209 protein-coding genes, 1 tRNA gene and 2 pseudogenes (2 of these 212 running past the window's edge) are annotated in these 230,686 nt (G+C 60.4%); 99 read left to right on the top strand and 113 right to left on the bottom strand.

Annotated elements, in window-relative coordinates; all coding sequences use genetic code 11:
* The 3 genes in view from hydA to NE852_RS17320 are tightly spaced (each overlapping or abutting the next) and all read right to left on the bottom strand, a layout consistent with a single transcriptional unit that may run on beyond the window.
* Window positions 1-480 carry the start of a dihydropyrimidinase gene (gene hydA, locus NE852_RS17330; RefSeq protein WP_008534545.1) on the bottom strand. The gene continues 975 nt to the left of window position 1, outside the view, so only the first 480 of its 1,455 coding nucleotides appear in the window; the start codon lies at window positions 478-480; its stop codon lies beyond the left edge, outside the window.
* Window positions 477-1,067 carry an endonuclease domain-containing protein gene (locus NE852_RS17325; RefSeq protein WP_008534542.1) on the bottom strand — a complete coding sequence of 197 codons (591 nt, stop codon included), beginning with the start codon at window positions 1,065-1,067 and terminating at the stop codon, window positions 477-479. Before NE852_RS17325 ends, hydA begins: the two co-directional genes overlap by 4 nt.
* On the bottom strand, window positions 1,067-2,320 hold the full coding sequence (locus tag NE852_RS17320; protein ID WP_037174964.1) for a Zn-dependent hydrolase: 1,254 nt from the start codon (window positions 2,318-2,320) through the stop codon (window positions 1,067-1,069). The genes NE852_RS17325 and NE852_RS17320 overlap by 1 nt, the downstream gene beginning before the upstream one ends.
* Before the next feature lie 299 nt (window positions 2,321-2,619).
* Here NE852_RS17320 and NE852_RS17315 point away from each other — a divergent pair, with 299 nt between their 5' ends.
* Window positions 2,620-3,270 carry a TetR/AcrR family transcriptional regulator gene (locus NE852_RS17315; RefSeq protein WP_258155878.1) on the top strand — a complete coding sequence of 217 codons (651 nt, stop codon included), beginning with the start codon at window positions 2,620-2,622 and terminating at the stop codon, window positions 3,268-3,270.
* 113 nt (window positions 3,271-3,383) lie between these two features.
* The gene (locus tag NE852_RS17310; protein ID WP_008534536.1) at window positions 3,384-4,010 is read left to right on the top strand and encodes an HAD hydrolase-like protein; all 627 of its coding nucleotides are present in this window, start codon (window positions 3,384-3,386) and stop codon (window positions 4,008-4,010) included.
* A gap of 46 nt (window positions 4,011-4,056) precedes the next feature.
* On the opposite strand, the gene NE852_RS17305 is transcribed toward NE852_RS17310, so the two are convergent.
* Window positions 4,057-4,956 (bottom strand): LysR family transcriptional regulator, encoded by a 900-nt coding sequence (locus NE852_RS17305; RefSeq protein WP_008534535.1) that lies wholly within the window; start codon window positions 4,954-4,956, stop codon window positions 4,057-4,059.
* A 102-nt stretch (window positions 4,957-5,058) separates the two neighbouring features.
* On the opposite strand from NE852_RS17305, the gene NE852_RS17300 reads away from it, so the two are divergent.
* Complete coding sequence (locus tag NE852_RS17300; protein ID WP_008534532.1) at window positions 5,059-6,081, top strand: NAD(P)-dependent alcohol dehydrogenase; 1,023 nt, start codon at window positions 5,059-5,061, stop codon at window positions 6,079-6,081.
* A gap of 88 nt (window positions 6,082-6,169) precedes the next feature.
* On the opposite strand, the gene NE852_RS17295 is transcribed toward NE852_RS17300, so the two are convergent.
* Complete coding sequence (locus NE852_RS17295) at window positions 6,170-6,580, bottom strand: rhodanese-like domain-containing protein (RefSeq protein ID WP_008534530.1); 411 nt, start codon at window positions 6,578-6,580, stop codon at window positions 6,170-6,172.
* 70 nt (window positions 6,581-6,650) lie between these two features.
* On the opposite strand from NE852_RS17295, the gene ftrA reads away from it, so the two are divergent.
* From ftrA to prfH, 3 genes are all read left to right on the top strand, one after another.
* Entirely contained in the window at window positions 6,651-7,652 is a 1,002-nt protein-coding gene (gene ftrA, locus NE852_RS17290; protein WP_258155877.1) for a transcriptional regulator FtrA, read from the top strand.
* A 199-nt stretch (window positions 7,653-7,851) separates the two neighbouring features.
* Window positions 7,852-9,075 carry an RNA ligase RtcB family protein gene (locus NE852_RS17285; RefSeq protein WP_258155876.1) on the top strand — a complete coding sequence of 408 codons (1,224 nt, stop codon included), beginning with the start codon at window positions 7,852-7,854 and terminating at the stop codon, window positions 9,073-9,075.
* Window positions 9,062-9,676 (top strand): peptide chain release factor H, encoded by a 615-nt coding sequence (prfH, locus tag NE852_RS17280; RefSeq protein ID WP_008534502.1) that lies wholly within the window; start codon window positions 9,062-9,064, stop codon window positions 9,674-9,676. The genes NE852_RS17285 and prfH overlap by 14 nt, the downstream gene beginning before the upstream one ends.
* A 101-nt stretch (window positions 9,677-9,777) precedes the next feature.
* Here the strand turns inward: prfH and NE852_RS17275 are convergent, their stop codons facing one another.
* The 5 genes from NE852_RS17275 to NE852_RS17255 all read right to left on the bottom strand — a co-directional run bounded on the left by NE852_RS17275 (window position 9,778) and on the right by NE852_RS17255 (window position 15,170).
* Window positions 9,778-9,894, bottom strand: coding sequence for an SEC-C metal-binding domain-containing protein (locus NE852_RS17275; protein WP_245270819.1), 117 nt, complete (start codon window positions 9,892-9,894; stop codon window positions 9,778-9,780).
* Window positions 9,895-10,097: 203 nt separating this feature from the next.
* The gene (gene preA / locus NE852_RS17270) at window positions 10,098-11,411 is read right to left on the bottom strand and encodes an NAD-dependent dihydropyrimidine dehydrogenase subunit PreA (RefSeq protein WP_258155875.1); all 1,314 of its coding nucleotides are present in this window, start codon (window positions 11,409-11,411) and stop codon (window positions 10,098-10,100) included.
* A gap of 15 nt (window positions 11,412-11,426) precedes the next feature.
* Entirely contained in the window at window positions 11,427-12,788 is a 1,362-nt protein-coding gene (locus NE852_RS17265; RefSeq protein ID WP_008534498.1) for an NAD(P)-dependent oxidoreductase, read from the bottom strand.
* Between the two features lie 399 nt (window positions 12,789-13,187).
* Window positions 13,188-14,183, bottom strand: a complete 996-nt coding sequence (locus NE852_RS17260; protein WP_037174958.1) for a sensor histidine kinase — start codon at window positions 14,181-14,183, stop codon at window positions 13,188-13,190.
* 192 nt (window positions 14,184-14,375) lie between these two features.
* Window positions 14,376-15,170: a response regulator gene (locus NE852_RS17255; RefSeq protein ID WP_008534494.1), complete on the bottom strand. Its 795-nt coding sequence runs from the start codon at window positions 15,168-15,170 to the stop codon at window positions 14,376-14,378.
* Window positions 15,171-15,435: 265 nt separating this feature from the next.
* Between NE852_RS17255 and NE852_RS17250 the strand changes: the two genes are divergently transcribed.
* Window positions 15,436-15,642 (top strand): NepR family anti-sigma factor, encoded by a 207-nt coding sequence (locus tag NE852_RS17250; RefSeq protein ID WP_008534490.1) that lies wholly within the window; start codon window positions 15,436-15,438, stop codon window positions 15,640-15,642.
* 10 nt (window positions 15,643-15,652) lie between these two features.
* Window positions 15,653-16,210 (top strand): RNA polymerase sigma factor, encoded by a 558-nt coding sequence (locus tag NE852_RS17245; RefSeq protein ID WP_004677121.1) that lies wholly within the window; start codon window positions 15,653-15,655, stop codon window positions 16,208-16,210.
* A 319-nt stretch (window positions 16,211-16,529) separates the two neighbouring features.
* Here the strand turns inward: NE852_RS17245 and NE852_RS17240 are convergent, their stop codons facing one another.
* From NE852_RS17240 to hemP, 7 genes are all read right to left on the bottom strand, one after another.
* Entirely contained in the window at window positions 16,530-16,931 is a 402-nt protein-coding gene (locus NE852_RS17240; protein ID WP_008534479.1) for a hypothetical protein, read from the bottom strand.
* Window positions 16,932-16,940: 9 nt separating this feature from the next.
* Entirely contained in the window at window positions 16,941-17,285 is a 345-nt protein-coding gene (locus NE852_RS17235; RefSeq protein WP_008534476.1) for a DUF883 family protein, read from the bottom strand.
* A gap of 149 nt (window positions 17,286-17,434) precedes the next feature.
* Complete coding sequence (locus tag NE852_RS17230) at window positions 17,435-18,229, bottom strand: heme ABC transporter ATP-binding protein (protein ID WP_008534475.1); 795 nt, start codon at window positions 18,227-18,229, stop codon at window positions 17,435-17,437.
* Between the two features lie 21 nt (window positions 18,230-18,250).
* Window positions 18,251-19,363, bottom strand: coding sequence for an iron ABC transporter permease (locus NE852_RS17225; protein ID WP_037174954.1), 1,113 nt, complete (start codon window positions 19,361-19,363; stop codon window positions 18,251-18,253).
* 2 nt (window positions 19,364-19,365) lie between these two features.
* Complete coding sequence (locus NE852_RS17220) at window positions 19,366-20,295, bottom strand: hemin ABC transporter substrate-binding protein (RefSeq protein WP_008534471.1); 930 nt, start codon at window positions 20,293-20,295, stop codon at window positions 19,366-19,368.
* Between the two features lie 11 nt (window positions 20,296-20,306).
* A complete protein-coding gene (locus tag NE852_RS17215; protein ID WP_008534470.1) occupies window positions 20,307-21,356 on the bottom strand; it encodes a hemin-degrading factor in 1,050 nt (349 codons plus the stop codon).
* A 22-nt stretch (window positions 21,357-21,378) separates the two neighbouring features.
* Window positions 21,379-21,561 (bottom strand): hemin uptake protein HemP, encoded by a 183-nt coding sequence (hemP, locus tag NE852_RS17210; RefSeq protein ID WP_008534469.1) that lies wholly within the window; start codon window positions 21,559-21,561, stop codon window positions 21,379-21,381.
* A 151-nt stretch (window positions 21,562-21,712) separates the two neighbouring features.
* On the opposite strand from hemP, the gene NE852_RS17205 reads away from it, so the two are divergent.
* The 5 genes from NE852_RS17205 (at window position 21,713) to NE852_RS17185 (ending at window position 24,686) form a co-directional block, all read left to right on the top strand.
* On the top strand, window positions 21,713-22,138 hold the full coding sequence (locus tag NE852_RS17205) for a hypothetical protein (RefSeq protein WP_258155874.1): 426 nt from the start codon (window positions 21,713-21,715) through the stop codon (window positions 22,136-22,138).
* 147 nt (window positions 22,139-22,285) lie between these two features.
* On the top strand, window positions 22,286-23,578 hold the full coding sequence (locus NE852_RS17200) for an energy transducer TonB (protein ID WP_008534462.1): 1,293 nt from the start codon (window positions 22,286-22,288) through the stop codon (window positions 23,576-23,578).
* 107 nt (window positions 23,579-23,685) lie between these two features.
* Entirely contained in the window at window positions 23,686-24,093 is a 408-nt protein-coding gene (locus tag NE852_RS17195; protein ID WP_008534459.1) for a DUF2325 domain-containing protein, read from the top strand.
* Complete coding sequence (locus NE852_RS17190) at window positions 24,090-24,362, top strand: hypothetical protein (protein WP_008534457.1); 273 nt, start codon at window positions 24,090-24,092, stop codon at window positions 24,360-24,362. The genes NE852_RS17195 and NE852_RS17190 overlap by 4 nt, the downstream gene beginning before the upstream one ends.
* 9 nt (window positions 24,363-24,371) lie before the next feature.
* Window positions 24,372-24,686 (top strand): antibiotic biosynthesis monooxygenase, encoded by a 315-nt coding sequence (locus tag NE852_RS17185; protein ID WP_008534456.1) that lies wholly within the window; start codon window positions 24,372-24,374, stop codon window positions 24,684-24,686.
* 66 nt (window positions 24,687-24,752) lie between these two features.
* On the opposite strand, the gene NE852_RS17180 is transcribed toward NE852_RS17185, so the two are convergent.
* Both NE852_RS17180 and NE852_RS17175 read right to left on the bottom strand, forming a co-directional pair.
* The gene (locus NE852_RS17180; protein WP_258155873.1) at window positions 24,753-25,124 is read right to left on the bottom strand and encodes a DUF423 domain-containing protein; all 372 of its coding nucleotides are present in this window, start codon (window positions 25,122-25,124) and stop codon (window positions 24,753-24,755) included.
* A gap of 2 nt (window positions 25,125-25,126) precedes the next feature.
* Entirely contained in the window at window positions 25,127-25,516 is a 390-nt protein-coding gene (locus tag NE852_RS17175; RefSeq protein WP_008534444.1) for a group II truncated hemoglobin, read from the bottom strand.
* 168 nt (window positions 25,517-25,684) lie between these two features.
* On the opposite strand from NE852_RS17175, the gene NE852_RS17170 reads away from it, so the two are divergent.
* The 5 genes from NE852_RS17170 to NE852_RS17150 all read left to right on the top strand — a co-directional run bounded on the left by NE852_RS17170 (window position 25,685) and on the right by NE852_RS17150 (window position 29,215).
* A complete protein-coding gene (locus tag NE852_RS17170) occupies window positions 25,685-26,248 on the top strand; it encodes a TetR/AcrR family transcriptional regulator (protein WP_008534442.1) in 564 nt (187 codons plus the stop codon).
* 16 nt (window positions 26,249-26,264) lie between these two features.
* A complete protein-coding gene (locus tag NE852_RS17165; protein WP_008534440.1) occupies window positions 26,265-26,606 on the top strand; it encodes an SMR family transporter in 342 nt (113 codons plus the stop codon).
* Between the two features lie 193 nt (window positions 26,607-26,799).
* Window positions 26,800-27,585: a ThuA domain-containing protein gene (locus NE852_RS17160; RefSeq protein WP_008534437.1), complete on the top strand. Its 786-nt coding sequence runs from the start codon at window positions 26,800-26,802 to the stop codon at window positions 27,583-27,585.
* 9 nt (window positions 27,586-27,594) lie between these two features.
* Window positions 27,595-28,638, top strand: coding sequence for a Gfo/Idh/MocA family protein (locus tag NE852_RS17155; protein WP_008534436.1), 1,044 nt, complete (start codon window positions 27,595-27,597; stop codon window positions 28,636-28,638).
* 139 nt (window positions 28,639-28,777) lie between these two features.
* Window positions 28,778-29,215: an EamA family transporter gene (locus NE852_RS17150; protein ID WP_008534434.1), complete on the top strand. Its 438-nt coding sequence runs from the start codon at window positions 28,778-28,780 to the stop codon at window positions 29,213-29,215.
* A 119-nt stretch (window positions 29,216-29,334) separates the two neighbouring features.
* Here the strand turns inward: NE852_RS17150 and NE852_RS17145 are convergent, their stop codons facing one another.
* From NE852_RS17145 to NE852_RS17115, 7 genes are all read right to left on the bottom strand, one after another.
* Window positions 29,335-29,730, bottom strand: a complete 396-nt coding sequence (locus NE852_RS17145; protein WP_008534431.1) for a DUF1236 domain-containing protein — start codon at window positions 29,728-29,730, stop codon at window positions 29,335-29,337.
* A gap of 131 nt (window positions 29,731-29,861) precedes the next feature.
* Entirely contained in the window at window positions 29,862-30,971 is a 1,110-nt protein-coding gene (locus NE852_RS17140; protein ID WP_008534430.1) for an ABC transporter permease, read from the bottom strand.
* A gap of 1 nt (window position 30,972) precedes the next feature.
* On the bottom strand, window positions 30,973-32,100 hold the full coding sequence (locus NE852_RS17135; RefSeq protein WP_008534428.1) for an ABC transporter permease: 1,128 nt from the start codon (window positions 32,098-32,100) through the stop codon (window positions 30,973-30,975).
* Window positions 32,097-33,854, bottom strand: a complete 1,758-nt coding sequence (locus tag NE852_RS17130) for an ATP-binding cassette domain-containing protein (protein ID WP_258155872.1) — start codon at window positions 33,852-33,854, stop codon at window positions 32,097-32,099. The genes NE852_RS17135 and NE852_RS17130 overlap by 4 nt, the downstream gene beginning before the upstream one ends.
* Window positions 33,851-34,864, bottom strand: coding sequence for a secretion protein HlyD (hlyD, locus tag NE852_RS17125; RefSeq protein WP_258155871.1), 1,014 nt, complete (start codon window positions 34,862-34,864; stop codon window positions 33,851-33,853). Before hlyD ends, NE852_RS17130 begins: the two co-directional genes overlap by 4 nt.
* Window positions 34,861-35,565 carry a CerR family C-terminal domain-containing protein gene (locus tag NE852_RS17120; protein WP_258155870.1) on the bottom strand — a complete coding sequence of 235 codons (705 nt, stop codon included), beginning with the start codon at window positions 35,563-35,565 and terminating at the stop codon, window positions 34,861-34,863. The genes hlyD and NE852_RS17120 overlap by 4 nt, the downstream gene beginning before the upstream one ends.
* 223 nt (window positions 35,566-35,788) lie before the next feature.
* Complete coding sequence (locus tag NE852_RS17115; protein WP_008535958.1) at window positions 35,789-37,879, bottom strand: phospholipase D-like domain-containing protein; 2,091 nt, start codon at window positions 37,877-37,879, stop codon at window positions 35,789-35,791.
* Window positions 37,880-38,234: 355 nt separating this feature from the next.
* On the opposite strand from NE852_RS17115, the gene NE852_RS17110 reads away from it, so the two are divergent.
* Window positions 38,235-38,492, top strand: coding sequence for a hypothetical protein (locus NE852_RS17110; protein ID WP_128623687.1), 258 nt, complete (start codon window positions 38,235-38,237; stop codon window positions 38,490-38,492).
* A gap of 262 nt (window positions 38,493-38,754) precedes the next feature.
* Window positions 38,755-39,066 carry a hypothetical protein gene (locus NE852_RS17105; RefSeq protein WP_008535953.1) on the top strand — a complete coding sequence of 104 codons (312 nt, stop codon included), beginning with the start codon at window positions 38,755-38,757 and terminating at the stop codon, window positions 39,064-39,066.
* A gap of 46 nt (window positions 39,067-39,112) precedes the next feature.
* On the opposite strand, the gene NE852_RS17100 is transcribed toward NE852_RS17105, so the two are convergent.
* A complete protein-coding gene (locus tag NE852_RS17100; protein ID WP_008535951.1) occupies window positions 39,113-40,129 on the bottom strand; it encodes an NAD-dependent epimerase in 1,017 nt (338 codons plus the stop codon).
* 261 nt (window positions 40,130-40,390) lie between these two features.
* On the opposite strand from NE852_RS17100, the gene NE852_RS17095 reads away from it, so the two are divergent.
* Complete coding sequence (locus tag NE852_RS17095) at window positions 40,391-41,347, top strand: endonuclease/exonuclease/phosphatase family protein (RefSeq protein WP_037175390.1); 957 nt, start codon at window positions 40,391-40,393, stop codon at window positions 41,345-41,347.
* A gap of 52 nt (window positions 41,348-41,399) precedes the next feature.
* On the opposite strand, the gene NE852_RS17090 is transcribed toward NE852_RS17095, so the two are convergent.
* The 3 genes from NE852_RS17090 to NE852_RS17080 all read right to left on the bottom strand — a co-directional run bounded on the left by NE852_RS17090 (window position 41,400) and on the right by NE852_RS17080 (window position 44,719).
* Complete coding sequence (locus NE852_RS17090) at window positions 41,400-41,705, bottom strand: hypothetical protein (protein WP_008535949.1); 306 nt, start codon at window positions 41,703-41,705, stop codon at window positions 41,400-41,402.
* A gap of 126 nt (window positions 41,706-41,831) precedes the next feature.
* Window positions 41,832-43,259, bottom strand: a complete 1,428-nt coding sequence (locus NE852_RS17085; protein ID WP_258155869.1) for a mannose-1-phosphate guanylyltransferase/mannose-6-phosphate isomerase — start codon at window positions 43,257-43,259, stop codon at window positions 41,832-41,834.
* A gap of 35 nt (window positions 43,260-43,294) precedes the next feature.
* Complete coding sequence (locus tag NE852_RS17080; RefSeq protein ID WP_258155868.1) at window positions 43,295-44,719, bottom strand: phosphomannomutase; 1,425 nt, start codon at window positions 44,717-44,719, stop codon at window positions 43,295-43,297.
* A gap of 222 nt (window positions 44,720-44,941) precedes the next feature.
* On the opposite strand from NE852_RS17080, the gene ung reads away from it, so the two are divergent.
* The 3 genes from ung (at window position 44,942) to NE852_RS17065 (ending at window position 47,331) form a co-directional block, all read left to right on the top strand.
* Window positions 44,942-45,643 (top strand): uracil-DNA glycosylase, encoded by a 702-nt coding sequence (gene ung, locus NE852_RS17075; protein ID WP_258155867.1) that lies wholly within the window; start codon window positions 44,942-44,944, stop codon window positions 45,641-45,643.
* Between the two features lie 133 nt (window positions 45,644-45,776).
* Window positions 45,777-46,709, top strand: a complete 933-nt coding sequence (locus NE852_RS17070) for a VOC family protein (RefSeq protein ID WP_008535922.1) — start codon at window positions 45,777-45,779, stop codon at window positions 46,707-46,709.
* A 10-nt stretch (window positions 46,710-46,719) separates the two neighbouring features.
* A complete protein-coding gene (locus NE852_RS17065) occupies window positions 46,720-47,331 on the top strand; it encodes an alpha/beta hydrolase (protein WP_008535921.1) in 612 nt (203 codons plus the stop codon).
* Between the two features lie 111 nt (window positions 47,332-47,442).
* Here NE852_RS17065 and NE852_RS17060 read toward each other — a convergent pair whose 3' ends face one another.
* Entirely contained in the window at window positions 47,443-47,622 is a 180-nt protein-coding gene (locus NE852_RS17060) for a KTSC domain-containing protein (RefSeq protein WP_008535920.1), read from the bottom strand.
* A 347-nt stretch (window positions 47,623-47,969) separates the two neighbouring features.
* Between NE852_RS17060 and NE852_RS17055 the strand changes: the two genes are divergently transcribed.
* Window positions 47,970-48,242, top strand: coding sequence for a hypothetical protein (locus tag NE852_RS17055; protein ID WP_008535918.1), 273 nt, complete (start codon window positions 47,970-47,972; stop codon window positions 48,240-48,242).
* Between the two features lie 160 nt (window positions 48,243-48,402).
* Window positions 48,403-49,191: a metallophosphoesterase gene (locus NE852_RS17050; RefSeq protein ID WP_037175369.1), complete on the top strand. Its 789-nt coding sequence runs from the start codon at window positions 48,403-48,405 to the stop codon at window positions 49,189-49,191.
* 106 nt (window positions 49,192-49,297) lie between these two features.
* On the opposite strand, the gene NE852_RS17045 is transcribed toward NE852_RS17050, so the two are convergent.
* Together NE852_RS17045 and NE852_RS17040 are read right to left on the bottom strand one after the other, a co-directional pair.
* Window positions 49,298-50,626 (bottom strand): UDP-glucose/GDP-mannose dehydrogenase family protein, encoded by a 1,329-nt coding sequence (locus NE852_RS17045; protein WP_008535916.1) that lies wholly within the window; start codon window positions 50,624-50,626, stop codon window positions 49,298-49,300.
* A gap of 269 nt (window positions 50,627-50,895) precedes the next feature.
* A complete protein-coding gene (locus NE852_RS17040) occupies window positions 50,896-51,495 on the bottom strand; it encodes a transglutaminase-like cysteine peptidase (RefSeq protein WP_008535914.1) in 600 nt (199 codons plus the stop codon).
* Between the two features lie 306 nt (window positions 51,496-51,801).
* On the opposite strand from NE852_RS17040, the gene NE852_RS17035 reads away from it, so the two are divergent.
* The 5 genes from NE852_RS17035 to NE852_RS17015 all read left to right on the top strand — a co-directional run bounded on the left by NE852_RS17035 (window position 51,802) and on the right by NE852_RS17015 (window position 58,485).
* Window positions 51,802-53,211 (top strand): O-antigen ligase, encoded by a 1,410-nt coding sequence (locus NE852_RS17035; RefSeq protein ID WP_008535912.1) that lies wholly within the window; start codon window positions 51,802-51,804, stop codon window positions 53,209-53,211.
* Window positions 53,212-53,512: 301 nt separating this feature from the next.
* The gene (locus NE852_RS17030; RefSeq protein ID WP_037175367.1) at window positions 53,513-54,724 is read left to right on the top strand and encodes a polysaccharide biosynthesis/export family protein; all 1,212 of its coding nucleotides are present in this window, start codon (window positions 53,513-53,515) and stop codon (window positions 54,722-54,724) included.
* A gap of 81 nt (window positions 54,725-54,805) precedes the next feature.
* Window positions 54,806-55,453, top strand: a complete 648-nt coding sequence (locus tag NE852_RS17025) for a hypothetical protein (protein WP_008535909.1) — start codon at window positions 54,806-54,808, stop codon at window positions 55,451-55,453.
* A 51-nt stretch (window positions 55,454-55,504) separates the two neighbouring features.
* Window positions 55,505-57,781, top strand: a complete 2,277-nt coding sequence (locus NE852_RS17020) for a polysaccharide biosynthesis tyrosine autokinase (RefSeq protein WP_008535908.1) — start codon at window positions 55,505-55,507, stop codon at window positions 57,779-57,781.
* A complete protein-coding gene (locus tag NE852_RS17015) occupies window positions 57,781-58,485 on the top strand; it encodes a hypothetical protein (protein ID WP_258155866.1) in 705 nt (234 codons plus the stop codon). Before NE852_RS17020 ends, NE852_RS17015 begins: the two co-directional genes overlap by 1 nt.
* A gap of 183 nt (window positions 58,486-58,668) precedes the next feature.
* On the opposite strand, the gene NE852_RS17010 is transcribed toward NE852_RS17015, so the two are convergent.
* The gene (locus NE852_RS17010) at window positions 58,669-59,376 is read right to left on the bottom strand and encodes an Ig-like domain-containing protein (RefSeq protein ID WP_008535903.1); all 708 of its coding nucleotides are present in this window, start codon (window positions 59,374-59,376) and stop codon (window positions 58,669-58,671) included.
* Between the two features lie 683 nt (window positions 59,377-60,059).
* Here NE852_RS17010 and NE852_RS17005 point away from each other — a divergent pair.
* The 4 genes from NE852_RS17005 (at window position 60,060) to NE852_RS16990 (ending at window position 66,122) form a co-directional block, all read left to right on the top strand.
* Entirely contained in the window at window positions 60,060-61,631 is a 1,572-nt protein-coding gene (locus NE852_RS17005; protein WP_008535901.1) for a right-handed parallel beta-helix repeat-containing protein, read from the top strand.
* Window positions 61,632-62,114: 483 nt separating this feature from the next.
* Window positions 62,115-63,881: a type I secretion system permease/ATPase gene (locus NE852_RS17000; RefSeq protein WP_037175362.1), complete on the top strand. Its 1,767-nt coding sequence runs from the start codon at window positions 62,115-62,117 to the stop codon at window positions 63,879-63,881.
* 15 nt (window positions 63,882-63,896) lie between these two features.
* On the top strand, window positions 63,897-65,204 hold the full coding sequence (locus NE852_RS16995) for an HlyD family type I secretion periplasmic adaptor subunit (protein WP_037175360.1): 1,308 nt from the start codon (window positions 63,897-63,899) through the stop codon (window positions 65,202-65,204).
* Window positions 65,205-65,426: 222 nt separating this feature from the next.
* Window positions 65,427-66,122 carry an SGNH/GDSL hydrolase family protein gene (locus NE852_RS16990; RefSeq protein WP_258155865.1) on the top strand — a complete coding sequence of 232 codons (696 nt, stop codon included), beginning with the start codon at window positions 65,427-65,429 and terminating at the stop codon, window positions 66,120-66,122.
* A 39-nt stretch (window positions 66,123-66,161) separates the two neighbouring features.
* On the opposite strand, the gene NE852_RS16985 is transcribed toward NE852_RS16990, so the two are convergent.
* From NE852_RS16985 to NE852_RS16920, 14 genes are all read right to left on the bottom strand, one after another.
* Window positions 66,162-66,638 (bottom strand): glycosyltransferase, encoded by a 477-nt coding sequence (locus tag NE852_RS16985; protein ID WP_008535892.1) that lies wholly within the window; start codon window positions 66,636-66,638, stop codon window positions 66,162-66,164.
* Window positions 66,635-67,093 carry a glucuronosyltransferase gene (locus NE852_RS16980; RefSeq protein ID WP_008535890.1) on the bottom strand — a complete coding sequence of 153 codons (459 nt, stop codon included), beginning with the start codon at window positions 67,091-67,093 and terminating at the stop codon, window positions 66,635-66,637. Before NE852_RS16980 ends, NE852_RS16985 begins: the two co-directional genes overlap by 4 nt.
* Window positions 67,094-67,205: 112 nt before the next feature.
* Window positions 67,206-68,573, bottom strand: a complete 1,368-nt coding sequence (locus tag NE852_RS16975) for an O-antigen ligase (RefSeq protein WP_008535888.1) — start codon at window positions 68,571-68,573, stop codon at window positions 67,206-67,208.
* A 24-nt stretch (window positions 68,574-68,597) separates the two neighbouring features.
* Entirely contained in the window at window positions 68,598-69,578 is a 981-nt protein-coding gene (locus tag NE852_RS16970; RefSeq protein WP_008535886.1) for a glycosyltransferase family A protein, read from the bottom strand.
* Window positions 69,575-70,459 carry a glycosyltransferase family 2 protein gene (locus NE852_RS16965; protein ID WP_008535884.1) on the bottom strand — a complete coding sequence of 295 codons (885 nt, stop codon included), beginning with the start codon at window positions 70,457-70,459 and terminating at the stop codon, window positions 69,575-69,577. Before NE852_RS16965 ends, NE852_RS16970 begins: the two co-directional genes overlap by 4 nt.
* Window positions 70,456-71,430, bottom strand: a complete 975-nt coding sequence (locus NE852_RS16960) for a glycosyltransferase family 2 protein (protein ID WP_008535882.1) — start codon at window positions 71,428-71,430, stop codon at window positions 70,456-70,458. Before NE852_RS16960 ends, NE852_RS16965 begins: the two co-directional genes overlap by 4 nt.
* Window positions 71,431-71,521: 91 nt before the next feature.
* A complete protein-coding gene (locus tag NE852_RS16955) occupies window positions 71,522-72,493 on the bottom strand; it encodes a glycosyltransferase family 2 protein (RefSeq protein ID WP_258155864.1) in 972 nt (323 codons plus the stop codon).
* Window positions 72,494-72,551: 58 nt separating this feature from the next.
* Window positions 72,552-73,373, bottom strand: a complete 822-nt coding sequence (locus NE852_RS16950) for a hypothetical protein (protein ID WP_008535879.1) — start codon at window positions 73,371-73,373, stop codon at window positions 72,552-72,554.
* A gap of 52 nt (window positions 73,374-73,425) precedes the next feature.
* The gene (locus NE852_RS16945; RefSeq protein ID WP_008535878.1) at window positions 73,426-74,415 is read right to left on the bottom strand and encodes a polysaccharide pyruvyl transferase family protein; all 990 of its coding nucleotides are present in this window, start codon (window positions 74,413-74,415) and stop codon (window positions 73,426-73,428) included.
* 31 nt (window positions 74,416-74,446) lie between these two features.
* On the bottom strand, window positions 74,447-75,949 hold the full coding sequence (locus tag NE852_RS16940; protein WP_008535877.1) for a lipopolysaccharide biosynthesis protein: 1,503 nt from the start codon (window positions 75,947-75,949) through the stop codon (window positions 74,447-74,449).
* A gap of 150 nt (window positions 75,950-76,099) precedes the next feature.
* Window positions 76,100-77,002 carry an exopolysaccharide glucosyl ketal-pyruvate-transferase gene (pssM, locus tag NE852_RS16935; RefSeq protein ID WP_008535876.1) on the bottom strand — a complete coding sequence of 301 codons (903 nt, stop codon included), beginning with the start codon at window positions 77,000-77,002 and terminating at the stop codon, window positions 76,100-76,102.
* Window positions 76,999-77,505: a DapH/DapD/GlmU-related protein gene (locus tag NE852_RS16930; RefSeq protein ID WP_008535874.1), complete on the bottom strand. Its 507-nt coding sequence runs from the start codon at window positions 77,503-77,505 to the stop codon at window positions 76,999-77,001. The genes pssM and NE852_RS16930 overlap by 4 nt, the downstream gene beginning before the upstream one ends.
* On the bottom strand, window positions 77,505-78,656 hold the full coding sequence (locus tag NE852_RS16925) for a glycosyltransferase (protein ID WP_008535873.1): 1,152 nt from the start codon (window positions 78,654-78,656) through the stop codon (window positions 77,505-77,507). The genes NE852_RS16930 and NE852_RS16925 overlap by 1 nt, the downstream gene beginning before the upstream one ends.
* Window positions 78,657-78,689: 33 nt before the next feature.
* Window positions 78,690-79,763, bottom strand: coding sequence for an endo-1,4-beta-xylanase (locus tag NE852_RS16920; RefSeq protein WP_008535872.1), 1,074 nt, complete (start codon window positions 79,761-79,763; stop codon window positions 78,690-78,692).
* A 199-nt stretch (window positions 79,764-79,962) separates the two neighbouring features.
* Here NE852_RS16920 and NE852_RS16915 point away from each other — a divergent pair, with 199 nt between their 5' ends.
* A complete protein-coding gene (locus tag NE852_RS16915) occupies window positions 79,963-80,334 on the top strand; it encodes a hypothetical protein (protein WP_008535871.1) in 372 nt (123 codons plus the stop codon).
* Between the two features lie 30 nt (window positions 80,335-80,364).
* Here NE852_RS16915 and NE852_RS16910 read toward each other — a convergent pair whose 3' ends face one another.
* A complete protein-coding gene (locus NE852_RS16910) occupies window positions 80,365-81,243 on the bottom strand; it encodes a DUF6030 family protein (RefSeq protein ID WP_008535870.1) in 879 nt (292 codons plus the stop codon).
* 526 nt (window positions 81,244-81,769) lie between these two features.
* Between NE852_RS16910 and NE852_RS16905 the strand changes: the two genes are divergently transcribed.
* The 7 genes from NE852_RS16905 to NE852_RS16875 all read left to right on the top strand — a co-directional run bounded on the left by NE852_RS16905 (window position 81,770) and on the right by NE852_RS16875 (window position 87,403).
* Window positions 81,770-82,402 (top strand): bifunctional 2-polyprenyl-6-hydroxyphenol methylase/3-demethylubiquinol 3-O-methyltransferase UbiG, encoded by a 633-nt coding sequence (locus tag NE852_RS16905; RefSeq protein ID WP_008535869.1) that lies wholly within the window; start codon window positions 81,770-81,772, stop codon window positions 82,400-82,402.
* Window positions 82,403-82,623: 221 nt separating this feature from the next.
* On the top strand, window positions 82,624-83,049 hold the full coding sequence (locus NE852_RS16900) for a helix-turn-helix domain-containing protein (RefSeq protein WP_258155863.1): 426 nt from the start codon (window positions 82,624-82,626) through the stop codon (window positions 83,047-83,049).
* Window positions 83,050-83,058: 9 nt separating this feature from the next.
* Complete coding sequence (locus NE852_RS16895; protein WP_008535860.1) at window positions 83,059-84,906, top strand: peptide antibiotic resistance protein; 1,848 nt, start codon at window positions 83,059-83,061, stop codon at window positions 84,904-84,906.
* A 20-nt stretch (window positions 84,907-84,926) separates the two neighbouring features.
* The gene (locus NE852_RS16890; RefSeq protein ID WP_008535858.1) at window positions 84,927-85,139 is read left to right on the top strand and encodes a hypothetical protein; all 213 of its coding nucleotides are present in this window, start codon (window positions 84,927-84,929) and stop codon (window positions 85,137-85,139) included.
* Window positions 85,140-85,187: 48 nt separating this feature from the next.
* Window positions 85,188-86,348, top strand: a complete 1,161-nt coding sequence (locus NE852_RS16885) for a YcaO-like family protein (RefSeq protein ID WP_037175341.1) — start codon at window positions 85,188-85,190, stop codon at window positions 86,346-86,348.
* Window positions 86,345-87,052: a TfuA-like protein gene (locus NE852_RS16880; protein WP_008535856.1), complete on the top strand. Its 708-nt coding sequence runs from the start codon at window positions 86,345-86,347 to the stop codon at window positions 87,050-87,052. The genes NE852_RS16885 and NE852_RS16880 overlap by 4 nt, the downstream gene beginning before the upstream one ends.
* Before the next feature lie 102 nt (window positions 87,053-87,154).
* Window positions 87,155-87,403: a hypothetical protein gene (locus tag NE852_RS16875; protein WP_008535855.1), complete on the top strand. Its 249-nt coding sequence runs from the start codon at window positions 87,155-87,157 to the stop codon at window positions 87,401-87,403.
* Between the two features lie 464 nt (window positions 87,404-87,867).
* Here the strand turns inward: NE852_RS16875 and NE852_RS16870 are convergent, their stop codons facing one another.
* From NE852_RS16870 to NE852_RS16860, 3 genes are all read right to left on the bottom strand, one after another.
* A complete protein-coding gene (locus tag NE852_RS16870) occupies window positions 87,868-88,074 on the bottom strand; it encodes a hypothetical protein (protein WP_008535854.1) in 207 nt (68 codons plus the stop codon).
* Between the two features lie 1,354 nt (window positions 88,075-89,428).
* The gene (locus NE852_RS16865; RefSeq protein ID WP_008535850.1) at window positions 89,429-90,418 is read right to left on the bottom strand and encodes a substrate-binding domain-containing protein; all 990 of its coding nucleotides are present in this window, start codon (window positions 90,416-90,418) and stop codon (window positions 89,429-89,431) included.
* Window positions 90,419-90,466: 48 nt separating this feature from the next.
* Complete coding sequence (locus NE852_RS16860; protein ID WP_008535847.1) at window positions 90,467-91,447, bottom strand: NAD(P)-dependent oxidoreductase; 981 nt, start codon at window positions 91,445-91,447, stop codon at window positions 90,467-90,469.
* 322 nt (window positions 91,448-91,769) lie between these two features.
* Between NE852_RS16860 and NE852_RS16855 the strand changes: the two genes are divergently transcribed.
* Window positions 91,770-92,447 carry an ATP-binding cassette domain-containing protein gene (locus tag NE852_RS16855; RefSeq protein WP_245270861.1) on the top strand — a complete coding sequence of 226 codons (678 nt, stop codon included), beginning with the start codon at window positions 91,770-91,772 and terminating at the stop codon, window positions 92,445-92,447.
* A gap of 72 nt (window positions 92,448-92,519) precedes the next feature.
* Window positions 92,520-93,518, top strand: a complete 999-nt coding sequence (locus NE852_RS16850) for an ABC transporter permease (RefSeq protein ID WP_008535843.1) — start codon at window positions 92,520-92,522, stop codon at window positions 93,516-93,518.
* 13 nt (window positions 93,519-93,531) lie between these two features.
* Here NE852_RS16850 and NE852_RS16845 read toward each other — a convergent pair whose 3' ends face one another.
* The 9 genes from NE852_RS16845 to NE852_RS16805 form a co-directional block, all read right to left on the bottom strand.
* Complete coding sequence (locus tag NE852_RS16845; protein WP_374991988.1) at window positions 93,532-94,677, bottom strand: glycosyltransferase family 2 protein; 1,146 nt, start codon at window positions 94,675-94,677, stop codon at window positions 93,532-93,534.
* Between the two features lie 5 nt (window positions 94,678-94,682).
* The gene (locus NE852_RS16840; protein WP_258155861.1) at window positions 94,683-96,434 is read right to left on the bottom strand and encodes an ABC transporter ATP-binding protein; all 1,752 of its coding nucleotides are present in this window, start codon (window positions 96,432-96,434) and stop codon (window positions 94,683-94,685) included.
* The gene (locus tag NE852_RS16835) at window positions 96,427-97,503 is read right to left on the bottom strand and encodes a glycosyltransferase family 2 protein (protein WP_008535832.1); all 1,077 of its coding nucleotides are present in this window, start codon (window positions 97,501-97,503) and stop codon (window positions 96,427-96,429) included. Before NE852_RS16835 ends, NE852_RS16840 begins: the two co-directional genes overlap by 8 nt.
* Before the next feature lie 7 nt (window positions 97,504-97,510).
* Complete coding sequence (locus tag NE852_RS16830; protein ID WP_258155860.1) at window positions 97,511-100,513, bottom strand: glycosyltransferase; 3,003 nt, start codon at window positions 100,511-100,513, stop codon at window positions 97,511-97,513.
* On the bottom strand, window positions 100,507-101,685 hold the full coding sequence (locus tag NE852_RS16825) for a glycosyltransferase family 2 protein (RefSeq protein ID WP_008535823.1): 1,179 nt from the start codon (window positions 101,683-101,685) through the stop codon (window positions 100,507-100,509). The genes NE852_RS16830 and NE852_RS16825 overlap by 7 nt, the downstream gene beginning before the upstream one ends.
* Window positions 101,686-101,755: 70 nt before the next feature.
* Window positions 101,756-102,712: an NAD-dependent epimerase/dehydratase family protein gene (locus NE852_RS16820; RefSeq protein WP_008535821.1), complete on the bottom strand. Its 957-nt coding sequence runs from the start codon at window positions 102,710-102,712 to the stop codon at window positions 101,756-101,758.
* Window positions 102,713-103,058: 346 nt separating this feature from the next.
* On the bottom strand, window positions 103,059-104,423 hold the full coding sequence (locus NE852_RS16815) for a DUF882 domain-containing protein (protein WP_128623684.1): 1,365 nt from the start codon (window positions 104,421-104,423) through the stop codon (window positions 103,059-103,061).
* Window positions 104,424-105,333: 910 nt separating this feature from the next.
* On the bottom strand, window positions 105,334-105,660 hold the full coding sequence (locus NE852_RS16810) for a hypothetical protein (protein ID WP_008535818.1): 327 nt from the start codon (window positions 105,658-105,660) through the stop codon (window positions 105,334-105,336).
* Window positions 105,661-105,864: 204 nt separating this feature from the next.
* Window positions 105,865-106,758: an NAD(P)/FAD-dependent oxidoreductase gene (locus NE852_RS16805; protein ID WP_008535817.1), complete on the bottom strand. Its 894-nt coding sequence runs from the start codon at window positions 106,756-106,758 to the stop codon at window positions 105,865-105,867.
* Between the two features lie 200 nt (window positions 106,759-106,958).
* Between NE852_RS16805 and NE852_RS16800 the strand changes: the two genes are divergently transcribed.
* The 3 genes from NE852_RS16800 to NE852_RS16790 all read left to right on the top strand — a co-directional run bounded on the left by NE852_RS16800 (window position 106,959) and on the right by NE852_RS16790 (window position 109,929).
* Window positions 106,959-107,609 (top strand): TetR/AcrR family transcriptional regulator, encoded by a 651-nt coding sequence (locus tag NE852_RS16800; protein WP_008535816.1) that lies wholly within the window; start codon window positions 106,959-106,961, stop codon window positions 107,607-107,609.
* Between the two features lie 36 nt (window positions 107,610-107,645).
* Window positions 107,646-108,509 carry a class I SAM-dependent methyltransferase gene (locus NE852_RS16795; RefSeq protein WP_008535815.1) on the top strand — a complete coding sequence of 288 codons (864 nt, stop codon included), beginning with the start codon at window positions 107,646-107,648 and terminating at the stop codon, window positions 108,507-108,509.
* 232 nt (window positions 108,510-108,741) lie between these two features.
* Entirely contained in the window at window positions 108,742-109,929 is a 1,188-nt protein-coding gene (locus NE852_RS16790) for a helix-turn-helix domain-containing protein (RefSeq protein ID WP_037175932.1), read from the top strand.
* A 246-nt stretch (window positions 109,930-110,175) separates the two neighbouring features.
* On the opposite strand, the gene NE852_RS16785 is transcribed toward NE852_RS16790, so the two are convergent.
* The 5 genes from NE852_RS16785 to NE852_RS16765 all read right to left on the bottom strand — a co-directional run bounded on the left by NE852_RS16785 (window position 110,176) and on the right by NE852_RS16765 (window position 117,424).
* On the bottom strand, window positions 110,176-111,054 hold the full coding sequence (locus tag NE852_RS16785) for a hypothetical protein (RefSeq protein ID WP_008535813.1): 879 nt from the start codon (window positions 111,052-111,054) through the stop codon (window positions 110,176-110,178).
* A gap of 87 nt (window positions 111,055-111,141) precedes the next feature.
* Entirely contained in the window at window positions 111,142-112,908 is a 1,767-nt protein-coding gene (locus NE852_RS16780) for a hypothetical protein (RefSeq protein ID WP_258155859.1), read from the bottom strand.
* A 179-nt stretch (window positions 112,909-113,087) separates the two neighbouring features.
* Window positions 113,088-114,320: an ATP-binding protein gene (locus NE852_RS16775; RefSeq protein ID WP_258155858.1), complete on the bottom strand. Its 1,233-nt coding sequence runs from the start codon at window positions 114,318-114,320 to the stop codon at window positions 113,088-113,090.
* Window positions 114,321-114,336: 16 nt separating this feature from the next.
* A complete protein-coding gene (locus NE852_RS16770; RefSeq protein ID WP_258155857.1) occupies window positions 114,337-116,601 on the bottom strand; it encodes a hypothetical protein in 2,265 nt (754 codons plus the stop codon).
* Window positions 116,594-117,424: a hypothetical protein gene (locus NE852_RS16765; RefSeq protein WP_258155856.1), complete on the bottom strand. Its 831-nt coding sequence runs from the start codon at window positions 117,422-117,424 to the stop codon at window positions 116,594-116,596. The genes NE852_RS16770 and NE852_RS16765 overlap by 8 nt, the downstream gene beginning before the upstream one ends.
* An 808-nt stretch (window positions 117,425-118,232) precedes the next feature.
* Here NE852_RS16765 and NE852_RS16760 point away from each other — a divergent pair.
* Entirely contained in the window at window positions 118,233-119,225 is a 993-nt protein-coding gene (locus NE852_RS16760) for a hypothetical protein (protein WP_008535791.1), read from the top strand.
* Between the two features lie 60 nt (window positions 119,226-119,285).
* Window positions 119,286-120,530: a competence protein CoiA gene (locus NE852_RS16755; RefSeq protein ID WP_008535788.1), complete on the top strand. Its 1,245-nt coding sequence runs from the start codon at window positions 119,286-119,288 to the stop codon at window positions 120,528-120,530.
* Between the two features lie 145 nt (window positions 120,531-120,675).
* Here NE852_RS16755 and NE852_RS16750 read toward each other — a convergent pair whose 3' ends face one another.
* The 3 genes from NE852_RS16750 to NE852_RS16740 form a co-directional block, all read right to left on the bottom strand.
* Window positions 120,676-120,912 carry a hypothetical protein gene (locus tag NE852_RS16750; protein WP_008535786.1) on the bottom strand — a complete coding sequence of 79 codons (237 nt, stop codon included), beginning with the start codon at window positions 120,910-120,912 and terminating at the stop codon, window positions 120,676-120,678.
* 1 nt (window position 120,913) lies between these two features.
* Window positions 120,914-121,384 (bottom strand): hypothetical protein, encoded by a 471-nt coding sequence (locus NE852_RS16745; protein WP_258155855.1) that lies wholly within the window; start codon window positions 121,382-121,384, stop codon window positions 120,914-120,916.
* 62 nt (window positions 121,385-121,446) lie between these two features.
* Window positions 121,447-121,905 (bottom strand): hypothetical protein, encoded by a 459-nt coding sequence (locus NE852_RS16740; protein WP_258155854.1) that lies wholly within the window; start codon window positions 121,903-121,905, stop codon window positions 121,447-121,449.
* 262 nt (window positions 121,906-122,167) lie between these two features.
* On the opposite strand from NE852_RS16740, the gene NE852_RS16735 reads away from it, so the two are divergent.
* The 4 genes from NE852_RS16735 (at window position 122,168) to NE852_RS16720 (ending at window position 134,486) form a co-directional block, all read left to right on the top strand.
* Complete coding sequence (locus tag NE852_RS16735) at window positions 122,168-124,033, top strand: DNA cytosine methyltransferase (RefSeq protein ID WP_128623681.1); 1,866 nt, start codon at window positions 122,168-122,170, stop codon at window positions 124,031-124,033.
* A 141-nt stretch (window positions 124,034-124,174) separates the two neighbouring features.
* The gene (locus NE852_RS16730) at window positions 124,175-126,550 is read left to right on the top strand and encodes a hypothetical protein (RefSeq protein WP_258155853.1); all 2,376 of its coding nucleotides are present in this window, start codon (window positions 124,175-124,177) and stop codon (window positions 126,548-126,550) included.
* Complete coding sequence (locus NE852_RS16725; protein WP_128623680.1) at window positions 126,550-128,613, top strand: hypothetical protein; 2,064 nt, start codon at window positions 126,550-126,552, stop codon at window positions 128,611-128,613. The genes NE852_RS16730 and NE852_RS16725 overlap by 1 nt, the downstream gene beginning before the upstream one ends.
* A 5-nt stretch (window positions 128,614-128,618) precedes the next feature.
* Window positions 128,619-134,486 (top strand): DEAD/DEAH box helicase, encoded by a 5,868-nt coding sequence (locus NE852_RS16720; RefSeq protein ID WP_008535766.1) that lies wholly within the window; start codon window positions 128,619-128,621, stop codon window positions 134,484-134,486.
* Here NE852_RS16720 and NE852_RS16715 read toward each other — a convergent pair.
* The 3 genes from NE852_RS16715 to NE852_RS16705 all read right to left on the bottom strand — a co-directional run bounded on the left by NE852_RS16715 (window position 134,451) and on the right by NE852_RS16705 (window position 137,254).
* Window positions 134,451-134,873, bottom strand: coding sequence for a very short patch repair endonuclease (locus tag NE852_RS16715; protein ID WP_245270854.1), 423 nt, complete (start codon window positions 134,871-134,873; stop codon window positions 134,451-134,453). The two genes, NE852_RS16720 and NE852_RS16715, sit on opposite strands and share 36 nt — an antisense overlap.
* Before the next feature lie 42 nt (window positions 134,874-134,915).
* The gene (locus NE852_RS16710; protein WP_052034600.1) at window positions 134,916-135,833 is read right to left on the bottom strand and encodes an HNH endonuclease; all 918 of its coding nucleotides are present in this window, start codon (window positions 135,831-135,833) and stop codon (window positions 134,916-134,918) included.
* A 125-nt stretch (window positions 135,834-135,958) separates the two neighbouring features.
* Window positions 135,959-137,254, bottom strand: coding sequence for a hypothetical protein (locus NE852_RS16705; RefSeq protein WP_258155852.1), 1,296 nt, complete (start codon window positions 137,252-137,254; stop codon window positions 135,959-135,961).
* Between the two features lie 212 nt (window positions 137,255-137,466).
* On the opposite strand from NE852_RS16705, the gene NE852_RS16700 reads away from it, so the two are divergent.
* Entirely contained in the window at window positions 137,467-138,081 is a 615-nt protein-coding gene (locus NE852_RS16700; protein ID WP_008535759.1) for a hypothetical protein, read from the top strand.
* Between the two features lie 180 nt (window positions 138,082-138,261).
* Here the strand turns inward: NE852_RS16700 and NE852_RS16695 are convergent, their stop codons facing one another.
* The gene (locus NE852_RS16695; protein ID WP_245270851.1) at window positions 138,262-138,483 is read right to left on the bottom strand and encodes a hypothetical protein; all 222 of its coding nucleotides are present in this window, start codon (window positions 138,481-138,483) and stop codon (window positions 138,262-138,264) included.
* Between NE852_RS16695 and NE852_RS16690 the strand changes: the two genes are divergently transcribed.
* The 4 genes from NE852_RS16690 to NE852_RS16675 all read left to right on the top strand — a co-directional run bounded on the left by NE852_RS16690 (window position 138,478) and on the right by NE852_RS16675 (window position 142,622).
* A complete protein-coding gene (locus tag NE852_RS16690) occupies window positions 138,478-140,058 on the top strand; it encodes an AAA family ATPase (RefSeq protein WP_245270849.1) in 1,581 nt (526 codons plus the stop codon). The two genes, NE852_RS16695 and NE852_RS16690, sit on opposite strands and share 6 nt — an antisense overlap.
* Before the next feature lie 72 nt (window positions 140,059-140,130).
* Window positions 140,131-140,709 (top strand): pyridoxamine 5'-phosphate oxidase family protein, encoded by a 579-nt coding sequence (locus NE852_RS16685; RefSeq protein ID WP_164841460.1) that lies wholly within the window; start codon window positions 140,131-140,133, stop codon window positions 140,707-140,709.
* 172 nt (window positions 140,710-140,881) lie between these two features.
* Entirely contained in the window at window positions 140,882-141,697 is an 816-nt protein-coding gene (locus NE852_RS16680; RefSeq protein ID WP_128623679.1) for a hypothetical protein, read from the top strand.
* 526 nt (window positions 141,698-142,223) lie between these two features.
* Window positions 142,224-142,622 (top strand): hypothetical protein, encoded by a 399-nt coding sequence (locus NE852_RS16675; protein ID WP_258155851.1) that lies wholly within the window; start codon window positions 142,224-142,226, stop codon window positions 142,620-142,622.
* Between the two features lie 1,013 nt (window positions 142,623-143,635).
* Here NE852_RS16675 and NE852_RS16670 read toward each other — a convergent pair.
* Window positions 143,636-143,712, bottom strand: a tRNA-Arg gene (locus NE852_RS16670).
* A gap of 177 nt (window positions 143,713-143,889) precedes the next feature.
* Here NE852_RS16670 and NE852_RS16665 point away from each other — a divergent pair.
* Window positions 143,890-144,048 (top strand): hypothetical protein, encoded by a 159-nt coding sequence (locus NE852_RS16665; protein WP_164841459.1) that lies wholly within the window; start codon window positions 143,890-143,892, stop codon window positions 144,046-144,048.
* Between the two features lie 230 nt (window positions 144,049-144,278).
* On the opposite strand, the gene NE852_RS16660 is transcribed toward NE852_RS16665, so the two are convergent.
* The 4 genes from NE852_RS16660 to xylF form a co-directional block, all read right to left on the bottom strand.
* The gene (locus NE852_RS16660) at window positions 144,279-145,478 is read right to left on the bottom strand and encodes an IS256 family transposase (RefSeq protein ID WP_008536727.1); all 1,200 of its coding nucleotides are present in this window, start codon (window positions 145,476-145,478) and stop codon (window positions 144,279-144,281) included.
* A gap of 449 nt (window positions 145,479-145,927) precedes the next feature.
* The gene (locus tag NE852_RS16655) at window positions 145,928-146,710 is read right to left on the bottom strand and encodes an ATP-binding cassette domain-containing protein (protein ID WP_258155850.1); all 783 of its coding nucleotides are present in this window, start codon (window positions 146,708-146,710) and stop codon (window positions 145,928-145,930) included.
* A gap of 14 nt (window positions 146,711-146,724) precedes the next feature.
* Complete coding sequence (locus NE852_RS16650; protein WP_008530500.1) at window positions 146,725-148,038, bottom strand: sugar ABC transporter permease; 1,314 nt, start codon at window positions 148,036-148,038, stop codon at window positions 146,725-146,727.
* A gap of 262 nt (window positions 148,039-148,300) precedes the next feature.
* Complete coding sequence (gene xylF / locus NE852_RS16645) at window positions 148,301-149,341, bottom strand: D-xylose ABC transporter substrate-binding protein (RefSeq protein WP_008530501.1); 1,041 nt, start codon at window positions 149,339-149,341, stop codon at window positions 148,301-148,303.
* 227 nt (window positions 149,342-149,568) lie between these two features.
* Between xylF and NE852_RS16640 the strand changes: the two genes are divergently transcribed.
* Window positions 149,569-150,792, top strand: a complete 1,224-nt coding sequence (locus NE852_RS16640) for an ROK family transcriptional regulator (RefSeq protein WP_008530502.1) — start codon at window positions 149,569-149,571, stop codon at window positions 150,790-150,792.
* A gap of 237 nt (window positions 150,793-151,029) precedes the next feature.
* Here NE852_RS16640 and iolG read toward each other — a convergent pair whose 3' ends face one another.
* Window positions 151,030-152,022, bottom strand: coding sequence for an inositol 2-dehydrogenase (iolG, locus tag NE852_RS16635; protein WP_008530504.1), 993 nt, complete (start codon window positions 152,020-152,022; stop codon window positions 151,030-151,032).
* A 197-nt stretch (window positions 152,023-152,219) separates the two neighbouring features.
* Here iolG and NE852_RS16630 point away from each other — a divergent pair, with 197 nt between their 5' ends.
* Window positions 152,220-152,501 carry a hypothetical protein gene (locus tag NE852_RS16630; protein ID WP_258155849.1) on the top strand — a complete coding sequence of 94 codons (282 nt, stop codon included), beginning with the start codon at window positions 152,220-152,222 and terminating at the stop codon, window positions 152,499-152,501.
* Here NE852_RS16630 and NE852_RS16625 read toward each other — a convergent pair whose 3' ends face one another.
* Both NE852_RS16625 and NE852_RS16620 read right to left on the bottom strand, forming a co-directional pair.
* Complete coding sequence (locus NE852_RS16625) at window positions 152,502-152,960, bottom strand: hypothetical protein (RefSeq protein WP_008530509.1); 459 nt, start codon at window positions 152,958-152,960, stop codon at window positions 152,502-152,504.
* 60 nt (window positions 152,961-153,020) lie between these two features.
* Window positions 153,021-154,025 carry a LysR family transcriptional regulator gene (locus NE852_RS16620; RefSeq protein WP_008530510.1) on the bottom strand — a complete coding sequence of 335 codons (1,005 nt, stop codon included), beginning with the start codon at window positions 154,023-154,025 and terminating at the stop codon, window positions 153,021-153,023.
* A gap of 271 nt (window positions 154,026-154,296) precedes the next feature.
* Between NE852_RS16620 and chvE the strand changes: the two genes are divergently transcribed.
* The 6 genes from chvE to araD all read left to right on the top strand — a co-directional run bounded on the left by chvE (window position 154,297) and on the right by araD (window position 162,614).
* The gene (gene chvE / locus NE852_RS16615; RefSeq protein WP_008530511.1) at window positions 154,297-155,361 is read left to right on the top strand and encodes a multiple monosaccharide ABC transporter substrate-binding protein; all 1,065 of its coding nucleotides are present in this window, start codon (window positions 154,297-154,299) and stop codon (window positions 155,359-155,361) included.
* 93 nt (window positions 155,362-155,454) lie between these two features.
* Window positions 155,455-156,993, top strand: a complete 1,539-nt coding sequence (gene mmsA, locus NE852_RS16610; RefSeq protein WP_258155848.1) for a multiple monosaccharide ABC transporter ATP-binding protein — start codon at window positions 155,455-155,457, stop codon at window positions 156,991-156,993.
* Window positions 156,990-158,201, top strand: a complete 1,212-nt coding sequence (gene mmsB / locus NE852_RS16605) for a multiple monosaccharide ABC transporter permease (protein ID WP_258155847.1) — start codon at window positions 156,990-156,992, stop codon at window positions 158,199-158,201. The genes mmsA and mmsB overlap by 4 nt, the downstream gene beginning before the upstream one ends.
* A 114-nt stretch (window positions 158,202-158,315) precedes the next feature.
* Window positions 158,316-159,311, top strand: a complete 996-nt coding sequence (gene araD1, locus NE852_RS16600; protein ID WP_008530518.1) for an AraD1 family protein — start codon at window positions 158,316-158,318, stop codon at window positions 159,309-159,311.
* A gap of 67 nt (window positions 159,312-159,378) precedes the next feature.
* Window positions 159,379-160,812 carry an aldehyde dehydrogenase family protein gene (locus NE852_RS16595; RefSeq protein WP_008530519.1) on the top strand — a complete coding sequence of 478 codons (1,434 nt, stop codon included), beginning with the start codon at window positions 159,379-159,381 and terminating at the stop codon, window positions 160,810-160,812.
* A 62-nt stretch (window positions 160,813-160,874) separates the two neighbouring features.
* On the top strand, window positions 160,875-162,614 hold the full coding sequence (gene araD, locus NE852_RS16590; protein ID WP_258155846.1) for an L-arabinonate dehydratase: 1,740 nt from the start codon (window positions 160,875-160,877) through the stop codon (window positions 162,612-162,614).
* A gap of 409 nt (window positions 162,615-163,023) precedes the next feature.
* Here the strand turns inward: araD and NE852_RS16585 are convergent, their stop codons facing one another.
* Genes NE852_RS16585 through NE852_RS16575 form a run of 3 tightly spaced genes read right to left on the bottom strand, consistent with a single transcriptional unit; the run spans window position 163,024 to window position 166,211 of the window.
* Window positions 163,024-163,848 carry a transglutaminase family protein gene (locus NE852_RS16585; RefSeq protein ID WP_258155845.1) on the bottom strand — a complete coding sequence of 275 codons (825 nt, stop codon included), beginning with the start codon at window positions 163,846-163,848 and terminating at the stop codon, window positions 163,024-163,026.
* 12 nt (window positions 163,849-163,860) lie between these two features.
* The gene (locus NE852_RS16580) at window positions 163,861-164,802 is read right to left on the bottom strand and encodes an alpha-E domain-containing protein (RefSeq protein WP_008530526.1); all 942 of its coding nucleotides are present in this window, start codon (window positions 164,800-164,802) and stop codon (window positions 163,861-163,863) included.
* Window positions 164,802-166,211 carry a circularly permuted type 2 ATP-grasp protein gene (locus NE852_RS16575; protein ID WP_008530527.1) on the bottom strand — a complete coding sequence of 470 codons (1,410 nt, stop codon included), beginning with the start codon at window positions 166,209-166,211 and terminating at the stop codon, window positions 164,802-164,804. The genes NE852_RS16580 and NE852_RS16575 overlap by 1 nt, the downstream gene beginning before the upstream one ends.
* A 365-nt stretch (window positions 166,212-166,576) precedes the next feature.
* Between NE852_RS16575 and NE852_RS16570 the strand changes: the two genes are divergently transcribed.
* Window positions 166,577-167,479, top strand: coding sequence for a DMT family transporter (locus NE852_RS16570; protein ID WP_008530530.1), 903 nt, complete (start codon window positions 166,577-166,579; stop codon window positions 167,477-167,479).
* A gap of 55 nt (window positions 167,480-167,534) precedes the next feature.
* On the opposite strand, the gene NE852_RS16565 is transcribed toward NE852_RS16570, so the two are convergent.
* The 3 genes from NE852_RS16565 to NE852_RS16555 form a co-directional block, all read right to left on the bottom strand.
* Window positions 167,535-169,298: a DEAD/DEAH box helicase gene (locus tag NE852_RS16565; RefSeq protein ID WP_258156711.1), complete on the bottom strand. Its 1,764-nt coding sequence runs from the start codon at window positions 169,296-169,298 to the stop codon at window positions 167,535-167,537.
* 246 nt (window positions 169,299-169,544) lie between these two features.
* Complete coding sequence (locus tag NE852_RS16560) at window positions 169,545-170,660, bottom strand: DNA alkylation repair protein (protein ID WP_008530537.1); 1,116 nt, start codon at window positions 170,658-170,660, stop codon at window positions 169,545-169,547.
* A gap of 71 nt (window positions 170,661-170,731) precedes the next feature.
* A complete protein-coding gene (locus NE852_RS16555) occupies window positions 170,732-171,037 on the bottom strand; it encodes a hypothetical protein (RefSeq protein WP_008530539.1) in 306 nt (101 codons plus the stop codon).
* A 337-nt stretch (window positions 171,038-171,374) separates the two neighbouring features.
* Here NE852_RS16555 and NE852_RS16550 point away from each other — a divergent pair.
* A pseudogene (locus NE852_RS16550) lies at window positions 171,375-174,763 on the top strand (response regulator).
* Between the two features lies 1 nt (window position 174,764).
* Here NE852_RS16550 and mnmD read toward each other — a convergent pair.
* Window positions 174,765-175,499: a tRNA (5-methylaminomethyl-2-thiouridine)(34)-methyltransferase MnmD gene (gene mnmD / locus NE852_RS16545; RefSeq protein ID WP_008530545.1), complete on the bottom strand. Its 735-nt coding sequence runs from the start codon at window positions 175,497-175,499 to the stop codon at window positions 174,765-174,767.
* Between mnmD and NE852_RS16540 the strand changes: the two genes are divergently transcribed.
* The 8 genes from NE852_RS16540 (at window position 175,498) to NE852_RS16505 (ending at window position 180,993) form a co-directional block, all read left to right on the top strand.
* Window positions 175,498-176,676: an FAD-binding oxidoreductase gene (locus tag NE852_RS16540; protein WP_008530546.1), complete on the top strand. Its 1,179-nt coding sequence runs from the start codon at window positions 175,498-175,500 to the stop codon at window positions 176,674-176,676. The genes mnmD and NE852_RS16540 overlap by 2 nt on opposite strands.
* 114 nt (window positions 176,677-176,790) lie before the next feature.
* Window positions 176,791-177,498 (top strand): DUF1045 domain-containing protein, encoded by a 708-nt coding sequence (locus NE852_RS16535; RefSeq protein ID WP_008530547.1) that lies wholly within the window; start codon window positions 176,791-176,793, stop codon window positions 177,496-177,498.
* A gap of 113 nt (window positions 177,499-177,611) precedes the next feature.
* On the top strand, window positions 177,612-178,535 hold the full coding sequence (gene puuE, locus NE852_RS16530; RefSeq protein ID WP_008530548.1) for an allantoinase PuuE: 924 nt from the start codon (window positions 177,612-177,614) through the stop codon (window positions 178,533-178,535).
* Window positions 178,535-179,035, top strand: coding sequence for a 2-oxo-4-hydroxy-4-carboxy-5-ureidoimidazoline decarboxylase (gene uraD / locus NE852_RS16525; protein ID WP_258155844.1), 501 nt, complete (start codon window positions 178,535-178,537; stop codon window positions 179,033-179,035). Before puuE ends, uraD begins: the two co-directional genes overlap by 1 nt.
* On the top strand, window positions 179,032-179,394 hold the full coding sequence (locus NE852_RS16520) for a DUF86 domain-containing protein (protein ID WP_008530554.1): 363 nt from the start codon (window positions 179,032-179,034) through the stop codon (window positions 179,392-179,394). The genes uraD and NE852_RS16520 overlap by 4 nt, the downstream gene beginning before the upstream one ends.
* A complete protein-coding gene (locus NE852_RS16515) occupies window positions 179,378-179,899 on the top strand; it encodes an ureidoglycolate lyase (protein WP_205621965.1) in 522 nt (173 codons plus the stop codon). The genes NE852_RS16520 and NE852_RS16515 overlap by 17 nt, the downstream gene beginning before the upstream one ends.
* On the top strand, window positions 179,896-180,252 hold the full coding sequence (gene uraH, locus NE852_RS16510; protein ID WP_008530557.1) for a hydroxyisourate hydrolase: 357 nt from the start codon (window positions 179,896-179,898) through the stop codon (window positions 180,250-180,252). Before NE852_RS16515 ends, uraH begins: the two co-directional genes overlap by 4 nt.
* Window positions 180,253-180,993, top strand: a complete 741-nt coding sequence (locus NE852_RS16505) for a metallophosphoesterase (protein WP_258155843.1) — start codon at window positions 180,253-180,255, stop codon at window positions 180,991-180,993.
* 22 nt (window positions 180,994-181,015) lie between these two features.
* Here NE852_RS16505 and NE852_RS16500 read toward each other — a convergent pair whose 3' ends face one another.
* On the bottom strand, window positions 181,016-181,645 hold the full coding sequence (locus NE852_RS16500; protein WP_008530563.1) for a CDP-alcohol phosphatidyltransferase family protein: 630 nt from the start codon (window positions 181,643-181,645) through the stop codon (window positions 181,016-181,018).
* Between the two features lie 199 nt (window positions 181,646-181,844).
* Here NE852_RS16500 and NE852_RS16495 point away from each other — a divergent pair, with 199 nt between their 5' ends.
* The 3 genes from NE852_RS16495 to NE852_RS16485 are packed head-to-tail and all read left to right on the top strand — an operon-like array spanning window position 181,845 to window position 185,405.
* Window positions 181,845-183,629: a bifunctional alpha/beta hydrolase/class I SAM-dependent methyltransferase gene (locus tag NE852_RS16495; protein ID WP_258155842.1), complete on the top strand. Its 1,785-nt coding sequence runs from the start codon at window positions 181,845-181,847 to the stop codon at window positions 183,627-183,629.
* A 10-nt stretch (window positions 183,630-183,639) separates the two neighbouring features.
* A complete protein-coding gene (locus NE852_RS16490) occupies window positions 183,640-184,968 on the top strand; it encodes a phosphatase PAP2/dual specificity phosphatase family protein (protein ID WP_008530571.1) in 1,329 nt (442 codons plus the stop codon).
* A complete protein-coding gene (locus NE852_RS16485) occupies window positions 184,965-185,405 on the top strand; it encodes a hypothetical protein (RefSeq protein ID WP_008530572.1) in 441 nt (146 codons plus the stop codon). The genes NE852_RS16490 and NE852_RS16485 overlap by 4 nt, the downstream gene beginning before the upstream one ends.
* A 70-nt stretch (window positions 185,406-185,475) precedes the next feature.
* Here the strand turns inward: NE852_RS16485 and NE852_RS16480 are convergent, their stop codons facing one another.
* From NE852_RS16480 to puuD, 3 genes are all read right to left on the bottom strand, one after another.
* Window positions 185,476-186,618 (bottom strand): alpha-hydroxy acid oxidase, encoded by a 1,143-nt coding sequence (locus NE852_RS16480; RefSeq protein WP_258155841.1) that lies wholly within the window; start codon window positions 186,616-186,618, stop codon window positions 185,476-185,478.
* A gap of 138 nt (window positions 186,619-186,756) precedes the next feature.
* Window positions 186,757-188,076, bottom strand: coding sequence for a guanine deaminase (gene guaD / locus NE852_RS16475; RefSeq protein WP_008530574.1), 1,320 nt, complete (start codon window positions 188,074-188,076; stop codon window positions 186,757-186,759).
* Entirely contained in the window at window positions 188,073-189,311 is a 1,239-nt protein-coding gene (gene puuD, locus NE852_RS16470) for a urate hydroxylase PuuD (protein WP_008530575.1), read from the bottom strand. Before puuD ends, guaD begins: the two co-directional genes overlap by 4 nt.
* Before the next feature lie 310 nt (window positions 189,312-189,621).
* Here puuD and NE852_RS16465 point away from each other — a divergent pair, with 310 nt between their 5' ends.
* On the top strand, window positions 189,622-189,954 hold the full coding sequence (locus NE852_RS16465; RefSeq protein ID WP_003565666.1) for a hypothetical protein: 333 nt from the start codon (window positions 189,622-189,624) through the stop codon (window positions 189,952-189,954).
* A gap of 51 nt (window positions 189,955-190,005) precedes the next feature.
* Here NE852_RS16465 and NE852_RS16460 read toward each other — a convergent pair whose 3' ends face one another.
* Window positions 190,006-190,902, bottom strand: coding sequence for a LysR substrate-binding domain-containing protein (locus NE852_RS16460; protein ID WP_258155840.1), 897 nt, complete (start codon window positions 190,900-190,902; stop codon window positions 190,006-190,008).
* A gap of 101 nt (window positions 190,903-191,003) precedes the next feature.
* Here NE852_RS16460 and NE852_RS16455 point away from each other — a divergent pair, with 101 nt between their 5' ends.
* Complete coding sequence (locus NE852_RS16455) at window positions 191,004-191,195, top strand: hypothetical protein (protein WP_008530584.1); 192 nt, start codon at window positions 191,004-191,006, stop codon at window positions 191,193-191,195.
* Here the strand turns inward: NE852_RS16455 and xdhC are convergent.
* The 5 genes and pseudogenes from xdhC to NE852_RS16430 all read right to left on the bottom strand — a co-directional run bounded on the left by xdhC (window position 191,171) and on the right by NE852_RS16430 (window position 197,509).
* Complete coding sequence (gene xdhC / locus NE852_RS16450) at window positions 191,171-191,986, bottom strand: xanthine dehydrogenase accessory protein XdhC (protein WP_008530585.1); 816 nt, start codon at window positions 191,984-191,986, stop codon at window positions 191,171-191,173. The two genes, NE852_RS16455 and xdhC, sit on opposite strands and share 25 nt — an antisense overlap.
* Before the next feature lie 211 nt (window positions 191,987-192,197).
* Window positions 192,198-192,617: pseudogene (locus tag NE852_RS16445) on the bottom strand (endonuclease domain-containing protein); the annotation flags it as partial.
* 24 nt (window positions 192,618-192,641) lie between these two features.
* Complete coding sequence (gene xdhB / locus NE852_RS16440; RefSeq protein WP_258155839.1) at window positions 192,642-194,981, bottom strand: xanthine dehydrogenase molybdopterin binding subunit; 2,340 nt, start codon at window positions 194,979-194,981, stop codon at window positions 192,642-192,644.
* A gap of 256 nt (window positions 194,982-195,237) precedes the next feature.
* A complete protein-coding gene (gene xdhA / locus NE852_RS16435) occupies window positions 195,238-196,704 on the bottom strand; it encodes a xanthine dehydrogenase small subunit (RefSeq protein WP_258155838.1) in 1,467 nt (488 codons plus the stop codon).
* Window positions 196,705-196,732: 28 nt separating this feature from the next.
* Complete coding sequence (locus tag NE852_RS16430) at window positions 196,733-197,509, bottom strand: 3-hydroxybutyrate dehydrogenase (protein ID WP_008530592.1); 777 nt, start codon at window positions 197,507-197,509, stop codon at window positions 196,733-196,735.
* 260 nt (window positions 197,510-197,769) lie between these two features.
* Here NE852_RS16430 and glpK point away from each other — a divergent pair, with 260 nt between their 5' ends.
* The 7 genes from glpK to map all read left to right on the top strand — a co-directional run bounded on the left by glpK (window position 197,770) and on the right by map (window position 204,384).
* Complete coding sequence (gene glpK / locus NE852_RS16425; protein WP_008530594.1) at window positions 197,770-199,263, top strand: glycerol kinase GlpK; 1,494 nt, start codon at window positions 197,770-197,772, stop codon at window positions 199,261-199,263.
* 229 nt (window positions 199,264-199,492) lie between these two features.
* Entirely contained in the window at window positions 199,493-199,867 is a 375-nt protein-coding gene (locus NE852_RS16420; RefSeq protein WP_008530596.1) for a YciI family protein, read from the top strand.
* Complete coding sequence (locus NE852_RS16415; protein WP_008530598.1) at window positions 199,864-201,123, top strand: RNA polymerase sigma factor; 1,260 nt, start codon at window positions 199,864-199,866, stop codon at window positions 201,121-201,123. Before NE852_RS16420 ends, NE852_RS16415 begins: the two co-directional genes overlap by 4 nt.
* A gap of 90 nt (window positions 201,124-201,213) precedes the next feature.
* Complete coding sequence (locus NE852_RS16410; protein WP_008530600.1) at window positions 201,214-201,681, top strand: SRPBCC family protein; 468 nt, start codon at window positions 201,214-201,216, stop codon at window positions 201,679-201,681.
* Between the two features lie 176 nt (window positions 201,682-201,857).
* Window positions 201,858-202,148: a GIY-YIG nuclease family protein gene (locus NE852_RS16405; RefSeq protein WP_008530602.1), complete on the top strand. Its 291-nt coding sequence runs from the start codon at window positions 201,858-201,860 to the stop codon at window positions 202,146-202,148.
* 376 nt (window positions 202,149-202,524) lie between these two features.
* Window positions 202,525-203,586: an LLM class flavin-dependent oxidoreductase gene (locus NE852_RS16400; RefSeq protein WP_008530605.1), complete on the top strand. Its 1,062-nt coding sequence runs from the start codon at window positions 202,525-202,527 to the stop codon at window positions 203,584-203,586.
* Window positions 203,587-203,625: 39 nt separating this feature from the next.
* Window positions 203,626-204,384 (top strand): type I methionyl aminopeptidase, encoded by a 759-nt coding sequence (gene map, locus NE852_RS16395; RefSeq protein ID WP_258155837.1) that lies wholly within the window; start codon window positions 203,626-203,628, stop codon window positions 204,382-204,384.
* Window positions 204,385-204,678: 294 nt separating this feature from the next.
* Here map and NE852_RS16390 read toward each other — a convergent pair whose 3' ends face one another.
* Complete coding sequence (locus NE852_RS16390) at window positions 204,679-205,254, bottom strand: PadR family transcriptional regulator (RefSeq protein WP_008530612.1); 576 nt, start codon at window positions 205,252-205,254, stop codon at window positions 204,679-204,681.
* Window positions 205,255-205,420: 166 nt separating this feature from the next.
* Here NE852_RS16390 and NE852_RS16385 point away from each other — a divergent pair, with 166 nt between their 5' ends.
* Together NE852_RS16385 and sbmA are read left to right on the top strand one after the other, a co-directional pair.
* Complete coding sequence (locus tag NE852_RS16385; protein WP_037172900.1) at window positions 205,421-206,605, top strand: YbfB/YjiJ family MFS transporter; 1,185 nt, start codon at window positions 205,421-205,423, stop codon at window positions 206,603-206,605.
* 123 nt (window positions 206,606-206,728) lie between these two features.
* The gene (gene sbmA / locus NE852_RS16380) at window positions 206,729-207,994 is read left to right on the top strand and encodes a peptide antibiotic transporter SbmA (protein ID WP_008530614.1); all 1,266 of its coding nucleotides are present in this window, start codon (window positions 206,729-206,731) and stop codon (window positions 207,992-207,994) included.
* A 207-nt stretch (window positions 207,995-208,201) separates the two neighbouring features.
* On the opposite strand, the gene NE852_RS16375 is transcribed toward sbmA, so the two are convergent.
* Window positions 208,202-209,191, bottom strand: a complete 990-nt coding sequence (locus NE852_RS16375) for a hypothetical protein (RefSeq protein ID WP_008530615.1) — start codon at window positions 209,189-209,191, stop codon at window positions 208,202-208,204.
* 121 nt (window positions 209,192-209,312) lie between these two features.
* On the opposite strand from NE852_RS16375, the gene NE852_RS16370 reads away from it, so the two are divergent.
* The 3 genes from NE852_RS16370 to der all read left to right on the top strand — a co-directional run bounded on the left by NE852_RS16370 (window position 209,313) and on the right by der (window position 212,224).
* Window positions 209,313-209,891 carry an NnrU family protein gene (locus NE852_RS16370; protein WP_008530616.1) on the top strand — a complete coding sequence of 193 codons (579 nt, stop codon included), beginning with the start codon at window positions 209,313-209,315 and terminating at the stop codon, window positions 209,889-209,891.
* A gap of 211 nt (window positions 209,892-210,102) precedes the next feature.
* The gene (locus NE852_RS16365; protein ID WP_008530617.1) at window positions 210,103-210,786 is read left to right on the top strand and encodes a tetratricopeptide repeat protein; all 684 of its coding nucleotides are present in this window, start codon (window positions 210,103-210,105) and stop codon (window positions 210,784-210,786) included.
* Between the two features lie 16 nt (window positions 210,787-210,802).
* Window positions 210,803-212,224 carry a ribosome biogenesis GTPase Der gene (gene der / locus NE852_RS16360; protein ID WP_258155836.1) on the top strand — a complete coding sequence of 474 codons (1,422 nt, stop codon included), beginning with the start codon at window positions 210,803-210,805 and terminating at the stop codon, window positions 212,222-212,224.
* A 230-nt stretch (window positions 212,225-212,454) separates the two neighbouring features.
* Here der and NE852_RS16355 read toward each other — a convergent pair whose 3' ends face one another.
* Complete coding sequence (locus NE852_RS16355; RefSeq protein WP_008530623.1) at window positions 212,455-212,892, bottom strand: MarR family winged helix-turn-helix transcriptional regulator; 438 nt, start codon at window positions 212,890-212,892, stop codon at window positions 212,455-212,457.
* A gap of 159 nt (window positions 212,893-213,051) precedes the next feature.
* On the opposite strand from NE852_RS16355, the gene NE852_RS16350 reads away from it, so the two are divergent.
* Window positions 213,052-214,065 carry an alpha/beta hydrolase gene (locus NE852_RS16350; protein ID WP_008530625.1) on the top strand — a complete coding sequence of 338 codons (1,014 nt, stop codon included), beginning with the start codon at window positions 213,052-213,054 and terminating at the stop codon, window positions 214,063-214,065.
* Between the two features lie 70 nt (window positions 214,066-214,135).
* On the opposite strand, the gene NE852_RS16345 is transcribed toward NE852_RS16350, so the two are convergent.
* Together NE852_RS16345 and NE852_RS16340 are read right to left on the bottom strand one after the other, a co-directional pair.
* A complete protein-coding gene (locus NE852_RS16345) occupies window positions 214,136-215,317 on the bottom strand; it encodes a glycosyltransferase family 1 protein (protein WP_258155835.1) in 1,182 nt (393 codons plus the stop codon).
* 238 nt (window positions 215,318-215,555) lie between these two features.
* Window positions 215,556-216,596, bottom strand: a complete 1,041-nt coding sequence (locus tag NE852_RS16340) for a glutamine synthetase beta-grasp domain-containing protein (RefSeq protein ID WP_008530633.1) — start codon at window positions 216,594-216,596, stop codon at window positions 215,556-215,558.
* A gap of 433 nt (window positions 216,597-217,029) precedes the next feature.
* On the opposite strand from NE852_RS16340, the gene gstI reads away from it, so the two are divergent.
* On the top strand, window positions 217,030-217,221 hold the full coding sequence (gstI, locus tag NE852_RS16335) for a glutamine synthetase translation inhibitor GstI (RefSeq protein ID WP_037172908.1): 192 nt from the start codon (window positions 217,030-217,032) through the stop codon (window positions 217,219-217,221).
* An 85-nt stretch (window positions 217,222-217,306) separates the two neighbouring features.
* Here gstI and NE852_RS16330 read toward each other — a convergent pair whose 3' ends face one another.
* From NE852_RS16330 to NE852_RS16300, 7 genes are all read right to left on the bottom strand, one after another.
* Complete coding sequence (locus NE852_RS16330; protein ID WP_258155834.1) at window positions 217,307-218,224, bottom strand: sugar kinase; 918 nt, start codon at window positions 218,222-218,224, stop codon at window positions 217,307-217,309.
* Between the two features lie 172 nt (window positions 218,225-218,396).
* Complete coding sequence (locus NE852_RS16325) at window positions 218,397-218,738, bottom strand: hypothetical protein (protein WP_008530639.1); 342 nt, start codon at window positions 218,736-218,738, stop codon at window positions 218,397-218,399.
* Between the two features lie 177 nt (window positions 218,739-218,915).
* A complete protein-coding gene (locus NE852_RS16320) occupies window positions 218,916-219,902 on the bottom strand; it encodes an ABC transporter ATP-binding protein (RefSeq protein ID WP_258155833.1) in 987 nt (328 codons plus the stop codon).
* The gene (locus NE852_RS16315) at window positions 219,895-220,896 is read right to left on the bottom strand and encodes an ABC transporter ATP-binding protein (RefSeq protein WP_008530641.1); all 1,002 of its coding nucleotides are present in this window, start codon (window positions 220,894-220,896) and stop codon (window positions 219,895-219,897) included. The genes NE852_RS16320 and NE852_RS16315 overlap by 8 nt, the downstream gene beginning before the upstream one ends.
* 1 nt (window position 220,897) lies before the next feature.
* Complete coding sequence (locus NE852_RS16310; protein WP_258155832.1) at window positions 220,898-221,815, bottom strand: ABC transporter permease; 918 nt, start codon at window positions 221,813-221,815, stop codon at window positions 220,898-220,900.
* Window positions 221,812-222,735 carry an ABC transporter permease subunit gene (locus NE852_RS16305; RefSeq protein WP_008530648.1) on the bottom strand — a complete coding sequence of 308 codons (924 nt, stop codon included), beginning with the start codon at window positions 222,733-222,735 and terminating at the stop codon, window positions 221,812-221,814. Before NE852_RS16305 ends, NE852_RS16310 begins: the two co-directional genes overlap by 4 nt.
* Window positions 222,736-222,783: 48 nt before the next feature.
* A complete protein-coding gene (locus NE852_RS16300) occupies window positions 222,784-224,364 on the bottom strand; it encodes a peptide ABC transporter substrate-binding protein (protein WP_008530649.1) in 1,581 nt (526 codons plus the stop codon).
* A gap of 285 nt (window positions 224,365-224,649) precedes the next feature.
* On the opposite strand from NE852_RS16300, the gene NE852_RS16295 reads away from it, so the two are divergent.
* Window positions 224,650-226,299, top strand: a complete 1,650-nt coding sequence (locus tag NE852_RS16295) for an alpha-glucosidase family protein (protein WP_008530651.1) — start codon at window positions 224,650-224,652, stop codon at window positions 226,297-226,299.
* A gap of 8 nt (window positions 226,300-226,307) precedes the next feature.
* Here the strand turns inward: NE852_RS16295 and ade are convergent, their stop codons facing one another.
* On the bottom strand, window positions 226,308-228,005 hold the full coding sequence (gene ade, locus NE852_RS16290; RefSeq protein WP_008530654.1) for an adenine deaminase: 1,698 nt from the start codon (window positions 228,003-228,005) through the stop codon (window positions 226,308-226,310).
* Window positions 228,006-228,120: 115 nt separating this feature from the next.
* Window positions 228,121-229,224 (bottom strand): branched-chain amino acid ABC transporter substrate-binding protein, encoded by a 1,104-nt coding sequence (locus NE852_RS16285; RefSeq protein WP_008530655.1) that lies wholly within the window; start codon window positions 229,222-229,224, stop codon window positions 228,121-228,123.
* 457 nt (window positions 229,225-229,681) lie between these two features.
* Between NE852_RS16285 and NE852_RS16280 the strand changes: the two genes are divergently transcribed.
* Window positions 229,682-230,596: an HD-GYP domain-containing protein gene (locus tag NE852_RS16280; RefSeq protein ID WP_008530657.1), complete on the top strand. Its 915-nt coding sequence runs from the start codon at window positions 229,682-229,684 to the stop codon at window positions 230,594-230,596.
* Between the two features lie 80 nt (window positions 230,597-230,676).
* On the opposite strand, the gene NE852_RS16275 is transcribed toward NE852_RS16280, so the two are convergent.
* Window positions 230,677-230,686 carry the 3' portion of an aspartate aminotransferase family protein gene (locus NE852_RS16275; RefSeq protein ID WP_008530658.1) on the bottom strand. It continues 1,316 nt past the right edge of the window, so the window shows 10 of its 1,326 coding nt (coding positions 1,317-1,326); the start codon falls outside the window, past its right edge — the gene reads right to left on this strand; its stop codon occupies window positions 230,677-230,679.

Below are 230,686 nucleotides of genomic sequence, written 5' to 3'. Positions count from 1 at the left end.
GTCATCCACCATCAGCGCGCCCTTATAGGCCATGAAATGCTTGAAGGTGTTGATGCCCTTGTCGCGGACGATGGTCTCCATTTCCTTGAAGACCTGCTCGCTCCACCAGGTGACCGCCATGTGGAAGGAATAGTCGCAATTGGCGCGGGTCGACTTGTTGTCCCACATGGTCAGCGCTTCGAGCAGCGACTGCCCGGGAGCGGGAAGGGCAAAATCGACGACCATGGTCGTGCCGCCGGAAAGGGCGGCACGCGTGCCGCTCTCGAAATCGTCGGAGGAATAGGTGCCCATGAAGGGCATTTCGAGATGGGTATGCGGATCGATACCGCCGGGCATGACGTAGCAGCCGGAGGCATCGAGGGTCTCGTCGCCCGAGAGATTCGGACCAATCTCGACGATCTTGCCGCCGTCGATCTTGACGTCAGCCTTGTAGGTGAGGTCGGCCGTGACGATGGTGCCGTTTTTGATGACTGTGGTCATGATCTTTCCCCGTTCTTGTCTGTAGATTCGGCTGGCGAATAGAAGCCGGGCAGTTCTGAGCTGGCCTCGATCCGGCCCTGCAAGGCCGCCAGAATCGTTTCGAGTACTGAGTGCCGTTCTTGCGAGACCTCCCGGTTCCAGAGGCGCAGCACTGAATAGCCGTTCACATTGAGCCATTCGGTTCGGCGCTGATCGTGGGCATTTTCCGCGTGTTGGAAGCCATCGACTTCGACGATCAATCGTTTTTCGCGACAGAGGAAATCGACAATGAATGGGCCGAGCGGAACTTGCCTTGCGAATTTGGAGCCGTTCAGGCGGCGGGCGCGCAGGTCGCTCCAGAGATGGTATTCCTCTTCGGTTTCGCCGCGGCGAAGAGCCCTGGCCTGGTCGGTTTTGTTGGTGCGATGTTTCCGGATATCCTGCTTGATAATCTTCGTCGCACACGGAGCCCCCTCATCCGCCCTTCGGGCACCTTCTCCCCGAGGGGAGAAGGGGGAAGCCGCGACGTCCGCCGTTCCCTTCTCCCCAGCGGGGAGAAGGTGGCCCGTAGGGTCGGATGAGGGGGCTCCGGGTGCGACAGTAAACATCACACCACAATCTCCGCCGTCTCGACCACCGCATGGAACAGCACATCAGCGCCCGCCGTCGCCCATTCCTTGGAGATCTCTTCCGCCTCGTTGTGCGAGAGGCCGCCGACGCAGGGGCACATGACCATGGTGGCGGGCGCGACCTTGGCGGCCCAGCAGGCGTCGTGGCCGGCGCCGGAGATGAGGTTCATGTGGCTGTAGCCGAGGCGTTCGGCGGCGGAGCGGACCGCGGTGACGAGCTTTTCATCGAAGGTAACCGGCGCGAAATGGCCGATCGCCTCGATGGAGCAGCCGACACCCAGCGCGTTGCAGATGTCAGGCGCTTGCGCCTCGATCTTTGCCCGCATGCGGTCGAGCTTGGCCTTGTCGGGCGAGCGGATGTCGACGGTGAAGACCACTTTGCCCGGCAGGACGTTGCGGGAGTTCGGCGAGAAGAAGACCTGGCCGACGCCGCCGACGGCGCCCGGTTGTTCGCCCATCGCCACCCCCTGCACCATTTCAAGGATGCGTGACATGGCAAGGCCGGCATTGACGCGCATGTTCATCGGCGTCGAGCCGGTATGGGCTTCCTTGCCGGTCAGCGTGAATTCCAGCCACCACAGGCCCTGACAGTGGGTGACGACGCCGATCTGTTTGTCTTCGGCTTCGAGGATCGGACCCTGCTCGATGTGATATTCGAAATAGGCGTGCATCTTGCGGGCGCCGACCTCTTCGTCGCCGACCCAGCCAATGCGTTTCAGCTCGTCGCCGAACAGGTTGCCCTCGGGATCCCTGCGGTTATAGGCAAAATCGAGGCTGTGCACGCCTGCAAAGACGCCCGACGCCAGCATGGCTGGGGCAAAACGCGCGCCTTCCTCGTTCGTCCAGTTGGTGACGACGATCGGGTGCTTGGTCTTGATGCCGAGATCGTTCATCGTGCGCACGACTTCGAGCGCTGAGAGCACGCCGAGCACGCCGTCATATTTGCCGCCGGTCGGCTGGGTGTCGAGGTGCGAGCCGACATAGACGGGCAGGGCATCGGGATCGGTGCCGGGGCGGGTGGCGAACATCGTGCCCATTTGGTCGACGCCCATCGTCAGGCCCGCTTCGTCGCACCATGTCTTGAAAAGGCTGCGGCCCTCGGCATCGGAATCCGTGAGCGTCTGGCGGTTGTTGCCGCCGGCGATTCCGGGGCCGATTTTCGCCATGTCCATGAGACTGTCCCAGAGACGGTCGCCATTGACGCGCATGTTCTCGCCTGGTGCTGCCACCATTCCTATGCCCTCACCTGTTTGCGGCAGCCATGCAAGGGGCATGCCCACCTGTTCCCGTGGTCTCTTTCCGCGCCTCTTATTGGTTTTGTCGAGCGCCGGAAAATCGCCAGTTGCCTTTGTTTTTCATCTGGCGGATATTTGACCGATTGGTAAACATTACAACTTCCACCGCGGGGCTCAAGACGAAAATCACGAAAATTGCCGATAAAAATGCGGGCAGTTGCACAAGAAAGCGGCACGGGCGGCCGCCGGCCGAAACTTGAGCGAAGAAGTTGAATTTCAAGGGGAAACAATAGCCGATGGCTATTCCGAGAGCAGCGAAGACCCTGAGACGGACGCAAATCCAGGAGGAGAAGGAAGAGCAGATTCTGGAGGCGGCGCTCGACGTGTTTTCGGCACGCGGCTTTCGCGGCTCGACCATCGACCAGATCGCCGAAGTGGCCGGCATGTCGAAGCCCAATCTGCTCTATTATTTCCGCACCAAGGAGGCCATGCACCGGGCGCTGATCGACCGGGTGCTCTACACCTGGCTGGAGCCGCTGCGCGCCTTCGATGCCGAGGGCAATCCCGAGGAGGAAATCCGCAGCTACATCAGGCGCAAGCTGGAGATGGCGCGCGATTTTCCGCGAGAGAGCCGGCTTTTCGCCAATGAGGTGCTGCAAGGCGCGCCGCATATCGAGGACGAGCTGAAGGGGCCGCTGAAGGAATTGGTCGACGAGAAGGCGGAGGTCATCCGCGCCTGGACGAAATCAGGCAAGATCGCCGAATGCGATCCCTATCACCTGATCTTCTCGATCTGGTCGACGACGCAGCATTATGCGGATTTCGACGTCCAGGTGCGCGCCGTGCTGGGGCAGGAGCATGCCGGCGAAGGGCGCTTCGAGGATGCGGCGCGGTTTCTCGAACAACTCTTCATCGGCGGATTGCGGCCGGACATTCCGAGGGCGTGATCGTTTTTCCCTCTCTGGGGACGCTCCACCCGGGCGAATGTCTTTGCGCTCGACGTGTTGCTTGGCCAGCTGACGTGTTGCTTGGCTGGCTGCTGTAAGGCAAAGTTCTAGCGATGAGACATGATCTAGCCATTTTCGACTTCGACGGAACGCTTGCAGATAGTGGAGAATGGTTCTCCGGCTCGCTGAACGATGTGGCTGATCGTTTCGGTTTCCGCCGGACAACCATCGAAGAGAGGGAGGCGCTCCGGCATTTGGGGAACCGTGAGATCATTCAGAAGCTGCGAGTGCCGATGTGGAAGATGCCGGCTATTGCCGCATATATGCGGCGAAGGGCGACAGAGGACATCGAGTCGATACGGCTATTCGAAGGGGTCGCACCGGCATTGACGATGTTGCGCCAGCGCGGCATCAAGCTCGCGATCGTCAGTTCCAATACCGAGCAGAACGTACGAGTGGTTCTTGGCCCGGAGCTTGCCGAACTGATCAATTTCTATGGATGCGGGTCTTCAATATTCGGCAAGGCCGTCAAGTTTAGAGGCGCGATGAAGCAGCTCGGGACCGCGCCGGAGCGTACCATCTGCGTTGGCGACGAGACGCGCGACATCGAGGCAGCCAAGGCAGTCGGTGCGTCATCAGCGGCGGTCACTTGGGGATATGCCGCACCGGAATCGCTTCGGCGGCTGAAGCCGACGCTGGTCCTCGAGCAGGTGCACGAACTGGAAAGACTGGCAGGATAACCATCCAGGCCTGCTTATGGAGCGCCATCGCCTTGGGTCGAAGGGATCAGCCCATCATTGCCGGCAATCTGGCGGCGAGCGTATCGATCGCAAGTCTCACCTTCGGCAGCATGACCGGGGAGCGTGGCCAGATGGCATGGGCATCGAAGACATTGGCCGGCTCGTGCTTCAGCACCTGAATGAGCCGGCCTGCCAGCACCTCCTCGCGTACAAGCCAGCAGGGCAGCCAGGCAAGGCCGCGCCCGGCGACGGCCGCATCTGATATCGCAGCCAGATCGTCGAGCCGCAGCCGCGCCTTCGGCGCGATCCGCCGCATGGGATCGGCTGTCGTGGGAAAGATCCAGCCCTTGTCGCCGTCGCCCCGCCGGTAGACGATGCCTTCATGCCGCAGAATATCGGAAACCGTCTGCGGGGGGCCGTGTTTTTCCAGATAGGCGGGCGATGCGCAGACCGTCATGCGTTGGCGGGCGATCGCCCGAGCCATCAGATCCGGATTGTCTTTCAGGGGGCCGTTGCGGATGGCAAGGTCGAAGCCATCCTCAAGCAGATCGACGACACGGTCGTTGAAGGAGAGGTCGATTTCGAGATCCGGATGTTCATCGAGCAGGGTTGCGAGGATCGGCGCGATGCAGCGGCGGCCGAAAAGCACGGGCATGGAGATGCGCAATCGGCCACGCACGTCGCGCCGGCCGGATTCCAGCATGGCTTCTCCGAGGCGGATTTCCTCGACCGCCCGCAGGCAGCGTTCGTAGAAGAAGCGACCTTCCTCGGTAAGGCTCTGCATGCGTGTCGTGCGGTTGAAAAGGCGCACGCCGAGACGCTGTTCCAGACGTGCGATGGTTTTGCCGACCGCCGAGCGGGTGAGGTGGAGCCGGTCGGCGGCAGCCGAAAAGCCACCGGCCTCGACGGTTTCGACGAAGATCGAGATGCCCTTCAGTTGCTCCATCTTGTTTCCTTTATGGAACCATTCTGGCGAATTAATATCACAACTGGTGCGAAATATTCAACGATATGGTCTTGCTCCCTGCAATGAACAAGGAGCAAGGCAATGGAGACGACACGGGAATGGCAGATCGACACGGTCGGACCGGACCGCCAACTGACGATCGGCGAGCGCAGGCTTGAGCCGATTTCGGGAAACAAGGTCCTGGTTCGGGCGGAAGCCGTCTCGCTCAATTTTCGCGACCGGCTGGTGATGGAGAGCGGCATGGGGCTGCCGCTGCAATTTCCCTTCGTGCCGGCTTCCGATATGGCCGGGGTGGTGGAGGCCGTCGGGCCTGCCGTCACCCGCTTCAAGCCGGGCGACCGGGTCATCTCGACCTTTTCGCCCGACTGGATCGACGGGCGTGGCTTGGGTGACGCACGCACCCCGCCTTACAAGACACGCGGCGGCTTCTATCCGGGCGTCCTTTCCCAATACACCGTGCTGTCCGAGGAATGGTATTCGCGCGCGCCTGACACGCTCGATGCGGCGCAGGCGAGCACCTTGCCTTGTGCCGGTCTGACCGCCTGGTTCGCCTTGATCGAGCGCGGCGGCCTGAAGGCCGGCGACAAGGTTTTGGTGCAAGGTACCGGCGGCGTGGCGCTCTTTGGCCTGCAGATCGCCAAGGCGCATGGCGCAGAGGTCTTCATCACGTCAGGCAGCGCGGAGAAGCTCGAGCGTGCTCTTGCCCTCGGCGCCGATCATGCGATCAACCGCCATCAGGGCGACTGGGTAGAGCAGCTCTATCAGCTGACCGACGGCTACGGCGCCGACCATGTGCTCGAAATCGTCGGCGGTCCACATCTCGGTGAGGCGTTGAAGGCTGTGGCGGTCAACGGCCGCATTTCCGTCATCGGCGTGCTCGAAGGTTTCGAAGTCTCCGGCCCGGCCGGCCCGCTTCTGCTCAAGGCCCCTGTCGTGCAGGGAATTTCGGTCGGCCATCGCCGCGCGCTCGAAGATCTTGTGCGAGCCATCGAGCAGACGGGGCTTAAGCCTGTCATCGACAAGCGTTATGCCTTCGGCGAGTTCCCGCAGGCCCTCGACCATCTCTATCGCGGGCCTTTCGGCAAGGTGGTCGTCGAGTTCTGACGATCGCGATTTCCCTTCTCCCCAGGGCATGCTTCCTCAAATCGGAGTCGATTTAGGAGTAAGCGCTGCCGGGAGAAGGGAAGGCTGGTCAGGCCGCGGCGGGAACGCCTTGTTCGAAGGCAAGCCCTTCGTCGGCCCAGCCGGTCAGGCCGCCGATCATCAGCTTGGCCTTGAGGCCGAGCTTGGCGAGGCGGAAGGCGGCCTTGTCGGCGCCGTTGCAATGGGGGCCTGCGCAATAGACGACGAAGAGCGTGTCCCTTGCCCATTCCGACATGCGATGTGCGGTCATCTTGCCGTGCGGCAGGTTGATCGCGCGGGGAATGTGGGATTGCGCAAACAGTGCCGGCGAGCGCACGTCGAGGAGCACGAAATCGATCTTGCCGGCGGCAAAGGCTGCGCTGACATCCGAGCAGTCGGTCTCGAAGGCGAGTTTGGCGCCAAAATGGGCGGCGGCGAGATCGGGCTCGGCGGCGGGGATTTCAGAAACGGGGCTTGGCATCGGTCTTTCCTTTCGTGTTGGAGTTGCCGCCTGGTATCGCCGATGCTAGAGGTTTGCGATATTGGCCATTATGACCGACAGCGTAAAGATCATGCCAAATCTATTGCCGCCGCAGACGAATGGACCGCTGGTCGCCGTGCTTGCTTATGACGGGCTCTGCACCTTCGAATTCGGCATCGCCTATGAGGTCTTCGGCCTGCCGCGTCCCGAGATGGGCGAAGGCTGGTATCGCTTTGCGGTCTGTGGGATCGAGCCAGGCCCACTTCGCGCCGCCGGCGGATTGACGGTGGCGGTCGACAAGGGGCTGGAGGTGCTCGACGAGGCGGACCTGATCGTCGTGCCGGGCTGGCGGGCGATCGATGCGCCCGTACCGGCGCCACTCGCCGAAGCGCTGAGGGCCGCGCATCAACGCGGCGCGCGCGTCATGTCGCTCTGCTCCGGCGTTGCCGTCCTTGCCGGGTCCGGACTGCTTGCCAACCGCAGGGCGACCACACATTGGCGCTATGTCGCTTCGATCTCCGCGCGTTACCCCGACATCACGCTCGATGCCGCCGTTCTCTACATCGATGAAGGCAGCCTGCTGACGGCGGCCGGCAGTGCAGCCGGCATCGATCTCTGCCTGCATGTCGTGCGCGGCGATTTCGGCTCGGATGCCGCAAACAGCGTCGCCCGGCGCCTCGTGGTGCCGCCGCATCGCGAAGGCGGGCAGGCGCAGTTCATCAGCGCCCCGGTTCCGGAGGCGCGGGAGGGCATTCGCTTGGGTCCACTGATCGAATGGATGCGCGCAAGCCTTGCCGAGGAGCAGCCGATCAGCCTGCTCGCCAAACGGGCCGGCATGAGCATGCGCACCTTCCAGCGCCGCTTCGAAGCGACGACAGGTCTCAGCGTCGGCGAATGGCTACTGAAGGAGCGGCTGCGCCATGCCCGCGACCTGCTCGAAAAGGAACTCGCGGTCTCGCTCGACGACATTGCGATATCAAGCGGCTTCGGCACGCTGGCAACCATGCGGCATCATTTCCGCAAGCGGCTGGGAACGAGCCCGCATGCCTACCGGAGATCATTCGGCGGCTGAAGCGCGCCATGCTTGCATTTATATCCGACTTCCCCTAAAGGGGCGCTCTCGATTGTTCTGGATGAAGGGAGCGACACGATGACAAATATCTCCGCACGCCCCGAGAGGGTTTCGGTTTAACTCAGCCAATGGCTGATGCAGGCCGGTTGAACATCGCCATCTCAGGCGATGAAAGACCACTCATATCCAGAGTATCATCATGGGCAATTCTATTGGGAGCGAAAGCTCCCTGATGGCGCCGGCGGCAGTTCCGGCGCTCATCAATCGTTTCTTTTCCAGTTCTGCCTGGATCGAAGGCGCTGCCTTGGACCAGCTTGACGAAATGTCTCGCCTGCCGGGCGCCTTGGAAATCGCCGCCTTTCCGGATTTGCACCCCGGCAAATACGGTGCGACCGGCGTGGCGCTGTTGTCGTCCCGGCTGCACCCGCTGCTGATCGGCAACGACATCGGCTGCGGGATGTCACTCTTCGCTCTCGATCTGCCGCTGCGCAAACTGAGGATCGACAAAGCGGCGGAGCGGCTTCGCCGGCTTGAAACGCAGGCAATCGGCGATGCTGGCGACATGCTCGCTGAAGCTGGTCTGCCTGCCGATCTGGCACCGGAAGCCTTGGGCACGATCGGCGGCGGCAATCATTTCTGCGAGCTGCAGGCCGTTGAAGAGCTTGCCGAGGGCGGACGTGCGGCTGGTCTCGACGATCAGCGGCTCTATCTGCTCGTTCATTCTGGTTCACGCTCCCTCGGTGCCGCGGTATTCAGCGAAGCCGCGGCTGCACATCCGGCGCTTGTCGCCGGTCTCGATCCCGGATCGGAAGCAGGTGCTGCCTGGCTTGCGAGCCATGATCGCTGCGTTGCCTGGGCATCGCTGAACCGGCGGCTCATTGCCGCGCGGGCGGCTGCGGCGCTTCGCGCCGATCTCAGCCTCATCGCCGACATACCGCACAATCTCGTTCGTCGCTCAGATCGCGGGTTTGTGCATTACAAGGGTGCGGCGGCCGTCGCACCCGGCGAATTGGCGCCGATTGCGGGATCGCGCGCGAGCCTCAGCCATCTGGTTGTCGCGGGTGCCGGCGTCAGCCGTTCGCTCGGCGGTATCTCTCATGGGGCTGGCCGCAAGTATGACCGGGCCACAATGCATGGACGTGTCGGCCGCAATCGCTCCGAACGCGAACTACTGTTGCGGAATACTTGGGGAGGTATCGCGATCTGTGACGATCGCGCTCTCGTCGTCGAAGAGGCAGCATCGGCCTATAAGGATGCCGGGCAGGTGGTGAGCGATCTCGAAAATGAGGGGCTGATCATCGGACTTGCGAGCTTTCGGCCGCTCGTCACCTTCAAGAAGGCGGTTGATGAAGCGGAGGTCGAACAGCGCCGGCGAAAACCCGACCATCGCAGGGAAGGAGGGAGCGGTTATGAGCGCTATTGATCTTCTCGTGACATCAGGCAACGGTCCGGTGGAGTGCCGTATCGCGCTCACAGCGCTTCTCGGCATTATCGAGCGCGAGGCAATCGGGCTTGGCTGCTCTTTCGAGGCCAGCCTTGGCCCGATGCCGGATCAACACGGCGCGAAGTCGGCGATTGTCAGTCTCGACGGCGCCGGGGCGGAGCAGATCGCGGCCGGCTATTGCGGCACGATCCGGTTCACCTTCAAGAGTCCGGTGCGTCCCGGTCACAAACGACAGAACTGGTTTGTTGCGGTTCAGTGTATCGATGCCAGGCCTGAAGGCGGCGAGGTGACGATCGATCCGGCCGACCTGCGTTTCGAGACGCTGAGAGCCGGCGGACCCGGCGGGCAGCACCAGAATACGACGGACAGCGCGGTTCGCGTGCTGCATCGGCCGACCGGTCTCGTGGTGACGGCGCGGGACGAGCGCTCCCAGCACCGCAACAAGGCGCTGGCGCTTCGGCGTCTCGAAGCCATGTTGCACCAAATCGAGGCTGAGAAGCAGGAGGCAGCAAAATCCGGACGCTTCATCGCCAACCGGACCATCGAGCGAGGCAACGAGGTCAAAAGCTTCAAGTTGTGATCCGGCATTGCCGGGCTGACCGCAATAAACGGCGCCCTCTCGTAAAGGGCGCCGTCATCTTCAGTCACGGTCTCTAAAAATAATAATCCCGCTCGATGCCGTCATAGCGGCCGGATTGCAGGCAGCAATTCTTGAAGCCGCCTCCTGGAGCCGCAGGGGCAGGGATCGTTGCGGCCGAGTTTTTCGATTAGTTCGACGTCGCCGTGAACGGTTTGCAAACCGGTCTTGACCCGGGTTTCGGACGGGAAGGATTTACGTCGTTTCGACGTGACCTCAAAAGCTGAGGTCGGTGAGGTGTTTGCGAGCCATGGCTGCCTCCTCCTAGGTTACAAGCTGCGATCGTGCAGCATGGTGGCCATAAATCCATCATGGGTTCAGCGCAACGCCGCGGAATGATTTTCTCCGCGGCGTTGCAAGCCGATCACTCCGCGGCCTGGCGGGCCATCGGGTTGTTCGGGTGGGTCGTCCAGTTGGCGTAGTTCGGATCGACCACCTTGCCGGTGCGCTTGTCGAGCGAGCCGGCCGGAAGCTGCTCCATGGTGATGCAATTCTCGACCGGGCAGACGCTGACGCAGAGATTGCAGCCGACGCACTCCTCGTCGATTACCTCGAAATGGCGCAGGCCGTTGACGACGTTGGTGATCGCCTGATGCGAAGTATCTTCGCAGGCGATGTGACAGCGGCCGCATTTGATGCAGGCATCCTGGTCGATCTTCGCCTTGGCGACGTAATTGAGGTTCAGATACTGCCAGTCGGTGACATTGGGCACGGCGCGGCCGGTAATGTCGTCGAGGGTCTTGTGGCCCTTTTCGTCCATCCAGTCGGAGAGGCCCGTGATCATTTCCTGCACAATCTTGAAGCCGTAGGTCATGGCTGCGGTGCAGACCTGGACGTTGCCGGCGCCGAGGACGAGGAATTCGGCAGCGTCCCGCCAGGTCGTGATACCGCCGATGCCCGAGATCGGCAGGCCGTAGGTTTCGGGATCACGAGCGATTTCGGCCACCATGTTCAGCGCGATCGGCTTGACCGCCGGGCCGCAATAACCGCCATGGCTGCCCTTGCCGCCGACCGTCGGGTTGGGTGCGAAGTTGTCGAGATCGACGGACACGATCGAATTGATCGTGTTGATCAGCGACACGGCGTCGGTGCCGCCGGCCTTGGCGGCCCGCGCTGGGCGGCGGATATCGGTGATGTTGGGCGTCAGCTTGGTGATGACGGGCATGCGGGTGTACTGCTTGCACCAGCGCACGACCATTTCGATATATTCCGGCACCTGGCCGACGGCCGAGCCCATGCCGCGTTCGGACATGCCGTGCGGACAGCCGAAATTGAGTTCGATGCCGTCGGCGCCGGTCTCTTCGACGAGCGGCAGGATCGACTTCCACGCCTGTTCCTCGCAAGGCACCATGATCGAGGCGATCAGCGCCCGGTCCGGCCAGTTCATCTTGACCTGCTTCATTTCGCGCAGGTTGGTGTAGAGGTCGCGGTCGGTGATGAGCTCGATATTGTTGAGGCCCAGCAGACGGCGGTCGGCGCCGAAGATCGCGCCGTAGCGCGGGCCGTTGACGTTGACGACGGGCGGGCCTTCCTCGCCGAGCGTCTTCCAGACCACGCCGCCCCAGCCGGCCTTGAAGGCGCGCTCGACGTTATAAGCCTTGTCGGTCGGCGGCGCGGAGGCCAGCCAGAACGGGTTCGGGGATTTGATGCCGACGAAATTATTGCGGAGATCAGCCATTGTTCATTCTCCCCTTCAGGCAACCGCGACAGCCGGAGCGGCGGCTGCGGTGAGGGTGCGATGGATGGATTCGGCCGCATCGCGGCCGTGGGCGACGGCGGAAACCGTAAGATCCTCACCGCCGAAGACGCAGTCGCCACCGGCCCAGATGCCATCGAGCGAGGTGTGGCCTTCAGTGTCGACGGCGATGCGGCCGGATTCCATGCGCAGCGAACCGACGCCTGAGGCTTCGAAGGTCTGGCCGATCGCCTTGAAGATCTGGTCGGCGGCGATCACGCCGGTTTCACCGGTGCCGACGAGGCGGCCTTCGACGAGCTTGGTATATTCCACCTCGATCGCAGCGACCTTGCCGTCCTGCGAAAGGATCGATTTCGGCGCCAGCCAGTGGCGGATGATGACGCCCTTGGAGCTTGCCAGATCCTGCTCATATTCCGAAGCGTTCATGTGCTCCTTGCCGCGGCGGTAGCAGATCGTTACCTCCTCGGCGCCGAGGAGCTTTGCCTGCACGGCGGCGTCGATCGCCGTCATGCCGCCGCCAAGGACAACGACGCGCCGCCCGATGGCGATCTCGCTCTTGTCTTCCGTCTGGCGAAGGGCGGCGATGAAATCGACGGCGTCGTCGACGCCTGCCAGATTCTCGCCCTCGATGCGCAGCGCGTTGACGCCGGCAAGGCCGATGCCGAGGAAGACGGCGTCATATTGCGCCAGCAGATCGGCAAGCGAAAAATCGCGGCCGAGAAGGGCGCCGTGGCGCACGTCGATGCCGCCGATCGAAAGCACATAATCGACTTCCTGCTGGGCGAAATCATCGACCGTCTTGTAGGTGGCGATGCCGTATTCGTTGAGGCCGCCGGATTTTTCCCTGGCGTCGTAAATCGTGACGGAATGGCCCTTCACGGCCAGGCGATGGGCGGCGGCGAGACCTGCCGGCCCCGCGCCGACGACGGCAATCCTCTTTCCGGTCGGGTCTGCCCTGACATAGAACTGCTTGCCGGCCTGCATGGCGGCATCGGTCGCGTAACGCTGCAGGCGGCCGATCTCGACGGGCCGCTCTTCGGCCGTGTTGCGCACGCAGGCCTGCTCGCAGAGCTCTTCGGTAGGACAGACGCGGGCGCACATGCCGCCCAAGATGTTCTGATCGAAGATCGTCTTTGCCGAGCCGAGCGGGTTGCCGGTCGAAATCTGGCGGATGAAGAGCGGAATGTCGATCGAGGTGGGACAGGCCGTCATGCACGGCGCGTCATAGCAGAAATAACAGCGATCAGCGGCGACCAGCGCCTCATGATTATCGAGGCGCGGATGCAGATCGGAAAAATTAGCCTCATACTCGGCGGACGAAAGCCGGCCGGCATGAATCCCAGTTTCCAGTCGTTCCATTGAAGTTCCCTCATTATTGGTAAACGGCCTGTGAGGGAAGCGTAACTCAGGTTTAAAAATTTATCAAACGGTAAAATTTTGGCGGATTGCGCTTGCGAACCTGCCTGTAAGCCCATGTTTTCATGGAGAGAATTTAACCGGTTCGGATCGACGGACTGGCCGGGAGCGCGGCAGGGAAAGGGCATCGGAAAAAAGATTCAAAAAAGCCGAATTTTTTTTCGATGGGAGGGAACCAAAATTGGGCGTCGTCGTTATTGCGGTATCCGGATGGTGATCGCATCGACCCAACATGCGCGCCCCCAACCCACCATCCGGACGTACTCACGGTCCCCTCCCGGTGAGTGAAGACAGCCGGTGCGCCGCCCTCGCACCGGCTGTTTTTCCGTTCTCAGTCTTCTCTCACGCGCGCTTGAGAATCTCGAATTCGGTTTCGGGAATGGTCAGGTGGTATTCGATGCGGCCCGGCACGAGGTTCAGCTCCGCCTTGCCGTTAACCGACGAGGGTACGACGCGCTCCAGCACCGTACGGCCGAAGCTGTTGTCGCTGAACTCGTGGACTTCCGACTGATCCCGCAGCACTTCCGCCCAGGCGACCTCGATCGCCCTCCTGTCGCCGATCACGGCTTCGCGGCAATTCAGTGTGATGGAGGCCGCACCGCGAGATATCGCCCCATAGGAGGCGGAGTTGACGATGAGTTCGTGGAGCGCAAGCCCGAGATGCACGGCGGCATTCGGGGTCAGATGGGCGTTGATGCCGTAGATCGGCATGGCGCCTGATGTTTCCGGCCAATAAGGGGCGAACTGCTTTTCGGCGAGTTCAAAGAGGAAGGCGCCGCGCCAGCTTGAATCCGTGATCAGGTCCTGCGAGTTGGACAGCGACTGCAGCCGGCCACGGAACTTGAGGAGGAAGCTGTCGAGAGACAGCGTGTTGCGCGCCGTCTGGGTGGCGATGCCCTGGATGATGGCGAGAAGGTTCTTCGACCGGTGCGACAGCTCGCGCAGCAGCGATTTCAGCACTTTCTCGCGATGCCGGCTTTCGGTGATCTCGGTCATGACAGACAGAAGCCCGTAGGTGCTGCGTCCCCCGGTGCGCTGGATCTTCAGTTCATAGGTGCGCATTTCGCCGTCGACATCGATCTCGACCTCGGCATTGTTGGGAATGCCTGTTTCCAGCACCTTATGTTTCAGCACCGTCAGATATTGCCCATGGGCATCGCCGAAAAGGGCGGCGTCGCTGCCGCCGGGCGTAAGGAGCGCTGCGAAATGCGGCGGCAGATTTTCGGCGTAGAAGATCGACAGCCCGGCGTCCTGGCAGAGGATGGAGATCCCGGCGCTGCCGAGTGCACGCTCCATCATTGCGGCTTTGCCTTCGAATGCGAGAGGCGTGCCAGACAACGGTTCAGTCGTATTCACTCGGCCGCCTTTCCTTGTGACATCTCGAACGCCGCTGAAGGGAGCGCCCTTCCAGAAACCGCCTGCCAACTCTAGAACAAAGCGCTGCAAAAAGCGTTAAAGCCGCCGGGACGTTCCGGTAGCACCGGAACGCCTGCTTGGCCAATTTGGTTCCGAAGGCCGGAAAATTGCGTTTCAGGCGGCTACTTTGGTCGATTCATTGAAGAAGAGAGCCTGACTGATCAGTGCCTTGACCATGTCGGGATTGAAGGGCTTGGTGACGAGGAACGTGGGTTCGGGGCGCTCGCCGGTCAGCAGCCGTTCCGGGAAGGCGGTGATGAAGATCACCGGCACGCTTGAGGTCTTGAGGATATCGTTGACGGCATCGATGCCGGAGCTGCCATCGGCAAGCTGAATGTCGGCCAGCACCATGCTCGGCTTGGTCTTGTTGTAGAGCGCGACCGCCTCGGCATGGGTGCGGGCGATGCCGGTGACGCGGTGGCCGAGGCTTTCCACCATCTGCTCGATATCCATGGCGATCAGCGGTTCGTCCTCGATGATCATGATATCGGTTGCGACCTGACGGGAAATCTCCTGCGAGGCCTTGTCGAGCAGCAGCATGACGTCCTGTTCGTCCGACTCCAGGATTTCCGCGATTTCGGCCACGCGGAAATTCTCTACGGCGGCGAGCAGGAAGGCCTGGCGGGCGCCCGGCGAGACCTTGGAAAGATTGAGCGTTGCACGCTGCTCCCAGGCATAGGGAGAAGTCGGCTCCGGAATCTGTATGGCGGTGGAACCAAACAGTTGAGTAAACAGTTTGTAGAGTGCAACCCGGTCATTCGCCGTATCCGGGAAAATCGATATATCGGCGATAATGGCTTCAAGAACGGCGGCGACATAAGCGTCGCCTGAAGTCTGAGTGCCGGTAAGGGCGCGGGAATAGCGACGCAGATAAGGAAGGTGCGGCGCAATTCGAGTAGAAAGTGTCATAAATGGCTCCCGTATGCAGGCCGGTCTAGGCTTCAATGAGCGATTAACGCCGCCTTGATAAAAAAGTTCCGGAACGGCAGGAACTTTTTTTGTCGCGCCGCATTATCCCAGCCGACATAGAAAGGGCGTAGCATTTTGACCCATGCAGCGGTAGATGCCAGCGATATCGATAGTAAAACACTCAGTATCTGTGGCATTGGCGGCCGCTGAAACCGTGATTATTCCATGTGCGCCCCGGCAAAGACAACGGTGAGAAGACGAGTTGATGACTACACGCAATAAAGAGGCAGCGGATCAGCGGAAGTTGGAGCTGCGGGCAAGCGACATCCTGGACCCGAACAACCAGATTGGCGTCAGGTTGCGGTCGCTCTATGCCGCGGCACAGGAAGAGGCGATCCCGGATCGTTTTCTCGATCTTCTCGAAAAGCTCGACCATGCCGAGATGATGGCTTCCGCCAAGATGGCTGAATAGGACTCGTCGCATGGAAGATAAAGTGCAACCCAGCTTCAAGCGGGAATTGCTGGCGGCCCTCCCTAGCCTTCGAGCATTCGCCATTTCGTTGATCGGCCGCCACGACCGCGCCGATGATCTCGTTCAAGACACCATCATGAAGGCCTGGGCCAAGCAGGACCACTTCGAGATGGGCACCAACATGAAGGCCTGGCTGTTCACGATCCTGCGCAACGAACTCTACAGCCAGATGCGCAAGAGCGGCCGCGAGGTGCAGGACAGCGACGGGCTGTTCACGGAATCGATGGCCATGCATCCCTCGCAATATGGCGCGCTCGATCTGCAGGACTTCAAGAAGGCGCTCGATCAGCTGCCGCCCGACCAGCGCGAGGCGATCATTCTTGTCGGCGCTTCGGGCTTCTCCTACGAGGAAGCCGCCGAAATCTGCGGCTGCGCCGTCGGTACCATCAAGAGCCGCGTCAACCGCGCCCGCCAAAGACTGCAGGAATTGCTGCAGATTTCGGGCGAGGCGGACTTCGGCCCGGATGCGACATCGGCGCCGCTGACGTCGAAGGCATTTGCGTTTTGACAAGCGATCGAGAGGCCGGCTGCCTGTTGCGGCGCCGGCTTTTTGCATCGTTTTAATAGGTGGTCGTTACCTCTCCCCTCCCTCATTCCTGTGCTCGTCACAGGAATCCAGTGCGCCCAAGTCCTTGGGCGCAAAAGACTCTTTCGTTGAAGTACCGGTTCATTCACGGCGCGGACGCGCCGTGGCTGGATTTCTGTGACGAGCACAGGAATGAGGGAGGGTGGGTGGACGTCGTACCCCAATCTTCGGCGGTACACAAAAGAGGCACAATCCACGGTTCCTCATTTTGCGGCAGAACGAGCGGAGGATCGGCCGGCTCTCAATCCTCCCGCTTCGACCCTACCAGATTGGCCGCGACGATGGCCGCCAGCACGCCGGCGGTGAGCAGCGGTTGGGCGCGGACGAGGCCGATGCCCACTGCCGCCAGGGATTCCAGCGCGGCACGGCGTTCGCGGGCGCGGCGCTTCTCCTGGGCGTTGAGGATCACCAACACCACCAGGAGGATAATGGCGATCAGCAATGCGCCGGCGGCAAGGAATAGGGCGGCTCCGACCGGGCCGTAGATCCTGGCGAGCCAGATGGCGCCGGCGGTGACAACAAGCGCGTAGGCGGTGAGAAGGAAAAGCAGGGCAAGCGCGATGAAGATGCTCATACGCTTGGCGCGCGCTACGGTCCGGTGCACGCTTGCTCCTGTCAACAGGCTGATGATCGAAAAGAGCATCGCGCTTCCTCAGCGACGGGCAAGGAAGGCGATGGCGAGGCCTACAGCGGCTGCGGCGCCGATCGTCGCCAGGGGATGCTTGCGCACGGTCTCGCGCATTTCGGTCGCACTGCGCTCATAGCCATGCTGCAATTCGCGCAGCAGATCCTCGCTGCGGCCGAGCAGTTCTTCATAGCCGGTGCTTGCCTGGCTGCGGATCTTGTCACCCTGGTGACGGGAGCTTTTGCCGACGAGGCGTGTCAATTCGGCGAGTTCGTCACGCAACGCCTCGATCTGTTCCTCGATGCCGGACTCGAAATTCTGGAAGGTGCCGTTGCGGCGGCTGCGGCCGGAGTGGAAGATGGAATAGGTCATGGCTGTCTCCATTGGCTGGGGCGCGCGCAAGCCCGCCTGCTCTTTACGGGGGTCATGACCGATCGTTGCATGCATGAGACCGCCCGGCATTGACTCAAATCACTGCCGAAAACGTGCCGGATGATCAAAAGTTCCGCTGGGCGGCGCGGTTAGGCCCGGGAAACGGCGCTGTGCGCGAGCACGAAAGGCGTGCCGTCGGCCGGGACCTGGTTGATCCTGAGCGCACAGCCGAATACCGAGAGCATGGTTTCGTCAGTCAGCACGTCGCCGACCTTGCCGACGGCGGCGAGCCGGCCGGATTTCATCAGCACGATGCGGTCGGCAAAAAGCGCCGTCAGGTTGAGGTCGTGCATGACGGCGATGACGCCGCCGCCGCGTTCGCAAAAATTGCGGGCAAGCGTCATGATGGTCAGCTGGTGGCTGATGTCGAGGCTCGAGACCGGCTCGTCGAGCAGCAGCCAGCAGGGCTTGCCGTCGATGACGGGCTCGGCGATCTGGCAGAGCACGCGGGCAAGCTGCACGCGCTGCTGCTCGCCGCCGGAGAGTTCCTGGTAGAAGCGGCCTTCGAAGCCGGTCAGGTCGACCGAGGCGAGAGCGGCGGCGGCCGTCTGATCTGACTTATCGGGGTTGAGGTTCAGGCCCGAGGTCAGGCCCATGCGGACGATTTCGCGGACAGTGAAGGGAAAGGAGATGGTGCTTGCCTGCGGCAGCACGCCACGCACGGCCGCAAGCTGCCAGGGTTTCAGCGCCTTCACTTCCTCGCCGCCGATGCGCACCGAACCGCCATAGGCAAGTTCGCCTGAAATCGCCTTCATCGTCGTCGTCTTGCCGGAGCCGTTCGGCCCGGCGATTGCCGTCAGCTCGCCGGCTTTTGCCGTGAAGGCGACGTCGTTGATGATGGTCTTAGCGGAAAGGCGCACGGAGAGGCCGGACACTTCGATCATTTCAAGTCACTCACACATTACTCACAGGGCAAGACGCGAGCGCTGCCGCAGCAGGATCCACAGGAAGAACGGCCCGCCCACCGCTGCGGTGATGATGCCGATCGGCAGCTCGGCCGGGGCGACGAGGGTGCGTGCGAGCACGTCGGCTGAGATCAGCAGCGAGCCGCCGAGAAGGGCTGCGGCCGGCAGCAGGAAACGATGGTCCGGGCCGATCGCCATGCGCAGGATATGCGGCACGACGATGCCGACGAAGCCGATGCCGCCGCTGACGGCGACGGCGGCGCCGGTCGCAGCCGCGACGCCGACGATCGCCACATTCTTCAACCGCTGCACCGGCACGCCCATATGAAAGGCGGCCGCTTCGCCGAGCGTGATGGCATTGAGGCCACGGGCCATGAAGGGCAGGGCGGTGAAGGACAACAGGATGATCGGGCCGGCGGCGGCAATCTTGGTCCACGTGGCGCCGGCAAGCGAGCCCATGCTCCAGAAGGTCAGGTCGCGCAGTTGCTGGTCGTTCGCGATGTAGATCATCAGGCCGGTCAGAGCGAGGGCGAGCGCGCCGAGCGCGATGCCGGCAAGCAGCATCGTCGCCACCGAGGTCTGGCCGTGGCGGGTGGCGATCCTGTAGAGCAGCAGCGTCGTGGCGAGACCGCCGCCGAAGGCAGCAGCCGGAAGGGCGTAGATGGCGAGAAGCGCCACGAGCGGGGCTGCGATGCCGCCGCCGAGCACGATGATGGCGACTGCGCCGAGGCTTGCGCCTGATGAGACGCCGACGAGGCCGGGATCGGCCAGCGGATTGCGAAAGAGGCCCTGCATCACCGTGCCGGAGACGGCAAGCGAGGCGCCGATCAGGAAGCCGAGGATCGCGCGCGGCAGGCGGATATCGAAGATGATGATCCGGTCCCGCGCGCTGAGCGCCGTCTCGGAGCCGGCCATCTTGCCGATGACGTCGAGGATCGAGGCATCCGAAGCCCCTGTCGTCACCGAAAACAGCATCGAGAAGACGGCGCCTGCGACGAGCAGCGCGATCGCCAGCAAGGCGAGCCGTGTCCTGTCGCCCGCCTGGCTGGTGTCGCGGAGGTCTGCCATCGCGAATGGTCGCCTTGCTTCCGTCATGGCTTGCGGCAGGGCCATGATCAGCCCCCGTAGATTGCTGCGTTGAGCTCACGCGCGGCGGCTGCCGTGCGCGGGCCGAAGCCGAGCAGGTAGATGCCGTCCATGCGGATGATCGCTTTCTTCTCGCCCGCCGGCGTCAGCGCGATCGCCGGCTGGGCAAGCAGGTCCTCATTCCTGGTGCCGGCGCCATCGCCGCGATCCATCATCAAGATGAGGTCGGGCTTGGCTTCGACGATCGCCTCGTCCGTCAGCGGCTTGTAGCCGGGGAAGGCGCCGACGGCGTTGACGGCGCCGGCAAGCTGGATGATGCCGTCGGCCGCGGTGCCTGTGCCCGACGCCATGATCCGGCCGTTCTTGGCGCTGAGGATGAAGAGAACGCGCTTGCGTTCGGCCTCGGGCCGCTTTCCGGCATCGGCGATCGCCGCGTCGAGATCGGCCGCTACCTTTGCTTCCAGCGCCTTCGCCTTGTCGGGTACGCCGAGCAGCGTGCCAACGCGATCGATCTTGGCGAGAATGCCGTCACGGGTAAACGGGCTCGGCACGGTCTCGAAGGGCACGCTGGCATTCTTCAATACAGCAAGCGCCTCCTGCGGACCGGAACCTTCGACAGCGATGATCGCCGTCGGGTTCATGGCGAGGATACCTTCGGGCGAGAGTGCGCGCATGTAACCGACATTCGGCAGCTTCAGGGCTGCCTGCGGATAGGTGCTCGTCGTGTCGCGGGCGATCAGCCGGCTTTCCTCGCCGAGCGCGTAGATGATTTCGGTGACGTCGCCGCCGACCGAAACCAGGCGCGACGTGTCGAGCTTCTTTTCTTCGGCAAGGGCGGTGCCAGCGAAGGCGAAGCTTTGGCCAGCCGGCGCTGTCGCGATCAGCGGCAGCGCCAAGACAACAGCCGTCAGGACCAGTTCCCAGGGGCGGATCCGGCGCAGATTGTTACGCATCGTCATTGCTGCGATCCTTATGCGGCGACACTTGCCGCCCGCGGCAGGTTTTCCATGATCTCACGCCATTCGGCGCGTTCGCCGACACCTTCCTGGCGCTTGCCGAAGAACTGGATGATCATCTCGCCTTCGGCATTGTAGGCCTCCAGCGAGGTGACGTGCCCATCCTTGGTCGGCTTGCGCACCGCCCAGGTCTCGGCGATGTGATCCTGGCGCAGATGCAGGTGGAAGGTCGGATCCATGATGTTGATCCACGGCCCCATCGCCTGCACGTTGAAGATCGGGCCGGAATGAATCTGGACGATGCCGTTATTGGCGACGAAGCACATGATCGGCAGGCCTGATTTCACCGAGGCATGCATCATCTCCGCTGTCGCGGTGTTGTCGAGCTTCCACGCATAGTCGTCGCCGACGCTGCGGATGGCCGCCTGGCGCCCGATCTTCAGGCGCTTCAGCATGCCGAAGAACTCGTGGGTGTCGGTGAGCCTGCTCCAGTTGTCGCGCAGCTCGTCGCGGCTGATATCGGCAGCTTCGTCGGCGGCATTCGAGATCTCGGCCTCGATGAATTCCTGCGACTGGTCCTCGAGCTTTAGCTCGGCGACGATCGCGTGATAGGCCTCGACATTCGAATTCGGGCGCAGATGCACCTTGTGCACGGCAGTGCCCGATTTATCGAAATATTGCAGGCTGAGGCGCTCCTGGTCGCCATCCTTCTTGGAGACGGCAAAGCCATGTTCCCAGCGGCTCGGGAAGATGCGCAGGTCGATGTTTTCGCCGAGGACGATCGCGCTCTGTATGCCCATCTTGATGTTTTCGAAGATGCCGATCTTTTCGTGCACGGCGCTTTCATTTCGCGACAAGGAGAGTACTTCGCCGAGGCGTTCCACGCGCTCGAGGAGCTTCAATGCGCTGGCGTCGATGCGGGTCACGCTGATACCGGTTTCGGCGGCGACGAGGGCCGCTTCGGAAATCTTCAGCTGGGCGGCGATATCGCGCTCGCGCATCTTCGGATTTTCAGCGCGAAACGCACGGATTTCGGCCGGTGCCGGTCTTTTCTGCTCAGTCATGTCTTACCCCTGCCTATTGGCCCTATTTATTGAGAATGAGCTTGCCCTGACGGGTGATCTTCAGGCGGTAAGCCAGCCCGTCGTGTCTGATCATGATCTCGGTCGCGCCGCGGAAAAGATCCGCGCTTTCGATGATCCGGTGTTGCGCCTCGGGTTCGCCCGGCAGTGGCGCATGCTTAAAGGTGTCTGGCTTTTCAACCATCATGTCGGCTGGCAATTCCGTGAGGCCGGGAAGGTTCCCGGTTGCGGTTACAATTATCTTGACTTTCCTACTCATAATTTTTTAAAGACGCAATAGGAGACTAATGCAGTCAAGTTTTTGGGATTGCCGATATTGCGACGATGCGGAGAAGGTTATGGCGGTTAGGTTTGCGGCTGTTGCGGCCGGCTTGGTGATGGCGGTTGCGGGCGTAGCCCAAGCGCAGGAGGCGGCATCGGCAATGTCTCTCGATGTCGAACTCAATGCGCTGGCGCCCTCGCAGAAGGGCTGCATGATGACCTTCGTCGCCGAGAACAATCTGCCCGCCGCCATCAACAAGATCTCTTTCGAGCTCGCCTTCTTCAACGACAAGAATGCCGTCGACAAGATCACCGTTCTCGATTTCCGCGATCTGCCGCAAGGCAAGAAGCGCGTGCGCCAGTTCGACATGCCGAATGTCAAATGCGAGAGCGTGACCCGCATCCTCATCAACGACACGCCGGTCTGCGACGGGCCGGCAGCCGGCGAATGCATGAAGGGTCTCGTCACCCGCTCACAGGTCTCCGTTCCCTTCGAGGGATAGAGCATTTCCACGCGGGAAATGCTCTATCCCTTTGTTTTTACGCAATTCCGGACGCAAAACCGCTACGCAGTTTTGCTGGAATTGCTCAAGAAAACGCCGGGGGATGAACCCCGGCGGAGATGTTTCTGGCTGTCCGAGGCGTAGACAATGGCGATTTCAGCGAAATCCAGATCGAGACAGGTGCTCATCGAGGAGGCGGAAGCTGGCGGCAGTAGCCTGAACGACAATACGCCCGGCATGCACCCCGGCCACGAGCTTTCCGAACTGCGCAACGCGCAACGGCAGCCGGCCGGTGAAACGGTGATCCACTACGCGCGTTTTGCGCAGATATCCTCCTTTCCCGACCATCCGGAAGCGGCGCCGTCCGCTGCTGTTTCCGCGCCGCCGATGGATGCGGCGGTGGAGAAGCAGGAGGACGAGAAGAAGCCGGTGCGGCGGCGGCTGGCGCTGACCTGTGTTGGTTCGCTGATTTTCCACGCCACGTTTGCCGCAGCGCTGCTCTTCGCCTTCCCGCACGTCCCGGAGAAGGCGGTCGAGGAAGCTGGTGAAGCCGTAAGTGTCATCATGTTCGGCTACTCGGACGTTGATCAGACCGCCGCCGGCGAGACCGAGGCGACCGTACAGGAAGAGATCATCCCGGAGGCTGTCGAGCCGGATACGGAAGCCGTTCAGCCGACCGAGGTCTCTCCGGTTGAGACACAGGATCCGATACAGCAGGCTTCCGCTCCCGAGGTAACGCGCGTTTCGCCGGAAACTGCAGCTGCCGTGGAGCCGGAGATTCTGGTTTCGGAAGTGCCCGCTGAAACCGCCGTTGCGCAGCCGATGTCGACGGTTGTTCCGGAGGAGCAGAAGCTTGAGGAAGTTCCTGCGGAAGTGCAGCCGTCCGAGGTGCCACCCGTTGCGGCGGTCGAACCCGAAGAGATGAAACCGGTCGAGACGGCGGAGGTTCAGCCTGAGCAGGAAGTGCCGCAAGAGATCGTGACGCCGAAACCGAAGCCGAAACTGGTGGCGCAGGAAAAACCGAAACCGGTTGAAAAGAAGCGACCGCCGCGAAAGGCCGCAGGTTCGCAAGGCGATGCGCAGCAGGATTTGGTGCAAGGTGTTGCCGAGGGGGACCGATCGGCTCAGTCGGATCGCAATTCGCGCGGTGTCAGCAGCAATGATGGTATCGGAAGTGCAGCTTTTGCCAATTACGACGGCAAGGTCCGCAGCCGCATTCGCCGTGCGATCAGAACGCCGCGCGGTGTCGAGGGAACTGTGGTCGTCTCGTTTTCGGTGAATGGCAGCGGAGGCCTGACGTCCGTTCGCGTCGTGAACGGATCTGGCGTCCCCGAGATCGATCAGATTGCCATCGATGCCATCAGGCGGGCGGCTCCATTCGGGCCGACGCCCGGTGGCAATGGAAGGAGCTTTATCTCCTTGCCGATCTCGATCGAATAATATGATGAAAACATTCAACTTTATACTTTACTCCAAAAATCAAGTTTAATAAGGTCCATCCGCACACGCAGGAATCGTGTGACGATCAACGAGCGAACGGGTGGTATATGGCTCGCAAGGGCAAGAAGGGATCGAACCGGGAGGTCCGCGACAGCGCGGGCGATGAGGCCGGACAGGCATCCCACGAACGGTCCAAACTCGATGGCTGCAGTTTCCTCTATGTCGGCGGCCGTGACTGCCAGGTGGCGCATCTGCGCCAGATCGCCAGCAATTTCGGCGCCGAGCTCATTCATCACGATGGCGGCTTGCGCGAAGCGGTTTCGCGCATCGACACCGTGCTTCCCTCGGTCGACTGCGTCTTCTGCCCGATCGACTGTATCAGCCACGATGCCTGCCTGCGCGTGAAGACCGGCTGCAAGAAGTTCGGCAAGGCCTTCATCCCGCTTCGCAACGGCAGCAAGTCCAGCCTGGAGCGTGCGCTGCAGACGATGAACGAACGAGACAATTCCAGATGAACGACCAGCGCCCCGACGGCTTCACCATGATCGGTCTGCACAAGCTCGCCGCGCAGAGCGGCGACGGCCTCGTGCCCGAACTCTACGAACTTTTCCAGCAACATGCCGGACGCCAGCGGTTCTATCCGAATGTGACGCTGTTTCCGACCTGGGAAGCGCGCATGCCCGGAGAAGCAACAACAAGATCGCTTGGCCCGGCGGCGGCAAACGGCAATAATGTTGTCGCCTTTCCCTCGCATGCGGCAAGGGCAGCCAAGAGGAAGGCGTAAGGAGACTTCATGTATATCGCAATGAACCGCTTCAAGGTCGTAACCGGCACCGAGAGCGATTTCGAAACAGTCTGGCGCAACCGCGATTCAAGCCTGGCCGAAGTGCCCGGTTTCGTCGAATTCCGGCTGCTGCGCGGCAAGGCCAACGAGGAGGAAGGCTACACGCTCTATTCCTCGCACACGGTCTGGAGCAGCGAAGAGGATTTCCAGAACTGGACGAAGTCCGAGAATTTTCGCGCGGCGCACCGCAATGCCGGCGACCGCAAGGCGATGTACAAGGGGCCGCCGGTTTTTGAAGGTTTTAATGTGGTCGAGGGGGTATAAAGCGTAGCGATTGTGGGCGCAGTTCCTGCTTCCTTCCCCTTCTCCCCAGCGGGGAGAAGGTGAGATCTACGTCCGCACCCGAAACACCGCACCTGCCGCCACGGCCAGCCAACCCAGCATCATCGCCCAGCCGCCGGTCGGGGCGGCATAGGGGAAGAGGCTGGAGCCGGTGAAGCGGAGCGTAACGAGATCGCCTGCAAAGAGCAGCGTCCCCAAGATCATCAGAAAACCGGCCAGCCAGGCGGTTTTGAGCCTGGCGGTGCCGAGGGCCAATGCCAAGAGGGCAGGGGCGTGCGCGAGGCACATGGCGGATGCGGATGCTGCCAGATTGGCCTCGCCGCCGCCATGGGCGGCAAGGGCGGCGAGCGCCACGCCTGATACACCGAACAGGCCGGCGAAGAGATAGAGCACAGGCTCCAGACGCGCGTTCAGGCTCATCGTCATTCCTTGTTCTGCATGTGATAGGCAAGACGTTCGACCGGCGCCCAGATGAGATCGCGAAGCGCCTGGCTCGCGATCGTTTCGTCAAGGGCGCGGCGGAAACAAAGCAGCCATTCGTCACGCTCGACAGGGCCGATCTCGGCGACGAAATGGCGGCTGCGCAAGCGCGGATGACCGCGCTTGTCGGTGTAGAGCGGCGGGCCGCCGAGGTAGCCGGTCATGTATTCGTAGAATTTCTCTTCGCTGCCTTCGAGGCTCGGCGGATGGACGGCGCGCACGTTGCCGGCTTCCTGCAGCGTGTCCATCAGTTCGTAGAAGCGATGCGTCAGCGCCCGCACCGCAGGATCGCCGCCGATCGCCTCATAGAGTGTGGTGACCTTTTCCGTCACGGAACCATCCCGATATCATTCCCATTCCCCCGGCCCTTCATGCACCTGATGGAAAATGATCGCAACTGTCATCAAAGTGCCGCGGCATTTTGCGCATAATCGCTGCATTGCAAGGGCTTTAGCTGATTTTTCTTGACAAAACCGTCCGGACGGTATCTTTATTATCTTATGTCGAACGCTCATCACCGCAAGAAACAACCGGCTCTCGTGCGCCAGCAATTGCTGGAGGTCACCGCGCGTCTTGCCGCCAGCGAAGGCATGGCGGCCGTGACGCTCGATGCGGTCTCTGCCGCCTCCAGCGTCAGCAAGGGCGGGTTGCTGCATCACTTCCCGACGAAGAATGCGCTGCTCGATGCACTGTTCGAGAGCCTGCTCGAAAAGTTTGATGCCGATATCGAGGAGCTGATGCGCGGCGATCCGATGCCGCAGGGCCGCTTCACCCGGGCTTATCTCCGGGCAGTGTCCGGTCTCAAGGATCGTCCCGACGATTCCAGGAGCTGGACGCAGGTGACGATCGCGCTTCTCGCCGAGCCCCGGCTGCGCCTTCGCTGGCGCCAATGGGTGCAGGCGCGGGCCGAGGAATATGTCGGCACCGACTCCTCGCTCGATGCGCAAATCGTGCGTTTCGCCGCCGATGGGCTGTGGTTCGCAGATACGTTGGAAAGCCATGATATCAACGACGCTCTGAGGCGGGATCTCATCAATCGCCTTGTCGAGCTGACCGGAAAGTAACGTAGGGAATTCAGCCATGAGCCAGGCCGCCATTTATGGGCTGCTCGTTGCAGCCATCGTGCTCGAGGTGATCGGCACGACCGCACTGCAATTGTCGCAGCAGTTCACCCGCATCGGGCCAACGGCACTCGTCGTCGCCTGCTATGCGGCGGCCTTCTATTGCCTGTCGCTGACGCTGAAGAGCATCCCGGTCGGCATCGCCTATGCGATTTGGAGCGCTTTGGGAATCGTGCTGATTTCCTCGGTCGGCCTCATCTTCTTCAAGCAGCGTCTCGACCTGCCGGCGATCGTCGGCCTCGGGCTAATCATCTCGGGCGTCGCCGTGGTCAATCTGTTCTCGAAGTCCGTTTCGCATTGATTTCGCACGGATATTAGCGAAAATTTTCCCAGGCCCCTCTCGGGAAAATTTCCCCTTTGTCAAACTCCTGACAAAGGTCTATGTGTTCCATTGATGTGGAGGAGACGAGGCGCGAATTGCGCCGCTTTTCCAAAGCGCTTTGAATTCTGCTTTTCCCGCCTTTCGATACTTCCAGCTTCCAGAGGAGCACATCATGGCCATACGCACCGTCGTCTGGGGAGAGAATATCCACGAAAACACCAATGAGATCGTCCGGGGCATCTATCCCGAGGGCATGCACACGACGATTGCCAATGCGCTGAACAGCGATCCCGACATCTCCGCGACGACGGCGACACTGCAGGAGCCGGAGCATGGGCTGAGCGAGGCCCGCCTTGATGAAACCGACGTGTTGACCTGGTGGGGCCACAAGGATCATGGCGCGGTATCCGACGTCGTCGTCGAGCGCGTCGCCAAGCATGTCTGGGAAGGCATGGGCCTGCTGGTGCTGCATTCCGGCCATTTCTCCAAGATCTTCAAGCGGCTGATGGGCACGCCCTGCGCGCTGAAATGGCGCGAGGCCGGTGAGCGCGAGCGGCTGTGGACGATCAACCAGCGCCATCCGATCGCCGCCGGCATCGGCGAGCATTTCGAGCTCGAGAACGAGGAAATGTATGGCGAGCAGTTCTCGGTGCCGGAGCCGCTGGAAACGGTGTTCATCTCCTGGTTCCAGGGCGGCGAGGTGTTCCGCTCGGGCCTGACCTGGCGGCGCGGCGCCGGCAACATCTTCTATTTCCGCCCCGGTCACGAGACCTATCCGACCTATCACGACGCCAATATCCAGAAGGTGCTGATCAACGGCGTCAAGTGGGCCTATAACCCGCAAGGCGCGTTGACCAGCATTGTCGACGCTCCAAATGTGCCGGTAGAAAAGGCACTGGAGCCGATCGTCGAACGCGGCCCGAAACTGCACCAGGCCGGCGAAGCCGGTTATCGCTGAGGAGCATCCATGCGACTACTCGTTCTTGGCACGGGTGTGATGGCGAAAAACCAGCTCACCCACTTCAGCAAAATCGACGGCGTGACGGTGGTCGGCGCCGTGGATACGGATCCCGACCGGCTTGCCGCCTTTGCCGACAAGTTCAACATCGAAAAGCGGTTTCTTACCCTGGAGGAGGCGATCGCCTGGGGTGAATTCGATGCGGCGACCAACATCACGCCCGACCGTGTCCATCACCCGACGACGCTGGCGCTGATCGCCGCCGGCAAGCATGTGCTCTGCGAGAAGCCGTTGGCGGAAAACTATCCGAAGGCGCTGGAGATGACGGAAGCGGCCGAAAAGGCGGGCGTCATCAACATGGTGAACCTCACCTACCGCAATGTCGCGCCGCTTCAACGCGCCCGCGAAATGGTGCTATCAGGCGAACTCGGCACGATCAAGCATGTGGAGGCCTCCTATCTTCAGAGCTGGCTGGTTTCGCGCGCCTGGGGCGACTGGCGCACGGAATCGACCTGGCTGTGGCGGCTTTCCACCGGCCACGGCTCGAACGGCGTGCTCGGCGACGTCGGCATCCACATTCTCGATTTCGCCGCCTATGGCGCCGCCACCGACATCGACCATGTCTTCGCGCGGCTGAAGACCTTCAACAAGGCGCCGGGCGGGCAGATCGGCGAATATATGCTCGACGCCAATGACAGCTTCACCATGTCGGTCGATTTCGCCAATGGCGCCCTCGGCGTCATCCATGCCAGCCGCTGGGCGACGGGCCATCTGAACGAGCTGAAGCTGCGCATCTACGGCGAAAGGGGCAGCCTCGAGGTCATCCATCGTCCGGCCGGATCCGAACTGCGCGGCTGCCTTGGCGACGATGTCGAGACTGCGACCTGGAAGGAGATCGAGGTCCCTCCGGTGCCGACCAACTACCAGCGTTTTGCCGAGGCGGTGGCAAGCGGAATCCAGCCCGATCCGAACTTCCGCCATGCCGCCAACCTGCAGAAGGTGCTCGATCTTGCCATAGTGACCGAGCGGGAGCGGCGCGAACTGAAGGTCTGATCGGGATATGGAACCGCTTGCGATGCGGGCATCGTCAGCGGTTCCTTGTCTGATATCTTCGTAAGCTATTCTGTGTTCTCGTTTTTCCTGTCTATGATAGGTTTGACGTCGACAGGCATAACAGGGCGAGGCAAGCCGCATGAAAAGCCTTCTTACGAGCTGGCCGCTGTGGGCGCTTCTTTCCGCCGGCTTCGCGGCGCTCACGGCGATTTTTGCCAAGGTCGGCGTCGAGAACGTTAATTCCGATTTTGCGACCTTCATTCGCACCATCGTCATCCTGCTGGCGGCCGGAATGATGATCTACATAACCGGCAATTGGCAGGAGCCTTCTTCGGTGTCGGGCAGGAGCTGGCTCTTCCTAGTACTCTCCGGTCTTGCCACCGGCGCATCCTGGATCTGCTATTTCCGGGCTCTGAAGCTCGGCGATGCTGCCCGTGTCGCACCGATCGACAAGCTGTCCGTCGTCTTCGTGGCGGTCTTTGCGGTGTTTTTCCTTGGAGAACGCCTAACGCTGCCGAATTGGCTCGGCGTCATAATGATTGCGGGAGGCGCGGTGCTCATCGCCTACAGGGCTTGAAGCAGCGATAATCATAACGCAGAGGAAGCTTCGGCGATGAAGTGCATCGAACGAAAAAAGGCCCCGCCGAAGCGGGGCCTGAGGTGGCCGAGCCGCCGCAAGTGGTCTCGGCCGCTTGTTTATTCAATCACCTGCACGACGCGGTGCGTGCGGGGTTCAACGATCACGTGGCGATTGTTGATAACGGTATAGGCATATTTCGGGTTGTCAGGCACCGGTGTCACGACGACATCGGCCGGAAGCGGCTTGCCGACGACAATCGGTTGCTCAACGACCACGCGAGAGGTCGGGGCGGGCTGCTGCTGAACGTAGGTGACGACCTCGCGCGGCGGCGGATCGACCACGGCACCGGCGACACCGCCGGCTACGCCACCGATGGCAGCGCCTACGGGACCACCGACGATCGCGCCGGTGATGGCGCCGCCGGCAGCGCCGGTCACGGCCCCGTCAGCCAGAGCGTTGGTTGCAAGCGACGACAGCGCAAGGGCGCTGGAGACAAGTAGGATCTTGTACATTTTGCTTCTCCTTTGCTGGGGTTGCGTCTCAGTAACGACCACGCCAATCCGATGTTCCGGCAGGAGAATCACGCTTTGGAAGCCCGGTTCACATTCTGTGAGGCGGCTGAGGCGCTGGCGGGAAAGGGCGTTTATTCCAGTCGCCGGCGGAACAGCCAGGCGGCTGCGGTGAGCGTGAAGGCGGCAATCAGCGCCAGGGGGATCGTCTGGTTCACCACCTCGCCGAGCGGGATATCCTTCAAGAAAACGCCTTTGACGATTACCAGGAAATAGCGAAGCGGGTTGATGAGGGTTATCGGCTGGAGCCAGCCGGGCATGTTCTCGATCGGCGTCGCGAAGCCCGAGAGCAGCATGGCCGGGACCATGAACAGGAAGGCGCCGAGGATCGCCTGCTGCTGCGTCATCGACAGTGCCGAAATGAAGAGGCCGAGGCCGGCGACCGAGCCCAAATAGAAGATCGCGCTGCCATAAAGCAGGAAGAGCGAGCCGCGCAGCGGCACCTCGAAGAGGAAGACGGCGGCGAGGATATAGACGGTGATATGGAAGAGGCCGATCATCATCGGCGGGATCAGCTTGCCGATCAGGATCTCATGCATGCGCAGCGGTGAGACCATCAGCTGATCGAAGGTGCCGAGCTCACGCTCGCGGGCGATCGAAAGGGCCGTGACGATCAGGCCGATCAGCAGCGCGATGCTGGCGATCAGGTTCGGCACCATGAACCACTGGTAGGTGAGGTTCGGGTTGAACCAGTTGCGCGGCACGGATGAGACCATGCCGGCGCCGGCGCGCTTGCCGGCCGGCGTCTCGGCGGCGAGGGCGCCGCTGATCTGCGAGAGGTAGCCCGCGACGATCTGCGAGGCGTTGGAGCGGCGGCCGTCGAGCACGACCTGCAGATCAACAGGCGTTCCCGCCTCGATATTGCGCGAGAAATCAGGGCCGATCTCGACGGCGGCGATCACGGTCTGATTGTCGATCGCCACCTGGACCTGCGCCTGGCTCGCGGCGACTTCGATGTTGCGGAAAGTCGGCGAGCCGTCGATGCGCTCGATCAGTTCCTGGCCCCAATGGCCGCTGTCGCGGTTGAGGATCATGACGTCGACATTGCGGACTTCGAGCGTGGCGGCATAGGAGAAAACGAGAAGCTGGACGATCGGCGGGCCGATCAGGATGGCGCGGCCCTTGGGGTCGCGCAGCACGGCGAGCAGTTCCTTGACGATCAGGGCGTAGAGCCTTATCCACATCTCAGCCGATCCTTTTTCTGGTGCTGCGGGCGGCAAGCACGAACATGATGGTGCCGATCGTCAGCATGACGGAGATTGCCCGGCCGAACATCGGCCAGATGTCGCCGGCGAGGAATACCGTCTGCAGGCTGGGGATCAGATAACGCGCCGGCACGATGAAGGTGATCCACTGGATGACGGTGGGCATGGAATTGATCTCGAAAAGAAAGCCCGACAGCAGGAAGGCCGGCAGGAAGGCAGAGATCAGCGCCAGCTGCGAGGCGAGAAACTGGTTTTTCGTCGCCGTCGAGATCAACAGGCCCTGGCCGAGCGCCGGGATCAGGAAGGCGGCCGACAATGCGTAAAGAGCCGCGACGGAGCCGCGGAACGGCACGCCGAAGAGAAAGACGGCCAGCAGCACACAGAGCGTCATCGAGGTGAGGCCGAGCAGGAAGTAGGGCAGGATCTTGCCGGCGAGCAGCTCGACCGCCGTCACCGGTGTCGCCATCATCGCTTCCATGGTGCCGCGCTCCCACTCGCGGGCGACGACAAGCGAGGTGAGCAGCGTGCCGACAAGCGTCATGACGATGGCGATCGAACCGGGCACGAGGAAATTGCGGCTGGTGAGTTCCGGATTGAACCAGAAGCGCTGCTCGACCGCGATGGCGGGGCTGTGGGAAGCGACGTCGGCCTGCCTTTGCTGCTCCCAGTTGGCAACGGCGCCCTGCGCGTAGTTCTGCACGAAATTCGCCGTGTTCGGGTCGGAGCCGTCGACGATCACCTGGATCAAGGGATGGTTGCCGGCGGTGTAGCGTGTGGTGAAATCGGCGGGGATGACGACGATGCCGCGCACCTTGCCGAGCACGAGATCCTCTTCGAAAAGCCGCCGGTCGCGGCCGATCGCCACGTCGAAATAGCGCGACGCCTGGAAACTGGCCGAAAGATCCTGCGTCAGCGGCGTCATCTCCTCGGTCACGAGGCCGATGCGGGTGCGGGTGGTATCGAGCGAGACACCGTAGCCGAAGAGAAAGAGCAGGATCAGCGGCAATACGAAGGCGATGAGGATGCTGCTCGGATCGCGGATCGCCTGGAAGCTTTCCTTGCGCACAAGAGCTGAGAGACGCCGCAAACGGCTGGAAGAGGCGCTCATGCGGCATCCTCCGCTTCCGATTGCTGGACCAGCGCGATGAAGGCGTCCTCCATCGTCGGATCCGGCTGCTCTTTGGTTGCGACCCGGGCTTTCAGCTCATCGGGAGAACCGAGCGCGATCGAACGGCCGCGATAAATCAGCGAGATGCGGTCGCAATATTCCGCCTCGTCCATGAAATGGGTGGTGACGAGCACAGTGACGCCTTTTTCCACAAGGCCGTTGATATGTGTCCAGAATTCGCGCCGGGTGATCGGATCGACGCCTGATGTCGGTTCGTCCAGGAAGAGGGCGCGCGGCTCGTGCATGACGGCGCAGGCAAGCGCCAGGCGCTGCTTGAGGCCGAGCGGCAGATCTTTGGCGGGTTCGCGGGCGTGGCGGCCGAAATCGAAAATGCCGGCCATCAGCTCGATGCGCTCGCGCTTGCGCTGCCCACGAAGACCATAGACGCCGGCGAAGAATTCGAGGTTCTGCATGACGGTGAGGTCGCCATAGAGCGAGAATTTCTGCGCCATATAGCCGAGCTGGTTGCGGGCTTCGGCGGCATCGCGGCGAAGATCGAAGCCGGCGACGCGGCCCTCGCCGCCGGTCGGCTTCAACAGGCCGCAAAGCATCTTGAAGGTGGTAGACTTGCCGGCGCCGTTCGGGCCGAGCAGGCCGAAGATCTCGCCGCGGCGGATATCGAAGCTGATGTCGTCGGCGGCGGTGAAATCGCCGAAGCGCTTGGTCAGGCCTTTGGCCTCGATCACCGGCCGGTCGCCCTCGGCCTGCAGCGGCTCTTGCGCTTCGGCAAGCCTGGAGCGGCCGCCGGGACCGCCGCCCAGCATGTCGACGAAGGCATCCTCGAAGCGCGGCGGGGCAAGAGCAACTGCGGCGCCGTCGCCGGCTTTGGTTACGTCCGGCCTCTTATCCTTGGCTGCGACCAGACGGATCGCCTCACCCTGGATCACGCCGTCGATGACACCATCGACCTGGAGCAGCTCGGCGAGAACTTGCCGGCGGCGACCGCTGACGCCTGATACCCGGAAGACGCGGTCGTTGACGCGGGCGGTCATCTCTTCTGGTTTCCCTGAGAAAAGCAGCTTTCCCTGATTGAGCAGTAGCACGTGGTCGCAGGCTTCCGCCTCGTCGAGATAGGCGGTCGACCAGAGCACGCCGATGCCTTCCCTAGTCAGGTTCTCGACCATCTTCCAGAGGTCGCGCCGCGAGATCGGATCGACGCCGACGCCCGGCTCGTCGAGCAGCAGCAGGCGTGGCTTCTTCAACAGCGCGCAGGCAAGGCCGAGCTTCTGTTTCATGCCGCCGGAAAGTTTGCCGGCGAGCCGGCCGGTGAAACGCTTGAGGTCGGTGAAGGTCAGCAGCTCCTCGAAGGCGCTCGCGCGTTCGCTCTTCGGCAGGCCGCGCAGATCGGCGTAGAGATCGAGGTTTTCCTGCACCGAGAGGTCCTCATAGAGGCCGAAGCGCTGAGGCATGTAACCAATCGCCGTCTGGATGCCGGCGGCGTTCTTCCGGGTGTCAAAACCAAGAACCTCCATTGTTCCGGCGTCGGGCAGCATCAGTCCGGTCATCAGCCGGATCAGCGTCGTCTTGCCGGCGCCGTCAGGTCCGACGAGGCCGGTGATCGCACCGCCGCCGATGACGCCAGAGACGGCGTCGAGGGCCGGGGGGGCGTCACCGAAACGCTTGGTGACGCCGTCGATCCGGACGAGCGGCTTGTCGTTCCGGCCTGTCTGGCGGGCGGGCTCGGCGGTAGTCATTGTCCGCCTGCCGTCGGCTGGGAAAGCCGCACGGTGACCGGCATGCCCTGGCGCAGATCCGGACCGGGCTTGTCGATGACGATCCTCAGGCGATAGACGAGGTCGGTCCTGAGCTCCGGCGTCTCCACCGATTTCGGGGTGAATTCGGCGACCGGCGAAATGAAGCTGATCGTGCCCTCGTAGGGCTTGTCCGGCGCCGTATCGGAGGCGATGGAAACCTTCATGCCGGGGTGGATGCGCCCGAGATCGGGCTCGGCGACATAGCTGCGCACCCAGACGGGCTCGGTCAGCGAGAGCACGAAGACGGTATCGGCCGGCGAGACGATTGCGCCGTTTTCCCGCACCCGCGAGAGGATGACGCCGTCGTTCGGCGCGCGCAGCTCCGTATCGGCGAGCGAGGTGCGGGCCGAGGCGAGCGTTGCCTCGGCCGCTTTCACCTGTGCGTCGGCGGCGGCGATATCCTCGACACGCGAGCCTTCCTGCAGCAGCTTCAACGCCTCGTTGGCGGATTGCGAGCGTGCGGCGGCCATCGCCTTTGCGGCGGTCGCCTGGTCGAGGTTCGCTTCGGAAATCGTGCCTTGCGGGCGAAGCTGGCGGGCGCGGTCATAGGCGAGGTTGGCATTCTGCAGATCGGCGAGGCTTTCGTCATAGGCGGCGCGCGCCTGGGCGATTTCGGTCGGACGTGGGCCGGCCTTGAGCTTGTCGAGCGTTGCGCGAAGGGCCGCGGTATTGGCCTCGCCGGTGCGGACGGCGAATTCATAGGGGGCGGCGTCGAGCTTCGCCAGCACCGTTCCGCTCTTGACGACATCGCCCTCGTCGACGCGGAGTTCGGTGATGCGACCGCTGACGCGGAAGCCGAGCGAGACCTGCCGGATATCGACATTGCCGTAGAGAACGAATTCGCGGCGCGCCTCGGGCAGCCAGCCGAGCTTTTCGGGCAGGCCGTACCACCAGGCGGCAGCACCTGCCGCCGCGAGGAGAAGGATGGCGAGGGGAAGGATGCGTTTCATGCCGCACCTCCTTTCGATGGGCCGATGACATCGACCAGTTCGGCAGCAAGGCCGCGCAGCAGTTCCACCTGTTTCGGGCCGAAAGTGTCCCATTCCATCTGGGCGAGAACGGTCGCGCGGGCAAAGCGGAAGATGAGGATGCTGCCGACGAGATTGAATGTGCGCAGGCGCACATGCTCGGAGGCCGGGTCCTCGCCAAGAATGGCGCCGACCAGGCGCCGGCCCATTTCGATCATTGGCCGCATGATGCCCTGATAGACCCGCTTGAAAGCCTCGGTCGGCTCCATCTGCTCGCGGATCAGGAAGCGGGCCCAGGGCTCGGATTCCTTGGCGACGAAGAGCGTCACCATGGTTTGGAGAACTTCGGTCAAGAGGAGGCGGGCGTCGGCTTCGCCAAGCGGCTTGCCGGCCGCGTCAAGCGCCATGAGATGCGTGCCGATGCGCGCCCTCATGCCGCTGACATGCGTGTCGATCCGCATCATCAGATATTCGGCGGTGGCGATGTAGAGGCCTTCCTTGCTGCCGAAATAATAGGGGATCGCCTGAAGATTGACGCCGGCCGCCTCGGTCAGCTGGCGCGTCGAGGCGCCGTCGAAACCGTAGCGTCCGAAGACGTCGAGCGCGGCGGTCAACATCTTCTGGCGTGCGGCTTCGGCGCGGGCGGAGGCTGGCGGATTTTGGTTGTCGCTATTTTGGGTCATGACGGATTTATAACATTAACCGACAAATCAGTCAATCGAATGATATATTCTGATCCGAGTCTTTATCCGAGGCCTCGTGGTTCCGAATCCCTGCCTTTCGCATTTTGGTTTTTGTCTGGCGTCATCCTCGGCCTTGTGCCGAGGATCTGCCACGTTTCGTCCGGGTAGATGCTCGGGACAAGCCCGAGCATGACGAAGGGGAGGGGGCGGCGGCTGGCGCAGCTCAGAGACCGAGGAAATAATTCCGGCTCGACGGGCCTTGGGCGGGAGCGAACCACCGGCCCTGCCAGCTGTCCTTGATGTTGAGGAAGCCGCCACCCGAATCCGCCTTCGGCGGCAGGCCGGTTTTAATGAGCGACTGGCGCAGCTCCTCCTGGAGCTTCGCGCGCAGGACGTAGTGGTCGTAGACGTCGAGGATGTGGATCGCATAGGCGATGGCGAGCGACTGGTTGCCGCGGACGATCAGCAGGTTCTCATCGTTTTGATAGGAGGCCTTGTAGCCGAGGTTGTGGCTGCCGGTTATGACGGTGCAATTGTCGGGGTCGAGCGGATCGATGACGATGATCTTGTCGTGGATGATCGCATGGCCGGCGCTCAGCAATTCGGGACGGAGATCGCCGAACTGGGTAGAGATCGCCGCCGCCCGCACCATGACGACGCGGCCGGCATCACCGCCCGGCCACCAGATCGCCCGCTCGGGCAGATCTCTGACCTGGCCGTCCGGCCTCGTATAGGTCGTGGGTTCGCCGGGTTTTTCCGGCGGCAGGGCTGCGGGATTGCTGATGGCGCCCTGGACGAGCAGATCCGGCCGCGTGGCGGCGGCTTCAGCCGCCTGGCCGATGACGTTCTGTTCGCCGCGCACGCCGGGATAGAAGGTGAGGAATAGGATCGCGTCGTCGGCATGTTCCATCAGCGAATAGACGCGGCTGAGATCGACGGGCGTCGGCGAGGTCTTGTTCTTGGTCGGGGCCTTGGTGTTGGGCGAAAACAGGATTTCGACAGTGGTCTTGCCGTCCTTCAGCGTCACCGGCACCGTCGGCGCGGCATTCGTTTGGCGTAACACCGTTCCCTGAACGCCTTTGCTCGCCGCGAAGCCTTCGGCGGTGTCGCCGTGGTCGGAAACGGTCAGGGGCACGCCGACCGGCTGCGGATCGTCCCGCAGAAGCTTCCAATAGGCGAGGAAGCGCGCCGCGACATTCTCGTCTTCGATCAGGATGACGTTGTTGGACTGGGTGCAGAGGCCGGTCTCGGTCCAGTTGGTGCTGCCGGTCATGACGGTGCGGGCGACACCGCCTTCAACATAGACGGCGAATTTATTGTGGCCGATATGGCTGTTGTTGTTGAAGAGGCGATCCTGCACGCGATCTGCCGAGGGTGCTGCGGCATGAAGGCCGGCGCGGGCGTCATGGTTGCCGGTGTCCCAGACAACAGGTTTCCTCGGCGGCGGGTCGCCGTCCTTGTTGAGGTCTGTCGAACCGGAGGTGGAGAGGATCACATGGGCTTTGCCGGCCGCGACGAGGGCCGTTAGCCGCCGGATCAGTTCGGGGTCGTGCAACTCGTAAAGGGCCAGATACAGTTCGCCATTTCCGTTTTCGGCACGGTCGATCAGCTCCGTCAGGAAGCTCAGCACATCGGCCGTCAGGAACAAGCGGATCGGGTCGTCTTCCCTGGGGATGTGCTCCTTCAGCGTCTTCAGCAGGCCTTCGGTGACGCGCGTCGCCGGACCGGGCGCTACATTCTTCGGCTTCACGCCTTGGACCTTTTCCAGCTGGCGCACCAGGTTCTGCGTCGAAAGGATGCCGTTGGTATAGGTTGCCTTGATCGCGCCGCCGCTCGGGAAATCATGGGTGATATCGATGCTCTCGGTCTTGAAGGGTTCGTCCAGAATGAAAAGCGATCGCTGCGCGCCCTCATAACGCGGCTTGCCGTTTTCATCGCGAAAAGGGGCGGTGTCGGAAACGGGAACCGGCGCGCGGCCGGGACCTGCAAGACCGACTGGCGTGATCTCGTAGTGGATGCGGAAATCGATCGGGCGGACGGCCGCCTCATCGCGGGAGCGGCGCAGTGTCAGGTCGCGCCACTGATATTGCTGGATCGGCCAGACCGAGCTGTCCTGCTCCAGCCAGTCGGGATTGGACTGGTCGGTGAAGGCGATCCAGGTCGGCAGGATGCGCCGGGCGCCGGCTTCCGGTCCGTTTTCATGCACGCGGGTAATCATGAAGCCGAGACAATCGGCAATCGGGCCGTCGGCCGTCCAGGCGAGGTAGGCGACTTCGCCGTTGCACCACGCACCTGCTTTGGTAATCCTGCCCATGCACGCCTCCCATTTGTTGTTGCCCTGATTATGATTGCGCGCCGTCAGGCTGGCATGCGCCGGTCATGCCGTCCGTTGCAGGCGGCAATTGCCTTGCAGGCATGCTGGCCTCGGCCGACTCTATCGTCGGTTGCGCATCTCTCAATACATATAGGCAGACGATACTAAAGTAACGTGACATCGGTCACCGGAGACGCGTGATTTCGGCGCAGATGCGCCTCCCGGCGGCCTGGCGCGGGAGGACGAGGCAAAGGCGCCTGTGGGGAACGGACTCTCAGGGTGTGGGAGGAACCAAGCCTCGGGGTCGGCTGCTAGCAGGGAGCGAGGCACTGTCGCTAATTTTGACGACACCAATATGTCCGGCGGCAATCACCGTGCGGCGGAGGTTCTGCCATTTTTTCTAGTATTGCGGTCATTTTTTGACACAAAACTGCCTTGCTCTTTCCCTACCCCAAGGCTGATGCGAATCCAAATTTATATCATCGCGTTCCTGCTGAGCGCCATCATGTGGTCGATCTCCTTCGATGCGGCCCGGGAATCCTATCATGCCGCGCAAAGCGCGGGATTGATGCCGAACCTGCACATCAACAAGAAGCTGGATCGCATTCTTTAGAGTGCGATGGGGCATGCGTTGATCGACATTTCACCGGTGCCGCGGCGTCAACATCCGAGGCTGATGGTTCGTTTCGCTCGCGTGAACGGAGATCCGGGACAGAAAGTCAAATTTCGTAAAATTTGAACGATCGGCTTAAAAGCCCTGCAAATACTGATGTGTAGAGTGTTCTCATGAAAGCGGCCGAAGCGTGGACAGACGCCTCGATCGCTTGGAGCCGGGCGAAGCGAAGCCCGCAGATCCAGGAAATGGGGACTTCGACATGCAGAAAAATCTTGCCGCCATCGCCTTGAGCCTGACCATCACCGCGACCGCCGGTCCGGCCTTCGCGATCGGGCCTGCCAGCCTTGCGCGGGACCTGATGTACACCTCCGCCATCGGCCATTCGCCCGAGGTCCCCTTGACGACGCATGCCGGTTTCGTCCGGCCGAGCGTTCCCTTCGTGCTGCGCAGCCCGGCTGCGGTCGAAGGTGAGGGCGAGATCAATGCCTATTCGAAGGGCCTGACGGTTGCCATCGACTACCTGGTTTCGAAGGCGGTCGGAGCAGTCCAGTCGGTCACGTTTCTCCGCTAAAACGTATCGCGATCATAAAACCGCTGCGCAGTTTGCTTGAGATGCTTCAGGCATCCAGTTCGCCGCGCACGTCGAGATACCACTCGACGAAGGCCCTGACGCCGATATCCAATGTCGTATCAGGCTTGTATCCGGTCAGCGCGACGAGCAGATCGGGAGCTGCGAAAGTGCGCGGCACATCGCCCTTCTGCATCGCCAGCATCTTGCGGATGGCGGGACGGCCGAGCGCCTTTTCCACCGTTTCGACGAAATCCATCAGGCTGACCGGCTGGCCGCCGCCAATATTGACGATGCGGTAGGGCGCCTGGCGCGACAGCGTTTCGACAGCCGCGTTATGGAGGCGATTTTCCTCACCCGGGGCAATGGCCGACAATCGGACGATCGCTTCGACGAGATCGTCGATATAGGTGAAATCACGGCTCATATTGCCTTCGCCGTAAATCTCGATCGGCTGACCTTCGAGCATGTTCTTGGTGAATTTGAACAGCGCCATGTCGGGCCGGCCCCACGGACCGTAAACCGTGAAGAAGCGGAAGGCCGTGGTCGGGATCTTGTGAAGATGGGAATAGCTGTGCGCCATCAGTTCCATCGACTTCTTGGTCGCGGCGTAGATGGTCAGCGGCTCGTCGGCGCGGTCGGTCTCGTGGAAGGGGACGGTTTCATTGGCGCCGTAGATCGACGAGGTCGAGGCGAGCATCAGGTGGCGGATTTCGACGCGTCGCGCGATTTCCATGATGTTCCACGAGCCTTCGACATTCGAATGAATGTAGGCCTCGGGATTTTCCAGGCTGTAACGAACGCCGGCCTGTGCGGCGAGATGGATCAGGATGTCGGGTTTGGCCGCGGAGACTGCCGCCTCCAGCGCCGGCCGGTCCTCCAGCATGGCGATGACAGGTCGGAAAGCCGGAAACTGGGCGAGTGCGGCGTGGCGCATTTCCTTGAGCTTGACGTTGTAATAGGGAGTGAGGCCGTCAAAGCCCGTCACCTCATGCCCTTCCTGCAGCAGGCGCCTGGCCAGATGAAAACCGATGAAGCCGGCAGTGCCTGTAATGAAGTAGCGCATTCCCACCTTTTTCTCGGCTCCCTGCCGACGGCAAAAAGCCGATTCCGTATAAAGTGGCCCTCACTTACAGGATAAAAAGAGGGCGAGTCGATAGGCCTTTGAAAGAGAAGGCCCGCAGCGGAAGGGCTGGCGCCATCGGCCCGTCCGGCGCCGCTCTTGCGGATGACGGCAAGGTCCTCGCCTGCGGACATTATGCTGCATTGCACCATTGCGGTCCGCGTGATATGGCCGGCCGGTCGTCTGCAAGCGGAACCGGGATCGATGAGAAACATAATTTATTGGATTCTCTCGGCCTTTCTGACCCTTGCCATGACGATCGTGTCGCTGCGCTATGTCACGAACTTCTGGCTGCTCTCCTTCGTCTATAGCTTCCAGATTCATCTTGGCGTCGTGTTCGTCGTCGCGAGCCTCGTCGTTCTCGCCGTCAGAAGACATGTCTACGGCTTTATCCTGCTGCTTGCCTCGATTTTTCTCGTTGCTCACGGGGGAATCATGCTGCGCGAGTTTTCGCAAGGCGATAGCGTTGCGGACGCGCCGCCGATTTTCCGCCTGATGTCGTTCAACATCGCGATCGACAACTGGAAAAACTCGACCGCAATCACCGACATGGTGATCGCTTCGAATGCCGATGTCGTCAATCTGCTCGAAGCCAAGCCGCTGACGTTCCATCTGCAGGAATTGTTCAAGATCTATCCCTACCATATCGGCTGCGACCACGGCAAAGACAGCTGCGATACGCTGGTACTGTCCAAACGCCCGTTCGTGACCCAGCAGGTCGCCAGCATCGGCAGCCTGCGGAAAGACAGGCTGGTCATAGCAAGCGTCGATTTCGGGGGGCAAATCGTCAATCTGGTGTCGGCGCACCTGACCAAACCCTATTACGACGATTACCAGGTGGGCGAATTGGAAGATCTCGGCAAGGCGCTTCGCCCGGTCTCCGGTCCTCTCGTGCTGGCGGGGGATTTCAATTCGTCAGCGATTGCCCCGGGCATTCAGGGCTTTCTGCGCGAACAGAAAATGAGCACGATCGCGCCCGAACCGGCAACATGGCCGAGCGGCGCAGGCGCGCTCGGGATCGCCATCGACCACATATTTGCGCGCGCGCCGCTGCGCCTGACATCGCTGAAGCGCCTCGAAGACAGCCTCGGCTCGAACCATTCCGGCCTGATCGCTGAATTCGTGCTCGATGGCGGCGGGAAAACTTCATCGGCGAACTGACCTTTCCCGAGCAGCAGTCAGCTTCGGGGCGAGGTCAAATCCGCATGGGCGATCAGAATTTCGTCCGGCCGCCTTTCTTGTCAATCATCTGAAAGTTCTTGCCGTCGGTTTTCACGCTGACACAGTCGGTCGACTTGTTGGGAAACAGCACGCAGACCTGACCATTGTTGATCTTATAGCCGTTCTTGTTGCCCTCGCGATATTCGTAGCCGTTCTTGCCCTCTTTCAGCTCGGCCGTGCCCGGCAGGTGGCTACGAATTTCCGACTCGCTTGCAGCGCGCATGCTCGGGTTTCCGGCAAAGGCCATTGCCGGCAGCATGATCGAAAGAAAGCCGGCGAGGGCGGGCAGGGTACGCATCAGGGAACATCTCCTGTCAGGTCTGTCGGCATGTTCATTCTATGAGAATCCCGAGAGGGAATTCAACAGGGGCGGTGACCATGCCGGAGGGGCGGGCCATTCGGCCCACCGTTTCGGCTTTCTGTCTCAGGTTCTTCCGAATTCGTCGACGATGCGGATGATGTCATCCTCGCCGAGATAGGAGCCCGTCTGCACCTCGATGAGCTCGAGGAGAATCTTGCCGGGATTGGCGAGGCGGTGAACTTCGCCGAGCGGGATATAGACGCTTTCGTTCTCACGCAGCATCTTCACGCTCTCGCCGACCGTCACCTCGGCCGTTCCCTTGACGACGATCCAGTGTTCCGAGCGATGGTGGTGTTTCTGCAGCGAAAGCTTCTTGCCCGGCGTGACGAAGATGCGCTTTACCTGGAAGCGGTCGCCGTTGAGGATCGAGGTGTAGCCGCCCCAGGGGCGGTAGGATGTCGGGTGGGTTTCGGCGAATTTCGCTGTGGCGGAAGACGAGGCCAGCATCTTGACCAATTGTCCGACGTTCTGGCTGTCCTTGAGCGGTCCGACATAGACGGCGTCCTCGCTGGCGATGACGGCGACATCGTCCATGCCCTGGACGGCCAGATGCACCCCATGGGTCATGACGAGCGAATTGCGGGTATTGACGACGGTCGTATTGGCGGCCGCGACATTGCCGTTGTCGTCGCGTTTGCCCGATTTCCAGACGGCGTCCCAGCTGCCCATATCCGACCACCGGAATGGCGATGGGACAACGGCGGCTTTGGAAGTCTTCTCCATGATCGCATAGTCGATGGAGATGTCGGGGCACTTGGCGAAATGGTCGGCGTCGAGGCGGGTAAAGTCGAGGTCGCGGGTTGCCTTGGAAACGGCCTTGCTTGCCGCCTTCAGCACGTCGGGCGCATATTCCTGAAGTTCAGCAGTCAGCTCTCCCACCGGGAACATGAAGATGCCGGAATTCCAGTAGAAGCCGCCGTCGGCGAGCATCTGCTCGGCTTTCTCAAGGGCCGGCTTTTCCACGAAGCGGCTGACCTTGTGGGCACCGTTTTTGAGCGCCTCGCCGATCTCGATATAACCATAACCGGTCGCCGGCTCGGTGGGATTGATGCCGAAAGTGACGAGCTTGCCGTCTGCCGCGGCATCGCGGGCGATGCGGATGCAATCGAAATAGCTCTTGTCGGCGAGGATCTCGTGATCCGAAGCGAGCATCTGGATGATCGTGTCCTTGCCGAAAAGCTCGGCGGCGAGTGTGGCTGCCGCGGCCACCGCAGCGGCGGTGTTACGAGCCACCGGCTCGAGCAGCACGGCGGCGAGCGGAATGCCAAGCTCGCGGGCCTGTTCGGCGACGAGGAAGCGGAAATCCTCATTGGTGACGACGATCGGCGCTTCATAAAGCGCCGGATCGGAAACGCGGTCGAGCGTTTCCTGAAACAGCGTCTTGGCGCCGACGAACTGGATGAATTGCTTCGGCGCGGTGGCACGGGAAAGCGGCCAGAGCCGCGTGCCTTTGCCGCCGGCCATGATCACGGGAACGATTTTCTGCGTCATAGGCGGTTTCCTCGAATTACGTGTTCGTCGCATGTTTACCGGGCGCTTGCCCACTCTTTTATTCGGTTGAGCCCTGCCTTCAGCAGGTCCAGCGCTGCGGTTTCGCTCTTGGACTCCACATAGCAGCGCATCTCAGGCGCATTGCCGGACGGGCGGAAATGGATGATCCCCCCGTCGCTCAGCGTCACCCGAAGGCCGTCAATGTCGGATTTTGCCGCCACATCGCCGATCGGCCGCAGGAAGGCGGAAAGATTTTCATCCGAGGCGCGCAGATGCGCCATCAGCGCCGCGCTCGTTTCGACGGGAAAATTCTCCAGACGGTCGGCCGCGGCAAAGGGCAGGCGATAGGAGGCGGCAATGGCGGAGAGCGGCTCTCTGCGAATGGCGGCGAGCGACAGGATCGCGAGCATCGGGACAAAGCAATCGCGTGTCGGCAAGGCGCGTACGTTGCGGCCGTTGATATCGAAAGGCGTTCCCGTCAGCAGGCCGCCATTGGCTTCGAAACCCATGACATGATCCCCGCCTGCGGCCACAGCCTCCTCCATGCCTGAAATGACGAAGGGCGAACCGACGCGTGTGCGCCTGACGGCGAAGGAACCGGCGGCTTCGATGCCCGAGTTGGAAGTGACGGGCGTGACTACGGTGCCGGCGCCGAGGAAATTGGCTGCGACGAGGCCGAGAAGATCGCCGCGCAGCGGCGCGCCGGTTTCGTCGGCGACCAGCGGGCGGTCGCCGTCGCCGTCGGTCGAGACGATCGCATCGAATCTGTGATCGGCAACCCAGCGCTTCATCAGCGCGATCGTCTCGTCGGAAACGGCTTCGGTATCGACGGGAATGAAGCTCTCCGAACGGCCGAGAGCGGTGACCTCGGCGCCGTAATGGGCGAGAACGTCGACCAGGAGATCGCGGGCGACGGTGCTGTGCTGGTAGACACCGATCTTCAGGCCGGAGAGCGCACCTTGCGGCAGCAGGGCCGCATTGCGCTCGAAAAACAGCTGCCGGCAGATCGCCTCACGCTCCTCCGTCGCAGCAGGGTCATGGACCACCGCTTCGCCGCTTTTCTCGATCTCGCCCGCCAAAGCGGTGATGGCGGCCTCATCGGATTTGTCGATTTCGCCGTCGGGGCGATAGAACTTGATGCCGTTGCGGTCCGCCGGGATGTGCGAGCCTGTGATCATCAGGCAGGCGGCATTGCTTTCGAGACCATAAAGGGCAAGGGCGGGTGTCGGCACGTTGCCGCAGTCGAATATCCGGAAGCCAAGCGCTGCCAGGGCACCGGCGCAATTGCCCGAGATTTCAGGGCTCGAATCGCGAAAATCGCGGCCGATCAGAATGACGTCGCCGGTCTGGGCCTTGCCGGTCTGCAGCAGGTATTTACCGAACGCGGTCGCGTAGAGGGCGGAGGCGCGTCCCTTGAGATCGACTGAAAGTCCGCGAAGGCCGCTCGTGCCGAATTTCATATGAAGACATGGCTCCGATTACACGATCTAGTTTCTACTCAGGCCGTCTGCCGGCGTAAATACCGAAGGTCACATATAGTTAAACACGGACGACTGACTTTGGCGATCTTCCCCACTGAATTCAGAGGCATAGACCCTTGCCCGGCTGACAGGCATTGCGGCGCCGGGCTATTTTGCTAGAAGCATGTGTCCGTTGTTTCGTCATATGCTGAGGGTTTGCCGATGAGCGATACGTCCGTCAGTCTTGAGGAGAGCTGGAAGGTTGCGCTGGAGGGGGAGTTTTCAAGCCCCTACATGCAGCAGCTCAAATCCTTCCTGGTCGCACAGAAGCAGGTCGGCAAACGGATATTCCCCAAGGGAAGCGAATATTTCCGCGCCCTCGATCTGACGCCGGTCACACAGGTCAAGGCGGTCATCCTCGGCCAGGACCCTTATCACGGCCTCGGGCAAGCCCATGGGCTGTGCTTCAGCGTCCGGCCGGGCGTGCGCATACCGCCCTCGCTCGTCAATATCTATAAGGAGATGGAGACGGATCTCGGCATTGCGCCGGCGCGGCACGGTTTTCTCGAGCATTGGGCAAGGCAGGGCGTGCTCCTGCTGAACAGCGTGCTGACCGTGGAGGAAGGGCAGGCGGCCGCCCACCAGGGGAAGGGCTGGGAACGCTTCACCGATGCCGTCATCCGCAAGGTCAATGACGAATGCGAGTCCGTCGTCTTCATGCTCTGGGGCTCCTATGCCCAGCGAAAGGCTGCTTTCGTCGATACGGCGCGGCATCTGGTCCTCAAGGCGCCGCATCCTTCGCCGCTTTCGGCCCATAACGGCTTTTTCGGCTGCAAGCATTTTTCCAAGGCGAATGCTTTCCTGCAGTCGCGCGGGCGCGAACCGATCGACTGGCAGCTGCCGACCGATCCGCATAGTGGTTGAGTGAACGGTTACCGGTCGTCGTTCACTAAAAGGAAACAATGCGTTTTGCTCTGCGGCTCTTTCCGCAGGGCCCGATAGCGAGCATTTATGATCCATCGAAAGCCCGCAGAGGCGGGCCAGAAAGGGGTCTCACATGCTCGGTCAGATCAAGGGTCTACACCACGTCACGTCGATGGCGGAGGATGCCCGCACCAACAATCAATTCTTCACCCATGCGCTCGGCCTGCGCCGCGTCAAGAAGACGGTCAATTTCGACGCGCCTGATGTTTATCACCTCTATTATGGCGACGAGACCGGCGCACCCGGCACGATTATGACCTATTTCCCGTTCCCGAAGATGGCGCAGGGCCGTCCCGGCACCGGCGAAGTCGGCACGACGGTGTTTTCCGTTCCGCAAGGCTCGCTCGGTTTCTGGAGCGACCGCTTCGCCACGCTCGGTGTCGGCGGTCTGAAGGCTGAGGAAAGCTTCGGCGAGAAGCGTCTGAACTTCTCCGGTCCGGATGGCGACGGTTTTGCGCTCGTCGAGGTCAAGGATGACGCCCGCCTGCCCTGGACGCATGGCGGCATCAGCGAGGATCATGCCATTCGCGGTTTCCACTCAGTCGCCATGCGGCTGAGAGACGAGGGCGGCACGGCCGAACTCCTGAAGTTCATGGGTTACGAGGTCGCGGAGGAAAGGGATGGCGTCAAGCGCCTGATCAAGCCTGACGGCAACGGCGCCCATTTCATCGATCTCGAGACCATGCCGAACATCGCCCGCGCTCTTCCCGGCGCCGGCTCCGTTCACCATGTCGCCTTCGCCGTCGAAAACCGCGAAAAGCAGCTCGAGGTGCGCAAGGCACTGATGGACACGGGTTATCAGGTCACGCCGGTGATCGACCGCGATTATTTCTGGGCGATCTATTTCCGCACGCCCGGCGGCGTGCTGTTCGAGGTCGCGACCAACGAGCCCGGCTTCGACCGCGACGAGGATACGGCTCATCTCGGCGAAGCCCTGAAGCTGCCGCCGCAGCACGCTCATCTTCGCTCCCTGCTGGAGCAGCATCTGCAGCCGCTGGAAGGCTAAGGAGACCGACATGATCGAAACAGGATATGTGCACCGGCTGCATGCCGGTGCACCCGGCAAACCGCTCCTTCTGATGCTGCATGGCACCGGCGGCGATGAAAACCAGTTCTTTGACTTCGGCCGAGGCCTGCTGCCCGAAGGGACGGTCCTCTCACCACGCGGCGACGTTTCCGAATTTGGCGCCGCGCGCTTCTTCCGCCGCACCGGGGAAGGGGTCTATGACATGGCCGACCTCTCACGCGCGACGGAGAAGATGGCGGCCTATGTCAAGGCGGTCGCCGAGGAATGCCAGGCTTCCAATATTCTGGGGCTCGGCTTTTCGAATGGCGCCAACATCCTCGCTAACGTGCTGATCGAAAAAGGCATCTTCGACGCTGCGGTCCTGATGCATCCGCTCATTCCGTTCGAACCCGAAACCCGGTCGGGGCTTGCCGGACGCAGAGTGCTGATAACGGCCGGGCAGCGGGACCCGATCGCGCCCGTTCCGCTGACCGAGGCGCTGTCGGAGCATCTGAAAAACCGCGGGGCGGAAGTCAGGATGGTCTGGCACCCCGGCGGCCACAACATTGCGCCGCTCGAGATCGATGCGGTTCGCGATTTTTTTGGTGATTACGGAAGCTGATTTGCGGGACCGGCGAATGCCGGTCCCGCATCCTTGCTGAAATCATGCTCCTGTCGCATCAGTCGGCAGGATATGATCGCAAAACCGCTTCGCAGTTTTGCGCGATATGCCTTAGGGGCGGGGAGGATATTTGCCCCTGATTGCCTTCATGTAAAAAATCCCCGGGGATTCAGCCATCGTCAAGCCGACGACAATCCCCTTGGGAACGCCTTCATATTCTCGTCTCTGACCGTTCGTCAGGTAGACCCGTAGATGCCGGCTGTCTTCGTCGTAGGCAATGGCCTCGATCATTTTCGAATCAACCGCAGTTTCCACTTTGCACCCCGCAATTTTGGATCTGAGATTTCCACTTGCGAACGTCGTTCACGATCGCAACGCACCATCATTATTCGGGGCCGCAGGAGCGTCAAGCATCATATGCTTAAACGTTCATTTTTTTGTAATCGCTATCGCTATAGTTGATTTATACAGCTTTTTGGGAAGTTCAATCTGTGGAAATCCGACATAGGCGGGTTTCTCAATAGTAGCCGACGCGGCGGTGGTTCAATCGAATTACGCGATATGCCGTCGGTTTAACGCCGGATTAACCGTCCTATATCAAAATATAGCGTCCTATTAACCGCGGCACCCTTGCAAGTATGAATGAATACAAATTGCCGGTTCTCGCGGCATTAACTCTACTGCCGCCACTGAATTGTCTGAGCGAATCCGTCGCCCGGAGAATCGGTCTCGCTCCAGAAATCCGCGAAGACGAGGTTTCGAACAACCACAACGGAGAATCGCGCGGGGCAGAGCGGACCAATCGGCACGCCATGACCGGCTTCGGCATTCAGCAGGCGCTCGAACGAATCAGAGCGGCTTCCTCCAATGTCATCGCCGCGACGAGCCAGGCGAGCCGACTCTCGGGATGACGAAGGATCAAGCCGGCCTGAACATGGCAATCGGTTCCGGTTATAATGTCGATGGAGCTGCGATCCGGTCAACTTCTGGTGAAGGCAGGACCTTCTGCCTTTTCAGCGACAAACAAGAGACGGATCGTACCGGCAACCGGCATTTCGCCGGGTCTCATAAATGGATTACATGTTTAACTATCTAGGGCCATTACGACAACAATTACCACTGGTCGGCAATCGCAGCAGGCGCGCGCGGCTGACATTTGCCGAGGGCGACTTCGCTGCGGTTTACGCGATGAGCGATATTCACGGATGTTACAGCGAACTCGTCGAGGCGCATCGCCGCATCGAGGAGGACGGCGCGCGCATCCCGGGGCCTAAACTTATCCTTCTGCTCGGCGACTATGTCGATCGCGGGCCGGATTCGAGCGCTGTGCTGGAGTTCCTGTGCAAGGCGCCTCCGCCGGGATTCCAGCGTTTCGCCCTTTGCGGCAACCACGATGCGGAGCTGGTGAAACTCTATCGCAAGCCAGTGCGCATTCTCGAATGGCTCGGTTTTGCCGGACCGGAGACGCTGAACTCCTACGGCGTCGATATCGAGCATCTGCTGCAGTCGGCGGCTGGAAATGAATCAATCGCCCGTGTCATTCGCAACATGATCCCCGAGCGGCATATCCAATTTCTGGAATCACTGCCGATCATGCTGCGGATGGGAAGGGTCGTCTTTGTCCATGCGGGCGTCAGGCCGGGAATCGATCTCAACAAACAGAAAGACAGCGATCTGATGTGGATCCGCCAGCCCTTTCTGGACGAGGGACCGCAGCTTCCTGTCCTGGTGATTCACGGGCATACCCCGGCTCGTGTCCCGACATTTGGTCCGCAACGAATCGGTATCGACACTGCGGTTTCGGCAACGGGCCGTCTGACGGTGTTGACGATCAAGGGGACGCGAGTCGGGATACTTTAAAGCGCGTCGTGCAACGACATACATTGGCTTGAAGGATGCCCAAAATGAAAACGCCGCGGGATTTATCTCCGCGGCGTCTGAGCGATCATCGGATCACAAGTCCATCTCAGGCGTTGGTGACGTCCTGGTAGAAGTTGGTGCCGATGCCGGTATAGGCAAAGCCATGTTTGCGCATTTCGTCGCTGCGGTAGATGTTGCGCAGGTCGACCAGGACCGGAGCGCGCATCGACTGCTTCAGGCGATTGAAATCGAGCGCGCGGAACTGATTCCATTCGGTGACGATAACAAGTGCGTCTGCGTCAGCGGCAGCTTCATAAGGGCCGTTCGCATATCCGATGTTCTCGATCACCTTACGGGCGTTGTCCATGCCTTCAGGATCGTAGCCGACGACCTGGGCGCCGGCATCCTGCAGCGTCTGGATGATGGCGATCGCCGGGCTGTCGCGCATGTCGTCGGTGTTCGGCTTGAAGGTCAGTCCGAGAATGGCGATCTTCTTGCCGCGAATGTCACCGCCGACGGCCGAAATGACCTTGCGACCCATTGCCCGCTTGCGGTTGTCGTTGATCGAGATCGTTGTCTCGATGAGGCGGACCGGCGCGTCGAAATCCTGCGCTGTTTTGGCCAGGGCAAGCGTATCCTTGGGGAAGCAGGAGCCGCCGTAACCGGGACCGGCATGCAGGAACTTCGAGCCGATACGGCCGTCGAGACCGATGCCGCGCGAAACGTCCTGGACATTGGCGTCAACCCGCTCGCAGAGATCGGCGATCTCGTTGATGAAGGTGATCTTCATCGCGAGGAAAGCGTTGGCCGCATATTTGATCAGTTCGGAGGTGCGGCGAGTGGTGAAGACCAGGGGAGCCTGGTTGAGGTAAAGCGGGCGATAGACCTCGGTCATGGTTTCGCGCGCCCGGTCGTCGTTCAGGCCGACGACGATACGGTCGGGGCGCTTGAAATCCTCGATCGCGGCGCCTTCGCGCAGGAATTCGGGATTGGAGACCACGGCGACATCTGCCGAAGGATTGGTTTCGCGGATGATGCGCTCGACCTCGTCGCCAGTGCCGACCGGCACGGTCGACTTGGTGACAACTACGGTGAAACCTTCCACATAGGTGGCGATCTCACGGGCAGCCGCGTATACGTAGGACAGATCCGCATGGCCGTCGCCGCGCCGGGACGGCGTGCCGACTGCGATGAAGACGACGTCGGCGCCACGCACGCTTTCGCCGACATCCGTCGAGAAGGACAGCCGGCCGGTGCTGGTGTTTTCGGCGACCAGCTGATCGAGACCCGGCTCATAGATCGGAATGCGACCTTCGCGAAGGGCTTCGATCTTGCTCAGGTCCTTGTCGACGCAGATGACGTCGTGGCCGAAATCCGCGAAGCAAACGCCTGAAACGAGGCCGACATAGCCTGATCCAATCATCGTGATGCGCATAATTCCCTCAAATCATTAGAGTAGAACGTCATGCTGCGTCGCAGCATGGCGTCCGTCATACTGGTTCTGGGCGAAAAGACAATATCGAAGATCGCTTGATACCCATATCGGAAATCGAACTTCGGGCGCCGCAATTCGCTGCCGGCTATCCCGCTCGACAGCAAAGTCATAGGTTTATGTGCGCGATATGACAAGTCGAGCCGTTCGTCAGAACCGGCTCGACTTCCATGTCAAAAAGAGGTGGATGGGTTGGTCGGCCGCGACAGCCGCTACAGCCGGTACCAGACATAGGGGTCGGTTCCCGACTGAATCTTGTCCCAGCGCAGATCGGTGTCCCGCCAGTTCTTGATGCTGCTTTTCCGGTTGTCGAGCACGAGGTCGCCCTTGTCGGTCCTGACCACCAGGACCGCATGCCCTTCACCTGATGGCGTATAGGCCGTGGCGATCCGCAGGGCGCGCGACGACCAGCCCATCGCGATCAGCCGACTGCGCTTGGTGAGCGCGAAATCTTCGCAATCGCCGCTGCGGACATTCACCTTCCAGACGTCGCCGTTGAGTTCGGTGCTCGGATCGTTCCGGCCGATCATCGTACGGTTCACCGTGGAATTCACATCCGTCAGTTGCTGCATTTGCTTGTCATCAAGCGTGACGACGGAGAGCCCATTATTGTCGCGGCATTCGGCCGGGTTCTGCGCACAGAACAGTACTTGGGCGAAGGGCGGGATGATCTTTTCTTTTTCAGAGATATAGCTGACCGTCGGACTGCTGGTGAGGCCGCGGGCCAAACCTGCGGGGCCGGCGGCAAATGCCGAGCATGCATTGCCTGCCGTAAAAGCCAATGCCAGAAGTGTAACGAATGTTTTCTTCATCTCTTAAATCCCCGTCAGGACAACCGATTGAGATCAGGCTTGCCTTTTGTCTCAGTCAATGGCATGGCGATTTAGTGATCTGCCAAGTATTGGCCGCAGAACGTCTGTCCCGTTTCTGCTGCTTGAAGGAGCATAGCCGGGGCTTGTCTCGATTGGCTTAAACCTTTCGCGACAATTTTAAATGATGTGGAATTCTGTTACACTTTAGCACGCAAGCGCTTGATATGCAATTTATGTTAGTACGTGCATATTAACCGCGCTGGTTGTGTTGCTTTGATTGTCGCCTGCTCTGGTAAACGAAATCAAATGTTATCCAACCTCATCAACAGGCGCCTCTTGCGAGAGCTTCTTCTCTTCGCCTTCATCGCTCTCGTTATACTGACGCTCGTGCCGTTCGGAAGCGTTACACCCATTCCCTTCGCCTTCGCGGCAATCGGAATGTTTGCTCTTGCCATCATTTCAGGACTGCTGTTCGGAGAGCCGAAACAGAGCAGATGGGTGTTCAGCATAGCATTGTTTCTGCTGGTGGTGCTGGCGGGCTGGACGTACATCCAAACGATCGAACTGCCTTCCCGGTGGCTGGCGAATCCCGCCTGGAGTGCCGCGCGTGACCTGGCTGGGGTCCAGTACGCGGCGATCTCTGTAGAGCCGGGCGACACGCTCGCCTCGATCCTCTCAATCGCTCTGCCCTTCGTCACGTTCCTGACCGGGCTTCTCCTATGCGATACGGATCAGCGCGCGAGAAAGGTGCTCACCGGCCTCGGGCTTTCGGCGGGTGCGATCGCCGCCTTCGGGCTGCTGCAGTTTTCGATGTTTCCCAATATTCTGATCGTCATCGAAAAAAGCGCCTATCTCGACAGCCTGACGGCCGTCTTCGTGAACCGTAATACGGCCGCAACCTTCCTCGGGCTCGGAACCCTGCTGATGCTGACGCTCGTCAGGGACATTGCCCGCTCCTTTTCAAAATACCCGCCCGGTCAAGAGGGGCGAAACGTGCTTCTCTTGAAAGCGTGGATCTACATGCTGCTTCTGTGCGTCTGCTTCACCGCGCTGATGCTCACCCGCTCGCGTGCCGGAATATTTTCGACCTTTGTTGCCGCTCTCCTCTATTTTCCATGGCTTGTCCTCAATTGGAGCAGCTCCAGGAGAGGGTACAAACCGGCGCCGAAATGGCGTTCGATGGTGAAGCTGCTCTCGGCAGCCGGTTTCGTCGTGCTGCTGCTGGCGATGTTTGCGGGCCAGGCGATCTTGCGGGCGCAAGAGCGGCCGCTCGAGGATGATGATCGGTTCTGCATTCTGCCGGGCATATGGCGTGCCATTTCGGATCATTGGCTGACGGGAACGGGCCTCGGCACTTTCCGGACCGTATTCTCCGCCTATCGCGATCCGGCCTGCGGGATTTTCGGGATCTTCGACCGCGCGCATAATTTCTATCTCGAAGGATTTCTTGGCCTGGGGATAATGTTCCCGGTCGCGGTGCTTCTAGCTTTCGCGGTGCTTGCCAAGGTGTTTTGGCGCGGGCTCGCCGACCGACGGCGCCTGAGACACTATGTCCTACTCGGCATAGCGGCGACGGTTCTGGTCGCCCTTCACGCGGCGGTCGATTTCTCGCTGCAAATCCCCGGTTTCGCAGTGTTTTTCGCCGCCTTTCTCAGCGCCGTCGTTTCGATCAGCCTCGGCCGCAGCCAGAACGAAACGGATCGGCAATATGCGTAGTCCCTAAGCAATAATTGGCTTAAATGAATGGGTTTTATGAAGATTTTTCGAAAATGCCCTTGTCCCGGCGCCGCGGGTTGACTCTCAAACCTAAGAAATTTTATAGCGGATGCGGCCTTTAGATTATTGCCGGCACCAGAGTGTCGAGCTGGGGCCGTTTCGTTTGCTGAAGGGGTCGGCGTTGCTGACCTGCCACAGTTAGAGAATGTTAAACGGCTTTTAGCGATTATGATCGGGGATTGTCTTGTATTTTGTCAGATTGCGGGGCAGTAGCTCAAAGTGCGTCAACACGGGTTATTCTATGGGTTGTTTTCCTGTCGGTAGTACACGCGTCGCCATTGTTGTAGCGCTAACGACTATATTGGCAAGCTGCACGTCCTTGCCAAGATCCGGTCCTGATCACAAAGATGTTGATCGAGATGCCACGGTAAAAGTGACGACAAAGGAGCGGCGCGTCGGCATCGATTACGCCCTCGTCGATCTCAGCAAAAACGTTCTGCCGTACTTTACCACTGCCCAGCCAACCTCCTTCAAGGGTTTCGGCGGCGGCAAAGGCGGAGCGCCCGAAATTCCGCTCGGTTACGGCGACGTCGTTCAGGTTGCCATCTTCGAAGCGCAGTCCGGCGGTCTCTTCATTCCGTCGGATGCCGGCAGCCGACCGGGCAATTACATTTCGCTGCCGAGCCAGACCATCGATAGAAATGGCACGATCACCATCCCCTATGCGGGACGGGTTCCGGCCGCTGGTCGTCTCAAGGAGACCGTGGAGCAGGACGTCGAAGACCGGCTGGCAAGCCGTGCGATCGAGCCGCAGGTGGTCATTACGACGACGACAAGCCGCTCCAGTCAGGTTGCCGTGCTTGGCGATGTCAACAATCCGCAGCGCGTCGAGATCAGCCCGGCCGGCGAGCGCGTTCTTGACGTCATCTCCGCCGCCGGTGGTTTGACGACCAACAATATCGAAACGAATGTGACGCTGCAGCGCCGCGGCAAGACCGCAACGGTCGCCTACAATACGCTGCTGAAAAACCCGGCCGAAAACATCTATGTCGCGCCTGATGATACGATCTCGGTCGATCATGAGCGCCGCACCTACCTCGCGCTCGGCGCCGCAGGCGTCAGTGGGCGCTTCGATTTCGAGGAGTCCGACCTGACCCTCGGGGAGGCAATCGCCAAGGCGGGCGGGCTGCGTGACGATCGCGCAGATCCGGCTCAGGTCCTGCTCTATCGCCTTGCGCCTAAGAAGACGCTTGCCGCGATGCATGTGGATACGTCGAGATTTGCCGGCGAGTCGGTTCCGATGATCATCCGCGCCAATCTTCGTGATCCGGCAACCCTGTTTGCCGTTCAGCAATTCAAGATGGAAGACAAGGATATTATCTATATTTCCAATTCGGACTCTGTCGAATTGGTCAAGTTCCTTGACATCGTGAACTCCGTATCGTCCACTATTTCCGGTGTTGCGGACGATACCAAGGATACGCGCAACGCTGTACGGTCTCTTGGAAATTGATTGAGATAGACGGGCCGGTGCCGGTTGCAAGCAATCGGAGCCGGCCGTCTAGCCGCGGATTTCATGAAGGAAAGCGCAGTTATGGCAAGGTCGAGTGTTTATCGTAGGCTTGCATATAGCGGAATCGTGGCGGCAGCGCTTGTCGGCATGAGTTCGAGCGCTTTTGCGGCAGCGTGCGTGAGGCTTTCAAGCCTGAACTCCGTCGATGTCAGCGGATTTATGGCCAATCCCGCCTCTTTGCTCGATGTGTCCGACCCGCTGGTTTTGTCATCGCGCGTCCGTGCGTTGGTCGGGAGCAGCGATGAAGCGCTTGCGCCGGTGATCGAGCAGGCCAAGAAGGCCGATGCCGCGGAGATGGCTGCTATCGGTGCCGGCCTTGGGCGGGCCGCAAACAGCTGCCAGGTTACGGATCCGCTGTCCAAGCTGGCCATCGAAAAGGCCGTTGCCGAGGCGGCGAGCGCCGATCCGAACCTTGCACCGCTGCTTGCTGCCTTTGCGAAGGTTCTCGCCGAAGGCGGAACCGCGGCGCTCGGCCCGGGTGGAAGCACCACAGCCGCCGCATCCGGCATCGGCAACGATGGGTCGATCGGCCGGACGGGGCCGGGCTCGGACGACGGTACGCCGTTTGAAGGCGCCGCCACGACTGCCGGTACGCTGAGGGTTTCTCGCGGCCAATTGTCCTCTGACGCGACAGAGTCGACGAGTCAGAGCGTCCCGGTCATACAATAGCTGGAATTGCCCGTAGATCTTGGCACTTGATGCCTTTGTTGGAGATCGAAATTGCTGTCACCAGATAAACTCACGCCACGTATCGACCCTTCCCGCGATACGGGAAACGAAGCTGATTTCATCGATTTCGATAAGCTCATCGCGATTGCCCGCCGTCAGTGGCGGATCGTTGCGGCGTGCGCCGTCGCCTTTGGCGTTCTCGGCATCGTGTATGTCATCACGGCGGTTCCGGTTTATACCGCCGACACCAGCGTCCTGATCGACCGCAGCGACAATCAAGTGATCAACCAGCTGGCGGCGTTCGGCCAGCTGGACGACGACGAGGGCACGGTCCTCAGCCAGGTCGAGCTGTTGAAGTCCGACACAATAGCCTACGCCGTTGTCGATAAGCTGAAGCTCGTCGACAATCCGGATTTCATGGCACCCAAGAATTCGCTGTTTTCGGTCGCAACGCTGAAATCCTTCGTCAATTTCAAATCATGGTTCGCCGATGATGCGGCTGTTGCGCCCGATGCGGATATGAGGCGCCGAAACGCCGCGGAGACCGTTGCAGGCAACATCGATGTCGAACGTGTGGGCAAATCCTACGTTCTAGACGTCAGCTATACCTCGCCATCCCCCGATCTGGCGCGTCAGATCGCGGCGGCCATCGCCGACGTGTATCTGGTCGACAAGCTCAATTCGAAATACGAGGCGACGCGCCGGGCCGGCGAATGGCTGCAGGAGCGCATCGAAGAGCTCCGGCAGCAAGCGCTCGATACCGACCTTGCGGTCCAGAAGTTCCGCAGCGAGCATGGGCTGGTCGAGGCAGGAGCCGGCACGCTGCTCAGTGAACAGCAGCTCTCCGAGCTGAACAGCCAATTGATCGGCGCTCAGGCGGCGACGGCACAGGCCGAAGCAAAATATAACCGCATCAAGTCGATCATTGACGCCAAGCAGACCGACGCGATCGTCACCGACGTGCTCGACAGTTCCATTTCCAACGACCTTCGCAAGAAATATCTGGAGGCTTCGAAGCTCGAGGCCGAAATCGAGGCGCGGCTTGGGCCTGATCACGTCCAGGCGGTTCGTCTGCGCGCGGAAATGGCCGAGTATGAACGGCTCATGTTCGATGAGTTGAACCGCATCGCCGAGAGCTATCAGAGCGAACTGCAAGTGGCGAAATCGCGGGAAACGTCCCTGCGCGACAGTGTCACGCAGGCGACGGGCGTGGCCGCAACGGCCGGCGAAACCCAGGTGCAGCTTCGCGAGCTGGAGCGGACGCGCGACACTTACAAGAATCTCTATCAGAACTTCCTGACCCGCTACCAGGAAGCCATCCAGCAGCAAAGCTTCCCAATCACTGCCGCACGCATCATCACGAGTGCGGAAACTCCGACGAAGCCGAGCGCTCCGAAGAGAAGCCTCGTCATCGCGCTTGCAATGTTCCTCGGATGCACCTTCGGAAGCGGCATCGCTGCATTCCGCGAGTTCCGCGACCGGTTCTTCCGCACCGGCGATGACGTCAAGGATATGCTCGACGTCGAATCTCTCGGCGTGATGCCGTTGATCGAAAATAACGTCGACGATCCGACGCTGGTCGACCCGGGCAATCCGCGAAGCATCGCCAAGGGTGGCAAGACCACGACTTATGTCGAGGAACACCCGCTCTCGGCATTCGCCGAGACGCTTCGGAGCGCCAAGATTGCCATCGACATCAGTGCGGCTGACCAGCGCTGCAAGGTTATCGGCGTCGTATCGAGCCTGCCCGGTGAGGGTAAGTCGACGACAGCCATCAACTTTGCCAAGCTTCTGGCAATGCAGGGCGCGCGTTGCCTGCTGATCGACGGAGATATGCGAAATCCCGGAGCGACCAGGGCCATCGGCCGCCATGCGGAAGCCGGCTTGCTTGAGGCTATCGTCGACAACCGCCCGCTCAAGGATCTCATCCTTCTCGACCCCAAGACGAAGCTTGCATTCCTGCCGACGGTAGCACGCTATCGCGTTCCGCACTCTTCGGAGCTGCTGGCATCGCGTGGCATGGACCAGCTTCTCGAAATGGCGCGTCAAAGCTTCGACTACGTTGTCGTCGATCTGCCTCCGCTGGCGCCGGTCGTGGATGCGCGTGCCATCAATCCGAAGCTCGATGCCGTCGTGTTCGTGATCGAGTGGGGGAAGACCTCGCGCAAGGTGGTTCAGTCGACCCTGCTGTCCGAACCGGATCTCTACACGAAATGTGTTGGTGCGATCCTGACCAAGGTCGATCCCGCCCAGATGAAGCTTTACCGGACATTCGGCTCGAGCGAATATTATTATAAGCGTTATTCGCGGTACTATACCGAAAGCTGATGCTTCGCGGTCGGTCCGTTTCGGTTACCAGGATCGTTTTCGTTGTCGTCGCCATCGTCTTTGCGGTGCTGGCCGGTCGAGAGCTCTATGCTTCGATAAGAACGGCCAGTATCTCGATTGTCGCGGAAAGGATCGAGCGCGGTGACGCCGTCACGGATGACATCGTGGCCAAATACGCATCTCGCACCATTGAAGTAGTCGACGGACATTATTGTCGGTCGGATATCGTCGCCGTCGGCGTTACACTCGTTCTGGCGCAGCTCGATCGGCAGAATGTCAATGTCGACTACGAAGCATGGACCGCTGCCGCATCGTCTGCGCAGCAGTATCTGCAGTATGCGCTTTCCTGCATGCCGACGAACGCTAATTTCTGGGCTCGCCTTGCGGCCGTGCAGTCGACAATTGCGGAAGAGCCGCAGGCGACTGCGGGGATGATGAGGCGTTCCGTTGCCTTGGCGCCCTATGACGAGTCGATGATTCTAACGCGCTTTTATTTCTGGAACAATCTGACGGATGCAACGCTTCTGGCCGCAAGCAGTGCGCTCGACAGCGACCTCACGACGATGCTGAAACTTGGCGACCGTTGCAGGGTGAACGCCACCATAAAAAACATCAGCCCGCAACTCCGCCCGATCTTCGATGGGACCTGGATGAAAGTCGGGGAAGGATCGACAGCGCGTTTCCGGCAGCGCTGCAGCAGGTAATGTTACCGTGACGAAGGCGAGGCATCAGCACTCGTCAGATGCGATGCCGGCAGCCAGAGTTTTCGCGAAACTGACACCTAATAAACGCGGCAACGCCCGCCGTTTACGCGGCGGGCGCTGCCTACGCAGTATCGATGGTTGAGCGCCGCGCGTCTTATCGGACGTGCGGCTCCTCATTGATGATTAGACGCTGGCGCCGGAAACGACGTCCGTGCCGGTGACGTTGAGCGTCAGAACACCTACGTCCGTGTGACCTTGGCCATCGGAAATCTTGTAGTACTGAACGGTTTCCGTGACATGATCACCCGGAGCGATATCCGAGGTCAGCTCATAGGTGAATTCGCCGTTCGCCTTGACGTGGAACGTGCCATAAGTGCCGGCAATGTCGGTGATTGCGCCGTTGTTCCCATTGACGTTGACGCCATCGAACTGGCGGAGGAAGAGCTTGCCGTTGTCGCCGGGAATGTCGTTAGCGAGCGCGTTGCCGCTGATGAGGTCGCCTTCGTTGAAGCTGAAGTGGTCGTCGACAGCGATCGGCTTAACCTGGGTTACGCCCTGAATGTTCAGCGTGAACAGGCCGAAATCGGTATGTCCGGCACCGTCGGAGATCTTGTAGGAGACTTTTTCAGTCAGCGTTTCGCCGTTGGTGAAACCGATCTTTGCTGCCGCACTGAGAACATAGGTGTAGCTGCCGTCCGGCTTGACGTAGAACGTGCCATAATCACCCTGGATTGCGGTGACCTGATTGTTGCCCTGCTTGGCGCCGACGCTCTGCTGGTCGAAGGCGCGCAGGAACAGATTTCCGTCGGATGTATCGTTGGTCAGCAGGTTCCCTGAGATAACGTCTGTTTCTAGAAATGTCGCAGTATCGTCGGTTGCGTGAACGGCCATCGGGGTCTCTCCTTGAATTGATCTTCGCTGGTCAAGTCCTGAACTTCAGCGAGCGGGTCGATTAAGGATATCTTAATACAGATAGTCAAGCGCATAATTAACACAAAATTAACACAATTTGGTATTTCGCCCAATAATGGCACATGTACAATGCGCATAAGGTAATGAAAGGCTTGGATATTATTCCATTAATAATATGTGAAGGCACTGTGGCGCAGAAATGAATTCATATTTCATTTAAATCCAAGTGTCTTTATTCGGCAACAATTGATGCGAATACGATCGCCTCTAGGTATCCCAGATCAAATTTCGCTATAATCACTTTGGGTTATCGACGGAACATGACGGTTTCAATTCGTTACCCGACTTTTTCCATGCGCTCCTTCGGCTGATCGAGCGACGTGATTTAAGTTTTAAGTATATTTCAAATGTAATGTTCGGAAATTTTGGCATGAAAGCATATCTGCCATTTGTGACTTGAAAAATGATGACGTCTAACGCAGTTGCTCAATAAATAAGGTATGAATTGTGCAGTGCAACCTTGTTTTGATGCAAACGACAAAAATATTTTTGGTCGATATTCAAGAATTGACGCAAAATAGCACGCATTTTAGTGTTTCATTTTAGCAAGCAGAGAGAGGTCCGCGGCTAGAAGATTTTCCAGTATCCAGGGAGATCGCCGCATGACCGTCTACTATGTGAATTCAGCGACAGGGTCCGACCGTAATAGCGGAATCAGCGAGGGTTCCGCTTTTGCGACGTTGTCTGCCGTGGAATCACTGAGGCTGAACCCCGGTGACAAGGTGCTGCTTGCCGCCGGAAGCGTGTTCAACGAGCAGTTCGACTTGAAATATTCGGGCAGTATCGTCGCGCCGATCACCATCGGGAGTTATGGCATTGGCGATGCCCCGGTCATTCACAGCAGCAGCGATGGTATCCATGGTTCCAAAGCGTCGAATATCGTCATCGAAAACATCAAGATCTCCGATACCGGCGGCAATGCGATATATGCGGGCAATGTTTCGAACTGGACGGTCCGCAACGTCGAAGTGACGAATACCGGCCTTTCGGGAAACCCCGGTTCAGTCAGCTTTCAAAACAGCCAGAACATCACGATCGAGAACAGCAGGCTGACCGGCGTGCATGCCGACGGCATCTGGATGGATAAGGTCAACGGCGTCAAGCTCGTCAACAATACCGTCACCAACAGCCAGGGCGGTACGGCAGACGCCATCCAGCTCAACGACAGCAGCAATATCCTGGTCAAGGACAATCATCTGGAACAGACGGAGACGAACAGTGCCAAGGGTGTGCTGGTGCTGATCCGAGCTCAGAATGCCGTAGTCGAGGGCAACACGCTGATCGGCGGCGGCTTCGGGCTGAGCGCCCAGGCGGGCACGAATATCGCTATCCATGACAACGATATTTCAGGGTATGGCGGGTATAGCTGGTCCTATGGCATTGGCCTTGGCGATCAAGGTAATGCGAAGAACTACGATGTCAGCGGAAATTATGTGCATGGCGGTGTGTACGGGGTGCTGGTCAGTGCCGTCGGCTATCCGAATTATCTCCGCGAGAATATCGATATCCACGACAACGTCTTCGAGGGCCTGTCCTCGTCGGCGCTGAAGGTGGACAGGGCCGCTTCAGGCTCCTTCCACGACAATATCATAGACAGCGTGGTGCCGACACTGACGATGCCCGCCGCAATCGCCGCTCAGAACACGTTCTCCGTCAGCGACAACAAGTCGTTGCAGCAGGCGCAGGCCGAACTCGACAATCACGCAAACCCCGCGCCGCATGTCGAGGTGCCTGCGCAGCCGCAGACAAGCACTCCGGCGCCGACTGGCGAGGCTCACGTCACATCTCCGCCTTCAGTTCCCGTTCCGACGATTGCCGCAGTCCATGACAGTCTGAAGATCTCGGCCGACACGGGCCGCGCCTATCATGGCAATCTTCTCGAAAACGACAGCGCGGCCAATGGCACCTTGCTGCTGCGCCGCTTCGGTGACGTTGCGATGGATAAGCACGGCCTGACGCTGACGGGGAAATACGGCGTCATCCACGTGGAAAGCGACGGCGACTACAGCTACACGGTCGATGCTGCGAAACTCCATGGTCTCAGCGGAAAGGTCAGCGAGTCCTTCCAGTACAAGATCTCCGACGGCGCTTCGCACATGGACTCGGATAACTTGAGCATCGCCATCAATGTGGATGCATTCCACGCCAGCCATCTCTCACACCTCCTGGCGTGAGATGTGTCATGATAGTATCGGCGCCGGCCGGCTTCCTTCGATGCTTGGCTTGGTTAACAAATTTTCGCCGTATTCGAACCGGCGAGAGGGCAGGACGGGCAGTCACAAAATATGTTAGCGGCTCATAGTTAAGCAAACTATAGATTGCAAATATAGTTAATCCCCTAGTAAATATCGTGTTTATGCGCGCAAAGCGGTAGCCGCGCTGAGCCGTTATTGGGCGATTTGCAATTTTCACTTGCTTCTGCCGGTATATTTAGCGTAGCGTTAATCTAGAGCCCCTGAAATCGCTCGCTATAAATTGGGTTTTTTGGTCATTTTTTGGTGCGATTCACATAATAAGCTCTGGCTTGCAAGCGGAAGTTCGGCGCCAGCGCCGGGATCCAAGTAGCCATATCATTGATCGGGCGTGATGGCCTGAAGCTGCAACGTGTGCGGGCGTGTTTGTTTGCGTGCGATGTGGCAAGAGAGGGATTAATATTGGTGTTTCAGAGTTCAGCAGCTGATGTCAGCGAGCCGTCCAAAGCCTTGCGGAAATGTAAAGGTGGTCTTGTATTTATCGGTATAGCAAGCGCGCTTATCAATATCCTCTATCTCACGAGCTCGTTTTTCATGCTCGAGGTATATGATCGTGTCATTCCCAGCAAAAGCATACCGACGCTGGCCGCCTTGGCGATACTGGCGCTCACTCTTTACGCCTTCCAGGGCGCGTTCGAAGTCCTGCGCAGCAGGATGCTTGTGCGCGTTGCCGGCGCGCTCGACGAGACGATGAACGGGCGTGTGTTCCGGGCGATCATCAAGGCGCCGCTGAAGGTCAAGATCGGCGGCGACGGGCTTCAGCCACTCCGCGACTTCGATCAGATCAGAACCTTCCTGTCCGGTATGGGCCCGACGGCGATGTTCGATCTGCCTTGGCTGCCCTTCTATATCGTGATCTGTTTCATGTTCCATCCGGCGATCGGCTATATCGCGATCGGTGGATCGCTGATCCTCGCCATCCTGACGTTCCTCACCAACCAGGGAACGCGGACGCTTTCAAAAAAGCAGTCCGACGCCGGCAACATGCGGAATGCCTTTGCCCAGACTTCGATCCGCAACTCCGAAGTCATCCATGCGATGGGCATGGCCGGCACGATGGCGGAGATCTGGGATCGAAAGAACGAGGAGTACCGCACGATCACCCGGCAGGCCTCGGATGTCGGTAACGGATATGCGACCCTGTCGAAGATCTTCCGCATCGCCCTGCAATCGGGGACGCTTGCGACCGGCGCCATCCTGGTCATTCAGGGACAGGCCTCCTCGGGCATCATCATTGCCGGTTCCATCCTGACGTCCCGCGCTCTGGCGCCCGTGGAAGCAGCGATCGGAAATTGGCGCGGTTTCGTTTCCGCACAGCAAAGCTGGGCGCGGCTTTCCAATCTGCTGAAAACCATTCCGGAAATTCCAGCTCCGCTTGCGCTTGCGGCTCCGTCCAAGCAGGTCACCGTCGAGGGGCTGGCAAGCGGCCCGCCGGCAGGCCAGCGCCTGGTCATTTCCGATGTCAGCTTCGGCTTGAGGGCAGGGAGCGCGCTCGGGGTCATCGGTTACAGCGCCTCTGGCAAGTCTTCATTGGCGCGTGCGATGATGGGCATTTGGCCGTCCTTCAGAGGTTCCATTCGCCTTGACGGCGCAGCGCTCGACCAGTGGGATATAGACGCGCTCGGCCGGCATATCGGCTATCTCCCGCAGGACGTGGAGCTCTTCTCAGGCACCGTCGCGCAGAATATCTGTCGCTTCGCCAAGGACATGTCACCCGAGGCGGTGGTTTCCGCAGCAAGGGCGGCGCGCGTTCATGATCTCATTCTGCGTCTGCCGAACGGCTACGAAACTGAAATCGGCGACGGGGGAGCATCGCTCTCGGCCGGCCAGAGACAACGTATCGCGCTTGCACGGGCGCTTTACGGCGAGCCCTTCCTTGTCGTGCTCGACGAACCGAACTCCAATCTCGACGAAGAGGGCGAACGGGCGCTGAGTGCGGCAATCATGAGCGTGCGCGCACGCGGGGGCATCGTCGTTGTCATCGCACATCGGTCCGGCGTTCTGGCGGTGTGCGATTTCGTCCTGATGATGCAGGACGGCCGGATGATCGCATTCGGTCCCAAGGAGGAAGTGATGGCGCGGGTCAGCCGCCCGGAAGCGGCCCGCACTCCCATTGCCGACCGTGTAGCTCAGCTCAAGGTCGTGGTTGACGGCATTAATGCGGCCGAATAGGCCGGAGGACGTAATTTGACTAAAGTCACTAGTGAATCGAAGCGCTCGCTCCATCGCCATGTCATGGTTGTCGGGGCCCTGTCTATCGCACTCGTTTGCGGCATTGGCGGCTGGGCGGCGACGACCGAACTTTCGAGCGCCGTCATCGGCGAGGGCGTCGTCGTCGTCGATGGCGATGTCAAGAAGATCCAGCACCTGACCGGCGGTATCGTGTCAGAGCTCTTGGTCGCCGAGAACGACCATGTGACGGCTGGCCAAGTCCTGATACGGCTCGATGGGACGACGACGAAGGCCCAGCTTTCGATCGTCGAGAGCACGCTCGCGCAGCTCTATGCGCGCCGTGCCCGTCTCAAAGCGGAACGGATCGGCGCCGAATCCTTCGAGGTCGAGGAAAATATCAGCGATCTGACATCCAGCACGTCGGCGCAGAAGCTGCTCGACGGCGAGCAGAAGCTGTTCGACAGCCGCAGGTCGGCACTTGTGGGCATGAAGAGCCAGCTGGCGTCGCGCAAGGATCAGTTGGCCGAGCAGATCAAAGGTTTGGTCGTTCAGATCAACGCGACCAATGATTCCCTCGGCCTGATCGAACAGGAACTTGAAGGCGTCGATACTCTTTACAAGAAAGGTCTCGTCACGCTTCAGCGTTTGAATCAGCTGAAGCGCGCACGCGCCGATCTCCAGGGTAACAGCGGCCAGGAAATCGCGGCCAAGGCCGAGGCCGAAGGTAAGTCGATCGAGCTCGACCGTCAGACAATCCAGCTGGATGAGGATCGTCGTTCGGAGATCGCCAAGGACCTGACCGACGTCGAAGCACAGATCGCCGAATATGAAGAGCGGCGTGGAACTGCGCTCGATCAGCTCCACCGTCTCGACATTACCGCGCCATTGAGCGGGCGGGTTCACGAGCTTGCGGTTCACACGGTCAACGGCGTCATCGATCCCGGTCAGACACTGATGCTCGTCGTTCCCGAAAATGACGATCTTACGGTCGAGGCGAAGGTCGCGACCCGCGACATCGACCAGATTCACGTCAGCCAATCCGTCGATGTCAGGTTCAGCGCCTTCGATCAGCGTACGACGCCTGATGTGAGCGGCGAGATCACCTCGATTGCGCCGGATATCGTCCGGGATGAGCGGACGGGCATCAGCTACTATCCCGTTCGTGTCAAGCCGAAGCCTGAAAGCCTGGCGAAGCTGAAGTCGATCAAGCTCTATCCGGGCATGCCGGCCGAAGTCTTCATCAAGATCGGCGACAGGACCGTTATCTCCTATCTCACGAAACCGCTGACCGATCAGATGCAGCACGTATTCCGCGAGGAGTGATTGGAGACCATCTGATCGTTGCGGGGCGCTGCGATCAGATGATTCATATCATCCGCCGAGTTGGAGCTGCGGTTCATTCTTGTCGTGTTGGGGCAGGCTTGAGGCGACGTGTCGATGACATTGCCTCAAGCTGCATAGGACGGCTTTGGGAAGGATGTAACAATTCTCCCAAATGGCGGCCTGCCGCGTGACGTATCGTTTCCGCCGGGATATGGTCTCTCCATGACAGGTTTGCGGCTTTGGCGAGCGATGCCCATTGAGAGACGGCTGGCGAATGGACTGTTGCTGTTTTTGGTGTGCCTCGTGACGTTCTCGGCGCCGAAAGGCGGTTATGCCGAAAATCTTCCGCCGTTGAAAATCGTGGCGTTCGGGACGTCCTTGACGGCTCGCGGAGGCTGGCAGCCCGCACTCGAGAAGGATCTGGCAGCCTGCCTTCAGCGGCCGGTGAACGTCGTGAGCGTTGCAAAAAGCGGTGAGACGACCATATGGGCCTTGACCCAAATCGATCGCGTCGTCGCCGAGCAGCCCGACATCATCCTGATCGAGCTTTACGCCAATGACGCAACTTTGCAGCGGTTCGTATCGCTTTCGCGAAGCCGGCAGGATATCGGTGAGATCCTCGATCAGCTCCGGCAGCGCGTGCCGCGGGCGCGGATTATCGTCATGGCGATGAATCCGTTTTCAGGGCTGCGCGGCCTGATCCGTCCCTTTGTCGAAAGCTACATCTCGGCCCATCAGGCGGAAGCACAGCAACGTGGCCTGGAATTCGTCGATCACCGTCCCAACTGGGAACGTCTGCCGGCAGCGGAACTCGCGGCGGCAATTCCCGACGGTGCGCATCCCCTGCCGGACACCGCTTCCAGGATCATCGTGCCGGAACTTGTCAAACATATCGCCGGCGGCGATTGCGGCGGATGAAGATCCTTCCCTTGCCGGGGTGACTGCGACTGTTGTCGCTCAGCCGGCCGCGAGATAGCCTTTCAGGTAATTGACAAGCGACGTGCGTCCGAGCTCGGACGGATCTTCGTGAGAGGGACTATCCAGTTCCTCGAGAAGATAGTTTTTGAGTTCGTCATCGGTATTGGCAACATAGATGCCGGGCCGGCCCACGAGTTGGCTCACCGTGGCGAGCTGATGATCGTTTCGGTGCTCGCCGAGGGCCGCCTTCCTCGGAACGAGAATGATCGGTTTGCCGAAACGTTTTGCCGTGAGGACAGTGCCGATCCCCGCATGAGAGACGATAACCGACGCGTCGCGAAAGACGCTATCGAAATCCGCAGGCTCGATATTCTTGATCCATTTCATGTTCTGGGGCGTGTAGGTGCCCTTGCCGATCTGGGCCAGAACCGGTCTGGTCAAATCCCTTGCAAAGGTGTCGACGGCCTTGACGAGGCGATCGAACGGCAGCTGCGTTCCGACGGTGACGAGGATCAAAGGACCGCTCCTGCATAATGCGGGCCATCCGGCCGCGAGAGATGTTGCCACTGCGTGAGCCAGAGCGTTGCAATATGACCGGCCAGTTTGCCCGACAGGGACAGCTTCTCGACATTGGCAACGCTGTCGATCCAGATCGTCCGCTTGCCCGTCAATTTGCCGGCGAGCAGGCAAAAGAGCCCGGGCGCGGCACCAGTCGAGATGACAACATCGGGCCTGTGCTTGATGACGATATAGAAGGCGCTGAAAAAGCACCGGATCGACATGGTAATCGAGTCGCGGCTGCAATCGGGAAGGACGAGCCCGCCCCGAATGTTGTATTTGGCAAGCAGCCCAGGGATGGTCGTTGCAAAGACGATATCGCAGCCTTCGAACGCGCCGCGCATGGCCATCAGCTGTTCCCAATGGCCGCCTCCGGAGGAGGCCGCGAGAACTTTCAATTTTTTCTCAGCCATAGATTAGGACCTCATATTGAGAATTACGCAAAACACCGGTTCATCTTAAAACAACCACCACTGTTCCGATACTCGACACTTCCAGTCGGAAGCCAGCGTTTTAAAATCAAAATCATACCGCCAGTCTTCGACGAGAATTCGGCAGGGCTGCCTTTCTCGGCCTGGGCCTGAAGGAACTGGGCGAAGAATCTTTAGGCAAACATACCACCATCAGCGGCCAAAGTACGACGGGGGCCAACATCAGGCCAGCCTCCATCATTGCGCCGATCATAATCATAAGGATGACCGCGACTTCTTTCGCTTGAACTTCGTTCAGCGCCGCGCCTGCCGAGACGGTGGTAATCCGTTGCCCGAGGCGCTTGAACAAAAACACAACCCAGGCCACCGTTCCTGGCACTCCGATATTAAGCGCGAGTTCCAGATAGGTGTTATGCGTCGATCGTGCATCGAACGTTACGTGTACGAATTGCTCCATGATATCTGGTTGTCGAAACAGAGCGAAACCATATCCAAAAATAGGGTTGGCATAGATAAGTGGAATCAACTGCTCCCAGATGTTCGTTCGTCCGGAGAATGTCAAATCCTTGCCGAAGGCATCAGCAATCAACTGCGCAGCACCGAGATAGGCGGAAGCGCCCATAAAGCCGAGCACGAGGCAGAGAAACAACAGAAAGAACGATCGCACGCCGGAGTTGCCGATCTTGAACATCATCTTCAGACCAGCGAGCGTCGCAAGGCCCATTGCCAACATGACAACGGCTGTCGACGAGCGCGAGACGGCGACCAGCAAAAGCATCAGCAACAAAGCTGCCCAGCGAAACAACGTCCGATATCGAAGCCTGGAGGGCGGCAGCCCAATCGAAATCACGACAATGAACGCGACGGCAAAGAACTGTCCCATCGTGTTTTTATGATAAAATAGCCCTTTGACCATCCCGGCATAGGAGCCACCCATGATGGCAAAACGCGGAAAGGCAATTATATATAAGACGTTGGCAAAGGCTGCGACGATGGCGAAGTTTTGAAGCAGCCTGAACGTTTCGACACTGCCGTAGCGATGTCTGTAGAGGAGTGGGCCGATCGTCAATATCGCCACGGCGGCGATGCCGCGCGCGGATGCGCCAAAACTAATCGACAAGGCAATGGATATCAGTGAAAAGCCGGCGACAACGATGACGAGGACCGGGATTCTCCGAAAATAGGAAAGAAATCGATTTGGCTCCAGGAAGAAGTAGAGGCCGATCATCGGAATCAGCGAGTATAGCATCAGCTTCTGCGGAAGCGGATCCACAGCGGCATCTTCATCGAAAACTGATGGGTAGCCATACCACATGGCGGTTGCCCGCAAGAGCGTGACATAGAGCATGACCGTGAGGAGCCCGCGGACCAGCGTCTCTTTCTTGATGCCACGACGCGGCCTCGCGGCGTATTGCGTCAGATCGATTTCTCCGTCTGGAGCATAAGAAGGGCCGTAACTCATCCGAAGACGCTCCTGCAAACGATACTAGAGGGCGGCATTGGGCTTATATTCCTGGTATGCATGTCCGAGAATTCCATTAACCATACCGGCGCCACGCAGGACGTGGGTGAGGGCCCGCATGCCCCAGTAAGGCGAAATCAAGATGGCCGGCAGCATGACCAGCCCGAGCGCCACTCGCGAGGCGCCATAGGCCGCGCGGTAGATCCTGCGCTTGAGGTTGCCATGTAGGACCTCGCTGACCGCGAAGGTATTGCCGAGCCGGTACTGTCTCTGCAACACCCACTTCCAGGTCATCCGGTTCGCAGGAACGATATCATAGACAAGCGCCTTGTCAGCCCAGAAAACCTGCATGCCACGGCGGATAGCCTGATTGAAGAACAGGTAGTCCGTTCCCCCGGTGTAGCGCATCTTCTCTTCAAAACGCAGATTCCACGAGCGGATCAGGGGATAATCGAACATGACGTTATTGGAGGCCGCGTAGTTGATGCGCTGACCGTCCTGGTTCTTCTTGCGTTCGAAGACCCGCGCCTTGATGAAATATTCCGGCGGGTTCTCGGGATAGACCGGCTGGACCGGACCGTAGACGCAATCGGCGCGGTTTTTCCCGCGGGTTTCCAGCATTGCATCCAGCCAGCCGTCGACCGGCCATTCGTCATCGTCGAGAAAGCAAAAAAGGTCGGTGCCGGGAGGCGCCGAATCCAGCGCTCTGTTGCGCGCAAAGGGTATGCCCTGGTTCTGCTCGACGACGTAGATCAGATCATAGGCGCCAGTTTGGCCAAAGCTCTCCACCGTCGCCCTTGCGCTGCCGGCAGCATCATTGTCGACAATCACCATGGTGAGATGATAGGGGCGGGCGGAGTGCCTGATCTGGCGAGTCATGACGTCAAGCAGCTTGGCAATCCCGTCCAGACGTCGGTAGGTCAGCACGCCGACGGCAATGTTCAATGGCGCGGTATTCGTCACGGTGCCAGCGGATCGATGCGGGAAGGTCTCTTGCTGGTTCATGCCTGTCCTCTCCGCAGCATATTTCCCAAACGCTTGCGCGCCGCCATCAAGGCCACTTCGGTCGCGGCGTCATCGCCGAACGGACCGCCGGCCACAGTGTTGCGCGCTTCGCTTCGAAGTTTCAGCAGCGATGTCGTTTCGGCAATGCCGCCGGCCACCAGACTCTTGCCCAGCGCTTGCAGCCCATCATAGCGGCGCGCCAATTCCAGCCCCGTCGCGATCATGATCCGCGGACGCAACGTCTTTGCCCTGCTCGTCCCGGTGTAGCGGTTCGACGCATGAATGCGCTGGAAGGTCAGCGGTGTTTCGACGATGGCGCCGCGACCGAGATAGGCGGCGGCAAACTTGATGTAGTTGTCGCTGAGGACGACATCCTTGGCGACCGACATCGGCAAGATCTGGGACAGCAGGCTGCGACGGAAGCTCAGGCCCGATGTCGGAACGGGAAGCGAGGGAAAACCGCCCTTTCGAAGCGTTTCCCGCTTGTCAAAGAGCGTCACCTGCAGCTCCGCCGGAGGCTGGTCGCTTTCATTGGTGGTCACGCGATCGAAGCACCAGTCGATCTCGTTGCGGTCGTACATCTCGGCAATCCGCGCGAGTTTTCCGGGCATAAACGCATCGTCGGCATCGAGGAGAAAGAGGATATCGCCGCCGGCGGCAGCGAAACCGGCGTTGAAGCTCGAGGCCTGGCCGCCGTTTTCCTTTAGGACCGATACGATCCGATCGCCATAGGCGGCGATGATCTGGCGGGAATCGTCCGTCGATCCGTCATCCACCACGATGACTTCAAAGTCGGGATAAACCTGGGAGAGAACGCTGTCGATGCATTGGCCGAGATAACGGGCATAGTTGAAATTGTTGATCAATACCGAGATTTTCAATGCGCAATCTCCTGCGTCAGTTGTCGAGAACGATCTCCCGCCGGCGCATATCGGCGAATCCCGGCGCGGTAGCCGCGCATATAATAATATTTCCAGATCGCCCAGAACCGCTTCTTCGAGCTCCGCAACGGATAGAAAAGAGCCGCCCGCGCCGCCCAATTGGCGCTTTCAACCCAGGTTCTCAAGGGAACTCCCGCGATCCTGACACCTTTGGGAACGTCCTCGCCAAAAAGCGCCGGCATTCCGTAACCCAGACGTTCTCCGCGTTTCTGCACCCAGGCTTCCGTAACGCTCGAGGCCGGAATCCAATGATGAACGATGGCCTCGGCGCAGCGGTATGTTTTCACGCCGGTCCGCGAAAGGCGGCTGACGATTTCCGTATCCTCTCCCATCGCAAAAAGACCGCCGGGGAGAGGCCCGATATCCTCACGGAAACGGACATTGCTGCCAAGCAATTCACGACGGACCGTGGTGTTCGGTCCCCAAATTTTTGTCGGATCACAAGGGCCGCTGGCCTCCCGGTCGGCTATTGCGAAGGTCGATCCCATGGGGATCCATTCCAGCAGCGGGTTGCCGCGCGGATAGTGCTCCCAGTTTGGAAGAATGCCGCCGCCGAAGACGCCAAAATCCGGGTGGGCATCTGCGCAGGCGGCAAGCGTGCTCAACCAGGTCACGTCTGCTTCGATGTCGTCATCGGTAAAAACGACGAGCGCTCCCCGGGCTTTCGCCAAAGCCGCGTTCATGGCTCCGGATTTTCCCGGGCGCGGATGGTTGATCACGGTCATGGGAAGCCTACTCGTATATTGCTCGAGAAGCTCCTGGGTATTGTCGCTGCTGTTGTTGTTGACGGCAATCAGTTCCCATTGTTCGAAGGGAAAATTTTGCGTCAGCATGGAATCCAGCATTTGCCGGAGGCGACGTCCGGCGCCGTTAAAGGACGAAAAGACGACACTGATTCTGGGAGCCGTCATCAAATCCACCTGTCTCGTGAACTGCGAAAAATAATGGTCTTGCCTATCATGTCCGAGCATTTCCCGGCGACGCCAACGTGATGCAATACCCTCATTTGTCGGCACCGATCCGAGAATAGACCATGCCGTTCGGTATCGTTCGCTGCTTCAGGAATTGACGCAGGATTCCCTGTCTCACCGATTGTGCCCAGAGCAATTTGAAACGAAGTCCGCTTTGGGGAAGGCTCCTCAGAATGAAGCTTGCCGGCGCCATGACAAGCCAGCTCAAGGCGCTGCCGATGGGAAGGCCACGAATCTTTGCCTTGCTGTCGAAGAGGTTCGGCCGGATGATGACGAGGCCCATGCCGTAGCGCTCTCCGCGCCGCAAAACCCAGCCTTCCTCGACATAGCCCTTCCTGACAATATGGCGAACCTTCGGGCGCTGCGAATGAAAGGCTCGGGCGCCATTCCGTTCCAGCCTCATGGCGAAGGCGGTATCTTCGCCCATCGGAAACTGGGCGATCGTGGCATCCGGACCGAGGCCATCGTGAACGATATAGCCTGGCCCCAATATGGAACGGCGGAAGGCCGAATTCGGCCCAGATATCAGAGCCGCGGATATCGGCCCCTCGGGAAGGTCATCGTTGAGGGCATAAAGGATGCCCAGATGCCCATATTTCATCAGCAGCGGTCCGGGCTTTTCCTCCCATTCGGGCATGATCAGACCGCCGAATATGGCAAACTCCTGCTGTTCGTTTGCCAAGGCAACGAACTGCTCGATCCAATCCGGCTCGGGGATCACGTCGTCATCGGTCAGGATGACGAGATCGCCCTCCAAATGGCGGAAGCCCAGCGTCAGTGCGTGTTGCTTGCCTTGTTTGGGCTCGAAATAAACCTCCAGCGGCAGCCGGTCCTGATAGGACTTCAGGACTTTGGAAGTGTCATCCTTGCTGTTGTTGTCGACGGCGACGATTTTCCACTCGTCCTTCGGCAAGGTGGAAGCGCATAATGCGTCGAGCATGCTGGGCAGAGTCTTAGCGCCGTTATAAGTGGAGAAAAGTATCGTTACTTTCACATTGCTCATCGTAATTTTCCGAACGGCTTTGCATTCATCAGCGATTGCGCTTCCAAGGATCAGTTCCTTACATCGGCTTCGACCGTTTTTCGCCAAAAAACTCGCGCTTGTGATTCTTACCGATTACTCTCAGTTTGCGAAAATCACGCAACCATCGCCGTGGTTTGGCAAGTGCTGTGCGATTGAGGAAATATTGCCGTAACAGGCTTGGCGCTCGACTATGCGACTCGCCGTGGCCGACGCGGTAGATGGCGGCACGAAATGGCAATTCCTCAAGCGGCGTACCACGCCGGGCAAGGATGTTCGCGATGCGGACGTGGCTTCCCAGCATCGACTTGATCCATTCGAGCGAAGCGTCCTCGAACTCTTGCGGCAGCTTATAGAGGTCTGCGCGAATGATCAGCGAAGTGCCGCAAAGATGGCTGAAGTCGTCGTAGCCGAAAAGAAGCTGGCCTCCATCGTCCCAGATATAACCATGGTCGATCGTCCATCCGTTGGCATCCTGATGTTCGGAAACATACTGGACAATTCTGGAGCTGACGAAATCGTCGTCATCGACAATCATGAAGAAGCGGCTGTCCTTGGCATTCATCATGCCGCTGAGAACGCGACGGCCTTTGTCTGCCCGGAAGGCATCGAGGACTGCCTCTCTGCTTCCCGTTTCGAATTCATGCATGTCGTTCGGAGGAAAGGTGACGCGAACGGCGTCGAATTTCTCCGGCAGGTCCGGCAGATCGGCGCCTTCGTTTGCCACAACGATTCCCTGCCAGTCTCCGTTGGTTTGGTTGGAAATAGAGGCCACGGTCTGGGTCAAATGTTCCTTCAGCTTGTTCCAATCGCTGGCATTGTCCTGATGTCGGACCGGGATAATGAAGGTGACAAGTGTCATCGAACTACCTCCTGATAGAGTTCGTAGCGTCTCTGTCATCCGTCGCCAGTGCCTATCCGGCCTGACGCCGTACCCATTCAATTCCGTCTTCTAACGATGTTGCCTTGTATGAGAGATCCGTTCCGCCGGAAAAAGCATTCATGAAGCGGCGGATCTTTCCGTAACTGTTGTCCAGCACCGCATGCGGGCGGCCGAGCAGCAGCGAGCAGATGTGAACGTGCAGGCGATCGGTCACGATTGCCCGGGCCCGCGAGATCTGGCTGATGCCGCGCTCGAAGCGGTTATGGGCTGCGGCATCAAGCCGGCGCAATGCAACTTCGCGCGGCTTTAGTGCCAGATAAGCCGAAGCCGCTCCCAATTTCTTGGCGATATCCACCTTCCGTTTCGACTCGGTGATCCAATCCTCGACAGGAATATCGGAAGGGATCTTGCGATCGGTGCCGCCAACGCGTTCCGCGTCCTCTCGCAACATGGCGAGGACGGAAATTTGCGTTGTCCTATCGGGAAGCGGACCGATGGCGAAGGCCATATCGGGGCAGAGCCGCACCGTGCAGTCGAAGTGTTTCTCGGAAAACTCCTTTGATTCCTCGTCTCGCACCAGCAGGACGAAATTCTTGTGGCGCGCGATCGCGCGTGCCGATTGCTCGATGCGTTCAGGCGAATTGTAGTGGATCGACTGCGGGAACTGGATGATCTGCCGATCCGGAAAACGCTCCATGATCGCTTCACGGAAATCCTGATGGGCAACCCAGATATCGCCGAAATTGCCGCCGCCGTGGATGAAGATCGGACCGGTCGGAACCCGCCTTTTCAGATCGTCGGCGGAGAAGTCCGATATCCTCGAAACATAGTCCGGACGCTTGCCGAAACGATCCCTGAGATAGGCCATCTCGCCCAGCCAGATTGCCGAGTCGCCGCAATTGCGGATGTCCGGAAAGTCGAGAATGGCAAGCGGTTCATCGCGTGAGACATAGTCTTTCAGGCAATCATGAATCATGCCATTCAGCTTCGCGATCAGTTCCGATCTGGATTGACTGGTCATTCTGCCTCTCTTGTTGATGTTCGTTGGCCTTTTAGGCCGACTTGGGCACGGCAACACGTTTGGCTTTTGACAGTGTCTTGGCAACGATACGCTGGACGTCGGCTTCCGGGCCATTTGGCTTCTTCATCAGCAGCCAAAGGACAAAACTGGAACCGGAATAGATCACACCGCCTGAGATAATCAGTATAGCCAGATGAATGGCCGAGACCAACCTGTCGGCGGGGGTATTGAGAAGATATGATAATCCCCAAACGCCGGCGGCCATCAAGGCGACGCTGGCCAGTGCGCGGAAGTTTGCCGCAAGTTGCTGAAAGAAGGGCAGACCGATCAAACGCTTGACGAGAAGCATGTTGACCACCGTGGAAATCAAACCCGACAGTACTCGCGCATAGATAACGCCCGGAAGTCCGGCAAAAATGAGACCGGCGACGATGATCGGTACACGAAGCACCAGCATCTGTGCATCGCGGATGAACAGCAGCTTGGTATTTCCCTTTGCCATTCCCAATGGCTGAACCAGGGAACCAAGGGTCTGCAGCGCAAAGATCGATGCGAGTGTCTGCACCATGAAGATGGCCGGAACCCATTTCTCTCCCAGGGCCAGCCGGATGAGCGGATCGGCCACGACCGCCGTGCCGATTCCGGCCGGAAGCGCCACTGCAGCCAAAAGCGCCTGAGCGCGCTGGTAGGCGGCGATCAGCCGGGCCGGGTCGTTGCGCACTCTTGCAAAGCCGGGGTAAATCGTCTGGTTCAAGGGCGCCGTGGCTTCACGGGTCGGCAGGGTCGCCAGGGTATTGCCGACGGTATAGTGTCCAAGGTCCGTGGAACCCAGCATCTTGCCGATCAGCAGATATTCGATCCGCCAGTTCAAAGTGCTGACGATCTGTCCTGCCGTCAGCCATGCCGAGAAGGAAAACAATTCCCGTGCGTGGCGGAAGGTTATGCGCGGCCAGAACGGCAACACGGTGTAGGACACGATGATATTGGTCACCTGGTAGGCGAGCGTGCCGATAACGAGTGCCCAGTAACTCTGATAGATAGCGGCAATTGCCACCGTCACGACAAAGCCAACCAGCTTTTGCGAGACGTTGAGCACGAATTCCTGCCAGAAAATCAGGTCACGCTGGAGCATGACGCGCCGCGGATTGGCGAGGCCGCTCAGCAGCAAGCTGAAACTCAGAGCCAGCATGACGTTTGTCAGCCGGGGCTCGTTATAAAATTCGGCGATTGGGAGGGCACTGGCCGCAAACAACAGCGCCAAGATCGCGCTTCGCGTCACGCTCAATGTCCAAACCGCGCTGAAATGAACCTCGCTGGGAGATTCGTGGCGGATGAGCGCCTGATTGAGCGAAAGTTCGGTGACGGAACTCAGGATGACCTGGATCGTCGTTGCGATGGCAACGAGACCGAAGTCGGAAGGGGCGAGGTACCAAGCCAGGACAAAGGTGCTGAGTGCGGAAAGCCCGTTGACGATGGCGCGGGACAGGCTCAGCCATATGCTGCCCTGGATCAATCGATCGGTAACATTGCTCATGGGCGAACGGCTCCTGAGGTGGAGGACATCGACCATTGAAGAGGGCCGTATACCTGTCGAAAATACGTCTGCTCCTTTCGGGAGCGGACAGAAGTGATGGGGTTGGAAAGCATCATGCCTATTGCCTCTTCACGAAACCGGTTTGCGCCCTCACAGGGCGCTTGCCGCTTTCCTGGAAAAATCCTGCTTCAGCCGCTCCAGTTCCCGCAGCATCCTGTTATGCGCATTGACCGTAGCCTCTTCGCTGCTGAGCTGGCCGGGCTTTTGCGCGACCCGCTGCAGCGTCTTGACCGTCGATCCGAAGACATAGTTGCCGGTCAGCTGCAGGATGCGGCGGCGGCGGAACGTTATGTTCTTCCAGAGATAGCTGTTTTTCGGTACCAGCGACGCTCCTGCTTCGACGAGGTTCGACGGCCCGATCGGATCGAAATCGATCTCCAGATCAAGCGCGCTCGCCCAATCATACCACTTGGCGCGATTTTCCAGAGCAATCGGACGGATCGCCCGCCAGGGAACCCGCAATGCGTCTGAGATAATGCAGCCATGCATCGCCTCGGAGACGATCTTATGCGATGCGCTGATTTCGGTCAGAACCTTTTCCACCGACCAGCGCGGATCGATGTAATGGACGCCGGCAAGCTCGCAGGCCTTATCCCAGCTGCCGTGCATGGCGCTTTCATAGTGCGGGATAAAGGAGACAGGATAGCGCTTCTCGACGCTTTTGGCATCCCAGCAGCTGCGCGTGAGGATGCCGGAATCGCCGATGGCGTAGCTCGGGTCGATGCCGAGAATTTCGGCGGTCTTCTTGCCGCGCACGAAGTAGAACGTCCAGTTGCCGTCGACTTTAGGCGGGTTGGTGTAGCCGCCATAACCCGAGCCGAAGACGATCTTCTGGATGTTGGGGTCGAAATTGTCGTAGAGGATCGAGCCGATGCCGAGAAAGAGTTGGCTTTCATCGTCGTCGAAGAAGCCGGGCAGCAAGCGCTCCCAAAGCCAATGGTTCAGCTCGTCGCCAAAATTCTCATGTTTCCCGCGATAGGCAAACATCTTCATCGTGCTTCTCCTGTCGGCAACTGCGTCACGATCTGCGAGACCGCTTCGTCCTCGCGTTCCATGCGTCCGTAACGTGAAATGATCTTGATGTCGCTGCGGATGATCTTTGCCGGATTACCGGCGACGAGCGAGCGCGGCGGCACACTCTTGGTCACCACCGAGCCGGAGCCGATGACGCATTCGTCGCCGATTTCGACGCCCGGCAAAATGATGCTGCGCGCGCCGATGAAGCAGCGCCGACCGATCCGCGTGTGAAGGTAGAGGCCGCGCGTGAGATCGTGGGTCAGGATCGCAGCTTCAAAGGCGACATAGGTTTCGGCGCCGATGTGCAGACCCTTCGGATTGGTCTTGTCGAACCGCACGCTGAGGGAAAAACTGGCTGTCGGATCGATGTCCATTCCCCAGAATTTTGTATAGTAGAGCCACTTGGCCCTTACGATGCCGTCGCGCAGCGGCCGAAACACGTTCAGGCCCCACTTCGGCTTCTTTCCTGTCTGCACCATCAAGTCCGACCCCGGCTGGAAAATTGGTCAAGCACGGAACTGTAATAGTCCTCGAGCATCCCCGTTTGGCGACGTATGTCGAAACGCTCGGCCACCAGATGCGGTGCCCGCGCGCTGAAGGTTGTCCACAGGGCCTGGTCGTTCAGCAGCCTTCCGACCGCATCCGCCATTCCCGTGACATCCCGCTCCTCCACGAGATAACCAGTTTTCCCCTCTTCGATCGCTTCGCCCACGCCTCCCGAGCGGAATGCGACGACCGGAGTACCGACGGCTTCGGCCTCGAGATTGGCGAGGCCGAACGCTTCTGCGTGACCATTATCGAGGGTCACGCTGCCATGAAGATAGAGTTCCGCACTGGCGAGCAGATCCCTGATCTCAGTCTGCGACAGATTTTCATGGATCGTGACGCTTGGCAAGGAACGACGCGCCAAGGCCTCGATTTCCTCTTTCAACGGACCCTGGCCGACCATGACGAATTCGACCGGGGTGCCCGCTGCCGCCACGCGCGAAAGCGCGTCGATCATGAAGCGGTGGCCCTTATAGTCGACGAAACGGGCGATGGAAACCACCAATCCCTTTTTTCGTGGACGGGGCTCCATTTTGAAGAGATCGAGATCGATGCCGATATGGTGGCGATAGACCCGGTCGGCGCGAAAACCGAGCGCCAGCAGCCGGTCGCGGATGAAGTCGGAAACGGCGATGTTCCAGCTGTTCCAGCCGGCCATTTCCCGGCGCCCCTTGGCGAAGAACCGCACCTGGTTGAAGCCGCCCGGCTTTTTCGGATCGCCGCCATAGGTGGCATCGAAGCCATGGAACGTCGTGACCAGCGGCTTGCCGGCGGCGCGTGCCAGGGGGCCGATGACATAACCGTTCTTGCCGAAATGCGCATGAACGAGATCGGCCTTGCCGATCGCCGGAAAGAGGGAGGGCAGGCCGATCTGCGGGATTTTCAGAAGCAGTTCGCCGGCACGGGCAACGGGAGACCGACGGATGTCGTGAACCGGCACGGAGGACTTTTTCGTATGGGCGGAAGAGATTCGCGAACCGGCAAGAATTTCAGCTTCGAAGGAACGAAATGCCACCGCCTGGTTCAGAACAAATGCCTGGCTGGCAGGCAAAAATTTTTCCACATAAATAACGGCTTTTCTCATGAATCTATTCGCATCTCCGTTGTGTTGCGCGATTCACATCGCCTCTATCGCTCGCTTGATGCCGTCGACCGAACTTCTCGGATCGTTGTTTTCGTCGTAAAGATTAACGCGCTTCGTGCATGCGGCATTGGGATCGGAATCCTTCTCGTCACGTACGCCGTATTTTTCCGACATGCCCCATACGGTCGCGCCTTTCAAGTCACCGCGTTCAGCGGCGACAGTGATCACGTCCCCGAATATCTCCGCATAGGACGCCGGCGCGAAGCCTTTTTCGCGTTTGAGGAAGTGGCAGGACGCATCGAGTTCCGTGATGAAAACGCCGACACCCATGTCCTTCAGCGCAGCGCAGAAGCGTCCCATTCCTTCCGGGTCGATCTGATCGAAACCGGGTCGGAAATGCGACTGCAGCCCGACGGCGCCGATCGGCGTCTTCTTCGCGACGAGATCCTCGACGATCTTCAGAACCCGTGCACGCTTCTGTTCGAACACGTCGGACTTTTTCTCCAGATGCGTTTCGTTAAGCACCAGCGTCGCGCCGGGATTGGCCTCGTGCGCCATATCGAAACTCATACGAATATAGTCGTCGCCAAGAAGGCGTCGGAAAACACAATCCCGCAGGTCCGGCGCATCATATTCCAACGGCTCGTTCACCACGTCCCAAGCATCGATCGACCTCTTATAGCGAGTGACAACCTGTTTTATATGACGGTTCATCGCGGTGCGAAGGGTCTGCGCGTCGGTGATGGCGGACACCCAGTCCGGCACGCGATACCAGATCAACGTATGTCCATAAACCCGCATGTTGTTTTTTCGGGCGAATGCAACCATGCGGTCCGCGTCGGCGAAGGAAAAAACGCCGGGACGCTTTTCCGTCGCATTCCACTTCAGTTCGTTTCGCGGCGTGATCGAATTGACGTTTTCGATGAAGATCTGGGAAGCGGCCGGATCGGTTATATCCTGTGGATCGATTGCCGAACCGAAGCGGAACGATTTCCCATCGGCAAGGGCGCGCAGGCCCGCGGCGGGTGGCAGTTGAGCCAGCGCTCCGCCCGCACGTGCATATAACAGGGCAAGCGGAACGGAGGCGAGGAAACGTCTTCTATTCATTCTATCTCTCATTGTTGGTTTCAGGCCTGCATTCGAAGTAAACAACCAGGCCCGCCGGCAACGGTCCGCCGTAGATTCGTTTTAAAATCAATAGAATAGTGCAACTTCAAACATACTTCCCGTGAGCGCGGTGACGTCAGTATCTTCTAGACTTTTCCGCGCATTCCAAGATATAAACTCGCCGCGGAGGAAGCTCGTGATGGAAGATTGGTTTAGCTATCTGATGAGCTATTTTCATATGGCAGTTCATAATGCAGCTTTTTTTATGGCGACCGTTCGAAACGACCTGTTCCTCCTCGATATCAGGCAGTTCGCGGCCATCGTTTGCGCCGTCGCAAGCGTCATTCTCATCCTGTTGATCGTGCTCGTCAGGACGTGGCGGCGGCTGCGGCAATCAGAGAGCGTCATTCGCTCGCTGAAGGACGATCTCGCCCAGGTCACGCAGGATCTCAACGTCGAGCGCGTCTGGCGGCTGGCAGGCGGCGACAGCGCCGAGCAGCCTGGTCCCGACAGCCTGACTGAACTTTATAAGCTTCTGTCCCGGCACCACGCCGCAAACCACATGGCCTGAGCAATCGGCTCGAGATATGCGGCCGAAAACCTACTGCCGATGTTCCGAACTTTCTGGCGTCGTCCCGGCGTCGGGAGACTGAGGTTCCGGTTCCAGTTGCGCCTCGGCCACAGGGTCCGGCGCTGGAAGCCATCGTCTGTCGGAAAAATAATTTCTCGTTCTTTTCTGGGGGGGCGAAACCGCATCCAGCGAGAGGGTAAAATTGTAACGCCCGGCATTGAGCACTTCGCGGGTGAAGTTGATGCTGGCTCCAAAGCCGTCTTCCTTGACGTCCCTCAGGTTCTTGATGGCATTCAGCGCCTCGTGGAAATCGAGCCATTGCGGTTGCTGCAGCAAAATTTCGAAAATTCGCAGGATGCCGGGATCGAGCTGGCCATTCTGGTCAGTCTGCGGATTGACGATTTTCACGCGCATATTGTTGATCGCGCCGGCGGCGTCGCCGCGAACGATGACGAAGACGGAGTTCGGAAGCTGATCCTTCTCACGCTTGCCGCTATGCTCGAAAAAACACTCGTATGTGTCTGCGTTGAAGCTTGCCGCTGCCCAGTCGCTTGTTTGAATGCCGGCATCGCGCAGGGCCGCGCACATCGCGGGCCCCGATATCCGCCATGTGCGCATGAAAGCCGAGGCTGCCTGCACTGCCGGCGCTTCGATGACGTGCAGGGGGAGCTTGAAGGCGACAGGAGGCGCCGGGCGGGGAAGGGCCTTGGGTGGAGGCGGTTTCAGCTCCTTGGGGAAGAGATCGAAGCCGAAGTAATGGCCGACCGCCTTCAAGTGTTTCATGTCGTTCGAAAGAAGAACCGTGCCCATGACGAGCGACAGGGAAATCGTCAGCAACAACCAGAAAACCACGGGAATCCGTGGTTTTTTCACCGGCTGTTTCGCAGATGCGGGCGACGAATCGGTCAAGTTTGTCTTCTCCGGTACGCGAGAAGGTTTTCGATCGGGCTGTCTAAATCCGGCAGTATACATTCATCCGTTAATATCTTTGGCTTCATGTCGGCAATTGGGCGCCTTTTCGCCTCCTCTTCGGATGGGGCCGGCTATAGATTTCGCTGGCGCCGCTTTAACACCATTTCAGTCAAGAATCTCCAATACAGCGGCACACAATCTCCGCGCGAGATATCGGACGATCCGTCATCAGGTTCGTGGGGCAACCAATGGGAGTTCCGTTTCTTCGGGCTTTTGTATAGATTTTTTTGACTTTCTATAGGATTTAATTTTCCATTTTTATGTTGATTCTAAATTAGTGTAGAATTGCTATCTTCTTTCATTGAATTTTCTTCTTTATTAAACTTTGTTTTCGCGCAAAACGATTTTATATTCATGTCTAAACTATAAGTCGCGGCTGGATATCCTTTGTGCTTGGAGGGTTTCATCAAATTTTCGACGTATTTTTCGATAGGGTCTGGCGTGCAACCGGAAAGGAGAGGATATGTCTGTCGAGCTAGACGCAACCACCTACGTTCACGCCAAACCGGCAACCGCACACTCCTACATCTTGCCTACCGTATTCGACGTGCTGGGAGACCATTTCGATGGTTCTGCCAAAAACGACGTCTTTGATTTGGGATGTGGAGCCGGCGGAGCGGCAGCAGCCCTTGCGGAAAAGGGATATTCCGTCGTCGGGGTCGATCCTTCAAGCGATGGCATCAACAAGGCGAAGATCAACTATCCCGAACTGCCGCTGAACCTCGGTTCGGCCTATGACGACCTTTCCAGCGAATATGGCACGTTCAATGCCGTGATCAGCCTCGAGGTCGTCGAGCACGTCTATGATCCGAAGTCGTTCACTTCGACGATGTACGATCTCGTCAAGCCGGGCGGCATTGCCGTCATGTCGACGCCCTATCATGGTTATCTGAAGAACCTCGCTTTGGCGGCCGTCGGAAAGATGGATGATCACTTCATGCCATTGAGAGACCATGGACATATCAAGTTCTGGTCGAAAAGCACGTTGAGCACGCTGCTCACGGATAGTGGTTTCGACAATATTCGCTTTGAGTATGTCGGAAGGATTCCGGCTTTCGCCAAGTCGATGATCGCCGTTGCCCAGAAGCCCTTATAAACGGGGGCTCTTGGGCGTCAGCCGGCTTCGGGCGGGAGATCTCCCGCCCGCCGGCTATGCCGCGCCGTCCGGCTCCACACGCCTATAATAATCCACAGGTTGTTTTTTACCGTGCGAAACAGCGAAAAAATCCCTTACGAAATATTTACTTTTAGTTGCATTCTTGCTTAAACTCTCCATTATACAGCTGGGCGTGCTGATAAAGCGGGAGACTTACGCATATGAAGGCTAAATCGCCTAATTCGATCGACGTCTATGTTGGCAATCGTGTAAGAGTTCGACGGAAGACGCTCGGGATGACCCAGCACGGTTTGGCTGAGCTTCTGGGGATCACCTTTCAGCAAATCCAAAAATATGAAAAGGGAACGAACCGGATAGGCGCCAGCCGGCTGCAGCGCATATCCGAGATTCTTCGCGTGCCCGTCGGCTTCTTTTTCGAAAACGAGGGTTCCGGACCGATCGAAGGCGAGACGAGCGAGTTGAACAAGTTTTTGTCCTCGAAAGAGGGGCTCGCGCTCAACAAGGCTTTCATCGCCATCGAGGACCCGAATATCAGGCAAAAGCTGGTGGCGTTGGCCAAGAGCCTCGCGGTCGCGGGATTGCCCGATATCGACGCTGAATTGCAGGATCCCGTAGCGAACGGCTGAGGACGGATCGTGCTTCATCTGCAGACATTCGGCGATCTGCGGTTGATCGAAACGAATGGCGACCTGGTTCGCTATCCGATCAAGGGCCTGTTGATGATGGCCCATCTCTACACCGGCACGAGCCACGAACTCAGCCGGTATGAATTGGCTCAGTTTCTCTGGAGCGACGTCGAGCCTGAGCAGGCGCGGCTCAATTTGCGCAAGCTGCTATCCCGCATCCGCGAGGTGGATGGCGCCCGGGCGGAAATCCCTTTCGATTTCACCGCGAGCACCGTTCGGCTCAACGGGCAGGCGGTTTCCAGCGACCTCGATGTCTTTCGAGCCGACGGTCCGCCGCTGGAGCGGCTGAACGCGATCGCCGAACTGACCCAGCGCGGGTTCATCGGAAATATCAAACCGGCAACCAAGCCGATAGACGCCTGGATGAGGGCGCAGCGGGACGCCCAGGCGCTGCAATTGCGCCAGGCACTGCTGGACGCGCTGCCCGCCGTGCAAAGTTCCGGGGACGTGCGCATCATTTCCACCACAGCGCTGCAGATCCTCGAACGGGATCCGAACGACGAACAGGTCAGGGCTTTGCTGCACCAGCTATCGGGCGGATCATCGTTCGGCGAGAAATTGCCGAACGGCGTTGGCCGCGCAAGGGTAGAGGTGAAGCCTTCCGAGCCGGACGGCCCGGCACTCGCCGAAATCGGTCGCGTATCGGCGGTGCCGCCGATCCTGCCTCGTCTCGTGCTGCTTCCCCCGACATCGAAACATGCCGATGCCGGGCTTGCGCTTGCGAACGCGCTCATCGAAGACGTCACGATTGAACTCTGCGCGCTCAGAAACATCTCGATCGTCGCGCCGCATACGGCGGGACAAATCCGTCGTGATTCCGAGAAGGCGGCGGTCGTCGCCCGGCACTCGATCGCCTATCTCCTGGATACGCGGTTCTCCGAAGAGGGATTATTCGCCCAGTTGATTTACTTCCCCACGGACGAGATCATCTGGGCCAATCGCTTTGCGATGAGGCCTGATACGCTGCCGCGGCAGAGACGGCTGATCGCGCAGCAGCTGACCTTGTCGGTGGCGAGCGAGCTGGCCGAGAACGAAGAGGAGCGGCTGCGTTTCGAAGCCAATCCGCAGGCCTATCACTCCTATCTCGTCGGCTCGAGCCTGATGAGCAAATTGACCTTGCCGCATATCCGGCGAGCAAGGAAGGCGTTCAAACAGTCGCTGTCGCACACGCCGGACTTTTCTGCCTCCTTCACCGGATTGGCGAGGACCTTCACCAGCGAATGGCTCGTGACGGCGCAGGGAAACAACGAGCTGCTGCATATGGCCGAGCAGCATGCGCTTCGCGCCATAGAGCGGGATCCGGCATCGGCGGCAGGATATCGCGAGCTCGGAGTCACCAAGCTCTATCTCGGCGATGTCGATGCCAGTGTCGCAGCACTTGATCTGGCGGAAGAACTCAGCCCGCATTTTGCCGATGTCATCTACAGCCATGCCGATACGCTCGTGCATGCATCGCGCCCCGGCGATGCGCTCGCCAAGATCACCAAGGCGATCTCGCTCAATCCGATCGCGCCTGACGCCTATCTCTGGTGTGCCGCGGGAGCGAGCTTCTTCCTGGAGCAGTATGAGGAGGCCATCGCCTATGTCGAGGCGATGAAAGACAAAGCGCCGGCCCATCGCATCGCGGCGGCCAGTTGCGCAATGATCGGCGATCGAAAACGGGCGCTATTTCATCGGCAGCGCGCCGAAAGCATCAACCCGGTGTTCGACGTCGAGAAGTGGCTCGCCATCGTTCCCTTCAAGGAACAATGGCAAAAAGAGCTTTATCGGGAGGGCCTGTTGAGGGCTGGTTTTTAACAATCACTTAGGGGCATTACATGGCAAAGGCAGTCATTATAGGAATACCGGGCGAAGCAGGTCTTTGGCTTGCCGATCTCGGTGCGGGCACCGTCAAGCCTCTCAATCCCACGGGCGATCTGGCGACCGTGAACGACCTGCGTAAAACGGGCGGCACCTTCGTCAACAATGTCGACCTCTCCGTCGCCGTTTCGTCGGTACAGGTCGCCCTTTCCGGTCACGTCGACGGCTGAGCCGGCGTTCTGACACATCTTCAGCGGATCATATATTCCGACAGGATCATCTCGCCGCGGGAAACCCTTTCCCGCGTCGAACCTTTGTTGATGCGGTTCGGCATTACAAGGGTTGCGCGCCATACCGGACTTGACGATATCGGCATCCCAGTCTGGTGTGCCTATGCCCCGAACTCCCGGTCGATCGTGATCGCGCAAGGGAAGGGCCTCACCGATCTCGACGCCAAGGTATCGACCGTCATGGAAGCCCTCGAACGGGCCGTTGCCGGCGAACCCTCGGTCGAACTCGTCCGTGGCTCGGCTTCCGGTCTGCAGGCGATGGGTTGCGCGGTCGACAGGTTGGACTGCCTGATCGCCGTGCATAAGCCCGATCTCGGGCCGGACGAGGAGACCGAATGGGTCGCCGGCCGCAACATCCTCACCGGTGACACGATCCATATCCCCCTCGAAGCGGTGGTGCTCGACCGCACGCGCGACGCCCGATACTGGATGTCGTCGGATGGCCTGGCATCGGGAAACAATCTCGAAGAGGCGATCTTTCACGGCGTGCTGGAACGTATCGAGCGCGACGCCCATGTGCTTTGGCAGGTGGGCAGGGAGGCGGATCGCTATTCCCGCTGCGTCGATCCCCGGGGTTTTGAGGATCCAGCGCTCACCGGGCTGATCGACAGGATCGAAACCTCGGGCCTGGCGCTCAGGCTCTTCGACATCACCAGCGATATCGCGATCCCGTGTTTTACTGCCATGCTCGGCCCGGGTGACATCAAGAGCGAGAGGGATATCCGCCTGGTCGAGGTGACCGGCGGCACGGGGGCGCATCCATCTGCCGTTCGGGCGGCCATCCGGGCGGTGACGGAGGCGGTGCAGTCGCGGCTCACCTATATCAGCGGTGCCCGGGACGATATTTCTCCGGCAACGTTCTCAGGATTGTTGCCGCCGTTCATGCGCCGGGCTTTCGACGCGGTCGCCGCGCGGACCGCTGCCGCCATCGGCCGTGACGGGGCGCAACAGGATTTGCCGCTCTTGCTGCAGCACGTGCTCGATACGCTGCGACACAGAGCGGTCGCTTCGGTCGTGGTCGTGCGCCTCAGCGACGAGAGGCTTCCCTTCAGCGTCGTCAAGGTCGTCATCCCCGAACTTGAAAATCCGGAGGGCGAGCGCGCCAGGCGATTTGGAACGAGGGCGCTTGCGAGGGCGATCGGGTTTTGAAGATCATTTTCGCAGGTCCCAGTCTTCCCGATGCGGCCTCGCTGTCCGGCGATGGGATACGTGTGCTGCCGCCTGCGACGCAAGGCGATGTGCTGGCGGTGGTGGGAGAGGGCGCCAATGTTATCGGCCTGATCGACGGCGGCTTCGAATATGTGGCGCCGGTCTGGCACAAGGAAATTCTCCATGCCCTCTCGCTTGGCGTCGCGGTTCTGGGGGCGGCAAGCATGGGCGCGCTGCGGGCCGCCGAATGCCATCCGTTCGGCATGATCGGGATCGGCCGCATTTTCGAGGACTATCGCGCCGGCCGGCTTGTCGATGACGCTGCCGTCGCCCTCACGCATGCGCCGAGCGCGCTTGGCAGCAAGCCGCTGACCGTTCCTCTCGTCAATGTCTGCGCAACGCTCGACGCGATGGAGGGCAGTGGGCTGCTCGCACACGGCCAACGCGAAGAGATCGAACAGGCCGCAGCCGCGATATTCTTCAAGAAGCGGACGTGGCGGACGATCGTGGAACGATGCGCAGGCATTGCCGAGTGGGATCGTCAGCCGCTGCTTGCGGCACTTCTTGCGAATTCCGTCGATCAAAAACGCATCGACGCCCTGGAATTGCTGAAGGCCGTGCGGGAAGCGGACGACAGGCGCGCCAATGTCGACCTGTCGTGGAAGCTGCACGAGACCTCGTTTCGAACGCGACCGGCGCTGTGAATTGAATGTGACAACTGTCACCAAGGGTTGTGTCACGCTTTTTTCACGGGCTCGCTCACCTTTACCCGCGTATCATTCCTTCAATTCGTTGGAGAAATGGGCATGGGCGTGACATCGATTGCCAGGATAAACACAGACCAAGGGGCGGAAGACGGTCTGGACGAACTCGTCGCACTTGCGCGGATGATCGCTTATGCGCGGCATGTGGCTCAGGACGTCAATCTTCAGTTTGCGACGCATTGCCTCGATCTCGCGCTTGAGGCCGTGAAGCAGGAAGTGGGGGAGGGCCTGACTAACGAGATGGCCGAGTTGAGTTCCCCGGCTCCGCGGATGAGTGTGAGAAGCCACTAAGGCCATCTTTCAGGTTCGCTCCTCACACTTTAGATTTTGTTTTCACGCACGCCGCAGGCGCAACACCGCCGCGCAGTTTTGCGCGGCACGTTCTGGAAGAGAACGCCCGAGAGGACGCGCCACCACCTCAAATTCACTTGCAGTTCCGAAGGTCTGAGATTTTCGGAACCATGCTTGCGTTGTGGCCCAAGTCGATCGCTATCAGCCGAGCCGGCGGGCCAGCCAGCCAGCCGAGCCATGGCCGGGAATTGGTTCATGCGGAGGATCAAGTCGAATAGGGGAGGAGTGCGAAGGTGCGAAGCCTGATGTGGGCCTCTTATGCCGGCGTTCTCTTGCGGGCCGGCGGGAATTCCATCTTGCAAAGCAGCTATGTCGCTTCAGCTTTGCCTTTGTCGGGAGGTGGTTGCGAAACATCTTCCGCGCGTCCCAGAGACGATCGGCTGTTCTGGCGTCAATCCGGGACCTCAGTGGGTCAAATTGCGCTTCTGGGCCAGCAGTAGAATGTAGTCGTCAGCGATGTCGGCGATTGCCATAGCGATTTCCGCCGGGTCGCATCCATCGACCTTCGTATTCGCAATGAACTGATAGACCGCCTTCTCGATCTGCTTCCGGCAGATCATGACGCGCTCATCGTAACCAAATTCCGGGATATGCGATGCTATATCACTCATCGGTCGGCTCCTCGCTACTTATAGTGACCATGACACAAATTATAAGTTGAGCAAGCAAATGCTTTATGAAGGGTTAATTAGCCAGCCGAGTGCGACCATTTCGACACAGGTCGGTGCATGCGGCGAAGCCTTTGGCGACTTGAATCGGGACGGCGAGGATTCCGCAAAATATATCATCGGGTTGAGGTGAGAAGCCTGCCGAGCAAGGCGGGCTGCATCGGGCTTTTCCGCTGAAATCTGCGCCGCTATATGCCGAAATTTAGCCGATGCCCCGGGCTTTGCCGAGGCGTCAGGTGGTGTAAGCGCTTGATTTCAATATTTATTACAGGCAGTCATATTTCCGGCGTCCCGCCAACCTGCATTAGCAATTCTTCAGCGTGGCCCCTCTCTAGGTTGGTAGAGAGGCGGTGCGATGCCATCGCCGGCGATGCCGATCGGCTGCCGGTTGTTCGGAAAATCCACGATGAAAAGATGCTTTTTCGGCCCTGCGAGAAAAATGAGGCGGCTCCTTCCGGCAACGGAAGCGACGACGAATATGGGTAAAAAATATGCAAATTGAACAAAATTTTATCAAAAGGTAAAATTAAAGATTTCTTACGGAGGTTGCATTTAAATCTCAATTATAAGTCGGCATTATTTTGATGGAGTGCTGATCTATAGATGTATTGATGAGATAAATTTCAGGTATATTTGCTGCTTTCTATCTCACAATAATATAGAAGTTATGACGGTGACTTAGGTCACAACCTCGCTTTTTGTATTAGACTCTCTGATAATTTTATCGCGCAGTTGAAATATTGCGTTGGAAGCGCGTTCTCTTCCTTCTGTACCTTGGCTGGCGATGGCTCCTATCACGCAGAGCGGGAGCACATGATCTCGATCCGAGCAAAGTCTTCGGCCGAGGTTGTTATGCCGGGATTTGCAGGAAGCCGTCTTCAAGCAGTTTGGAGGACCCGCCGGGGTGGTGACGGGTCCTCCAATGGGAATGCTTGCACAGTGCGTAGGTATGAATACAGTAAAAATATTATTTGTCTCAGAACATTATTGGGATAATCGTTATTTGTTGTGCATAACTTCTGATTTTTCTGTATAAACGGTTATTTTGACGAGTGTCGCATTTGGGATATTCATGATACGCGGGTCGCCGGATCTTCCAAATTCTGGAAAATATTCATTTTGGCTGAGTGGATACAGCGGAATTCCAAGCCGGCCAGATTTTCGGCTGCCGAGGGAAATGGATGTTGTCGCACACAGATGCCGCGGCTTGTCACGCGGCGATGCGTGCCTTCTCGAATTGGATATTTTCGCTGAGGACATCGGAGCGCCCGCTCGCGTGAGCGCTCCGAACGGCGCCTTATTTCTGGATGCAAGTATCGACGGTATCTTTGGTGCACTCGTCGAGGCCGGTGAAGACCGGATCATCGACCTTCTTTCCGGCGATCAGGTCCATCATCACGGTTGGAGCCTTGTAGCCCATTTCGAACGGCCGCTGGCCGACGAGGGCGGTGACGAGACCCTCCTTGGCGATCGCCACTTCGTCGCCGATCGTGTCGGCGGCGCCGATGACGAATTCGTTCTTGCCGATCTTGTCTGCCATCGGTTTGAACAGATCGCGATAGGGTTGGGGAGCACCGAACAGCGGCCAGCCGCCCATGATGCCGAAGGCATCGAGTTTGGGATTGGCGGCGAGGATATCGGTCATCGCCTGAACGCCCTTGGCGCCGTCGTCATTGGTGAAGACGGGGCAACCGGCGACCTCAGTCCAGCCGCCTTCGCCCTTCAATGCGGTAAGCCCCTTCTTGCCGCTCAGCGTGTCGCGCATGCCCTGCGCACGGCGCAGGATGTTGTCGGCGCCCGGATTGCCTTCGATGGTGCAGATCGTGCCGCCCTTCGGCTTGGCCTTCTTGATGTATTCGCCGATGCGTGCGCCCATCAGGTAGTTGTCCGTGCCGAGATAGGTCTTGCGCAGCTTGGCATCATCGGCCGCGAGATCGGCATCGAGCGTCATGACGGGAACGCTCGGATTGGCCGTCTTGAGCGTCTGCGCGATCAGCTTGGCGTTCGACGGCGAGATGGCGATGGCGGCGGTATCTGCCTTGCCCAACATATCCTGGACGATCTGCGCCTCGCCGGCTTCATCTGATGTCGAAGCTGGGCCGGTGTAGAAGCATTCATATTCGGCGGATGCGTTTTCCTTGTTCCACTTCTGGCAGCCCTGGTTGATTGCCTCGAAGAACGGGTTGTCGAGGCCTTTGACGACGATGACCAGCTGCTTCTTGGCGGCCAGGGCCTGACCGGCCGTCAGCGCCAGGACCGCAGCTGTAAGCAATAATGCCTTCCTCATAGCTTCCTCCCATTGAAAAAGACGGGTGCCTCTGCACCCGCCGCGACATCAACCTGGATACCAGACGATCCGAGGCTCCTCCTTCGAACGCTGGTAGTCCCAAGCCGAATTGATCAGCTTTTCCAGATCGTAGACCGGCTTCCAGTCCAGCAGATATCTGGCCTTGCTGTTGTCCATCCAGTTCGAGTGGAACTGGCTTGCAATGTCGACCGAGCCGAGCCCGCGCGTGCGGGCGAGGTAGGTTGCGACCTCGCCATAATCGACGGGCCGATCCATCGAGATGTTGAAAAGCTCGCCCTTGGCGCGCGGATTGTCGATTGCCGCGAGGATCGCCGCGACGAGGTCGTCGACATGCACGAAATTACGCTTCAGCGGCCGCCCGTCGGCATCGCGCAGCAGCGGCACCGTGCCATCCCCGACGTAACGCTCGGCATCAGCCGCCGGCACCAGCGTCTTCCAGTCCGGCCCGCCGAAGACATCGTCGCCAAAGGACAGCGTGAACCTGAAATCGTCCTTCTCCATGATCCAGGGCGCCCGCAGGCAGCAGGTGTTGATGCCGTACTGGATGGCGAACTGCTCGAGCATCACCTCTTCCAGCACCTTGGAGAGCGCATAGCAGCCGGGATAGGCGCGATGCGGCGTATGCTCGGTCACCGGTCCGTCATGGCGATAGAAGAAATGGCCGATGCCGGCATCGCCGCCGATCAGGATGAACTGCCTGGCCGTGGGGCTGGCGCGAAACGCCTCGAGCAGCCAGAACAGGCCTTTGACGGTGATATCCATCACATCGGCCGGGATTTCCTTGCAGGTGGCGAGGTGCACGACATGGGTGACGCCGTCCATCGCCGCCGCCACGACATCGCTGTCGGCGATCGAGCCCTTCACGACACTGAGGCGGTCGGTCTCCTCGAGCACACGATTATGGCAAAGCGCGCGAATGCGTGCTTTGGAATATCGCGGCTCGTCAAGCAGCCCAGCAATGAAGCGCCGCCCGACCTTGCCCGTAGCTCCGGTGACAAGGATCAGCATACGTCTCTCCCCCAGTAATAGCTAATATCCACGCGTTTCCGGCGTCAATCTGTATTTATCGTACAAAATAGATTTTTGTGGTGAGGGGCCGTTTTAGCGGACTATTGATTGACGATTCCTGGCGCTTTTGCATTAATGAACATAATCGCTTTTCCGGGAGGAGATCGGCCAAGCGAGATCGCAGGCGTCTGACTGGCAGCCGGGTATCGGCAGCTGGCGCGACGGCAAGCCTGCAGGTTCCGGGGAGGGTGGTCGGCTGGTAGCGGTTCTCGAACTCACCAATATTTCAAAGCACTTCGGCGCCATCCAGGCGGTGAACGATGTGTCGTTTTCGCTCGAAGCCGGCCAGGTCGTCGGCCTGATGGGCGATAACGGCGCGGGAAAGAGCACGCTGGTCAAGATGATCGCCGGAAACTTCCGGCCGAGTGAAGGCACGATGCGCCTCGAAGGCAAGGAGATCGTGATGCACCGCCCGGTCGAGGCGCGTCAGCACGGCATCGAGATCGTTCATCAGGATCTGGCGCTCTGCAACAATCTGACGGCGGCGGCAAACGTCTTCCTCGGGCGGGAACTCCGCCGCGGCATCGGCCCTTTGAAGGTCCTTGACTACAAGACGATGTACAGGCGCGCCGGCGAAATCTTCAAGGAACTGAAATCGGAAACGCGCCCGCGCGACCTCGTCAAGCAGATGTCTGGCGGTCAGCGGCAGGCGGTGGCGATCGGTCGCACCATGCTGTCGGAGGCGAAGATCGTGCTGATGGACGAGCCGACTGCGGCCATTTCGGTCCGCCAGGTGGCGGAGGTGCTCAATCTGATCCGCGAGCTGCGCGACCGGGGCATTGCGGTCGTCCTGATCAGCCACCGCATGCCCGACGTTTTCACCGTCGCCGACCGCGTGATCGTCATGCGGCGGGGCCGAAAAGTTGCCGACAAGGCGATCGCGGCGAGTTCGCCGGAGGAAGTCACGGGTCTTATAACAGGCGCCATCGAGCAGGTTTGATCGGCGCTGCCTGCCCGCCTGGCGAAAAGTCCTGTCGGAAAAATACCCACTCGGGAGAAGTGAAGGTCGAAGATGGCGATTACCCTGGACCAGACAATTGCGCAGAAGCAGCGAAGCCGGCTTTCGGAGTTTGTCGGCAGCCAGACCTTCTGGGTCCTGATTGCCGTTGTCCTTGCCTGCCTCTTCCTGTCCTTTGCCACAGACTCCTTTGCGACAGCGAAGAACCTCTACAATATCACCCGCAACGTCACCTTCGTTGCGATCATTGCGCTCGGCATGACGCTTGTCATCATCACCGGCGGCATCGATTTGTCGGTGGGCTCGGTGCTCTGCCTCTGCAGCATGGTGCTCGCCATTACCATGAACGCCGGCTACAGCATCGAGGTCGGTATCGCAGCCGCGGTCGGCACGGCGCTTCTGGTCGGGGCCTTCAACGGCATGTTGATCGCCTATCTCGATTTTCCTCCTTTCGTGGTGACGCTCGGCATGCTGTCGGTGGCGCGCAGCCTGGCGATGGTCGCCTCGAACAACACCGTCGTCTTCCAGTTCGGCCCCGACCATGACAAGCTTCTGGCGCTCGGCGGCGGCGCCTGGCTTTTCGGCATTGCCAACCCGGTTCTCTACATGGTCATCCTGGCGCTTCTCACAGGCTTCGTGCTGCGCTGGACGCGGTTCGGCCGCTATGTCTTCGCGATCGGCGGCAATGAGCACGCGGCGACGCTGACCGGCGTTCCCGTGCGCCGCATCAAGGTCGCCGTCTATATGGTCTCGGCGCTGTCTGCGGGCATTGCCGGCATCGTCCAAACCGGTTGGCTCGGCGCCGTCACCACCAATATCGGCGCCGGCATGGAACTCCAGGTCATAGCCGCAGCCGTCATCGGCGGCGCCAACCTCGCCGGCGGCGTCGGCACCGCCTTCGGCGCGCTGGTCGGAGCGGCCCTCATCGAAGTGATCCGCAACAGCCTCGGCTTGCTCGGCATCAACGCTTTCTGGCAGGGAACGTTTATCGGCGGGGCGATCGTGCTGGCGGTGTTGTTCGATCGGATCCGCAATTTGCGGCAGAGCGAATAGGCTCAACGGCCGTTTACATGTGCGCCGATGACGGATGTTTCGGCCGACGGGCATTTAACCCCTGTCGTGGCGACGTCACATCAGCGCATTCGCCGGAATGATCTATCTCCGACAGGCGCCGGAGCAACGCCCTGCTTCTGAATTGCGACCAGCCGCCGACCAGCGGCAGCATGGCGTCGATTTCCTCGAACTTCTGGAGATCGTTTTCCCCAGGCTCTCCGGGTGGCAAGGTTTTTGACAAGGCTCTACGGGCCTTCGAAAAGATCAGCTTGGCGACGACGCTGAGAGCGAGCATCGGGCTGTGACGATAAATGTACTTCAGCGAACTCGCGGCGCTCGGCCAATCCTTCAACGCGGCGAATCTCGAAAATGCGTAGAGGTGCGTCGAGGCGCGGGCGCAACTGACGACGAAGGCCGGAAATTTCGGGTTGCGGGCAATACATTGTTCGCTCACGGCGACAAGTGATCGCGCCATGCGTGATTTATCCGAGGACATCGCCGCCGAATGAACACGATATCCCACCAGGCCGAACGGCACCGTCTCGATCTTGAAATGCTCGGCGGTACGGAGTTCGAAATCAAAATCCTCGCATCCTCCGATCCCCTGTCGGGCATAGCTCGGATCGTAGCCACCGATCTTGTCGACGACGGCACGGCGGATCATGAAGCCGCTGCCATTGCCGACGAAGCGGAAGACGAGATGGCGGGCGAGAATGGAGCCCCGCGCGTTCACGGACGAACCGGATCTCAGGCACTGGCCCTCGGAATCGATGAATCGGTGAAGCGCATAGACCGCGCCCCAGGGGCGGGGCAGGGGATGGAGAGCGGCAAGCATTCGCGCGACATAGGTCGGATGCCATAGGTCGTCGGCATCCAGGAAAGCAATGTAGCCTGACGTCGTTGCCTCGATTCCCATGTTGCGCGCCGCAGCCACACCTTGGTTTTCCGTCGATAGTACGCGGATCCTCGGATCGCCGGCGGCGAAACCGCGACATATGGCGGCGGTGGCATCTGTCGAGCCGTCGTCGACGACGACGATCTCCAGTGCCTTGTGGGTCTGATCGATGACGGACTGGAGCGTCTGGGCGAGATAGCGGCCGGCATTATAGGCCGGGATGATCACGGCCACCGATATATCGGATAAGGCTGACTTCTTCATTGTCGTCACCTCAGCTTGGCTATGGCCGCGGGCGGGCGAAGGTCGATCTGGTTTTTCATCAATCTGGCGACAGCAGGGCGGTGGCTGACGACGATCAGCGTTCTGCCGGCATCTTGTTTGATGGCTGAAAACACCCGCATCTCGGTCTCTTCGTCGAGTGCGCTCGTCGCTTCGTCCAGAATCAGGATTTGCGGCCGGCTTGCGAGGGCGCGCGCCAGGCCTATGCGCTGCCTTTGCCCGCCTGACAGCCGGATCGCCTCGTCGCCCAGCCACTCATCGAAGCCGTAGGGCAGATCTTCGATGAACTCCGTGGCGCAGGCGACATCGGCGGCCCAGCGGATATCCTCATCCGGGATGTCGCGGCGAAAGCGGATGTTGTCGAGAACGGTTCCTTCCATCAGCTCCACGTCCTGGCCGGACACCGAGAGCAGTTTCAGCCAGCTGGAGCGGTCGATGGTTGCGAGATCCCTGCCGTCGACCGCAATCATGCCCTGGGTCGGCGGGTTGAGATCGAGGATCATGTTGAGAATTGTCGTCTTGCCGGACCCGCTCGGTCCCGTCAGAGCCGTCGTCTCGCCCGCCCGGATCGAGAAGCTGAGGTTACGGACAGCCGGCGCGTTCGTGCGCTCGTAGGCAAACGAAACATTGTGGAAGACGATCGCTTCCGCCAGGCGGGAAATCGGCTCGCCTCGAGATGCCTGTTTGATGTCGTCCTTTTCCGAAAGCAGCGCCAGGACGTTCTGCAGCGACGCCTCCATTTCGTAAAGGCGCAGGATCTGGGAGTCGAATTCCTTGATATGCGGCTGAAGCCTGTAGAGAAGGATCGTGGCCGAGAGCGCCGCCTTGAAATCGACCGGCAGGAATTCCGAGGACAGAATGATCGTCAGGATGACCGCGAAGGTCAGCGTTTCGCTCAGAAGCGAGGTTGCCGCCCCCATCCGGTCCGACCGGCGCCAGGTCTGGCCGACGTCCCGGGAGAGCGTCTCGAAAAGTTGCTGGTGGCGTGTCTCGAGGCCGAAGCTTTTGACGGCCTTCAACGTCTGTAGGGTCGTCCAGCTCAGCTGCGTCAGCGCTTCCACGGCAGCCAGCGCCGAGACCCCGAGACGCCGATAGGCGCCGGCAAAGAACCCCAGAGCGAAATTATGGATGAAGCCGAAGGCAAGGCCGAGCAAGGCGATCGGCCAGGCCATCACCAGCATGCCGATGCCGAAGATGACGATCGTTCCGAGGTTGACGCCCAGACGCACCAGGCTCGCATGCGCGGAGGACACGGCGTAGGACTCGGTTGCGATGACGTTGATCAGGTCGCTGCGCTCATAGTCCTGAAAACGCTGGAAGGGGATGGTCAGGACCTTGGCATAGAGGCGATCGCGTATGCGATCGCTGATGCGATGGTTGACCGTGCTCGCAATCAGCGAATTGGCGCATCCGAGAAAAATCCGGAAGAGGATGGAGCCGATGAGAATGCCGATCAGGACGGGCTTGGAAAGACTGAGGTCCACGCCGCCGAAAAATGCCGGAAGCCATGCGATGGCCGAGCCGGAAACCGGGCCTTGTTGCCCGAGAAGAAAGACCAGGCTGACCAGGAGGGTGATGCCGACCATTTCGGAGAGGCCGGTGAGAATGCCCATGACGATCATCACCGACATCTTGAAGCGCAGCGCCGGCACGAGCTGCCGAAGCTCGCGGAACCGCGCGCCCACGATCAAGTTGTAGGCAGCCGGCTTGGCGGAAGAGGGTTTTTGAAACCTATTCATTCTCGGCCACCCGCGAAGAGATCGGGCCGGCCGCTTCCCTGACGGGCAGGCTTCCGAAGCGATCGCTGAAAGCCGTTCCGGCTTGCGGAATGGCCGCAGCAAAGCGGATCTTGGGCCGGGCCGGAGGCTTGCCGAGGACACGCCTTGCGATCCGGATGCCCTGGCGTTTCACTTGGCGCCAGCTCTGCCGCAGGCCATGGACGATGAGCCGCGAGGGATATTTTCTCGCCATCATCGGCGCCAGCTTTTTCAGCTGGGGATAGTCGCCGTCGTGAAATGCCTTCTTGAAATACCAACACGCCGTGTTGAACTGCGATGCCTCTATATCGCGCGCGAGATGCGGGTAGCGGTCGGCGATCGGCGCCATCACCAGGGCGTAGGATTTCAGCATCCGATAGGCATTGCTGGACATGTTTCCCCTGGTGAACCGGTAGCCGGTGAGGAAATCGGGGATCAAGGCGAAGGGCAGTGTCTCGGCGAGCGCCAGATAAAGTTTCAGATCCTCGCAACCCTCTGCGCCGCTGTCGCGCAGGCCGGCGTCGTAGCCGCCGCAGCGAAGGATTTCCGCCCGCGGCATCAGAGGCGTGCTGCCATTGCCGATGAAGTTTTCCCGCAGCAGCGGTTCGAAGATGTTGCCTTGATGCATGACCGGGCGGGAATGGCCGAAAATGATGCCGTTTTCATCGATTGCCGCATACCAGTTATAGGCAACTCCGTTTCCACCGGGGAATTTCAGCACGGCCTCGAGCTGGCGCTCGATCTTGCTCGGATGCCACACATCATCGGCATCGACAGGGGCTATGTAGAGGCCGCGCGCCTCCCTGACGCCGTGATTGCGCGCCCTGGCAACGCCGCCATTGTGCTGGCTGAGAACGCGCACGCGGGCGTCGCTCAGGCCATAATCGCGCGCAAGATCGAAGGTGCGATCCTTCGATCCGTCGTCGACCACCAGGATTTCAAGCTTGTCGTAGGACTGGTCGGAAACGCTTCTCAATGTTTCGACAAGCGTCTTCTCGGCATTGTAAGCCGGTATGACGACGGTGACCAAGGGGCGGGTTGCGGCGTTCATGGCTTTGTCATCCGATAAAGGCTCCCGGCAGGCCTATCAGTTCAGGGAAGGCTTCAAGCGGACGATCCCCGCGCACTTCGAGGCGCGGCAGGGCGAAGAGATTGTCGGAGAAGGTGGCCTTATCAGACCGCGTCGTGAAGCCGATACCGTAGCCGGCAAGCGCCAGAATGCCGGGAACCCGGAAGTCCGTCGCGCCATAGGGGAGGGCGATGGAGTCCACGGCGGCGCCCAGCCGGCTTCGCAGCGCATTGCGTGACAATGCGGCCTCAACCAGCAGAGCCTCGTTGTCCATCGCGCTCGCCGCCGTATGGGATGCGAGATGGGAGCCGAAGCTGATCCCCCTCTTGTGCAGTTCCTGAATATCCACCCAGGACATCAGGGGCGCCGGCTCGCCATAGGCAGAATCCCAATCCGACCGGCCGCCGACTTTACCGGTCACCACGAACACTTCGGCGCTGAAATCGTTCTCGGCAAGGATCGGGAAGGCGTCAGTTATGAAATCCAGGTAAGCGTCGTCGAAGGTCAGCATCACAGGCCGGCCCTGGATCGGCTTGCCGCTGCGCAGAAGGCTTGCCAGGGTCTGTGCCGTCACGGTGTAATAACCGTTGCGTCGGAGAAACTGCATCTGCTTGCGGAAGATTTCCGGCGAGGTGCGGTAGCGCCGGAGCGCGGCCGGTCCTTCCTCCGTGATCCCGTGATACATGAGAACGGGAACCGAACTCGTAACCTCCGTCCTCCATGCGACTTCGCGGTCGACGCCTGCCGGACCCCAGATGACGTGCTTTGCGACATCGGTTTCCAATGGCGTTCCATGGCTCTCGATGCGCAGGACGGGATCGGCGGCGGGGCCTTTCCGGAAGCGGTGGATGGCGTAGAGTTCGGTCTCGATCGTCTCTTCCAGGGCGAGGCCGGCTTGTTCGGCAAGCACTCGTCCGATCGTCCCGACGCCGAAAGGATTGCCCCAATCAAAACCCGTTCGGTCGGGTTCGTCCCGGCGGATATGCGCATGGGCGGTGATCAGACAGCCGTTCGGCTTCAAAGCGGCCGCCATCTTCCGGCAGGCGGCCGCCAGCATTTCCTCATCCTTCATGTAATAGAGGACTTCGGAGCAGACGATCAGATCCTGTTCGGGCGGAAGGTCGTTTTTGACGAAATCGAGAACATGAAGCTCGACGTTGCTCTCATCGCGACACCGCTCGACCGCCCTGTCGATCGCCCGCTGGGAAATGTCGGTGGCCGTCACCCGGGCGACCTTTTTCGCCAGCTTCCTGGTGAAAATTCCCTCGGCGCAGGCAAGCTCCAGGACGTTCTCGATGCCGTCAGGGATGAGGCTCAAGGTCTGCGCATATTTGACCTGCTCGTAGACCGAGACGTAATTCCAGGGATCCGGGTGTTCGAAGATATGGTCCCAGTAGGCTTCTTCGGACTGAATGGCGGGAGTTTCTTTTCTTTCCTTCGGCCGCGAGCTGGAGGCCTCCTGAAATTGCGGCCTCAGTCTCTGTTCGAGATTTCCCAGGATGCCGGACAGCCTGGCGTCGTTGTCCTCTCCGTCGCTTGGCGCGGTGGCAAGGATGGCATTGCGCCCAATGCGCACCAGCAGTTTTTCGAGACGCCCGCGCCGCCGGCCGCTCTTCAGGATGAGACCACCGAAGGCCCTGTATCCCTTCAGCGCCTCCACCGTCCAGGAGCTGATATAGGCGAGTGCCGGCGGTGTTTGCAGATGCTCTTCCACATGCATCTCATGCATGATCAGCCGGATCTGCGCCCGGATCGACAGATCGCCCCAGAACGGCCCGACAAAGGAGCCGACATGCTGTCCCTTGGAAAAGGCGTGCATGATGAGCGTGTCGGCTGGCTCGGCCTTGGGTATCCTCGAAAGCCTGCCGAGTTCGACGCTGACCACCTGGACATTGCCGAGCGTGAAGGATCGCAAGGGATTTGCGGCCGACAACAGCCAACAGGTCGTCTCGATGATCTTCCGGCTGGTGCCGGCGGAGGAATGCTGCTGGATCAGTTGGAGCAGCGACAGGAAAGTCGGCTGCCATTTATCCAGTGCGTCGATGAGGTCGTCGGACCGATCGCTGAAGAGGCCTGTCTGCAATCCGTGCATGATCACGTCGACAAGGAAACTCTCGTAACCCGCGGCATCCGGCATTTCAGGCAGAAGCGCGGCAAGGGCCGCGACATCCGTTGTCGGATCGACCTTGGCCGAGACGACCCAGGCAAGCATGCGCAGATGGCTGAGGGCGGGCGTGAACCAGCCGGTCTCCGGCCCTTCGGCCGACAGACCTTGCTGTAGCTTGAGAGCCTGCGCCTTTGATGTCACGCGAACGGCGTCACGCACCATTTTGATCGGATCGCCGGACAGCGAACCCGCCTTCATGCGATAGAAAGCCAGGCACTTGTCGACACGGCGAAATTCGGCGCCTGAAAAGGCCATGCGCAGCCAGAGATCCCAATCCTCGCCGGTCTGCAGGGTCTCATCCATCCCTTTCAGCCAGTCGAAAAGGCTTTTGGGAAAGACGACCGTATGGATGGCGAGGGCGCAAAAGGAGGAGAATTCGCGTTTGGCGGCATTGCCCGTCAAAATGGGGGGCTGCTCGACCCGCATCAGCCTGCCGTCCGGGGCAACGCGGCGGTAGGCGCAATAGGCGATCACGGCGGGAGAGGCATCCGCCGCCACTGGCTGCATGCTTTCGATGAAGCTCGGATCCAGCCAGTCGTCGGCATCCAGCATGCAGAGCAGGGGGGCAGCCGCGAGGCGCGCGGCATGGTTTCGCGCCGCGGCCGCGCCGGCATTTTCCTGACGGGCTGCGAGAATGCGGCCATCCGCTTTTGCGATGTCCTGGAGGACCTCCCAGGTGCGGTCGCTCGAGCCGTCATCGACCACGACCGCCTGCCAGTTCGACCGCGTCTGGGCCTGCAGGCTGGCAAGACATTCGGCAAGCGTGTCGTCCGCATTATGCGCAGGGATGAGGAACGAGATGTCGGGCGTCGCAGCTGTCACCATGCGCGCATCTTCCATCGGCGCAGGACATAGAGAGCGCCATTGACGCTGCCGAGCACTTCCTGCTTCAGGAAAAAATCGTTCGACGTCGCGCCCTTGCGCAATCGCCTGCGGACCCTTCGGGCATAGTATTTCGGGAAGGAAATGAGGATGCGCCTGAGATTGCCGTTATTTCCGGTGTTCTGGTACTGCACCAGCAGTGCTGCGACATGGCCGCTCATATATTGGTAGATCTGCCTGGCGAGCCCCTTCATATCCCTGCGGTGAAAGTGCCAGGATACCGCCGTCGGCTCATAGCGGCAGACGTGGCCGTGATGAAGCAGGCGGTTCCAGTATTCGGAATCGCCCGAGCATCCGGCCGCTCCCATATCAAGGCGGACATCGAACAGGCCGATTTCGTCGAAGACCTTGCGGCGGAAGGCCTGGCTTGCGCCGGCGCCGATCGTCCAGACCGGAGCGCCGTAGCGCGCATGACTGACATAGAAGTCCTGGTTGAAGTCCTGCCTGATGTAGCCTCTGCCGAAACCCCAATGCTTTTCGAAGATGAACTGTGCCGGTGTTGCGAGTTCGCCGGGAAGGACCAATCCGGTCACGCAGGCGATGTCGGGCCGATCGAACGCCTTCATCAGGTTCTCCAGCCACCGCTCGTGGAGGACCACGTCGTCGTCGGTAAAGGCGACGAATTCGGTTGTCGCCGCGCGGAGTGCGGCATTGCGGGCGTAATCCAGCCCGACCCGGTCTTCACGCACATAGGTGGCGCCCGCTTCTTCCACGACGCGGCGTGTCTCATCGCCGGCCGAGGCATTGTCGACGACGATGATGTCGATGGGGCGAAGCGATTGTTCGGGGATCGAGGCCAGGCACCGGCGCAGTTGGTCTGGCCGGTCCTTGGTGCAGATCAGAATGCTGACGTCGCGATTGCGCAGCGGGGTTTGCGTAATTTCGCGCGCATGCGCGAGGGTGTCCGGCTGCACGACACGTTCGGCCAGTGCGACCGCCGTCTCGGGACGCTCAATATAGGTCTGCCCGACCGGCAGGCCCTCCGACATGAAGACCACGAGACCGTCGGAGATCGAGGGCGAAACGGCCTGGAGCGGGCTGGAGAGATCGAGATAATGAATCGGGACGGGAAAGCTTATATCCTTCAGATCAGACGGGATCGTTTCTCGCATCATCGCTTTCTCAATCGCACCTTTGCATGGATCGTCCGCGCCTGATGAGGCGCGGACGTGAAAGCCGTGATGGTTATCCCGCTGCGCGCGCCTTCATCTTGTCCCTGAACCAGTCGAGCGTCATGGCCACGCCCTGTTCGTAGCTGACCTTGCACGACCATTCCGGCATGACATAATTTGCGTTGGTCAGGTCCGGGCGCCTGTTCGTCGGATCCTGCGGTGGCGACGGCTTGAAGACGATCGGCACGCCGCCGACGAGCCCGGAAACATATTGCGCGACCTCGAGAACCGAAATCTCGCGATCGTTGCCGATGTTCAGAGGTCCCTTGTAGTCGGTTTCATTGATCCAGAAATACCGGGCGAAACCATCGACGATATCGTCGACATAGCCCCAGCTGCGGGACTGGAGGCCATCGCCGAAGACGGTGATCGGGCGGCCCGACAGCGCCTGGGTGACGAAGTTGGAGACCGCGCGCCCGTCGTCGGCGCGTGTGCGGGGCCCATAGATATTGAAGGGTCTGATAACCTTGAGGTTGAGCCCCTGGGTGCGCTGCATCTCGAACAGCAGCGATTCCGTGCAGCGCTTGCTCTCGTCATAAGACGAGCGCGGCCCGGTGCAATCCACCTGGCCCTTATAGGATTCCGGCTGCGGCGAGACCAAAGGATCGCCATAGACTTCGGAGGAAGAGGTGAAGCCGAAACGGCCGCCCTTCTTCAAAAGGTCCAGAAGCCGGAACGCGCCGAGAAGATTGGCGGAAATCGTTCTCTTCGGCTCCTGCATGTACCATGGCGGCGATGCGGGGGAGGCCAGATGATAGATCTCGTCGAACTTCTCGGAGGTCTGCAGCGTTTCGACATCCGATTTCACGAAGTAGAAACGGGGATCCTTGATGTGTGCAATATTGTCGAAAAGTCCAGTCCAGAGATTGTCAACAACAACAAGTTTCTGTACATCATTTCTAAGTAGAATTCGGTCGCATAGATGCGATCCAATGAATCCAGCCCCGCCAGAAATAAGCACGTTTCTCATAGCGTTACGCCTCGTTACTTGAGGAGGTGCTATTGCTATTACAGCGGCGGAAGGTTTTATATGGGCACGAAGTCCGGGGTTGACCAGACTTTGGTCTGACTCTCGGGCGCTCGCCACCGTCGGTCGGTCACTGGAACTCCAGGGCCTGCGCGCCTTTTTCAGAGGCAGGGATAGTGTTTTAACACGTTGAATCGGTGTGATTCTTTCTGGGACTCGAATCCGATTGCCGCGCAGATAAGGGAAGCGCTTCCTATATGGTGTGATGATTTTTTAGAATAGTCTAAAAAATGCCGATGGCCGCCGTGCGATCGGCTTCGTATCGTGCATCAAGCCCTGATGATTGAGCTCAGCCCTCCGGGGGCGACGCAAACCGGTTGGCATCGAACAGGTCCGTGGCGGCGACCGGAATGATAGCCGCACCCGCTGCGGCGACACCAGCCTCACGATGAACTGTGCGCGGGGAAACGCGCGGCGCTCGGACGCCAATCGCCTCGCCGGGAGTATGCAGCGCCCATTTCATCAGCGCTGCGTCTGATGTCGATCCGAAGAAATCTGCTTCTTCCCAGGAAGCGGTCATGGGCAGGGAGGCGATCATATCGGCGCCCTGACTGGAGGTCGCCTGAGCAACGACGAGGGGATGGAAGCGGGCATGGGCCGGCAATGCAGGCGTAGGTCTCTCGGCAAGTGCCGCAATCGGGGCGATCGACGCAGTCTCCAGTCTGTCGTCCGCGTCCGCGGTCTGCTCAAGGGTGGGTGGGCGCATCGCCGGGATCGGAATCGGCAAGGATGAAAGGGCCGGAGTGGAGCGTTTGTCATCTCGCTCGACCGCGCCGGTCTGCTGCGCGAGCGCATTCAATGCCCGGCTTTTCGGCGCCGGCAGAAGCGCCGTCACGAGCTTGCCGTCTGTGGTGTCGCCACCTGGCGTGGCCGATGCTCCCTCGCCTTCGTCTTCTCCGGCGGTGCTGGCGATCTCAATCGAGGTGGGGCTGACGCGCTTCCTGTAGTTCGCAACCGCCTGATCGTATCCCGGCAGAGGCCGGCCGTCGGCCGGAAGATGCATCGTCTGCCCATTCGGGAAGATCCGCGCGAGCTCCTGCCGAGACATGCGGGGCCAGGCCCTGACATTGCCGACGTCGAGATGCACGAAGGGCGATCCCGAGGTCGGATAATATCCGACGCCGCCGACCTGCATCTGCATGGCAATGGCACGTAGCGTCGCAAGCTTCACGCCGGGAACGTAGAAATCCATCGCCTTGCCCAGCATATGCTGGCTCTTCTTGGCGACTCCCGTGATGCGCGAGCGGTTGCGGAGCATGTTGTTGGTCGCAGGGGAACGATAGGCGGAGACGATATGGATATAGTCCTTGCCGCCGCTCTTCTTATAGACCTCCCAGACCAGGTCCAGCAGCCGGGGATCCATCCGCGTGGGCTCGTTCCTTCGCCAGTCGCGCAGAAACCGATTGATCTGGGCAAGGCCCTTGGGATCGAACTTTCCATCCCGCTTGTAGGTGATCGTCGCCCTTTCGCCGGTATGGGTAAAGAACAGCTTCAAGGCGCGATCTTCCGCCGAGGCGAATGATGTAGAACCGGCGAGGGCAGGGAGCGCAAGCAGAGCCGGCATGATGGTGTGCGCTGCGAAGCGCTCCACGCGCGACAGGAGCGTGGCAACTCCGGCTGACAAACCTTGCAGTGAATACTTCAACGCCAACAATCCCGTCTTACACCAAACACGCGACGACGGGCGGGAACGCCGCAGCCATCGGGATTAGTAAAGCCAGTTTATGGTCAACAAATTGCTAACGGGCGGATTTTATGCAGCAAAGCGGTTTGTTCTGCCGGTCGCATTTGACAGTGTCGCCGTGGGTGGCCGTTAGCGAGACACAGAGGATCAATCCTGCGATCATTGCGGAGTTCTCTTCTCGGCGTTATCTTGCACCCGAAGGTATTCGCATTAGCCTTAGAGGAAGAATACGGCAGAGAGGGTCGCGTGACAAAACGCATAAACATTATCTGCCTAATTGCCTTCTTTCTTTGCCTCCTGGGGGCGTTCGCACTGCGGGGGCAAGACATACACCAGCCTCTGCCGATTATCATTAGCATTGCTATGTTGGCGCTGTTCCCGTTCAGTGTTGCGAGCTACATGCTTACTCGTTCGTGGCGGGAAGTGCAAAAGAACGGGCCCCACCGGGAGTTCATACTTGCAGATCCAGTACTGAGCTTCTTTATCTGGCGCGAAGAGAGAAAGAGCGAAGCGATAAGCGGTGACCAGCCTCCCATTGAGGCGAGGTCCAAAGAGTGCGCCGGCAATCCCGATCAGGATTCCGCTGCCGCGGTATCGCTAACTCAGCATAAGTGAGAACCACACGAATCGCGCTCCGCGCTGGGTCACCGCTCGATCCGAACCATCCCTGGTATCGCGGAGGCAAGCCATGACCCCCGGGGCGGCAATATCTGTGGAACTGCATGGGAATCACTGGCCAGGTGGCCTGGTCAGTTGCCACAGGCCTGATCGTCGCCAGCATCAGCTTTGGCGGATGCCTAACATCAGAACTTTCTCGGCGGTGCGCTATGCAATCAGTTGCCGGCGCCAGTAACGGCGATGGTCGGCTTTAACCACGCCCTCAGAAGTTCGGGTTTTCCTCATAGCCTTCCAACTCAGGGCATCCCCTGATGTTGCCGAAACCGATCGTTCGCCGGTCGCCCGATTGATCCAGACCTCTGAGCACGATGATATTCTCATCCTGCTGTATGATCTCGCTACGATAGATGCCGGCCCGAAGCGCCCGGTTTTTCGCCTGACTTATATTGCATTGCCCGGGCGGTGGAGTGACGTGCCAGTATCTCGTGCCTTGCCCATCCGACTGCCATCCGCCGGAAGCGGCGAAACCCGACAGGCTGGATAGCAGCATGGCAGACGACAATATCAGGCTGGTTAGAACCGGTTTCATGTAATCTCCGTAAGCCGTGGCGTTTCCGGTGTCGTCACCATTCCATGTCCCTGTTGCAACGGACAAACCGGGTTTCCAATAGTGCCACTATGGTAGGTGACTTACGCTAACACCGTGCTAACGCCGGCTGCGGCCGCAATTCGCCAATGTTGAAACAACGAGTTTTCCGGAGCGGTTAGACGTTCGAACTCCGTGTGTGTCTTCTCAAACCAGCATCGACTGCTGGGCCGAGATGCCCGCCGTCGCGCCCTGGGATATCGCGGTGGTGACCGATGCCATCGCCGGGTTGGCAAGATCACCGGCGGCGTAGACGCCCGGCGTGCTGGTTTCGCGGCGCTCGTCCACCCTCAGGGCCATACCGAAGGGGGTGGCGACCGTGGCGAGGCCCAGTGGTTCATGCAGGTTTGCCGAGGGCTTGTTCCGCGGATGGGCGAACAGGATGTCGACGCCAGCATTGCGGCCGCTCTCGAGATTAACGGTGGTGATATGGCCCTGGTGATGGGCGATTTCGGCGATCCGGCCATCAACGACAGGTATGTTGCGGCGCGCCAGATCGGCGCGGATATCGGGTGAAATGTCGTGACCATCGGCGAAGACCGTCAACGATTCGGTCCAGTCGTGGTACAGCCTGACATAGTTGTGCGACGGCGGGCCGGACCAGACGAGGCCCCAATGCTGGTCGGCGACTTCAAAACCATCACAATAGGGGCAGGGCACGATCGATGTTCCCCAGCTTTCGGCGAAGCCTGGAACATCAGGCATCTGGTCAGCGACGCCATAGCTCAGGATCAGTCGGCGCGCGCCGAGGCTTTCGCCCTCTCCAGTGACGACGAAGAAATTGTCGATGATGCCGGAGATGCTGTCGGCCCGAGCGTTCACGAGTCTGACCGTGGGATAACGCGCCAGTTGCTGCCGTGCCCCGGCCAGGATGTCTAGCGGCGGCTTGTGATCGTGGCCGAGCAGACCATGCGAATGGCGGGCGAAACGATTGCGCGGCAGGCCGGTATCGAGAACGGTGACCTTGCGGCGGGCGCGGCCGAGCTGCAGGGCGGCGGCTAGGCCAGCAAAGCTGCCGCCGATGATGATGACGTCATCCATAGTGATGGGCTCCGTGTTGTGGATGGAGGCGGTTGGGCTGAGCCTGGCGCGCAATATTGTCCAGTGATGCGCATTCGAGATCGCTGTGCGTCCAAGGGAAACTTGAATTGGCGGACATGATGAAATCCACTCTTGGAATTTTTGTAACTGCGTAGTATCGTAAATCCAGAATAAGGATACTGTCAAGGATCTTAATTGCCATGCCCGAAGAAAACATCCGCGCACGGCGCGGCAGGCCCGCCAATGAGGCGCTCGGCCAAACGATTGTCGACGCCGCGGGCGAACTTTTCGCGGAATTGGGTTTCCAAGCGACGACCTTGGACAAGGTCGCCCAGCGAGCGAAGATCTCCAAGCTCAGCATCTATCGGCACTTCGAGAATAAGGAAGCGCTGTTTGGCGCGGCGTTTTCGGCGCGCTGCCAGCAGCTGATACCACAGGCCCTTTTTGAAGGAGTCGACGGTTCGGCCGAAGTTCAGCTCATGGCGGTGGGATCATCGCTGCTTCGCACGCTGTTGCGCCCAGACGTGCGCGGTGTCGAAGCCATGGTCATGGCCGACGTCACGAGTCAAAAGTCGTTGAGCAAGCTCCATTACGAAGCCGGCCCCGCCCATATCATCGCCCAAATCGAGGCCCTGTTGCGCCAGTTGCACGCGAAGGCGGTTCTAAACGTGCCCGATCCTCTCCAGTCTGCCCGCTTGTTTGCCGCGCTTTTCAAAGGCTCCGATCTACTGCTTATCGCGCGCTTCGATGAGGCGAGAGCAGAGGACGACAACGAGATCGAATCCTATTGCCGGTCGGCCGTCGCCATGTTCATCGCCGCGCACGGTCGCAACGACCAGGCGCGGGGATAGCCCGGTTAAAGAACGGATCAGAACAAGGGCCATGGCATGACAGAGAAAGATGCTTATCACGTAGCCGACTGGAAAGGCCAAAGCGGGGAGCGCTGGGTCGCCTACCAGGCCCGGCTCGATGCCATGATGGCGGTGTTTGGCCAGGCCGCGATCGAGGCCGCCGCGCCCGTCGCGGGTGAACGCGTACTGGACATCGGCTGCGGCGCGGGGGCGTCTAGTCTGGACTTAGCCGGTCGCGTCGGCGCGGGAGGCCATGTGCTAGGCGTGGACATATCCGAGCCGCTGATCGATAGAGCGCGCGCGCTAGCACCGCAGCATTCGTCGGCCATGTTCCAAGTGGCCGACGCCAGCAGCGCCGAGCTTCCAAAGGGGGCGTTCGACATTCTGTTCTCGCGTTTCGGGGTGATGTTCTTTGACGATCCCGCGGCGGCCTTCACTCATATGCGCCGCGCGCTCCGGCCGGGCGGCCGGGTCGCTTTCGTCTGCTGGCGCAGCATAGCCGAGAACGATTGGGTGCGTTTGCCGATGGGTGCGATGAAAGGCATCATCCCGCCGATGACGCCGCCCGGTCCTGAAGCGCCCGGCCCGTTCTCGTTTGGCGATCAAGGACGTGTGGCGCGTATTCTAACGACGGCTGGCTTCACCGACGTCGCTATCGCGCCCTTCGATGCCTCAATCCCATTCGGCAAGGGGGAGACGCGGGATGCGGCGCTCGACGACGCGGTGAAGATGACACTCGAGGTCGGCCCGCTGGCACGTTCTCTCGTTGATCAGCCCGACGATATCCGCGTCCGCGCCTCGGCTGCGGTTCGTGCCGTCTTCGCGGGCTGTACTGGCGAGCGGTCGGTGATGATCGACGGCGCGGCGTGGATCGTCACCGCGCGCAATCCGGCAAGCTGACCGGCATTAATACGACATCGCTGCGAGGCCTGGTGCAAACTGGAAACCCAGCTTTGGCGTCATGTCCTCGGGAGCAGAGACTGTGCAGATGGGTTCTGATCAGTCCGCGCTTAGTGGTGTCACAGTCCGCGGTTATGTGGCGATCCAGATTAGGAATGCCCGACCTGAGACATAGGTGACGTTTTGTACCGGAGACATGGGTAACACTTTTCGGTTTTGGCGGGAGGTGTTGATGCCGTGGAAAGAGACTTCGGTGATGGAGGAACGTCTACGTTTTGTCGCCCGGCTGCTTGAGGGCGAAGGCATGAGCGATGTGTGCCGGGAGTTCGGCATCTCGCGCAAGACCGGTTACAAGATCTTCAACCGCTACAAGGATGATGGCCTGGAGGCGCTGACGGATCGGTCTCGCCGGCCGGTGCGTTACGCCAATCAACTGCCTGAGCCGGTCGAGGCGATGATCATCTCGTGCAAGAAGAACAAGCCGCATTGGGGTGCCAGGAAGATCAGAGAACTGCTGGTCAAGCGCCTGGCCGGCGATGTGCGCATTCCCGCCAAGAGCACGGTGCACGCGGTGCTCGACCGGCACGGGCTGGTCGCTCATGCCCGCAGGCGACACCGCTTTCGGGCTGAGGGAACGGCCCTATCGCAAGCATTGCTGCCGAACGATCTGTGGTGTGCCGACTTCAAGGGCGAGTTCAAGCTCGGTGACGGCCGATACTGTTACCCGCTGACGGTCACCGACCAGATGTCACGCTTCCTGCTCGCCTGCGAGGCCTTCGAATCGACAAAGGAGGTGGGTGTGTTCGAGGCGTTCCGCCGATTGTTTGCCGAACGCGGTCTGCCGGATGCCATCCGCAGCGACAACGGCCTGCCATTCGCCAGTCCCAACGGCCTCTACAATCTGTCGAAGCTGTCGGTCTGGTGGCTGCGGCTCGGCATCGGCCTCGAGCGCATCAGGCCGGGCCATCCGCAAGAGAATGGCCGGCATGAGCGCATGCACCTGACGCTGAAGAAAGAGGCGACGCGTCCACCCGGCAAAAATATCCTACAGCAGCAGGCCCGCTTCGATGCATTCGTCAGCGAATTCAATACCGAACGGCCGCATGAAGCCCTGGCGATGAAGGTGCCGGTCGATCTCTACACGCCATCGGCGCGCCGATATAACGGGCTACCGGAGATCGATTATCCGTTCCACGACCGTGACGCACTGGTGACCAATTGCGGCCGCATCTGCATGCACCGCAAGAAGATCAATATCTCCACCGTGCTGGCCGGACAGAAACTCGGCATCAAGGAAGTCGACGACGGTATTTGGCTCGTCAGCTTCATGCACTATGATCTCGGATATATCGACCTGGAGCAGAGGACCTTACAAACCATCGACAACCCGTTCGGCACGAGGTTGTCACCCATGTCTTAGGTACGATCTGTTACCTATGTCTCCGGGCTGGACAGATCTGCCTCGCCACATAAACGCGGATTCATGACTTCTGAAATCATTGGCGTTTTCACGCTTCACGCACTCATAAATCCGAACTGTGCACCTATAAATCCGTATTCGGGATCCTCCGGAATGCATAAGTGCGGATTCCGATTTTCGCCCCCGAACCATCGAAATTGCTTGCGGAGAGCAAGGTCCAATTGGACGCCTTGATCGACAACTCGGTCAGACCGGTATGGGGATCAAATCGATATCTCCGAACCCTCGAAGCCAAAGCCGTCTGAATTCGAGACTGGCCAGATCGACTTCTAACTCCGAGGTGAACGGCTCAAGGTACGTCTCAGCATCGAACCCAATGAATCCTATGTTGGCTGCCTTCATTGCCTTGAAGACCTTGCAGACGGCGGAAACGAAAACAGGCATTAGATCAAGATAGACCTGATCCGAGGGATAGCGCTCTCGCGAGGCCCGCTCTCGAATGTCTCGCAACGCCAGTCCCTCGTATATCAGCTTGAAACGCTTCTCCGCTCTGCTGCCGCTGATGAAGCTATCGAGGTAAGGTGAGGCGACTGAAGGATTCAGCCGGGAATCCACGTCGTCCAGCCGCACATAGTGTGACATCGTGATCTGACCGCCGTGAGTGGTCGGGTGACTTGCAAGCAAGAACGACGCGCCGCCCCAGCGTTGCAGTCCGTCTTGAATGTGAAGGCGATGATCAAGTGTGCGAAACAGCGGATGATTGCGGTGGTGGATTGCGTTCCGGACGGCGATCAGAAGCGAAGTGTCAGCATGGTCGAAGTATGGAAATAGATCCTTCGATACGTCGTAGAGCGTGTGAAATCTCTCCAACTTCATCTCGAAGGTCCGATCCACATTATCGATCGCTTCCTCTCGATCGACCTTGAAGGTTCCTGGAAACTGGAGGTTCGCTTCGACAAATATGCGCATGGAGTTTGCGAGGTTGCTGATTGCGCCTTCAACGATGCTGTTCTGGTTCAATGCTGCCTCATATCTCGAACTTGCCTCAAGCATTCCGCCAATCTCGACGCGAATCCTTTCAGGCTCTGTGCTACCGTCACAGAGATATTCGAATGCATCTGCCATCGGCAATCGGTTGTCGATCCAATATCAAAGCCGAATTTGCCGAATGCGCCAGCTTGTGAATTGTGCTGGCGCATTCGGTCCCTGCAACTACGGCATTTTGTACCGGAAGAAATCGGTCAGTTCGCCGATCTCCCGAGTGACGACATCGATGTCGGCCGAATCCTTAACCGCGGTCTGTATGACGGTGTACTCGCCATCATCTATCCACCGGAACGAAACAAGCAGTCTTCGGATCGCCTCTTCGTTTTCGCGATAGATGCGCCAGGCGCGGCGGGTATCGCTAGGATGTAGCCTGATCGTGACGAGCAACTCGTCCGGAAACGAGATGACGCGGAAGAACATCTTGCGCGAGGACGTGTAGATGATCATGTCGCCATCGCCCATGATGGACGGGATGGTGAACGAAGGGCAGTTCCGCTCGCCGTATCGGCGGAATTGATCCCATCTTTTTCGTTCTTCGAGTGAATAATTCCGCAATGGGCCGATCTTGGCGGCCAGCTCAGATCTTTCCACGACCATCGCCTGGACATCCTTGTATTGGAAGGCAGGCGTCAGACCGAGCTTCGGGAGCTTTGACGCCCTCCCGACCGTAATCGTTCCGAGAACGGAGTATCGGGCGACGTTCACGTACCGCTTGTGGAATGCCACCGCCGAACTTCGCATCAGTAAGGGGACATCAGAGCTGTAAAGCCTGAGATGCTGTTGCCGGACAAGGAACCTGAAGCCGGCAGAAGTGATTCCTGTTATCGCGGTGAATTCCGTGATGCGCATTGTATCCTTCGGAAGATCTCGCTTCCCAACGGGGGGAGGTTTGCCTCCGAAACCCCGTCTAGGCGGCCTCGCGAACAATAGATTCCGCAGGCCTCCCGATCGACCTCTAAACGCGGGCACCCGACCACTTAGAACAGCTGCCATCGTCACCGTCATGGTGCGCTTTCTGGACAATCGGACGAATCTTTCGATGTCGACGGTTTCGATGTCGTCTGGTTTCGTGGGTAAATTCTCGAGGGCGTTCACGAAAGCGTCGAGATCCGCCCGGAAAACGTGCCGCACGACTTTCCTGCCCACTCTTACACCGACAGCGCCTCGCCATCCTTTCTTTGCCATCAGGATACAGATACTGTTCGCTTCTTCAACGGTGCAGCCGAGTGAAGCCGCGACTTCCTGGATTGGCACCAGCGATTCTATCGCGCCACGAAGAGTTTCGATTATCTCCTGCGTGTATTCGAACACACCGTCCTCAGATCTCCCCACACCGAGCTTCACCCTTTGACCGAGGACACGGAGACTATATGGTGTGAGGCCAAGTTCGCGCTGAACATCGCGTCCGTTTGGGGGAATTCCGACAAGAGCCTTGTTACGCATTGCTCTCGCAAGGGAGCCGTATCGTCCGCAGGCCCGGTTCATCACAGCGTTGATAGTTTGCTGCATAGGAACGTCATAGGACTTTTCGTTCCACAGATGGGCTGCGTGGCCAAAGTAGGCTTGCGATGCCCTGCTAAATGCGTTCACGTCGGCATTGGCGGCGATCCACGCCGAAAGGCGGTTCTCGAAATGATCCTCGTCAAATCCGAGTGCGTCGAACCCGACGCCGACATCGCCGACGCGGAGCGGTGGTGCGACCCGAGACCGCGGGTTTGCAAGAAAGCGACCGATGAGCGGAACGATGGAGAGGATCGCGTCCAAGGAATGTCGGTCGAGCATTGGCCTCTGTAGCCCCGGTTCAACCGCGCCAAGGCGTTGCAGGACGTAGCCTTCGAGGCTCGCCGCCCCTCGCTCCGTGAGTGGAGGAGGCGCCACGATGCCGCCAGAATGGAACCCGAAATAGGGGAACCGGACCTTGGAAGCCGTCATCTTCTCTTCTGTAAGCAAGGTGTCATGGAAAGGGCAGGTCTCGAAGCGGGAGAAGGTCCACCATACCCGTGAGTAAGCGCCTTCCTTGATGCATTCGGCGCAATAGCGTCGAAGCCCGCTCACTCGGTCGACCGCGATGAGGTGCCCGCAAAGAATTCTGTCGCGCGTTGGCGTCCATCTTACGAGGTTCTCCTTCTCCTGGTCTGTGAGAGGAAGCTGCAGAACGGCTTCCAACATTTTCTGGCGATCGCTGCGGTTGAAACCGCAATTAACGGCGTAAATGGCGGCTGTACATTCGGCGTTGTCGGCGACGAGCCGAGCGAAGTACGAGCAGATTTCCTCGCCGAATCCGGGCCGCACCCGCCACCGCGAAAAGATTCGATCAGCACGGAAACGATCATGCTGCATGGCGAAGGTACCCAAAGTAGGAGAAGTCGTCCCCTCGCTTCACGCGCTTGGCGACTACCTTCTGAAGATGCTCGACAAGGATTCTGCGACGAGCCGTCGTTGAGGGCCAGGTAAGCGGCGGGTCGGATGATGTTCATCACGCGCCCGATCTGCCCCTTGCTGTATCGGTACAGGTGCTCGGCCGGATACTTTTCGTCCAGGCCGCTCAAATTTGCGAAGGGGAGCCGCCTGTCGATCGACCCCAGCAGCTTCGAAAACCGGAGTAGGTCGTCAGCGCTCGCGCTCAGGCATTGAAGGACATCGGCGTTGAACGAACGGTTCTCGAAGGCGTCGATACTGTACACGTAGTCGGCGATCCGCTCTTCGCCGACCAACATCACTGCAAGCTCGCTGTAGTCGACGATCGTTTTCACGAGCTTGAACATGGCAGCACCGTTGTCCGGGCGGTCGTAAAACATGTATTGCGCATCGTCGATGATGAGGAGCTGCGTGCGTACGGTGAGCAGCCGGAGGAGGGCGTTGCTCACGTACGCTCCGACGCCCCCCTTCATGCTGGTGTGGCGGCATGCGGTCAGTCGGTTGAGTTCGTGGGCGAATTCCGTCTGCGTCATTCGAACGCTGGCGGTCATATGGACGACCGGGAAGATTTCGCCTTCGTCGTCATAGGTTGCTGGAAACTGCGCCGCGTAGTAGCGGCAGATCGCGGACTTTCCTGTGCGCGACGTGCCCAGCATCGCCCCAACGGTGCCTCGGCCGTGGTCTCCGTCCTCGACGGGCACGTGGTTCGACTTCAGCATGTCGAACCCATTGTTGAAGACGGCGTATTTGACGATCAGGTTGTCGATCATCCATTGGCGTTGCGCCTTCGGAAGCTTGCTGGCAGCTACGCGCTCGCCATCGGTTTCGAAAGCCTCGGTGTGGAAGCGCCGTTGGGCCGCGGCGAGCGGCGATGACGGGGTGGCGGCCGCGATGTGGTTTGCATTGGTTTTCGCTTCGATATTCATAAGTTTGCTCCTTCTGTTAAACGTCCCAGCCGTCGTCGTTTGACGGCGCGTCGTGGTGACGATGTGCGGGATGGTGGATCTGCTTGGGCGCGGACGTGCGCGAGACAACGGCCTTTGGCTGCTGCTCGACTGGCAGGCGGGCGGTCAGCATCACACCGATGGCGCGCTTGTTCATGCGGGGCGGGGGTTCGCGCGCTGGCAAAGACGCAAGGTCCAGACGGCCTTCGGTGTATTCCACGCGGCCCATTTCGACGACGCGGGAGCGCTGTTCCTTCCGGACGTTGCCCTCGTAGAATCTTGCGAGCATCTGTGCCGTCTTGTGCTTCTTGCGGCGGGCGTGAAGCTCCACAAGGGAAGCCTCCATTTCCCTGCGGGCATCCTGCAGGCCGACATCCCGGTCAGCCTTCTTTTCCTGCTCGCGCTTGTACTTCACGATAGCGCGGTGGACGTGGAGCTTGAGTCCTTCAGCGTAGCCTGCGTCGGCATCGCAGATTGGCACATTGATCCAACGCTCGGCCTTGGAATACGGATCCTTGACCTCGATGCTGCCGAGATTTCCTGGATCCCTTCTGGCCTCGTACTTGCGGTCGGATTTGTGCTTCGGGTGCGTCGCGAGCACGACGAGTTCCGCGCACTGGTAGGTGAGGTAGTCCCAGCGGCACCCGCGAGTCTGGATCGTAACCGTCCCGACATCGCCGCCAAGCCGCGTGAAGATATCGCGGTCGATGAGGGGAGCCTGCGGCGAGTTCTCGATCAGCTGCTCCCACCGCTCTGCGGGAACGCCTTTCAGCGTCGCCAGCTCGCCGATGCCCTGCGTTGGTCTGAAATGCTCGATATAGGCGAAGAGGTAATTGAGGAAGCCTTGGAATTCGCTCATCGTCAGGACGGGAACAGCCAGTTCCTTTTCCTCATCGTATTCGTCGCGCTCCTCGGCACTGCCCTTGGTGGTGCCCGGCATTCGGTGCACAAGCTTCCGCCCCAAGATTCCGAACAAAACTTCCAGGGCTCCCTTTTCCCACGGATGGGCTGGCCTGTAAGCCCTTGTTTGGAAACCGAATTCCTTCGCCGCGGCCCTAATGTTGAGGCCGACAAGGTGTTTGGCATTGTCCACGCCCAAACACGTCGGCGTGCCCCACCAGGGATACGCCACGCCATTCATCAACGACGGGTCCTTCTCGAACATCGCATGCTTCAGACCCTCCAGAAACGTCTGGTAGGACGGAGCACCGAACGCGAGGCCCCATCCGAGCCGGATGGCCGTGCAACGATCCCTGAAGACGAGGAGATCGGGGCGGCCGTAGACGATCGGATACTCGTCATCGATCACGACCAAATCGAGCGTCGTGTGGTCGATATCGACAATGGCAAGTGGCGCATCCGGTCGGATCTGTGAAAGCGTGCGCTTGTGGACGCGCTCCGCATAGTCGACTCCGTGCCAGAGAAAATCGTAGACGTACCGATTCATCGCCCCCAAGACACGCTGGATCTTCTTGTCGGGGATCTTGCAAACGCCGTTCTCGTCCAGGATCAGTTCGCGAAGGCTGTGAAATTCCTCGCCCGGGCTTGCCCACTGCACGAGCGTCGACCTGATGGCGTGCCAGTCGCCCTGCAAGGCGACCACTTCGTGCGCCGCGACACGAATGGCTTCGGCCAGCGCGCTCCCGTAGCGGGGATTGCGGTTGCCCTTGGCGGCATCGTTGTCGACGAAGTTCAGCAGGCGGTCGAACTGCTGTCCAGTGCGCGCCTTCTTCATCAGTTCGTACCACTTCGACCTTCGCGGCGGACTGTCGTCTCCAAGCCTTTCCGCCACCTCGGCGACGATCCTTGCCTTCTGTTCGTCGGTCAGCGTCCAATTGTCATGCTCGCGCATGTAGTCCTCGAACGCATCGGCATATTCCAGCATCCGAAGAGCTTTCTCGCGCTTCGGTCCCGTTACGGTCAAAGAGGAGCCGGGCATGTTCTTGGGGCCGTCGCCAGGTCCGATGACGGGTCGAATCCTGCCTGCCTTTTGAAGCTCGTGGAGCTGATAATCGGACAGCATGATCACATCGTTCGTGCCGATATGGATGAACTTGGAGAGGACAGGGGAGTCCTTCGTTGGCCGGAAAGCGCCGTCGAAGGCAAGCAGGGCGTACCTATTTCTCCGAGGATTGGTCACGATGAAGGTGGTCTTGGCAGGGATGTGGAAACCCTGAACGGGAATGACCTCGTCACGATCAGGCGGCAGCTCCAATTCGTGGTGGTTTCTGACCTTCTGCCAGATGATGTCATTGTTACGCATTGGCGGTCTCCTTTCGGGTTACGGTCGTGTTGCCTGAGAACTTCTTGCCGAGGTCGACGTCGACCTCTCCGCGGGCGGCGAGCTGCATGACGGCCGTGAAGACGGGATTGCACTCGGTGACGTGACGGGCGGCCGAAGCGGGCTCATCGCCCCACCGAGCGAAGATCGCGTTTTCGGGCATCGACCGTACGAGAGTCTCGATCGTGCTTGGATACGAAGCCTCGCGCACCGCCTTGCGGATCTGTTCCATCCCCTTGGGTTCGTGCTTGTTCTGCTTGTGGCGCCACATCATGCGCAGGTTCGAAAGCAAGGGTTCGAGCCTGATCGTGGTCTCGTCGAGCAGAAGGTATTTGGCGCCCTTCGTCGCGTAGTGGCGCTCGAGATCGGCGCGCTTCCGGTCAGTGCTGGGGAAGCTGAGCTGCACGTGATACGGCATCACGTCGATAACGAAGACGGCGCCATCGGACCTGAGTACCGCAAGGTCGGGGATGTGTTCGCTGACCACCTTCCGGCCATCGGCCTTGTGAGCGATATAGGCTTCCTTGATCGGGAACTCGGCGATCACCCTGATCGCCGGATCGGTATCCAGGTGAAGCATCAGGTCGGCCATCAGCGGTTCACGTGTCCGGACTTCGCCACGGATGCATTTCAATGTCGGAAACCACCCGGGGATGGTGACATAGCGAGAGCCGGGTTTAATCTCCTTTTGTGGTGAGTTGTTCGGCCCGAAGATCTCCTTCCAGTACGCTTCGTTCGCGAGCTTGGTCTCGAGGTCGAGATCTGGCAGCTGCGGCAGCGCGGCCGTCGTTTCGCTATTCTTCATGATTGATATCCTCTCGTTGTCATCTGTCGTTGCTTGGCCGAGGCCGCGTGCCGCTGATCGCGGGCTGTCTTGCGCCTCAGCTTCTCGAACTGGTCCTCGAACCACTGCTCGACTTCTGGGTAGGTCATTCCTGCTGATAGGGACTGCGGTATTCGACGAGTACGGCGGATGCGTTTCCTGCTGATGGACATGGCTTCTCCGTTCGCGCCGAGAGCGTTCCCGGCGACGTGTGATTGGGATTTATGTCTGCATGCCTGTCGTCGGTGCGCCCGATCGACGCCTAATACGAGAGCACAGAATGAGCGAAAATCAAGAAGGCGTCGGCTCGATCGGTGTCGTCCAACTATCTGAGATCATTCTACTTTCTCGATTTTGAGCGTATCTAGCGCCAAAGGACACGGCCTGGAGTCCATCGTGAGGTCACCGCTGGAGAGTATGCCGGAAGCATCGCGCAGATTTACGAATCCCGGCGATAGAAAGCGCCGAGTATAAAACGGGTCCTTCGTCACGCGCCGTCACTGGCAGCGTCAAGGATTTACGTTCGAGGATTCATCTGCAGGATTCGAGCACGAGTTCAGAGTGGCCGCCAGCGTCATGGGCGGTCAGACCGTCGCTACCGACGGGATATTCGTATTCTCAATGCCATTGGCGCGCCTCCATCATGGAGCGGATGTTCGTAGCAGGCGCGTGCATATGTTCCTGGTTTGTTCGATATGTCAAGAGGCCGGGACCGGTATTCTGATACCGGTTGCCGCGCCTGGTCACCCGGGATACCGTTCGATTCGACATTGAGCGGGTAACAGGCGAAATGACCGAGATCGGTGACAAGGGGTATGAGATAGGCGGGCTCCCCGTATGGTACCACCCGCTGAGGCTGGACATCTGGCATCGGCTTGGAAACGTCCAGCGGGCAAACCTGCGGGAGCGAATACGGCAAGAGCAGGCGGACGCGGGCGGGGATACATCGGAAGAGGCTATCGAGAAGATATACAAGCAGGTCGAGTATGCCGACAGACGGAAGCGCGGCAGTGAGTATGCCCGAGGGTTCCTACGACAGATTAGAAACCATCACATCGAGAACGACGGCATCATTTTAGACATGGCGCGGATTGGGCCGCATCTTGAGGCAACGTGGGCGGATGGCATCACACTCAAGAACGTGCTCCCACTTCGCACAGGCGTCTACTGCCACGTTGGCGCGACATTGGAATACGACCACGACAATCCGGCCTCTTTGGTCGAGGGCTTCTACCTGTCGCATACCGATAGTCCAGTGCGAGGCTGGATCCTGACCTTCGTCACGAACTACCCGAACTGGAATCGTCGCGAACACGACATGCCGAGCGTCACACAGACGAACTTCGACCGCTTCTTCTCCCTCACCATTCCCGAAGATGCGGACGTCGCCAAGCTGGACTACAGGAAGCTTAAGGTCACCGGAGACAAGGCGCTGGCAAAACAGGCCAACCTCTGGCACCTCGCGCGACTCGCGACCAACGCCATGCTTTACTTGTCTCGCGGCCGTCCGGACGTGCAGGGGACGATGTCGACGTTCCGCGCGGAAACGAGCGATACCAGGAAGAGCCAGATCTACGAGGCCGGGGCCGACGAACTCGACTGGAGCATCGACTGGTCGAATGCGACGCTGTCACCCGGCCGGTGGATCGTGGACGATCCCGGCGGCGACGGGAGATGGATGGTGACGCGTTGGGTGCCGCCCAGGCTGGTGCGGCCGCAGGAGCGGGAGAAGTTTCTGCGGGAGGGCGGCAAGGTATTGGAGTTCAGGCCGAAAAGAAAATAGGTTGTGCCGTTGACCTCGTCCTCGCTAACTTGAAGCGAACAGCAACGCCACAGGACCAGCATGCCGCTCCGATGCATCTCAAGTGAAGGCGACGAACTTTCGTTCGAACACGATGCCACATCATGGGCAGCTCTCCGCGACCGGAATTCTCGGGATAGGCACCTGAAGTTCGCCTGCTGCGACGCTGGGGTTGTCCTCAAGACGTCGACGCTGGGGACGAGATACTTCGCGCACAAGGCCCGCGGCGGCTGTGAAACTGCGCCGGAAACACAGGAGCACCTCCGCGCGAAGACGATCATCTGCCAGGCGCTGAAGGAGGCCGGGTGGATAGCAACTCCCGAGCACAGGATGATGGAGGCTGAGGGCGCCTGCATTGCCGACGTCCTTGGGAAGCGGACGGCCGGATCGGCGAAGGGTGTCGCGTTCGAAGTCCAGTGGTCGCCCCAGCTTGCGGAAACCACCAAGGCTCGCACCGACCGCTACGCTGCGCACGACTTGAGGTCTCTATGGCTCATGAAGCGACCGGCACCCCTCAATTCGCGAGAAATCCCGGTAGCCCGTCTGGTTGCGACAGACGATGGCTTCGACGTTTTCCTCCCAAACGAGAACCTTGTCCGTGGTGCCGAGTACATGAACATGCGGGAGCTTGCCGATCTCGAAGGCTCATGGCGCCGATGCGGAACGCTTGCTGAGTTCGTGCGCGGCGTCGTCGAGGGGCGCTTCCGGTTCGGCCTTGCGCCGGAGTTCGACGTCCGCGTTAGGGTCTCCGGCGTCTCTAACTGGTGCTACGCCTGCGGAACGGAGACGCGGCCTGCGACCTCGATCGTCATCGACCTTGGCGAAGTCAACGCCGACTACCCCGGTATCCTCGTGGAGGTCCATGAGCTTGGTGAAATCGAGGGCAGTCTGTCCGAACGTATCCTGGAAAGCATCAACAGGGCGCTTCCGAAGGCTGGCGGCTACCGTCTGGGCAAGCGCAAGCCGAAGGAATCTAACGTCACCTATCTCGCCAACGTCTGCACAGGATGCGGCGCCTTCCTATCGCGGTCCTACATCCCATATCGATCACAGGACGACGTTACGCTGATCGAGTTCGACCTGAAGACCACGCCGGAGGAGCTGGCGCCGTTCTACAAGGTTATTGATCGGTGGTGCTTCATCGATCCCGGAAATCGGCCGGGCAGGGCGATGGTCGGAGTGCATGGCTTTGCAGTCCCAGCTGATCCCTATCCGCGGTTTCGAACCGCGTCTGGCTCTGACGGTGGCCCTCTCGCCAAAATACGGCACCACGACCTTTCAAATTGAACCAGGGGCTTTGTCGATGAGATGCGGACGAATTTGCAATGGTTAAGCGCTTGCAGATTGGGCGAGCCAGGGGATCGTCTTCTCGTACCCGTGAGAGATTAAAGGCGAGAGAGCGTGAAGGTAGCGATGCTCTCTCGCCTTTGTGTCAAAATACGATGTTGTCGGCGACGATGAGATTCACCTTGTTCGTGTCCTTGCCCCGCATCCGCAGCGAGAAGCCCCGCCGAACATAGTCGGCCGCTTCCGTTTCCGACTTCACACGGATTGCATTGTTCGCCAGATGCTGGACACGTCCGAGCTTGGGATCGGCAAGCTTGAAGGTGCCGTCGCCGTAGCGGTGGGGAACGAAAACTTCGCCAGTGGTGGGATGAATGCGCTTCATGTCAGTTCTCCTTCTTGAGTAGTTTTGCGATCTGCTTGGAGTATTCCTTGGAATCCAGTCCGGCGGCCTCGGCGACGCGCTTTGCAGCAAATGGGTCGAGACCTTCTCCACGCGTCCATGCGCGCGTCTGACCGACATCCCATCCGAGTTTCTCAGCCATCTTTTCCGTCGTCTGGCCGTTGAGCCAGAACATCATTCCGGCAACGGCGCCGAGTGCTGCGAGGGATCCGGTCGACGGGATCCCGGCGTTTACCCAGTCCGCATCTAGCCGCCCGCACTTGAAGCCGCGGCGACCGCTAAGCCAGTCGAGCGCATCCACCGGATTTGCATAAGCTCGCTCGTCGTCCCGATCCGTCGGGAGCGCCTTGAACGACCGGATGGGTTTGCTCCCGCTCGGCCCCATCGCGTTTCGAACGCTCCGGATATCGACGTCGCCCAGCAGAGCCAGGTCGTCGGCGTTGAAAACGATCATGTCGCTGCTCGAGGCCCAGTCCTTGTGTGACCCGACGGTCCCATGCACGAACTCGATCAGGCTCAGGTAGACGTTTCCGGCACGGTGAAGGAAAGGAAGGGGTTGCTCTGGGTTTCGACGATGTCGAAATAGTCGGCGCCCATCCCATACGAGTCCGTTGGCACCGTCGTCAGGAAGTAGCCGACCCAGTCGATGGCTTCGTCGCGCTCGTCCTGATGGCCGATCTGGTGGATCGGCTTCATCGCGGTCAGAAGGTCGTGTGCCCGGCGAACAGTGCGGTAGAGGTGCGTCCCCTCTAATGTGATCTGCGAAAGGAAAGCGTCCGGCTTGCCCCACGGATCAGCCACCAGGTTTACCAGGAAGCCAGAGAAGTCGCTGGGAAGCTGGATCCCGAGGAATGCTTCAGCCGACGTTTTAGCGTTCGGCGCGGTGCCCAGCATGTTCATCATGCCGTCAGCGACAAGGATCATCGCAAGGCGCATGTCGCGTTCGTAGTCAGACCACTGCTGAAGGCTCTTCATCTAAATCATCCTAGCTTCCGTAAAAACTGATATGCCGATATCACTTTTAAAAAAGCAAGAGAAAAATGATGCGGCGATATCATTTTTGTTATTAAGCGTCTCAAGGCCAGATTTAGCAGTGTCCGCTTGGCCGCCCCGTTAACCTTCCTCGATCGAATATGGCTTCTACTGCAGCGCGAAGTCCTCTGACGGGGCTCCATTCCTTGTCATTTTACTGTAAACGCTCCGAAAAATAGTTCTGGGCAAGGTCTAATTGCTATCGATGCGTGCGTTTTGCACTGCTAGACTTGCCGAAATCGTGGGGAGAATCATGGGCCAGACTGCAATCGATCTCTATTCCGGCTGCGGCGGGATGTCGGCCGGAGCTGCCGCAGCTATCCCCGATCTCGAAGTGAAATGGGCGCTCGACATCAATAAGAACGCCACGAAGACCTTCGCGAATGCTCACCCGCAAGCTGTGGTCGACTGCTGTGACGTTTCACTGGTCTCGGCGTCCGATGTTGTGGAGCGTGCCGGGATCGAGAAGATCGACTGGTTCTTCGCGGGACCAACCTGCCAGGCAGTGAGCACGATGGGTCTCTTCCATCTCGAGGACCCGCGGAATGCGCTGTTCGTGCACTTCATTCGTTTGCTCGACGGCTTCACCGCCGCAGGCCGGAGACCGCGCCACGTCGTTATGGAGAACGTGCCGGGCGTGGTCTATGGCCGCAACCTCGTGATCGTGAGAGAGCTTTTCAAACTGTTCAAGGAGCGCGGCTACCACGTCTTCGCCGACGTCGTGAACATGGCCGACTATGGGCTGCCGCAGCTTCGAAACCGCTTTATCCTCATCGCCACGGTCGACGAGGTTCCGCCGACCTTCCCCCGTCACACCCATGCGCCGTTGAAGAAGGGCGAACTGAGGGAGTACGTTTCCGTCAGCGAAGCCATTGCCGATCTGGCGTCTGGCGAGGTCGACAGCAGGGCGGTGGCAAAGCTGTCCGCCCGTGGCCGTCCCACGCGTTTCCAGTCGTTCGTGCGGGATGGAGACGGATACGCGCCGAACCAGCACTCCAGCAACCTGTCCGAAATAAACCGGAAGCGCGTCGCGACCGTGCCGCAGGGCGGCTCCTGGAAGGATATACCGCCGGAACTGCTTCCAGATCGCTTTCGACGCGTCCGCCTTACCGATTACGCGACCCTCTATGGTCGCCTTCATGAGGCCTCACCCGCCTATACGATCTCGGCGGGGTTCAACAACGTGACGTCCGGCTGCTTCACGCATCCGATCCACGACCGCGCTTTGACTGTTCGAGAAGGCGCCCGTCTGCAGGGTTTCAGAGACTCCTTCGAGTTCCTCGGTCCGAGAGACGCCCAGTACCGCCAGGTCGGCAACGCGGTGCCCCCGTACTTCATGATGCAGCTTGTCCAGCACCTGCTGTCGGGCGAAAGGGGCGTTCCAGCTCGGATCACGGCGGCAGCGTTGGAGAGCGGGAAGAAGCTGCCGAACATGGTGAAGCGCTTCACGAACAAGAAGAACGACTCCGCTCGATCCAAGGATGGATACGGCGGTGGAACTTACTGGCCAGCTGGCTGGGGTGAGCCGATTGCAGCCGATGCGGTTACTGCGAACGGGTATCGGCTCAAGGAAGACATGCCACTTCGCTACCGACGCCGTGACGAGTGGCGCGTCAACCGTGATCGGTTCGTCGATCAGGACATCGTCAAGGTCTACGACACTCAGCGGCGGCAGACGGTGCCTGCGGGCACTGTGGCTTTCCCGCTCGTGAAGCAGGACGACGTCGATGCCATCGACCGGGCAATCGTCCAGATCCTCGCGGTTGTCGGCTCCCGATCTGGATCGCTCGAGCTCGATGCTCCGGTTCGCTATCTGCGTGCCCGGACGAAGCTCCTGCACGGCCAGTTGATCCAGAAGCAGGTGGCAGGTCTGCCTGCGATGGAAATCCTGGACGACGAGGACGCCATCCGGTTCGGGAAACCCGGCGGCCTTCCACAGTTCGCCCGGCTTGCGTTCGAAGATTCCGATCTGGCCGACATCGATCCTGTCCGAGGGCCGCATCTCGTTCTTCATTGGCTCGGGAAGCTGGAAGCAATCGGAACTGGGGACGAACAGCGCGCAGAGCAATAACTTCGGTTGCGCCGACGGGGATGGTATTCGACCTTAGGTAAGTGAGGACAGGACGGGGTAGGGGGAACTTTGTCGGAGTTGGAGGGGATATTCCTCGAGAGATTTTTTCTCGAGCCTGGCAGTCTCGGGCCGATCGGGAGCGTGTCGGTCGACGACGACGCTTTGATCGAGATTTTCGACGCTGCGGATATCGCCGAAATGCACGATCGTTTCGTGGCGAACATCTCTGGTATCTCGCGTTTGAAGGCTCTTCTGGCAGGCGACTATCCGCCACTTTCGTTTAAGTCGCCGGATTACATGCGCATTCTCACCTTCGTCTGCTGGATGCAGACGTCGAAGCTTCGGGAAGAAGAAGACACCGATTTTCGCGAGATGCTCGGACGGCATACGGGGATCAATTTCCTTGGCGCTGTCATGCGCGGCCTCAACCCGATGTGGGACCACTTGCAGGCCTACCTGTCGAGAGAGCATGGGATCGAACTCGATCTTCCGGGCATTCATCCGCATTCGCAGATCGGCCGCACCCTCCGCATCGCGTTTCCGACCTTGCGCGACAAGGCGGCCTTCAAACGCCTGCGTCAGATCATAGGGCAACACAAGCTTCTCGACCCGATGGAAGTGTCCCGCGCGATCACCACGACGCGTGATTTGATAACGGAGACCATGCCGTCGTTCGCGTACAACTTCCGCCTCTTCGAGAGTTCCTGGCGTCGAGGCGGCCGCGAGTACATGGAAACGACCTTCTGGAGGGCATGGTATAACTTCGTAGCGGAGTATACGGCGCTTGAAGACTTGCTGATCGTGAGAGGCGATTTCGGCGATCATGAGCTGTTCAGGGTGTCGCCCGCGGGTGAGCGCAGGGCTCTTCGTCAACCGGAAGACGCTCGGAAGTTCGTTCCTGATGCTATCGCCAAGGCGATCAAGGGCGGCGCTGTCATGATGGAGGATCTTGGTTGGGGCCGTGCCAAGGCGACGAGCACTCAAGAGTCGAGCCTCATCCTGCTGCGGCGCTCGCGCCTCGTGGAATGCGACGACGGTGCAATATCGTCTTACGACGACATCAATGCTCACTGGGTGCTGGCCAACTTCAGGAACCGCGCGGCGGTTTCGACAATCTCTCCGCAAGGCGCTCGCCGGGCGATCGGCTGGCGTGACGGGATCAGGGTCGGGGGAGCCTATCTTGGGCGCTCGCCATTCACGCCGATCCTCTCTCTCCCTAATGGGACGACAGCGAAAGTTTCACTGGCTGGCGACGAAATCGATATGGCTCGAGTTTCGGATGGCTTGGCCTTTCCTTCTGGGGTCTACGCGGGAACGGCCACCGCGCAGGCTGAAGGCAAGATCCATAACACGATGCTTGTGCCAAGAGCGGTCGAGACGCCTCGAAACCGAAGGCTGATGTTCGATCACTTCCGCGACGTCGGCGAGGATCAGTTCTATCGTGGCACCGTTCCCAGCGTCGATACAGTCCTTCGCCCATGGGTGGGAGAGCGTCTGGAAACCTGTGACGAAATGACGAGCATTGCAGAGGCCCTTTATGCGCGGACGGCGAGGGGGCTGGCTCTCGTTGATGCGCTGGAAATCGTTCGGCGCGGACTCTCCGGGCCGTCCTCGGCGCCGCGAGAGTGGGACATACTCCGGACGTTCGCAGATGCCGGATGGTTCGACCTGACGCTGGTGAGGAATTTCCCGGCTCGGCGGCTCCTTCAGTGCGCACCTTCGCTGCAAACGATCGGGACGGATGCAACGATGATCTACGGCCCAGCCCCCATTGCTTTCGTGGAGCGCCTTCGGACCGCGTCGTCAGCCGCAGGGGGAGTGGTGGAAGTCCACCACGGCATCTCGCGATGGTCGCTCCCGCGGTTCTTCGTCCGAACGCCGTCTGCGGAAAGCCAGCGCGACTTCATCGACCGCATTGAACTCGCGGAGCGCTCGGCGAAAGCTAAAGCGGTACCTGTCAAGGGCGACAAGCACGACGCCCACGGATACCACGTCGTCGCGCGGTTCGAGGACGCCCGAGGTTTCTTTGCGGCGAACTTCCACGAGGAGATGCCGAACGGCCTCTATCGGCTCGAAAGGAACGAGGGGAAGAGGCCCTTTCTTTATAGATCTGTGGTGCCAGGCGAGGATGCCGAAAACTTCTCCTCTCCGTCGATTGCCATCATGGCCCACCATGCACGGATGCGGCGCAAACTCTTCCGCTATGACGGCCGCGCGCTCTCTGCAGTCGCGTCTCGCGTTTCCTTGCCATCGAGTTGGGCCGAATGGGCCGCTGGACGGTCGGCTTGCAACGCGGGACCGGTCCTACGTGGCGGGAACTGGATCTACACCTATCCGGTGATGCCAGAGGACGTGTCGCGCCTCTCCGCATTGGTCCCCATCGAACGGAGTGATGGAAAGGGGACGCCCTGGATCGACAGCTTCACGGCATCGCCCTCATCGAGGGGACGGGCCATCTTCGACAGCCGCGCAGGAAGAATACGCAGGGCAGGTTCCGCCCTTGGAAAGAGTAACTGATGTCAGGATCACCAAGTTCAGTCTACCGCGTTCGCCAGCTCGTTGATCACGACGGCGCCATTGTCACCGAGGTTTCCGAGGAGGCTGAAAGCAGCAAGGGGTATGCCCACCCTAAGGAGGTTCACAACGCGAAGGTCAGACTTGGTGGGATAGACTCCTTCTGGCTTGCATCCAACGTGAAGTCTGATCGCAAGTTCTCATCGCCAAAGCCCGCTGTTCCAACCCTTTTCCCATCGTCTTCCGCGACGTCCTCACTGATCGGAAGGGCAAAAGGCTCAAGTGGCTTGGATTTCACGTCGCCGTTCAGCGAAATCGCGAAAGGTGCCAAAATCGAAGGCATATCTTTCGGAACAGCGGTCAGGGTGCCCGTCGCTATCGGTCCTGGATTGGGCGGTTACGAGCGGCTGGTGCAGGACTTGGTCGATGGCAGACTTGCCGTAGATATGAGTACCACGGTCGATGCGGTCGAGGTGAGGCCGGGCACCTACATGACCACGGGCTTTGTTCGCCTGCCCAGTGGGCAATATGGGCTTGCAGCGAGTGCCCGCCTCCGTGCCGTTCCAACGGTGCAAGTCGTCGGAAATGTCGGTATCACTCGGCTGCAATCGGGCCTCCTTGTCTTCAATGCCGAGGTGAAATGGACTGAAGCGGTCACTATGGATCTGCGTTCTGAGGCAGAGATACTCGCCTCTGCAGAAAGCTGGCTTGAACGTATTGGTACGGCGGTGTCGCTTTCGTCTGGTGAGTTGCCAGGCGATCCAGCCGAAGTTCTTCGCGCGTTCGCGGCGGCAGCAGTCTCCGCTGAGGAACGATACGATCTGGAGTCGGCGCTCGGCGTTCTCCTTGGGCGGCGGGATCTGCTGGAGATGATGCCAGACATTCTTTCGAAGCACGAGCCGTGGCGGGCTCGAATGAACGCTTTCGAGATCGAGGAGCATGATCGCCTCCGTTCTCAGATGAAAGCAAAGCTTGCCGAAGAGGCCGAGCAGGAATCGCATCGCCTGGAAGAACTGCGGCAGCAGATCGTGGACGCCGAAGGGAGGCTTGCGATCGTATCGCACCGGGAGGTACTGCTCCGGAACGAAACCGAGAAGCAAAGCACGCTCTTGAAGGAGAGAATCTCCGAAGCCGTCCGCGAGGTCGCTGGATCTTCGCTGGACGCGACGAAAAGGCTTCGCGAGGACGTCGAGTCGCTGAGAGACGAGCTGGCGAAAGGTTTGACGAGCCGTCCGCCTATCGGAAGTCCGTCGGCAGGAAAATCCGAAGCGGAAAACGACGACGTCGCGCCCCTTGGTGCAACGCCCCTTCCTGCCGCAACAGAGGAGCAGCGGTCGAACGTCGCACGCGGTCTCGCGGAAACGACCGGGTTGACGCAAGACCAGCTCTACGCGCTCCTTCTACAATCCACGGAACGCGTGCCCGTCCTGGTCGGCGTTGGGTCATCGGGCGTTGCGGCCGACATCGTCTATGCGATCGGCGGCGAGAGCTCCGCCGTTCTATTCTGCGATCCGACTCGCATTTCGTTCGCTGACCTCGTTGCCGACCAGCGCGCGGGGCTGGCTCGTTCGATCGAAATCGCCGAGGCCAATCCTTATCTGCTGGTGCCAGTGGCTTTGTGCGGGCTGACGAACGGCCCCTGTGAGTACTGGCTGCCGCAGCTCGTCGAGATGCGTCGCATCGGTCGACTCCCGCCGAACCTTGCTGTGATCGCGAGTGCTGGCGTGGACGGTCTCCGCGTGTCCGTGCCTAAATCAGTGATGCGCTACCTGTTTCCGGTATTGGTCTCCCGTGCCGAATTCGCCGACCGCGTCGAGTACACTGGCTCGTGGCTGCGCTTCGAACCGAACGTCGGACGGATCCAGGATGCGATCAAGATACTACGCACAAAGCCTGTCGAGCCCGGCCTTATCGGGCGGTTGGCCGACACCCTGTCCCGTGCTCCGGCAGCTGTAGACCTGACGCAGGTCGCTTCGGCACTGCTTGGCGAACAGCAGTGGACGGCGGCTTGGCGCGATGGAGCCGGCCACGACCTCATTCAGTACTTCCAGAACTTGGAGAACTAGCAGTTATGTTTGATCCGATTGGCGGCTTCGATCGAATGATCGACCAATTCCAGGCCTACCTCGATACTGCCTACCGGATAGGCGATCCGGGTGTCGCGGAAATGCGGAGGAAGTTGCTATCCAAGCCGGAGCAGCTCGCGCTTGAGCCAATTTTCGAGGCAGTGCCGCGCTACGAGCCTGCCGACGACGGATTGGAAGACCTTTTCGCCGATAAGAATGGCGTTCTGAAAGGCTTCGACGACAGGCAGCGCAGGGCATTCGTCGAGCTAGCACTTTCCGGTCTCTTCGATCGGAAAAAAGGGATTGCCGAATATGAAGGCGAGTACAAGCCGTATCGCCATCAAGTCGATATGCTGGCTAGGGGGGTAGGGCGAGGCACCCCGGGGATTGTGACGTCCGGCACAGGTTCCGGAAAGACGGAGTCGTTCATGCTGCCGATCCTAGCGCAGCTTGCGAAGGAAGCGACCAGCTGGCCAAGGCCTAACAAGGTCTACGACGACGACTGGCTTGATCCCAACAAGTCCTTCCAGCTCCACCGTCGCAACGAAAACAAGGGCCGTCCCAAGGCTGTCCGGGCGCTCATTCTGTACCCATTGAACGCTCTCGTCGAAGATCAGATGGTGCGACTGCGCAAGGCGATCGACTCGCCCGAGGCGCGCGATGTGATGGATCGTCACTTCGATCAAAATCGGATCTTCTTCGGCCGCTATACGGGGAAGTCGCCCGTCACTGGGTTTCGCAAGCATCCGCGCCTGGCCGAGGAGGAAATCTGGAAGGATCGCGCGGAACGATCGCGTACCAAGCTGAAGAAGGAGATGAAGCGCTATCGCGCGATCCAGCGCCGCCTGGCCGACGAGGGCAGGAGCGAGGACCTGCGGTTCGTATTTCCATCTACCGATGGCGGCGAGCTGATCTCCCGCTGGGACATGCAGGCTACGCCTCCCGACATTCTGGTTACCAACCAATCGATCTTGAACGCAATGCTGGTGAGAGAGGTCGATGCGCCCATCATCCAACAGACACGCGATTGGTTGATGAGCGACGACGACGCGTATTTCTACCTTGTCCTCGACGAATTGCATCTTATCCGCGGGTCGGCCGGGGCGGAGATGGCTGGACTTCTGAAGGTGCTCCTCGAGAGGTTGGGCCTCCTCCAGCCTGAGCATGCGCATAAGCTTCGCATCCTAGCTTCGTCGGCCTCGCTGCCAATGGACGACGACAATGCAGCTGCCAGCGTTGCATACCTGCGAAACATGTTCGGTTCCGCAGGAACGGCGGGTGCGCCCGAGGATGCGATCGACAGGATCTGGAAGGAAAGCGTCGTCAAGGGCGTACCATACCTCGTGAAGGAGCCGAAGTCGCGACCAAGTGCGGACAAGCTCGTGGCGATCGCCGACGCGCTTTCCAGTCTGGACTACAGACGGGACGGCGCGGCGATTTTCCGGGCTTTCGTTTCAGCTGCCCAAAGCATTCCGGGCGTCGAAACGCTGGAGGTCAGGAGCGCGTTGAAAGAGGCGACGTCGGTTGCCGCCTCGATGCTGGATTTCGCGATGCAGAAGGAGGGTGCCCCTGGCGGCAGAACACCCCAGACGGCTTCGGACCTTGCAAAGAAACTCTACCCCGGCAGTGACGTGCGTGCCATCAGAGGCCTTCTCGCCATGCGCGCCATTCCTGATCTGCCGGAGGAAATCCTGCCCGATGCGTTCAAGCCGGACGGCGTCGGGCATCTTCCCGGTTTCAGGATGCACTGTTTCGTGCGCAACATTGAGGGACTTTTCTCATCGGTCGGAGTCGATGCCGAAGGGCGGTTGTCGTGGGGCGAGCCGAGCATCGAGCGCGGCGAAGACCATGAAGTCAACGCGGAAGGCGGCCAGAAGAAGCGCCTTTTCGAGATGCTCTATTGCGAAGCCTGCGGCGATCTTTATCTCGGCGGAAAACGGGGATCAGCCGTCAATGGCGGTTCGTCGACAAAGGTGTCGCTGCTTCCAGCTCCTCAGGAACTCGAGAAGCTGCCGGAGAGTGCGGTCTCGACCCGCTTCGAGGATGCGAGCCATCGCGAATTTGCGCTGTTTTGGCCTTCGGAAGCTGATCCACAACGTGAGATCAAGGATGGATCTCCCTTTGCGTGGAGGAAAAGTTTCCTGAATCCATACAGCGGTGTAGTGGACGAAACAGGGAATCCGGGCGATGTGCCGGGCTATTTGCTGCTTTGGCCGAAGTCTCATCCCAAGGACTTCCATTCCCGTGGCGCTGACGAGGAGGGAACCGCTGTTCCCTACTGCTGCGCGAAGTGCGGCACCGACTATTCCGGACGCTTCAGAGCGCCGAATTCTTTGAAGCGGGAAGGGCGAAAGTCGCCGATCCGAAGCTTCCGAACAGGTTTCGCCAAGACGTCTCAGCTCCTGGCAACCGAACTTGTCGCATCGCTCAGATCGCAGGGTGGTGACGGGAAACTGGTAGCCTTCTCGGACAGTCGAGAGGACGCGGCGACGTTGGCCCTCGACGTCGAAGTTCAGCACCTGCGAGATCTTCGACGGGAGATTCTCATGACGGCAGCGGCGAAGATGGGAGCCGAGCTGGCTTTCTCGGCGGAAGATCATGCTAAACTGGACGCCCTCGAAGCCCAGATGGCCGAACTCACGGCCGCGAAGAAATACAAGGAAGTCGGGGCGATTGCGGAAGAGCTCGAGGCGTTAGAAGCTCGCAAGGCTGCCGTCGATTTTCCCCCAAGCATCCCGCTTCAAGACCTTTTCGAGTTCAAGCGGGGAGAAGCTGGAGATACCGTACGACCCATCATGCAGGAGCTTCTCAGCATCGGCTCGACCCCGATCGACGGTGCTGACACGCGGTTCACCCGCATAGACAACAAGCCGTGGTATAAGTTCTTTGTCATGGACGAGGACAAGCCGATCGTCTGGAAGTCGGAGGAGACCGAAAGCGACGACAATCTTCAGCGACTTGGCCGCGCACGGCAGCGGGTACAGAAGGAACAGCCGCCTGAGGCAACGGATCTTCTTTTCAGCAAGACCTACTTCGCTCTCGAAGAGACGGGCCTTGGCTGGCCGAGCTTCTACGGGGCGGTCGATTACACGGAAGAATGCTCGCGGAACGACGCCTGGCTACGCATTTTCTCGGATGCTTATCGGATCACGCCAAACCAGTACAAGGAAGAGGCGCCTACGCCGTGGGCATCCGGCCTCGATATGGTCGGGAAGAGGAAGAACCGTCTCAAGACGCTCCTGGAGCAGATATTCAACGATCCGGTGGCGGAAGGGGATCGTTTCCTCAAACTGTTGGCGGACGACTTGCATCAGACGCGGGGTGACGGCTCCATCGACATCACCAGGCTTTATTTCCGCACCGCCCGTCCCGGCGACAAGGCAATTCGATGCACGAAGTGTGGTCGTGTTCATCTGCATGCCGGGTTCGACCGATGCACGCGGTGTGGGGAAAAGTTGGTTTGGGACGGTGATCTGACCGCTGGCAAGGTCGCGAGAAGCAACTTCCTTGGACGGCGAGTCATGCGTGCGATCGATACGCGCGAGCCCCTCTTCAGACTGAAGTGCGAGGAACTGACTGGACAGACCCGTGATCCCGGTGCGCGACTGCAGCAGTTCAAGGGCGTTTTCGTTCGCGAAGAGAAGGAGGCGGATGAAGATTTCGAAGGCCGTCAGCGCTTTGATACCGCCGACTTGCTGTCGGTAACGACCACCATGGAAGTGGGTGTCGACATTGGGTCGCTCCAAGCCGTTTATCAGGGCAACATGCCTCCTCAGCGCTTCAACTACCAACAGCGTGTCGGTCGAGCCGGACGTCGTGGCCAGGCGTTCTCCACCGTGCTGACGGTTTGCCGGAGCAAGAGCCACGACATCCACTACTTCCACAATCCGATAGAGATCACTGGCGCCGCGCCGCCGCCGCCGTTCATCACAACGGGCTTGGTCGACATCCCATCGCGGCTACTCAGGAAATTCTGGCTGGTCGAAGCTTTCGATCTTCTGCGAAAAGAGTCCGGCGACGACTGGGCGGGCGATGCGATGGTCCCCGGCGACATCCATGGCGAGTTCCTCTATTGCAACGAATATTTCCGGGAAGGTGCTGGCTGGCCCGAGAAACTGCGATCTGCGCTTCAGCGTACGGACGGCAGGCGTAAGGCAATTGCTTCGATCCTCTCGGAAGTGTCGAACTGCCCTCAGGAGCAGATCGAGGAGCGCGTTTCCGTCGAGATAGTCCTTCGGCAGATAGACGAGCTGCGGAAAGACTTTGGACAGCAGGCCGTCGGTATTGCCGCTGCGCTCGCCGAAGGTGGGTTGGTGCCACTGTACGGCATGCCCACGAGGTCCCGGAACCTGTACATCGACCTTGTGAAGAAGACGGGCGAGCGCGAGGCCGATTGGGATACGATCGACCGCGATCAGGACATGGCCATCTTCGACTTCGCACCCGGAAATGTCCGCACGCGAGAGAAGCTCCGTCATCGGTGCGTCGGCTTCACGGGTGCGCTTCCGGTCCCCGACGAGCACAAGAAGGATGACCTAGCGGCCGGGCTTACCCCGTTTTCACCTTGGAAGAAGGATGATTTCCATCTTCGCTTCTGCGAGTCTTGCAGCAGATACTCCAAGGGGACGGAGTATACGGAGCATTGCGGATGCGGTGCCAAGCTAACCGACACACCCATCCACTGCATCACACCATCGGCCTATCGAACCGACTTCAGAGCCAAGGATGAAGCGATTGCATCTAAAGTCGGTCAACTAATAACTCTGGCAAGTCTCGGGGAGCCACTGTCTTTCGTCGAGCACGACAACCTACGCGTCAATTTCGCGGAGAACTCGGAGATTTATCTCGTGAACCCGGGATCTCGAACTGACGAGGATCCTTCTGGCTTCGAGGGATACACGGTGCAGGACGTGAACGATGGGGTCGCCAGGATTATCAACTGGTTCAAGGACAAGCCGACTCTGAAAATCAAGGGGCAGGCCATCGACCCGGCGGTTATCGAAGAGGACGGTATGAGATGGAGAGGCGGCGAGGAGGTGACGAAGGCCTGGCTCGCATCCCCGAAGATCACGAACTCTCTACAGATCGGTCCACGAAGACTGAACCCAAATCTGCGCTTGCTCGACATGGACGTCTCCATGAACAAGCGTGACGCGGCTCGCACGAGTGTCCGCGCGGCCGCCATTTCTGCCACCGAGCTCATTGTTCAACGGGCGGCACTCGAACTCGACATCGCGCCGGAGGAGTTCGACAATCTCGCCCCGAACATCTTGAAGTCCCGCGAAGGCAACCTGCTGCCGTATCTTCAGATCGCCGATTCTCTGCCAAACGGCTCCGGGTTCTGCAGACATCTATCCAGCGACAGAATGCCCGTGACGCAACTTGTCCGGAGTATTGTCGACGATGCCGCGAAGTGGCCTCGCAAAGCAGTGGCCGCCAACGATCATCCTGGCCGCTGCGAGACCTCTTGTTACAAGTGCCTACAACGATACAACAACAGGAACTTTCACGGCTTGCTCGACTGGCGGCTCGGCCTGGCATACCTTCGCGCGATTGTGGATCCCGAGTACGATTGCGGCTTTAACGGCGACTTCAATGCATTCGAGGTCGAAGACTGGGAGCAAACGGCAAAGCGGCTTGCGGACCAGACCACTACCTTTATTCCCGGAAACAAGGTATCCCAAATCGAGGGTATCCCGACATTCACGTTGGGGAATGGCGGAAGCCATGTAGGTGTCGTGGTCCATCCGCTGTGGAACCAGGAGCGCCTGTTCGACAGACTTGGCCTTGATCACCGATACGTGGCCATCGACACATTCGAACTTGCTAGGCGACCGCTACTTGTCCTTCAGCGTGCCCGAGAGAGGTGGTGAGCTTGGAACGCGTCCCCGTCTAGCTTTCACTGTGGCGGCGATCTTCTCGACGATCGTCGCCACGTTTTCGTGCTCCCAAAACCTAAGTGCCGTCCAGCCAAGGTCCGTGAGGTGCGCCGTCGCCCGTTCATCCCTTGCCCGGTTGCGCTCGACCTTCGCCATCCAGAAATCAGTATTCTTCTTCACCGAAGGCGGATGAACTTCGCACCCATGCCAGAAACATCCGTCGAGGAAGACGGCGATCTTCAAGCCCGGAAAGGCGAAGTCGCAGGTCGTCCGCTTCATTCCCGGGATCGGGTAGTGAATCCGGTAGCGCAGTCCGCGGGCATAAAGCTGCGACCTGATGGTCCGCTCGAAGGGATTGTCCCTGCGTGCGGTGCGCTGCATCCGGCGGCGGACTGCTTCGGTGGCCTGCAGATCTCGTGGCATCTACGGGATAAAGACATTTATGCGGTGATGGTTGAGGTAGCCCTGGCTATCGTTGTGCAGCGGCGTCGGTGGCGGCCGCTGCACAACGTGAAGTCCTAACTTGTCAGCATCGGCATCGGTCAGCTGTGAGGAGAACATTGGCCTTCCATCGCTTTCGAAACCAAGCAATCCGCGATCGAACAAAAAGTCTGCGTGTGGGGCCAGCATCAAACCATTCGCTCCATCGAGCCTCTCGGCTGGGGTTCCGCATGCACGCCAGGGTTTGATGTGGCTGGCGATCAGTAGATTGGGTGTTTCGAGGCCGGTGATTCGACATATAGGTTCGCAGTCGAGGACGCGCTTGCGGAAAAGGCCTTGGCCCCTTCGTGCTCGCACTAATTGTTCGCGTACTGTCTCGTCAAGCGACGTATCACGCTGGATGTTCCGTTCAACGACATCATCGAGAGTCGTTGCGAAATCAGCTGCGGGGCTAGTGGGCTTAGCGAGCCGATCGACAGCAGGTAGCCGTGCTGCGGCCAAAATAAGATCAACTACTTTCCGATCGACCTCGGCGAGATAGGCCTTCTGATTGCCGTTTCCACTTTGCGGTTGGATTGGCGAGTGTTTCGTCGGCAGCAGTGGGGCGAGGCGTCCTATCAGTTCTTTTGGGCGGACTGCCAGATCCGCATCGAGCCATTGCACAGGGAGGAGCCACCCCGTAGCGCTCCAGTAGATCCCGATGGTGCCGAACTCTTCTGGCTTGGGGGCACTTATCGCGTAGTCGGACACAATTCCAAGTCGTCCAACTTTCCCCGCGGCGTAGGATAACACCAAATCACCCGGCGCAGCGCGGCGCATATTGTCGTAGAAGCTGCTCCTCGCACCACTGGCCTCTCTAACCGGTGACCAAAGATAACCGCCGTCAATCTCCTGGCGCACTGTCTGCGCGTGATTTACCCACCAGTATCGCACAAACCGACTATGGCATCTTCGCCATCACAATCAAAGCGAGTTCTGCTTCGCACAGACTCTGATCAACGTCGGCATGCGATCTCTCCGAAACTTTAGCGAAACCGCGAGATCGCAGGATCCGGGGAGTCGAACCGGAACTCGATCCAGTCGTCGCATTCATCCTCACCGGAAGGGATGATAGAAATCTCGGAGGGCAGGCGGCCCAGGCTCAGCTCGCGGGCGAACTTCTTCGAGATCTCGCTCTTGGGCGTACCGCCATCGCGGGCGCCAAGCGCTGCGTCTTCATCAAATGTGCGCTGGCCAGCCAGCACCTCCATCAGTTCGCGCGCACTGACACGAAGCTTATTCGAATCCATTTTGAATCCTCCGTGATGACCGAGTCCATACCCGCTCGTCTGTGCCTGGCTTACACCTGTCGAGGCGGAACAAGTCGGCATAGGGAGATCCGAGAGCATCTGTTCGAAGACCCCTTTCAGGATCGAGCGAAGACTGCGATCTCGGGTGACCAGACCCGGCATGAGCTTGATTGCGTTGCGCGCGGGCCAGGTAGGAGCCAAAACCTCCTGGACGGCAATGATTAGCACAAAGTCGACCGAGGAATACTGCTGCAGAAACCGTTGCGCGATCTGCTCGCGCGAAACCGTGTCGTGGCCTAGCCTTTCGGTCGACAGTGCCTGGCAGTCCCCATCGACTACGATCACGCCAGTGATGCTATCGGCACCGCGCAACTGGTCAGCCTTTGCTTTGAGCGCCTTGTAAAGCGGATTGTTGTCCAAGATCGTGGGCGCGGAATAGGCGGCGTGGCCACCAGACGTAAAATCGGATCCAGCCGGATCGATGATGACCTCAATGCCCGTATCCTCGGTATCGATGAAGATAGTGATAGGGCTGACCCCTTCGGAAATCTGTTCCCGCACCCGAGGTATGATCTCGCGTTGAACAAACTCGTGAAGTTGTTTCCTTGGCGGCAAGCGCAGCACGCGCTTCCGGCCACGGTTCGAAACCACATCCTTGGAGTGAACCTGCAACCTTAGACCGCCGGATGGTAGACCAAGTTTCGACTTTGCATCAGAGATCAGTCGCATGAGTTCCGTGAAGGGGTTCTGCTCATCAAGTCCAGCGTCGGAAACGCATGTGATGTCGGCAACGATCGCGAGCTGACCTTCCCTGAACGAGATGTCGGGTCGTCGACCAGAGGGGAGCGCCGCTTCGTGATCCAGCTTCCCGCACTTGGCCAGCCCGGCCAGAACGACAACCTCCCACATGGCCGCCAGGCGATCTTTTCCCACACGGTTCAATCGATTGACCATATCGTCTACAGACTCGGAACCTAGAACGTCGCGAAGATAGTCGAGCCGTTTCTGTACTGCACGCCTTGCAAAAATCACTGATGGTTCCCGTAACGCTGTGGTCAAACCCAGCCATCATAGGACCGCCTCGTGCGGAGGGGCAATCATTGTTTTCTGTTGACGCGCTCCTCAATGTTCTATATCTGTTCCCGCCCATGAGAACCTTCGCGCGCGCCTCGCTCCGAATACGCTGACGACGTCCGGCTCTGTCCGGTGTCGCCAATTTCTGCGTTTCGATTTCGAGGGATGCCATGAAGAGTATCCATGATGGTCGCCGGAGCGATGCTGCCTCACGTTCGACCACACTACCTGCAATTTCGCATACCGAAGCCACTATCAAGTGTGTCGGCCCGGCGGCATTCCGCTCCGAGCAGGCGCGCGATTTCGCTTGTCTGCTGGATCTCGATCCCGAGGTCGTGCAGTGGAGCCCGGCGCCGCCAATCCTTCGGGAAGGCGACGACCACTACCAACTGGACTTCATTGTCATCACCGAGAGCGGATCCTTCCTGATCGATGTCGGTCGCGAAGAGCCGATGCCGCCGGCATGGGTGACATCGCTTGCTGAATCCATGGGGCATCATTATCGCCCCGTTGCCATGGCCGAACTCGAAGGCAGTTTCCGTCTTCGCAATGCCAAGGATCTCTTACGATACGGTTTCTATCGGCCGCCGCTGGGCGACAGGATTCGACTCCTGGCGGCACTCGACGACATGGGATCGTTGAACGTGGCCGAATGCATGTCGGCCGTGAGGGAAGGGCGCCCGATGCCGACCGTGGCTGTGCTCATTCTCCAAGGATTCCTGGAGATCGATCTGGACGATGCCCTGATTGGGCCAGACACGCAGGTGCGCCGGATACGGAGCTGACGTGAAGCGCTAGCGCGCAGGATTCAACGCCATCATCCAGCTATTCCGGGAACACAAAAAATGAAAATTTCTCGCACTAGGCAGGGATTCAGCCTGCCGGAATACATCGCCTATGCAGGCATCTGTCGCGCCGTTCGCGCATTCGAACGAGCCGACCGCTTCGCTGTCGCTCTCATCGTCTCAAAATGGGAGGAGAAAGGCACATATCTGCGGGCCGCAGCCGCTTATCTCAATCCTCGCGGAGACTTCAGGGTCACGGATCGAGTCTACGTCGGTGACGCCAAGGAGGACACCTACGACACAATCCTCGATGACCTCGCGAACAAGAAGACGATCATCCTTTACAAGGACGAGGAGGAAATCCCTGACGAGATCGCAGTCGCATTCGATGCTGTCGTGCATGTCGATGCGCCGACAACAAGACAGGTCAGTGGCATCGTCAAATGGTCCTACGGCATCGACATCACGCCGGAAGAGGCCGGAGTCCTTGCTCGCAGCAATTGGCGCCGTCTGAAACTCGCAGTGATGCGTGGCCGGCCGATGTCTCGGGTGCTGACAGTGCTCCAGAAGATCGAGGCACTTCGCGGGGCCGAAGAGGCTTCGCAGGACACCGTCGTGAAACGACCCATCGCCAACGTGCATGAAGCCGCTTTGGAGGATATGGCAGGCTACGGTGAGGCGAAGGACTGGGGCCTGAATCTTGCGCTCGACATCGCTGATTGGCTGGCAGGTACGATTTCGTGGGACGAGGTCGACAAGGGCATCCTGCTGTCCGGCCCACCCGGCGTCGGTAAGACTATCTTCTCACGCGCGCTCGCGGCGACATGCAATATGGAGCTGGTTCCCGCATCGTATGCCAAGTGGCAGGCGAAGGGGCATCTCGGGGACTTCCTGAAGGCAATGCAGGCCAGCTTTGCGGAGGCCAAGAAGAAGGCGCCATCGATCCTGTTCATCGATGAACTCGATGCCTTCGGTGATAGAGCCTCCACTGGAACCAGCGACAATGCGAGCTACGATATCAAGGCTGTGAACGGTTTGCTGGAACAGCTCGATGGATTGGATGGCCGCGAAGGTGTCGTGGTCGTTGGCGCCTGCAACAACCCAGACTGGATCGATGCCGCGATCACTAGGCCAGGCCGCCTTGACCGACATGTACGGATCCCGCTGCCGGATCTCGAAGCCCGAGCAGGGATCTTCCGGATGCATCTGCGCGGCGCGCTATTTGATGAGGAGCACCGGGCCTTCGCAGAGGCAACAGAGGGTATGACGGGCGCCGCAATCGAGCAGATCGTGAGGGAGGCTCGTCGCACCGCGCGCAGGCGTCGACAAAATCTTTCTGGAGAGGACGTCTTCCGTCACGTCCCTCCGCTGGTGCTCATCCCGCCGCAGGTCATTCGCGTGAATGCCATTCATGAGATCGGACATTCGGTCGTCGGCGCCGTGCTTGGTATGAACCTCGAAAGCGTCTCGATTTCTAAGACCCTCAGGTTGGCGCCCCAGCATCAGGCAGTGGGGAAGGCTGTCTTTAAGCGCGACCCATGGGATCGCAGGATCAAGGAGTATTATCTCGACATCATCGCGATGACGGTCTCGGGCATGGCGGCGGAGCAGCTTTTCCTCGGGTGCTGGGACGATGGCGCTGCCGGGGGAGCCGGATCCGATCTTCACGAGGCCACAAAAAACGCCATCGCGTTGGAGCGGTCGTTCGGCATGGGGCAGAAGCTCGCCTCGTACGGCCCGATCGACGGCAAGATCGCCAGCGAGATCAAATCGCTCGATGCCGCCCTCATGGCGCAGGTGGACGCTATCCTTCGGAAACAGCTTGAGCGTGCCATGGTAATCCTCGAACGGCACAGCGCCGCATGCCTCAAACTCGCTGACGAACTTGCCGAGCGAGGGGAGCTGTCGGGTAGGGAGGTCTTGGATACTCTGGATATGAACAGCGACGAAAGCGTTGCGGCGCGTGGCTACGGGTAGGACGAGACGACCCTCATTGACCGAAGATGATCTTCTCTGGCATGACGCATGGGGGAAATGGGGAACGTTGTAATGGCAGAGCTTCAGTATCTCGGCCTCATCTGGGATCGTCTTCGGTCAATGGCGGATGGGTCCGCGCCTTCTGCTGCCATCCAGCTTGCCACTGTTAGCAGCACGGGTTCCCCAAGCTTGAGGACGGTCATTCTTCGAGAGGCCAACTTCGACGAGGCAACGATCTCTTTCATCACGGACATCCGGTCGACCAAGGTCGGGGACGTCCGCCGCGATCCTCGGGTCTCAGCGATTTCCTACGATCTCGAGAGCCGAGTTCAGATCAAGCTTGTTGGCACGGCGGCGGTCGTGGATGAGGAGGCAGCCCGGCAAGCGATGTGGCAGCGGCTGAGACCTCACACCCGCGAAGAGTTTGAGAGAGAGCTGCCGCCTGGAATCCTGCTTCACCCCGATAGCGGGAATGCCATGGGTTGGGAGTACGATGGCGATGCTCCCAAGGAACGTTACGATCGGTATGCCCTCGTTGCCATCTCAGTCGCCAGTGCAGAATGGCTGGACGTCTCTGGTAAAGAGCATGTACGGTTTGCGTTCTATCGTGATCGCCGACCGAAATGGCGTGCCGTCAGGCTTTCACCTTGATTTTGCATTTCGGGCTCGATACGGAATGGATCGATGAAATCACGATAACCGGGTCGATAGGGATACCTGCCGGACGGCCGTGAGAGCGAGCTATGGACTCCGGGACAGCGGTGAAAGACCCGTCCTCCCGGAGTTTCGACTTCCCCCTCATATATGCGCCATGGAGCCGATTTTGATCAGCGTCTGGGACCTCGACACATATGACGGCGATATCCAAGATTATCTCAACCGGCATCAGGGGACCATTAGGCTTCATCGGGAGAGAGCGCTGGAGCTCGATAACATCGAGCCGCCGAGAGATCTTCAGGAAAGAATTCGCTTCCGGAAGCCCACGAACGAGCACTACCCAGCATACATGGAGGCCCGGGATGGGCTGGCACCCATTCTGGAGTCGAAGAGCTTCCGCGCATTCCATTATACGCGGATGACTGACGCTGAGGTGGAGAGGATCCTGCGTGCCGGGATACGAACGACATCGCTCGATCTACTGAACGAGAGGCTCCAATCGGTTGTCGAAGAGAAACTCCTGAAGCCCGAAATCGCGGAGACAATTTATCGGTCGAGCGCGCTCCATTCGCCTCACGAATATGGTGACCGTCGAGGGTTCTGGACGACAGCTTGCCCGATTGATGTCACGGATTCTGCCGTCGATATGCTGGTCGGCCACTGGGGAGGAGAGTCCTCGTATTTTCCGTTCATGGGTGGAACCGAGGACGAGGCCATGCTGGCTGCGATCCAAGGCATCGGCCGCGGACGAATACTCGAAATTGAAGTTCCCATGTCGTCCACTCAGGGCGTCGGTCCGCACTCCGCGACGAAGACGATGTTCGATGTAGTGGAGCGTTCGTTCGGCCACGAGAACTCATTGGCATTAGACTTCAACTCACTCGAGCCTCTCCCACGGTCGGCCATCATACGGGTTATCTCGGAAGGCGAAGCCGAATTCGATGACGTTGCGACAGCGTTCGGCTACACCTCTGGCGAATGAAGCCGCCGACGAGGGACGTCTTCGTCAGGGATTTGCGTAACGATACGTTGAAAGTAAAGGCGCGGAACTTCCACTGAACGCTAGAGCTATGGTGTCGTTTCTGCAGACCCGTGGTCAAGCTCCCGATATCGGGCCTCCTCGCTGGCGCTCAGCTCATACGGGTCTCGCTTTGACCGCTATTGGCAAGAATGTCGCGACTGCAAAGTTCATCGGTCAGTGCGAGCACTTCGGATATTGAAAGGCCTACACCCGTAGAAATCTCTTCTGCAGTTGAGCCTGGGTGCCTCCTCACGAACCGTCTTACGAACATCTGATGCACGCTCAGTCTCGGCTTCAGGTCATAGTAACCACTGGAGAGTGGCTAACCGCTGCGCTATATCGACATGTCCCTATGGACCCAAGGGCACAGGAATCCCGGCCCATGTGCACTCCTCCGACGCGAGACTGCGCCTAAATCCGTGACCATCTTTCTTGACGAATGTGACCACGCATCTCATTGTGCCCTCGGACAGGTGGAGATGATGACATGGACGCGAGGATACTCAAGCAGGTGCACGTAGCCCGCAACGCCAGCAGGCAGGACATCACCGACGGCCTCGTTGAGACCATCGTCCAGATCGGCGGCGACCCCATGACCGTCAGGAAGGCCAAGGACGAGCTGAGTGCTGTGCTCGGGAAGGCCCGAAGCGGCGTTCCTCAGGTCATCGGCAACATGAAGAAGGTCGAGGACATGGCGGTCGTGATCTCCGTCAAGGATCTCGCCGAGCTTGTCACCGCCGCTCGGCAGCAGGAGACCTTCGGGGAGGCGCTAGACGCCATCGGCTTCAAGCCGTATTCCGGTGGCCGCATCATCGTCGGTCAGGGCCGCAAGCGCGAGCGCCTGCAGCGCGGCGGCAACGCCTCCGGCGCGAAGATGGCACTCTGACGCATGTTCTTGCTCTCGACGCAGGCGCTGATGGATATCATCTGCGAAAACCCCGCCGTGACTGCGTGGACCCGCCCGGTGGGGCGTGTCCCGCCACCCCTCCCATTCGAAGAGAAGCTTGAGTCGTCGGTTAGCGGCAGCAGCGACGTGCCTCGATCAAGCTGAAGATAACCGGTATCGAAGAGCCAGCGCTCTCGACAATTCTGCGATAAACGGAGTCCGCAACTCGTCGTGGGTTCGCGCGAGCCCCCCGTTCAAGTGCCCTCGAATCCTTTGACATGCTACAAACGATGCTCCCGCGCTAGTTCTCCTGAGGGGCACGCGCGGGCAACTGATGGATTCATCTTGCGCGCGTTGCGTTAGGATTCAACTTCGAATCCAGCGTCGAGTCCAACACGCTACCGTGGCCATAGTATATCTTGTAGTGTTACTTCCTGATGGTCGAAAATACATAGACGTTTCTACTGTCTTGGCGCGGATGAATTTGGACGTTGCTAACGACTTCCACGGAAAATGAACGTAGGTTTATCAGCATACTTAGGTAAATAGGGGATCTGGCACCTTTCTGGAGCTGTCTGGGCAACCAGTGAAGCCGGGTTCCGTTTGGAGCAACGTCGAAAGATGGTTAATTTTCGGGTAACGCCAACACTGGTTCAGGAAATTGGCCGTGAAGAGGCGCCACCTCCCTTCGAAGTGTTCATTGTCAACAATTTACCGCCGAACACGCATTGCCTGGCTTATCGACATTCGGGTTGCGGCAATTTCGTCTAATCGTTTTGGTTGCATTCGTACTGGGCCGCAGTATAGCCGGAGCCGCTCATCACCTGGAGCCATATGAACCGATTGGCTTTGCGGCAGCCCATTAGGCAACAGGACTCGTACCGCACAATAACGAGGTGAATTATAAGGTTGATGGAAATCTTCCGCCTGCAGAGTCCACGCTTATGGGTGCCATAGTCCGCGCTTAGTGGGGTCGAGTCCGGGCTTATGTGGCGAGGCAGAACAGAGATCGGTGGCGCACCCGACAGGATTCGAACCTGTGACCTTTGGAATCGGAATCCAACACTCTATCCAGCTGAGCTACGGGTGCATGCTTGAGGCGATTTGAATCGCCTGTCCGATGGGTGGTTCTTAGCCTAGCTTGCGGCCGGCTTCAATCGCGAAATTCTCAGAATTACGGGTGCTTGCGGTTTGGCGGGGATTTTCGTCCGCTGGGCTGGCGGCCGATGGCTTGGTGCGTCCTCCCGTTTCTCGCGGATTTGAGCGTATGGCTCGGCTTGATGTGGCTGGGAAAAAGAAACCAGCAGCAGTCAGAAAAGCCGACTTTCGTCCGCTTAAAAACCTCTCTGCCACTGAAAATAAAAGAAATCAGTTAGTTATCATTGGCAAAGACGTTTTTAAGAAGGGTCAACATTTTAAAAAATGAATGGGAGAGCAGGGGAGCTTCTTCATTTTGCGTTTTTTTTGAAAATGTTGAGGCTCCTTAAAAACGTCCTTCCAAACCTCGCTGGTGGCCGGAATTGATCGGAGGAAGCACTTCCGGTGGCGTTTGGGCGGATTTTCCGGCCTCGATTTCGTCAAAGGAAGGATCATGTCCCAGGGAGTGGTGTAGGTGGCGGCTTTGGTCGCCGCGTTCTCCGGCATGGGCCGGGACGATCAGCGCGCCACGGCTGGCAGGCTGATGAGCGGATCATCGCTCATCTGGCTGATGGTTTCCAGCGTCATGTATCTGGCGCGTTGGACAGCCCATTCGTCGTTTTGCTCGAGCAGGATCGCGCCGACGAGGCGGACGATGGCGTCGTCATTGGGGAAGATGCCGACGACCTCGGTCCTGCGCTTGATTTCGCCATTGAGGCGCTCGATCGGGTTGGTGCTGTGCAGCTTGGCGCGGTGCTCCTTCGGGAAGGTCATGTAGGCGAGAACGTCTTCTTCGGCATCATCCATGATGGCGGCGAGCTTCGGGACCTTCGGGCGGATTTGGTCGGCGACGGCGCGCCATTGGGTGCTTGCGGCTTCCGGCGTCTCCTGGGCGAAGGCGGTGGCGATAAAGGCGGAGACGACACGCCGACCGCTCTTGCCGGCGTGGGCGAGAACGTTGCGCATGAAGTGGACCCGGCAGCGCTGCCAGGTTGCGTTTAGCACCTTGGTGACGGCGGCCTTGAGGCCCTCGTGGGCGTCGGAGACGACCAGCTTGACGCCTCTGAGGCCACGGCGAGTCAGCTTGCGTAGGAACTCGGTCCAGATCGGCTCGGCTTCGGAGGTGCCGACCTCCATGCCCAGCACCTCGCGGCGACCGTCGTTGTTGACACCAACGGCGATGATCACGGCAACGGAGACGATGCGGCCGCCCCGGCGGACCTTTAGGTAGGTGGCATCGATCCACAGATATGGCCAGTCGCCCTCGATCGGCCGCTCGAGGAAGGCCTTGACCTTTCCGTCGATCTCCTCGCACAGCCGGCTGACCTGGCTCTTGGAGATGCCGCTCATACCCATGGCCTTGACCAGATCGTCGACCGAGCGGGTCGAGATTCCCTGCACATAGGCCTCTTGAATGACCGCCGTCAGCGCCTTCTCGGCCATGCGCCGCGGCTCCAGGAAGCCCGGAAAGTAAGAGCCCTTCCTGAGCTTTGGAATGCGCAGCTCGACGGTTCCGGCGCGCGTCTCCCAATCCCGCTCGCGGTAGCCGTTGCGCTGGGCCGTCCGCAGCGGGTTCTTCTCGCCATAGCCGGCACCGGTGGCAGCGCCCACCTCCAGCTCCATCAGCCGCTCGGCGGCAAAGCCGATCATCTCGCGCAAAAGATCGGCGTCGGGGGACTTCTCCACGAGCGCACGCAGGTTCATCATGTCGTCGGTCATCGGTGGTTCCTTCGAATCAGGTTGGTGTCAGCAACCCAACCCTACTGAAGAACATCGATGACCACCGCTTCGCCGCCCGCTCACTACCGCGCTGTTGAGGGCGCGCTCGCGAGCGGCTTCGCTACCGCCGAGCTACACCATCTGTAGGGACACGACCAAAGGAAGCAAAAACGCCACCGGCCTTGCGGGCAAGGCAGCCGGATGGAGGCTTGCAGTGGGCGGATTTCTAATGGCGCCGGAGCCGGGGAGGGTGTTTTTGAGACGATCGGGGCTGCTTAAAAACGTCCTTCCAAACCTCCTTGCCAATCGAAATGGATCGGGGGCGGAGGCGTTGGCTGCTGGCGTTGCGCGGGTTCTCCGGTCTCGGCTTCGGCCCCGGAAAGCACAAAAAACTCCGCCGGCCTTGCGGGCGGCGGAGTGTGATTTTGTAGGCCTTGAGTTTGCTGCGGTCAGATCTGCATGGCGCCGGGGCCGGGGATGGCTTTGGGCGGGACCTTGCCGAGGATGATCATGCCGAGCACCTCGTCCTTGGTCACGTCCTCGGTGCGGGCGTGGCCGACGACCTGGCCGTTCTTCATCACCGAGACGCGGTCGGCGAGGTCGAAGACGTCGTGGATGTCGTGGCTGATGAGGAAGATGCCGATACCTTCCTTCTTCAGCTGCTTGATCAGCTCGCCGACCTGCGCCGTCTCCTGGGGGCCAAGGGCGGCCGTCGGCTCGTCCATGATCAGGATGCGGGCGTTGAAGAGGATCGCGCGCGCGATCGCCACCGATTGCCGCTGGCCGCCGGAGAGTGCCTTCACCGGCTCCTTGAAGCGCTTGAAGTTGGGGTTGAGCCGCCCCATCACTTCGCGGGCCGAGGCTTCCATCGCGACGTCGTCGAGCGTGCCCCAGCGGGTCTTCAGCTCGCGGCCGAGATAGAGATTGGCGGCGGCGTCGACATTATCGGCGACGGCGAGCGTCTGGTAGATCGTCTCGATCCCGTATTTCTTGGCATCGCGCGGATTGCGGATGTCGGCCGGCTCGCCGTTGATCAGGATATCGCCCGAGTCGCGCTTGTATGCGCCGGAGAGGATCTTGATCAGCGTCGACTTGCCGGCGCCGTTATGGCCGAGAAGGGCGACGACTTCGCCGGGGTAGAGATCGACCGAGGCATTATCCACGGCGTGGATGCCGCCGAAGGAGATCGAAATGTTTTTCAGTTCCACGAGGGGAGTGCGTTGATCAGTCATGTTTGTGGCTCCTCTCACTTGGCACGGGCGCGATAGACGGTGTCGAGCCAGACCGCGACGACGAGGACGGTGCCGACGACGACGCTCTGCAGCGGTGTGTCGACATGCGCGAGCACCATGCCCGACTGCAGGGACTGCATGACGAGCGCGCCGAGCATGGCGCCGGCGATCGTGCCGGTGCCGCCCGCCAGCGACGTTCCGCCGATGACGGCGGCGGCGATGGTGTAGAGCTCGTCGAGCGTGCCCTGCGAGTTCGTCGCCGCGTTGAGGCGGGCGGTGGAAATCGCCGCCGCAATGGCCGCGAGAACGCCCATCAGCGCGAAGATGCGCACGGTGACCCAGCGGGTCTTGATGCCGGCGAGTTCTGCGGCTTCAGGGTTGCCGCCGATCGCGAAGACATAGCGGCCGAAGCGCAGGCGGGTCGCGATGAAGGTCATGATGATGCCTACGACGACTGCGATCAGCACCGGCACGGCGATACCATAAGGAATATCCAGGCCGGTTTCGGGCCAGGGAATATTGTTGGTCTCGGCATATTTCTTGGCGATGTTGATCGGCCAGTAATAGCTGTTGGCGATCGAGACCGCGCCAAGGATGAGCACGCAGCTCAGGATGGCGAGGAAATATTCAGCCCACATCGGCCGGCGCGGGAAGCCGAAGCGGCGGCGCTGGCGGCGCGAGCCGACGATGCTGGCGATGACGAAGAGGCAGGCGGCGATGCCGACGACCCAGCTCCAGGTGGCGCCGATCGAGCCCTCTGCGCCGCCGCCCATGATGCGGAAGGTCTGGTCCATCGGGGCGACCGTCTGGCCGCTGGTGACGAGCCAGGTCGCGCCGCGCCAGACGAGCAGGCCGCCGAGGGTGACGATGAAGGAGGGAACGTTGAGGAAGGCGATGATCATGCCCTGGAAGGTGCCGATCAGGCCGCCGGCGATCAGGCCGATCAGCAGCGTGATCATCCAGGTGAAGGGGCTGTCGAAGCCGATATATTCCGGCAGGATCTTGGCCTGCGTCACGCCCATGATCATGCCGCAGAGGCCGAGCATGGAACCGACCGAAAGGTCGATATTGCGGGTGACGATGATCAGCACCATGCCCGTCGTCATGATGGCGATGTCGGTCGTCTGGACCGAGAGGTTCCAGAGATTGCGCGGGGTCAGGAACAGGCCGCCGGTGATGATGTGGAAACCGATCCAGATGATGATGAGCGCGCCGATCATGCCGAGCAGGCGCGTATCGATCTCAGTGGCGCGGAAGAAGCGGGTCACCGGATTGGCTTCCGCCGTTCGCGGCCCGCTTGATGTTGTGGATTTTACCATTTCGGCCATGGGTTTGCCGTTCCCCCATTTTGTGTGGACGGACGCGCCGCGTGCCGGAGGCTGCCATCGGCGTCATCAGTCTGTTCTTCAAGTGACCATCGCGATGCTTCCGGAAACCGGTCGCGTGGCGTCGCGACGCTCTTCCGGCAGGGAATGAAAGTCCGCGATGGTGTGGTGAGGCGGAAAAAACGTCGTCTTGCCGTTCTGATCCGCATCCGGCGCCGCAGCGGTGTTTCCGCTACGGCGCCGGTTATTCTAGTTCAGCTTTGGCTTACTTGCACGCAGCGACAGTGCCGGCCTTGACGCCCTGGCAGGCTTCAGCCTTGGAAATCCAGCCGGCGTCGATGACGACGTTCAGATTTTCCTTGGTGATCGCCAGCGGCTTCAGGAAGACCGAGTTCATTTCCACGTGCTTCGGGCCGCCCTTGAAGGTCTGGGCGCCGTCGATCTTGCTCATGTCCTTGCCGCCGGCGAGGTCGAGAGCGATTTCAGCAGCGCGCTTGCCGAGTTCGCGGCTGTCCTTCCAGACGGAAACCGTCTGGGTGCCGAGAGCGATGCGGTTGAGTGCTGCCTTGTCGCCGTCCTGGCCGGAAACCGGAACCGAACCGGCGAGGCCCTGGGCGTCGAGCGCTGCGATCGCGCCGCCGGCCGTGCCGTCGTTCGAAGCAACAACGGCATCAACCTTGTTGTTGTTGGCGGTCAGGAACTGCTCCATGTTGCGCTGAGCATTCTCCGGCAGCCAGCCGTCGGTATAGGCTTCGCCGACATTCTTGATCTTGCCGGCGTCGATCGCGGCCTTCAGCACTTCCTGCTGGCCCGAGAACAGGAAGTCTGCGTTCGGGTCGGAGGACGAGCCCTTGATGAAGACGTAGTTGCCTTCCGGCTTGGCCTTGAAGACGCCCTGAGCCTGCAGGCGGCCGACTTCCTTGTTGTCGAAGGTGATGTAGAAGGCCGCCGGGTTTTCGATCAGGCGGTCGTAGCCGACGACCGGAATGCCTTCAGCAGCGGCCTTTTCGATGGCCGGGCCGATCGCGTCGGAGTCCTGGGCGAGAATGATGAGCGCGTTGGCGCCCTGCGAGATCAGCGATTCGACGTCGGTGAGCTGCTTTGCGGCTGAGGACTGTGCGTCAGCGGAAATATACTTGGCGCCCTTGGCTTCGAGAGCCTTCTTGATGGCGGCTTCGTCCGTCTTCCAGCGCTCTTCCTGGAAATTCGACCAGGAAACGCCGACGACGAGGTCTTTAGCCATGGCAACGGTATGCACGGAAACGAGGATGGCAGCGCCTGCCATCAGCTTATAAATAGACTTCATAATGTCCTCCCGAGTGAGTTGCGGCCGGCCCAGCCCATGCTTCCTCCGGCCACCGCGAAAAGCTGTCTAGAAAGGTTCGGATTTTTTTCTCGACAGTCGAGAAATTTAGTGTCAGAGATTTTTTCAACTGTCAACACTGCACTACCGGCTTATTCCCCTTGCGCAACGGAGGTCGGAGATGCAGTGGAAATCAAGGGAAGAGCGAGCAGGAGGAGAGGGCGGCATTCATGCTGACCAAGTCGAGCACGGAGCTGGTCCGGCAGAGAAACAGCGTGCTCGTGCTCTCCGTGCTGCGCCGTCACGGCGCACTCGCGCATACCGAAATATCCGATTTCACCGGGCTTTCCTCGGCCACCATTTCGGCCATCACCACTGAGCTGGAAAAGGCTCAGATCATTGAAAAATCCGAGCAGCAGGCGGCAAGCGGGCGCGGCCGGCCACGCGTTCTTCTGCGCCAGCGGCGCGACTGCGGCTATCTCATCGTCGTCATCATCTCCTCGGATGCGGTGCAATATTCGCTTGTGGATTATGCCGGCAAGCTGATCGACCGCTTCAGCGAGGTGCGTTCGCACGATCCATCAGGTGCCGCCCGCTTCGTCGCAGGCGTGCGCGCCGGGCTTTTGCGCATTCTCGAGCGCTCGGGGATCGCCCAGGAAAAAGTGCTGCTGATTTCGATCAGCAGCAAGGGGCTGGTCAATTCCACCGAGCCGGTGCTCCTCTGGTCGCCGATCTTCGGCAGCGACCAGATCGATTTCGAATCCGCACTCCGGCCGGAATGGCAGGCCAAGGTGATCCTCGACAACGAGACGCTGCTGGTCGCCGCCGCCCTCGGCGCGCGTGAGGAAATCGCCAAAGGCACGGACTTCCGCTCGCTCGCCGCTCTTTCGCTCGGTCACAGTATCGGGCTCGGCATCGTCCGGCGCGGCGGCCAGGCGGGCCCGGAGGCTTCGGCGCCGAATTTCGGGCATATGCTGCACATGGCCAATGGCGGGCTATGCCGCTGCGGCACGCGCGGCTGCATCGAGGCCTATGCCGGTTTCTACGCGATCCTGCGCAGCGCCTTCGAAGTGCCGCTCGATACGATCCCGGCAAAGTTCGTGCCGGTGGCCGAACTCGACAAGATCGCCGCAAAGGCGCGCCAGGGCCACCGCACCTCCGCCTTCGCCTTCCGCCAGGCAGGGCTGGCGCTCGGCAACGGGCTATCGCGCATGCTGAGCCTGACGGAACGCATGCCGATCGCCATCACCGGGCCGGGCACGCGTTATTACGATCTTCTCAGGCAGGGGATCGAAGAGGGGCTCGGCCAATCGCATGTCGTACGCATGGAAGGCATGCCCGAGATCCGTGTGGTCGCCGATGAGCAGATCCTCGTCTTCGAGGGGCATCTCAACCGGGCGCTATCGGTGATCGATCAGGATATCGTGATCTCGGGTGTTCAGGGCGGGGAGTAGCGGCAAAACCCCTCCCCAACTCTCCCCACAAGGGGGAGGGGCTAAGCCGCGGCGTCCGACTGCGGCAAGCATCAACCCTTTCTGCGGATGAAACCATCAAAGGGAAATCGGTGGGCGCGGCAGGTTAGTCCCTCCCCCTTGTGGGGAGGGGGTCTTAAATACGCTTTGCTATCAAACGCGAAATGGCCGGGCGGTGCCCGGCCATCTCATGCGTGGCTTTCGGTCGGGAGAGGGCCGTCAGCCAATCTTGATGAGTTTGCCTTCCTTGACCGACTTAACGGCGGCGTCGGCGAGTGCGAGCGCTGCCAGGCCGTCGGCGCCGGAGGGCGAGATCTTGGTGCCCTTTTCGATCGCGGCGATGAAGGCTGCGATCTCGTTGGCATAGGCTTCGGTATAGCGGGTCATGAAGAAATCATGCAGCGGCGGGCGGGTGTAGCCGTCGGCGTTGGCGACTTCGATCGAGACCGGGCGCTGGTTTTCGGCCGAGACGACGCCCTTGGAGCCGTGCGCCTCGATGCGCTGGTCGTAGCCATAGGTGGCGCGGCGCGAGTTGGAGATGATGGCCTGCCTGCCTGACGCAGTCTGCAGGATCACCGAAACGCTGTCATAATCGCCGGCTTCACCGATCGCCTTGTCGACGAGGACGGCAGCAGTCGCCAGCACCGAGACCGGCTCTTCGCCGAGCAGGAAGCGGGCCATGTCGAAATCGTGGATCGTCATGTCGCGGAAGATGCCGCCCGAGCGCTTGATGTAATCGACCGGCGGGGCGCCGGGATCGCGCGAGGTGATCGTCACCATTTCGACATCGCCGATCTTGCCGTCGTCGATAACCTTGCGCACCGCCATGAAATGCGGGTCGAAGCGGCGGTTGAAGCCGACCATCAGCTTGGCGCCGGTCTCTTCCACCACCTTGATGCAGGCCTTGACGCGTGCGACGTCGAGATCGATCGGCTTTTCGCAGAAGATCGCCTTGCCGGCGCGCGCGAAACGCTCGATCAGGTCGGCATGGGTATCCGTCGGCGTGCAGATGACGACGGCGTCGATATCTTTGGCCGATTCGATCGCCTCGATGGTGCGCACTTCGCAGCCGTAGGCGGAAGCGATGGCTTCGGCCGCCTGCGGAAAGGCGTCGGCGACCGCGACGAGCGTTGCATTGGCGTCGCCGCTGACGGCCTTCGCATGAACCTTGCCGATGCGGCCGGCGCCGAGAAGACCAAATCTCACTGTCATTGCAACCTCCGTTGAATTCGGAACAAATAAACCGAATTACCAAAAATCTGGAATTTTCATTCCACCTTATACGAGCCACGTCAAGCCCGCGGCTCTTTCACATTTGCAAGATTCAAACTAAAGACAAGCGGGCTCATGCCGAGGGCATGTGCGACGCATGCCGGGGCATGCGTGACATATGCGACCGCGGGATAAAGATGCAACTGATCGATCCGAACCATCCGGCATATCGCCGCCTCTGGGTGCGCATAGCCATTGTTGCCGTCTGCTTCGGCTGGACCGGGGTCGAGCTCATCACCGGCGATCCGTTCTGGGCGGTGCTCGCCGGCGCGGCGGGCGCCTATTCCTTCTATATGCTGTTCTGGACCTTCAATCCGCAGCCGCCGGCCACGGAGCCTCCTGCGCAGCCTGACGCTGACGACGAGGACGAGTCCGGGGCGACCGCCGGGAAGCCCCAAAAGGATGGGCAGGCGGAATAATCAGCGGCCGATTCGCCGCAGCGCTTCGTCGATCAGCAGGTTGGCCAGCGTCATCCGCTTCGTCGCATTGTCGCGGAAAGGCGGGGCGACGCGATCGGGATGATTGGCGCGGGCGAAGGCGCGCCGCTTTTCGCCGAGCGTCAGCGGCGTGTCGGCGGCCGAGATCGCCAGTTCGGCTGCGACCTCTGCCGGTGCGATCCGTGCGAGATGGTCCGGCATTATGGGCTGAGGCGGAAGCTCCGGCACGATCGCGGTGGCATCGAGATCGAGATTGTCGAGATAGGCCTGGCCCACTCGCTGCGAGGCGGCGGAGACACCCTGCATGACATCGAAAGCGAGTCCGGTGGCAAGGCCATGCACGCGATGGGCGGCCGGCGCCTCGGCGCCTTCCTCCTCCGTCTCGCCCTCAGCCTTCAGCCGCTCGAGGACCGATTGAAATACAGATTGTCCGAACAGCACGCGCCTTCCTTTCGACGCACGCATTAGAAGCGGGCAAGATGGCGCAGGGCTTGCCGCGCTTCAGCTGGCCTGCTTCAGGCTTTCTTCGAGGATGATGTCATAGAGCAGCCTTGCGCTCGGCGGCAGCGCCCGTTCTCTCGCGGTGATCAGGCTGTAAGGCTTGACGTTGATGTCGAAATCGATCGGCAGCATGCGCACATCCGAGGCATTCGAACTCTGGCTGGCCAGGAACTGGGCGACGTCGATGGCGATCGGAGCAATGGCATCGGTTTCGCAGACGATGGCGCAGGTCAGAAGCAGCGAGGAGGTGTTGACGATGTTTTCGGGCAACGCCACGCCGCGCGACAGGAAGATGTCCTCGATCGTGCGGCGCAGTAGCGTGCCCGGCGGCTGGAAAACCCAGTCGTAATCCCTGATGTCAACGAGGCTGCTCACCTTCTGCTTCAAAAGCGGATGGCGGCTGTGCACGATCAGGCAGGCCCGCTCGATGCCGATCTCGGTCACCTCGAAGAGGCGCGGGTTGAGATCGTCGGGAATGCGGCCGATGATGAAGTCGTGGCGGGCGGCGAGCAGCTCGCGGGCCAGCACGTTGCTGGTCTCCACCTGGATGTTGATCTCGATGCCCGGATAGGCCTTGCGGACCTTGTTGATCGCCGGCACCACGAGCCTCATGGCCGGCGCCGTCACCGCGCCGATGAAGACCGAGCCGCCCTTGCCGCTCTTGAGCTCGCCAATCTCCCGGCTCGCCTCGCGCAGCTCCAGGAGGATCTTGCGCGCGCGTCTGGCAAGTGCCGCGCCGAAGGTCGTCAGCACCACGCCGCGGGCGACGCGCTCGTAGAGCGGCGTCTTGGTGATTGATTCCATTTCGGACAGCATGCGCGATGCGGCGGGCTGCGAAATGTTGAGAACTTCCGCGGCAGCGGAAATCTGCCCGCTATCTTCGATTGCGACGATCATGCGCAGGTGATTCAGCTTAAGTCCCGCACGTAAAAGGCTGTCATCGCCGAAATTATCACTGTGGATATCGACGTGATCCATCGAAAATGGCTCTGAAACAATCGTCATGGTTGCAGCCTCCCCACTGCGTTCCATCAAAAGTAATACTTTTTAACGATATACCAAAATTGTTATGCACATTACCACTTATTCTATTTGACAGTTATAGGAATCCATACCAGTTTGCCGCCGTGTGCTGGTTGGCACTCAACACGTGTGAGATCGTGGAGGAGACCTACTTCGTTTCTCACCATCTGAAGTAACTATCCAATACGGAACCTGCCACAGTTTCGGGGCGGGCGATTTTTCGTCCGCTGCTCTATTAACAAGGGAGAGAGAAATGAAATCCATTATCTCATTGATGGCTGCGGCTGCTTTCGGCGTCGCTTCGTTCGTTGCGCCTGCTATGGCAGCGGACAAGGGCACCGTTGGTATCGCAATGCCGACGAAGGCTTCGGCCCGCTGGATCGACGACGGCAACAACATCGTCAAGCAGCTCCAGGCTGCCGGTTACGGCACTGACCTGCAGTATGGTGACGACGACATTCCGAACCAGCTTTCGCAGATCGAAAACATGGTCACGAAGGGCGTCAAGGTTCTCGTCATCGCTTCGATCGACGGCACCACGCTTTCCGACGTGCTCCAGAAGGCACACGACGCCGGCATCAAGGTCATCGCTTACGACCGTCTGATCCGCAATTCGGGCAACGTCGACTACTACGCGACCTTCGACAACTTCCAGGTCGGCGTTCTGCAGGCCGGCTCCATCGTTGACGGCCTCGGCCTCAAGGATGGCAAGGGTCCGTTCAACATCGAACTCTTCGGCGGTTCGCCGGACGACAACAACGCCTTCTTCTTCTATGATGGCGCAATGTCCGTCCTGCAGCCCTACATCGACTCGGGCAAGCTCGTCGTGAAGTCCGGCCAGACCGGAATGGACAAGGTCGGCACGCTGCGTTGGGATCCGGCAACGGCCCAGGCTCGCATGGACAACCTGCTCTCGGCTAACTACACCGACGCCAAGGTCGATGCCGTCCTGTCTCCCTATGACGGTCTGTCGATCGGTATCATTTCGTCGCTGAAGGGCGTTGGTTATGGTACTGCGGCTCAGCCGCTCCCGATCGTTACCGGTCAGGACGCTGAAGTTCCGTCGGTCAAGTCGATCATTGCTGGCGAACAGCATTCGACGATCTTCAAGGACACCCGCGATCTCGCCAAGGTCACCGTTGCCATGGTCGATGCCGTCATGTCCGGCAAGGAACCTGAGGTCAACGACAAGAAGACCTACGACAACGGCGTCAAGGTCGTTCCGTCCTATCTGCTGAAGCCGGTTGCTGTCGACAAGACCAACTACAAGCAGATCCTCGTCGACGGCGGTTACTACACCGAAGACAAGCTGAAGTAATACGAGATGGCCGGAACCCGCGCTTGCGGGTTCCGGTCTTCGATTTTATGATCGCCCGGCCGCTTGACGGCCGGAGGCGCTGGAACTTTGACTATGGACAATACCATCCTTGAAATGCGGAGCATCACCAAGACGTTCCCGGGCGTCAAGGCGCTGGAGAACGTGAACCTCAGGGTTCGCCAGGGTGAGATCCACGCAGTGGTGGGCGAAAACGGGGCCGGCAAATCGACCCTGATGAAAGTGCTATCGGGCGTCTATCCCACCGGAAGCTATGAAGGCGACATCGTCTATGAAGGCGAGACGCGCAACTTCAAGGCCCTGAAGGACTCCGAAGAAATCGGCATCGTCATCATCCATCAGGAACTGGCGCTCGTGCCGTTGCTGTCGATCGGGGAGAACATCTTCCTCGGCAACGAGAATGCCAAGAGCGGCGTCATCAGCTGGGACGAGACGTTCAACCGCACGAAGCAGCTGCTCAAGAAGGTCGGCCTGCAGGAATCTCCGAACACGCTCGTGACCGACATCGGCGTCGGCAAGCAGCAGCTCGTCGAGATCGCCAAGGCGCTGTCGAAGAGCGTGAAACTGCTCATCCTCGACGAGCCGACGGCCTCGCTCAACGAAAGCGATTCCGACGCTCTGCTCACGCTGCTCATGGAGTTCCGCAAGCAGGGCATCACCTCGATCATCATTTCCCACAAGCTGAACGAGATCCGCAAGGTCGCCGACCAGATCACGGTCCTGCGCGACGGCATGACCGTCAAGACGCTCGACTGTCACGCGGACGAGATCAGCGAAGACATCATCATCCGCAACATGGTTGGCCGCGATCTCGAAGACCGCTATCCGCCGCGCTCGGTGCCGATCGGCGAAACCATTCTCGAAGTGAAGAACTGGAACGCCTACCACCAGCAGCACCGCGACCGCCAGGTCCTGCACAATATTAACGTCACCGTCCGCAAGGGCGAGGTCGTCGGTATCGCCGGTCTAATGGGGGCAGGACGCACCGAATTCGCCATGAGCCTCTTCGGCAAGTCCTATGGCCACAAGATCTCCGGCGAGGTGCTGATGCACGGCAAGCCGGTCGATGTCAGCACCGTGCGCAGGGCGATCGACGCAGGTCTTGCCTACGTCACCGAAGACCGCAAGCAGCTTGGCCTCGTGCTCAACGACACGATCCTGCGCAACACGACGCTGGTCAATTTGAAGGCGGTGTCGAATGCGTCGGTCATCGACAGCGTCAAGGAATCGCGGGTTGCGACCGACTATAGGTCGAAGTTGCGCATCCGCTCTTCCAGCATCTTCCAGGAAACGGTCAATCTTTCCGGCGGCAACCAGCAGAAGGTGGTGCTGTCGAAGTGGCTGTTCTCCAATCCGGATGTTTTGATCCTCGACGAGCCGACGCGCGGCATCGACGTTGGCGCAAAATACGAAATCTATACTATCATCAACCAGCTTGCCGCCGATGGAAAGGGCGTTCTGATGATCTCATCGGAAATGCCCGAACTGCTTGGCACTTGTGACCGCATCTACGTGATGAACGAAGGACGCATCGTCGCTGAACTGCCGAAGGGAGAAGCAAGCCAGGAAACCATCATGCGCGCTATCATGCGCTCAGGGGAGAAGAAGCAATGACACCGATCAATCAACCCATCGCTGAGCAAGGGCGTGTCGTCTCGATCGGAGACTACGTTCGCGGCAACATCCGTGAATACGGCATGTTTATCGCGCTCATCGCGATCATGGTGTTCTTCCAGTTCTCGACCGGTGGCGTTCTCTTCAAGCCGCTCAATCTGACCAACATCATTCTGCAGAACTCGTTCATCGTCATCATGGCGCTTGGCATGCTGCTGGTCATCGTCGCCGGCCATATCGATCTTTCGGTCGGGTCCGTCGTCGGCTTCATCGGCGCCATCGCCGGCGTGATGACGGTGCAATGGCACACCAATTATATCCTGGCGGGTATCATCTGCCTTGCTCTCGGCGCGCTCGTCGGCGGCATCCAGGGCTATTTCGTCGCTTATCACAAGATCCCGTCCTTCATCGTCACGCTGGCCGGCATGCTTGTTTTCCGCGGGCTGACGCTGTTCGTCATGACGGCATCGGGAACCGGCACCAGCATCGGTCCCTTCCCGCCGGACTTCCAGCTGATCAGCATCGGCTTCCTGCCGAACCTCGTCGATATGGGCGGCATCAACTCGACCTCGATCATCCTGACCGTCGTCGGCGCCGTCACCCTCTTCTATATGGCATGGCGCAAGCGGCTCTCGAACGAGAAGCATGGCAATGACGTCGAGCCCATGGGCTTCTTCCTTGCCCAGAACATCATTGTCGCGCTCGCCGTTCTCGGACTGGGCTACCAGCTGTCGATCTATCGCGGCTTCCCGAACGTGCTTGTCGTCATGCTGGTTCTGGTGGCCGCCTATGCCTTCATTACCCGCCGCACGACGATCGGCCGCCGTATCTACGCCATGGGCGGTAATGAGAAGGCGACGAAGCTTTCCGGTATCAACACCGAGCGGCTGACCTTCCTGACCTTTGCGAATATGGGCCTGCTCGCCGGATTGGCTGGTCTTATCGTCGCGCTGCGTCTGAACTCGGCGACAGCAAAGGGCGGCTTCGGTCTCGAACTCGACGTCATCGCTGCCTGCTTCATCGGCGGTGCATCCGCCCAGGGCGGTGTCGGCAAAGTGACCGGCGCTGTCATCGGCGCTCTGATCATGGGCATCATGAACAACGGCATGTCGATCCACGGCCTCGGCACCGACTCGCAGCAGATGGTGAAGGGTGCGGTGCTTCTGGCTGCCGTGTTCTTCGATGTCTACAACAAGAACAAGGGCTGAGCGCTAAGCGCAGCCAGGCATTCGCAGTCATATGAAAGTTGAATTCCGGCTCCTGACGGAGCCGGACAGGCGGAGCTTTTTCGGGTCTTCGCCGGAACGAGAAGGATCGAAGACGTGCTTATTTCGCAAATCAAGGGTGCCAACGGAGAGATCGTCGTCGCCGTGCGCGAGCAGGGCGGCGCTGCCAAATCGGTCAAGAACGCCGGCAGCGTCTATGCGCTGGCGATGGAAGCGGCGGACGGCGGCAAGTCGCTTGCCGCGGTTATCGAAGCCCATGGTTACGGCGATGCCGTCGATCTTGAAAAGGCCTATGCGGAAGGCCGCTTCCTTCCGCCGATTACCCACCCCGATGCCGCCCACCTGCATCTGACCGGCACGGGACTGACGCATCTCGGCTCCGCGGCAACCCGCGATTCCATGCACAAGAAGACCACCGAGGCGGCCGAGGAAACGCTCACCGACTCGATGAAGATGTTCAAGATGGGCCTGGAGAACGGCAAGCCGAAGGCTGGCGAAAAGGGCGTGCAGCCCGAATGGTTCTACAAGGGCAACGGCCATGGCGCTGCTGCCCCTGGCGCGCCGCTTATCTCGCCTTCCTTCGCGCTCGACGGCGGCGAAGAGCCTGAAATGGCCGGCATCTACGTGATTGCCAAGGACGGCGCGCCCTTCCGCATCGGCTTTGCGCTGTCGAACGAATTTTCCGATCACGTCACCGAGCGGATGAACTATCTCTATCTCGCGCATTCGAAGCTGCGTCCGGCAAGCTTCGGCCCGGAAATCAGGGTCGGTGCGGCGCCTGACGATATTCGCGGCACCTCGCGCATCAAGCGCGGCGACAAGGTGATCTTCGAAAAGCCGTTCCTCTCCGGCGAGGCGAACATGTCGCACACTTTCGCCAATCTGGAATATCACCATTTCAAATATGGTCTCTTCCGTGCGCCGGGAGATGTTCATGTCCATATGTTCGGTACGGCGACCCTTTCCTTCGCTGACGGTATCAAGACGGAAGAGGGCGATGTCTTCGAGATCGAAGTCGCCGAATTCGGCCTGCCGCTGCGCAATCCGCTGAAGGTGGCGGCCGAAGAAGAGATCGCCGTCAAGCAGCTCTGATTTTCGAGGCCTGGCCGCGATCGTGGCCGGGCCGTGATGTAAACGGTAAAGGAGGCTTGTTGAGCCCATGACCATTTATCAAAACCTGATTGCCGGCGAATGGGTCGGCACGAACGCGACGAAGAACATCAACCCGTCGGATACGAACGAGGTCGTCGGCCTCTATGCCGATGGCAGCGCAGAAGACACTCGCAACGCCATCGCCGCCGCCAAGGCCGCCTTTCCCGCATGGTCGCGCTCGGGCATCTGGGAACGCCACGTCATCCTGAAGAAGACCGGCGATGAGATCATGGCGCGCAAGGACGAGCTCGGCGCGCTGCTCGCCCGCGAAGAGGGCAAGACGCTGCCGGAAGCGACCGGCGAAGTCATCCGCGCCTCACAGATTTTCGAATTCTTCGCTGGTGAAGCCCTGCGGCTGGCCGGCGAAGTCATCCCGTCGGTTCGCCCGAATATCGGCGTCGAAATCACCCGAGAGGGCCTCGGCGTCATCGGCATCATCACGCCGTGGAACTTCCCGATCGCCATTCCGGCCTGGAAGATCGCGCCGGCGCTCTGCTACGGCAACACCATCGTCTTCAAGCCGGCCGAACTGGTGCCGGCCTGCTCCTGGGCGATCGTCGATATCCTCAATCGCGCCGGACTGCCGAAGGGCGTCCTGAACCTCGTCATGGGCAAGGGCTCGGTCGTCGGCCAGGCCATGCTCGAAAGCCCCGATGTTCACGGCATCACCTTCACCGGTTCCACCGGCACCGGCAGGCGCGTCGCCGCCGCCTCCATCGAGCATAACCGCAAGTTCCAGCTTGAGATGGGCGGCAAGAACCCGATGGTCGTGCTCGACGACGCCGACCTCAATGTTGCCGTGGAAGCAGCCGCCAATTCCGGCTTTTTCTCCACCGGCCAGCGCTGCACCGCCTCGTCACGCCTGATCGTCACCGAAGGCATCCATGACAAGTTCGTCGCGGCTCTGACCGAGAAGCTGAAGACGCTCGTTGTCGACAACGCGCTGAAGGCCGGCACGCATATCGGCCCCGTCGTCGACGAACGACAGCTGAAGACCGATACGGACTATATCGAGATCGGCAAGTCGGAAGGCGCCAAGCTCGCCTTCGGCGGCGAGCTCGTTTCCCGCGACACGCCCGGCTTCTACCTGCAGCCGACGCTGTTCACCGAAGCGACCAACCAGATGCGCATTTCGCGCGAAGAGATCTTCGGACCTGTGGTCTCGGTGATCCGGGCGAAGGACTACGACGAGGCGCTTGCCATCGCCAACGACACGCCGTTCGGCCTTTCGGCCGGCATCGCCACGACGAGCCTGAAGCATGCGACGCACTTCAAGCGCAATTCGGAAGCGGGCATGGTCATGGTCAACCTGCCGACGGCAGGCGTCGATTTCCACGTTCCGTTCGGCGGCCGCAAGGGCTCGTCCTACGGTCCGCGCGAGCAGGGCAAATACGCCGCCGAGTTCTACACAACCGTCAAGACGGCCTACACGCTGGCTTAAGACAAAGCGAGATGACCCGGTCCGTACGAGGCGGTCCGGGGGTATCCTGAAGGACAGAGATTATGAAGAAGAAAGCGGAATGGCCGCGCAGGCTTAGGTCGCAGGAATGGTACGGCGGCACGAGCCGCGACGTGATCTATCACCGTGGCTGGCTGAAGAACCAGGGTTATCCGCACGACCTGTTCGACGGTCGGCCGGTGATCGGCATCCTCAACACCTGGTCTGACATGACCCCGTGCAACGGTCATCTCAGAGAACTCGCGGAGAAGGTGAAGGCGGGTGTCTGGGAGGCCGGCGGCTTCCCGCTCGAAGTGCCGGTGTTCTCCGCATCCGAAAACACCTTCCGCCCGACCGCGATGATGTACCGCAACCTTGCTGCACTTGCAGTTGAGGAAGCGATCCGCGGCCAGCCGATGGATGGCTGCGTGCTGCTCGTCGGCTGCGACAAGACCACGCCGTCGCTGCTGATGGGGGCGGCATCCTGCGACCTGCCGTCGATCGTCGTCACTGGCGGCCCGATGCTGAACGGCTATTTCCGCGGCGAGCGCGTCGGTTCCGGCACGCATCTCTGGAAATTCTCCGAAATGGTGAAGGCCGGCGAGATGACGCAGGCCGAGTTCCTCGAGGCCGAAGCCTCGATGAGCCGTTCGTCGGGCACCTGCAACACCATGGGCACCGCTTCGACGATGGCTTCAATGGCCGAAGCGCTCGGCATGGCGCTGTCAGGCAATGCCGCGATCCCGGGCGTCGATTCCCGCCGCAAGGTGATGGCGCAGCTGACCGGCCGCCGCATCGTCCAGATGGTCAAGGACGATCTGAAGCCTTCCGACATCATGACGAAGGAAGCCTTCGAGAACGCCATCCGCACCAATGCGGCGATCGGTGGATCGACCAATGCCGTCATCCACCTGCTGGCGATTGCCGGCCGCGTCGGGATCGATCTTTCGCTTGACGATTGGGACCGTTGCGGCCGCGACGTTCCCACAATCGTCAACCTGATGCCGTCGGGCAAATACCTGATGGAAGAGTTCTTCTATGCCGGCGGCCTGCCTGTCGTGCTGAAGCGCCTCGGCGAGGCTGGTCTTCTGCACAAGGACGCGCTGACGGTCTCCGGCGAAACCGTCTGGGACGAGGTCAAGGAAGTCGTCAACTGGAACGAGGATGTCATCCTGCCTGCTGAAAAGGCGCTGACCTCTTCGGGCGGCATCGTCGTGCTGCGCGGCAATCTCGCGCCGAAGGGCGCGGTGCTGAAGCCTTCGGCAGCTTCGCCGCATCTCCTGGTGCATCGGGGCAGGGCAGTCGTGTTCGAGGACATCGACGACTACAAGGCCAAGATCAACGACGACAATCTCGACATCGACGAGACCTGCGTCATGGTCATGAAGAACTGCGGACCGAAGGGCTATCCCGGCATGGCCGAAGTCGGCAATATGGGCCTGCCGCCTAAGGTGCTGAAGAAGGGCATCCTCGATATGGTGCGCATCTCCGATGCCCGCATGTCCGGAACGGCCTACGGCACCGTCGTGCTGCACACCTCTCCGGAAGCGGCCGTCGGCGGACCGCTCGCGGTCGTCAAGAACGGCGACATGATCGAGCTCGACGTCCCGAACCGCCGCCTGCATCTCGACATTTCAGACGAGGAACTGGCGCGGCGTCTCGCCGAATGGCAGCCGAACCACGATCTACCGACGTCGGGCTACGCCTTCCTGCATCAGCAGCATGTCGAAGGGGCCGATACCGGCGCCGACCTCGACTTCCTCAAGGGATGCCGCGGAAACGCTGTCGGCAAGGACAGCCACTAAACAGGGACGCATCCGAGATTGGGATCGTTGAAAAGGCGGGGTGAGAGCCCCGCCTTTGGATGTTTGCGAGGCGCGAAGCTATTCCTTCGTCATGCTCGCGGGGGCGAAAGTACGCGCTGCGAGAGCGTGCAAGGGACGGAGAGGCTGCGGCAAATTTCTTCTCCCCTCGGGGAGAAGGTGCCGGCAGGCGGATGAGGGGGCTACACGGCGTGCCCTTTCCACAAGCTATTCCGCCAAGCCGACGGCAATGCCTACCCGAGACGTAGATTAGTCGAACCAGTACTGTCGAAGCACGCATGGGAGTTCTTGAAAGACCAGCGCCGGCGGCCCCCTCATCCGCCCTACGGGCACCTTCTCCCCGAGGGGAGAAGGGGAAAACGAGAGGCCGCGTTCTGTCCTTCGGTGCCGCTCAGCTCTGGCTCTGGCTTTGCATCTGGCCGCTGTCTTCTACCTTCACCGTGACCGACAGCGTTTCACCAGGCGTGCCGATGCGCATGCCTGAAATCGGCGCGGCGTCGCGGTAGCAGAGGCCGGCGGCGAGCCTGATGTAGCGCGCATCCGGGCAGATCTCGTTGGCGGGATCGAAGCCGACCCAGCCGAGGCCGGGAATATGGGCTTCGGCCCAGGCATGGGTCGCCGCCTGTTCGACCTTTTCCTCCATCATGAGGTAGCCGGAGACATAACGCGCCGGCACCTTCAGGGCGCGGGCGGCGGCAACGAAGACATGCGCATGATCCTGGCAGACGCCGCTCTTCTTCTCGAGCACCTGTTCCGCCGTCGTCGCCGTGTCGCTGGTGCCGGGCTTGTAGTCGACGACCTCATGGATCGCCGCCATCAGAGCATGCATGCGGGCGAGTTCGTTGTCGCCACTGACGCTCTTGATCAGTTCCTTGACCAGCTTGCCGCCCTTTGTGAGCGGCGTCTCGCGCAGGAAGAGCCAGAGTGGGCAGAAACCGGTATGCGGGCCGGTGACGCCGTTGAGATCAGCCGTTTCGACCTCGCCTTCGGCGAGAATGCGCGTCACCTGCTGTTCGCCTTCGAGCGAGACCAGGTTGACGTGATTGCCGTACTGGTCGTCATATTCGACCTCAGGTGTGGCGCCCTCGACCTTCAGCGACCAGCCGAGCACCTTCTGGGCTGATGTCGTCGGCGGCGTCAGTCTCAGCCGTTGCAGGGAGAACTGCGCCGGTTCGTCGTAGCGGTATTCGGTGAGGTGGCTGATCTTCAGTCTCATATTTTCATCCGCTTAAACGTAGAACCGGTAGCCGTTGGAAATTTCCATGCCGAGCTGGTTGTTGCGCGAGACGAAATCCTCCAGGAACTCATGCAGGCCCTGATCCATGATGTCGCGGATCGCCCGCGTCTGCAGCGTGGTGCGGATCGCGTCGGCCGTATCGTGGGCGGGAAGCCGCTCCTCGTAATCCTGGGCGAGATAGCCGAGATTGCTGACGATCTTCTCATAGCAATAGGCCAGCGAGCGCGGCATCTGCACATTGAGGGTCAGAAAGTCGGCGATGTTCATCGCCCGGTATTCGCCGTCATAGGCCCAGCTATAGGCGCGGTGCGCGGAGACCGAGCGCAGGATCGATTCCCACTGCACATTGTCGAGCGAGGAGCCGACCGCCGAGACCGACGGCAGCAGCACGTAGTATTTCACGTCGAGGATGCGGCTCGTATTGTCGGCCCGCTCGATGAAGGTGCCGATGCGGGCGAAATTATAAAGCTCGTTGCGCAGCGTCGAGCCATGGAAGGCACCGCGGATGAGGCCGGCGCGGCGCTTGATGACGTCGATCACCTCGGGCAGATCGGCCGCCTTCACGCGCTTTTCGAGCAGCGCCTTCAGCTCGATCCAGCATTCGTTGGTCGCTTCCCAGGTCTCCCGCGTCAAGGCGGTGCGCACCATGCGGGCATTGTTGCGGCCGGATTCGATGCAGGACATGACGCTCGACGGGTTGGAGCGATCGCGCAGGAGATAGTCGATCGCATCGGCATTGGTCAGCTTTGCGTGGCCCTCGTCATAGGCCTCGCGCACGCCCGCACTTTGCAGCACGCCGTCCCAGTTGTCGTCGCCGGCGCTGCTGCGGGTCAGCGACATGCGCAGCCCGGCATCGACCAGGCGAGCGATATTTTCGGCGCGCTCGATGTAACGAAACATCCAGTAGAGGCCGTTTGCCGTTCTTCCGAGCATCAGTCCTCCAGTACCCAGGTATCTTTGGTGCCGCCGCCCTGGCTGGAATTGACCACCAGCGAGCCCTGCTTCAGCGCTACGCGGGTCAGCCCGCCCGGAATGATCTGGACCTTGTCGGAAACCAGCACATAGGGGCGAAGGTCGACATGGCGCGGCGCGATCCCCTTGTTGACGAGGATCGGCACGGTGGAGAGCGACAGCGTCGGCTGGGCGATGTAGTTGTTCGGCTTGGCCTTCAGCTTCTCGGCGAAATCGGCGCGCTCCTTCTTCGAGGCCGTCGGTCCCACAAGCATTCCGTAGCCGCCGGAGCCGTGCACCTCTTTGACAACAAGCTCTTCCAGGTGCTCGAGCACGTATTTCAAGCTCGATGCTTCCGAGCAGCGCCAGGTCGGCACGTTTTCGAGCAGCGCCTTGCGGCCGGTATAGAATTCGACGATCTCGGGCATGTAGGAGTAGATCGCCTTGTCATCGCAAATACCGGTGCCCGGCGCATTGGCGATGGTGATGTTTCCGGAGCGGTAGACGTCCATGATGCCAGGAATGCCGAGCGCGGAATCGGACCGGAAGGTCAGGGGATCGAGGAAGTCGTCATCGACGCGGCGATAGAGCACGTCGATCGCCTCATAGCCGCGGGTCGTGCGCATCTTCACCTTGCCGTCGATGACGCGCAGATCCGAGCCCTCGACCAGTTCGACGCCCATCATGTCGGCGAGGAACGAATGCTCGTAGTAGGCGGAATTGTAGATGCCCGGTGTCAGGACGGCGACGCGCGGCTTGCCCGCGCAGCCGGGAGGGGCGAGCGAGGCGAGGCTCTGGCGCAAGAGGTAGGGATAATCCTCGACGCGCTGCACCTTGTTCGCATGGAAGAGTTCCGGGAACATCTGCATCATGGTTTCCCGGTTTTCCAGCATGTAGCTGACGCCGGAAGGGGTGCGGGCATTATCCTCCAGCACGTAGAACTGGTCTTCGCCTGTTCGCACGATGTCGGTGCCGACGATATGGGTATAAACGCCGCCGGGCGGGCGGAAGCCGATCATCTCGGACAGGAAGGTGACGTTGTTCTCGATCAGCTCGCGCGGAACGCGACCGGCGCGGATGATCTCCTGCTTGTGGTAGATATCGTCCAGAAAGGCATTGAGCGCGATCACCCGCTGCTCGATGCCCTGGGCGAGCTTGCGCCATTCGCGGGCGGAGATGACGCGGGGGATGATGTCGAAGGGAATAAGCTTTTCGGAGCTATCGGCGTGACCGTAGACCGCGAAGGTGATGCCGGTCTTCCGGAAGATGTTCTCCGCATCGCGGGACTTGGCAATCAGATGCGCCCTGTCTTGGCTGTTGTACCATTCGAAATATTTTTCATAAGGCGGGCGAGGACTTTCGTCCCCAGTCATCATTTCATCAAATGCCAAAGGTGCGGCTCCCCTTTTTTGTTCATTTGAATACAACGTTATGTGCAATGCAAGAACCATGCGCAGTTCGGGGAAAAGATTTTGCGTTGCGGGAAAAAGGTCAAAATCCGGGCATTTGGAGCGATGAGGCGAGGCGTGCGGGACGGCTGCTTCGCACAGGCTGCGCAAAATATGAGCAGGTGATTGTTTTTCGTTCGGTGAGGTGGGTGCGAAGCGCAGATCAACTGCACACGCTTTTTCCTGTGGCCAGGCACGCCGTCCACCCAGCCATCAGCGAAATTTCAAATAAGCATCAATGCTTCGCCTTTGACTGCGACCGCAGGAGGCGGCTATCAGCACGGCATCCTTTGTCATCAGAGCCGCCCATGTCCCTTGACCGCTTCGCCCCCGCCGTCTTCGTTTTTCTCTGGTCCACGGGATGGGTGGTGGCGAAATATGCGGCGCTGCATTCCGAGCCCTTCACCTTTCTTTCGATACGGTACGGGCTGTCGGCCCTGGCTTTCCTGGCGCTCTGCCTGGTGATGCGGGCGCAATGGCCGAAAAGCCGGGCGACATGGCTGCGCGCCATCTATTCCGGCTTCTTCCTGCATGGTTTCTATCTCGGCGGTCTCTGGTGGGCGATCGCCAATGGTGTGCCTGCCGGCATATCGGGTATCATCGCGGCGCTGCAGCCGCTGCTGACGGCAATGGCGGCACCTTTTCTCGTCGGCGAGCGGCTGCAACAGACGCAGAAGCTCGGCCTTGGCCTCGGCTTCGTCGGCATCGCCATCGCCATTTCACCGAAGCTTTTCGGCCCCGCAACGGCCGATCTCAGCCATGCCGCGCTGCCGCTGGCGATCAACCTCATGGCGATGGGCTCCGTCACCTACGGCACGCTCTATCAGAAGAAACACCTGCAATCCGGCGATCTCAGAACCATTGCGACGCTGCAATATGTCGGCGCGCTGATCCTCACCCTGCCGCTGTCGCTGATCTTCGAGCACCAGCATTTCGATGGTTCGGCTCAAGCCTTTGGCGCGCTCGTCTGGTCGGTCTTCGGCCTGTCGATGGGCGGCGTCGGGCTGCTGCTTTATCTGATCCGCCGAGGGCAGGTCTCACGCGCCGCCTCGCTCATCTACCTGATGCCGCCGACCGTCGCGCTTGAGGCCTTCCTTGCCTTCGGCGAACCGCTCACGCTGCCGCTGATTCTGGGCACGGTGATCGTCGTGACGGGCGTCTACCTGACGAACCGCCGGGCAGCCGGGCAGCAAAGGCCGGCAGAGGCGTAGACAACGAAAAAGGCCGGGGAGAACCCGGCCTTTCCGCTTTTCAGTCGATCGATGATCAGGCGCGTTCGCGGCGCTGGCCACCGTTGCGGGAGCCGGAGCCGCCGCGGCGGTTGCCACCATTGCCGTCGCGGCGCTGTTCGCCGCCCTGGGCCTGCTGCGGGCCGCGATCGTCGCCGTGCTTGCGGGCCGGCCGGCCGTGGGCATGGCGGCCGTTGCCGCGATGATGACCGCTCGGCTCGCCATTGGCATGATGGCCATTGGGGCCGCCATGGGCCGGGCGCTGCGACTTTGCCGGACGGAAATCGGAGGTCGAGGCCAGATCATTGTCGGGGCCGAGATTCGGAGCCGCTTCGCCGCGGCGCTGGCCGCGGAAATCTTCATTCCGGCCGGGGCGCTCGGGACGCGGACGGCGCTCACGGCGTTCTTCACCGCCGGCGCGAACTTCGCTGCCGCTGGCGCGAGTTTCGCTGCCTTCGCCTTCACGGCGCGGGCGGCGGTCCTGGCGGCTGCCGCGATGCTCGGAACGGTTCTGGTCGCCACGGCCTTCGCCGCGACCACTGCCTTCGCGACCCTGGCCGCCGCGGTTGCGGTTGTTGCCATTGCCATTGCCGCGGCGAGGGCCGCTATTGCTGATATGGGCCGGCGGTTCGCCGCTCGCGATCGTGATGTCGATGCCCATCAGGCGCTCGATATCACGCAGCAGCTTGGCTTCATCAGGTGCGCAGAAGGCAATGGCGATGCCGTCGCGCCCGGCACGCGCCGTGCGGCCAATGCGATGGACATAGGCGTCGGGCACTTCCGGCAGATCATAGTTGTAGACGTGGCTGACGGCCGGGATGTCGATGCCGCGGGCGGCAACGTCGGTCGCGATCAGCGTCTTGATGCTGCCGTCGCGGAAGGCCTTCAGCGCCCGCTCGCGCTGGCCCTGGCTCTTGTTGCCATGGATCGAGGCGACGGAATAGCCGATATTGTCGAGGTGCTTCATCAGCTTCTCGGCGCCGTGCTTGGTGCGCAGGAAGACGATGGCGCGGCCATCGGGGTTTTCGGTCAGCGACTTGCGCAGCAGTTCCGTCTTGTCGTTCTTGCCGCCGACGAAGTGGACATACTGTTCGACCTTGTCAGCAGCCTTGCCGGGAGGCGTGACTTCGACCTTGACGGGATCGACGAGATATTCGCCGGCGAGATCGGCGATCGCCTTCGGCATGGTGGCCGAAAACAACATGGTCTGGCGCTTCTTCGGCACCAGCTTCGCGATCTTGCGCAGATCATGCACGAAGCCGAGATCGAGCATCTGGTCGGCTTCGTCGAGCACGAGATAGCGCACCGTCGTCAGCGTGATGGCGCGGCGGTTGACGAGATCGAGCAGGCGGCCGGGGGTGGCGACCAGGATATCGGTGCCCTTTTCGAGCTGCAGCTGCTGCTTGTTGATCGACACACCGCCGACGACGACGTTGATGCGCAGCGGCGACTTGCGGATGAACTTCTTCAGGTTCTCGGCGATCTGGTTCACCAGCTCGCGGGTCGGCGCCAGGATCAGCGTCCGTGTCGTACGGTTGTCGGGGCGGCGCTCGTCGGCGAGCAGCTTTTCGATGAGCGGCAGGCCGAAGGCGGCTGTCTTGCCGGTGCCGGTCTGGGCAAGGCCGATCAGATCGCGGCCTGATATGAGGAGAGGAATGGACTGTTCCTGGATCGGCGTCGGCGTTTCGATGCCGAGCTGGAACAAGGTGGCGACGATCGGCTTGGAGACACCAAGCGATTCAAAATTGGTCAAGGCATAACCTTTCGGGGCGCCACAACGACTAGCGCCGGAACGCACCATGCGATCCGGTTTCATTCTGGCGTCAAGAACCCCGCGTGAAGTGGGAACTTGTGAGTTGGAAAAAGCTTTCCAGCGCTTCTGGCCGCTCTTGGGAGTGCGGCGCTCTGTCGAAATGCGCTTTTGTCCCTTCTTCCTGCGTTTCGTATTTTCGAGCAGGGGCACGCTCACGCGGCGGCCGGAAGGGTGAAAGCTGAGCCGCATTTGGGCTAGTTTGCTGGGAAAGTCAAGTGCAGTGCACAAAAAGCGTTAATCTCGGTCGAGCAAGGGCATTCTCAGCACGAAGCTTTGCGAGGCGCTTTCCGCGCCGTTGACGAGGATGGCGATGCGGTGTTCGCCGGGATAATAGCGCCGCGTCGTGATCGGCCGGATGGCGTGGCGGCGTTCGATCGCCTGGCTTTGGCCGGGCGCGAGCGTGACGGTCTTGCATTTGAAGACCTTGGGCGAGAGCGAGCCGTCGGCTTTCACGTGATGGACGACGTAGTCGATCATCAGCGGTTGCGTGGTCTCGCCTGTATTGGTCAGGCAGATTTCGAAATCCAGCCCTTCGCCGAAGATCACCTCGCTGTTGGCGAGCCGCAGTTCGCAGGCGAGCGAGGTGGCCGCGCCGAAACCGAAATTGGCGAGCGCCTGCGCGTGGCCTTTCTTGAGCAGCGTGCGCGAGGCATGTTTCAGCAGCCACCGGCGTTCGGTGGAGGCACCCTCGATGTGGCCGGCAACGAAGCCGGCGACCAGATCGGGATGATCCTTGGCGATATCGTTCAGGCTATTGGCGACGGAGCGGCGCACATAATCCTCGGGATCGTCCATCAGCGCGGTCAGGACGGGCAGGATCGGCGCCGGGTCCTTGACGAGCTGCGGCAGGCGCATGGCCCAGGGCAAGCGCGGCCGCGTTCCCTCGCTTGCCAGCCGGCGCACATGCCGGTCGGGATCGCCGACCCAGCCGGAGATGACGGCAAGCGCCCGATCTTGGTCGCGATGAATGAAGGGGCGGATGCCGAATTCCGCGGTGAAATGCGGCGTCAGCGCCTTCAGGAGATCTAGGCCGAGATCGAAATGATCGGGGCCGCGGGCGGCGATGAACTGATTGACCGGCAGCAGCATCCAGCTGGACAGTCCAGGCCGGCTGGGGGTGGGCAGGCTTGCCTTCAGGATGGCGGCGGCTTCAGGAAAATCGTTGGGAAGGGTGACAAACAGCGCGTCCCGGATCAGCGCCGAGCGCGCCATCAGTTCCAGGGCCGGGAGGCTGTCAGTTGCCAGCGCCACGAAGCGGCTCCGATCGAAGGACGGCGCGTTGGCGGCGATGTGATCGCCCATCTCGGCGACCAACGCCTCATGCAGCAGGTTCTTGAGCGGTTCCGGCATGGTGATCCTCCCTCTTTGGGAGGATTGGACCGGCGCCGCCGGGAGGTCAAGCGGCGCCGGATGCGGTTTCTCTATTCGGTGCAGACTTTGACGCGGTAGGGGTCGCCCCAATCGTCGTGCCGCCATTCGAGGTGGCAATAGGACGGCCGGTAATAGGTCCGGTAAACCGGATAGGGGCGATAGGCGTAGGCGGGGTAGGCAGGATAAGCGGGACGGGCGGCCTCGGACAGCAGGGCGCCGCCGACGACGCCGGCGGCAAGGCCGCCCCAGAAGGCGTCGCGCGGGCGGGCATCGGCGGTGGTGGCGGTGGCGAGCGAGGCGCCGGCAAAGGTCAGCGCGATCAGGCCCGTTGCCATGGTCTTATGAAGAACGGACATGCTATTTTCCTTTCATGGTGGCTTCCATAAAGCCGTGTCGAGACTCGGCCGGGATCGCGGCGGCGCGATGGCCGCGCAAGCGCTTCCCGCATTAAATTTTCGTCATGATTTCAACGGATGCCGGCATGGAAAGGAACGATGACGGAGCGGGACTTTCCGCCGGTCGCGCCGGCCTTTCAGTCCCGTGCAAGTCGCGGCTGCCAATGTGAGGCGCCTTCAACTTGGTGAGTCGGCTCGCAAAATTCCGCCACCAAATTTATGGTTAAAACCTTGTTAAAAGCCTTGGCGTTATAGTGTTTGTAGTTGATATTTCATTCATTGCGGGAGCGACAATTTCTTGAAATCAGCCGGGGACATTCTGGAATTGGCTTGCCGCCGGATCGCTGATCTGGACACCCCGGCCTATGTCAAGAACAGCGAGCTGCGCTATATCGCCGTCAACGAGGCCTATGCCGACTTCTTCGGCCGCGAGATTTCCGATTTCATCGGCAGGCGGAGCCGCGAGCTGTTCGATCGTCCCGAGGAAGAGGATCGCGAGGACAGGGAACGCCGGGCGCTGGTATTCGGCACCGAGGAAACGCCATCTGCTTCGATGCCGCAGGCCTCCACCACGAGCGCATCGAGATCGAAAGCTTCTCTCCGTCGCCGGATCGGGCCTATGTGCTCGGCATTTTCGAAGTGCGCGAGCGCCGCGCCGTTGCCGTTGGTGTCGGCAACTTCAAGACTGTAAACGATTCCGGAATTGCCGGTGATTTCGCCGAGGTGCGGGAGGCGCTGGAAAAGCTCGATCATCCGATCGGCATCTTTGCGAAAGACGGCCGGCCGCTGGTCGTCAATTCAGCCTATCGCAACGGGGAGAAGCCTGCGGGCGCCAGCGATTCGCCCTGGGGTGAGAGCGTCGACGAACTCGACGTTCTGCGCACCGTCCTGGAGGACCTGCCTGTTGCAGTCTTCGTGCGCGACGACGAGCACCGCCTGGTTTATGCCAACAAGTATTATGAGACCTTCAGCGGCCATTCCCGCTCCGAGTATTTGGGGATGACCGAACATGAAATGTTCGGTCGGGAAGGTGGCGAGGCGATCTACCAGGAAAACCGGCTGGCGCTGGAACAGGGCGTATCGGTGGAGCTCGAGAGCGAGATGCCGAGCAAGAGCGGCCACATCTATCCGGTCATCTCACGCGTCAACCGCGTCATGACGTCGGATGGGCGAACCTATGTCGTCGGCTCCTTTTCCGACATCTCGCCTCTCAAGGAACGCGAGAAGGCGCTGATTGCTTCGCGCAAGCAGGAAGAAATACTGCATCGGGATATCGAAAGCATCCTGCGTTCGCTGCCGGTCGGCGTGCTGATCCTCGATAACGACCACCGGATCGTCTACGGCAACGACGAATTCTACAGCATCTGGGAGCTGCCGCTCGACGATCGCTTCGACGGCCGCCCTTTCCTCGACGTCATCCGCCGCAACCACGAGCTCGGGCGCTACGACGGAACGCAGGCGCCGGAGGAGATCTACGCCTTCCGCAAGCACCTGTTCGAAGCCGAAGAGCCCGAGCCGATCGAACTCGGCTGGGCAGGCGGCAAATCGGTGATCTTCGACAGCCGCCGCCTCTCCAGCGATCGCATTCTGCTGACCTATTCGGATATCTCGGCAGTACGCGAACGGGAAAATGAAATCCACGAGGCGCGCGCGGCGCTCGAGCGGCTCGGCGAAATGATGCGCGATGCGACACATGCCATGTCGCAGGGCATCGCCATCGTCCAGGACGGCGTCATCAAGATGTCCAACGAGGCGATGGCCGACATCCTGCAGATCCCGCCTCACCATATCGAGGCCGGGCGGGACTGGCTCGGCATGTTCGAATTCTGCGCGGCGCGCGGCGATTTCCACGATGCCGCCGACGAGATATTGCAGGAGTGGCGCGCCAATATCGCGACCGGGCAACCGATTTCCGCCGTCTTCCACATCGGCGGCGAGCGCTGGGTGAACATGGATGCGACGGTCAGCCGGGGACAGCATTGGGTGGCGCTGTTCACCGACGTCACCGAACTCAAGAGCCGTGAGGAAGAACTGCGCGAGCTCCTGTCGCGCGCAGAAGCCGCCGACCGCGCCAAATCCGAATTCCTCGCCAATATGAGCCATGAAATCCGCACGCCGATGAATGGCGTGCTCGGTATGGCGGAACTGCTTGCCAAGACCAATCTCGATACGCGCCAGAAGACCTTCATCGATATCATCGTCAAATCAGGCAATGCTCTGCTGACTATTATCAACGACATCCTCGACTTCTCGAAGATCGATGCCGGGCAGATGAAGTTGCGGAAAGCGGCCTTCGATATCACCGAAGCGGTGGAGGACGTGGCGACGCTCCTCTCCTCGCATGCGGCCGAGAAGAATATCGAGCTTCTGGTGCGGGCAGCACCGGATCTGCCTGCCGCCGTGATCGGCGACGCCGGGCGTTTCCGCCAGATCGTGACCAATCTGGTCGGCAACGCCGTCAAATTCACCGAGCGCGGCCATGTCTTCGTCGATGTCGGCTTCGAGACGATCGCCGGCGGCGAGATCATGGCGACGATCCGCATCGAGGATACCGGCATCGGCATTCCGAGCGAAAAGCTCGCATCGGTCTTCGACAAGTTCTCGCAGGTCGACGCTTCCTCGACCCGTCGGCATGAGGGAACGGGGCTCGGCCTTGCGATCACCGCCGGCCTGGTCGATCTCTTCGGCGGCTATCTCGACGTCGATAGCGAATGGGGCAAGGGCTCGGTCTTCACCGTCAACCTGCCCTTCGCAGTGGCGGCCGCCCGCCTTGAGCCGAAGCCGCTGCCGATCAATGTGCAGGGCGCACGCATCCTCGTTGTCGACGACAATGAGGTGAACCGGCGCATCCTGACCGAACAGCTTTCGCTCTGGGGATTCGACGGCGTCGCCGCCGAGGGCGGCGGCACCGGTCTTGCGATCCTGGAGGCGGCAGCCGATCTCGGCGTCACCGTCGACGCCGTCGTGCTCGACTATCACATGCCGGACATGAACGGCGCCGATGTCGCGCGCCGGCTGCGCGCCGACCCCCGTTTCGTCGAGCTGCCGATCATCTTCCTGACCTCGATGGATATTTCGGGCACGGAAAAGGAATTCGCGGCACTGAACGGCCATGCGCATCTGATGAAGCCGGCGCGCGCCAACGTGCTGCGCAACACCGTCGTCGAAGTGGTGCGCGCCCGTCGCGTCAAGCAGGTCTCGGAAGCCGAGATCGCCCGGCTGCAGGCCGAGGCGGCAGCGCCGGCGCCTGAGTCAGCGCCCGTGCCGCAGACGCGCGCAGCCGAATTCGTCGACGTGCTCGTCGCCGAGGACAACGAGGTCAACCAGATCGTTTTCACCCAGATCCTGCAGGGAACCGGTCTTTCCTTCCTGGTCGTCAACAACGGGCAGGAGGCGGTCGCCGCCTGGCAAAGCCACACGCCACGCATCATCATGATGGACGTCTCGATGCCTGTCATGAACGGCCATGAAGCGACCCGCACGATCCGGAAACTGGAACAGGGGCAGGGCCGCCGCGTGCCGATCATCGGCGTCACCGCCCATGCGCTCGAAAGCGACCGCGACCTATGCCTCGACGCCGGCATGGACGACTACATGTCGAAGCCGATCAGCCCTGAATTGCTGGAGGAGAAGATCCGGCAATGGCTGGGCAAGGATGAGCAGCTGCCGGAGCGTACCAGCTACTGATCTATCGGCTTGCCGAAGGTGCCTTGACGCCGCAGAGCATTTCTCGCTTGCCGGCGAAGCCTTTGCGGCGCTCGACGGCGAAACCGGCAGCGATGAGGTTGCGGCGGACGAAACCGGCCGCGGCATAGGTGGCGAAGGTGCCGTCGGGCACGGTCTTTTCGTTGACCGCAGACATCAGTTCCTCCGACCACATGTCGCCGTTGCGCGATGGGGCGAAGCCGTCGAGATACCAGGCGTCGAAGCCAGGCTCTGCCGCTGCGACGCCGTCCAGTGCCGCGCCGCAGACGACGCTGAGCCGCGTCTGGGCATCGAGATCAAGCGAGACGGTACCCACAGGCGTCTGCGGCCATGCCGCCGTCAGCGCCTCGCGCTCGGCATCGATCTCCGGCCAGTGCGAGAGCGCTCGGCCGATCTCTTCGCCACGCATCGGGTGGAGTTCGAAGGAGATGAAATGCAGATGCTGGCCGCTTATGCGGTGCAGCTTCCATTGCCGCCAGGTTTCGGCGAAGTTGAGGCCCGTGCCGAAGCCGAGTTCGCCGATCACGAATGCCTCTCGTCTGTTCCAGCGCTCCGGCAGGCCGTTGCCGGCGAGGAAGACGTGGCCGCATTCAAGCCGCCCGTCTGTCTGGCAATAAAAATGATCGCCAAAGGCGGTGGAATAGGGCATATCGCCGTCGCGCCATTCGAGCGGCTGCGGCGCGCCCGCGCCAATCTGATCTGGATTCATCTCTGCCATGGAACAAGCCGATAGTCCTGCGCCGGCGTCCGGTCAATCGTTCTCAGACTTGCTGATTATCGGCGGTGGCATCATGGGTCTCTGGGCGGCCGTCCATGCCGAACGGCGCGGCATGACCACCATTCTTGCCGATGCCGGCAGATTGGGAGGAGGGGCGAGCGGCGGCCTGCTCGGAGCGCTGATGCCGCATATGCCGGACCGGTGGTCGGAGAAGAAGCAGTTCCAGTTCGATGCCCTGGTTTCGCTCGAAGGCGAAATCGCAGCGCTTGAAGCCGCGACCGGGCTTTCGGCCGGTTATGCGAGGTCGGGGCGGCTGATTCCGCTGCCGAAACCGCATCTCAACCACATCGCCCGCGCGCATTCCGAGGATGCCGAACGCCATTGGCGGGCAGGCGAGCGCCGCTTCCACTGGCATGTGCTCGACGAGCCTGATGTCGATGGCTGGGTCGAGGAATCGGCCGGTGAGAACGGCTTCGTCCACGACACGCTCGCTGGCCGCGTTGCGCCCCGCTCGTTGATCGGGGCATTGGTCGCCTTCCTGCGGCGGGCAAAACATGTGCGCATCGTGGAACATGCTGTTGTCGCGGGTCTCGATCCCGATCGAGGCACGGCCGAGATCGGCGGCGAAACCATTGCTTTCCGTCACTGCATCCTGGCTGCCGGTCATCAGTCCTTTCCCCTGCTGCAGGATCTGACGCCGGGGCTGAGGCAGCCGCTCGGCCAGCCGGTGAAGGGCCAGGCGGCGCTGTTGAAAGCGGATATCGACCCGGCGCTGCCGACGATCTTCCTCGACGGGCTCTATGTCGTCGCCCATGAGGGCGGACATGCCGCGATCGGCAGCACCAGCGAGAACCGTTTCGACGATCCTTTTTCGACCGATGCCCAACTCGACGTACTGATCGATGCGGCGCGGGCCATCGTACCGGCGCTTCGAAACGCACCTGTCGTCGAGCGTTGGGCGGGGCTTCGCCCGAAGGCGATCGACCGCGACCCGATGATCGGCCGCCACCCCGATCACCCGCGCCTTATCGCCTTGACCGGCGGCTTCAAGGTCAGCTTCGGTCTCGCGCATCGGCTGGCGGAAGCGGCGATATGTATCGCAGGCGATGCACATTGCGAATTTTCGCTGCCGGAAAGTTTCGCGATTTCAAGCCATATCGCAGCGGCTTCACGTTAAACGTGAATTCGTTGCTGCTCTGCTTCGTTATTCTGTCATGCAAATCACCTATCTGCTTGCGCATCGACAGCGCCGGATCGTAATGGCGCTCACTTCCTTGATGGAGGAAATTGCATGCGCTATGCCATTTGCTTCACGCCTCCGGCGAGCGACCCGCTGTCGCTCGTGGCCGCCAATTGGCTTGGCCGAAACGTGTTTTCTGGCGATGTGACGGAGCCCCCGGCGGTTCGCGGCCTCGGCATTCACGAGATCGCCTTCCATACAGCCGTGCCGCGGCGCTATGGTTTTCACGGTGTCCTGAAGGCACCGTTCCACCTGCCCTCCGACATGTCGGAATCTCAACTCCTGCGCGATCTTATGCGTTTCTCCGGAACGGTGCTTCCCTTCCGGATGCCGCGTCTCGAAGTCGCCAGGCTCGGGAATTTCTACAGCCTGCTGCCAAACATCCCCTGTGAGCAGATCCAGTATCTCGCCTCCGCGATCGTGCAGGAATTCGACCGTTTCCGCGCGCCTCTCAGCGAAGCAGAAATCGAGCGCAGTGATCCCGACGGGTTGTCGGCCGCGCAGTTCGCCAATCTGCACCGTTGGGGCAATCCTTACGTGATGGAGGAATTCCGCTTCCACATGCCGGTGACAGGCCCGATCAACGCGGTCGACATGCCGCGCATCGAACCGGCGCTGCGGACGATCTTCGAACCCGTGCTGAGCGAGCCGATCATGGTTTCGAACGTGGCGCTGATGATCGAAGAGGGCGCCGGCGGTCCCTTCCGCGTTCATTCGCTCCATCCGATGGGCAAGGTCAGCGCGCGCAAGATCGCCTGAGAATCTGCGCACTAAATATTTGTTCCATAACGGGAAAATTGCGTTGCGCAGTTTCCGTCTCGACATTCCGGCTGCGAATGATACCGTTCCCCGTCTTTTCAGAAGGTGATTTAATGGTATCCGAGACCTATCCGCGCAATCTCGTCGGCTACGGGCGCCAGACGCCCGATCCGAAATGGCCGGACGAGGCGCGCATCGCCGTGCAATTCGTCATCAACTATGAGGAGGGCGGCGAAAGCTCGATCCTGGACGGAGATCCGGCATCCGAAAACCTGTTGTCGGAGATCGTCGGCGCGGCGGCATGGCCGGGACAGCGCAACCTCAATATGGAATCGATCTACGAATATGGCTCGCGCGCCGGCTTTTGGCGGCTGTGGCGGATGTTCACCGATCTCAAGGTGCAGGCGACCGTCTATGGCGTGACGCTGGCCATGGCCCGCAATCCCGAGGCCATCGCGGCGATGAAAGAAGCCGGCTGGGAGATCGCCAGCCATGGTTATCGCTGGCTGGAATACAAGGATTTTCCCGAGGATCTTGAGCGCAAGCACATCCTCGAAGCCGTGCGCCTGCACACCGAACTCACCGGTGAGCGGCCCTACGGCATGTATCAGGGCAAACCATCAGACAACACACTGCGGCTGGTTCAGGAGGAGGGCGGCTTCCTTTATTCCTCCGATTCCTATGCCGACGACCTGCCATACTGGGTGAAGGGCGTCGACGGGAAACCCTTCCTAATCATTCCCTATACGCTTGAAACCAACGACATGCGTTTCGCCACGCCGCAGGGCTTCAATTCAGGCGATCAGTTTTTCACCTACCTGAAGGACGCATTCGACACGCTCTATGAGGAAGGCAAGGACGGCAGCCCGAAGATGATGTCGGTCGGCCTGCATTGCCGGCTCGTCGGGCGTCCCGGTCGGGCGGCGGCGCTGAAGCGCTTCATCGAATATGTGCTGAAGCACGACAAGGTCTGGATTCCGCGCCGTGTCGAGATTGCCGAGCACTGGCACAAGCATCATCAGCCGGATGCGCTCTGATGCTGTCGCGCGCGGATTTTGTTTCCCGCTTCGGCGGTGTCTTCGAACATTCCCCTTTCATCGCCGAGCGCGCCTATGATGCGGGCAGCGTGAAGGAACCGCTGACCGCATCAGGCGTGCATGCGGCGCTTGCCGCCGTCTTCCGCGCGGCAAGCGGCGAGGAGCGCCTCGGCGTGCTCCGCGCCCACCCCGACCTTGCCGGGCGCCTTGCTATATCAGGCGAACTCACCGAGGACAGTCGCAAGGAGCAGGCTGGTGCCGGTCTTGACCGCCTGAGCCCGGCCGAGCATGCCCGCTTTACCGAGCTCAATTCGACCTATGTCGAAAAATTCGGCTTTCCCTTCATCATCGCCGTCAAGGGGCTCGGCAAGGACGATATCCTGTCGGCCTTCGAAGCGCGGATCGGCAATGGCCGGGACGAAGAATTCGGGACCGCGGCTGCTCAGGTCGAGCGGATCGCGCTGCTGCGCCTGACCTCGTTGTTGCCGGAGGCTGAATGAAAGAGCGGCGCACCATCGACTATCTCAATGAGATGTATGAAGCGGCATCAGAAGCGCTGTCTTTCATCGGCGGAATGGATGAGACGGCGTTCGCCGGAGACAAGCTCACCTTCAAGGCCGTTGCCTTCTGTCATTTCACCATCGGGGCGGCAGCGTCTCGCCTGCTGGTGACACATCCGGAATTTGCGACGGAACATCCAACCCTGCCATGGACGAAAATCTGCGGCACGGGCAATCGTATCCTCGAAGAGGTTTTCGATCTCAATCCGTCGGATATATGGGAGGCGACATACCGAACGCTGCCGGAGCTTCTTTCGGCGATCGATGCCGTCCGCTATTGGCATGCCCAAGGTGAGTGAAGTCATGCCCGAATGTCTCGACATCCGCCCGCTCACCAAATCCGCCTTCGCTCCCTTCGGCGAGGTGATCGAGGCCGATACGGCCTCGATGCGGCTCATCAACGGCGGCACGACGGAGCGCTTCCATGCGCTCGCGGTGGCGGAAGCGACGGGCGAGGGCGCGCGCGTCATCATCAATCTCTTCCGCGGGCAGCCGCGCAGCTTTCCCTATGCGGTCGACATGATGGAGCGCCATCCCTTCGGCAGCCAGAGTTTCTCGCCGGTTTCCGGCCGCCCCTTCCTCGTCGTCGTCTCCGAGGACGTGAATGGACGCCCCGACAAGCCTCAGGTGTTTCTGGCGCGCGGGGACCAGGGCGTGAACTACCGCCGCAATGTCTGGCATCATCCGCTGATGACGCTCGGCCAAGCCTCCGATTTCCTGGTCGTCGATCGCGAAGGGCCTGATAATAATCTGGAGGAATTCTTCTTCGAAATCCCCTTCATCATCAAAGAGCCAGCCCTATGACCGGACTGACCACGCATGTTCTCGATACCGCGCTCGGCAAGCCGGCTGAAGGCCTGAGGATCGATCTCTTCCGGATCGACGGCGAGATGCGCAGGCATCTGACGACTGTTGTGACCAATGCTGACGGAAGGGTCGATGGCGGCCCGATTCTCGTCGGCGAGAATTTCCACGTCGGCACCTACGAACTGGTCTTCCACGCCGGCGATTATCTCAGAGGCTGCGGCACGCCGCTGCCGCATCCCGCCTTCCTCGATCTCGTGCCGATCCGCTTCGGCATCGCCGATGTCAACGCGCATTACCATGTGCCGCTGCTGATTTCGCCCTATGGCTATTCCACCTACAGAGGCAGCTGAATGAGGTTCGCTGCGATCGCCGACATTCACGGCAACCATCTGGCGCTCGAGGCAGTGCTTGCGGATATTCAGGTCCAAGGCATTGAGGAGATCGTCAATCTCGGCGATTTCTTCAGCGGACCGCTGGAGGCCGGCCGGACGGCTGATATGCTGATGCCGCTTAATCTGACATCGGTTCGCGGCAACCACGACCGATACCTGATCGAGCAGGATCCGGCCGCCATGCATGCCTCGGATGCCGCTGCCTATCGGCAATTGACGCCATCCCACCTCGACTGGCTGCGCAGCCTGCCGTTCGATAGCGTCTATCGTGGCGAAGTCTATCTCTGCCATGCCACGCCTAAGGACGACAATCTCTACTGGCTGGAATCGGTTTCGCCGGAGGGGCATGTCTTCCTGAAACCGATCGAGGCGATCGCGGCACTCGCCGAAGGCATCGACCTGCCGCTGATCCTCTGCGGCCACAGCCACCTCCCGCGCGCCGTCCGCCTCTCAGACGGCCGTCTGATCGTCAATCCCGGCAGCGTTGGCTGCGCGGCCTATGACGACGAGCTGCCCTGCTACCACAAGGTGGAAGTCGGCCATCCGCTGGCGAGCTATGCCATCCTGGAAAACACCGCGGCTGGATGGATATGGCAGTTCCGAACCGTTGCCTATGACCACATGGCGATGTCGGCACTGGCCGCCGAAAGGGGCCGTGCCGACTGGGCGAGTGCGCTGGCGACGGGCTGGGTGAGATAACCCGGGTTGGCCATAGCTGCGATCATTCCTTCGTCGGTGCCTGAAGGGCGGCCGTTTGCGCCTCGCGAATGCCGGCGCCGATGCGGTTGATGATGGTCCATAGGAGAAGAAGGGCCACTACTGCCCAAAGCCACGACGTCCAGCCCGCAAACTTACCGCCAGCGGCGACATAGATGCCGAGCGCGCCGAAAAGTACTGCACGGTCGCTCTTGCCCATCGGCCCGTCGTAACGTCGGCTTGCCCCGACCGTTTGACCCAAAACGCCGGCAAATTCCGTCAGCGCCGAGAGGAATATGACTGATATCGCCGGCATCAAGCCGCTCGGATCGATGAGCGCAAAGGGCAGATACAGGGCGGCATCCGACACGACATCACCGATCTCGTTCAGATAGGCGCCCAAAATACTCTTCTGCCCGTGTTCGCGGGCGAGCATGCCGTCTATGGCATTGAGGCCCATGCGCAGGAGAAACCATACCGGCACCAGCAGGAACCAATGCGGAAGCGGAGCGACGGTCAAAAAGAGGCCAAGTGCAACCGACACGGCGGCGGCAACTGAAGTCACTTGATTGGCGGTAACGCCTCGCGCCGCGAGAGAGCGCACCAGAGGGCGAAGAATATTCTGAAATCGGGACTTCAGCTGATAAACAGACATGCTACCTCAGTGGAATTTCGCGGCATTGGAAAAGTCTATCCCGGCTCCGGCGGTGCGGTTCGTCATACTTGTGGGAAGCCCATACTTCATATTGGTTCTCGCGTAAGACTTACATTTGTGACTAGACTTCTGCAATAAATTCAAATCACTATTCCGCCAATGGTTGCAACCTATCCACCGATCAGAATTGGAGAAGACCGTGCTGCAAACTGCCGATAGCGTGCAACCGTCCTCGACGGCCAGACCAGTGCGTGAATCCGAATTTGTATCGCATGACGGCACTCGGCTCTTTTATCGGGCGTGGCCTGCGACCGGCGCAGCACCGAAGGGCGCAATCATTCTTCTCCATCGCGGCCACGAGCACAGCGGCCGCGTCGCCCATCTCCCCGCCGAGCTCGGCCTCGATGATTTTGCCTTCTACGCCTGGGACGCACGCGGCCACGGCCGTTCACCGGGAGAGCGCGGCTATTCGCCATCCTTTGCCGCCTCGGCGCGTGATCTCGATTGCTTCGTCCGCCATGTCAGCGAGACAAGCGGTACTGCGGTCGAAGACATCGCCGTCATCGCGCAGAGCGTCGGCGCGGTGCTGGCCACCACCTGGGTGCACGACTACGCGCCGCCGATCCGTGCGCTGGTGCTGGCCTCGCCGGCCTTCAGCGTCAAGCTCTACGTGCCCTTTGCCAAAGAAGGCATTGCGCTCTGGGAAAAGCTTAAAGGGACATTTTTCGTCAATTCCTATGTCAAGGCGAGGTTTCTGACGCATGATCCCGAGCGCATCGCCTCATACGAATCCGACCCGTTGATCACCAGGCCGATTGCCTCCAATATTCTGGTGCAGCTCTATGAGGCGGCAGCCCGCGTCGTCGACGACGCCCGCGCCATCACCGTTCCGACCCAAATGCTGATCTCCGGCAGCGATTGGGTGGTGCGACACGCGCCGCAGCACCGGTTTTACGAGAACTTGGGCAGCCGCATCAAGGAACGGCATGTGCTTGCCGGCTTTTACCACGACACACTTGGCGAAAAGGACCGTGCGATTGCGCTCGCCGAGATCCGCCGTTTTATCGATGCGCGTTTCGCCGAGCCCCAGGCGCCTGCCGACCTTCGCACCGCCCATATTCAGGGCTATACCAAGGACGAGGCCGACCGGCTCGCGAGCCCTCTGGACGCCATATCCCCACGCGGTATCTACTGGGCGCTCAGCCGTCTCAACATCAGGCTCGGCGCGCTGGTGTCTGAAGGTATAAAGACTGGCGTCAAGACCGGTTTCGATTCCGGTTCGACGCTTGATTACGTCTACGAGAACGAGCCGCGCGGGCTCGGTCCCGGCGGGCGATTGATCGACAAGGTGTTCCTCGAGGCGATCGGTTGGCGCGGCATCAGGCAGCGAAAGCTGCACTTGCAGGAGCTGATCGACAATGGACTGCAGCGCCTGAAAGCAGCCGGCCGCAGTACGCATATGCTCGACATAGCGGCCGGGCACGGCCGTTATGTCCTCGATGCGATCGAGACGGCTGCCGTGCGTCCCGGTAGTGCGCGGCTGCAGGATTATTCCCCCGTCAACGTCGAGGCCGGCCGCAGCAGCATTGCCGCGCGCGGATTGAGTGATTTCGTGAGCTTCCGCCAGCAGGATGCCTTTGACGGCGAGGGGCTGGCAGCCATCACGCCGGCTCCGGATCTCGCGATCGTCTCCGGCCTCTACGAGCTGTTTTCCGACAATGCGATGATCGCCGCCTCGCTCGGCGGGATCGCCCGCGCGATGCAACCCGGCGGTCTGCTCGTCTACACCAACCAGCCATGGCATCCGCAACTGGAGATGATCGCCCGCGCGCTCACCTCCCACCGCGGCGGCCAGGCGTGGGTGATGCGGCGGCGGACGCAAGAAGAAATGGACCAGCTGGTCGCCGCTGCCGGATTCCGCAAGATTGAACAGCGCATCGACCAGTGGGGCATTTTCACCGTCTCGCTGGCGGAGAGGATCTGAGGGCAAAGCGTTGGGGCAGGCACATTCCACTCTTTCGCAGGCAGCGCCGGTCCTGAAGCGGGCGGCGCTCTGGCTCGTTTTCCTGGCGCCGTTCTTCTATCTGAGCTATGGCGGCGCCAATTGGCTGGCATCGCAACGCGCCCATGTGCCGAACATCGCCTTCGCATGGGAAAGCGCCATTCCGTTCATCGCATGGACCATCGTTCCATATTGGTCGATCAATCTGTTCTACGCACTCTGCCTGTTCATCAACACGACGCCGCGCGAGGTGGATATGCTCGCGAGGCGCTATCTGACGATCCAGTTAATCGCGGTCGCCTGCTTTATCGCGTTTCCGCTCGAAGCAACCTTCGTGCGGCCGGCAACGAGCGGCCTGCCTGGTTTCATGTTCGCGGTCCTCGGTGGCTTCGATAAGCCGTTCAACCAGGCGCCGTCGCTGCACATCGCGCTGCTCGTGGTGATCTGGGATCATCTGCGCGGCCGGCTGCCGCACAGGGCCCGGCTTCTCTGGCACTTCTGGTGCTTCCTCATCGGCGCCTCCGTGATGACGACATGGCAGCATCACGTCATGGACATACCGACCGGTGTGCTGCTCGGCCTGTTTGCCGCCTGGCTTTTTCCGCGCGATGCCGGTTCCCCTCTTGCGAATTTTGCGTTGAGCGGCGATCCGAAGTCGCGCCGTCTCGGCATCTGCTATCTGTGCGGCGCCGTCGCGTTTCTCGGCCTGACAGCGCTCTTTACTCCTCTGTCGGCCGCGGCACTTTTCTTGCTCTGGCCGGCCGTCGCGCTGGCGATCGTCGCAGTCGGATATTTCGGCGCCGGCCCGCAAATCTTCCTGAAACGCCCCGATGGCCGGGCCGCGCTGGCCAGCCGTTGGCTGCTGGCGCCCTACCGGCTCGCCGCTGCCGTCAATGTTTGGCTCTGGACCCGCAGAATGCCGCCATCCGTGGTGATCGCCGATGGCGTTCATCTCGGTCGTTTTCCGCGTCGCCATGAGGCCAACCGTTTTGCCGCCGTGATCGACATCACCGGGGAATTTCAGCGCCCGAACGGGACGCTCGCGCGCTGGTCCAGCTTTCCCACCCTCGATCTGACAGGCCTCGACAAGATCCAGACCCAAGCGGCGGCGAACCTCATCGAGGCTGCGCGTCACCAGGGACCGGTCCTCGTCTGCTGTGCGCTCGGTTTCCAGCGGAGCGCCGGCGTCATCGTGCGTTGGCTGCTCATCAGCCGGCGTTGCGATAATCCAGCCGAAGCGCTGCGGCTGATCGAACGGGCGGGGTGGCGTGTCTATCTGCCCGTCGAAAGTATCCATGCCGTGGCGGAGGGCTTGCAATGACGCAGTGGAATGCCACGGCCGCGGCGGCTGCGCGAAATCTCGGCCGCAATTCAATCTTCTGCGGGCTGGCAGCGCTGCTGCCGCTGGTTGTCGGCCCGATCGCCGTCGAACATCGCGGTCTCGCTCCATCGCTCGGCTGGCTCCTGATCCTTGCGTTCTGCCTGGTCGTCCTTGGGCTGGCGATCCATCTCCTTTTCGATGCGCTGTTGTTTCGTCTCGCGTCGAGCCATGAGACGGAGGCCGCCGGTCTTGCCGCCGTCGACGACCTGCTGTTCCGGATGCAGCTTCGCAAGCCTGACAGGACACTGCGTGGCCTCGATATGCGGATTGCAGGGTCGCGCCGCATCGTCTGGCGGCAGCGTTTTGCACTTGCCATCAGTCTCGTCACCTTTGCGATCCTTCTGTTCAATGCGACCGATGGCCAGCCGCTATGCTGAATAGAACGGCAGGTGATTGAAAGTGCTCGCCAGCATATCTGACGAGCCTTGCCGCGCCATTACCAGCAGATCATTGCCGTCCTGAAATGATCGACGAGTTCATGTCGTTGATGTCGCGCTTGCCGCAGAGCGCCATGGTGATGTCCATCTCCTTGCGGATGATGTCGAGCGCCAGAGTGACGCCTTCCTTGCCCATGGCGCCGAGGCCGTAGAGGAAGGGGCGGCCGATATAGGTGCCCTTTGCGCCGAGCGCCACGGCCTTCAAGACGTCCTGGCCGGAGCGGATACCGCCGTCGAGATGGACTTCGATACGATCGCCGACGGCATCGACGATTTTCGGCAGCATGCTGATCGAGGAGGGGGCGCCGTCAAGCTGGCGGCCGCCATGGTTCGAGACGATGATCGCATCGGCGCCGGTGTCGGCGGCGGCCCTGGCATCTTCCGGGTCGAGAACGCCCTTGATGATGAGCGGCCCGCCCCATTGCTCCTTGATCCAGGCGACATCAGCCCAGGAGAGGCGCGGGTCGAATTGCTCGTGCGCAAACTTGGGCACGGAGGCGACATTGGCGACGTTCTTCGCATGGCCGACGATATTGCCGAAGAATCGGCGCTTCGTCTGCAACATCTCCAGGCACCAGAGGGGCCGGGTCGCCATCTGCCAGATATGTTTCGCGGTAAATTTCGGCGGTGCCGAGAGACCGTTGCGCAGGTCCTTATGGCGCTGGCCAAGGATCTGCAGGTCAGCCGTCAGCACCAGCGCCGAGCATTTCGCGGCCTTGGCGCGGCGGATGAGGTCGAGCACGAAATCCTTGTCCCGCATCACGTAGAGCTGAAACCAGAAGGGGCGCGTCGTCACCGAAGCGACGTCCTCGATCGAGCAGATGCTCATCGTCGACAGCGTGAAGGGAACGCCGAATTCTTCGGCCGCGCGCGCCGCCAGCATCTCGCCATCGGCATGCTGCATGCCGGTCATGCCGGTTGGCGCAAGAGCCACGGGCATGGACACTTTCTGGCCGATCATCGTCGTCTCAAGCGTGCGGTTGGTCATGTCGACCAGCACGCGCTGGCGCAGCTTGATCTCACCGAAATCGCTCTCGTTCGCCCGATAGGTGGATTCCGTCCAGGCGCCCGAATCCGCATAGTCGAAGAACATCTTCGGCACGCGGCGCTGGGCGAGTTTTTTCAGATCGGCGATGGTGAGCGGAGTGGCCATGAATGGAACCTTCACAACTGAACGCGACTACCTGCGTAACATGGAATATGCCACAATGTTACGTGAATTCTGCGGTGTCAGGCAGCTTTTCGGCCACGGATCGGCCGGATCAGGTTATCCAGGGGAATGCCGAGATGCTCATGCAACTGCTCGAAGCACCGCTTTCAAAGCGACGCCCGCCACATAAGTCTCCGCGATCGCCCGGTCATCGCCCATCGTCTGCAGGAGGAAGAGTTCCTCGGGCAGCGTCTTCACCGTTTCCATCTTCAGCGCCATGGCCGGTGTCGCGGCGGCGTCGAGGACGACGAGGTCGGCTTCGGTGCCGGGTTCCAGCGTGCCGATCCGGTCGGCGAGTGACAGTGCCTCGGCATTGCCGCGCGTCATGAGGTAATAGCTTTCCAGCGGGTTCAGCCGCTCGCCGAGCAGCTGCTGGATCTTGTAGGCCTCGTCCATGGTCTTGAGCATCGAATAGCTGGAACCGCCGCCGATATCGGTCGCGACACCGATGCGGACCGGCTTTTCGCGGCGCGAGAGCGCCTTCAGCGGAAACAGGCCGGAGCCGAGGAAGAGGTTCGAGGTCGGGCAGTGGACGGCGACCGCACCTGTCTCGCTCATGACATCGGCTTCACGCTCCGAGAGGTGGATGGCATGGCCGAAGAGGCTTTTCGGCCCGAGCAGGCCGTAGCGGGCATAGATGTCGGTATAGTCGATCGCCTCGGGATAGAGCTCGCAGGTGAATTTGATCTCGTCGTGGTTTTCCGAAAGATGCGTCTGGATGTGCAGGTCGGGAAATTCGCGGGCAAGCGTCGCCGTCGCTTCCATCTGCGCCGGCGTCGAGGTGATGGCGAAGCGCGGGGTGATGGCGACATGGTTGCGGCCCTTGCCGTGCCAGTCCGCGATCACCTGGCGGGTCTCGTCATAACCCATCTCGGGCGTGTCGAGCAGGCCCTGCGGGGCGTTGCGGTCCATCATCACCTTGCCGCCGACCATGCGCATGTTGCGCTTCATCGCCTCGGCGAAGAAGGCGTCGGCGGAGGTCTTGTGCACGGAGCAATAGGCAACGGCCGTCGTCGTGCCGTGGCGGATCAGTTCGTCGTAGAAATGCGTCGCGATCCTTTCAGCATGGGCGGTTTCGACGAAGCGGCATTCCTCCGGGAACGTGTAGGTGTTCAGCCATTCGAGCAGATTGGCCGCATAGGAGGCGATCACCTGCATCTGCGGAAAATGCAGGTGCATGTCGATGAAGCCGGGCATGATCAGATGCGGCCGATGGTCGATCTCGGCCGTGCCCTCGGCTGCCTTCGCCTTGACGTCGGCATAGGAGCCGGCCGCGGCGATCAGCCCGTCCTCGATCAGCAGGCCGCCATCCTCCTCGTAGAGATAACTCTGGCCGTCGGCGAGGCTCAGCGGCGCGCGATGGAAGGAGAGCAGGCGGCCGCGGAGAAGTGTCGTCGTCATTGTTTCTTGCCTTCGACTGCGCTTTCGAACCAGGCGACGAGCAGCTTGCGTTCGTCCGGCGTAATATCGGTCACGTTGCCGGGCGGCATCGCATGGCTGCGGCCTGCCTGTATATAGATTTCTCGGGCATGGGCGGCAATTTCCGCGTCGTCTTCGAGCCTTACGCCCTTTGGCGGTCGCACGATACCCTCATAGACGGGCTCGGCGGCGTGGCACATGGAACAGCGCGTGGAGACCAGCTGTTTGACGGCGGGAAAGTGCGGATCGCCGGCGAATTGCTGGAAGGCGGGCGCCACTGCCGCCGCCTCCGTCTCGCCCGTCAGCTGCTTTGGCGCGGTCGAAAGCCACATAATCAGGATGAAGAGAATGACGGTGACGATCCACGTCCAGGTCGGCCGGCCTTTCTTCGCATGCGTGGTGTTGAACCAGTGGCGGATCGTGACGCCCATCAGGAAGACGAGCGCCGCGATCACCCAGTTGAACGCCGTGCCAAAGGCCAGCGGATAGTGGTTCGACAGCATGAAGAAGATGACGGGCAGCGTCAGATAGTTGTTGTGCAGCGAACGCTGCTTGGCGATCTGTCCGTATTTCGGATCGGGCGTGCGGCCGGCGATGAGGTCGGCGACGACGATCTTCTGGTTCGGGATGATGATCATGAAGACGTTGGCCGACATGATCGTCGCGGTGAAGGCGCCGAGATGCAGGAAGGCGGCGCGGCCGGTGAAAAGCTGCGTGTAGCCCCAGGCCATGAAGACCAGGACCACATAGAGCACCGCCATCAGGCCCCAGGTGTTGCGGCCAAGCGGGGATTTGCAGAGCAGGTCGTAGACGATCCAGCCGAATGCGAGCGATGCCAGCGAGATCAGGATCGCGACGGGCGGGCTGATGTCGAGCACGTGCCGGTCGATGAGGAAGAGGTCGGCGCCGCCGTAATAGACGATGCAGAGCATCAGGAACCCGGAGATCCAGGTGAAATAGCTTTCGTATTTGAACCAGGTCAGGTGTTCCGGCATCTGGGCGGGCGCCACCAGATACTTCTGGATATGATAGAAGCCGCCGCCGTGGACCTGCCATTCCTCGCCATAGGCGCCGGGCGGCAGATGCGGGCGTTTCACCAGTCCGAGGTCGAGCGCGATGAAATAGAAGGACGAGCCGATCCAGGCGATCGCGGTGACGACATGGAACCAGCGCGCCGCGAAGGCCAGCCATTCCCATGCTATTGCATATTCATACATCGAGTTCCCCTATCTTCCTCCGACTCGCGACATTGCGGAAATTTTGGCGGGGAGGGAAGAGGAGAATGAAGGACCGCGCATGCGGCGGTTTCCGCAACGGCCGCAACCGGCCAAGGCCGCGTCGCCGATCTTACCTGGCGTGCCTAAAAGCTGCCGAGAAGGCTGTGCATTATCTCCGGCTTATACTTGGTCTGCCAATCCAGCAGATCTTGAAACTGTGACAACTAGATTACAGTTATGTTGCAGGCCGCCGGAATAAAATAAGAACCGTTGCATGTCGGCGGCGCATTCATCAACGGAGAAGATGCCCATGCGCAGTATTCTGACGTGTGTGATGATTGCGTATGCGTCGCTGGCGACGGCTCACGACGCACCTTCGGGGTGGAGTTATGACCCCTATTGTTGCAATGGCGACAGTCATAATGGCGATTGCCAGATGATCCCTTCCAAAAGCGTGGCGGTGACGCCAGGCGGATATCGTGTGACGCTGCTGCCGGGCGACCACCGGCTGGTCACGCATGCTCACGTCTTCCTGCTGCCGATGACGAAGGCGATGCAATCCGGCGACAACGACTATCATCTCTGTCTGTTCCCGAACGAGGATACGCCGCGCTGCTTCTACGCGCCGGAGATGGGATATTGAAGCCACACGACGGGATCGGACCCGGCTCACCCACCGGGTCCGTCGTCTGATTTAATTGCCGGCCGCCTTCATCTCTTCGAGAATCCAGTTACGGAAGGCCTTGATCTTCGGCACGTTGCGTCGGTTTTCCGGATAGGCGAGCCAATAGGCCTTGCCGTCGCTGCGGGTCAGTTCGAAGGGCTGATAGAGCCGGCCGAGCGCGATTTCAGCCTCGTAGAAAGCCGGATGCAGGATGGCGACGCCATGCCCGGCCATTGCCGCATCGGCTTCCATCGCCTGGGAGCCGAGCTGGTTGCGCGGGCGCCGGTCGAGATCCGTCTCCGTGACGCCGGCTGCCTCGAACCATTGCTTCCACCAGATATCGCCGGCATCGAAGAGATCGAGTTTCAGGAGATCGCGCGGCTCCTTGATGCCGCCTGCCGATTCCGCCAGCTTCGGGCTCAGCATCGGCGTGAACTCCAGGCCCATCAGCCGGTGCAACGTCAGCCCCGGCCAGTTGCCGTCACCCCAGCGGATGCCGACGTCGATCTGCTCGCGGGTAAAATCGATGATGTCGGAGGTCGCCTGAAAACGCACCGCGATCGCCGGATGCTTCAAATGGAAGGAGCCGAGGCGCGGGGCCAGCCATTTCGAGGCGAAGGTATGGGTCGAGCTGATGGCGAGCGTGCCTTCGACGCTGTCGCGCGCCGTCGCCATCGCGTCATGCAGCATGGCGAAGGCTTCGGTCACCTTCGGCGCCAGCCGCTCGCCCGTCTCCGTCAGTGCGATCTGACGCGGACGGCGGAGGAAAAGCGGCTCGCCGACATTCTCCTCCAGCAGTTTGATCTGATAGCTGACGGCCGTCTGCGTCATGCCGAGCTCCTCGCCCGCCTTGGTGAAACTGCCGAGCCGGGCGGCGGTCTCGAAGACGCGTAGCGCATTCAGCGGAAATTGCTTTGAGAGTTTCATGGATAAGTTCTCTTGATGTAAGCAGACGGTTGTTCGATTGGAATTGCAGCATTTTTGGCGACAAACTGCAACTCGTACCATCAAACCATCGAGGTGATGCCATGGATTGCCAAGCTATCGACCAAAGCCGCCCGCAGCCGACCATCGGGATTTTCCAGCGCATCGGCGGTCGGCTGGCGCGGATATGGCGCATGTCCCGGCTCGATCTCGACGCAGCACCCGACCGCGTCAAGCGCGATCTCGGCTTTCTCGACGGACGCGATCCCTATTACGAGGATGAGCGCATGCGGTAGGCCGCAAGCGCCGTCAGGATTTCGGCGGCGGTCATGGCGGCGATCACCACGGGGCGCTTGTCCCTGACCGCGGAGCCGCCGATCGGCAGCGTCAGCCGCTCCATCCAGCCGCGCTCGCCGCCGCCTTCACGGGAAAGCCAGCTTGCCAAGGTGGCGCGTTTGGTGGATGAGCCGATCATGCCGGTATAGGCGAGATCGGTTCTTTCAAGCGCTTCGCGGGCGATGAGAAAATCAAGCGCGTGGTCATGGGTCAGGATGACGACCGCGCCGCCGGCAGGAATCTCCTTCGCCAGCGCTTCCGGCATCGGCACGAGCCGGGTCCTGGTTTCATCAGGCAGGTTGGCGAGTTCCTCCTGCCTGGTTTCGACGACCGTCACCGACAAGGGCAGCGGCGCAAGAGCCGCCGCCAGCGCCCGGCCGACATGGCCGGCCCCGAAGAGAAAGACCTCCGGCAGATGCTCGATCTCGCCGGCAAGCCTTGCCTCCAGTTCGTCTTTCAGAGTGCTTGTCAGCCGGCGAAACCGCAACTGGGTACGTCCGCCGCAGCACTGGCCGATCTCGGGGCCGAGGGGGATGTCCATGGTCCGTGCCCCGCCGGTTCCGGCCAGCATTTCCCGCGCATTGGCGATCGCCATGAACTCGAATTGTCCACCACCGATCGTGCCCCATAGGGCGGTTGGCGAGACAAGCATGAAGGCGCCAGCTTCGCGTGGAGTGGAACCCTGCGTGGCTGTTATGTCGACGAGGATGCTGTCGGGGTGGGCGGCGAGGAAGGTGGGGAGGTCGGTCATAGAGCGGCCTCGTAACCTACGGAGTATGCCGCGAAGACCCCCTCATCCGCCTGCCGGCACCTTCTCCCCGCTGGGGAGAAGAGGTATGTGGCGACGTCCCACTCCTCAGCACCTGCAATGGGACGGTGGCGCGATATGCTTGCTCCCCTCTTCTCCCCAACGGGGAGAAGGTGGCCCGAAGGGTCGGATGAGGGGGCTTGGTTCAAGCGCATTATGTTTTCAATTTCTCCGTACGAACGATCGCAGGATAGAAGCGAAGGATATCATCGCGCTGGAATATCCGCCTTTCAAGTGCGGCAAGGATCGTCTCGAGGACTGCTCTTCGCTCCTGGGTTATTTCATGATTCCAAAATCGGAGGATTGAATATCCAGCCTGGTTTAGCCACCAGGTCCGAGCCATGTCAGACATATTGTCGGCGTGTTGAAATCCATCGATTTCGATAATCAGTCGCTCTTCCCGGCATAGAAAGTCGGCGATGAAGGCTCCAAGTGGAACCTGTCGTGCAAACTTATACCCATTCAACTGCCGATTTCGCAGATCACCCCAAAGCCGATATTCTTCCTCGGTTTCGGTTCGGCGCAACTTGCGAGCTTGGAGAGTTTTGCCGGGACGTCTCTTCCTAATGTCTTCGGGATCAGGCATCCGAGCGATCTTCTACACCCGCTTCATCCGCTCCACCGCCATCAGCACCCGTTCCGGTGTCGCCGGCGCATCGAGCCTCGGGCAGACCCTGTAATCCGCCACGCTTGCCACCGCCATCGACAGCGCTTCCAGCACCGAGATCGCCAGCATGAAGGGGGGTTCGCCGACGGCCTTGGAGCGGCCGATGGTAGCCTCAGTATTCTCGGACCATTCGGCAAGCCGCACGTTGAAGATCTTCGGGCGGTCGGAGGCGAGCGGGATCTTGTAGGTCGACGGCGCGTGGGTGCGCAGTCGCCCCTTGTCGTCCCACCAGAGTTCTTCCGTCGTCAGCCAGCCCATGCCCTGCACGAAAGCGCCCTCGACCTGTCCGAGGTCGATCGCCGGGTTCAGCGAGCGGCCGACATCGTGGAGGATGTCGGTGCGGTCGATCAGATATTCGCCGGTCAGCGTGTCGATCGAGACCTCGGTGCAGGCAGCGCCATAGGCGAAATAATAGAAGGGCGTGCCGCGACCCGCCTTGCGGTCCCAGTGGATCTTCGGCGTCTTGTAGAAGCCGGCGGCCGAAAGCTGGACGCGGGCGAAATAGGCCTGCTTGATGAAATCGGGGAAGGCGATCTCGGTCTCGCCGACGCGCACCCGGTTCGGCAGGAAGACGACCTCGGAGGGCGCCACATCCCATTTCTCGGCGGCAAACGCCACCAGCCGTTCCTTGATCTGGCGGGCGGCGTCATAGGCGGCCATGCCGTTTAGGTCCGAGCCGGAGGAGGCGGCGGTGGCCGAGGTGTTCGGCACCTTGGCCGTCGTCGTCGCGGTGATTTTCACCCTAGAGATATCGACCTGGAAGCTGTCGGCCAGCACCTGCGCCACCTTGGTGTAGAGGCCCTGGCCCATTTCGGTGCCGCCATGGTTCAGGTGGATCGAGCCGTCCTGATAGATGTGGACGAGGGCGCCGGCCTGGTTGAAGGCGGTCATGGTGAAGGAGATGCCGAACTTGACCGGCGTCAGCGCGATGCCCTTTCTGATATAGCGGCTATCGCGGTTGAAGGCGATGATGGCGTTGCGCCGCGCCCGGTATTCGGCCGTTTCCTCCAGTTCTTCGACGACACGGGCGATGATATTGTCCTCGACCTCCTGATGGTAAGGCGTCAGCGTGCGCCCGGAACCCGGCTGGCCGTAAAAATTCAGCTTGCGGATATCGAGCGGGTCCTTGCCGAGGGCATAGGCGATCTCTTCGATGACGCGCTCGGCGCCGAGCATGCCCTGTGGGCCGCCGAAGCCGCGGAAAGCCGTGTTGGAGACCGTGTGCGTCTTCAGCGGCTTCGACTGCAGATGTACATGCGGATAGAAATAGCTGGAATCGGCATGGAAGAGGGCGCGGTCGGTCACCGGCCCCGAGAGATCCGAGGAGAAGCCGCAGCGCGCCGCGTAAGTCGCGTCGACCGCGTGGATGCGGCCCTCCGCATCGAAGCCGACTTCGTAATCGACCAGAAAGTCGTGACGCTTGCCGGTGGCGCTCATATCCTCGTCGCGATCGGGTCGGAACTTGACGGCGCGGCCGAGCTTCTTGGCTGCGATCGCCGCAAGTGCTGCGAACTGATTGCCCTGGGTTTCCTTGCCGCCGAAGCCGCCGCCCATGCGGCGCACGTTGACTGTCACGGCGTTGGAGGGGATATCGAGCACATGGCCGACGATGTGCTGGATCTCGCTCGGATGCTGCGTCGAAGACCAGACGGTGACCTCATCGTCCTCGCCGGGGATCGCCACGGCGATATGGCCTTCGAGATAGAAATGCTCCTGTCCGCCGATGCGCATCTGGCCCTTCAGCCGCATGGCGGCGTTCGGCATTTCCGTTTCCGGCTCGCCGCGGTGCAGCGTCATGGGAGTGATGACGAGTGGGCTGCCATTGGCGAGCGCGCCGTCAATATCGCTCCAGTGCGGAAGGTCGCGGTATTCGATCTTTGCGAGGCGCGCGGCGCGGCGGGCGGCGTCGCGCGTTTCGGCGATGACGGCAAAGATCGGCTGGCCGTGGAACTGAACCAAAGTTTCGGCGAGCAGCGGCTCGTCGTGGCTGCCGTTGGAACTGACGTCGTTGACGCCGGGCACGTTCTTGCCGGTGAAGACCCAGACAACGCCGGGATGGGCGGCAACGGCGGAAAGGTCGATGCTGAGGATTTCGGCGTGCGCTCGATCGGAGAGGCCGAGGGCGCCGTGCAGAAGGCCTGCGGGTTCGGGGATGTCGTCGATGTAGTCGGCGGTTCCGCTGACGTGTTTGTGCGCGGAATCATGGTGCAGCGAGCCGTGCATGGGGCCTGAGATGACGACTTTGGGGTCTTCGAAGGTGGACTTGTCCATTAGATCAGTCCTCCGCGAAGGGAGTTAGGGAATGCGGCTACTCCGCACTCCCTCATTCCTGTGCTTGTCACAGGAATCCAGCCACCGCGCGTCCGCGCGGTGAATGACTCGCTGAAGCTGATAAAAGGGTCTTCCGCGCCCAAGGACTTGGGCGCACTGGATTCCTGTGACAAGCACAGGAATGAGGGAGGGGAGGAGACCGCGGCTGCTCCTCTCATCAAGGCTTGCATTCCGGGCGTGCTGACTACCGTCTTCATCACGCCACCTCCTCAAACCGTTTCAGTTCCGCTGGCGCGCCCACCGTCTCGAGATAGAACCGGGTCAGCAGGTTCTTCGCGGTCAGCTGCCGGTACTCCGCCGTGGCGCGCCAGTCGGTCAGCGGCTGGTAGTCGGCGTCGAAGGCGGGGCGGGCGACCTCGATCGTTGCTTCCGTCCAGGGCTTTCCGATCAGTGCAGCCTCCACCGTGCGGGCGCGCTTCGGCGTTGCCGCCATGCCGCCGAAGGCGATGCGGATGTCGGTGACCATTTCGGCCTCGTCGCGGGTGAGCAGGAAGGCGCCGAGGACGGCGGTGATGTCCTCATCGCGGCGCTTGGTGATCTTGTAGGCGGCAAAGCGGCTGGTTCCCTTGGGGGTGGGCACGAAGACGCTCTCGACGAATTCGCCGGGCCTGCGGTCCTGCCTGCCGTAGGCGATGAAGAAATCCTCGAGCGGCATTTTTCGCTGGCCTTCGAGGGAGCGCAGCGTCAGCGTCGCGCCGAGCGCGATCAACGGCGGCGGGCTGTCGCCGATCGGCGAGCCGTTGGCGATGTTGCCGCCGATCGTGCCCATATTGCGCACCTGTTCGCCGCCGATGCGGTCGATCAGCCGCCCGAGCGCCGGGATCCTTTTGGAGATGGCCGTAAAGGCGCCGGTATAGCTGACGCCGGCGCCGATGGTGATGCCATCCTCGCTCTGCGTCACCGATTGCAGTTCGCTCAGGTGATTGATGAACACGACGGGGCTCAGCCGGCGCATCTGCTTCGTCACCCAGAGGCCGACATCGGTCGAGCCGGCGACGACGGTCGCGTCGGGCTCCTGCGAGAGGATTTCCGCCAGCGCCTGGATCGAGGCCGGTACGATCAGCCGGTCTTCATCCTTCCCGATCCTGATGGTGCCGTTCGCCTGCATCGCCCAGAGCCGCGCGATGATTTCCGAGCGCGTCCGTTCCAGCGGGTCGAAGAGGGCGCTTGGCCGCATCAGGCTCACCTGCTCAGCGGCCTTGACGATCGGCTCATAGCCGGTGCAGCGACAGAGATTGCCTTGCAATGCCTTTTCGATCTCTCGGCGGCCGGGCTTCTCCGTCGTGAGCCAAAGCCCATAAAGCGACATGACGAAGCCCGGCGTGCAGAAGCCGCATTGCGAACCGTGGCAATCGACAAGCGCCTGCTGCACCGGATGCAGTGCGCCGTCCCTGCCGGCCAGATGCTCGACCGTCACCACATGGGTGGCGTGCAGCGATCCTAAGAAACGGATGCAGGCATTGACGGATTCATAGGTGAGTTTGCCGTCGGCGAGCCGCCCGACAAGCACGGTGCAGGCGCCGCAATCGCCTTCCGCGCATCCTTCCTTGGTGCCGGTCAGGCGCCGATTCAACCGCAGGAAATCGAGAAGCGTCTCGGTCGGCCTGACATCGGAGAGGGCGATGTCCTCGCCATTCAGGATGAAGCGGATGCTGTCGTTCATGATATTCCCGGTTGTTTTTTCCAAATGGTTAAGCCGCCGTCCAGCCACCGTCAATCGAGATATGCGTTCCCGTCACCTGGCGGGCAGCGTCGCTCGCGAGATAGAGCGACAGCGCGCCGATCTCCTCGGCCTTGACGAATTCCCGGGTCGGCTGCGCCTTGAGGATGACCTCGCTCTTCACCTGCTCCTCGGTCATGCCGCGGGCTTTGGCGGTATCGGGTATCTGCTTTTCCACAAGCGGCGTCAGCACATAGCCGGGGCAGATGGCATTCACGGTGACGCCAAACTCGGCAAGCTCCAACGCTGCCGTCTTCGTCAAGCCTAATATACCATGTTTTGCCGCTACATAGGCGGATTTGAACGGAGAGGCGACGAGCCCGTGCGCCGAGGCGATGTTGATGATGCGGCCATGCTTCCTTTCCTTCATCAACGGGATCGCGGCGCGCATGGTGTGAAAGGAACTGGAGAGATTGATCGCGATGATCTGATCCCATTTCTCGATCGGGAAATCCTCGATCTTTTCGACATGCTGGATGCCGGCATTGTTGACGAGGACATCGACGGTGCCGAAAGTCTTCGCCGTCGTTTCGATCAGGTCGGCAATTTCGGCGGGCTTGGTCATGTCGGCCGGATGATAGATTGCCCGTCCCTTCGACAATGATTCAAGCCGTGCGACGATCGTCTTGATGTCTTCAGCATTTCCGAAGCCGTTGATGACGACATTGTCGCCCGTTTCGGCAAAGGCCGTGGCGATCGCAAGGCCGATGCCGCTGGTGGAGCCGGTGACGACGACTGATCTGCTCATGCTGTTTTCTCCTGACATCGCGATGCTGCGTTGCAACGTTACGGGCGAGGTTATGCCCAAAGCCGGCGGCCTGGCAATTCCGCTTTATTCGCTTTTCTCGCCCGCATCCGTGTCCTATTGATTTGTCACGATAATCAACGTGCCAGAGCATTTCCGTTTTTCTCCGAATCACGGAAATGCTCTATCTCTTTGTTTCACGCAATTCCGGACGCAAAACCGCGGTGCACTTTTGCTGGAATTGCTCTAGCGGGAGGGACTTCATGAGCGGATATGTTCTGGCGATCGATCAGGGAACGACATCGACTCGGGCGATCGTTTTCGACGGCGACATGCAGGTCGCCGGCAAGGGCCAGAAGGAATTCACCCAGCTCTATCCGCGCTCCGGCTGGGTCGAGCACGATCCCGAGGAGATCTGGGATTCTGTCGTTTCCACCGTGCACATGGCGCTGCGCGAAGCCAAGGTGACGGCGAAGGATATTGCCGCGCTTGGCATTACCAACCAGCGCGAGACGGTGGTCGTCTGGGAGCGCGACACGGGCCGGCCGATCCAGAACGCCATCGTCTGGCAGGACCGGCGCACGGCAAGCTATTGCGACAATCTCAAGCGGCAGGATCTGGAGCGGGTTTTCACCAAGAAGACCGGCCTCATCCTCGATCCCTATTTCTCGGGAACCAAGCTCTCCTGGATGCTCGCCAATGTGAAGGGTGCGCGAGCACGCGCAGCCAGAGGCGATCTCTGCTTCGGCACGATCGACACATTCCTGATCTGGCGGCTGACCGGCGGCAAGAGCTTCGTCACCGATGCCACCAACGCCTCGCGCACGCTGATGTACAACATCGCCGAAAACGCATGGGACGAGGATCTGCTCGACATCCTGAGGGTGCCGGCCGCCATGCTGCCGGAGGTCAAGGATTGCGCCGCAGATTTCGGCACGGTCGACCCTGATATCTTCGGCGCTGCCGTCCCGATCCTCGGTGTTGCCGGCGACCAGCAGGCGGCGACCATCGGCCAGGCCTGCTTTGCGCCCGGCATGCTGAAATCGACCTACGGCACCGGCTGTTTCGCGCTGCTCAATACCGGCGCCGATATGGTGCGCTCGAAAAACCGGCTGCTGACGACCATCGCCTACCGCCTGAACGGCGAGACGACCTATGCTCTCGAAGGCTCGATCTTCATCGCCGGTGCTGCCGTGCAATGGCTGCGCGACGGTCTCGGCGTCATCGGCAGCGCCGCTGAGACCAACACACTTGCCGAAAAGGCCGATCCGACGCAGGAGGTCTATCTCGTGCCCGCCTTCACGGGCCTCGGTGCGCCCTATTGGGATGCCAAGGCGCGCGGCGCGATCTTCGGGCTGACGCGCAACAGCGGCCCGGCGGAACTCTCCCGCGCCGCACTCGAAGCCGTCTGCTACCAGACCCGCGATTTGCTCGACGCCATGCAGAGGGACTGGAAGAACGGCACTGATGATACGGTGCTGCGCGTCGACGGCGGCATGGTCGCCTCCGACTGGACGATGCAGCGCCTCGCCGACCTGCTCGACGCCCCGGTCGACCGGCCGGTAATCCTGGAGACGACGGCGCTGGGAGCAGCCTGGCTCGCCGGCAGCCGGGCAGGGGTCTGGCCTGATAGAGACGGCTTTTCGGCGACGTGGAAACGCGATCGGCGCTTTACGCCTGACATGGACGAGAAGGTGCGGGCGGCAAAGCTCAAGGGCTGGAAGAATGCGGTCAAGCGGACGCTGAGCGAGGGATGACGAAAGGACAGGTATTCCTGTCAACTCAGCCAGTTCTCGACATCGCGGACACCATAGGCCACTGCGACGACGAAGATGCCGTCAGGCATGGGTTCGTAGATCGCGATATAGCGCCCTTCAATGAGAAGGCGCGATGTTCAAGATGGCGCTCCCGCTTCATCGATAATTTTTTAATGCGGCCTGTCGGGTAAGCGGTTACTCCTTCGTCATTCGGAAAGAGGAGTGATCGATGCTTTACGCAATCCTGTGTTACGCCCATGAGGAAACCGTCTTCGCCTGGAGCAAGGAGGAAGAGGCTGCCGTCATGGAAAAGCTCTACGCCGTGCAGGAGCCGCTCGCCAAAGCCGGCAAGCTGGGGCCTGTCGGCCGGCTGATGCCGACGACGGCGGCGACGACCGTGCGCAAGGGCAAGGACGAGGCTCTCGTCATCGACGGGCCTTTTGCGGAAACGAAGGAGGCGCTTCTCGGCTTCTACGTGGTTGACTTCGATACGCTCGATGAGGCGGTCGCCTTCTCGAAGCAGCTTTCTTCGGTCAATCCCGGTTCCACCTCTTACGAAATTCGGCCTTTCTACGTGTTCAGGCCGGGAGATGCTGCATCATGACCGACATTGCCTGGATCGACCTCGCGCTTGCTTCTGCCCGCCCCAAGGCGCTCGGCGCGCTGCTGCGCTATTTCCGCAATCTCGATACCGCGGAAGAGGCGTTCCAGGAGGCATGCCTGAGGGCGATCCGGACCTGGCCGGAGAAAGGGCCGCCGCGCGATCCAACGGCCTGGCTGATCTTCGTCGGGCGCAACAGCGGCATCGATGCCGTGCGCAAGCGCTCGAAGCTGCAGGCCCTGCCGGATGAAGATACGATCTCCGATACGGAGGATGCCGAAAGCGATATCGCCGAGCGGCTTGATGATTCCAACTATCGCGACGACATCCTGCGGCTTCTCTTCATCTGCTGCCATCCCGATCTGCCCGCGACCCAGCAGATCGCGCTGGCGCTGCGCATCGTCTCCGGCCTTTCGGTGACACAGATCGCCCGCGCCTTCCTGGTGTCCGAAAGTGCCATGGAGCAGCGCATCACCCGCGCCAAGGCACGCGTCGCCAAGGCGGGGGTGCCTTTCGAGACGCCGAGCCCCGAGGAGCGGGCGGAGCGGCTTTCGATCGTCAGCACCATGATCTATCTCATCTTCAACGAGGGCTACAGCCAGGCCGATCCCAAACATGATGCGACCGCCTTCAGCGACGAGGCGATCCGGCTTGCGCGCCTCATGCTGCGCATTTTTCCCTCCGAGCCGGAGATGATGGGGCTGCTTGCGCTGATGCTTCTGCAGATCTCGCGCCGGCCGGCGCGCTTCAGTGCCGAGGGGGAGATCGTGCTGCTTGAGGATCAGGACCGCTCGCTCTGGAACCAGCTCTTCATCAACGAGGCGCTGGCGCTGCTCGACAAGGCGCTGCGTCATCGCCGGCCTGGGCCCTTCCAGATCCAGGCGGCGATCGCCGCGATTCATTCCCGGGCAAAACGCGCTGAAGATACAGACTGGGTCGAGATCGATCTGCTTTATCGCGCGCTGGAGCGTATCCAGCCGTCGCCCGTCGTCATGCTCAATCGGGCGGTGGTGATTTCCAAATTGCAGGGGGCGCAGGCCGCGCTCGATGTCGTGGAACCGCTCGGCGAGAAGCTCGACGGCTATTTCTACTATCATGGTCTGCGCGGCAATCTGTTGAAGCAACTCGGCCGCAACGGCCAGGCGCGCGAAGCCTTCGACCGCGCCATCGCGCTTGCCCAGTCTGCGGCGGAGGCTGCTCATATCCGCCACCAGATCGACAAGATGCAGGAAGAGGCGGCGCAGCCGGTCGCAAAATAATTCAAGCATGCTGTCGCAATGCCGAACTTCGACACGTCCTTGTAACAACCTGAGACGAAACAGGTTTCATTCAAACGGAGAGATGTTGAAATGACCGCCAGCACGCAGCATGAACTTGTCCTCGTTCGCGAATTCGATGCCCCGCGCGAGAAGATCTACCGGGCATGGACCGATCCGGAGCTGCTGAAACAGTGGTTCGTACCGCGCCCCTGGGGCGTGGCGGAAGCAAAACTCGACGTCCGCCCCGGCGGCGCCAATGTCATCGTGATGCAGGATCCCGAGGGCAATCAATACCCGAACCGCGGCGTCTATCTCGAAATCATCGAGAACGAAAAGATCGTCTTCACCGATGCCTATACCAGCGCCTGGGTGCCGGCCGAAAAACCCTTCTTCACGGGCGTCATCCTGCTCGAAGAACTCGGCAACGGCAGGACGAAATACACCGCCAAGGCGCTGCACTGGCGCGCCGAGGACAAGGAAGCGCACGAGAAGATGGGCTTCCATGAAGGCTGGGGTAAGGCTGCGGACCAGCTGGCGGAACTGCTGGCGAAGATGTGAGCAGTGGAGACGGCGCGGTGAAGGCCGCGCCGTCCCGACGCTTCAAGCGCGGTGTGAGGCAGCTTGGGAGGTGATTCCGCCGATACCTGGAAGTCGTTGAAACTAGCTGGAATTGGTAATTTGGTCGCGTTCGCGCCTCTGTCGACGCGGAATGCGTCCTGTGCCAATCTGCCGGCATGAAGGGTTATGTCTACATTCTTGCATCCGCACGTAACGGCACACTCTACACCGGTGTGACACGCGACCTGGCCGGGCGACTATACGAGCACCAGAATGAACTGACGCCAGGCTTTACGTCGAAGTATGGAGTCAAGACGCTGGTCTGGTTCGAGGAGCATGATTTGCTGACGACCGCGATCACGCGGGAGAAGACGATCAAGAAGTGGCCGAGGCAATGGAAGCTCAATCTGATCGAGCGGGAAAATCCTCAGTGGGAGGATATTTCGTTTCATCTGCTGGGGCTGTGAAAAGTCTCTCGTCGCGCGGACGCGCGACTGCTGGATTCCTGTGACGAGCACAGGAATGAGGGAGTTCTTGGCACTCAAAGTGTTCAACAACAACTGCTTCACCCAATTAGCATCTGATACTAATGCTTTGAATGATAATGGATATGAGTGGCGGGGTGCGCACTTCTTGCTCCCTCATTCCTGTGCTTGTCACAGGAATCCAGCAGCGCCGTGTCTACGGCGCAAAGACTTCTAGCGAGCTGCCGGCCAAGCCTGAGCGACATCGTCGAACCATCCAACCGCTATCAAGATTCTCGAACATTCCGTTCCATAGTTTGTATTTGCGTTCGCTCTTGGCGATCCTTATCTGCGGGTCGAGTTCAACGGGATGCCGACAATGGAATTGGGGCTTTATACCTTCGCGGACGTCAATCCTAATCCCTCCCGCGCCAAGGGAGCGGAAGGGGCAGAGCGGCTGAAGCATCTGATCGAGGAGATCGAGCTTGCCGATCAGGTGGGGCTCGACGTCTTCGGGCTCGGCGAACATCATCGGCCGGACTATGCGGCGTCAGCTCCCGCGGTGGCGTTGGCAGCGGCGGCCGTCAAAACGAAGAACATTCGGCTGACGAGCGCAGTCACCGTGCTTTCCTCGGATGATCCGGTGCGTGTCTTTCAGCAATTCTCGACCCTCGACCTGATCTCCAACGGCCGGGCTGAGATCATGGCGGGGCGCGGCTCCTTCATCGAGTCCTTCCCGCTGTTCGGCTACAATCTCGAAGATTACGACCAGCTTTTCGAAGAGAAGCTCGATCTGCTGTTGGCGCTGCGTGACAGCGAGACGGTCGACTGGAGCGGTGAGCTTCGCGCGCCGATCCGCGGTCGCGGCGTCTATCCCCGGCCGCTGCAGGATCCGTTGCCGCTCTGGGTCGCCGTCGGCGGCACACCGCAGTCGGTGGCGCGCGCCGGTGCTCTCGGCCTGCCGGTGGCGCTGGCGATCATCGGCGGTGAGCCGCGCCGTTTTGCGCCGCTCTTCGATCTCTATCGTGAGGCGGCGCGTCGGGCTGGGCAGGACCAGGCGAAGCTGAAGACCAGCATCAACGTTCACGGTTTCATCGCCGACACGACGGAAAAGGCGGCCGAGCAATTCTACGGGCCGCAGGCCGAAGTGATGAACCGCATCGGCCGCGAGCGCGGCTGGGGACCGACCAGCCGGGCGCATTTCGACATGTCGCGCGGGCCGAACGGCGCGCTCTTCCTCGGCGATCCCGAGGTGGTCGCCGAAAAGATCATCGCCCATCACGCGCTTTTCAAGAACGATCGTTTCCTGCTGCAGATGGCGATCGGCCTGATGCCGCATGATCAGATCATGCGCGGCATCGAGCTCTACGGAACGAAAGTGGCGCCGATCGTCAGAAAGGCATTGACTGAAAAGGACGAAGGGGCGAAAGCCACAGCTTGAGGTGGCCGCGGCTGCCCTCTACCAGCCCGGAAAAGACGAATGGTCATCGTAGACGACGACGAACTGGTGAAGCTCAAGGAAATCGGCCGCATCTGCGCCAACGCCATTCAGGTGATGGCCGCGGCGATGGAGCCCGGCATGACGACGCTGGAGCTCGACCAGATCGGCCGCAAGGTGCTCGAGGATGCGGGTGCGCGCTCGGCACCGGAGTTCTGCTACCAATTTCCGGGTGCGACCTGCATCAGCATCAACGAGGAAATCGCCCACGGCATTCCAGGCCCGCGCGTCATCCGCGCCGGCGATCTCATCAATATCGACGTCTCGGCTGAGAAGGACGGCTTCTTCGCCGATACCGGCGCTTCCTTTGCCGTGCCGCCGGTCAAGCCGAAGATCGAACGGCTCTGCCGCGATGGCAGGCGGGCGCTCTGGGTCGGTCTCAATCAGGTGAAATCGGGCGAACCGCTGGCAAAGATCGGCACTGCCGTCGGCGCTTTCGCGCAGAAGAACCGCTATACGCTGGTCGCGAACCTCGCGAGCCACGGCGTCGGCCGCTCGCTGCACGAGGAGCCGGCCGAGCTTTCGACCTGGCCGGACCCTTCGGAAAAGCGCGTGATGACTGATGGTCTCGTCTTCACCGTCGAGCCCTTCCTTTCGCTCGGCGCGACTTGGGCCGAAGGCGGCGACGATGCCTGGACGCTCTATGCCGATCCGAAGGCGCCGACCGTGCAATACGAGCATACGGTGGTTGCAACGCGGAATGGGCCGATGATTTTGACGCTGCCGGATGAGCGGGGGTAGGGCTGAAACCGTATTGGGGAGGCCGCGCCCTTTGGGGATTCCGATGGTTGTCGCGATCAGCCGCGTCTCCCTGGCACTTCGTCGGGCGCTCACTTCTCCTCCCTCATTCCTGTGCTTGTCACAGGAATCCAGCCACCGCGCGTCTGCGCGGTGAATGACGCCATGAGCAGTTGAAAAGAGTCTCCTGCGCCCAAGGACTTGGGCGCACTGGATTCCTGTGACATGCACAGGAATGAGGAGGGGGAGGTCGGCTCATCCATTAACTCACTCAGCTTTGGTGGCCAACCTTCGTGCTCACCCCCGCGTCTCAGGCCTGCCGCCCTGCAGGATCTCCGTGGCGGCGCGTTCCAGGATGCCGGCGATGCGGGCGGCTTCGGGTTTGGACCAGGGATAGCGCATCCGAAGCGCTGAGCGCAGCAGCATGCGGGCCGCGCGGATATCGCCGCCGTCCTGCATGAAGTCGCCATCGTCGCCCTCGTCGGCGCCGTGACGGTCGCTTTCGAAGACGCGCTTCACATAGGCCATCTTTTCGCCGATGCGTTCGAGCTTGGCGAGCGTATGCAGAATCATCTCGCGGTTTTCGGCGACGCGGCGGCGGCCGGCCTCGGTGATGCGATAGAGCTTCTTGGCGCCCTCATTCTCCACTTCGGCAAGGCCGGTCTCTTCGAGATAGGTGAGCGCGGGATAGATGACGCCCGGGCTCGGTACGTAGAAGCCGCCGGAGCGCTCCTCCAGGATCTTGATCAGTTCATAGCCATGGCATGGCCGCTCATCGAGCAGAGCCAGGATGACGAGCTGCAGGTCGCCCGCTGCGAACTTGCGGCCCATGCGGAAACCACCGCCGAACATGCCGCCTTTAAAACCTCTCATGGTTTTTCCTTTCATCGTTGGATATATCGTTGACTATGTCGTAAAACATATATCGTAAGATAACTCATTTCAAGGGCGGTGGTGGAAATCCGATCTTTCGCGGAATTGATCGATCGATCAGAATTACTCGTTTGTGGCGAATGCGCTGCGGCGCGATAAGCGCTGCATGCTTTCCCGTCCTCCTCGCTCCGCGCCCAATCTCGTTTCCACTGCCGCTGCCGGCGCCGTCGCGATGGCGGCGGCCATGGGCTTCGGGCGCTTCTCCTACACGCCGATCCTGCCCGGCATGATGAGCGGCGTGCCGATTTCGGCGGCCGATGCCGGCCTCATCGCCTCGGCGAATTTCGTCGGTTATCTCGTCGGGGCCGTACTGGCCGCCTATGGCTGGGCGGCAGGACGCGAACGGATGGTGGCGCTGCTGGCGCTCTTTGCCACGGCGATCCTGCTTGCGGCCATGGCGGCCACCGATTCCGTCGTGGTCTTTGCCGTGATCCGCTTCCTCGCCGGGCTTGCGAGCGCCTTTGCGATGGTCTTCACCTCGTCGATCGTGCTCAGCCATGGGGCGGCCGCCGGCAACGACCATGTGCAGGCGGCGCATTTCGGCGGGCCGGGGGCAGGGATCGCGCTTTCCTCGGTGATGGTGCTCTTGATCGGCTTCGGTTTTCACGACGGGCCGGACGGCTGGCGCGCCGACTGGATCGGCGGGGCTCTCTACTGCGCGGCAAGCCTCGTCGTGGTCTGGTGGCTCTTGCCATCGGAACCTGCGCAATCGGCAGGGGCGGGCAAGGAGCCGGCGCTCGTCTGGGGCCGGCCGATGGTGCTCGTGACGCTGTCCTACGGGCTGTTCGGCTTCGGCTACGTCATTACGGCAACGTTTCTCGTCACCATCGCGCGGCTGTCTGCGACGGGACCCTTCGTCGAGTTTCTCTGCTGGTTCATCGCCGGGCTGACATCGGCGGTCGCGCTCTTCGCCTGGAAGCCGCTGGTGAGGCCGCTCGGGCTGGGTGGCGTGTATGTCGCCGCCCTTGTGGTCGAGGCTGCCGGCGTGCTTGCGACCGTGGCGTTGCCGCCGTCGGTCGCGCCGCTGATCGGCGGGGCGCTGTTCGGGGCGACGTTCCTCGCGATCACCGCTTACGGGCTGCAGATCGGCCGCAAGCTTGCCCCCGAAAGCCCGCGGCGGATTCTCGCGATGATGACGGCGGCCTTCGGCGTCGGCCAGATCGTCGGGCCGATCGTCGCCGGCTGGATCGCCGAACGTTCAGGCAATTTCACCGTGCCGACGGTGATCGCCGCCGCGGCACTCCTTGTCTGCGCGGCGCTTGTCATGCCCATCATCAAGAAAATCGTTTAGCCCGTTACATCTGCGTAACAATCGGCCGAACCCATTGCTGCTTCCTTCGAACTGCCTTAGTTTCCGGCACAATCAGTGTTCCGACACTCCCGAGACTCACAGTTCAGGAAAGCAAAGCCTCCCGTGTTTCATTCCTTCTTTCCCCAGCCGAAATCTTTCTTCATTTCGCTTGTCGTCTGGACACTAATTTCAATATTGGGCTGGTATTTCCTCGCGGCCGGTCTCGGCGCGTCGTTTGGCTTTGCACCGGTTCCGGAAGAGCAGCAGCCGATCGATCTCTCCTTCTTCCTGCTGCCGGAAAATATCTGGTTCTACAGCTATTTCTTTCTGTCGGCGCTGATCTTCTGCGGCTCGTGGCATCTGATAGCGCGGAACCATCCCTGGAAGCTGTGGTCGATCTGGGGTTCGGCGCTGATTATCTTCGTGACCTATTTCGGCGTCCAGATCACCGTCGTGATCAACAATTGGCGCCGCCCGTTCGGTGACCTTCTCCAAAATGCCTTGTCGAAGCAGCCGGGCATTTCTGTCGACAATTTCTACAGCCTGATGTGGGTTTTCTGTCAGATCGCCTTCCTCAGCATGTTCGTGTCGATCATGACCGACTTCTTCACGAGCCACTACATCTTCCGCTGGCGCACGGCGATGAACAATTTCTACATGTCCAAGTGGGAAAAGCTGCGTCACATCGAAGGTGCTTCGCAGCGCGTTCAGGAAGACACGATGCGCTTTTCGAGCACCCTCGAGGGTCTCGGCATCAGCCTTATCAACTCGGTCATGACACTCGTGGTCTTCCTTCCGATCCTGCTGGCGCTGTCGCATTACGTGACCGAACTGCCGGTCATCGGCCCGCTGGCGAATTCGCTCTTCTGGCTGGCGCTTTTCTGGTCGGCGTTCGGCACGCTGCTGCTCGCGGTGGCCGGTATCAAGCTGCCGGGCCTGAACTTCCGCAATCAGCGCGTCGAAGCGGCCTATCGCAAGGAACTCGTTTACGGTGAGGACCATGCGGAAAGAGCCCAGCCACTGACGGTCAGAGAGCTCTTCAACAATGTTCGGCGCAACTACTACCGAATGTATTTCCACTATATGTATTTCAACGTCGCCCGTTATTTCTACATCCAGGCGGACGCACTCTTCGTGATCTTTATGCTGGTGCCGACGATCGTGGCGGGCACGATCACCTACGGTATCTTCCAGCAGATTTCGACCGCCTTCGGCCAGGTCAGTAACTCGTTCCAGTATCTGGTCAATTCCTGGACGACGATCATCGAGCTGCTCTCCATCCACAAGCGCCTCAAGGCCTTCGAGGCGGCCATCGAAGACGCGCCGCTGCCGGCGATCGACCGGCATTATCTCGAGCGGGAAGCCGGCGTCGTGCATGTCGATGGGTGATGGGTGAGACTGGATGAGTGGGGCTTCAATGCCTGCTGTGCCGAGCGGCCCCCTCATCCGACCCTTCGGGCCACCTTCTCCCCGCTGGGGAGAAGGGGCTGCAAGTGGCGGGGTCGCGGTTCCCCCTTCGCCCCAGCGGGGAGAAGGTGCCCGTTAGGGCGGATGAGGGGGCCGCACGGCACCACCCCTCGTTCAAAAAGCTTCCCGTCAGAGCCCTGAAGTCCGCTCCAGCTTTCCGCGCGCCTCGATCATCGGGATCGCTTCCGAATAGCTGACGCAGGCCACGTCCGCGCGGTGGCAGACGTCGCTGACCAGTCGGTCTAGCGCGCGCCAATAGGCGCCACCGTTCATTTCGACGAAGTGGAAGCCGAGCTGGAGGGGGATGCGGTTGCCATTGTACTGGCGGTCGAAGGCCTGGGAGAAGGCGGCGTAGGCGCGATCCTCGAATTCCTTCGAATCGGCGCTGTCTTCCTCGCCCTTGGAATGGCGGACGAAGAGATTGTAGTCCATGCCGATGATCGGCTTTTCGCTCGGGCCTTCGGGGATCAGCGGCAGGCCGAAGCGGATGATGCCGTCTTCCTCGACAGGCATGGCCGGGCCCTTGGTGACGAGGCTGGCATCATAGGAAAAGCCCGCCTTCTTTTCGGCGGCGATCATGTCGGCGCCCGCCGTTGCCGAGAGATAGGGCGCGCGAAATCCCTTGATGCCGTGATTGACGAGATCCTGCCAGCCGGTCGGCTCCGCAAGGCCGACGCCCTTCCAGGCATTCTTCAGCGTCGCATGAAAGGTGGCGTATTCGGCCGACCAGTCGGCTTCGCTCCACTGGCGGCCGTCGAAATGACCGCAGGCATGGCTCGATATGTCGTGGCCTTCGAGATGGGCGTGCCAGATATTGCCGAGGCGCTCGCGGATTTCGTCATCGCTCTGTGCGAAGCCGACATTGGATTTTCCGCGTTTCTGATGCGGCGCCTGATACGCCTTCTTCGCCGCCTCGTTCATCAGGAAGGTGCAGGAGAGGAAATAGGTGAAGTGGGCGCCGTTCTTCGCCGCCATCTCGCGGCTCTTCAGCCAGAGCGCATTGTCGTGGGCGCCGTCGAAGGAGATGATGACGAGCTGTTTCGGCCGGTCGGTCGCTTCCGCCATCGCGGGAAGAACGAACGAGGCAGCCAGACAGGTGGCGAGAATAAGACGAGACATGGGCACCGCGACAATTTGTTCGCGGTTTCCCTCCGATAGAATTGCGGCGAAGCTGCGGTCTTGCTGGCATTTTTTCCCGCCAACCGCTAAGCCATGACAAACGGCACGGAAGGGATGCGCAATGACGCTGCTTATCGTCGGAATCATACTTTTTCTTGGAGTGCATCTGGTGCGGGTGGTGGCTCCGGATCTGCGCCGCTCGATGATCGCAAGGCTCGGCGAAAATGGCTGGCGGGCCGGCTATTCGCTTGCGAGTATTCTCACGCTGATCCTGCTGATCTACGGTTTCGGCCAGGCCCGGCAGGTGACCGGCATGCTCTACAATCCGCCGGTCTGGATGGCGCATATCACAATCACGCTGATGCTGATCGCGATCATCTGTCTCGTCGCCTCGCTGCTGCCGGCGGGGCATATTGCGACTAAGACCAAACATCCGATGGTGCTCTCGGTGAAGATCTGGGCGCTGGCGCATCTGCTGGCCAATGGCGAAACGTCGTCGGTGTTGCTGTTCGCGGCCTTCCTCGCCTGGGGCGTGATCGTGCGCATTTCGCTCAAACGGCGGCAGCGGGCGGGCGAGATCACGCTCCGGCCCTTCGTCTCGGCGAAATACGACCTCTATGCCGTCGTCATCGGCATCGTCGCCTGGGCGCTGATCATCTGGAAGCTGCACGAATGGTTGATCGGGGTTTCGCCGCTCTAAAGCGCGTCGCGGTTAACTTGATTCACGCGACGCGCTTTAGCTCTTTGTTTTTATGCATGTCGTTATCCGGGAACCGCTGCACCCTTCCCGGCGACATGCATTGGATGTAACGAATCTTTCACATCCCCCTTACAACGGCGGCAAAATGGGGTAGAAGGCCCGGCAATATGCATCTTGCATAGTATGGGTATTTCCGCGGCCGGAGACGAGAATGGCATTCAACGACGACAGCTTCATCCGTGAAGTCAATGAGGAATTGCGATCCGACCAGATGAAGGGTGCCTGGCGCCGCTTCGGCCGCTATATCATCGTCGTCGCCATCCTGATCGTCGTCGGCACCGCCGGCAAGGTTGTCTATGAATATTGGGACGACAACCGCTCCTCCAGCGCCGGCGACCAGTTCCTGGCGGCGATGAAGCTCGCCGACGAGAACAAGAACGACGAAGCGCTGGCCGCGCTCGACAAGCTGGAGAAGGAGGGCCATGGCGCCTATCCGGTGCTGGCGCGCATGCGGGCCGCGACCGTCCAGGCGCAGAAGGGCGATGCTGCTGCTGCGATCGCCGCCTTCAACGAGATCGGCAAGGACAATGGCGTTCCGGCTGCGGTGCGCGATGCCGCGAAAATGCGCTCCGGCTGGCTGCAGATCGAGAATGGCACCTATGAGCAGGTTTCGGCTGCGATCGAGGAAATGGCCGTGCCGGGCAACGCCTTCCGTCATTCGGCGCGCGAAGCGCTCGGCCTTGCCGCCTACAAGGCCGGCAATATGGCGCAGGCGCGCCAATGGTTCCAGTCGATCGTCGATGATACCGACAGCCCGCGCAATGTTGCCAATCGCGCCCATATGATGCTTGATCTCATTACCGCATCCGGCAAGGCGCCCGCCGCGCAGGGCTGAGTTTTAAGGAAAAAGAATGAGTTTCACGGTCGCGATCGTCGGTCGTCCGAATGTCGGCAAATCGACGCTTTTCAACCGGCTGGTCGGCAAGAAGCTGGCGCTGGTCGACGATACGCCGGGTGTGACCCGCGACCGCCGGCCCGGCGATGCGCGGCTGATGGGCCTCACCTTCACGATCATCGACACGGCCGGTCTCGAAGAGGCCGACGAGGAAAGCCTGCAGGGCCGCATGCGCGCCCAGACGGAAGCGGCGATTGATGAGGCCGATCTCTCACTCTTCGTTGTCGACGCCAAGAATGGCCTGACGCCTGTCGACACCGCCCTTGCCGAAATGCTGCGCCGGCGCGGCAAGCCGGTGGTGCTCGTCGCCAACAAGTCCGAGGCGCGCGGCTCCGACAGCGGCTTTTACGATGCCTATACGCTTGGCCTCGGCGAGCCGACGCCGATTTCGGCCGAACACGGGCAGGGCATGCTTGATCTGCGCGACGCGATCGTCGAGGCGATCGGCAAGGACCGGGCCTATGCCAAGGAGGATGTTGCCGTCACGGACGTCGATATTCCCCAGGGCGCGGATGAGGGCGATGACGAGGACGAAGAGCCCGTCTATGACGACACCAAGCCGCTCCGGGTGGCGATCGTCGGTCGTCCGAATGCCGGCAAATCCACGCTGATCAACCGGTTCCTCGGTGAAGACCGGCTGCTGACCGGGCCTGAAGCGGGCATTACCCGCGATTCCATCTCGGTCGAGTGGGACTGGCGCGGCCGAACCATCAAGATGTTCGACACCGCAGGCATGCGCCGCAAGGCGCGGGTGACCGAGAAGCTGGAGAAGCTTTCCGTCGCGGATGCGCTGCGCGCCATCCGCTTCGCCGAAACCGTCGTCATCGTCTTCGATGCGACGATCCCTTTCGAGAAGCAGGATCTGCAGATTGTCGACCTCGTGCTGCGCGAAGGCCGCGCGGCGGTTCTCGCCTTCAACAAGTGGGATATGATCGAGGACCGGCAGGCGGTGCTGGCGGATCTCCGCGAAAAGACCGACCGGCTTCTGCCTCAGGCACGCGGCATCCGCGCCGTGCCGATCTCCGGCCAGACCGGCTGGGGTCTCGACAAGCTGATGCAGTCGATCATCGACACGGATAGGGTTTGGAACAAGCGCATTTCGACGGCGCGGCTCAACCGCTGGCTGGAGACGCAGCAGATCCAGCATCCGCCACCGGCTGTTTCCGGTCGCCGGATCAAGCTGAAATACATGACGCAGGTCAAGGCCCGCCCGCCGGCCTTTATGATCTCCTGCACCCGCTCGGACGCGCTGCCGGAATCCTATACGCGCTATCTGATCAACGGGCTGCGCAACGATTTCGACATGCCGAGCGTGCCGATCCGTATCCATTTCCGCTCGCCGGATAATCCGTTCGAAGGCAAGAAGAGGCGGACGTAGGGCGCCCGTTGGCGCCTTGTGGAATATCCGTTTGTGTTGTGCTTGGGGTTGCCCCACTCTGCCCTGCCGGGCATCTCTCCCACAAGGGGGGAGATCGACTCGCGGATTGCATCTCCCCAAACAATTGATGTTGGAGCGGGCGGCCCAGCCGACCTCCCCACCTGTGGGGGAGATGCCCGGCAGGGCAGAGGGGGTGTCCAAGGCACGGCGTCTATATGATCGCCCTGAACCTAAGCCACGCTCTTATTCAACGCCTCGCGCAAGGCCACGATCTCGGCCTGTAGCCGAGTTAGATCCGCCGCATCACGGCCGCTCGCTTCCACGATACAGCCGGGAATGCCGATCGCTTTTTCCTTCAGGCGCATGCCTTCCTCGCTCAAGCGGATGACGACGACGCGTTCGTCCTCGGTGCTACGCTCGCGCCTGATGTAGCCTGCGCTTTCCAGGCGTTTGAGCAGAGGGGTCAGCGTGCTCGATTCCAGGGAGAGCTTTTCGCCGAGGCCGCCGACGGTCTGGCCGTCCTGTTCCCATAGCGCGACCATGGCAAGATATTGCGGGTAGGTGAGGCCGAGCGTGTCGAGAAGCGGCTTGTAGACGCGGTTCAGGGCATGGCTTGCCGTATAGACGGCGAAGCAGATGAAATTGTCGAGCTTCAGCTGATCCTGCATGGTCACCTCCAGAACTGAGCGAATTTATATCGTGCGATAAATAATTGGAAGCGATTTTTATGCATGGCAGGCATGTCGAAATTCGAATTGCTCGATAAATAATCGTGCGCGATATAAAGATGTGTTCAGTACGGACACCGAACCCGAGAGGACAAGACAATGTCGACCGTCAAGACCGCAGTTTCCGCAGCAGCACTCCTGGCAGCCTCCGCCGTCGGCGCGCTGGCCGATCCAGTCCTCGAACCGACGACGCAGAAATTCATCGACCGTCTTGCCGGCGGCAAGCCGATCTACACGCTGTCGCCGGCCGATGCCCGCAATGTTCTGGCCGGCGCGCAGAAGGGCGACGTCAAAAAGCTCGCTGCAAAGGAAGAAGATAAGGTCATCAAGGCTGGTCCGACCGGCAGCATCAAGCTGCGCATCGTCCGCCCGGAACATGCCAAGGGCACGCTGCCGGTCATTCTCTATTTCCATGGCGGCGGCTGGGTGCTCGGCGATGCGGATACGCACGACCGGCTGGTGCGCGAGATCGCCAATGGCACCGATGCCGCCGTCGTCTTCGTCGATTATGAACGCTCGCCGGAAGCCCGTTATCCCGTTGCCATCGAGCAGGCCTATGCCGCGACCAAATATGTCGCCGAGCATGCCAAGGAGTTCAAGATCGACGCCAGCAGGCTGGCGGTTGCGGGCGACAGCGTCGGCGGTAACATGGCGGCGGTGGTCACGCTGCTTGCCAAGGAGCGCGGCGGTCCTGCGATCGATCAGCAGGTATTGTTCTATCCCGTCACCGACGCCAATTTCGATAATGGCTCCTATAACCAGTTCGCCAATGGTCCTTGGCTGACGAAGGAAGCGATGAAGTGGTTCTGGAACGCCTACCTGCCTGACGAGGCCAAGCGCAAGGAGCCTACGGCTTCGCCGCTGCAGGCGTCGCTGGAGCAACTGAACGGCCTGCCGCCGGCTTTCATCATCACCGATGAAAATGACGTTCTGCGCGACGAAGGCGAAGCCTATGGCCGCAAGCTCAGCCAGGCCGGCGTCAAAGTCACGTCAATGCGTTACAACGGCACGATCCACGACTTCGTGCTCTTGAACGCTATTGCCGAAACGCCTGCCACGCGCAGCGCGATTGCCGTCGCGAACGACACGCTTCGCAACGCTTTGCACAAGTAAGGCGATCAGAGTTCTTTGTCTTCACGCAATTCCGGACGCAAAACCGCTTCACCCTTTTGCTGGAATTGCTTTAGTCCGAGGACGGGAGAGGCCCGGCGGTTTCGCCGGGCTTTCGGCTTCTTGGAAGCGACTTGGCGAACTGCCAGGCCTTCTTCCATTTCGGCGTGATCACGCCGTTGGCGGCGCGGATGTTGTTGATGAATTGCAGCGTCGCCGCTTCCCAGGAATATTGCATGGCGAGCGCATGCGCCTTCTCCCGTGAAGCGGAGAGGGCGGCAAGGCAGGCGGCGCGCAGGTCCGTATTGAGTGCGCCGACCTCGCTGTCTTCGCCGATAATGTCGAGCGGGCCGGTGACCGGATAGGCGGCGACCGGGACGCCCGAGGCCAGCGCTTCCAAGATGGTGTTGCCGAAGGTGTCGGTGAGCGAGGGGAAGACAAAGACGTCAGCCTGGGCATAGGCCTGCGCCAGCTCCTCGCCGAATTTCACGCCGGCGAAGAAAACATCAGGATATTGCTTCTCGAGCTCGGCGCGCGCCGGGCCGTCGCCGACGACGACCTTTGAGCCCGGCAGATCAAGATCGAGGAAAGCCGGCAGGTTCTTTTCGAGCGCCACGCGGCCGACGGTCATGAAGATCGGGCGCGGCAGGCTGAAGGGTTTTTCCTCGAGTGCCATCGGACGGAACTGTGTGGCGTCGATGCCGCGGCTCCAGGGCATGAGATTGCGGATGCCCTTTTCTGACAGCTCGTGCGCAAGGCTCGGTGTCGCCACCATGCAGCCGGCGCCGCCATTGTGGAACCAGCGGACGAAGGAATAGAGCCAGCTCTTCGGGATCGGCAGGCGGGCCGCGACATATTCCGGAAAGCGGGTGTGGTAGCTCGTCGAAAACGGCATGCGGTTCTTCAGGCACCAGCGGCGGGCGGTCAGCCCCAGCGGCCCTTCAGTGGCGATATGCACATAAGAGGGATTGTGCTTTGCGATCTCGCGGGCGATGCGGCGGTAACTGGCGATCGACAGGCGGATCTCGGGATAGGTGGGGCAGGGGATGCTGTTGAAGCGCTCCGGCGTGACCATCGAAACTTCGACGCCCATCTTTGCCAGCTCGCGATTGGTGTTTTCGATCGAGCGCACCACGCCATTGACCTGCGGATGCCAGGCATCGGTGACGATCACCAGCCGTTCCGGCAGTTTGCCGGCGGAGGCGGCATTGGCCCAGCTCTCGCCGCTGTAAGTGTTTGCCGGACGTTGCAGCATGTCGTGATTTCCATCCGCGTTGCAGTGATCTGTCAACGCTCAACCCCAAAGCGGGGTTCCGGAACGGCGATTCCCGCTTGCCTATTTTGAGGCATGACCATGATGGAAATATTACAGCCGCTTGCCAATGCTTTCAGGCATCTAGCGGCTCGATCGCCGCGAATATGTCAGCGGCCGACCATGTTTTTCAGGCAAAAAGAATGACGGCGCCGGTCGAGGACCGGCGCCGCTTGGGAGGTTAGGCGGCAGCGGAAGCAGAACCGGCGAGCGGAACTTCCGAAATCGTCTTCAGAACCTGCGAAGCGATCTGGTAGGGGCAGCCCTGCGAGTTCGGGCGGCGATCTTCCAGATAGCCCTTGTAGTCGTTCTTGACGAAGGAGTGCGGAACGCGGATCGAAGCGCCACGGTCGGCAACGCCGTAGGAGAACTTGTTCCACGGAGCCGTCTCGTGCTTGCCGGTCAGGCGCTTGTCGTTGTCAGGACCGTAGACGTTGATGTGGTCCATCAGGTTCTTTTCGAACTGCGCCATCAGCGCTTCGAAATAGGCCTTGCCGCCGACTTCGCGCATGTACTTGGTCGAGAAGTTGCAGTGCATGCCCGAACCGTTCCAGTCGGTGTCGCCGAGCGGCTTGCAGTGATACTCGATGTCGATGCCGTATTTTTCGGTCAGGCGCTGCAGCAGGTAGCGTGCCATCCAGATCTGGTCGGCAGCCTTTTTGGAGCCCTTGCCGAAAATCTGGAATTCCCACTGACCCTTGGCCACTTCGGCGTTGATGCCTTCGTGGTTGATGCCGGCAGCCAGGCAGAGATCGAGATGTTCTTCGACGATTTCGCGGGCCACGTCGCCGACGTTCGAATAGCCGACGCCGGTGTAGTAGGGGCCCTGCGGAGCCGGGTAGCCCTGCTCGGGGAAGCCGAGCGGACGGCCGTTCTGGTAGAAGAAGTATTCCTGCTCGAAGCCGAACCAGGCATCTTCATCGTCGAGGATGGTCGCACGAGCGTTGCTCGGGTGCGGCGTGACGCCATCGGGCATCATGACTTCGCACATGACGAGCGCGCCGTTGGTGCGGGCCGGGTCGGGATAGATGGCGACGGGCTTCAGCACGCAATCGGAGCTGCGGCCTTCGGCCTGCATGGTCGACGAACCGTCGAAGCCCCAGAGCGGAAGCTGTTCCAGCGTCGGGAATGCGTCGAATTCCTTGATCTGCGTCTTGCCACGCAGGTTCGGTACCGGAGTGTACCCATCGAGCCAAATATACTCGAGCTTATATTTTGTCATCGTGACTCTCTCAAATGCTACGAAGGTGAGCAAATCCGGAGACGATCTCGGCGCGCAAACGCATCCGACCGCCAGGGGATGCATCTATTGAAGCATGTAGCGTGCCAGTTTGATGCCTTGCGAAAGAAAAATCGCGAATCAGCCGGCCGCGACGCTTTTTTCGCTTCCCCCGAAAGCAGCCCGGGTTCACGGCCGAGGGCTGAATCATCAAGGAAGACCAGAAATTTCGGCCTTGGAACCGGATGAAAAATTGGGCGTTAGCTGGAAGTGATGAAGTGTTGAACAAATAGGCGGAAGCTTCCGCCGTAGACAGCACAGCGATCAATCATTGCGGCAGTTGTGCGCATATTTTGTGCAATTTGCATAAACTATGTGCATTGTGCTATGGTTTTGGTGCCAAATGTTGATGCGCGAGCTGAATGGAGGCGATCTGATGCCCACCGGTTTCCATCGTGAATCCGCAACGATCTACCAGTTTCCCGTCAGGCCGCCGCGAACCGCCAGCCGGTTCGAACGCGCCCGGGTGATGGAGCGCGAGGCAGCCGAAGTCTGCGATGCGGCCCTCGATAGCTGCTGGTATCACGACGAGGCGGTTCGCGAGACCGATCGGCCGACGAAATCCTGATTTCCCGTTTCACCTGGGGAGCAGAAATGCCCTAAGGCGGGGAGTGCCCGCGCGTGGCGTTCTTATGATGTCGTCATGCGCGGGCTCAGGCGCCCAAACCAAGCTTTTCCTTTACGACCAATGCGCCGTGTTCACTGACGACCCGGGCTGCGACGCCGGCGGCGAAGCGGGCGGCGGCGGGCGCATCGCCGGTTTCCAGATATCGGGAGAGGAAGGCGCCGTTGAAACTGTCGCCGGCGCTTGTCGTATCGACCACCTTCTTCACCTTCTCGGCCGGAACGAAGCTCTCCTCGCCGGCAAAATTCAACCTGACGCCTTCTGCGCCGTTCTTGACGACGATATTGGCGGCGCCGAGCGCGCGATAGCGGTGGATGGTCGCTTCGATGGAATCGTCGCCGAAATGGGCCGCTTCGTCGTCGAAGCTCGGCATGACGAGTACGGCGGAGCGGGCGCCTTCGCTGATCGTCGCGTGCATCACGTCGTAGCTCGCCCAGAGGCGGGGACGGATGTTGGGATCGAAGACCACGAGTTTGCCGGCGGCCTTGGCGCGGCGGACTTCGGCCAGCAGCGTCGCGGCGTCCTCCTGCGGAAGGATGGCGAGGGTGATGCCTGAGAAATAGACGACGTCGGCGCTTTCCACCGCCTCGCGTAGGCGATCAGGATCGGCGGCGAGGCTGCGGGCAGCCGAATTGTCGCGCCAGTAGCTGAACGAGCGCTCGCCGTCCTTCAGGCTGATCATATAGAGGCCGGGCGTCTTGCCCCTGATGCGGCGGATGAGGCTCGTGCCGATCCCCGCCTTGTCGATAAAGGCCACCATCTCATCCGACATGGCGTCGTCTCCGAGGGCGGTGAAATAATCGACGGACCAGTCGGGGCCAAGGCAGGCGCGGGCATACCAGGCGGTATTGAAGGTATCGCCGGCAAAACCCTTGCGCAGCAGACCGTCGCCTGCCTGCGAGAGCTCCACCATGCATTCACCGATCGATAGAAACCGTCTGCTCACCTTGTCCTCCCGTCATGAGCGCCGCTGATTCAACAGGCAGCTCCATCGTTTGATTGACGTTTCATCCGCTGATACGCGGAGCCGGGCGGAGTGACAAGCGCCGATCCGATCTTACGAGGAATGAAAAGCCCGCCTCCACGGACGAAGCGAAGGAGGCGCAGGCGACGGATGGTTATTCGTGGATGGTATAGCTGCCGAGTTCGCAAAGGTCCTGCGTGTCTTCGGTGGTGTCGAGATCCGAGTTTTCGTCGAATTCGAAGCGCATGTCATATTTGCAGACGGTGCGGCCATCGGCGATGGTGATGTTCACGGTCTCACCCGGATTGAGAACGTTTTCGCCGAAGACGTCTTCTTCCCAGCTGTTGACGCCCGTCGGCGAGCTGTAGAAGCGTGTCAGGACGGAATTGGTGCCGTTGGTGAGCTGGAACTTCAGATCTTCGGCATGCGATGATACGGCTGAGCAGGCGACGATCGCGGCTGCCAGCGCGATCAATCCAGATAGTTTCGATTTCATGTATCGTTCCCCTGGCCCATGATTAGGCCCGAACGCGATAGCATATCCGCAGCTAAATCTTCGTTATCATAGACTATAGATTCCGAGATAAGTCTGTTTTCGGAACACTTGGTCCTGGCGATGAACAGGCAAATGTTCGGAAAGGGCGAAGGCCACTTCAGGCGGCCTTCGTTCCATTCACGGCCTGTCCATATGATAGCAGGCGGCCTTCTGGCCGAGGCGGACTTCTTCGGTCGGCGGCATTTCAGTGCGACAGATGTCGGTCGCTTTCCAGCAGCGCGGCGAGAAGACGCAGCCTTTCGGTGGATTGAGCGGCGAGGGCGGATCGCCCTGCAGACGGATGCGGGTGCGCAGCCGCGCGAGCTTCGGATCCGGAATCGGTGCTGCGGAAAACAGCGCCTGCGTATAGGGGTGAGCCGGATGATCGAAGACGGTGGCACAGTCGCCTGATTCAACCACGCGGCCGAGATAGAGCACCAGCACGTCGTCCGAGATCAGGCGCACGACCGAGAGGTCGTGGCTGATGAAGATCAGCGTCAGGCCGAATTCCTTGCGCAGCTTGCGCAGGAGCGTGATCACCTGCCCCTGGATCGAGACGTCGAGCGCCGAAACCGGTTCGTCGCAGACGATGAGCTTCGGCTTGGTGACGACGGCGCGGGCAATACCGATGCGCTGCGCCTGGCCGCCCGAGAATTCGTGCGGATAGCGGTTGATCATCTCCGGCACGAGGCCGACGGCACTCATGATCTCGCGCACGCGCTGGGTGCGCGCGGCCTTCGAAAGCTTGGGCTCGAAGACGGTGAGGGGCTCGGCGATGATGTCGCCGACCGTCATGCGCGGGTCGAGTGAAGCGATCGGATCCTGGAAGATGATCTGCATGTCGCGGCGCGCGGCGCGCATTTCCTCGTCCGTGAGGTCGAGAAGATTGCGGCCCTGCCAGAGGATGCGGCCTTTCTGCGATTTCAGGAGGCGCAGGATGGAGCGGCCGAGCGTGGATTTGCCGCAGCCAGATTCGCCGACGATGCCGAGCGTGCGGCCTTCGGCGAGATCGAAGCTGACATTGTTGACGGCGGTGAGGAAAACCGGCGGCTTGAAGAGGCCTTTTGCCGGCAGTTCGAACTGGGTCGTCAGGTTCTCGACCCTCAGTAGCGATCGATCAGCCATGGTTCAGCAACTCCTCGCGACGGGGGAACGGATGGTAGCAGGCCGCACAATGGCGCGGCGCCAGCGTTTCGAGGGAGGGCGGACGGTCGATGCAATCGTTCTGCACTTGCGAACAGCGCGGCGAGAAATTGCAGCCCTTCGGCAGATGCTGCAGGTTCGGCGGACGGCCGGGAATGACGACAAGGTCGTCGACATCCTGGTCCGGGCGCGGGATCGAGGCATGCAATGCCGCCGTATAAGGATGGGCCGGATTGTCGAAGAGCTCGTCGACGGGCGCCTCCTCGACGATGCGGCCGGCATACATGACGGCGACGCGGTCGGCGAGGCCGGCGACGACGCCAAGATCATGGGTGATCATGATGAGCGCCGTGTTCATCTCCGCCGTCAGATCGTTGAAGAGATCGAGGATCTGCGCCTGGATGGTGACATCGAGGGCGGTCGTCGGCTCGTCGGCGATCAGGAGCTTCGGCTTCGTCAGCAGCGCCATGGCGATGACGATGCGCTGGCGCATGCCGCCTGACAGTTCGTGCGGATAGAGATGGAAGCGTCGCGTCGGGTCGGGGATGCCGACGCGCTTCAGCATGTCGAGGGCGGCGGCAGATGCGGCCCGCGCCGTCAGACCGCGGTGAACCTCCAGCTGTTCCGTCAACTGCCGGGAAATCTTCAGAGACGGGTTCAGGGCGGTCATCGGGTCCTGAAAGACCATGGCCATGTCCTTGCCGCGGATCTGGTCGAGTTCGCGCGGTTTCAGCGACAGCACGTCCTTGCCTTCAAGCCGCGCCTGTCCCGTCGTCCTGCCGTTCTTGGCGAGCAGGCCCATGATGCCGAGGAAGGTCTGGCTCTTGCCGGAGCCGGACTCGCCGACGATGGCGATGCGCTCGCCGCGCCGGACGGTGAGGTTCATGTTCGAGACCGCCTTCACCTCGCCGTCGGGCGTGGCGAAAGTGATCGAGTAATTCTCGAGTTCGAGGAGGATGTCTTTTTCCTGAGGCATTCTATCGATCCTTCGGGTCGAACGCGTCGCGCAGGCCGTCGCCGATGAAGAGCAGGCTGAGCAGCAGGGCGACGAGGAAACTTGCCGGGAAGATCAGCAGCCAGGGCATGCTTTCCATGGCGTCGGTTCCCTCGGCGATCAGCGTGCCGAGCGAGGTCAGCGGTTCCTGCACGCCGAAGCCGAGATAGGAGAGGAAGCTTTCCGTTGCGATGATTTCAGGCACGGTCAGCGCCGCGAAGATGACGACGGGGCCGACGAGGTTCGGAATGATGTGCTTGACGATGATCTTGAACGGCCGCTGCCCGGATGCGCGCGCCGCCTCGATGAATTCCCGGTGTTTGATCGAGAGCGTCTGGCCGCGCACGATACGGGCCATTGTCAGCCACTCCAGCGCGCCGATCGCGGCAAAGAGCAGGTAGACGTTGCGGCCGAAGATCACCATCAGCAGGATGACGAAGAGGATGTAGGGAAGCGCGTACATGATATCGACGAAACGCATCATGATCGCATCCAGCCTGCCGCCGATATAGCCGGAGATCGCCCCATAGAGCACGCCGATGACGACGGAGACGACGGTCGCCGTCAGCGCCACGGCAAGCGAGACGCGGGTGCCGTAGAGGACGCGTGCGAGAAGATCGCGGCCATTCGGGTCGGTGCCGAAATAATGGCCGGTCTCGATTGAGGGCGGGATGCGGAAAGCCGCCCAATCCGGGTCCTCGTAGTTGAAGGGAATGAACCACGGGCCGAGGAAGGCGGCGAGGATCAAGAGGCCCAGGACGGCGATCGAGAGCACGGCCGCCTTGTTGCGCCCGAGGCGGCGCAGCGCATCCTTGGTGAGCGAACGGCCTTCGGGCGCGAGACCTTCCGCCTCCAGAAGCTCCTGGGCAAGAAGCTCGCGTTTTGCGGGATTGAGGATCATCGGTTTCTCACTTTCGGGTCCAGCCAGGCATAGGCGATATCGACCAGAAGGTTCAGGAAGACGATCAGCACCATGTAGAAGATGACCGTGCCGAGAACCATGCCGTAATCGCGGTTCAGCGCCGCGTTGACGAAGTAGCGGCCGATGCCGGGCAATCCGAAGATGCTTTCGACAACCAGCGAGCCGGTGAGAAGGTAGCTTGCCGCCGGACCCAGATAGGAAACAACAGGCATCAGCGCAGGCTTCAGCGCGTGGCGCATGACCGTCAGGCGCGGGCCGATGCCCTTGGCCTTGGCGGTGCGGATGAAGTTCTGGTTCATCACCTCGATCATCGAGCCGCGGGTGATGCGCGAGATGCGACCGGCATGCGGCAAGGCCAGAACGACGATCGGCAGAATGAGGTATTTGATCGAGCCGTCACCCCAGCCGCCGACCGGAAACCAGGCGAGATGGATGCCGAAGATCAATTGCAGGATCGGCGCGATCAAGAAGTTCGGCAGCACGACGCCGACCAGGATGAGCGCGCCCAGAATATAATCCGGCGCCTTGTTCTGATAGAGGGCGCCAAGACAGCCGACGGCCACGCCGACGATGATGGCAATCAGGAAGGCGGCCGTGCCGATGGTGAAGGTATAGGGCAGGCCGATCATGATCTGCTGGGCGACGGTGAAGTCCTCGCTGGCGAAGGACGGGCCGAGATCGCCCCTGAGCAGATCGCCGACATAGATCAGGTACTGCTGGATCAGCGGCTTATCCAGATTGTAGTGGCTAGCGAGGTTTTTGAGGATGACCGGCGGCAATGGCCTTTCGCCATCGAAAGGGCCGCCGGGGGCAAGGCGCAAAACAAAAAACGAGGCTGTTACGGCGATCCACATGACGGGGATCGTCGACAGAAGGCGACGGAGGGCGTATTTGATCATGGTCGTGGGCCGGTCCTTTCCGCTACGCGCGGAAAGGACCGTTTTCCCTTACTCTTTCATCGACAGCCAGCGGGTGCGGTGGATGTCCTGAATGTTATCGACGAAGCCTTCGATCTTCGGCGAAACGACATTCTTCGAGACATAATAGTAGATCGGCAGGGCGGCGGATTCATCCAGCGCAAGCTGCTCGGCCTTCTTGAAGATTTCGGCGCGCTTCTTGAGGTCCGTCTCGGCGTTGCCTTCCTTGATCATCTTGTCGTAATCAGGATTGGACCAGCGGCCGTAATTCATCTGCACACCTGTGACGAGCAGGTTCAGGAAGTTGTCCGGGTCGTTGTAGTCGGCGAGCCAGCCGGCGCGGCCGATCTCCACCTGGCCGCGCTGCATCTGGTCGTAATGCACCTTGGTTTCGGCATTGACGAGTTCGACATCGACGCCGAGCGGCTTCCACATGGACGCGATCGCGACGGCGATGCGCTTATGGTTGTCGTTGGTGTTGTAGCTGAGGACGGCGTGGAGCGGCTTGTCCGGTCCGAAGCCGGCTTCTGCCAGAAGCTTCTTGGCCTCTGCGACCTTATCCTTATAGGGCAGGTCCTTCCAGCTGACATAGGCCGGTTCGCCGTAATTCGCCGTGCCCGGCGGAACCCAGGAATAGGCCGGCAATTCGCCGGTGCCGAGGATCTGCGGACCGATCACTTCGCGGTTGATCGCCATCGAGAGAGCCTGGCGGACGCGCTTGTCGCTGAAGGGCGGCTTCTGCGAGTTGACGACATAATAATAAAGGCCGGAGAAGGGGGCGACATGCGCCTGGCCCGGCAGGTTCTTCTTCATCCACTCGTACTGGTCGGTCGGGAAGTCGGTCATGATATCGAATTCACCGGCGCGGTAACGTTTCAGTGCCGCTTCCTGATCTTCCAGCACGAAGAACTTGGCGCCGTCGATCTTCAGATCCTTGGTGCCGTACCACTGATCGTTCTTGACAGTCGTAACATGCGAGCCCGGAACCCACTCGACCGGCTTATAGGGGCCGTTGGTGACGATATTGCCGATCTTGACCCAATCCTGGCCCTTCGCTTCGACGACATGCTTCGGCAGCGGATAGGCCGTGTAATGCATCAGGGCATTGAGGAAATAGGGTGTCGGGTTCTCAAGGGTGATTTCGAGCGTCTTGTCGTCGATCGCCTTGACGCCGAGCTGGTTGAAGTCGGTGATCTCGCCCTTGTTGATCTTTTCGGCGTTCTTGATGGTGAACTGCAGATAGGCATAGTCGGCGGCGTTCTTCGGGTCGACGAGGCGCTGGAAGGCGAAGACGAAGTCTCCTGCCGTTACCGGCTGGCCATCGGACCACTTGATGCCGTCACGAAGCTTGAAGGTATAGACCTTGCCATCCGGCGAAATGGTCCAGCTTTCGGCCTGGCCGGGGACCGGGTTGTCCTTGGCGTCCTCGGTGACGAGGCCTTCGAAAATGTCACCGGCGATACGATTCTCCCAGTCGCCTGAAAGTTTCTGCGGATCGAGCGACTGCGGGTCGCCACCATTATGAATGTTGAGCGTGGCCGCGTGCGCCGAAAAAGCCAGCAATGTGCCAAGCATCGCAGAGGCAAGAAATTTTTTCGTGAATTGGTTCATGGTGGGTCCACCTTTCTAGGCTTTGCGCCTTTATTAGACATTTGTTCCCGAGTTTGACCTTTTACGTGCAGGTCAGCGCGCACCTTATCGCAAAGGCTTTGCGTTGCAACCCCAAATCCGGAGGGTGGATCTGGGTTGTGGACAAGCCTATATACGTCTCCCCCTTGCCGGTTCGCGACGAGACGTTGCGGCGCCTGTCAGGCCATTCATGACGGCTTCACATGGTTGTCTTTTGTTGCATCCGCTTTAGTGTGGCGGGCGCGAATAGGGCAGGAGACATGGCCGATGGCATTGCAGGCAGGCGGGAATGCGGACTGGTGGCGGGGTGCAGTGATCTATCAGGTCTATCCGCGCTCGTTTCAGGACACCAACAGCGACGGGCTCGGTGATCTCAAGGGAATTACCCGCCGGCTGCCGCATATCGCCAGCCTCGGCGTCGACGCGATCTGGCTCTCACCTTTCTTCAAGTCGCCGATGGCCGACATGGGCTACGACGTTTCCGACTATTGCGATGTCGACCCGATCTTCGGGACGCTCGCCGATTTCGATGAGATGATGGCGGAAGCGCACAGGCTCGGCATCAAGGTCGTCATCGACCAGGTGATCTCGCACACATCAGACCGGCACCCCTGGTTCGTCGAGAGCCGGGCGAGCCGCACCAATCCGAAGGCGGACTGGTATGTCTGGGCCGATCCGAAGCCCGACGGTACGGCGCCGAACAACTGGCTCTCGATCTTCGGCGGGCCGGGCTGGGAATGGGACGGCGTGCGCCGGCAATATTACCAGCACAATTTCCTAACCTCGCAGCCGGATCTCAACTTCCACAGCAGCGAAGTGCAGGACGCGGTACTGGAGACCGTGAAGTTCTGGCTCGACCGCGGTGTCGACGGCTTCCGGCTGGATACGGTCAATTATTATTTCTGCGACAAGCAGCTGAGAAGCAATCCGCCGCACGAGCCCGATACCAGTGACGGGGGCCTCGATGCGCCCGACTCCAACCCCTACGGCATGCAGAACCATCTCTACGACAAGACGCAGCCGGAGAATATCGGCTTCCTCAAACGTTTCCGGGCACTGCTCGATCGGTATGAGGATCGCGCGACCGTCGGCGAGGTCGGCGATGGCGCGCGCTCGCTGAAGACGGTGGCCGCCTATACGAGCGGCGACGACAAACTGCATATGTGCTACACGTTCGACCTGCTCGGACCGGATTTCACGGCCGCCCATATTCGCGGTTGCGTCGAGGCTTTCCAGAAAGCAGTGACCGACGGCTGGGTCTGCTGGGCCTTCTCCAATCACGACGTCATGCGCCATGTCAGCCGCTTCGCGCTGAGCGAGGAGGAGCGGCCTGTCATCGCCAAGCTCGCGATCTCGGTGCTGGCGGCGCTGCGCGGCTCGATCTGCCTCTACCAGGGCGAGGAGCTCGGCCTGCCGGAGGCGGAACTCGCCTTCGAGGATCTGCGCGATCCCTACGGCATCCGCTTCTGGCCGGCCTTCAAGGGCCGTGACGGATGCCGCACGCCGATGCCCTGGGAAGCCGGCAAGGCGCATGCCGGCTTTACCTCGGCCGAAAAGAGCTGGCTGCCTGTACCCTATGAGCAGGCCGCACTTTCCGTCGATACGCAGCAGAACAGCGACAGTTCGGTGCTGCATCACTATCGCCGGACGCTCGCCTTCCGGAAAAGCCACCCGGCGCTTGTCGACGGCGAGATGACGTTCATCGACACCAACCAGGACCTCCTCGCCTTCATCCGCGAAAAGGGCGGCGAAAAACTGCTCTTCGTCTTCAACCTGACGCGCGAGCCTGCGGAGTTTCAACTTCCTGCCGGCATGGTGCTGGGCGCTCCTTTGTCCATGCCCGGGTTCAAAGCTGTCGCCGGCATCAAGACAGTGCAACTCGACGCGCTTGACGCCTTCTGCGCTCGGATCAGCTAACTCGGTCGTCAGCTGATCAGCGCGAAGCGATCGACGTCCACCATCCCCTTGTCCGAAATCTTCAGGTGCGGGATGACAGGCAGTGGCAGGAAGGCGAGCTGGAGGAAAGGTTCCTCCAGCGTGGCGCCGAGCGCGAAGGCGGCTTTGCGCAGATGGTGCAGCGTGTCGCGGACGGTCTCGTAGGGTTCGAGGCTCATCAGGCCGGCGACGGGCAGGGCGATTTCGCCGGTGACCTTGCCGTCTTCGACGACGACGAAGCCGCCCTTGATCTCGCCGAGGCGGTTTGCGGCGCGCGCCATGTCGTCCTCGCTGACGCCGACGACGCAGATATTGTGGCTGTCATGACCGACGGTGGAGGCGATCGCGCCTTTCTTCAGGCCGAAGCCCTGGACGAAGCCGTTGGCGTGATTGCCGTTCTTGCCGTGGCGTTCGATGACGGCGACCTTGATGATGTCCTTGGTGAGATCGACCGTCGTTTCATTGCCTCTGACGGGCAGGCGGTAGCGGCGGTGCTCGGTGATGATCTTGCCCGGCATGACGCCGATCACGGATGTTTCGCCCTCTCTGGCAGGCACGCCGAAATGGGCGGCGTTGACGGGCCGGGCCTTGACGCTGTCGAGGCCGATCGGGGCAACCGGCTTGCGCGTGGCAAAGAGCGTGTCGGTGACGCGGCGGCCGGCCGAGAAGACCATTTCGGCGCGGCAGTTTTCCAGGCTGTCGAGAACCACCAGATCGGCGCGCCATCCCGGCGCCACGAGGCCGCGGTCCCTCAGACCAAAAGCACGGGCGGCTGAGATCGAGGCGGCGCGGTAGATCGCCAAAGGCTCGACGCCGTTGGCGATCGCCGTGCGGATCATATGATCAAGATGGCCCTGTTCGGCGATGTCGAGCGGATTGCGGTCATCGGTGCAGAGCGCGATGTAAGGCGAAAGCCGCTCGGTGATGATGGGGATCAGCGCTGCGAGATCCTTGGAGACCGAGCCCTCGCGCACGAGGATATGCATGCCCTTGCGGATCTTTTCCAGCGCTTCGGCCGCGGTCGTGCATTCATGCTCGGTGCGGATTCCGGCTGCGAGATAGCCGTTGAGGTTGTTGCCGGAGAGAAGCGGCGCGTGACCGTCGATATGGCTGCCCTGAAAGGCGTCGAGCTTTGCCATACAGACGGGATCCTTATGGATTACCCCGGGAAAATTCATGAATTCGGCAAGGCCGATGACCTTGGGATGGTCGCGGTAGGGCAGGAGGCTCTCGATCGGCAGGTCTGCGCCCGCAGTTTCGAGATGTGTGGCCGGTACGCAGGAGGAGAGCTGGACGCGGATGTCCATGATCGTTTCCAGCGCGGAAGCGAGGAAGAATTCGATACCTTCCTTGCCAAGCACATTGGCGATTTCGTGCGGATCGCAGATCGCGGTGGTGACGCCGTAGGGCAGGACGCAGCGGTCGAATTCATGCGGCGTGACGAGCGAGGATTCGATGTGCAGGTGCGTGTCGATGAAGCCGGGCACGACGATCCGGCCCGAAATGTCGATTTCGGTCTCGCCCTCATAATCGCCCGACGTGCCGACGATGCGGTCGGCGCCGATGGCGATGTCGGAGCGTACGAGCTCACCGGTGACGAGATCGAAGAAGCTGCCGCCCTTCAGCACGATATCGGCGGGGATTCGGCCCACACCCTGGTCTATGAGACGTTCGAGTTTGCTGGTCATGGCTTCGCTCACATTGCAACCGATTCCGACGTTATAGCCGATCTCAGGCGACATGCGATGCCCACAAACGAAACCGGGCGCCTTACGGCGCCCGATCACTGTTTTGCGTCGTAGCTTACTCAGCGGCGACGATCTTGCCGCCTTCCCACTTGTAGAGCGAGAAGCTCTGCGAGGTGAGGTCGCCGGTTTCGCCATAGGTAAGCTTGCCGATGGCGGTCGGGATTTCCATGCCGCCCTTTAGCGCGGCCGCGACGGCTTCCGCATCCTCGGCGCTGCCGGCCTTCTCGATGCCGGCCTTCAGAACTTCGACGGCGGCATAGGCGTTCAGAGTAAAGGCTTCGGCCGGGATATTCTTGGCGGTGAGCGCATCGGCGGCAGTCTTGGAGTCCGGGCTCTTGGTGGCGTCGGAAGCATTGGTGAACAGCGTGCCTGCTGCCGCATCCGTGCCGATTGCCCAGAATTCGGTATTGGAGAGGCCGTCGCCGCCGATGATCATCGCGTTGGCGGAGAGGTCATGCAGCTGGCGGGCGAGGAGGCCGCCTTCCGGATGATAGCCGCCGAAATAGACCACGTCGACCTTCTCGGACTTGATGCGGGTGGTGAGCGCGCTGAAATCCTTGTCGCCGGGTGTGATCGCATCGTTGACGACTTCGGTGATGCCGCCGGCATTCAGCGTCGCCTTGAAGGCATCGGCGAGGCCCTTGCCGTAAGCGCCCTTGTCGTTGACGATGGCGATGCGCTTGTCCTTGAAATTCTTCAGCACGTATTTCGCGGCCACTTCGGCCTGCTGGTCGTCGCGCCCGCAGGTGCGCAGTATGTTGGTAAGGCCGCGCTTGGTGAGATCGGGGGCCGTCGCCGTCGGAGTGACCATCAGCACGCCGTTTTCAGCCAGTACGTCCGAAACGGGGATCGCGACGCCCGACGTGACCGGGCCGACGACGAAACGGATGCCGTCGCCGACGACCTTGTTGGCGGCGGAAACGCCCTGCTTCGGTTCGCCGGCATCGTCGGTCAGTTCGAGGACGACCTTCTCGCCGAGAATGCCGCCCTTCTTATTGATCTCGTCGACGGCGGTCTGGGCGCCGTTCTTCACCTGGTCGCCATAGGCGGCGACGGGGCCGGTCAGCGGTGCGATCAGGCCGATGGTGATATCGGCATGGGCAAGCGGAGCAAAGGCGAGCGACGCGATGAGGGTCGCCGTCAATGTCTTGAGGGTCATTGTCTGTCTCCTTGGATGGGGTCGTTCCGACCCACGATGAGATGCCGCGCCGGCTTTCCCGATCATTCAACGGCCTCCGGGCCGTGCCAAGGACGATCGATAGCGGCGCGATCAGCGAGCCGCCGGCCATATTTGACTCGGGGAGGCTCATGAGGAGATTTTTAGGAATTTTGGCGGGATTTCGCAAGTTCATAACAAAACGGACTGAAAATCAGGTCGATTTGGCTGAAAATGCGCTCGAATTGGTCAGTTTTCTTGCGTTTCCGTCGCTTTTTCAAGCCGGGCGCGAGGCCGTAAACTTTTGTCGAGGTCGAGCCTTCGTTCTTGCAGGCGACTTTATCGTTCCCATTAACCGTTAATTTGGCTGCGTGTAGTAGAAGCATTCGATACCCAAATGAGTGAAATGAAAAAGAACTATACAAAGATTACATAGACATATCAGGAAATAGAGTTCTGGATGCTCAAGCGTATCGACGCCAGCCAGGTGCGTATCGGAATGTTTGTTGAGGTCATCGAAGGCCTTTGGCAGGATCCCCTTTTATCCAAGCGTAGATTTTCCCTGCAACGCGAGATCGATGCCGCGAAAATCCGCAAATGCGGCACCGCCACCGTCGTCATCAATACGAGCAGGGGTTTCGATACCAACGGCCTGCCGGGCCGTGACATCGAGATCGACGTCAGGGCAGCGCGCGAGACCATTCAGAAATCCGTGCAGGTGTTGGAGGAGGTTTTCGGCAAGCTGCGGATTGGCGATGGTATGACCGTCGATCACGTTGCGCCCGTGATTTCCTCCGTCTCCAAGTCGCTGGATCAGAATCCTTCCGTCTTCATGAGCGTCACACGCCTGAAATCAAAGGACGAAGTGACCTTCCTGCATTCCATTTCGGTGAGCGCGCTGATGATCCTTTTCAGCCGCCATCTCGCTTTCGACGAGCACACGGTTCAGGTGCTCGGCACCGCCGGATTGCTGCACGACGTCGGCAAGCTCGACATTCCGCTTGAAGTGCTCACCAAGGAAGGGCGCCTGGACGAAGATGAGATCAACCTGCTCCGGGGGCATCCGGAGAAGGGGCACGAAATCCTGTCGCGGCAGGAGGGCATGTCGGAGATCATTCTCGACGTCTGCCTCAATCACCATGAGCGCATCGACGGAAAGGGTTATCCGAACCGCTTGTCGGGCAGGGCGGTGAGCCTGCACGCACGTATTGCGGCGATCTGCGATGTCTATGACGCGCTCACCTCCGTGCGGCCATACAAGGCGCCATGGAGCGCGAGCGATGCGCTGAAATGGATGCTGGGCGTGGAGGGACATTTCGATCGACGGCTCCTGAAGAGATTCGCCCTCTGCCTTTCCATCGCCTCGGTGACTTGAATTTTCGTCGATTGCGGAAACGAAAGCCCGCGAAGAATGTTCTCCGCGGGCTATCGATGCCGGACGCCTTCAGGACGTCTTCAGATGTTG

The sequence above is a fragment of the Rhizobium sp. Pop5 genome, assembly GCF_024721175.1.
In the GTDB taxonomy this organism is placed as follows: Bacteria; Pseudomonadota; Alphaproteobacteria; order Rhizobiales; family Rhizobiaceae; genus Rhizobium.
This window is presented reverse-complemented; position numbering and strand designations above follow the sequence as displayed.

Coding starts and splice junctions, on each gene's coding strand:
- NE852_RS17160 (WP_008534437.1), top strand. CDS start 26,800: ATGGCCATACGCACCGTCGTCTGGGGAGAGAATATCCACGAAAACACC.
- puuD (WP_008530575.1), bottom strand. CDS start 189,311: ATGTATGAATATGCAATAGCATGGGAATGGCTGGCCTTCGCGGCGCGC.
- NE852_RS16860 (WP_008535847.1), bottom strand. CDS start 91,447: ATGCTGATCCTTGTCACCGGAGCTACGGGCAAGGTCGGGCGGCGCTTC.
- NE852_RS16905 (WP_008535869.1), top strand. CDS start 81,770: ATGTCTGTCGAGCTAGACGCAACCACCTACGTTCACGCCAAACCGGCA.
- NE852_RS16420 (WP_008530596.1), top strand. CDS start 199,493: ATGCTTTACGCAATCCTGTGTTACGCCCATGAGGAAACCGTCTTCGCC.
- NE852_RS16560 (WP_008530537.1), bottom strand. CDS start 170,660: ATGCCGGAACCGCTCAAGAACCTGCTGCATGAGGCGTTGGTCGCCGAG.
- NE852_RS16770 (WP_258155857.1), bottom strand. CDS start 116,601: ATGCGTAACAATGACATCATCTGGCAGAAGGTCAGAAACCACCACGAA.
- NE852_RS17225 (WP_037174954.1), bottom strand. CDS start 19,363: ATGGCCCTGCCGCAAGCCATGACGGAAGCAAGGCGACCATTCGCGATG.
- NE852_RS17080 (WP_258155868.1), bottom strand. CDS start 44,719: ATGAAATTCGGCACGAGCGGCCTTCGCGGACTTTCAGTCGATCTCAAG.
- NE852_RS16975 (WP_008535888.1), bottom strand. CDS start 68,573: ATGAGTTACGGCCCTTCTTATGCTCCAGACGGAGAAATCGATCTGACG.
- NE852_RS17055 (WP_008535918.1), top strand. CDS start 47,970: ATGAATGAATACAAATTGCCGGTTCTCGCGGCATTAACTCTACTGCCG.
- NE852_RS16300 (WP_008530649.1), bottom strand. CDS start 224,364: ATGAACCAATTCACGAAAAAATTTCTTGCCTCTGCGATGCTTGGCACA.
- NE852_RS16295 (WP_008530651.1), top strand. CDS start 224,650: ATGGCATTGCAGGCAGGCGGGAATGCGGACTGGTGGCGGGGTGCAGTG.
- preA (WP_258155875.1), bottom strand. CDS start 11,411: ATGGCTGATCTCCGCAATAATTTCGTCGGCATCAAATCCCCGAACCCG.
- NE852_RS16755 (WP_008535788.1), top strand. CDS start 119,286: ATGCCGCTCCGATGCATCTCAAGTGAAGGCGACGAACTTTCGTTCGAA.
- NE852_RS16650 (WP_008530500.1), bottom strand. CDS start 148,038: ATGGCCGAAATGGTAAAATCCACAACATCAAGCGGGCCGCGAACGGCG.
- NE852_RS16460 (WP_258155840.1), bottom strand. CDS start 190,902: ATGAAACTCTCAAAGCAATTTCCGCTGAATGCGCTACGCGTCTTCGAG.
- NE852_RS17085 (WP_258155869.1), bottom strand. CDS start 43,259: ATGACGCAGAAAATCGTTCCCGTGATCATGGCCGGCGGCAAAGGCACG.
- NE852_RS16735 (WP_128623681.1), top strand. CDS start 122,168: ATGCGTGCGTTTTGCACTGCTAGACTTGCCGAAATCGTGGGGAGAATC.
- NE852_RS16740 (WP_258155854.1), bottom strand. CDS start 121,905: ATGAAGAGCCTTCAGCAGTGGTCTGACTACGAACGCGACATGCGCCTT.
- NE852_RS17100 (WP_008535951.1), bottom strand. CDS start 40,129: ATGCGCTACTTCATTACAGGCACTGCCGGCTTCATCGGTTTTCATCTG.
- NE852_RS16870 (WP_008535854.1), bottom strand. CDS start 88,074: ATGAGTGATATAGCATCGCATATCCCGGAATTTGGTTACGATGAGCGC.
- hlyD (WP_258155871.1), bottom strand. CDS start 34,864: ATGAAACGCATCCTTCCCCTCGCCATCCTTCTCCTCGCGGCGGCAGGT.
- hemP (WP_008534469.1), bottom strand. CDS start 21,561: ATGATGGTTGAAAAGCCAGACACCTTTAAGCATGCGCCACTGCCGGGC.
- NE852_RS16500 (WP_008530563.1), bottom strand. CDS start 181,645: ATGTCTGTTTATCAGCTGAAGTCCCGATTTCAGAATATTCTTCGCCCT.
- NE852_RS16515 (WP_205621965.1), top strand. CDS start 179,378: ATGCCCAAGGTGAGTGAAGTCATGCCCGAATGTCTCGACATCCGCCCG.
- NE852_RS17295 (WP_008534530.1), bottom strand. CDS start 6,580: ATGCCAAGCCCCGTTTCTGAAATCCCCGCCGCCGAGCCCGATCTCGCC.
- NE852_RS16340 (WP_008530633.1), bottom strand. CDS start 216,596: ATGACAAAATATAAGCTCGAGTATATTTGGCTCGATGGGTACACTCCG.
- glpK (WP_008530594.1), top strand. CDS start 197,770: ATGAGCGGATATGTTCTGGCGATCGATCAGGGAACGACATCGACTCGG.
- NE852_RS17145 (WP_008534431.1), bottom strand. CDS start 29,730: ATGTACAAGATCCTACTTGTCTCCAGCGCCCTTGCGCTGTCGTCGCTT.
- uraD (WP_258155844.1), top strand. CDS start 178,535: ATGCTGTCGCGCGCGGATTTTGTTTCCCGCTTCGGCGGTGTCTTCGAA.
- NE852_RS16675 (WP_258155851.1), top strand. CDS start 142,224: ATGGACGCGAGGATACTCAAGCAGGTGCACGTAGCCCGCAACGCCAGC.
- NE852_RS16305 (WP_008530648.1), bottom strand. CDS start 222,735: ATGATCAAATACGCCCTCCGTCGCCTTCTGTCGACGATCCCCGTCATG.
- NE852_RS17200 (WP_008534462.1), top strand. CDS start 22,286: ATGGCGATTTCAGCGAAATCCAGATCGAGACAGGTGCTCATCGAGGAG.
- iolG (WP_008530504.1), bottom strand. CDS start 152,022: ATGACAGTGAGATTTGGTCTTCTCGGCGCCGGCCGCATCGGCAAGGTT.
- NE852_RS16345 (WP_258155835.1), bottom strand. CDS start 215,317: ATGCTGCAACGTCCGGCAAACACTTACAGCGGCGAGAGCTGGGCCAAT.
- uraH (WP_008530557.1), top strand. CDS start 179,896: ATGACCGGACTGACCACGCATGTTCTCGATACCGCGCTCGGCAAGCCG.
- NE852_RS16960 (WP_008535882.1), bottom strand. CDS start 71,430: ATGACGGCTCCCAGAATCAGTGTCGTCTTTTCGTCCTTTAACGGCGCC.
- NE852_RS17010 (WP_008535903.1), bottom strand. CDS start 59,376: ATGGCCGTTCACGCAACCGACGATACTGCGACATTTCTAGAAACAGAC.
- mmsA (WP_258155848.1), top strand. CDS start 155,455: ATGGACAATACCATCCTTGAAATGCGGAGCATCACCAAGACGTTCCCG.
- NE852_RS16745 (WP_258155855.1), bottom strand. CDS start 121,384: ATGATCGTTTTCAACGCCGACGACCTGGCTCTGCTGGGCGACGTCGAT.
- NE852_RS17070 (WP_008535922.1), top strand. CDS start 45,777: ATGCTCGGTCAGATCAAGGGTCTACACCACGTCACGTCGATGGCGGAG.
- NE852_RS16485 (WP_008530572.1), top strand. CDS start 184,965: ATGACGCAGTGGAATGCCACGGCCGCGGCGGCTGCGCGAAATCTCGGC.
- NE852_RS16555 (WP_008530539.1), bottom strand. CDS start 171,037: ATGTCCGTTCTTCATAAGACCATGGCAACGGGCCTGATCGCGCTGACC.
- ung (WP_258155867.1), top strand. CDS start 44,942: ATGAGCGATACGTCCGTCAGTCTTGAGGAGAGCTGGAAGGTTGCGCTG.
- NE852_RS16780 (WP_258155859.1), bottom strand. CDS start 112,908: ATGACGGCTTCCAAGGTCCGGTTCCCCTATTTCGGGTTCCATTCTGGC.
- NE852_RS16875 (WP_008535855.1), top strand. CDS start 87,155: ATGGGCGTGACATCGATTGCCAGGATAAACACAGACCAAGGGGCGGAA.
- NE852_RS17140 (WP_008534430.1), bottom strand. CDS start 30,971: ATGTGGATAAGGCTCTACGCCCTGATCGTCAAGGAACTGCTCGCCGTG.
- NE852_RS16535 (WP_008530547.1), top strand. CDS start 176,791: ATGCGCTATGCCATTTGCTTCACGCCTCCGGCGAGCGACCCGCTGTCG.
- NE852_RS16285 (WP_008530655.1), bottom strand. CDS start 229,224: ATGACCCTCAAGACATTGACGGCGACCCTCATCGCGTCGCTCGCCTTT.
- NE852_RS16370 (WP_008530616.1), top strand. CDS start 209,313: ATGACGCTGCTTATCGTCGGAATCATACTTTTTCTTGGAGTGCATCTG.
- NE852_RS16790 (WP_037175932.1), top strand. CDS start 108,742: ATGCCGTGGAAAGAGACTTCGGTGATGGAGGAACGTCTACGTTTTGTC.
- NE852_RS17245 (WP_004677121.1), top strand. CDS start 15,653: ATGGAAGATAAAGTGCAACCCAGCTTCAAGCGGGAATTGCTGGCGGCC.
- NE852_RS17180 (WP_258155873.1), bottom strand. CDS start 25,124: ATGAGCCTGAACGCGCGTCTGGAGCCTGTGCTCTATCTCTTCGCCGGC.
- NE852_RS16390 (WP_008530612.1), bottom strand. CDS start 205,254: ATGAGAGGTTTTAAAGGCGGCATGTTCGGCGGTGGTTTCCGCATGGGC.
- NE852_RS17025 (WP_008535909.1), top strand. CDS start 54,806: ATGGCAAGGTCGAGTGTTTATCGTAGGCTTGCATATAGCGGAATCGTG.
- NE852_RS17030 (WP_037175367.1), top strand. CDS start 53,513: ATGGGTTGTTTTCCTGTCGGTAGTACACGCGTCGCCATTGTTGTAGCG.
- mnmD (WP_008530545.1), bottom strand. CDS start 175,499: ATGGCAGAGATGAATCCAGATCAGATTGGCGCGGGCGCGCCGCAGCCG.
- NE852_RS17235 (WP_008534476.1), bottom strand. CDS start 17,285: ATGACCTATTCCATCTTCCACTCCGGCCGCAGCCGCCGCAACGGCACC.
- ade (WP_008530654.1), bottom strand. CDS start 228,005: ATGACCAGCAAACTCGAACGTCTCATAGACCAGGGTGTGGGCCGAATC.
- NE852_RS17170 (WP_008534442.1), top strand. CDS start 25,685: ATGTCGAACGCTCATCACCGCAAGAAACAACCGGCTCTCGTGCGCCAG.
- NE852_RS16850 (WP_008535843.1), top strand. CDS start 92,520: ATGGCGATTACCCTGGACCAGACAATTGCGCAGAAGCAGCGAAGCCGG.
- NE852_RS17195 (WP_008534459.1), top strand. CDS start 23,686: ATGGCTCGCAAGGGCAAGAAGGGATCGAACCGGGAGGTCCGCGACAGC.
- NE852_RS16325 (WP_008530639.1), bottom strand. CDS start 218,738: ATGAAATCGAAACTATCTGGATTGATCGCGCTGGCAGCCGCGATCGTC.
- NE852_RS16865 (WP_008535850.1), bottom strand. CDS start 90,418: ATGAGGAAGGCATTATTGCTTACAGCTGCGGTCCTGGCGCTGACGGCC.
- araD (WP_258155846.1), top strand. CDS start 160,875: ATGAAGAAGAAAGCGGAATGGCCGCGCAGGCTTAGGTCGCAGGAATGG.
- NE852_RS16630 (WP_258155849.1), top strand. CDS start 152,220: ATGCAACTGATCGATCCGAACCATCCGGCATATCGCCGCCTCTGGGTG.
- NE852_RS16890 (WP_008535858.1), top strand. CDS start 84,927: ATGGCAAAGGCAGTCATTATAGGAATACCGGGCGAAGCAGGTCTTTGG.
- NE852_RS16505 (WP_258155843.1), top strand. CDS start 180,253: ATGAGGTTCGCTGCGATCGCCGACATTCACGGCAACCATCTGGCGCTC.
- NE852_RS16455 (WP_008530584.1), top strand. CDS start 191,004: ATGGATTGCCAAGCTATCGACCAAAGCCGCCCGCAGCCGACCATCGGG.
- NE852_RS17005 (WP_008535901.1), top strand. CDS start 60,060: ATGACCGTCTACTATGTGAATTCAGCGACAGGGTCCGACCGTAATAGC.
- NE852_RS17205 (WP_258155874.1), top strand. CDS start 21,713: ATGGCGGTTAGGTTTGCGGCTGTTGCGGCCGGCTTGGTGATGGCGGTT.
- NE852_RS16750 (WP_008535786.1), bottom strand. CDS start 120,912: ATGAAGCGCATTCATCCCACCACTGGCGAAGTTTTCGTTCCCCACCGC.
- NE852_RS17120 (WP_258155870.1), bottom strand. CDS start 35,565: ATGACCCAAAATAGCGACAACCAAAATCCGCCAGCCTCCGCCCGCGCC.
- NE852_RS16520 (WP_008530554.1), top strand. CDS start 179,032: ATGAAAGAGCGGCGCACCATCGACTATCTCAATGAGATGTATGAAGCG.
- NE852_RS16810 (WP_008535818.1), bottom strand. CDS start 105,660: ATGAAACCGGTTCTAACCAGCCTGATATTGTCGTCTGCCATGCTGCTA.
- NE852_RS16355 (WP_008530623.1), bottom strand. CDS start 212,892: ATGCAGGATCAGCTGAAGCTCGACAATTTCATCTGCTTCGCCGTCTAT.
- NE852_RS17150 (WP_008534434.1), top strand. CDS start 28,778: ATGAAAAGCCTTCTTACGAGCTGGCCGCTGTGGGCGCTTCTTTCCGCC.
- NE852_RS17090 (WP_008535949.1), bottom strand. CDS start 41,705: ATGCGTACCCTGCCCGCCCTCGCCGGCTTTCTTTCGATCATGCTGCCG.
- NE852_RS16540 (WP_008530546.1), top strand. CDS start 175,498: ATGGAACAAGCCGATAGTCCTGCGCCGGCGTCCGGTCAATCGTTCTCA.
- map (WP_258155837.1), top strand. CDS start 203,626: ATGGTCATCGTAGACGACGACGAACTGGTGAAGCTCAAGGAAATCGGC.
- NE852_RS16785 (WP_008535813.1), bottom strand. CDS start 111,054: ATGGCAGATGCATTCGAATATCTCTGTGACGGTAGCACAGAGCCTGAA.
- NE852_RS17045 (WP_008535916.1), bottom strand. CDS start 50,626: ATGCGCATCACGATGATTGGATCAGGCTATGTCGGCCTCGTTTCAGGC.
- xylF (WP_008530501.1), bottom strand. CDS start 149,341: ATGAAGTCTATTTATAAGCTGATGGCAGGCGCTGCCATCCTCGTTTCC.
- puuE (WP_008530548.1), top strand. CDS start 177,612: ATGGTATCCGAGACCTATCCGCGCAATCTCGTCGGCTACGGGCGCCAG.
- NE852_RS17110 (WP_128623687.1), top strand. CDS start 38,235: ATGTCCGGCGGCAATCACCGTGCGGCGGAGGTTCTGCCATTTTTTCTA.
- NE852_RS16990 (WP_258155865.1), top strand. CDS start 65,427: ATGACAGGTTTGCGGCTTTGGCGAGCGATGCCCATTGAGAGACGGCTG.
- NE852_RS16760 (WP_008535791.1), top strand. CDS start 118,233: ATGACCGAGATCGGTGACAAGGGGTATGAGATAGGCGGGCTCCCCGTA.
- NE852_RS17155 (WP_008534436.1), top strand. CDS start 27,595: ATGCGACTACTCGTTCTTGGCACGGGTGTGATGGCGAAAAACCAGCTC.
- NE852_RS16900 (WP_258155863.1), top strand. CDS start 82,624: ATGAAGGCTAAATCGCCTAATTCGATCGACGTCTATGTTGGCAATCGT.
- NE852_RS16315 (WP_008530641.1), bottom strand. CDS start 220,896: ATGCCTCAGGAAAAAGACATCCTCCTCGAACTCGAGAATTACTCGATC.
- NE852_RS17255 (WP_008534494.1), bottom strand. CDS start 15,170: ATGACACTTTCTACTCGAATTGCGCCGCACCTTCCTTATCTGCGTCGC.
- NE852_RS16830 (WP_258155860.1), bottom strand. CDS start 100,513: ATGGTGACAGCTGCGACGCCCGACATCTCGTTCCTCATCCCTGCGCAT.
- NE852_RS17215 (WP_008534470.1), bottom strand. CDS start 21,356: ATGACTGAGCAGAAAAGACCGGCACCGGCCGAAATCCGTGCGTTTCGC.
- NE852_RS17035 (WP_008535912.1), top strand. CDS start 51,802: ATGTTATCCAACCTCATCAACAGGCGCCTCTTGCGAGAGCTTCTTCTC.
- NE852_RS16480 (WP_258155841.1), bottom strand. CDS start 186,618: ATGGCCACTCCGCTCACCATCGCCGATCTGAAAAAACTCGCCCAGCGC.
- NE852_RS17135 (WP_008534428.1), bottom strand. CDS start 32,100: ATGAGCGCCTCTTCCAGCCGTTTGCGGCGTCTCTCAGCTCTTGTGCGC.
- NE852_RS17190 (WP_008534457.1), top strand. CDS start 24,090: ATGAACGACCAGCGCCCCGACGGCTTCACCATGATCGGTCTGCACAAG.
- NE852_RS17230 (WP_008534475.1), bottom strand. CDS start 18,229: ATGATCGAAGTGTCCGGCCTCTCCGTGCGCCTTTCCGCTAAGACCATC.
- NE852_RS16945 (WP_008535878.1), bottom strand. CDS start 74,415: ATGACCAGTCAATCCAGATCGGAACTGATCGCGAAGCTGAATGGCATG.
- NE852_RS17095 (WP_037175390.1), top strand. CDS start 40,391: ATGAGAAACATAATTTATTGGATTCTCTCGGCCTTTCTGACCCTTGCC.
- NE852_RS16410 (WP_008530600.1), top strand. CDS start 201,214: ATGACCGCCAGCACGCAGCATGAACTTGTCCTCGTTCGCGAATTCGAT.
- NE852_RS16800 (WP_008535816.1), top strand. CDS start 106,959: ATGCCCGAAGAAAACATCCGCGCACGGCGCGGCAGGCCCGCCAATGAG.
- NE852_RS16715 (WP_245270854.1), bottom strand. CDS start 134,873: ATGCAGCGCACCGCACGCAGGGACAATCCCTTCGAGCGGACCATCAGG.
- NE852_RS17060 (WP_008535920.1), bottom strand. CDS start 47,622: ATGATCGAGGCCATTGCCTACGACGAAGACAGCCGGCATCTACGGGTC.
- NE852_RS17105 (WP_008535953.1), top strand. CDS start 38,755: ATGCAGAAAAATCTTGCCGCCATCGCCTTGAGCCTGACCATCACCGCG.
- NE852_RS16595 (WP_008530519.1), top strand. CDS start 159,379: ATGACCATTTATCAAAACCTGATTGCCGGCGAATGGGTCGGCACGAAC.
- NE852_RS16570 (WP_008530530.1), top strand. CDS start 166,577: ATGTCCCTTGACCGCTTCGCCCCCGCCGTCTTCGTTTTTCTCTGGTCC.
- NE852_RS16465 (WP_003565666.1), top strand. CDS start 189,622: ATGCGCAGTATTCTGACGTGTGTGATGATTGCGTATGCGTCGCTGGCG.
- NE852_RS16950 (WP_008535879.1), bottom strand. CDS start 73,373: ATGACACTTGTCACCTTCATTATCCCGGTCCGACATCAGGACAATGCC.
- NE852_RS16805 (WP_008535817.1), bottom strand. CDS start 106,758: ATGGATGACGTCATCATCATCGGCGGCAGCTTTGCTGGCCTAGCCGCC.
- NE852_RS16565 (WP_258156711.1), bottom strand. CDS start 169,298: ATGGTGCGTTCCGGCGCTAGTCGTTGTGGCGCCCCGAAAGGTTATGCC.
- NE852_RS17185 (WP_008534456.1), top strand. CDS start 24,372: ATGTATATCGCAATGAACCGCTTCAAGGTCGTAACCGGCACCGAGAGC.
- der (WP_258155836.1), top strand. CDS start 210,803: ATGAGTTTCACGGTCGCGATCGTCGGTCGTCCGAATGTCGGCAAATCG.
- NE852_RS16980 (WP_008535890.1), bottom strand. CDS start 67,093: ATGGCTGAGAAAAAATTGAAAGTTCTCGCGGCCTCCTCCGGAGGCGGC.
- NE852_RS17065 (WP_008535921.1), top strand. CDS start 46,720: ATGATCGAAACAGGATATGTGCACCGGCTGCATGCCGGTGCACCCGGC.
- NE852_RS16350 (WP_008530625.1), top strand. CDS start 213,052: ATGTCGACCGTCAAGACCGCAGTTTCCGCAGCAGCACTCCTGGCAGCC.
- NE852_RS16720 (WP_008535766.1), top strand. CDS start 128,619: ATGTTTGATCCGATTGGCGGCTTCGATCGAATGATCGACCAATTCCAG.
- NE852_RS16695 (WP_245270851.1), bottom strand. CDS start 138,483: ATGCACGACAGCATCGAATGCGACTGCGATCTCGTCAGGGATTTCCTC.
- NE852_RS17265 (WP_008534498.1), bottom strand. CDS start 12,788: ATGGAACGACTGGAAACTGGGATTCATGCCGGCCGGCTTTCGTCCGCC.
- NE852_RS17320 (WP_037174964.1), bottom strand. CDS start 2,320: ATGGTGGCAGCACCAGGCGAGAACATGCGCGTCAATGGCGACCGTCTC.
- NE852_RS16920 (WP_008535872.1), bottom strand. CDS start 79,763: ATGAATAGAAGACGTTTCCTCGCCTCCGTTCCGCTTGCCCTGTTATAT.
- NE852_RS16820 (WP_008535821.1), bottom strand. CDS start 102,712: ATGAGAAACGTGCTTATTTCTGGCGGGGCTGGATTCATTGGATCGCAT.
- NE852_RS16665 (WP_164841459.1), top strand. CDS start 143,890: ATGGCTCGGCTTGATGTGGCTGGGAAAAAGAAACCAGCAGCAGTCAGA.
- prfH (WP_008534502.1), top strand. CDS start 9,062: ATGAGCGCTATTGATCTTCTCGTGACATCAGGCAACGGTCCGGTGGAG.
- NE852_RS16940 (WP_008535877.1), bottom strand. CDS start 75,949: ATGAGCAATGTTACCGATCGATTGATCCAGGGCAGCATATGGCTGAGC.
- NE852_RS16925 (WP_008535873.1), bottom strand. CDS start 78,656: ATGAGAAAAGCCGTTATTTATGTGGAAAAATTTTTGCCTGCCAGCCAG.
- xdhA (WP_258155838.1), bottom strand. CDS start 196,704: ATGAACGACAGCATCCGCTTCATCCTGAATGGCGAGGACATCGCCCTC.
- NE852_RS16385 (WP_037172900.1), top strand. CDS start 205,421: ATGCTTTCCCGTCCTCCTCGCTCCGCGCCCAATCTCGTTTCCACTGCC.
- ftrA (WP_258155877.1), top strand. CDS start 6,651: ATGACCGACAGCGTAAAGATCATGCCAAATCTATTGCCGCCGCAGACG.
- NE852_RS16320 (WP_258155833.1), bottom strand. CDS start 219,902: ATGGCTGATCGATCGCTACTGAGGGTCGAGAACCTGACGACCCAGTTC.
- NE852_RS16415 (WP_008530598.1), top strand. CDS start 199,864: ATGACCGACATTGCCTGGATCGACCTCGCGCTTGCTTCTGCCCGCCCC.
- NE852_RS16915 (WP_008535871.1), top strand. CDS start 79,963: ATGGAAGATTGGTTTAGCTATCTGATGAGCTATTTTCATATGGCAGTT.
- NE852_RS16660 (WP_008536727.1), bottom strand. CDS start 145,478: ATGACCGACGACATGATGAACCTGCGTGCGCTCGTGGAGAAGTCCCCC.
- NE852_RS17300 (WP_008534532.1), top strand. CDS start 5,059: ATGGAGACGACACGGGAATGGCAGATCGACACGGTCGGACCGGACCGC.
- NE852_RS16775 (WP_258155858.1), bottom strand. CDS start 114,320: ATGAATATCGAAGCGAAAACCAATGCAAACCACATCGCGGCCGCCACC.
- mmsB (WP_258155847.1), top strand. CDS start 156,990: ATGACACCGATCAATCAACCCATCGCTGAGCAAGGGCGTGTCGTCTCG.
- NE852_RS17305 (WP_008534535.1), bottom strand. CDS start 4,956: ATGGAGCAACTGAAGGGCATCTCGATCTTCGTCGAAACCGTCGAGGCC.
- pssM (WP_008535876.1), bottom strand. CDS start 77,002: ATGAAGATGTTTGCCTATCGCGGGAAACATGAGAATTTTGGCGACGAG.
- xdhB (WP_258155839.1), bottom strand. CDS start 194,981: ATGGACAAGTCCACCTTCGAAGACCCCAAAGTCGTCATCTCAGGCCCC.
- NE852_RS16725 (WP_128623680.1), top strand. CDS start 126,550: ATGTCAGGATCACCAAGTTCAGTCTACCGCGTTCGCCAGCTCGTTGAT.
- guaD (WP_008530574.1), bottom strand. CDS start 188,076: ATGACGACGACACTTCTCCGCGGCCGCCTGCTCTCCTTCCATCGCGCG.
- NE852_RS16400 (WP_008530605.1), top strand. CDS start 202,525: ATGGAATTGGGGCTTTATACCTTCGCGGACGTCAATCCTAATCCCTCC.
- NE852_RS17310 (WP_008534536.1), top strand. CDS start 3,384: ATGAGACATGATCTAGCCATTTTCGACTTCGACGGAACGCTTGCAGAT.
- NE852_RS16930 (WP_008535874.1), bottom strand. CDS start 77,505: ATGGTGCAGACAGGAAAGAAGCCGAAGTGGGGCCTGAACGTGTTTCGG.
- NE852_RS16955 (WP_258155864.1), bottom strand. CDS start 72,493: ATGAGCAATGTGAAAGTAACGATACTTTTCTCCACTTATAACGGCGCT.
- NE852_RS16375 (WP_008530615.1), bottom strand. CDS start 209,191: ATGTCTCGTCTTATTCTCGCCACCTGTCTGGCTGCCTCGTTCGTTCTT.
- NE852_RS16620 (WP_008530510.1), bottom strand. CDS start 154,025: ATGACGATTGTTTCAGAGCCATTTTCGATGGATCACGTCGATATCCAC.
- NE852_RS16280 (WP_008530657.1), top strand. CDS start 229,682: ATGCTCAAGCGTATCGACGCCAGCCAGGTGCGTATCGGAATGTTTGTT.
- NE852_RS17040 (WP_008535914.1), bottom strand. CDS start 51,495: ATGAAGAAAACATTCGTTACACTTCTGGCATTGGCTTTTACGGCAGGC.
- NE852_RS16365 (WP_008530617.1), top strand. CDS start 210,103: ATGGCATTCAACGACGACAGCTTCATCCGTGAAGTCAATGAGGAATTG.
- NE852_RS16405 (WP_008530602.1), top strand. CDS start 201,858: ATGAAGGGTTATGTCTACATTCTTGCATCCGCACGTAACGGCACACTC.
- xdhC (WP_008530585.1), bottom strand. CDS start 191,986: ATGACCGACCTCCCCACCTTCCTCGCCGCCCACCCCGACAGCATCCTC.
- NE852_RS16430 (WP_008530592.1), bottom strand. CDS start 197,509: ATGAGCAGATCAGTCGTCGTCACCGGCTCCACCAGCGGCATCGGCCTT.
- NE852_RS17315 (WP_258155878.1), top strand. CDS start 2,620: ATGGCTATTCCGAGAGCAGCGAAGACCCTGAGACGGACGCAAATCCAG.
- NE852_RS16585 (WP_258155845.1), bottom strand. CDS start 163,848: ATGAGACTGAAGATCAGCCACCTCACCGAATACCGCTACGACGAACCG.
- NE852_RS16840 (WP_258155861.1), bottom strand. CDS start 96,434: ATGAATAGGTTTCAAAAACCCTCTTCCGCCAAGCCGGCTGCCTACAAC.
- gstI (WP_037172908.1), top strand. CDS start 217,030: ATGCCCACCGGTTTCCATCGTGAATCCGCAACGATCTACCAGTTTCCC.
- NE852_RS16845 (WP_374991988.1), bottom strand. CDS start 94,677: ATGAAGAAGTCAGCCTTATCCGATATATCGGTGGCCGTGATCATCCCG.
- NE852_RS17115 (WP_008535958.1), bottom strand. CDS start 37,879: ATGGGCAGGATTACCAAAGCAGGTGCGTGGTGCAACGGCGAAGTCGCC.
- NE852_RS17325 (WP_008534542.1), bottom strand. CDS start 1,067: ATGTTTACTGTCGCACCCGGAGCCCCCTCATCCGACCCTACGGGCCAC.
- NE852_RS17015 (WP_258155866.1), top strand. CDS start 57,781: ATGCTTCGCGGTCGGTCCGTTTCGGTTACCAGGATCGTTTTCGTTGTC.
- NE852_RS16655 (WP_258155850.1), bottom strand. CDS start 146,710: ATGACTGATCAACGCACTCCCCTCGTGGAACTGAAAAACATTTCGATC.
- NE852_RS17285 (WP_258155876.1), top strand. CDS start 7,852: ATGGGCAATTCTATTGGGAGCGAAAGCTCCCTGATGGCGCCGGCGGCA.
- NE852_RS16795 (WP_008535815.1), top strand. CDS start 107,646: ATGACAGAGAAAGATGCTTATCACGTAGCCGACTGGAAAGGCCAAAGC.
- NE852_RS16685 (WP_164841460.1), top strand. CDS start 140,131: ATGGCAGAGCTTCAGTATCTCGGCCTCATCTGGGATCGTCTTCGGTCA.
- NE852_RS16835 (WP_008535832.1), bottom strand. CDS start 97,503: ATGAACGCCGCAACCCGCCCCTTGGTCACCGTCGTCATACCGGCTTAC.
- NE852_RS17220 (WP_008534471.1), bottom strand. CDS start 20,295: ATGACGATGCGTAACAATCTGCGCCGGATCCGCCCCTGGGAACTGGTC.
- NE852_RS16765 (WP_258155856.1), bottom strand. CDS start 117,424: ATGAAGAATAGCGAAACGACGGCCGCGCTGCCGCAGCTGCCAGATCTC.
- NE852_RS17130 (WP_258155872.1), bottom strand. CDS start 33,854: ATGACTACCGCCGAGCCCGCCCGCCAGACAGGCCGGAACGACAAGCCG.
- NE852_RS16580 (WP_008530526.1), bottom strand. CDS start 164,802: ATGCTCGGAAGAACGGCAAACGGCCTCTACTGGATGTTTCGTTACATC.
- NE852_RS16640 (WP_008530502.1), top strand. CDS start 149,569: ATGCTGACCAAGTCGAGCACGGAGCTGGTCCGGCAGAGAAACAGCGTG.
- NE852_RS16825 (WP_008535823.1), bottom strand. CDS start 101,685: ATGATGCGAGAAACGATCCCGTCTGATCTGAAGGATATAAGCTTTCCC.
- NE852_RS16700 (WP_008535759.1), top strand. CDS start 137,467: ATGAAGAGTATCCATGATGGTCGCCGGAGCGATGCTGCCTCACGTTCG.
- NE852_RS17240 (WP_008534479.1), bottom strand. CDS start 16,931: ATGCTCTTTTCGATCATCAGCCTGTTGACAGGAGCAAGCGTGCACCGG.
- NE852_RS17050 (WP_037175369.1), top strand. CDS start 48,403: ATGGATTACATGTTTAACTATCTAGGGCCATTACGACAACAATTACCA.
- NE852_RS17165 (WP_008534440.1), top strand. CDS start 26,265: ATGAGCCAGGCCGCCATTTATGGGCTGCTCGTTGCAGCCATCGTGCTC.
- NE852_RS17250 (WP_008534490.1), top strand. CDS start 15,436: ATGACTACACGCAATAAAGAGGCAGCGGATCAGCGGAAGTTGGAGCTG.
- chvE (WP_008530511.1), top strand. CDS start 154,297: ATGAAATCCATTATCTCATTGATGGCTGCGGCTGCTTTCGGCGTCGCT.
- NE852_RS16970 (WP_008535886.1), bottom strand. CDS start 69,578: ATGAACCAGCAAGAGACCTTCCCGCATCGATCCGCTGGCACCGTGACG.
- NE852_RS16310 (WP_258155832.1), bottom strand. CDS start 221,815: ATGATCCTCAATCCCGCAAAACGCGAGCTTCTTGCCCAGGAGCTTCTG.